Source organism: Variovorax sp. J31P207 (assembly GCF_030316965.1).
In the GTDB taxonomy this organism is placed as follows: Bacteria; Pseudomonadota; Gammaproteobacteria; order Burkholderiales; family Burkholderiaceae_C; genus Variovorax; species Variovorax ginsengisoli_B.
Genome location: NZ_JASZYN010000002.1, coordinates 891,452 through 1,117,652, shown reverse-complemented (window position 1 = coordinate 1,117,652; position 226,201 = coordinate 891,452). Strand labels below are relative to the sequence as shown.

Genomic DNA, 226,201 nt, shown 5'->3' with positions numbered 1-226,201 from the left:
GTGGTCACCTGCTCGGCCACGCCGTACACCTCGCCGAGTCGAAGCCGCGTGCGTGTTGCGCGCAGGTAGGCGAGCCGGTTAGCCTCGTGGTTTTCAGGGCGCCCGATCGTCTGCGTGGCAAGGGACGAGTCGCGGAACTCGGCCATGGCGCGATAGAACCAGTATTCGTGCAGCCGGGCGAGCTTGCGGCCGTCGCGCTCCCAAGCGAGCCGCGACGCTTGGTCGATTTGCTCGATCTCAAGCACGTTGCCTCGACGAACGAAGCGGATCGCATCGTCGAAGCAGAACGCATCCACCGAGCGCGACATGAACTCGTTGAGTTCGATCCGTGCACCGATCAGGGCCCGGAATGCCACTCGGTCGGCATGCAGCGTCGATGGTTCGATGCCGCCTCGGCGGAGCGCGGGCGCAAGGTATTTGCCAAACGACGCCTCGATCGCGGTGTCGTCGAGCGACACCTCGCGTGGGTCGACGGATCCCAGCTTCCACAGAAGAATGTCGTTGATCGCATGCCAGGCAACTTGCTCGGTCGACATGGAGCCGTCGCTGCGCTGCGGCGTCGACAGGCTCTCCGGCACGAATTCCTCGAAGGCGTGAAGGCTGGCGAGGATCAGGAGTTCGAAGGGCGTGACATGCGCCAGTTTCCTCTGCAACTCCTCTACCTCGTCGAGGCGGTCGCGGTGCGCCTGCGCGAAGATGTCGAGGACGCGGCAGAGCTCAGCGATGTCTGGCTGCGACGCCGCAATTGCATCGAGTTCCTGGCGCCTCGCCGAGGTCGGCTTCAACACCAGGCGGGAGCGACGCACGGCCACGCAGAGCGATTCCGGACACGCCAGGGCGATTCGATGGAGCAATGTCGGATTGGCGCTCTGCTCCTGGGCGAAGTACCTGGCCAGTGCGAGGACCATGATCTCCGAGCGCCACGCTGCTGCCGGCACCTCTTGCCAAGCGGCGCAGGACCAGAGATCCCGGTTGCGCTGCGCCGCGCTGACCTTGCGTCGGCCCTGCATTTTCGGTCTGCCGTCGAGATACGCGGTCGCTACATGGGTCGCGGCAGTCTGGGTCGATTCTCGAGCCGGGTCATAGGCTGCAAACAAGGCGTCGTAGAGGTTGCTCATGCGTGGGGGCGCGAACATGATGGGGCGGTGCGCCCGCAGGGAAACGGCGCGACGCGATGGTGGTGACGATTTTCTGGAGTTCCGTGCCCCCGTCTTCGCAGATGCGGTAGCGCCGAAATGACGACGCCCGCTTCTCGTTTCGGGATTCGGGTGTGGTCCCGATCAGTCGGTCGGGCTTCTTGCCAAGCAGCAAGGTGCCCGGGCTTGTCACCTCGATGCGGTCGTCGTAGATCTCGACCATCGGTCAAATGAGCGCGATCTTGAGAGCTATCGTGATCGCGTCAAACGCTTCTCGTAGCTCTGGCAACGGGGTCGGAGTCAGACCAGGAAAAAGCCGAAGATGCAGCTCGGCGCGGTCAAAGAACACGATGGCCGGACCGAGTTCAACGCCTAGGCGAGACGTGTAAACGATGCCGTCTGGCGCATCGGTGTGTTCGTAAAAGGCACGGGCGAGCGCTTGAGTCGTCGAATAGGGAGCGCCACCCATCCCATGATCCAAGCCCATCTCACGTGCTCCAGCGCCGTGAAGATCGACCAGCTTCAGTTTTAGAAGATCCGCCACGACAACGGTTAGGCTGCGGCCATCGTGCTGAGCCTGAGAGATCTCGTACTGTCCCGCGCTGGCGTTATACGTGCCATCTCGAAGCATGGTCTCGGCGTAGCAGGTTTCAAAATTGGGAGCGCAATACAGCGTTGTGAACTTGTTCTGAGGGTCGTCGTACCGATTCCCCCTCGTGGCTCGAAAGCTGGGCTCGAGGCCCTTGAATGCCGTGGAGCAAACACGAAGGAGAACTGCTTCTCTTGGGTGAGCCCAAGAGAGTTTGGGTGGCAGCACTACCGCCACCGTCAGGCCATTTCAGCGGCGTAGATGCTGGCAGCGTCTACAACGCTCTGCATGTCTCCTGCCCGAAGCAAGTCCAGCGGAATGACGCCATCGAGATTCGGATTGCTCCGGGTGAGAAAGAGGTACATCGCCCACGGATCGAAATCCTTGAAGATGTCCATCAACGCAGGCATTGCCGACGCGACGGGTCCCTCCAGTTGCCATGAGGGATACCGAACGATGCGTCCGCCGTGCGTCAGGCCAAGCAACTCTCCGCCCTTTCGACGGGTGTTGATGGTTTCCCGGGTCACTCCCAGGATTTCTGCGATGCGATCCGACGAGAGCATGTCTGCCCCCTTGAACATCCTCGTCCTGGCGGCGGCTCCAGCATCCACTGCCGCTTGATAGCCCGGAGATGGATTCAAGGCCACGGCGGGTATCTCGTGCGCTGCTATCCGCTCCTGGGCAGCTTCCGCCGCCCTGGATACCAGAACGTCGAGATCAATCTTCTGGGCAATCAGACTTTCGATGGCCTCCCGAAGGAAGCTGACTGCCCTATCGGCGCTCTTCTTGGCAACGAAAGGGGTCGCGGGCGATACATGTCCAACCCGTTCTTCAATCGCTCCGACAAACTCTCGAATCGAGTCGCGAGCGTCGAAAAGCGGGGACAACTTGGGGTCGAGCTCGAAATGTCCAACAACGTGCTCAACGCTGACAGCTCCCCACCGGACCTTACTTTCACCCGAGATCCAAGTGCGCTTCGCACCCCCGCGCTCCTCGACGAGCCCCTTCAGCAGGGGGTTGTAGTGGACCACGTACGGAGTTGTATTCGACATGAGCCGATAGTATCCCGAGGCTAGTATTCGTCAAGTTCGTCAGAAAAACCGCAGACGGACCAGCTGACCCCTGCCCTCCCCCGGGCCTGCGCCACCCGGCGGGCAGGCTCAGCGGTTCTGGATTCGCCCCACGAACCAGATCGATTGGGAGTAAGCACCAACATTACCCCTTTGGGGCTGCGGCAGCGATGCCAGCGCCTCCAATCACGCACCCGGCGCCGCGGCCACCACGAGCAACTGCGCATCCGTGGGCTTGTTCCAGTTCGGGCCGTACGCGCCGGCCGCGTAGTAGCTGACCATCTCGTGGCGCACCATGGGGTGCGTCCATCCCTTGCCCACCAATCTCTGGATGACCGCCGGATGCGCATTGCGACGAACGAGATCCTCTTGAAGTCCCTGCACCAGATCGGCCTGGCGATCGGAGGGCAGCGCCGACAGTTCAGCCGCTAGCATCTCGATGCGTTCTGCCAACCATTTCTTTTCCCATTGCGCCAACCGCTCGCTGGGGGGCACGGCCACAACCTCAGGCTCGGGGTCCGGGGCAGCCTTCTCAAGCGACTCTTCGTGGGCGGCCAGATGGCCGGGGAGCACACTCTTGAGGTATCGCAAGGGATCGCGCAAGGGTTCGGGGAACGCATTGGCGGCGCGCTTCTCGACAGCTTCGATGGCAGTGGCAACAGCGGAATCGCCAAATTCCTCGATCAGTCGCTCTATGCGCGTGTGATCGATGCCCAGGCGCTCTGCGCTGGCCAGAACGGCCACGTCCACCGGCTCCGCTGCCGTGCGCTGCTGGAGCGCCAGGACCCGTTGCGGTTTCTTGCGCACGGTGAATTGGAGATCCGACACGAACCGGCCCGACTTGAACTCGAGCATCTCGATCTCGATGTCCGCCAGTGCGTTGATTTCAGCCAGGGCGGGTCGAAGGGTGTCGCGCTTGAAGATTCGGTACTCCAGGCGCTGCAGCCGCTCGTCGTCAGGGCGGCCGAGCAGCACGGGGCGCCACCAAGCCCATGACTTTCGAGCCGTCTGGCCAACGCCGAGGTAGCGCGAACAGATCTCGTAGAGCGCGACCGCGGGATGCGAGCCCAGTTGCGAGATGACTTCGAGCGACAGCTTCGCAAAGATCTCCGGATCGAGGAGCTCGTTGCGCATGTTCACGGCGTACGACCACTCGACCCAGATCTGCCCGCGCTCCTTCACGAGACGCGCGTGGGACAGCATCCCGCAGACATCCCAGGTTTGCCACTCCCCTGCCGTCGGCGACTGCCACTCCACCAGCGTCGTGATCATCGAGCGCAGGTGCGTCTTGATGATCTTCATGTCCCCGCTGTTGTAGTCGAGGCCCTTGACGATGTCCGTCAGGGCCGCGCGAAAGGTCTCGCGCTCCAGGCCCTGGTTCTGCGCTATATGGAGCAGGACGTTCCAGGTTCGGCGCCCCAATGCGGTGATCTTGCTGTTCTGCGGCACAAGCGCCAGGGAGAACACTGGCTTGAGCAAAGGAACGGCGCCGCGGGGAGGCGCGGACATGTCTCGGGGTACAGGGGTGACCATGGCCGACTGTAGCGCAGGCCGCGCTTCAGGTGAAACGCGAATTCACCTGTCGCGGCGGCGCCTTTCCACGAAAGCTTCACTGTAAAAGCTCCACTTTACTGGCACAGAGGAGTAGCCAAGGGCGCCTGGAGGTCACTGAAAAAGCTCCATCTCGAGGCCTTCACAGTGAGCGATCGGCTGATATCGAGAGCGAACGGAGCGAAAACCTGGGGCAACCGTATCCCCTCCGCCCTGGGCCTGTAGAGGCTCCGGATGCCACCGTATCCACTCTGGTGTCAACCGAAAAGACTCCATTTCTCACCGAAAATTCTCCGAAAATCAACCTAAGTAATTGATTTCATTGAAGAAAATCAACCCAAAGTATTGAAGGAGTTCAAGGAGTTGGACTTCAAAAAATACCTGACGGGTTCTTTCTGGAGCTTTTTCAGGAGAGAGCACCTGAGACTTGGACGAAACTTCGACTGTTTGCGCAAATCACGTCCAACACGCACAATCCGCGCATCAGTCACTAACTCGTTCAATGATGGAAATCAGACCTCAGATTACCCTGGCTGGCGTGCATCAGCAGGCAGCAGATGCGGCGGCCATGTTGTCGAGCATCCGCTCAGCCATGTTGGCGCCAATGGTTCGCAAGGCTGCGCCGTCGTTCAGCGCAGACCAGGTCGCTACCCTATGCGAAGCTTCGTCGCGGGGGTCGTTCGCTCACCGCGTTGCCAGTCGCAAGGATATGCCGTCGGGAACCCTCGTGTCCAATGGACGCAAGCGGATCTTCACCTTGGCCGAGACCCGCCAATGGGTTCGGGACTACCGCAAGGACATGCTGAGGCCCGAGGGCGCGGAGGCAATCACGATCTCCATCGCCAATTTCAAAGGCGGCACGACGAAGACCACGACCGCCATGACTCTGGCTCAGGGCCTCACATTGATGGGCCACAAAGTGTTGGTCATCGACACGGATCCCCAGGCCTCCCTGACCACCCTCTTCGGCATCCTGCCCGATGTGGAGATCAATGCCCAGGACACCATCATGTCCCTGGCGGACGGCTCCTCGACCACAGTCCGCCCAATGATCCGCTCGACATATTGGGACGGTCTCGACCTGGTCCCCGCGGCGAGTTCGTTGTTCGATGCGGAATTCATGCTTCCCTCCCGCCAGGGGAAGGAAGGTCTGTCGGGATTCGAGTTCTACAAGGTGCTGGATCTGGGGATCGACGATGTGCGCGCGGACTACGACGTGATCATCATCGACAGCCCCCCTGCCCTGTCCTATCTGACGATCAACGCGTTGATGGCAGCGAATGGAATCATCATGCCGTTGCCGCCGGAGACCCTGGACTTTGCCTCGTCGACCCAGTTCTGGTCCTTGTTCTCTGATTTGACGGAGACGATGCTGGAAGGTCGCGGACAGACCAAGAGCTTCGATTTCATCAACATCCTGCTGTCGCGGGTACCGCCGAAGGCCGGCCGCGGTGCATCGACGACTGCTGACGCGGTCCGCGAGTGGATTGGTGCCACCTACAAGGAAAAAGTGCTTCCGTTGGAGATCCCCCGGACCTCGATCGCGTCCCAGAAGTCGTCGGGCTTCGGAACCGTGTACGACAGCGAGGCGGGCGATGCCAAGGACAAGACTTACAAGCGCGCTCGGGATGCGTACGACCTATTTGTGCAGCACATCGAGGTTTCGGTCCGCAATGCGTGGGCGAGGCAACTGCCTCCGCCGGCAGGGGGGTTGTACGGTACAACCCCCCTGCGAATGGAGGCTTGATGATGCAAGTTTGGCGATCTGAATCGCCTGGAGACGGGGGGGTTGTACCGTACAACCCCCTGATCACGGTGAGCTGTGATCTGTCGTTCAACGGAACACCACGACCGCGCTTCGCACAGGCACGCGTAGTGACAAGAGCGCAGGCAGCGCCCCATGGAACCGAATAGGAACAAGCAATGGCAAACAAAGACTTGGTGAAGCGAGCGTTCAGCGTGACCCTCAATCTGCCGACAGCGCAGCGGGCCGACGCGGCGGATGCGGCAGAAGAAAGCCCAGCGACCACGAAACTGGTGGAGCCGGCGCTCCCACCTTCCACCCCGGTGCTGGCGGCACCGTCGGCGGCACCCAAGACGGGGCCGGGCTCCATGCTCGCGTTCATGACCGAGCAATCGGAGGTCCACCGGGAGGTGGTCCGCCTGCGCGAGCGGCTCACCGAATTCGACGGCGCTCAAGCGATGCGTAAGCTCGATCCAAAACTGATCACGGCATCCAAGTGGGCCAACCGCGACGCGTCGCATTTCCAGACGGAGGCGTTCACACGTCTCAAAGAGGAGATCGCCAGTGCCGGCGGCAATGTGCAGCCGATCAAGGTGCGAGCCATCGAGGGGGCTCGTCCAGGATCGCCACAGTTCGAAGTCGTGTTCGGTCATCGTCGGCACCGGGCCTGCCTCGAATTGGGCATCCCGGTGCAAGCCTTGATCGAGTCGGACATGAAGGATGTCGACCTGTTTGTCGAAATGGAGCGGGAGAACCGTGAGCGCGAAGACCTCTCGGCATGGGAGCAAGGCGTGATGTACATGCGAGCGCTGGAGCAGGGGCTTTTTCCATCGGCCAAGCAACTCGCCGCAGCCATCGATCGCGACCTGGGCAACATCGGCAAGGCCATGGCCTTGGCCAAATTGCCAAGCCAGGTCGTGCGCGCGTTTGGCTCTCCTCTGAATCTCCAGTTCAGGTGGGCGACGGCGCTCAAGGATGCTCACCAGCGTGATCCGGAAGGGTTGCTAGCCGCTGCGCGTGAACTGGCTGCGAAGGTGCCGCCTCCCGCGCCTGCGGAGGTGTTTGCCGCGCTTACGGGGAAGGGGAGCCGCGCGAACGAGTCCGCGTCGACTGAATGGAAGGACGACGACGGCAAGCGAATCGCGATGTTGGCGATCGATCGAAAGGGCAGGGCGACCGTGTCGTTCGACCAACCCATGGATGAGGGCCAGCGTCGGAAGCTCGCGAAGGCAGTTGACGCATTCCTGGGACGCAAGGCATAAGGAAATCGCCGAAGCGCCTGACTTCTGCGTCGGGTCAAGAACTCGCTGCATGCGGTCGGGCCGCACCCAGCATGCGCGGCAAAGGGCCTGGGGTAGCGCCTGGTATCCACAGTGCCGAACCCAGGACGCGTATCGACCGCTCAGGGTTCCGCGCCAAGAGGTTGGCCGAGACGAAGGAATCGGATCCTCGATGCCTGGATGACGGAGAAACGCCCGCCCGGTAGGGGGTTGTACGGTACAACCCCCACCCATGATGGGGGAGGGAGGTGATCAGTTTTATCGCTGATTCCGGCAGTGGCGAACCAGGTGTACGTCGGCGGAAGGACCCTTCCAGCTCCCTCTTGCCCATCTCCGGCCGCTCCCCGTGAATGCTCGGTACGACCGATTCGACCGGGGTGGCTACTGGGTCGGCTCCCTCTTGGGAGGGGGGTTGTACGGTACGACCCCTGGGCCGGCGCCCGACCCAGCGCGGTTCGTTGGCCTAGCAGGGCCATCCAGCCACACTGGTTCCCCGTGAACGCCCCAGCAAGCCGATCCACCAGGGGTGTTTTCGGCCGCCACCTTCGGCCTCCCTCGTGAATGCCAGGCATGGGTCGACCGACCGGGGGTGGAAGGGGTTGTACGGTACAACCCCCTCGACAAGATCTCCTCTAAGTCGGAGAACGACGACGAACCGTCGGCTGAATCCGGTGCCGTTTTCGACGGCGAACTCAAGGACAGCATGCGCCGGCTTCAGTGTTTGACGGTGAAACACCCCCGAAGTGTCGGCGGCGCGGCCTTGCAATACCCATTCGACGTGCGCACAATTGCTATCAAATCTAATGAGTGCTAGCAAATGCCCACAATCACTATTCGCGATTTCCCCGAAGAGGCCCATGCGGCCCTCAAGGTGATGGCGGCGGACGCTCAGAGGGGCGGTCGCCGCAGCGTGGAAGGCTTCGCGCGTACCTTGCTGGTGGAAGCAGCTCGCAGAAGGGGGCCCGGACTGGGTAGCCAGCTCCTGTCCATTGGTCGTCAGTTTCATACTGGTATTGACGCCGCGCACGAGTGCATAGCGAACGAGGACATTGACGCCCTGTTCAAGCGGTCGCCTGAGCACGGCGAACCGGCGTCCTTGGAATGATCCTGCTTGACACGAACGTCCTGTCAGAACCCCTGAAGCCGGAACCTGCGGCTGCCGTGATCGCTTGGTTGAACGACCAGGCCGTCGACCAGTTGTGCATCAGCGCGGTCACTGTCATGGAGATGCTGGACGGTGCAGCCCGTCTTGACGTCGACGCCAGGAGGTTGCGTCTCGAAGAAGCCATCAACAGCCTGATTGCGCGATTCAGGTGCTTGCCATTCGACGAGTTCGCCGCTCGGTCCTATGCGCCAATGGCGGAAAGGGCGCGTCGGGCAGGGCATGCCATTTCAACGCGCGATGCCCAGATTGCGGCCGTCGCGCACGCCAACGGCATTGAGACGGTGGCGACGCGCGACACCAGGCCGTTCACGGCCATGGGTCTGCAAGTGCTCGATCCGTGGCGTGTGTAGCTCGCCGAGCGTCGGCGGGTTACCTGGTGAGTGCTGGCGAGGCGCACGGCGCGCACCCGGAAAACTCCAGCAATATCAACAAGTTGGAAAGATCTTCTCCTAAATCCTCGTGGAGAGCATCGAAAAATCGCATTGATGATAATTAGTTTTATCATGATCGCTGCAGCAGTCTGTCGCACATGGGGTTCCCGGAGAAGGGCGGCCGCGTCGCCCGACTCATCTTTGAAATGTCCAACTTTTAATCGGCAACCGTGATGGCTAAGAGAGCGCTTCCAACCGCTGCAGACCTCGGTCACCTTGAGGATGAGGAACTCGAGCGCCTGGCAGTCTCGTGGCGTGCCCAGGCCTTGCGGGGCGATGGAGATGCCAAGGGGGTCGCCCATGCGCTGGAGGTCGAGCTCCGCCGGCGCTTGCGCGCAAGCCGGCTCGCGCCGCTGCCGCCGGAACCCCTGGCGCCCCCACCCCCTTGGTGGAACTTCTGGGCGCCCCGCCGGCCTGAGGCCAACTGAAGGCGCGCCCGTTGAAAAAGTCTCCCACGCCCCGAAAGCTCCACAGCGGCCATTTCGCCTTCATGCGGGCCCTGGCCCAGGGCCTCGATGAGCGCGCGAGTTGGGATCGGTACCTCAGATCAGAAAGCGAGCATTCGGACCTGCGGACCGTGCGCCGGACGATCGCCTGGATCCGCGACGAGTTTGCCGCCGCCGCCAAGCGTGAGAACAAGCCGGGCACCGCCCGGCTGATCCTGCTGGACCCCGAACGCTTCACGGCGGCGCCCAAGCAGCCGACCGTGGCCGAGTTCGCGCTCGCGCAGGGCATGGAAGAGTTCTCGGAAGCCGAACAGCTCGAGGCCTATGAAGACGCCTACCCGCCCCGCGCCAGGAAAGGCGGGGGCGCAAGCGAACCCGGGGGAGGGCAGGGCGCCTTGTCGGCGACGCGCCGGGGCCGTGTCATCGAGCGGCAGTTGGAAGCGCTGCGGTGGCTCCAAGGTCTCGTCGCGCAGGATCCACGGCCGGGAGATCGTGTCAGCGCTTGGTTGAATCCGCTCGTCGCCGCGCGACTCGAGCGGGCCGGTTTGTCGACGCTGTTCGACCTGGTGGAACGCATCAATGGCACCGGTGCGCGCTGGTGGGTTCAAGTCCCTGGCGTGGGCGAACTCAAGGCGGCTCGCATCGTCGAATGGCTTCACGCCCACGAAGCGGTTCTGGGTCTGAGGGTCGGCACGCACGCGGCGCAGCGGCGCTCGGAATTGACCCTGGATTCCTTGACCAAAGTGATGCCGGCGGCGACGGCCCTTCGACCGTTCGAGAAATTCCTGGTGCCGGCAGAACTCGATGGCAGAGCAGGAAGGTACCGTGCCCCCGTCGACAAATGCCTTCTCGTGGCCCGCGACGACTACGCGGCGATCGGCGCCTGGTTGGCGTCCAAGGGAAAAGGGGCTGAGGATGGCGAACCGTCGGCAACGCAGCGCGCCTATCGCAAAGAGGCTGAGCGGCTCCTGTTGTGGGCGGTGCTGGAGAGGAACAAAGCGCTGTCGTCGTTGGGGGTGGAGGACATCGCCGTGTTTGAGCGATTCATTGCCCATGCGCCGGCGGCCTGGTGCGGGCCCCGGCACCGCCAGCGCTGGTCGCCGCTGTGGCGACCATTTGAAGGTCCGCTGTCACCGGCGGCAATTCGGCATTCGCTCGGCATCCTGAGAAGCCTGTTTACCTTCTGGATGAGCCAGGGCTACGTGACGGGGAACCCGTTCACGGCGGTAGCGCTGCCGAACCTGCCGCAGCGACCTCTGGGGTCTAGCCGAAGCTTGACCTTCGCCCAGTGGGACCTCATCGATGCGCTGGTGGAAGACCATGTCGACACGGAGCCTCGCCGTCGACTGCGCCGGGGCATGCGCTGGCTGTACGCGACCGGGCTGCGCTTGGCCGAGATCACTCGTGTGAAGTGCGAGGACCTCCAGCAGGTCGAGTACCGGACGACCGGCGGATCAATGGCGACCGATTGGATGCTGGCGGTGGCGGGGAAGGGCGGGCGAAGCCGCGAGGTTCCGGTGCCGCATGAACTGGTCGACGAACTGGGTGACGAGCTGGTGCGTCACGGGTTCGAGCGTAAGGTCAGTGCACCGGGCAATCGGAACGTCCCTGTGTTGGCCCGCTTCGACGACGAATTGGCTCGACCCACCGCGTGGTCGGCTTCGGGGCTCTACCAGGCGATCAAGGCATTTCTGGCGCAGGCGGCCGACACCGTCGAAGGGGATGACGGCGAGCGGCTCCGAAAGGCCAGCACGCATTGGCTTCGACACAGCCATGCTTCTCATGCGCTGCAGGGCAGGGGAGGGCAGCACCCGGTCCCGATCCAGGTGGTGCAGAACAACCTAGGGCATGCGTCCGTCGGGACGACATCTCTTTACCTGACGACGGAACGCGACGAGGGGCTGCGGGCCATGCGGGGGTTTTGGCGCTCGCGGACGGCGGATTCGCATCAATGAGACTTGCGAAATCTTGCTTTCTCAGCGAGCGTCAGAATTTGGGCATGCCATCGCAGCACCATGCGTACGAACGGACGTCGGCATAAAAGTAGCAAGCGATAGACCGTGTCCTGTCATTCAAGGGGCCGGGTCAGCTCACTTGATGACTCGCGCAGCCGAAAAAACTTGCGTCACCTGTCGGTTTGAGAGTACTCGGATCGTCGTAGGTATATCCGCCTAGATGCGAACCGCTCTGGCCGCTTTGCCCAGCGTCAGTCACTTAGGGTTTGCACTCGGTCGCTCGTCCGGTGATTCGGACGACGCCTCGATCTCCCATCCGGATCGGCGTCAGAGCATCCTGCCTTCCGAAGCATCAAGCATCGTGAAATCAATGACTTAGCGCGCTTTGGCGCCCGTGCCGCGCGTGGCACATCGATTGCTCTGTACCAAGGCCGACCGCGTCGCCCGATGCGGACCCTGGCCATGACACAGGAGACAAACCGATGAGCACCATGGGTGACCTTGACCCCACGGAAACCGGCGAGTGGATCGACGCGCTCGGCGCGGTTCAGCAACACCGCGGTAGCGAGCGAGCGAATTTTCTGCTGAATCGCCTCGTCGACGAGGGCCGCCGCGAGGGCGTGTACGTGCCCCGCTCGCTGAACACGGCCTACAAGAACACGATCCCGCCCGAGAAGGAAGACAAGTCGCCCGGCAACCGCGAGATCGAGCACCGCCTGCGCTCGATCATCCGCTGGAACGCGATGGCGATCATCTTGCGCGCCAACAAGGACTCGTCCGAACTCGGCGGCCACATCGCGAGCTTCCAGTCGGCGGCCACGCTCTACGACATCGGCTTCGGCCACTTCTGGCACGCCGCCACCGATACGCACGGCGGCGACCTGCTGTTCATCCAGGGCCACAGCTCGCCGGGCATCTACGCGCGCGCCTTCCTCGAAGGCCGCCTGAGCGAGCAGCAGCTGCTCAACTACCGCCAGGAGTCCGAGGGCAAGGGCATTCCGTCGTACCCGCACCCCTGGCTGATGCCCGACTTCTGGCAGTTCCCCACCGTGTCGATGGGGCTCGGCCCGCTGATGGCGATCTACCAGGCGCGCTTCCTCAAGTACCTGCACGGCCGCGGCCTTGCCGACACCGCGCCGCGCAAGGTCTGGGCCTTCATGGGCGACGGCGAGATGGACGAGCCCGAATCGCTCGGCGCCATCTCGCTGGCGGGCCGCGAGAGCCTGGACAACCTCGTGTTCGTCATCAACTGCAACCTGCAGCGCCTGGACGGCCCGGTGCGCGGCAACGGCAAGATCGTGCAGGAGCTCGAGAGCGTGTTCCGCGGCGCCGGCTGGAACGTCATCAAGGTGCTCTGGGGCAGCGGCTGGGACGCGCTGCTGGCCAGGGACAAGAGCGGCAAGCTGCTGCAGCGCATGGAAGAGTGCGTCGACGGCGAGTACCAGGACTTCAAGAGCAAGAGCGGCGCCTACGTGCGAGAGCATTTCTTCGGCAAGTACGAAGAAACCAAGGCCCTGGTCGCCGACATGAGCGACGAGCAGATCTGGGCGCTGACCCGCGGCGGCCACGACCCCGAGAAAGTGTTCGCCGCCTACGCTGCCGCCGTCAGGCACAAGGGCCAGCCCACGCTGATCCTGCCCAAGACGGTGAAGGGCTACGGCATGGGCGAATCGGGCGAGGGCCAGATGATCGCCCACCAGGCGAAGAAGATGACGCAGGACGCACTGCGCGGCTTCCGCGACCGCTTCCAGATCCCGGTGTCTGATGCAGAGCTGCCCAACGTGCCCTTCATCCAGCTCGCCGAGGACAGCCCCGAGATGAAGTACCTGCGTGAGCGCCGCGCCGCGCTCGGCGGCTACCTGCCGCAGCGCCGGCGCAAGTCGGTCGCGCTCGAGATTCCGCCGCTGGTCACCTTCGAGCGCCTGCTCAAGGACACCGGCGAGCGCGAGATCTCCACCACCATGGCCTTCGTGCAGATGCTCGGCACGCTGGTGCGCGACAAGGCCATCGGCAAGCACGTGGTGCCCATCGTGCCCGACGAGTCGCGCACCTTCGGCATGGAAGGCATGTTCCGCCAGCTGGGCATCTGGTCCTCGCTCGGCCAGCTGTACAAGCCGCAGGACGCCGACCAGCTCATGTACTACCGCGAGTCGAAGGACGGGCAGGTGCTGCAGGAAGGCATCAACGAGGGCGGCGCGATGTCCAGCTGGATCGTCGCGGCCACCTCGTACAGCACGAACAACGTGCCGATGATTCCGTTCTACATCTACTACTCGATGTTCGGCCTGCAGCGCGTGGGCGACCTGGCCTGGCTGGCCGGCGACATGCGCGCGCGCGGCTTCCTGCTCGGCGGCACCGCGGGACGCACCACGCTCAACGGCGAAGGCCTGCAGCACGAGGACGGCCACAGCCACATCCTGGCCGGCACCATTCCGAACTGCATCTCGTACGACCCGACCTTCGCCTACGAGGTGGTGGCCATCGTGCGCGACGGCATGCGCCGCATGTACGCCGAGCAGGAGGACGTGTACTACTACATCACCCTCATGAACGAGAACTACCCGCACCCCGGCATGCCCGAGGGCAGCGAGGCGGGCATCCTCAAGGGTCTCTATCAGCTCAGCGACGGCGGCAAGACGCCGAAGAAGGGCCACCGCGTGCAGCTCATGGGCAGCGGCACCATCCTGCGCGAGGTGATGTTCGCGGCCGAGTTGCTCAAGAGCGACTTCGGCATCGTCGCCGACGTGTGGAGCGCCACCAGCTACAACGAGCTGCGCCGCGACGGCATGGCCGCCGAGCGCTGGAGCCGGCTGCACCCGACCCAGCCCGCGCGCAGGAGCCATGTCGAGCAATGCCTCGACGGCCACGACGGCCCGGTCATCGCGGCCACCGACTACATGCGCAACTACGCCGATCAGGTGCGCGAGTACGTGCAGGCCGCGGGCCGGCGCTACACGGTGCTCGGCACCGACGGCTTCGGCCGCAGCGACTACCGGCGCAAGCTGCGCCGCTTCTTCGAGGTCGACCGCTGGCACGTGGTCGTAGCCGCGCTCAAGGCGCTGGCCGACGACGGCGTCATCCAGCACACCGTGGTGGCGGAGGCCATCGAGAAGTACGGGCTCCAAGCCGACCGCGCCGCCCCCTGGACCGTCTGAGGCACGACAGAACATGAGCAACGCAATCGATATCAAGGTTCCCGACATCGGCGACTTCAGCGACGTGCCGGTCATCGAGATCTTCGTGAAGGTCGGCGACACGGTGAAGGCCGAAGACCCGCTGGCCTCGCTCGAATCGGACAAGGCGACGATGGACGTGCCCGCGCCGCTCTCGGGCGTGGTGACGGCCATCGCCATCAAGATCGGCGACAAGGTCAGCGAGGGATCGGTGATCCTGTCGCTGGCGACCGGCGATGCGCCTGCGGCGACCGTAGCCACACCCGCGCCGGCCGCACCCGCGGCCGCCGAACCCGCGCAGGCCGCCGCATCCTCCGGCGGCATCGACGAGGCCGCCTTCGCGCTCGCCTACGCCGGCCCGGCGGTGCGCAAGCTGGCGCGCGAACTCGGTGTCGACCTCGGCAAGCTCAAGGGCACGGGCGACCACGGCCGCATCGTGCGCGCCGACGTCGAGGCCTTCGCGACGAGCGGTGGCGCAACCGCTGCACCGGCTGCCGGCAAGGCCACTGCGGCGCCCGGCGGTGGCGTCGGCGGCATCGACCTGCTGCCCTGGCCCAAGGTCGACTTCGCCAAGTTCGGCCCGACCGAGCGAAAGGAACTGTCGCGCATCAAGAAGATCAGCGCAGCCAACCTGCACCGCAACTGGGTCGTCATTCCGCATGTCACGACGCACGACGAGGCCGACATCACCGAGCTCGAGCCCTTCCGCGTGCAGATGAACAGGGAGCTGGAAAAGTCGGGTGTGAAGATCAGCATGCTGCCCTTCATGATGAAGGCGGCCGTGGCGGCGCTGAAGAAGTTTCCGGAGTTCAACGCGAGCCTCGACGGCGATGCGCTGGTGCTCAAGAACTACTGGCACATCGGCTTCGCGGCCGACACGCCCAACGGCCTCATGGTGCCGGTGATCCGCGACGTCGACCAGAAGACCGTGCCCGAGATCGCCAAGGAGATGGGCGAGCTCGCCAAGCTCGCGCGCGAAGGCAAGCTCAAGCCCGACCAGATGTCGGGCGGCACCTTCACCATCAGCTCGCTCGGCGGCATCGGCGGCATCTACTTCACGCCGATCATCAACGCCCCCGAGGTCGCCATCATGGGCGTCTGCAAGAGCTACTGGAAGCAGCACTCGACCGACGGCAAGACCTACGCCTCGCGCCTCACGCTGCCGCTGTCCCTGTCCTGGGACCACCGCGTGATCGACGGCGCCGCCGCCGCGCGCTTCAACGTCTATTTCGCCAACGTGCTCGCCGACCTGCGGCGCGTGCTGTTCTGAAGGAAGCTCCCAAATGGCACACATGGTGGAAGTCAAGGTCCCCGACATCGGCGACTTCAAGGATGTCGCGATCATCGAGCTGCTGGTCAAGCCCGGCGAAGTCATCGCGGTCGATACCGGCCTCGTCATGGTGGAGTCCGACAAGGCCTCGATGGAAATTCCGTCGAGCCATGCGGGCACGGTCAAGGAGCTCAAGGTCGCGCTCGGCGACAAGGTCAGCGAAGGCTCGGTGATCCTGGTGATCGAGACGTCGGCGGCAGCGCCCGCCGCGGTGCCGGCCCCGGCGCCTGCACCGGCAGCTGCCGCTGCACCCATTGCCGCCGCGCCCGCACCCACCGCGGACAGCTACGCCGGCAAGGCCGACATCGAGTGCCAGGTGCTCGTGCTCGGCGCCGGTCCCGGCGGCTATTCGGCCGCTTTCCGCAGCGCCGATCTCGGCATGAAGACCGTGCTGGTCGAACGCTACGCCACGCTCGGCGGCGTGTGCCTCAACGTCGGCTGCATCCCGTCGAAGGCGCTGCTGCACACGGCCGGCGTGATGGACGAGGTGAAGCTGCTTGCCAGACACGGCATCAAGTACGCCGCACCCGAAGTCGACATCGACGCGTTGCGCGACTTCAAGGACGGCGTCGTCAGGAAGCTCACCGGCGGCCTCGCCGGCATGGCGAAGGCGCGCAAGGTCGAGGTCGTCACGGGCATCGGCAGCTTCCTCGACGCATACCACGTCGAGGTGGTGGCCGAGGGCGGCGCAAAGAAGGTGGTGAAGTTCGCCCAGGCCATCATCGCCGCGGGCTCGCAGGCCGTGAAGCTGCCCTTCATGCCCGAGGACGAACGGGTCGTCGACTCCACCGGCTCGCTGCTGCTCAAGGCAATTCCGAAGCGCATGCTGGTGGTCGGCGGCGGCATCATCGGCCTCGAGATGGCCACGGTGTATTCGACGCTGGGCACGCGCATCGATGTGGTCGAGATGCTCGACGGCCTGATGCAGGGCGCCGACCGCGACCTCGTCAAGGTGTGGGAGAAGGTCAACGCGACGCGCTTCGACAAGGTGATGCTCCAGACCAAGACCGTGGGTGCCAAGGTGACGAAGGCCGGCATCGAGGTCAGTTTCGAAGGCGCGAAGGCACCGAAGGAGCCGCAGGTCTACGACCTCGTGCTCGTGGCCGTGGGCCGCAGTCCCAACGGCAAGAAGATCGGCGCCGACAAGGCCGGCGTGGCCGTCACCGAGCGCGGCTTCATCGACGTCGACAAGCAGATGCGCACCAACGTGCCGCATATCTTCGCGATCGGCGACATCGTTGGTCAGCCCATGCTCGCGCACAAGGCTGTGCACGAGGCGCATGTGGCGGCCGAGGCGGCCCATGGCGAGGCTTCGTTCTTCGATGCGAGGCAGATTCCCTCGGTCGCCTACACCGACCCCGAAGTGGCATGGGCCGGCAAGACCGAGGAGGAGTGCAAGGCCGAAGGCCTGAAGGTCGGCAAGGCCGTGTTCCCGTGGGCCGCATCGGGCCGCGCCATCGCCAACGGGCGCGACGAGGGCTTCACCAAGCTGCTGTTCGACGAGGCCACGCACCGCATCGTCGGCGGCGGCATTGTCGGCACGCATGCGGGCGACCTGATCAGCGAGGTGTGCCTGGCCATCGAGATGGGCTGCGAGCCCAGCGACATCGGCAAGACCATCCACCCGCATCCGACACTCGGTGAATCCATCGGCATGGCGGCCGAACTGTTCGAAGGGCATTGCACCGACCTGCCCCCGGTGAAGAAGAAGTAGGCCGCCCGCCATGCCGCTCACACTGGCTTTCGAGGCTCTGGGATCGGGGCCTCCGGTGGTGATCCTGCACGGCCTGTTCGGCGCGGGACGCAACTGGACGCAGGTCGCGCAGGCGCTGGCGTCAGGCCATCGCGTCTACCTGCCCGACGCCCGCAACCACGGCGCCTCGCCGTGGGCCGGGTCCATGTCGTACGCCGAGATGGCGGGCGACGTGCGCGCGCTGATCGAGCGCGAGCATCTGCAGCGGCCCTTCGTGATCGGCCACAGCATGGGCGGCAAGACGGCGATGGCCCTCGCGCTCTCGCACCCGCAAGCCATCGGCGGCATCGCCGTGATCGACATCGCGCCCGAGAGCTACACCCACCAGTTCTCCTCGTACGTGTCGGCCATGCGCAGCCTCGACGTGGCCGGCGCGGCCGGCCGCCGCGAGATTCACCAGGCCCTGGCCGACAGCCTCAGCGTCGAAGCCCCGGTCGACTTCCTGATGCAGAGCCTGCGCCGGCAGCACGACCGCTTCGACTGGCGGCTCAACCTGCTCGCCACCGCGTTGTGCATGCCCGAGCTCTGCGGCTTTCCCGAAGCGCTGCGCGACGCGCGCTACGGCGGACCGGCGCTTTTCATCCACGGCGCCGAGTCCGACTACGTGCCGCCTTCGTCGCTCGCCGGCATCCGTGCACTGTTCCCGCGTGCGGAGACCGAGCGCATTGCCGATGCCGGCCACTGGGTCCATGCCGACCAGCCCGCGGCGCTGCTGCGCGGACTGCGCGGCTGGCTGGCCGACGCCTGCGCGGCCACCCCTCATTGACATCCCCACGGAGACACCATGTCCGACAACCTGCGCGAAGCCGCCCTCGACTACCACCGCCATCCCACGCCCGGCAAGATCTCGGTGAACCCGACCAAGCCGATGGCCACCCAACGCGACCTCGCGCTCGCCTATTCGCCCGGCGTGGCCGATGCCTGCATGGAGATCGTGCGCGACCCGGCCGAGGCCATGAACCTCACCTCGCGGGCCAACCTGGTGGCGGTCATCACCAACGGCACGGCGGTGCTGGGGCTCGGCAACATCGGCCCGCTGGCCGGCAAGCCGGTGATGGAGGGCAAGGGCTGTCTCTTCAAGAAGTTCGCGGGCATCGACGTGTTCGACATCGAACTCGACGAGACCGACCCCGACGCGCTGATCGACACCATCGCCCGCATGGAGCCCACCTTCGGCGGCATCAACCTCGAGGACATCAAGGCGCCCGAGTGCTTCTACATCGAGAAGAAGCTGCGCGAGCGCATGAAGATCCCGGTCTTCCACGACGACCAGCACGGCACCGCCATCGTCGCGGCCGCGGCCATCCTCAATGCGCTGCGGCATGTGAGGAAGGACATCGGCGAGGTGAAGCTGGTGGCCTCGGGCGCAGGCGCGGCGGCGCTGGCCTGCCTCGACCTGATCGTGAGCCTGGGCCTGCCGATGCGCAACATCCACGTGTCCGACAGCGCGGGCGTGGTCTACACCGGCCGCAAGGAGCAGATGGATCCGAACAAGGCCCGCTATGCGCAGGACACCTCGGCGCGCAAGCTGGCCGACGTGATCGGCGGCGCCGACATCTTCCTCGGCCTGTCGGCCGGCGGCGTGCTCAAGCCCGAGATGGTGATGGAGATGGCGCGCGACCCGATCATCCTCGCCATGGCCAACCCGACGCCGGAGATCCTGCCGGAAGACGCGCTGGCCGCGCGCCCCGACGCCATTCTTGGTACCGGCCGGTCGGACTACCCGAACCAGGTCAACAACGTCCTGTGTTTTCCGTTCATCTTCCGCGGTGCGCTCGACGTCGGTGCGACCACGATCAACGAAGAGATGAAGCTCGCTGCGGTGCGCGCCATCGCCGAGCTCGCGCATGCCGAGATTCCCGAGGTGGTGGCGCAAGCCTACGGCGCGGTCGGCCTGCGCTTCGGCCGCGACTACCTGATTCCGAAGCCCTTCGATCCGCGCCTGATCGAGGCGGTCGCGCCCGCGGTGGCGCAGGCTGCGGTCGACAGCGGCGTGGCGATGCGGCCGATCGCCGACATGAAGGCCTACCGCCAGCGCCTGTCGCAGTTCGTCTACCAGTCGGGCAGCAGCATGCAGCCGCTGTTCGCGGCCGCCAAGCAATCACCCAAGCGCGTGGTCTACGCCGAGGGCGAGGACGAGCGCGTGCTGCGCGCCGCACAGGTGGTGGTCGACGAAGGCCTGGCGCGGCCGCTGCTGCTGGGCCGGCCCGAGGTGATCGCCGAGCGCATCACGCAGTACGGCCTGCGCCTTGTGCTGGGCAACGACTGCGAGGCTGTCGACCTGCTCGACTCCGCCGTGCACGGTGATGCCGCCGAGGCCTACTACCAACTCAAGCGCCGCGACGGCGTCTCGCGCCTCGTGGCGCAGACCGAGATGCGCAGCCGCGGCACGCTGCTCGCGGCAATGCTGGTGCGCCAGGGCCGTGCCGACGCCATGCTGTGCGGCACGCTGGGCGACTACGGCGATCACCTGCGCCATGTGCGCGACGTGATCGGCTTGCGCCCCGGCACGAAGACCATGGCCGCCATGCAGATGCTGATGCTGCCGGGTCGCCAGCTCTTCATCTGCGACACGCACGTCAACCGCGACCCCGACGCGGCGCAGATCGCCGAGATCGCGCTGCTGGCCGCCGAAGAGGTGCGCCGCTTCGGCGTGACGCCGAGCGTGGCGCTGCTGTCGCACTCGAACTTCGGCGGCTCCGACGCGGCCTCGGCCGTGAAGATGCGCGAGGCGCTCGCGCTCATCAAGGCGAGCGATCCCCAGCTCGCGGTGGAAGGCGAGATGCGCGGCGACGCGGCGCTGTCCAAGTCGATCCTCGACCACGAGTTTCCGGACTCGGCGCTGAGCACCGAAGCCAACCTGCTCATCATGCCCAACGTCGACGCGGCCAACATCTCGTACAACCTGCTGCGCATGGCGGCTGGCAGCGGCATCACGGTGGGCGGCATCCTGCTGGGCGCGGCGCGCTCGGCGCACATCCTCACGCCGTCGTCCACTGTACGCCGCATCGTCAACATGACGGCCCTGGCGGCGGTCGATGCCAACGCCCACCGCCACGGCTTCGACATGCTCGCCGCCGGCGTCTGAAATTTTCAAGGAGACATCCGTGGACCACCAACCCGTACCCAAGCCCTTCTACAAGTCCCTGTACTTCCAGGTCATCACGGCCATCGTGCTCGGCGTGCTGCTGGGCCATTTCTATCCCGCGCTCGGCGAATCGATGAAGCCGCTGGGCGACGGCTTCATCAAGCTCATCAAGATGATCATCGCGCCGATCATCTTCTGTACGGTGGTGGTCGGCATCGCCGGCATGGAGGACATGAAGAAGGTCGGCAAGACCGGCGGCCTGGCGCTGCTGTACTTCGAGATCGTCAGCAGCGTCGCGCTCGTGGTGGGGCTGGTGATCATCAACGTCGTGCAGCCCGGCCGCGGCATGAACATCGACGCGAGCACGCTCGACACCAAGGCCATCGCCGCCTACACCGGGCCGGGCAAGATGGCCTCGACCACCGAGTTCCTGCTCAACGTCATTCCCAACACCGTGGTCGATGCCTTCGCCAAGGGCGAGATCCTGCAGGTGCTGCTGATCGCGGTGATGTTCGGCTTTGCGCTGCACAAGTTCGGCGGGCGCGGCACGCTGGTGTTCGATGTGATCGAGAAGGGCTCGCACGTGCTCTTCGGCATCGTAGGCTACATCATGAAGGTCGCCCCGATCGGCGCCTTCGGCGCCATGGCCTTCACCATCGGCAAGTACGGCGTGGGTTCGCTGGTGTCGCTGGGCCAGCTGATGGCGACCTTCTATGCCACCTGCCTGTTCTTCATCTTCGTGATCCTCGGGGGCATCGCACGCTTCCACGGCTTCAGCATCTGGAAGTTCATCAAGTACATCAAGGAAGAGCTGCTGATCGTGCTGGGCACCTCGTCGAGCGAGGCCGCGCTGCCGCGAATGATGGCCAAGATGGAGAACCTGGGCGCCAAGAAATCGGTGGTGGGCCTGGTCATTCCCACGGGCTACTCGTTCAACCTCGACGGCACCTCGATCTACCTGACGATGGCGGCGGTGTTCATCGCACAGGCCACCAACACGCCGATGTCGCTGACCCAGCAGATCACGCTGCTGCTGGTGCTGCTGCTCACGTCGAAAGGCGCGGCGGGTGTTACGGGCAGCGGCTTCATCGTGCTGGCCGCAACGCTCTCGGCGGTGGGCCATGTGCCGGTGGCGGGCCTGGCGCTGATCCTGGGCATCGACCGCTTCATGTCGGAAGCGCGCGCGCTCACCAATCTGATCGGCAACGGCGTGGCCACGCTGGTGGTCGCCAAGTGGACCGGCGACCTCGACACCGGCCGCATGACGCGGCAACTGAACCAGGAAAGCGCTGCCGATGCGGACGAGCCCGAGCAAGTGCTCGACACGGTCGTGGCGCGCATGTCCGCGGGCTCGACGCACTGAGCACACCGCGCACCTTCCTTTCAAGGCCGTACCCCATGAGCACTCCTGATTCCAGGCACCGCGTCGTCATCGTCGGCGGCGGTGCCGGCGGGTTGGAGCTGGCGACGCGCCTGGGCGATACGCTGGGCAAGCGCGGCCAGGCGGAGATCACGCTGGTCGACAAGCACCGCACCCATGTGTGGAAGCCCAAGCTGCACGAGATCGCCTCGGGCAGCATGGACATGAGCGCGCACGAGGTCGACTACCTCGCACAGGCGCACTGGCACCGCTTCCGCTTCCGGCTGGGCGAGCTGACCGGCATCGACCGCGAGCGGCGCGAGGTGCACGTCGCGCCCTACATGGACGACGAAGGCCGGCTGGTCACGCCCGCGCGCGCCTTCGCCTATGACACGCTGGTGGTCGCCATCGGCAGCCTCAGCAACGACTTCGGCACGCCCGGCGTGCGCGAGCATGCGCTGCGGCTCGAGTCGAAGGCCGACGCGCAGCGCTTTCACCAGCGCATGGTCAACGCCTGCATCCGCGCGCATGCGCAGACCACGCCGCTGCGGTCCGAGCAGCTGCATGTGGCGATCATCGGCGCAGGCGCCACCGGCGTGGAGCTGGCGGCCGAGCTGCACCGCACCACGCGCGAGGTCGTGGCCTACGGGCTGGACCGCGTGGACGCCGAGAAGGACATCCAGGTCAGCGTGATCGAGGCCGCCGACCGCGTCCTGCCCGCGCTGCCGCCGCGCTTGTCGGCCGCCACCGAGGCGCTGCTGCGCAAGCTGGGCGTGGACGTGCACACCTCGGCCAAGGTGGCCGAGGTGTTGCCCGAGGGCGTGCGGCTGGCCGACGGCCGCACGCTGCCGGCCGAGCTGGTGGTGTGGGCCGCGGGCGTGAAGGCGGCCGATTTCATGAAGGATATCGCGGGACTCGAAACCAACCGCATCAACCAGCTCGCGGTGCTGCCGACGCTGCAGACCACGCGCGACGCCGACATCTTCGCCATCGGCGACTGCGCGGCCTGCGCCTGGCCCGAGGCCAACGGTGGCAAGGGCGGCCTCGTGCCGCCGCGCGCGCAGGCCGCGCACCAGCAGGCCTCGCACGTCGCGGCGCAGATCCGCCGGCGCCTGGCGGGCAGGGCGCTCAAGCCCTACCGCTACCGCGACTTCGGCTCCCTGGTGTCGCTCGGCGAGTTCAGCACCGTGGGCAACATGATGGGCGGCCTGATCGGCGGTAGCCTGATGGTCGAAGGCCTGTTCGCCCGGCTCATGTACATGTCGCTCTACAAGATGCACGAGCTGGCGCTGCACGGCGTGGTCAAGGTTTCGCTCGACACGCTGGCCCGCCTCATCACGCGGCGCACCGAACCCCACGTCAAGCTGCATTGAGCAGGCAAGGCCCATGACCCCACCCCATTCCATTCGCATCAACCCAAGGAGACTCTCATGTCAGACGATATCGTGATCGTGGCCGCGCAACGCACGGCGGTCGGCAAGTTCGGCGGCGCGCTCGCCGGCTCGGCCGCGCCCGAGTTGGGCGCGCATGTGGTGAAGGGCCTGCTCGCCAAGGCCGGCGTTCCGGGCGATGCGGTGTCCGAGGTGATCATGGGCCAGGTGCTCGCGGCCGGCGCGGGCCAGAATCCGGCGCGCCAGACGGTCATCAAGGCGGGGTTGCCGATCGGCGTGCCCGGCCTCACCATCAACAAGGTCTGCGGCTCGGGCCTGAAGGCCGTGATGCTGGCAGCACAGGCCGTGAAGTGCGGCGACGCCGAGATCGTGGTGGCCGGCGGCCAGGAGAACATGAGCGCCGCGCCGCACGTACTGCCCAACTCGCGCAACGGCCAGCGCATGGGCGACTGGAAGCTGGTCGACACCATGATCGTGGATGGCCTGTGGGACGTCTACAACCAGTACCACATGGGCACCACGGCCGAGAACGTGGCGAAGAAGTACGGCATCACCCGCGAGATGCAGGACGCGCTGGCACTCGCGTCGCAGCAGAAGGCCGCGGCCGCGCAGGATGCGGGGCGCTTCGACGACGAGATCCTGCCCTTCAGCATCGCGCAGAAGAAGGGCGAGCCCCTCGTGTTCGCGGCCGACGAGTTCGTCAACCGCAAGACCAACGCCGACGCGCTCGCGGGCCTGCGACCGGCCTTCGACAAGACCGGCTCGGTGACGGCCGGCAATGCCTCGGGCCTGAACGACGGCGCGGCCGCGGTGCTGGTGATGTCGGCCTCGCGTGCCGCCGCGCTCGGCCTGCAGCCGCTGGCCGTGATCCGCGCCTATGCGAGCGCGGGGCTGGACCCGTCGCTCATGGGCATGGGCCCGGTGCCGGCCTCGCAACTGGCGCTCAGGAAGGCCGGCTGGAAGGCGCAGGACCTCGACCTGATGGAGATCAACGAAGCCTTCGCGGCGCAGGCCTGCGCGGTCAACCGCGAGATGGACTGGGACACCAGCCGCATCAACGTCAACGGCGGCGCCATCGCCATCGGCCACCCGATCGGCGCCTCGGGCTGCCGGGTGCTGGTGACCCTGCTGCACGAGATGCGCCGCCGCGGCGCGAACAAGGGCCTGGCCTCGCTGTGCATCGGTGGCGGCATGGGCGTGGCGCTGGCCGTCGAGCGCGCCTGAACGAATTTCCCTGTCACTCAACGCACCGAGGAGAAAGCAGATGAGCGAGAAGCAGAAGCAACACGTGGTCCTGGTCACCGGCGGCATGGGCGGCCTGGGCGAGACGATCTCCACCAAGATGGTCGATGCGGGCTACCGGCTCGCGGTGACCTATTCGCCGGGCAACAAGTCGCATGCCGACTGGGTGGCGCAGATGGCGTCGCGCGGCTATGAAATGCTGGCCGTGCCCTGCGACGTGGCGGACTTCGATTCGTGCGCGCGCGCCGTGTCGGAAGTGCAAGAGCGGCTGGGCCCGGTCGACGTGCTGGTCAACAACGCCGGCATCACGCGCGACATGACCTTCAAGAAGATGGACCGCATCAACTGGGACGCGGTGCTGCGCACCAACCTCGACAGCCTGTTCAACATGAGCAAGCAGGTGGCCGACGGCATGGTGGACCGGGGCTGGGGCCGCATCATCAATGTGTCGTCGGTGAACGGCTCGAAGGGCGCGTTCGGCCAGACCAACTACTCGGCCGCCAAGGCCGGCGTGCACGGCTTCACCAAGGCGCTGGCGCTCGAGGTGGCGAAGAAGGGCGTCACCGTGAACACCATCTCGCCGGGCTACATCGGCACGAAGATGGTCACGGCCATACCGAAGGAAGTGCTCGACAGCAAGATCCTGCCGCACATCCCGGTGGGCCGCCTCGGCAAGCCCGAGGAAGTGGCGGGACTGATCATTTACCTCGCCTCGGAAGAGGCGGCGTTCGTGACCGGCGCCAACATCGCCATCAACGGCGGCCAGCACATGCAATGAGTGACACTCGCCACCGGGCAGCCACTGATGCGGCTTGCCCGGCCTTGTGCAATAACGGCTTCATGACTTCACGGGAGCCGGTCCGGCGCTTCGATTTGCCTTCTCGCACCGCCAAACGCTGGCGCGGCCTGCCGCGCTGGTGCGGCGCGCTGGCGCTGGTGGCCGTGGCCGCCTTCACCGGCCACCACCTCGCCATGCAGAATGGCCTGGCGCGGCTGCGCGACGCGGCCGACCACCGGCTCGACATGCTCGCGACCGGCCTCGATGCCGACCTGGCCCGTTTCGAATATTTGCCCGCGCTGCTGGAGATGACGCCCATTGTCCCGGCGCTGCTCGGCACCCCCTCGAATGCGTCGCTGCGCGATGCGGTCAACCGCTACCTCGACGGTGTCAACGCCACCGCCGGCGCCGAGATGCTTTATGTGCTCGACGCCGCCGGCACCTCGCTGGCGGCCTCCGACTGGGACCGGCCCGGCACCACCGTGGGCCAGGACCTGTCGTTCCGGCCCTACGTGATCGATGCGCTGGGGCAGGGCAGGGGCCGCTTCTACGGCGTCGGAATCACCAGCCGCAAGCCCGGCTACTACCTCTCGTATGCCCTGCGCCACGACCAGCCCACGCGCGGCGTGGTGGCTGTCAAGGTCAACCTCGAGGGGGCGGAGCGCGCCTGGCGCAAGCTGCCGGGCGACGTGGCCCTGATCGACCAGCGCGGCGTGGTGATCCTCGCCACGCGCGAGGACCTGAAGTTCCGGCCGCTGTCGCCGCTCGACGCATCGCAGCTGGCCGAGGTGCAGCGTTCGCGCCCCTACGGCGAGGCCGGCCTGCAGCCGCTGCAATGGAAGCAGAAGGAGGCGATGGGGCGCGACGTGCAGGTCGTCGCACTCGACGGCGTGGACCAGCTCGCCTCGACGCGCTCGCTGCGCGGCGCGCCGTGGCAGCTGGTGGTGCTCGACGACCTGGCGCCGGTGCGCGTGGGCGCGCGCAACGCGGCCATCACCGCGAGCCTGGCGATGGCGGTGCTGCTGCTGATCGTCGTCACGCTGTGGCAGCGCCGCCGGGCCGTGCGGCAGAAGCTGGCCAACCAGGCCGCGCTGCAGGCGGCGTACGACACCCTCGAATCGACCGTGGTCGCGCGCACCGCGCAGCTGCGCGCCGCCCAGGGCGAGCTGGTGCATGCCGGCAAGATGGCGGCGCTGGGCCAGATGTCGGCCGGCGTGGTGCACGAACTCAACCAGCCACTCACGGCGATGCGCACGCTCTCGGAGAGCGCCGGCATCCTGCTCGACAAGAGCCGCTTCGACGATGTGCGCGGCAACCTGCGGCGCATCCGCGGCATGGTCGACCGCCTGGCGCGCCTGACCTCGCAGCTCAAGAACTTCGCGCACAAGAGCGAGCTGCCGCTCGCGCCGGTGCCGATGGTGAAGGCCGTGGCCGACGCGCAGGTCATCGTCGCCGAGGCCTCGAAGAACAACGGCGTCGCCGTCGAGGTCGACGTGCAGCCCGCGACCCTGAGCGTGATGGCTGAGGAAGCCGCGCTGGGCAGCGTGCTGGTCAACCTGATGCGCAACGCCATCGACGCCATGCAGGCATCGCCGCGGCGCACGCTGCGTCTCGAGGCGAGGCCGCAGGATGGCCGCGTGATCCTGCGCGTGAGCGATACCGGGCCGGGCATCCCGTCCGACATCTTGCCGCGCCTGTTCGAGCCTTTCGTCACCAGCAAGCCGGCGGGCACCGGGCTGGGCCTGGGCCTCGTGATCTCGGCACAATTGCTGCGGGCCATGGACGGCACGCTGGGTGCCGCCAACTTGCCGGACGGCGGCGCCTGCTTCGTCGTCGATCTGCCGGCCGCCATCCACACCATTCTTACCGCCTAGCCACAGGAGTGATCAACAAGTGAACGAAGCCCCTGTCATCCGGGTGTTGCTGGTCGAGGACGATGAAGACGTCCGGATCAGCACGGCCCAGGTGCTGACCCTGGCCGGTTTCGAGGTCGAATCCTTCGCGAGCGCCGAACGCGCACGCGCGCAGATCAGTTTCGGCGTGCCGGCCGTCGTGGTCTGCGACGTGCGCCTGCCGGGCCTGAGTGGCACCGAATGGCTGCTCGAGCTCCACAACGCCGACGCCGAGCTGCCCGTGATCCTGGTCACGGGCCACGGCCACATCGCCATGGCAGTGCAGGCCATGCGCGAGGGCGCCTACGACTTCATCGAGAAGCCCTTCAGCTCCGAGCGGCTGGTGGCCATCGTGCGCCACGCCATCGAGCGCCGGCAGCTCTCGCTGCAGGTGCGCGCGCTGCGCGACGCGCTGGAGAACTGGCACGGCATCCAGTCGGTGCTGATCGGCCGCTCGGCGCAGATGCAACTGGTGCGACGCACCGTGATGACGCTGGCCGAAACCTCGGCCGACGTGCTGATCTACGGCGAGACCGGCACCGGCAAGGAACTCATCGCCCGCTGTTTGCACGACCACAGCGAACGCCGCCGGCAGCATTTCGTGCCGCTCAACTGCGGTGGCCTGCCCGAGGCGCTTGCCGAGAGCGAGCTGTTCGGTCACGAGGCTGGCGCCTTCACCAGCGCCAATCGAATGCGAGTGGGCAAGTTCGAATACGCCAACGGCGGCACGCTTTTTCTCGACGAGATCGAGAGCATGCCGATGGCGGTGCAGATCAAGCTGCTGCGTGCGCTGCAGGAGCGCTGCATCGAGCGCATCGGCTCCAACAAGGCCATTCCCTTCGACTGTCGCGTGGTGGCCGCGAGCAAGGACGACCTCAAGGAAATGAGCGACCGGCAGAAGTTCAGGGCCGATCTGTACTACCGGCTCGGCGTCGCCTTCATCGAGCTGCCGCCGCTGCGCGAACGGCGCGAGGACATCCCTTTGCTGTTCGAGCATTTCACGCTGCTGGCGGCCGCGCGCTACGAGCGCGTCGCGCCGATCCTGAGCGGCGCGCAGCTGGCCGACCTGATGGCCTACGCCTGGCCCGGCAACGTGCGCGAACTGCGCAACGTGGCCGACCGCTTCGTGCTTGGCCTGCTGGGCGAGCGCTTGACGCAGGCGCGCGGCAACGCAGAAGGCACGACCGCCTTGCCGCGCGGACTGCCGCAGCAAGTCGAGTCCTTCGAGCGGGCGGTGATCGTCGAGGCACTGCGCAAACACCAGGGCGACCAGCCGGCCACTGCCAGCGCGCTGGCGATCGCGCGGCAAACGCTGCACGACAAGCTGCGCAAACTCGGTATCACGGCGGAAGAATTCAAGTCTTTGTGACGGCTCTGGTGCTAACTTTCCGCGCAGCCGAACACCTTCCAGCGTGCGTTGTGTCGATCAGGCTGAAAGCACTGCGTTCCAGATCGCGGGCGCGGCTTGGCCTTTCAGGCGCAGCCGGCCGAGATTGAACTGACCCTTGCGAATGCGCTGCAGCAGCTCGACGCCAGCGATAGTCACGGCCGCGCAATCGAAGGCCTTGAAGCCGAGCATGGGCTTGATGCGCGACTTCACGCCTCGATGGTCCTGCTCGACCATGTTGTTCAGATAGCGCGACGATCGCAGCCGAGTGTCTTTCCACCGAGGGTTCTGCGCGGGCAGTTCTCGCACCGCGCGATGCGAGGCGGCGTAGCCGTCCAGCGTGACGCTCACCGGCGCGCGGCCCTGGGTCTTCAACGCCTTGCGAAAGAATGCCTTGGCCGCCTTCACATCACGGTTGGCGCTCAAGCGAAAGTCGACTGTCTGGCCTTCTCGATCGACAGCTCGGTACAGGTAGGTCCACCTGCCGCGGATCTTCACATAGGTCTCGTCCACGCGCCACGATCGGCCGGCCTTGCGGGCGAATCGGTTCCAGCGCTTCTCGAACTCAGGCGCGAAGCGCTGTACCCAGCGCATGATGGTCGTATGGGCCATCGACAGGCCGCGCTCGGCCATCATCTCCACCAGGTCGCGCAGGCTCAGCTTGAAGCGCAGGTACCAGCGAACGCATGCCCTGTTTGCACCAGAACCCTTCGAAGCGACGTGCCACAACTCGATGGCATGGAGATCCTGCTCAAAGGGGGACGGATGGGGGCGATGACCTGTTCGAGCGTTTGGTTCACGGCGTCACGCCGGTTCCACTGCAGATCTGACAGAACGCTGGTTACCGCGGCTTGCGCGGCCGCCTGCCATTCGTATTTCGCTCCGCGAGATCTTGCGCTTCTAAGCTTGGATCGTGAACTGGCCCCCTCGCTTCCTTGCGAAAAGTTACGGAGCGCAACGGCCGCACTTCAATTCACATTCACACGCGCTTCGATGCGACGTATGAGGAACTGCGGCGCGTCTGAAGGCTGATTCCTGGGCATCGCAGGCCTGGTCAAATCCCGGTGGACTGAAAGCCTAGCTGACGTGATGCTTCGCGCCCAGCATCGATGAGTTGGCGGTGCGCGTCGTTGGGGAACTTGACCAAGGCGAAGTCCGTGCTGAGCAAAGTCAGGGCGCATTGAATCTGTCCTTGGACGTCAAGCACCGGCACTGACACTCCTCGCAGTCCGCTGATGATCAATCCATCGATCCATGCAAATCCACGTGTGCGAATCGCTTCCAGGGACTCAGCAATCTTCTTGAACGCGAGCGGTGGGTCTTCCTTGTCCAGGCACGCTTGAATCATGTGCGGGGGCAGGTGCGCCGCGAATACTTGCCCGGCCGAAGACAGCATCAACGGCAACACTGTTCCAACGCCTGCCGAGGTGAACAGCGGCTTGCGCCCGTGGAACCAACGAACCACCAGCGGTCCATCGCCGGTCCAGATGGAAACGAAACAAGTCTCCCCAGCGTTTGCCGCAAGTCGAGAGCCTTGCAATTGCGCGACTCCCACCGCGTCCATGCGCTGAAGTGCAGCGCTGCCCAGCGTCAAAGCACCGGGGCCAAGGTCGTACCAGCCTGTGTTTGGATCCTGGCGAACCAAGTCTCCGCGCATCAGGCTCACCAAGTAGCGGTGCGTCGTGCTCGCTGCGTTCCCCGTGGCTTTGGCAATTGCGCCCAAGGCTCTGGGTCCACCGGCCGCGGACACAGCTTGCAGGATAGCCAATGCTGCGTCCACAGACTGGATGCCGCGCTTCTCATTGGCTGCCTCTTCGATGTCGCTCATTTCTTCTCCGTTGGTAACCAAGTTTAGATCTCAGGGTTTCCACTATGGATAATCAGTTGGCCTAAATGGAATATACACACCTTCCATCAACAAAGGCATCGCCGTGCAGATCACCATGAACGAGCCTGCTGACCGCTTACTCGGAACAGACCCCAAGCCATTGATTTCGGCAGCGCTGGATCGAAAGCCGGCGAAAGGCGTTCTCGTACGCGCCAGGGTGATCATGGGTACAGCCACCTTCTTCGACGCATTCGATGCCTTGGCCATTGCTTTCGTGCTGCCAGTGCTTGTCGGCGCATGGAAGTTGAGCCCAGGCGAGATCGGGGCCCTCATCGGCGCTGGGTTTGCCGGTCAGCTGGTGGGAGCACTCCTGTTTGGTTGGTTCGCCGAGCGCATTGGCCGGGTGCGAGTAGCCAGCATCACGGTTGGAATCTTTGCGGTCGCGAGCTTGGCGTGTGCCGCGGCGCCAAGCTTCGGCGTCCTGGTGGCACTTCGAGTCATCCAGGGCCTCGGCTTGGGCGGAGAAGTACCTGCGGCGGCGGCCTACGTGAACGAGCTGGCCCCGAGCAAGGGCAGAGGTCGCTTTTTCATGCTCTACGAATTGCTCTTTCCCGCGGGCCTGTTGGCTGCGGCCTTTCTCGGTACCTGGGTGGTTCCCACATTTGGGTGGCAGGCCATGTTTGTCATCGGCGGATTGCCAGCGGTGATGGTCCTTTTCATGCGAAGGCTCCTGCCTGAATCACCGCGCTGGCTGGTCTCCAAGGGGCGCATTGAAGAGGCGAAGGCCGTGCTCACCCGGCTCTACCCGGGTGAAGACATCCCGCCGATGGCCCTGACTTCGGCAACTGAGGAACGACCGCGTCTGTGGCGAGAACTCTTTGCGGGTATCTACCTGCGGCGCACGCTTGCGATCTGGGCGCTTTGGATCTGCGCCTACGTACTGACCTATGGCGTCACCACATGGCTGCCGACAATCTATCGGACGGTGTTCAAGCTGTCGCTGGAAACGTCGCTGCAATATGGCCTGATCACCACCTTCGCGGGTTTTCTGGGCTCGGTCTTCTGTGCGTTTCTGATCGATCGCGTCGGACGCAAGCCCTGGTTCATGTGGGGCTTCCTGCTCGGCGCGATTGGCATGGCATTGCTCTATCTCCAAGGCGCCGGTGACGCCACGGCAGTGTGATCGGTGCCTCGGTCAGCTACTTTTTCATTGCTTCCTGCGCCACTGCGCTCTACCTGTACACGCCGGAGCTCTACCCGACACGCGTGCGGGCATTCGGCGTCAGCGTAGCCAGCGCTTGGTTGCGTCTGGCGTCCGCCGCAGGTCCGGTCATCGTAGGTGCGATCGTCGCCGACGGCGGACTCAACGTGGTGTTCGGTGTGTTTGCTGTGCTTGCACTTCTGGGAAGCATCGTGACCGCCGTGCTCGGTGTCGAGACAAAAGGCCGAGCACTCGAAGAAATCTCTCCGTAGCCCAACCCTTTCCCCTCCACCCTCTCGCTCTCTCCAAAGGAAATACCCATGACGCGCTTTAGCAAAAAAGAACTCGCTCACCGCAACTACATCGCGATGGTCAACCCATGGCTGTCCAACAGCTATCAACTGGATGAGCCGGCGCTCCGGAGGTTGGTGCAATATTTTCTCAAGCAAGGCGAGGAGCACAACATCGGTCTCATCGTCAATCCTGAGGCTGGGGAACTGTTCTACATGTCGCGGCAGGAAAAGCAGACTGTCACGCGTATCGTGATGGACGAAGTGGCCGGACGTGTGCCGGTGCTCGCAGGCGTGCTCGATGTCACCACCGAAGGCACCGTGCGCGTTGCCAAGGACATGAAGGAACTCAAGGTCGATGGGTTGTTCGTGATGCCGCCCATCGGCGCCATCGACGTCACCACCTCCTGGAATCCGACCCTCTACCCGGAAGTCTGGCTCGACGACATCAAGGCAATCGATGAAGCCTGTGATCTCCCGATGATCGCCCACCCTGTGGGCTCGGCGACGATGGCATACGGCATCGGCATCCCGACAGAAACTACGATGGCCATTTGCGACGCGGTGACAAACATGATCGGCTGGAAGATGACCTACAACTGGGAAGGTTGGAAGCGTGTGGGTCGCGCGTTGCATGCACGGAAAAATCCCGTCACCGTACTCGGCGCATGCGCCGCGGTGTTCCACGAAGCAATCGCATGCGACTTGTTCGATGGCACGGTCACTGGCTCGTTCAACTATGCGATGGAGCCCATGCTTCAGCACATGAAGCTTTCGCGCGAGGGCCGCGCGAAGGAGGCGCTGGCGTTGTGGGATGGCGGGCTATGCGAACTGCAAGAGTGGATGTACAGCGACCTGTCGCGCCTGCACCTTCGCTACAAGGTCGCCTGCTGGCTGCGCGGGCTCGTGCCGCACCCCTACATGCGCCGTCCGATGCCGGCTCCAAAGCCCGAAGAGATCGCAGCGCTGGTGCGACTGCTGCGCGGGGCTGGCCTTTCGATCATCGACGACGCGGCCATCGCGGCATTGCCACCTCGGCCACCTCTTCCGGAGACTGTCGTCGCCGTGGCGCCCGCTCGGCCCGCACTGGCCGAGGTCTGACCCACGCTACTGTCTTGGGAGGGCGTACTCTGCGATCGCCCATCTCAAGCCCGGGCTCGGAGGCAAACGTTGGCCGTCGCGGTCTTTGCTGAATGCACGTGGAACCCGAGGAGACTGACTGCGTTTGATGCGAGCAGTGAATGGGTCTTGGGGCGCCGTGACGTTCGCCCGGGCTGGGCATAACCAGCAATTCCTTCTCAGGATCCCATGACCATTACCACCTATCTCTGGACTCCTCCTGCCGTTCAATCACTGCCCGTTCGCGGCAAGACGGAGCGCCTTCCCATCAACCGCCTGTTCTTCGTGGGGCGCAACTACCACGCGCATGCGGTCGAGATGGGAAAGCCTGTCGACAAGAGCGTCGAGCGGCCGTTCTACTTCACCAAGGCGCCGCAGACGCTAGTCGAGTCGGGCGCGACCGTGGCCTATCCGCCGGAGACGAAGAACTATCACCACGAGATGGAACTGGTGCTGGTCATCGGCGCGCCGGGCTTCCGCGTGTCGCAGGAAGACGCGCACAAGCTGGTCTACGGCTATGCCTGCGGCCTGGACATGACACGTCGCGACCTGCAACTGGTGGCGCGCGACAAGGGTCGCCCGTGGGATCTGGGCAAGGACGTCGAGGAGTCCTCGGTCGTCTCCGAAGTCGTGCCCATGGCAGGCACGGTGCTCGAACAGGGAGCACTCGAGATGACGGTGAACGGCCAGCCGCGCCAGAGGTCCGACCTCGACAAGCTCATCTGGAACATCCGCGAGATCATTGCAGATCTCTCGCTTTTCTATCATCTGCAACCGGGCGACCTGATCTTCACCGGCACGCCGGAAGGCGTTGGTCCGCTGCAACCGGGTGACCGCATCAAGGGAAGCGTCGCGGGCGTGGGCGAGATCGCGCTCAACATCGACCCGGCCGAATAGGCGCAGGAGTACACCCATGACCGTCGAAACCATGCCGTCCCCCGTGCGCCTGAAGGCGGTTGCCGCCAAGGGCCAGCCCGATCCCAGTCCTGGGCTGGAACAGCTCTACCGTGGTTTCGAGAGCGAGTTGCTCGTCCCGCTCTGGACGGAGATCGGCGACCTGATGCCGCAGAACCCGCGCAGCAAGTCCCTGCCACACCTCTGGCGGTGGGACCGGCTCGTGCAACTGGCCGGCGAGGCGGGCCGCATCGTGCCCGTTGGCCGCGGCGGTGAGCGTCGCGCCATTGCGCTCGCGAATCCGGGATTGGGCGGCAGGCCCTTCGCCACGCCCACGCTGTGGGCGGCCATCCAGTACCTCATGCCGGGCGAGAACGCGCCAGAGCACCGGCACACGCAGCATGCCTTCCGCTTCGTGGTCGAGGGGGAAGGCGTATGGACCGTCGTCAATGGCGATCCGGTGCGGATGTCTCGGGGCGACTTCTTGCCGCAAGCCGGCTGGAACTGGCATGCCCATCACAACGCGGCCAGCGCGCCCATGGCTTGGATCGATGGACTGGACATTCCTTTCTCGCACTACACGGAATCGCAGTTCTTCGAGTTCGGGCGCGAGCGCGTTGGGACGGTCGAGATGAGCACGCCGGAGTTCTCGCGATCCGAGCGACTGTGGGGCCACCCAGGCTTGCACCCGCTGTCGCAGCCGGACGCGCCGTCGGCCACGCCATTGCTGGCTTATCGCTGGGTCGATACTGACGGGGCCTTGGCCGACCAGTTGGCGCTCGAAGAGGAGGGGCATGGCGCAACGCTGAGCCCGGGGCACGCAGCCGTTCGCTTCACGAATCCGAGCAACGGGCGCGACGTGCTGCCGACCATCCGCTGCGAGATGCACCGCATCAAACCCGGCGCGAGGACACTGACGCGGCGCGAGGTTGGTTCATCGGTGTACCAGGTCTTCGAAGGCACTGGCAGCGTGACAGTGGGCGACAAGCAATGGGCTGTCGGGCGCGGCGACATGTTCGTCGTTCCCTCGTGGATGCCTTTTGCGGCACGGTGCGATACCACGGGCAATGCGCCGCTAGACCTGTTTCGCTTCAGCGACTCCCCGATACTTGAGGCACTCCATGCACATCAGGTGTCTACTGAACACTTGAAGTAGTTAAGGCCATTGGCCCAAGCAACCCTTGTTGGGGCGGGTTCGCCACCAGTCTGCCTGCACCGACGCAGGACGCCGGCGAGCGTCAGGGCGACGGGGTGCGTCGAATAGGTGCGGAGAACGCGTTGGGCTTCCGATGCCCAACTGGGCGATCCACCGCAAGGTTCGTTGTACGGCCCACGTGGCGGGCTCAGCGGGGAATCACGGCAGGCCGGTACCAAGAACGGCCGAGGCGGCAACAGCGGCACGCCGGGCCTGCAAGGCGCCAGCCTCGGCTGGGCCGCCACTCCCTGAGGCAGCGTTGCCCAGCATCCACTTCGGAACCTGATCAATCAAAGTGTCATCCCCTGCAGCACCTTCGGCATCGATGAGATGCCTGCCCGGTATCTTCGCGCAGAGATGACGAGCACCGTCGGGGTATGAGAAGTCAATTCCGGTAACGCGACGCTTGTCGCGATGCCCAGCGCCACCGCGTACCAGCGCAGCGACAGGTCGGAAGGCGGAAAGCTCCGCGCCGCGCCGCCGCTGACCGACCTCAGTACGCTCGCACGGATCAGTCGCGCTGCGTCGCGGTGACGGTGACTTCGATACGTGCGCGGGGTGCCAGGAGGCTGGCGACCACTGTCGTGCGAATCGGGAGCGGATCGCGGAAATGCTTGCGGTACTCCGCGTTGAAGGCCGCAAAGTCGACGCCTTCGACCAAGTGGATCGCCACCTGCACGACGTCATCTAGATCCAGTCGGGCGGTCGCAAGCGTAGCGCCGATCCGCATCAACACCAGCGCGGTCTGCGCCTCAATGCCTTCAGGAATGGTGCCGTCGTCGGCATAAGCGATGTCGCCAGACATGAAAGCAATGCCATTGGCGAGGCGGATCTTGGAGTAGGGGAGATTGGTCATAGATAAATCTGTCATGACAGCGCTAGTCATGCTCAAAAGCGCTGCCGCATTGTTGAGTTGAACGGATTCGTGTTCGACGAGCATCTTCAAGACGAACACCGCCTAGCACGCTTCGAGCTCGTGCTCTGGTATTGATTGGCGCGCAACCTCCAGCGCCACCGAAGAAGCAAGTGGTTGTTGATCTGTAAGCAATGGGATGGACGCCCCCAAGCGAAAGAGCAGGGCGTTCACTTCCTCGACTGCGACGAGGTGCTGATCGCCGGCGTCGGCTTCCTGGGCTGCTCGTTGTGGACGGACTTCGGGTTGCGCATCGCCAAGCTGATAGCGCCACTGGCCGGGTACGGCCGAAGAGAGCACAAGAACGGGCCGCTTTGCGGCCCTTTTCCTTGCAGCTTCCAAGTATGGCGGGGAGCGAGGACTTCCGTCGCCCAGCGGACACGCGACAAAAAGCAAGTGCCCTTGCCTTCCGATTTCTCGGGTGGCGCGCTTGTTGCCTGCTGGGCAAGGGCGGGCGAACCCGAAAGGGACCAGTGCCGCACGAACTGGGTGATGAGCTGGCCCATCATGGGCTCGAGCGCGGGGTCAGTGCACCGGGCAATCGGGGCATCCACTTGATAGCGGGTTTCGACATCGAGTTGGTGCGGCCAGTCGCCTGGTCGGCTTCGCGGGTCGACCGGGCGATCAAAACCTTTCTAGCGCAGGCAGCCGGCATCCTCGAAGGGGATGAGGGCCAGCGACTCAAAAGGCCAGCACGCACTGTGCCGCACTCGCATGTTCTGCAGGGCAGGGCAGATACCGGTGCCCCTTTAGGTGGTGCAGAACAACCTCGGGCATGCATCGATCGGAACGACGTCGACGTACCTCACGACCGAGCGAGATGTCAGGATGCGGGCCACACGGGGGTTGGCGCTCAGCCATGTAGGTCTACATGGAGACCCCGACCTAAGCGACGGCTTCATCAAGGCCATGCGGTGCACCGAGGCTCGCGGAGGACTCTAGGAGGACCGGCCTCGCCTGGAATGGAGGTCGAACGCAGTGCGTTCAGGATGAGCCGCACTCGCAGATCTATTTGGCCGAGGGCGGCGGCTCGGCGATCCACTCGCGTCTGCGGGAGGCGACATGCCCTTCGTCGGGCAACGCTCGCGGGCTCGTGGGGACGACCCGCCGTCTCTTCTGTTCAACGAGTCAATCCATCTCGACACAGCCACGGGCTCTGCGCCCTGATTTCTAGTCTGCGCATCGCGTAGCGATCAATCGTTGCGCATTCAGCCGGCGGCTGGCGTTCACAGCTTGTGGGTGGACAGCAAAATGCTCGTCTCCGTGTTTGAGATGCCTTGAGTCGAGCGGATTGCGGTGAGAACACTGTCAAATGCTTCCAGGGTATCGGCCCGAAGTTCAGCGATGAGGTCCCACCGCCCGTTGGTCGTATGCAAGGTGGACACATTGGGATTCCCGCGAAGTGCGCGGCGTACCGCCTCCCCGTGGTGCCCCTCGATCTCGATGCTCATCATCGCGCGGATGTGATGGGATTCCACCTCGGGCTTGAGGCGCACTGTATAGCCGACGATGGTCCCGTCGCTTTCCAGCTTCGCGATGCGGTTCTGCACCGTTGCGCGCGCCACGCGCAGCTTCTTTGCAAGCGCGACGACGGGCGTCCTTGCCTCGGCACGAAGCAGGGAAATGAGTTGGCGGTCCGTGTCGTCCATTTGGCAGATTGGAAAATCAATCGAGCAAATTGTATTGAAATCGGAATAAAGTGACAACTTGAGCTGTTCACATTGGCTCCCTTTCAAAGAACAATCTTCGACACGGTTGCACCCTGCGGCCGAACCTTGAAGAGAGTTCATATGACCCGTTTCGTAGACGTTCCCACCATGTCCCGCCTCGTGCAGGCTATCGGCGTGGCCAAGTTCATCGGCGATCTGGCCGACACCATCCAGGAAGACTTTGTTCGCTGGCGCGATTTCGACAAGTCTGCTCGCGTCGCCAACCATTCCGACATCGGCGTGATCGAACTCATGCCCGTGTCCGATGCCAAGAGCTATGCGTTCAAGTACGTCAACGGGCATCCGAGCAACACGCAACGCGGGCTGTACACCGTGATGGCGTTCGGCGTGCTGGCCGAAGTCGAAACCGGATATCCCGTGCTCCTGTCGGAACTCACCGTGGCTACCGCGCTGCGCACCTGCGCCACTTCGCTGATGGCAGCACGCGCCTTGGCGCGACCTGATGCGCGCCGCATGGCGTTGATTGGCAACGGCGCTCAAAGTGAGTTCCAGGCGCTGGCCTTCCACGCCCACCTTGGGATCGACGAGATTGCGGTCTATGACGTGGACCCGCGCGCCACGGACAAACTGGTCCGCAATCTCTCGGTCTATCCCTCGCTGAGGATCATCCGCGCCAGCTCCGCAGCCGAGGCTATGCGCGGCGCCGACATCGTGACCACTGTCACCGCCGACAAGGCTTACGCCACCATCCTCACGCCGGACATGATCGAGCCCGGCATGCACATCAACGGCGTGGGTGGTGACTGTCCCGGGAAGACCGAACTGCATGCGGATGTCCTGCGCGGTGCGCGCGTGTTTGTCGAATACGAACCGCAGACCCGGATCGAGGGCGACATCCAGCAACTGCCGCGCGACTTCCCTGTGGTCGACCTATGGCGCGTGCTGGCCGGGACGCTGCCCGGGCGCGAGAGTGTCCAGCAGGTCACGGTGTTCGATTCCGTGGGCTTCGCGCTGGAAGACTATTCGACGCTGCGCTACGTGAATGAACAGGCCGTCAAGCGCAATCTCGGCATCGAAGTCGAACTGGTGCCCTGGGCCGACGATCCGAAGGATCTGTTTCGACATACCCGTTCGGGTGCATCCCGCGCGGTCATGCGCCGGGCCGCTTGAGAGTCCAGGAAAGAGCAAGGGAGTCGCGCCACTCATGTCCGCTATTCGCTCCATCCAGGCCCCTGCAGCCGTCGTGATGATCCGTCCTCATCGGTTCACGCCGAATCCTGAAACTGCTGTCGACAATGCCTTCCAGAGCGCGGCCGAGCAGGGCCAAGCCGAGGCCTTGGCATGCGCGGGTCATCGCGAGGTGACGGCCGCTGCCGAATGCCTCGAAGCTCAGGGAGTGCGCGTCCACCTCTTCGAGGATGAGGGGGAGCGTGATACCCCCGACTCGGTTTTTCCGAACAACTGGTTCTCCACCCACCCGGGTGGACATGTAGCGATCTATTCGATGTACTCGCCGAGCCGTCGGCGCGAGCGCCGCTCTGACGTGATCGAGATGCTCAAGGCCGAGTATCGCGTGCAGGACGTGATCGACTACTCGGGTCTTGAGCAGGACAACCTGTTCCTCGAAGGCACGGGCGCCATGGTGTTCGACCACCTGGCCCGCGTGGCTTATGCCGCCCGTTCCAATCGCGCCAACCCGGTGGCCTTGGAACGCTTCAGCACGCATTTCAACTTCGAGCCCATGGTCTTCGACACGGCCGACGCGGCCGGGCAGCCCATCTACCATACCAACGTGCTGATGTGCGTGGCCACGGAGTTCGCATTGATCGGACTGGACACGATCACAGACGCGCGGCGCGCCGCCGAGGTGCGTGCTCGGCTGGAAGAATCGGGCCGCGAGGTCATCGACCTGAGCCATGCCCAGATCGGCGAGTTCGCGGGCAATGCCATAGAACTCACCGGCCGCGATGGCCGACTCCTCGCGCTCTCGCAGCGGGCCTGCGACAGCCTGACGCCGGCGCAGAAGTCTCGCATAGAGCGCTCGGCGCGCCTGTCGCCGCTGGCGGTACCCACCATCGAGATGGCGGGCGGATCGGTCCGCTGCATGATCGCTGGCATCCATTTGTCGCCCCGGAGATGAATCCGTGGCAAGAAACCGACGAAGGACCTGCTCGCTCCTCCCGCTCGGCGCCTCGCGCGTCGTCATACGGCGCGTAGTAGGCATGAGGCCTCCGCGTCGCGCAGCCTCGTTTCGCGCAGTCGGTAGATAGCCATATGTCGAGGACTGACGAGGCTGCGCATTTCTTCAGCCGGAGCGGGTGAGCCCTCTGGCCCGGCCGACGTGGCTGGTGCGGAAATGGTGCGCTTTGCACCAAACCGTGCCGCCGGGAGCGCCCGCGAGGCCGATTCCGGCCTCAAGAAGCTGGCATACCTGCCCAGCGCAGCGGCCGCGCCAAATTCGCCATCGCCAAACTCGAGAGAGAAGCGGATGCCCTCCGTGAAGCTGAGATGACAAAGGTGGTTGCGCAAATCAAGGAGTCGATTGCGACATTCGGCCTGACCGCCGAGCACCTATTTGGCCGTGGCGCCAAGGCGTTGAAGGCAGCCACTGGCAAGGCCTTGGGCGGTGGCAAGGCAGAGCGAAAGGGCGCAGGCATTCTCAAGTACCGGCACCCGAAGACGGGCAAGACCTGGACCGGCTTCGGCAAAGCTCCCGGTTGGATTGCAAGCGTTCGCAACTGCGACAAGTTCCTCATTGACCAGTCTGGCGTCGTGGCAGCGCCTTCGGTCGAAAAGGCGGTCGCGCCTGTTGCTGCAGTGGCGAAGAAGGCCACCCGCAAGGCCCGCGCGGTTGCAGCACCGGCGAAGAAGTCGATTCGCGCCCCAAAGGTCACTGCTGCTCCTGTCGCGGCTCTCGAAGCCAAGGCTGAAAATCGGGCGCAAAGAAAGCTGCACCAAAGAAGGGCGTGCCTTCGAAGAAGGCCGCTCCGGCGAAGAAGGCGGCTGCCGCACCAAGGCTCGCAAGGCTGCAGCAAAGGCTCCCAAGAAGGCGGCCAAGGCCCGCAGCCTGCGCGCGTCCACGAGCGCCACGGCGCTGTTGACCTCCGCGGCGCCGGAGCCATCTGCATCCGCAAGCTGAGCAAGCAATTGGCTGGGTACGGCCGCAGTGGCCAAAAAAGAACGGCCGCTCTGGGGGTGCCGATACTGGCCCGAGACCCTCAGACAAGCGCCGACAGGAGCAAGCGCCATGGATGACGCGTGGCCCGCCACGCGCAGTGGACGCGCGCCTGCGGGCAGTCCGACGTTGCCTACGCCACGCCGATGGCGCTTTCGCGGTGACGCTTCTCCCTCGGCTGGCAGCCGGTCAGCTTGCGATGGACCACCGGATCGGGTGCCAGATAGCGGGCGGGTCGTACGGCAACCTGGTCGACTTGGCCGATCTCGCCGGCAACCAGATCGAACTGTCCGACTACCAACAGGGGGTTTCTCCAGGTCGTCGCCAAGGAAACGCTGCTCGTTTGGACGCCGCAGGAGCTCGTAGCCTTCTCGTTCGCGCCGTGAAACCGGCCTTTCTCCCCGGCGAGCAATACCAGCTCAGCAACACCAACGTGGTGCTAGTCAGTATGGAGATCGAAGCGTTGACCGGCCAACTGCTGGGTGACGTGCTGGCCGCGCGGATCTTCGGGCCGCTCGGGCTCACCGGCATGAGCTGTCGGTCGTCGGCCACTCTGCCGCCGCCGACCCCTACGCGATCGCGATACGAACCGCGCGTATACCTGCAACGATCGCTTGTGCTCTCGCGTTCGTTCACGCGGTGTTGCCGCTGCGCGCCTGTTTATCGCTTGATTTCGTGAAGAGTCGGAAGGGAAGCGCGGTCGCGCGCCTCTTCCGAGACACTCAAGCCTCCACTGGAGGGAAGGGCCGCATTGCATGCTGCAACCCGTTGAGCGCGATCGATTCGACTGTCGCGAAAGCAAGCTGTCGATCACGTCACCCACACTGGTCAACGCGGGTCTGCGCGACGAGGCGATGCCGCTCGCGGTATCGGAACTGTTAGGGGCAACGCTGCAGACTATGTTGGCGCTCCCGCAAATGCAGCATGACGCCGCTCCCTGCCGTTGGACGATTGGGCCGCGATTTGTCTGCATTGCTTGCCGGGTCGAGTCACACCGCTCGGGCAACTTTGCGGAGACGCCTACTTGGAGCGGACCCACGACTACAGGCAAAGAAATCCGTCACCGAGGAAGCCAGAGGATCGAGCGGCTCACGGCAACTGAGCCGCGTCGGCTCAGACCTGCACCTCCGGCAACTGCACGACGATGCCGTCCAGAGCGGCTTGCATCTTGATCTGGCAACACAGACGGCTGTTCTCGCGCGGGTCCGGCACGCCCTCGAGCATGAAGGTCTCCGTCTCCGATGTCGGAGGCAGCTTGTCGGCCCATCGCGCATCGACGTAGGCGTGGCAGGTGGCACAACTGCAGGAGCCGCCGCAGTCGCCGAGGATGCCTGGCACTCCGTTGTCCAAGGCAATCTGCATCAGCGTGCGTTCGGGTGGGGCGGACACCAGGTGCGGGGTGCCGTCGTGCTCTATGAAGGTTACTTGAAGCATGGGTTTTCTCTGCATCTCATAGGTTTGTCAGATCCCTCAAAGGCGGGAAATGTTGGTGGACCAGGCCGTTCAGTGTTGTTGACATAGACCGTCCAGTCGGACTATTATCGAATCAACGACAGCGCATCGCAATGCTTTTGCGCCTTGCAGCAACACTCTTTGTGAAGGTGACAACATGAGTACCTGTGCCCCGGTGATTCCGATTGCCCGCGCCAAAGCCGAGCCCCGTGCGTGGGGTGACCTGGTCCGAGAGAACGAGGTGCACGGCTCGCTCTACACCGATCCGACGATCTTCGAGGAAGAGCTGCACAAGATCTGGTTTCGCACTTGGGTCTACGTCGGCCACGAAAGCGAAGTGCCCCAGCCCAACGAGTATGTGATGAAGTCGATCGGGCCCGAGCCGATCCTGATGACGCGGGACCGCGAAGGCCGGATCCATCTCCTGCACAACCGCTGCCCGCACCGAGGCAATCGGGTGTGCATGACCGAGAAAGGGTCCGCGCGGTCCTTCACATGCCCGTACCATGGCTGGACCTTCACCAACGACGGCGCGTTGCGCGGCTATCCCTTTCCCTCAGGTTATGAGGGCGTCGATCGCTCGGAACTCGGGCTCGGAAAAGTGGCGCGCGTTGCCTCGTACAAGGGGTTTGTCTTTGGCTCTATGGCGGCGGAGGGCCCCTCACTGGAAGAGCACCTCGGCGCGGCGATGGCGGCCATCGATGCGCTCTGCCTGACTTCGCCCGAGGGCGAGGTCCAGGTCACGGCGGGCTTCTTGAAGCACAAGGTCAAGTCGAACTGGAAATTCCTAGTCGAGAACGAGACAGACGGCTATCACCCGTCGTTCGTGCATGCCTCGATCTTCGAGGTCGCGAAAAGCGGCATCGGCTCGCTCTACAGCAGCGACTCGACGGCGGTCTCGCGCTACTTCGGCCAGGGACATTCCGAGAACGACCTACGGCCCGAGTTTCGCAAGCGCGACATCCCGATGAGCTGGTTCAACACCACCGCCGACCGCCTGCCCGAATACACGCAGCGCATGGAGGCTGCCTACGGCGTGGAACAGGCCCGCAAGATCATGATCGACGGCACGCCGCACATCATGATCTACCCGAATCTCTTCATCGCGGAGATCCAGCTCTTCGTGATCCAGCCGCTGGCGTTCAACGAGTCCGTGCAGCACGTCACGGCGCTGCAATTCAAGGGCGCACCCGACCTGAATCGCCGTCTGCGTCAGCAGACCATGGGCTCGGTCGGCCCGGCCGGCTTCCTGCTGGCCGACGACGCAGAGATGTATGAACGAACCCAGCTCGGCGTCCAGGCCAAGAGTCCGGAATGGCTCTATCTGGGGCGCGGCAAGCATCGCGAGCGCACGGACGAGAACGGTTACCTGATCGGCGACGCCACGGACGAGACGCCGACGCGCGGCATCTGGCGGCACTACCGGTCGCTCATGGAGGCGTCGTGAACATCAAAATCGAGGACCTGTTGCTTCACCACGAGGTGTCGCAGTTCATCTACCGCGAAGCGCGTCACCAGGACAACCACGAGTACGACGCCTGGGAGGCCTTGTGGACCGACGACGGCGTCTACTGGATTCCTGCCAACGGCGAGGCCGGCGACCCGGAGCAGGAGATGTCCATCATCTATGACAACCGCTCGCGCATCGCATTGCGCGTGCGCCAGTTCTACACCGGCAAGCGCTACAGCCAGTCGCCGAGATCGCCGCTGCGCAGGGTGATCTCGAACGTCGAGATTCTCGAGAACGACGGCACCGATCTGGTCGTCAGCGCGAATGCGATCGTGTTCGAGGCGCATGCGCGCGGCGACACGATCTGGGGTTCGCGCAACGAATACAAGCTGCGCCGCGAAGGCAACACGCTGCGCATGGCTGGCAAGAAAGTGGTGCTGACCAACAACGAGAGAGCCCTCTACTCGATGGCTTTCCTGATCTAGCTCCGAATTGCACCCCACGCCGCGAGGCAGGAGAAGAAAGATGACTGGAGACAAGCGAAGCGACGGCCCCTCGATCGAGGTGCTGGTCGCCGAGGGACCGGCACGGCTGGAGCTGCATGCCGACGGCGTGGCCCATGTGCGCCTGAACCGACCCGAAGCCTCGAACGGCCTCAACATGGAATTGCTCAAGGCACTGCACGAGGTGCTGATGCAGGTGCACGGTGATGGCCGGGTGCGCGCCGTGCTGCTCACGGGCGAGGGCAAGCACTTCTGCGCTGGCGGGGATGTCCACACCTTCCTGTCGAAGGGCGAGGCACTGCCCGACTACATCCGCATGGCGACCTCCTACCTGCAGCTGGTGGTGGCGCTGCTGATGCGGCTCAATGCGCCCGTCGTCTGTGCGGTTCAGGGTTTTGCGGCCGGCGGCGGCGGCATGGGTCTGGTGTGCTCGTCCGACGTGGTCGTGGCGGGCGAATCGAGCCGCTTCCTGGCCGGTGCGACGCGCGTGGCGATGGTGCCCGATGCCGGTGTCTCGGTGACGCTCACGCAGCTGGTGGGCTTTCGCAAGGCCATGGACATCCTGTTGTTCAACCCGGTGATCGACGCCGCCGAGGCACTGCGCATGGGGCTGATCTCGCGCGTGGTGCCCGACGCCGCATTGGCCGACGAAGCACTGTCGTTGGCACGCCAGCTGGCGGCCGGTGCTCCGGCGGCACTGGCGGCCACCAAGCGGTTGCTGTGGAACGGGCTCGGCCTCGGCGCCGAAGCCGCGATGCCCGAAGAGAACCGTACCCAGGCCCAGCTGGCCGGCATGAAGGATGCGCTGGAGGGCCTGGCTGCGGTGATCGAGAAGCGCGCGCCGCGCTTCACCGGGCAATGAGCGCGATGCACAGCGTGTTCCTCACGGGCGGTGCCAAGGGCATCGGAGCCGCCATCGCGCGCCGGCTGGCGGCCGATGGCGCACGCGTGACCATTGCCGACCTCGACATCGCGAGCGCGCAGGCGCTGGCTGAGGAGATCGGCGCCACCGCCGTGGAACTCGACGTGGCGGACCTCGAGCGCGCGCAGCGCACGGTGCTGGAGACCGGGCCGCACCAGATCCTGGTGAACAACGCCGGCATCGACCAGCACGCCTATTTCACGCAGACCCGGATCGCCGACTGGCGCCGGCTGCTGGCGGTCAATCTCGAGTCGGTGTTCGCCACCACGCACGCGGCCTTGCCCGCGATGCAGGCGGCCGGCTTCGGCCGCATCATCAACATCGCCTCCGAGGCCGGTCGGATGGGCTCGCGCGGCGCGGCGGTGTATGCGGCCGCCAAGGGCGGCGTGATCGCCTTCACGCGCTCGATCGCACGCGAGAACGGCCGCAAGGGCATCACGGCCAACGTGATCGCACCGGGTCCGATCGACACGCCGCTGCTGCGCGAAGCCGTGGCCGCCGGCGGCGACAAGCTGCTGGACGCCATGAAGGGCGCCACGCTGGCGGGCCGGCTGGGCACGCCCGAAGAAGTGGCCGCGGCAGTCGCCTTCCTGGCGTCCGATGCCGCGGCATTCATCACCGGCGAGACCCTGGGCGTTTCCGGCGGCATGGGGTGCGGCCAATGAGCGCGCCCCAGACCACCGCTTCCGACGAACAGCTCGACGGCGTCATCGGGCGCGTACTGTCGGTCTACCGAAGCTGGGGCCGCAACACCACGGTGGCGCAGATGCGCGCGGATTGGGATGCGCTCTTCGGCGGGCAGGCGGTGGCCGCCGAGGTGCAGCCCCTGACCATCGGCAGCCTGGGCGCCGAGTGGATCACCGCACCGGGGGCGGACCCGCAACGCGTGGTGCTGTATTTTCATGGCGGAGGCTTCCAGGTCGGGTCGGTGCGTTCGCACCGCGAACTGATGGCCGGAATTTCCGCGGCGGCAGCTTGCCGCGTGCTGGGCTTGGACTATCGGCTCGCCCCCGAGCATCGCCATCCGGCGGCGCTCGAAGACGCCTGCGCCGCCTACGACTGGCTGATCGCGCAGGGCACGCGGCCCTCCGACATCGTCCTCGTGGGCGACTCGGCCGGCGGCAGCCTCGTGCTGGCTGTACTGATCAAGCTGCGCGATGCGGGCCGCGCGCTGCCCGCGGGCGCGGTGCTGATGTCCGCCTGGACCGACATGACGGCTGCGGGCGAGAGCTATGTGTCGCGCGCGCAGAGCGACCCGATCCATCAGCGCCCGATGATCCTCGCCATGGCGCGCAACGCGCTCGGTGCCGAGGGCGATGCCCGGCATCCGTGGGTGTCGCCGCTGTTCGCCGAACTGCATGGCCTGCCGCCGCTGCTGATCCAGGTCGGTGACCGCGAGACCGTGCTCAGCGACTCGGTCGACTTTGCCGCGAAGGCAAAGGCGGCCGGCGTCGATGTGCGTCTGGAGGTGTGGGACCGAATGATCCACGTCTTCCAGCAGTTCCCGGACGACCTGCCCGAGGCGCGCGCCGCCCGGCGCGCCATCGGCGCCTTCGTTCGAAGCCTTTTCCCAACCCCTTCCTTCACGAGAAAGTCCTGACCATGTTCGGAATCGTTGGATACGGTGGCTATGTGCCCCGCCTGCGGCTGCTGCGCCGCGCGGCGGCCGAGGCCAACGCCTGGTACGCCCCCCAGTTCGTCCACGCCGCCAAGGGCACGCGTTCCTTCGCCAACTGGGACGAAGACAGCATCACGATGGCGGTGGCCGCGGCGCGCGACTGCCTCGGCGCGGCGGATGACCGCTCCCGCATCGCCAGCGTGCTGCTGGCGTCAGGCACACTGCCCTTCGCCGAGCGACTCAACGCCGGCGTGGTCTGCGAAGCGCTGACCCTGCGCGACGACGTGCAGGCGGCCGATGTCACCGGCTCGCAGCGTGCGGGCCTGTCGGCGCTGGCCCAGGCCGTGGCGCAGGTGCGCAGCGGCGGCGGTGATGTGCTGGTCCTGGCCTCCGACAACCGCAAGACGCGCGCAGCCAGTTCGCAGGAACTGGACTTCGGCGACGGCGCCGCCGCACTCCAGGTGGGCCGCGACAAGGTGCTGGCCGAGTACCTGGGCGCCGGTACGGTCACGGTCGATTTCGTCGACCATTTCCGCGCCGCGGGGGAGGACATCGACTACGCCTGGGAGGAGCGCTGGGTGCGCGACGAGGGCATCACCAAGCTGGTGCCGCGGGCCGTGAAGGCCGCGCTGGCCGAGGCGAAGATCGAGGCCGCGCAGATCGACCACTTCATCTTCCCGACCACCTTCCAGAAGATGGACCAGCAGCTGGCCAAGGCCTGCGGCGTGCGCGCCGAGGCGGTGGTCGATTCGCTGGCCGCGCGCGTGGGCGACACCGGCCTGGCGCACGGCATGCTGCTGCTGGCCCATGTGCTCGAGCGCGCGGTGCCCGGCCAGCACATTCTGCTGGCCCAGTTCGGCAGCGGGGCGCAGGCGATGGTGTTCCGCGTCACCGACGAGGTCCGCCGTTTCCGCCCGGCCAAGGGGGTGAGCGAATGGATTCGCCGCGGTGTCGAGGAAACGGCGTACACGCGCTTCCTGTCCTTCAAGGAACAACTTGACCTCGAGCGCGGCATGCGCGGTGAGCAGGACCGCAAGACCGCACTGTCCACCGCCTACCGCCATCGCAGCGCGATCCTGGGTCTGGTCGCCGGGCGTTGCGAGGTGACCGGCAGCGTGCACTTCCCGCCGTCGCGCATCTCGTACGACCAGGGCAAGCCGCTGCAGGACACGCAGAAGCCGCACAAGCTGGCCGAGCGCCGCGGCACCGTGCTGAGCTGGTCGGCCGAGTTTCTTTCGTTCCACCGCTCGCCGCCGCACCGCTACGGCCAGGTCGACTTCGACGGCGGCGGCCGCGTGCTCATGGAGTTCACCGACACCGGCGAGGGCGAGATCGACGCCGGCAGCGCGGTCGAGATGACCTTCCGCATCAAGGACATCGACGACCGCCGCGGCTACACCCGCTATTTCTGGAAAGCCACCCCGGTGCGCACCGCCGCAACGGAAAAAGGATCGGAGTAAATCATGGCCGCAGGTATCAAGGACAAGGTCGCCATCCTCGGGATGGGGTGCAGCAAGTTCGGCGAGCGCTGGGACGCGAGTCCCGAGGATCTCATGGTCGAGGCCTACAACGAGGCCATGGCCGATGCCGGCATTTCACCCGAGCAGCTCGACGCCGCGTGGTTCTCGACCCACATGGACGACGTCGGTACCGGCCGCGGCGGCACCCCGATGGGCATTGCGCTGCGCCTGCCCAACATTGGCGTGACGCGCGTCGAGAACTTCTGCGCCGGCGGCTCCGAGGCCATCCGCGCCGCGGTGTATGCGGTCGCGGCCGGGGCCTGCGACATCGCGATCGCGCTGGGCGTGGAAAAGCTCAAGGACACCGGCTACGGCGGCCTGCCGGTGGCCACGGTCGGCACCTACATTCCGCAGTGGTATCCCAATGCGGTGGCGCCGGCCAATTTCGCACAGCTGGCCTCGGCCTACCGGAGCAAGCATGGCGTCGATGCGGCGCTGCTCAAGCGGGCGATCGCGCATGTCTCGGTCAAGAGCCATGCCAACGGCGCGAAGAATCCCAAGGCGCACTTCCAGAAGGCAGTCAGCGAGGAGACGGTGTTGAAGGCGCCGATCATCGCCGAGCCGCTGGGCCTGTTCGACTGCGCGGGCGTGTCCGATGGAGCCGCCGCTGTGATCGTCACCCGACCAGACATTGCACGCAGCCTGGGCAAGCGCGATCTCGTGACCTTCAAGGCGCTGCAGATCGTGACCTCCAACGGCTGGGAGCTGCAGTCCAACGAGTGGGACGGCAGCTACGTCCACACGGCGCGCATCGCGGCGCAGCGCGCCTATGCCGAGGCGGGCATCACGCGGCCGCGCGAGCAGATCAGCATGACCGAGGTGCACGACTGCTTCTCGATCACCGAGCTGGTGACGATGGAAGACCTGGGCCTGTCCGACGTCGGCGCCGGCGTGAAGGACGTGCTCGATGGCAAGTTCGATGCCGACGGCAAGATCCCCTGCCAGATCGACGGTGGCCTCAAGTGCTTCGGCCACCCGATCGGCGCCAGCGGCATCCGCATGCTCTACGAGATGTACCTGCAGCTGCAAGGCAGGGCGGGGCCGCGCCAGCTGGGCCATCCTTCCGTGGGCCTGACCCACAACCTGGGTGGACAGCCTTCCCAGAACGTCTGTTCGGTTTCCATCGTCGGCCTCGAAGGCGCCTGAAGAGCAGGTCATGGTCAGCATCACCCAATCCATCCACCGCGCGCTGCAGCAGAACCCGCAGCGCATCGCGACGATCGCCTGCGGGCGCCGCCAGACCTATGCCGAGTTCGTCGGCCGCGTCCAGCGCCTGGCCGGCGGCCTGCGCGGCCTCGGCGTCAAGAAGGGCGACCGGGTCGGTATCCTGTCGCTCAATTCGGACCGCTACCTGGAAGTCTTCATGGCGGTGTTCTGGCTCGGCGCGGCGATCAATCCGGCCAACACCCGCTGGAGCGCGAAGGAGCTCGCCTTCTCATTCAACGACTGCGGGACCGCGCAGCTCCTGGTGGACGATGCCCATCTGCCGTTGATGGCAGAGGTGCGGGCCGAATCCCGCACGCTGCGCGAAGTCATCCATCTGGGCGACGGCGCCTGCCCAGCGGGCATGATCGGCTACGAGCAGCTGATCGCGCAGTCCGACCCGGTGGACGACGTGGGCGCCGGCGGCGCCGATCTGGCGGCCGTGTTCTACACCGGCGGCACCACCGGCTTCCCCAAGGGCGTGATGGCCTCCCACGACAGCCTGCTCGGCGCGGCCCTGAACCGGCTGGCCATGGGCTACCCCGTGGGCCCGGTGTACCTGCACGCGGCGCCGGTCTTCCATCTCGCGGGCGCCATGGGCGTCTGGTGGCAGTTCATCGCCGGCGGCACGCACGTCCTGCTGCCGAGCTTCAACGCGCTGCAGTTCATGGAGACGGTCCAGAACGAGCGCGTGACCGACACCTTGCTCGTGCCGACCATGATCCAGATGGTGCTGGACCACCCCGAGTTCAGCCAGTTCGACCTGACGAGCCTGAAGTTCCTGGTGTACGGCGCCTCGCCCATCGCCGAGACGCTGCTCGATCGCCTGACCGTCGCCTTCCCGCAGCTGGCGCTGATGCAGGGCTACGGCATGACCGAGCTCTCCGGCTGCGTGAGCTACCTGCCGCCCTACTACCACACGGCCGAGGGCCGCGCCCTGGGCAAGCTGCGCTCGGCCGGGCGTGCGGCGGCATTGGCCGAGATCAGGATCGTGGACGCCGAGGGCAAGGAACTGCCACGCGGCACGGTGGGCGAGATCGCCGCCCGCGGCATGTCCGCCATGACGGGCTACTGGAATCGGCCGGCCGACGACGCCAGCACCTTGCGCGACGGCTGGGTGCATTCCGGCGACGGCGCCTACATGGACGAAGAAGGTTTCATCTTCATCGTCGACCGCATGAAGGACATGGTGGTCAGCGGCGGCGAGAACGTCTATTCGGCCGAGGTCGAGAACGCCGTCCTCAAGCACCCGGCCATCGCGGCCTGCGCCGTGATCGGCGTCCCGAGCGAGAAATGGGGCGAGAGCGTGCATGCGGTCGTGGTGTTCAAGCCGGGCCAGAGCGTCTCGGAAGCGGAGCTGATCGCCCATTGCAAGACGCTGATCGCGGGCTACAAGTGCCCGCGCAGCGTCGAGGAGCGCGCCGAGCTTCCGCTGTCCGGCGCCGGAAAGATCCAGAAGAACAAGCTGCGCGAGTCGCACTGGGCCGGCCGCGGCCGCCAGGTCGCCTGACCGGGCGCACCGATCCCTTCACTCGAATGCCAAGGCCCATGACTGTCCCTGCGAATCCGAATCCCGTGGTGTTGCTGGACCGGCCGGCCCCACACGTGGCCCGTCTCCTGATCAACCGCCCCGACAAGCGCAACGCGATCGACCACGATGTGCGGCAGGCGCTCACCGCCGCGATCGCCGGCATCCGGGACGACGCCAGCGTGCGTGCGCTGGTGTTCGGCGGGGTCGCGGGCGTGTTCTCGGCCGGCGGCGATGTGCCGAGCATGTTGGGCCTGGACGAGGCTGGCGCACGGGCACGCATGCAGCACGTCGCGGTGTTGTGCCGTATGGTCGCGGGCTTGCCCATCCCGGTGGTGAGTGCCGTCGAAGGCATCGGTGCCGGTGCGGCTGTGGGTCTGGCGCTGCTCGGCGATCACATCGTCGTGGGTACGGGGGCCCGCATCCTGTTTCCCTTCCTCCAGCTCGGATTGGTGCCGGACTGGGGCCAGATGCTGACGCTGCCGCGCCGTGTCGGCGTGCGCGAAGCCAGGCGCATCATCACGGCGGGCGAGCCGGTGCGCGGCGAGGAAGCGCTGCACATCGGCCTGGCCGACGTCCTGGTGGCCGACGACCAGGTGATGGCCAGCGCCATCGCGAAGGCGAGCGAACTCGCGCGGCTTCCGATGGGCGCCTTCGCGCGAATGAAGGGTCGGCTCACGCGTGTGTCGTCCTCGCTCGACTTCGAGTTGCAACGCGAGGAGGACGACCAGGCGGTGAGCCTGACCGGCGACGAGTTCCGCGAAGGCTACGATGCATTCAAGAACAGGCGAGCCGCCGATTTCATCGCGCTGCCGGGAGCGAAGGCATGACGGGCGGCGCCACCGGGCCGGCACCGGAGGGCGTGCGGGTCGAGCGCGACGGCGCCGTCGGCATCGTCATGCTGAATCGGCCGGAGAAGCGCAATGCGCTCGACATCGCCATGCGCCGGGCGATCGCCGAGGCGGTCATGGCGCTGGACCATGACGAGGCGATCCGGGCCATCGTCATCACCGGCGGCACCGTGTTCGCGGCCGGCGCCGACCTGAACCTGCTGGTCGACAAGGGTGCGCAGCAGGTCGCCGGCATCGATCTGGGCCAGTACTGGGCGCCGGTCGCGCAGTGCGGCAAGCCGACCATTGCCGCTGTCGCCGGTTTCGCGCTCGGCGCGGGTTGCGAGCTGGCCATGATGTGCGATTTCATCGTGGCCGACCCGACGGCGCGTTTCGGCCAGCCGGAACTGGCGGTGGGCATCATGCCCGGCGCCGGCGGCACCCAGCGCCTGCTGCGCGCCGTAGGTCGGCCGGTGGCCGCGATGCTGCTGCTGACCGGCGAGCAACTCACGGCCGAACGCGCCTTCCAGCTCGGGCTGGTGGCTGAACTGGCCGACGAGGGCCAGGCGCTGGAACGTGCGACGGCGCTGGCCCGCAAGGCGGCGCGCATGCCGCCCAAGGCGGTCGCGGCAACGCGCCGGATGCTGCGCCAGGGCCCGGACCTGCCGCTCGATGCGGCGCTCGCGTTGGAGAACCGCGAGTTCCTTCTGCTCTTCGACACCCCCGACAAGACCGAGGGCATGCGGTCCTTCCTCGTCAAGCGACGTCCGGAATTCACCGGGAAATGACCATGACAGACACACTCAAGATAGCCGTCATCGGCGCCGGGACCATGGGCCGCGGCATCGTCCAGCTCTTCGCCCAGGCCGGGCACCGCGTGCATTGCTTCGACAGCTTCGAAGGCGCCGCGGACAAGGCGGTGGAGTTCGTCGTCGGCATGATCGGTCGCGGTGTCGCTAAGGGCCGCATCGATGCCGATGCGTTCGAGCGCATCCGCGGTCAGATTCATGCCGCGGCGACGATGCAGGAGCTCGCGGATTGCGACGTCCTGATCGAAGCCATCGTGGAAGACCTCGAGGCCAAGCGCGCGCTGTTCCGCAGCCTCGAAGCGGTGGTTTCGCCCCAGGCGATCCTGGCGAGCAACACCTCGTCGCTTGTGGTGGCCGAGATCGCCGCCGCGTGCGCGCATCCGCAGCGGGTGGCGGGACTGCACTTCTTCAATCCGGTGCCGCTCATGAAGGTGGCCGAAGTGATTGCAGCGGTGCGCACCGCGCCGGCGGTGGTGGCCACCTTGCGTGACCTGGTCGCGGGGGCGGGCCATCGCGCGGTGGTCGCGGCGGACCAGCCGGGATTCCTCGTGAATCACGGGGGTCGCGGCCTGTACACGGAAGGGCTTCGCCTGCTCGAAGAGCAGTCGGCCAGCGTGGACCAGATCGACCGGGTGCTGCGCGAGGCGGCCGGCTTCCGCATGGGGCCGTTCGAGCTGCTCGATCTCACGGGACTGGACGTGTCGAGCAAGGTCATGAGTTCGATCTACGAGCAGTTCCAGCAGGAGCCGCGCTTTCGCCCCTCGTCCCTGGTGCCGCCGCGGGTGGCGGCAGGGTTGTTCGGACGCAAGGCGGGTCGGGGCTGGTATGCCTACGAGGGCGATCTGCCCCAGCTGGCGGCAGCACGGCCCGTGCCGGCGCTGCCGGCCGGACTCCAGGTCTGGGTGGCACCGGAGGCGGCGGAGCGCGAGGCGTTGAAAGCGCTGGTGCAGGCCGCCGGGGCGCAATGGGTCAAACGCCCGACGCCCGAGGCGCTTCTGATCGTCCAGCCCTGGGGCGGGGACGCCACCGGCGAGGCGGTGGCGCTCGGACTCGATGCCACGCGTTGCGTCGCGCTCGACCCGCTACCCGGACTGGCGCGTCATCGCACCCTGATGCTCACCGTGGCCACCGCGCCGGCCATGCGCGACGCCGCGCACGCACTGTGCGCACATGACGGCGTGGGCGTCACGGTGATCAACGACAGTTCCGGCTTCATCGTGCAACGGGTGCTGGCCACGATCGTCAACATCGCGGCGCAGATCGCACAACGCGGCATCGCGTCGGTGGAAGACATCGAAGACGCCGTGAAGCTGGGGCTCGGCTATCCGCAAGGTCCGCTGTCCTGGGGCGACCGCATCGGCGGTGCGCGGGTGCTCGCGATCCTGCGGCGCATGCAGGCGGTCACCGGCGATCCGCGCTACCGGCCCAGCCCCTGGCTCGAGCGGCGCGTGGCGCTGGGCCTGTCCCTTTGCACGGCGGAGGCGGCACGCTGATGACCGCCGTGCCGGAAATCGACATCGCCCACCTGCGCGAATGGGTCGGTCGGCGGCAGGAAGCCGAGCAGCGCATCGACCCGTTCCCCGCGCGCGCCCTGGCCGGTCTGCTCGATCACGCGGAGGCGCCGGCCGTCGGCGATGCGCTGCCCTTGCCTTGGCACTGGCTCTATTTCCTGGAAACGCCTGCGCGCGCGGCTGTCGGCGTCGACGGCCATCCGGAGCGTGGCGGCTTCCTGCCCCCGGTGCCTCTGCCCCGGCGCATGTGGGCCGCGGGCGAGATCGACGTCGAGGCCCCACTCCGGATCGGCGACGACGCTCGCAAGGTGTCGACCGTGCGGTCGGTGGAGCAGAAGCAGGGGCAGAGCGGTCCGCTGGTGTTCGTCACCGTGGAGCACCTGCTGTCCCAGCAGGGCCGCACTTGCCTGCGGGAACTGCAGCACATCGTCTACCGCGAGGCGCCGACCGGTGCCGCGCCGCTGCCGCCGGGCGCGCCGGCCAAAGACCCGGCGGCATGGCGAAGCGACTGGAAGGCCGATCCGGCGACGCTGTTCCGCTACTCGGCGCTGACGTACAACGGGCACCGCATCCACTACGACCGCGACCATGCGACGCAGCAGGAGCACTACCCGGCGCTGGTGGTGCATGGTCCTCTGCTGGCGACGCTGCTGCTCGACCTGGTCCAGCGCGAAGCATCAGCGTCGCGCATCGCCCATTTCGACTTCCGCGCGCTGCGCCCCGCCTTCGACACGGATGCGCTGACCTTGAACGGCGCGCCGGCCGCAGAGGGGAAGGGCGCGAGCCTGTGGACGGCTGACAGCCACGGCGCGCTCGGCATGCGCGCCAACGTGAGCTGGGCCTGACATGGGAACGTCCCGAGGTCCCGATGAGCTCGCGCGGCCGATCTGGCGCTCGATGCTCTTCGTGCCCGCGCATGTCGACAAGTTCGTCGCACGCGCCCATGAACGCGGCGCCGATGCCGTGATCCTCGACCTGGAAGACAGCGTGCCGCTGGCGCGCAAGGCGCAGGCGCGCGAAGCGCTAGCCGTCCGCGCGGCCGCCGTGGCCGGCCACGGCACGGCGGTGCTGGTGCGCGTGAATGCGGAGGCCGGGATGGCGACGCAGGACATCGACGCCGCGGTCGGGGCTGCCGTGCGCGCCATCGTGCTGCCCAAGGTCGATACGCCGCAGCAGGTGATCGCGGCAGACCGGCAGGTTGCGGCTTGCGAGCGGAAGCTGGGCCTGCAGGCAGGCCATACCTGGCTGATCGCGCAGATCGAAGACGTGTCGGCGCTGCCGCAGCTCGACGCCATTGCCACCAGCTCGCCGCGCCTGCTCGGCATGATCCTCGGGTCGGAAGACTTCTGTGCCAGCGCGGGCATGGTGCCGACGCCAGCCACCTTGTTCACGCCCAACCAGATGGTGGTTTTTGCATGCCGCCGCGCCGGCATTCTGCCGCTGGGCTTTCCTTCGTCCATCGCGGAGTTCTCGGATCTCCAGGCCTGCGCGCTGCAGGTAGGCCTGGCGCGCGACCTGGGCTTCGTGGGCGCCTTCTGCATCCATCCGGCGCAGGTTCCCGTGCTCAACCAGGGCTTCTCGCCTTCGGCCCGCGAACTGGCGCACGCCGAAGGCGTCGTCACTGCCTTCGAGACCGCGCAGCGCGAGGGCCGGGGCGCCATCGAGTTCGCCGGAAAGATGGTCGATCTACCGGTGGTGCTGCGCGCGCGCGAAACGCTGCGCCGTGCTGCCGCCATTCTGAACGCAACGAATCTATCCCCAGGAGAAAAATCATCATGAGCGAGACCGTGATTCATCCCATCCGCTACGACGCCGTCGTGATCGGCGCCGGCGCCGGAGGCCTCAGCGTGGCCGCACGCCTGGTGGCCGCAGGCAAGAAGGTGCTGGTGGCCGAGAGCCTCGGCCGTGTCGGCGGCCGCGCATCGAGCGAGCAGATCGACGGCTTCACCGTCAACATCGGCGCCATCGCGATCGAGAAAGGGTCTACCTTCGAAGAGACCTTCGCCTTGCTCGACGTCGAGCTCGATCTGCGGGAGCCCAACCCCGCGACCGTCTTCCTGATCGACGGCAAGATCATCAACGTCGCCAAGGGCGGCTGGGGCATGCTGCTGGGCGGCTTCACCAAGCAGGCGGCGAAGATCGGCGCCAAGTTCGCGGATGCGCGCGGCGGCGACCTGCCCGAGGCCAAGCTCACGACCAAGGAGTGGCTGTCGCAGTACACCAAGAACGAGACCGTCCATGCGATCTTCCGCAATCTCTGCGCGGCCATCTTCGCGGCCAACTCGGACGAGCTGCCCGCACGGGCCTTCCTGACCTACTTCGCGGTCAAGGGCGCGTTCAAGCGTTTCGGCTTCTGTCCGCGTGGCACGGTCGGGCTGTGGAACGACCTGACCGATGCGATCCGCCGCCGTGGAGGCGAAGTCTGGCTCGACGCGCCGGTGGCGGCACTGAACATCGAGAACGGCCGCGCCACAGGCGTCGACCTGGTCAAGGACGGCGTGACCTTGCGCGTCCATGCACGCACCGTGATCAGCAACATCGGGCCGCATGCGACCGCCATGCTGCCGGGGGCCGAAGCCCTGGGTTCCGAGTACGTCGCGCTGTCGACGACCGGACCGAGGCCGGCCGCCAACATCGTCATCAACTTCGCCACGCGCGAGCGCCTCTACGATGCGCCGGGCCTGGTCACTTTCGGGCGCACGCGCCGCCTCTGCAATATTGGCGAGCTGACCGCAACCTGCCCCGAACTCGCGCCCGAAGGCTGGCATCAGTACGTGGCCTACGCGGTGCCGCACCCCGCGCTCGGCGACTTCGACAACGAGCCCGAGGTCGAGGCCTCGCTACAGGATCTGCGCGATCTCTTTCCCGGCTTCGCGAACGCGAAGATGCTGTCGGTGCGGGTCATGCGCGACGTCTGGCCGGCGCAGCGTTCCTGCGGTGGCTACGATCTTCCGCAGACCACGCCGCTGCCGAATCTCTGGCACGTGGGCGATGCGGTCAAGGCCTACGGCGACGGCGGCACGCAGGCCTGCGCCGACACGGGCCGTTCCGTTGCCGGGCTGGCGCTCGACGCGCTGGCCGCGGCTTGAGGCGCGCTGCCATGGTCGCCAACAAGGACATCCAGGTCTGCGCTTCGCTGCTGGCGCGCTTGCGCCCGCTCTTCGAGCAGGCGACGCAGGCGCTGGCGCAGTCCTGCACTGAAGCCGGCGTCTTCAGTGCACCGCGTTTCGATGCGCTGCAGGTCGCCAGCTACGAGCTGGCATGGGCCAGCGCCGATCTGCTCGCGGCCGAGACGGCCATCCAGGGCGTTGCCAGCGGCGCGAATGCGCTCGAGAGCGGCCTGGCGCTGGTCTTCGGCATCGACGCCATCGGCGCGGTGCTGGCGCGCACCGAAATGCTCTGTCTCGAACTCGGGCTCGGCATCGCGCCGGTCCAGGCCTTGGCGTCGGATCCCGCGTGGGTCGCGTTGCGCCGTTCGGCCGGCAATGCGGCTGCGCTGCAGGCGACCGGCCGGGCGTTGGCGGATGCCGGCGGCGATGTGGGCGGCGTGGTACTCGGCGAGGCGCATGCCATGGCGCAGGATGCTTTTCGTCGGTTTGCCGCCGATGTGGTGGCGCCGCAGGCGGAGGCATTGCACCGCCATGACCTCACGGTGCCGGAGAGCCTGTTGCAGCCGCTTCGCGAAATGGGCGTGTTCGGCCTGTCGGTGCCCGAACGCTTCGGCGGCAGCGCGCCGAACGACCGCGACGATACGCTGCTGATGGTGCTGGTCACCGAGGCTCTGTCCGAGGCGTCGCTGGCGGGCGCCGGCAGCCTGATCACGCGGCCGGAGATCCTCAGCCGCGCGCTGATGGCCGGTGGTAGCGAGGAACAGAAAGCCCATTGGCTGCCGCGCATCGCGGCCGGTGATCCACTGTGCGCGATCGCGATCACCGAGCCGGACTACGGCTCGGATGTCGCCAGCCTGATGCTGCGCGGCACGCGTGTCGAAGGCGGCTGGCGTCTGAACGGGGCCAAGACCTGGTGCACCTTTGCCGGCAAGGCGGGGCTGCTGATGGTGGTGGTACGCACCGATCCCGATCGCTCGGCAGGCCATCGCGGGCTGAGCCTGATGCTGGTGGAAAAGCCCTCGGACGAAGGCCACGCATTCGCCTATCGCCAGAGCGAAGCGGAAGGCGGCGGTGGGCTCGCGGGCAAGGCGATAGCCACCATCGGCTATCGCGGAATGCACTCGTTCGAGCTGTCGTTCGACGATCTGTTCGTTCCCGACAGCCACGTGGTCGGCGGCGCAGCGGGTCTGGGGAAGGGCTTCTATTTCACGATGGCCGGCATGATGGGCGGCCGCATGCAGACCGCGGGGCGGGCTTCGGGCGTCATGCGTGCCGCGATTCGCGCGGCCGTGCGCTACGCCGAGGATCGCAAGGTCTTCGGTGCACCGTTGCTCGACTGCCCGCTGACGCTCGCCAAGCTGGCGCGCATGGGCGCGCGCTACGCTGCCTGCCAGCGGCTCGCCTACGCCGTGGCGCGAACGCTCGACGAAGGCGGGGGTCGCATGGAGGCCAGCCTGGTCAAGCTACTGGCCTGTCACTCGGCCGAATGGGTGACCCGGGAGGCACTGCAATTGCACGGCGGCAACGGCTATGCGGAGGAGAGTCCGGTGAGCCGCTACTTCGTCGACGCGCGCGTGCTGTCGATCTTCGAAGGTGCCGAAGAGACGCTGGCGCTCAAGGTCATTGCACGCAGCCTGCTCGAACAGGCGCTGGCTGATGCCAGGCCCTCCCGGTCGGCGGCCCACACACATTGAGGAGCTGGGAAATGGAAAACGGCAACTTGCTCGAAGGCATGCGCGTGGTCGAGGCCGCCGCCTTCGTTGCGGCACCGCTCGGCGGCATGACGCTGGCCCAGATGGGGGCGGAGGTGATCCGCATCGATGCGCTGGGCGGTGGCCTGGACTACCGGCGCTGGCCGATCACCGAGGACGGCACCAGCTTGTTCTGGGCCGGGCTCAACAAGGGCAAGAAATCCGTCGCGCTCGACCTCGGCTCGGCCGAGGGCAGGGAGTTCGCGATGGCGCTGATCGCCGCGCCCGGCGAGGATGCGGGCCTGCTGCTGACCAACTTCCCGCCGCGTGGCTGGCTCGACCACGAGAGCCTTCGGCAGCGGCGCGGTGACCTGATCCAGCTGACCGTGCAGGGCGACCGGCATGGCGGCTCGGCCGTGGACTACACGATCAATCCCCGGATGGGCCTGCCTTACCTCACTGGTGACGGCGAAGCCGAAACCGTGGTCAATCATGTGCTGCCGGCCTGGGACCTCATCACCGGCCAGATGGCTGCCGCTGGCTTGTTGGCGGCGGAGCGGCATCGGCGGCGGCGGGGTGCGGGGCAGCATGTGAAGCTGGCGCTGGAAGACGTGGCGCTCGCCGCGGCGGGCAACCTGGGCTTGCTGGCCGAGGCCCAACTGGGGCAGGAACGGAGCCGGCACGGCAATCACCTGTTCGGGGCCTTCGGCCGTGACTTCTCGACCGCCGACGGCATGCGCGTAATGGTGGTCGGCCTCACGGGAAAGCAATGGCGTTCGCTGTGCGATGCGCTCGCGATGGGCCCGGAGATAGCCACGCTCGGCCAGCGCACCGGGCTCGACCTTGCGCGCGAGGGCGGCCGCTTCCTCGCGCGCGAGGAGATCGCAGCCGTGGTCGCACGCTGGATCGGAGCCAGGTCGTTCGCGGAAGTGGCCGCGCATCTCGATCGTCACGGCGTCTGCTGGGGCAAATACCAGACGGTGACCCAGCTCGTGAAAGAGGACTCCGCCTGTTCGTTGGCCAACCCGATGTTCGGTGAGATCGATCAGCCTGGCGTGGGCCGCTTGCTGGCACCAGGCCTGCCGCTCGATTTCTCCGCGGTGCCGCGGCGTGCGGTGCAGCCGGCGCCCCGGCTCGGGGCCGATACGGAGCAGGTCCTGTGTTCGGTGCTCGGCGTCGACAGCGCCGAGTTCGGCCGTCTGCACGACCGGGGTGTTGTCGGCGGCTGACCCTCATGAATAAGACTCTTCAACAGGACTCGTCGCGGCGGCGCCCGCAAGCGGGGTTGGTGCATGGCTGAAGCATCGTTCGCGTTCGACACGCTGCGCTCGCTTCTGGTCGAACGCCACAGTTGCCGTGCGTTCCTGCCTGCGCCGCTGGCTCGACAGGAGATCCTGCGCGTGCTCGACGCGGCGCAGCGCACCGCCTCATGGTGCAACGCGCAACCCTGGCAGGTCTACATCGCCAGTGGCCCGCGTCTGGAGCGGCTGCGCAAGGCGCTGCAGGCCGCCGCAACCGACGCCCCGGCACCTGACCTGCCCTGGCCGCGAGCCTACAACGGCGTCTACCGCGAACGCCGGCGTGCTTGCGCCATGGATCTCTATGCGGCGGTCGGCATCGCCGAGGGCGACCGTGCGGCATCGGCACGGCAGGCGAGCGAGAACTTCAGGTTGTTCGGCGCTCCGCACCTGGCCATCGTGACCGCCGACGAGGCGCTCGGGACCTATGGCGCCGTCGATTGCGGCGCGTACGTCGCCAACTTTCTCACTGCCGCACAAGCATTGGGCATCGCCGCGATTCCGCAGGCGGCGGTCGCCGCACATCCGGCCGTGCTTCGTGCGCACCTCGACATTCCGCAGGACCGCCGGATCGTGTGCGGCATCTCGTTCGGGACGGCCGACGCTTCGCATCCCGCGAATGGCTTTCGCACTGCGCGCGCGCCGACCGGTGACTGCGTGGTGTGGGTCGGTGAAGACGACGCCGCGGGTGATTGATGCGGCCCCTCAGCGCTTGCCCATGGCCGGCGGAACGAAACGCTGTCCCTTGAAGCCGTGCACGAACAGCTGCGAGATGCGCGCGGCCAGTTCGCGCGGCGGTATCGCGCCGCTCTTCTCGTACCAGGTGAAGGTCCAGATGATCATGCCGAACAGCAGCATTGCGTAGGGACCGCGCGGCGAGCGTGCTGGCATCAGTTCGGGATTGATCTCGTGCAGCACGCCGACCAGCAGGTCCACGATGCGCTTCTCGAGCTTGCGCACCTCACGCCGCTGCACGTCGGGCAGGAACTTGATGTCGTTCATCAGCACCAGGTGCTCGTTGCGCGAGTTGGCCCCGCGCGCCACGAAGGTCTCGACATAGCGGTCGAAGCGTTCTTCGGCCGGCAAGGCCTGGTTCACGACCGTCTCGAGTTCGTCGAGTTGCGCCGTGATGTGCACGCGCACGATCTCGAACAACAGATCCTCCTTGCGGGCGAAGTAGTGATAGAGGTGCGATTTCGAGGCGCGACAGGCTTGCGCCACCTCGATCATGGTCGAGCCCTCGAAGCCCTTGCGCGCGAACAGCGCCGCGGCCTGGTCCAGGATCGACTGTCGTTTCTCGTCGTAGTCTTCTGCGCGTACCCGTGTCATGGCTTGGTCCTGTGGTGTGTTGGTGCGGCGACGATGCTTGCCGGGAGTCCTCCGAAGCGGCATGGGCACCGCTTGTCAACATGCCGCAGCAGGTCTATTATTAGACCGACAAGACGGTCTATGTGCGACTTGTTCGGATAGGGATTGTCGAAATTCTCTGGGGACCGCATGCTTGAAAACGAAGTTCTTCTGATCGTGGGCGCCGGCCATGCCGGCGCCGAACTGGCGGTAGCGGCGCGGCAGCAAGGCTGGCTCGGCCGCATCGACCTGATCGGCGACGAGGCCGTGCTGCCGTACCAGCGACCGCCACTGTCCAAAGCATACCTGCATGGCGCCGCGACCTTCGACGCGCTCGCCCTGCGGCCGGCGTCGGCCTACGAGGCGGCAGGGGTCGAGAGGCATCCTGGCGCGCATGTCGCCCGTATCGATCGGGCGGGTCATTGGGTCCATCTTCAGGACGGGCGGGTCATGCCCTACACGAAGCTCGCCTTGTGCATGGGCGGGCGCCCGCGGACCCTCGAGCTGCCCGGGCTGAATGCGGGTGCCACGCCGCGCAACCTCCACTGCCTGCGCACGCTATCGGATGCCGATGCGATCCGCGCGGGACTGAAGGAGGGCACGCGCCTGGTCGTCGTGGGCGGTGGCTATGTCGGGCTCGAACTGGCGGCGTCCGCGCGCAAGTTCGGCGCCGAGGTGACGGTGATCGAGGCCCTGCCGCGCGTGCTCGCGCGGGTCACCGGCTCGGAGGTGGCGGCCTTCTATGAAGCCGTGCATCGCGAGGCGGGCGTGCACCTGCGCACCGGGTCGTCCGTCGAGCGCGTGGAACTGGCGGGCGACGGCGTCATCACGGCGCTGGTGTGTGCCTCGGGCGAGCGGATTGCCGCCGACATCGTGGTGGCCGGCATCGGCATGCTCCCCAACGTGGAACTGGCGCTGGCGGCCGGACTCGCCATCGACGGCGGGATCATCGTCGACGAGTTCTCGCAGACCTCCGACCCTGACGTGTTCGCGGCGGGCGATTGCACCGTGCATCACAGCGCGCTCTACAACCGGCGCATTCGCCTCGAGTCGGTACCGAACGCGCTGGAGCAGGCCAGGGCCGCCGCGTCGATGTTGTGCGGCAAGCCCAAGCCGAACTGTGCCGTGCCGTGGTTCTGGTCCGACCAGTACGACCTCAAGCTGCAGATGGTCGGCCTGTCGCAAGGCCACGAGGCCTGCGTGTTGCGCGGCGATGTCGCATCGCGGCGCTTCGTCGCCTTCTACCTGAAGGAGGGGGTCGTGATCGCCGCCGATGCGGTGAACCGGCCGGCCGACTTCATGCTCGCCAAGCGGCTGGTCGCCGCGGGTGCGAAGGTGGATGCCTTCGTGCTGGGCGACGAGTCCGTGCCGCTCAAGGAATGTCTGCCCGCATCGCCGGTGGGCCCTTCGACTGTCGCTCAAGCCCTTTGCCAATGAACATACTGATCGTCTACGCCCATCCGGAACCGAAATCCTTCAACCGCGCCTTGCTGGACCGATCGATGCAGGTGCTGCAGGAAGAGGGTCACCAGGTCGTGCTGTCCGATCTCTATGCCATGGGCTTCAATCCGGTCGCCAGTGCCGAGGACTTCGTCGAAAGGCGATTTCCGGATGCGCTGCAATACGACCGCGAGCAGAAGCACGCCCACGAGCACCAGGCCTTCGCGCCGGACATCCAGACAGAGATCGACAAGTTGCTCGCCTGCGACCTGTTGATTCTGCAGTTCCCGCTGTGGTGGTTCTCGGTGCCGGCCATCATGAAGGGCTGGTTCGACCGCGTGTTCGTCAATGGCGTGGTGTACGGCAAGGGCCGGCGCTTCGACACCGGCGGCCTGAAGGGGCGGCGCGCGCTGGTGTGCACCAGTACCGCGTGCCTGCCCGGCATGGTGGAGCCCGACGGCCTGCTGGCCCATCTGGACGTGAACTTGTGGCACCTGCTCCATGGCACGCTGGCCTATGCGGGATTCGAGGTGCTTGCGCCGCATGCGTCGTGGTCCATCCACTACACCACGCCGCAGACGCGGGCCGACTACATCGACTCGTTCACCCGGCGTCTGCGCGGCATCGGCCAGGAGGCACCCATGCCCTTGCACCGGCTCGACGAGTTCGGTGCGGACTGGCGACTGAAGCCGGGCATTGAGCCGCGTACGAATGGCCATCGCCGGCCCGGGCCGTCCGCGCCGTGAGCGGCGTGGCTGGGGACCACGCCATCACGCTGGCAGAGCGGATGGCGCTGGACCGGATCGCGCCGCAGACCTGGCGCAGTCGTCATGGCGACTCGAACCAGAACGGCCGCTCCTACGGCGGCCAGCTGCTGGGGCAGGCCTTCCATGCGGCGCTGCTCGAGGCGCCGCCGGAGCGCGAGCCCACGATGATGCAGTTCCTGTTCCTGCAGGGCGCGATGCCTGACAGGCCGGTCGACTACACGGTGTCGGGACTGCAAAGCGGCAAGCGCTTCGATTCGGCGGGTGTGCGCGGAACGCAGGGAGAGCGCACAGTGCTCCAGGCCCAGGTGAGTTGCGCGTTGCCTCTGGACGGGCCGGCGCATGCGCGTCCGAGCCCGGTACTTGCCGATGAAGATCCCGAGCGCCTGCCTGGCCTGGCGCAGGTGTCCTCGCAGCTGCGCGACCAGCTGGCGCTGATGGGCGGCTATGGCCGCGATGTCAACGACTGCATCGAGTTCCGCATCCCGGATGCGGAACGCCAACTGGCCGGGGCCACGGCGGATCATCGATTCCGCTACTGGATCCGGGTGCCGCACGGCTTGCCCGATGTGCCGCGGCTGCAGGCCGCGTGCTTTGCCTATCTATCGGATTGGTGGCTCAACTTCTGCAGCATGGCCCCGCATCTGAAGCGGGCGGGCGAGCGGCCGATCTACATCACCAGCCTCAACCACGGCGTGTGGCTGCACCGGGTACCGCGCTGCGACCGCTGGCTGCACGTGGCGTCGGAGAGCCTGCATGCGGCGCATGGACGTGGACTCTCCATTGCGCACTACCACGACCTCGAGGGGCGGCACGTGGCGACGGCCAGCCAGGACTGCCTGCTGGCCTACGGCGACTGAGTGCTTGACACGCGCGCCAGGAGGTCGTGCCCGACATTCCGATTCGCGCGAACACGGGCTCATCAAGGGTAATCCCCAGCCTCAAGGCTGCTGAAGCCTCTCATAATCCGCGAATTGACAGACCGACGAGACGGTCTATAAAAGGGCATATTCATCTTGACGGGATCGGCGCCGCCGGCCCCCCATTTTCCCGCCGTATGGTCACCACTCAAGCCTCCACCGACCCGCCGAAGCCCGCGCTCGCCATCCACAACATCCAGGTTGTCTACGGCGGTGCCATCGAAGCCGTGCGCGACGTGTCGCTGGAAGTCCGTCCGGGGCAGATCGTGGCCTTGCTGGGATCCAACGGCGCGGGCAAGTCCACGGTGCTCAAGGCCGTGTCGGGCGTGCTGGATGCCGAAGACGGCGAGATCGAGAAGGGCTCGATCCTGCTGAACGGCCAGGCCATAGAGAAGGCCCCGGCGCCCGCCATCGTGCGCCTGGGCATGGTGCAGGTGCCCGAAGGGCGCCGCCTGTTCGCCTCGTTGACGGTGGAAGAGAACCTGATCGTCGGCGCGCACCTGCAGGACGCCGCCACCCTGGTGCGTGGGCGCGAGGACGTGTTCGCGTTGTTTCCGCGGCTGGCCGCCCTGCGCGGTACGGTCGCGGGCTACCTTTCCGGCGGTGAGCAGCAGATGGTGGCCATCGGGCGCGCGCTCATGAGCCGGCCGCGCGTGCTGGCGCTCGACGAGCCTTCGTTGGGCCTGGCGCCGCTGATCGTCAGCGAGATCTTCCAGAGCATCCAGAAGCTGCGCGACACCATCGGCCTGACGATTCTGCTGGTCGAGCAGAACGCCAACCGGGCGCTGGCCATCGCCGACTATGCCTACATCATGGAGAACGGCCGCGTCGTGCTGGATGGCACAGGCGAGCAACTGCGGCGCAATGCCGACGTGCGGGAGTTCTACCTTGGCCTGAGTTCGCAGCCCGGGCGCACCAGCATGAAAGACGTGAAGCACTACAAGCGTCGCAAGAGGTGGCTGTCATGAGCACGCCCGTGCCAACCCCGGTCCTGGAGGCAATCGGTATCTCCAAGCGTTTCGGCGGCGTCAAGGCCGTCAACGATGTCAGCCTGAAGGTGATGCCGGGCGAGATCGTGAGCCTGATCGGCCCCAACGGCGCCGGCAAGACCACCACCTTCAACCTCGTCAGCGGCGTGCTGCCGCCCAGCGAGGGGCGGATTGTGTTCAAGGGCCAGGACACGGCGAAGCTCAAGTCTTCCGAATTCGCCCGACTGGGCATCGGTCGCACCTTTCAGAACCTGGCGCTGTTCCGTCAGGGCAGCGTGATCGAGAACCTGCTGGTCGGGCGCCACATCCACTTCAATTACACCGTGCTGGAGTCGCTGGCGTTCTGGGGCCGTCCCCGGCGCGAGGAGATCGCCGCGCGCGAGAAGGTCGAGCGGATCATCGAATTCCTGGAGATCGAAGAGCTGCGCGACAAGCCGGTGAGCCAACTGGCCTACGGCCAGCAAAAACGCGTTGAACTGGGCCGGGCGCTGGCCTGCGAGCCGAGCCTCTTGCTACTCGACGAAATTGTGGCGGGCATGAACCGTGAAGAGAAAGAGGACATCGCCCGCTTCACCCTGGACATCCGCGACGAGTTCGGCGCCGCGGTGCTGATGATCGAACATGACATGCAAGTGGTGATGGACCTTTCGGACCGTGTGTACGTGCTGGATTTCGGTTGCCTGATCGCCCAGGGAACGCCGGTGGAGGTGGCCGCGAACCCGGTCGTGCTGGCGGCCTACCTCGGCGCGGAGGGCAGCCATGTTTGAGCACGAGCGATTGATCCGCGGCGAAGGCACGCTGCCGGCCCTGCTGCGGGCCCGTGCCCGGGAGCGCGGCGCCCAGGTGGCGCTGCGCGAGAAGGTCAACGGCATCTGGCGCACGCGCACCTGGGCCGACTACTACCGCGACGCGCGCCGCACGGCGCTGGGCCTGATGAAGCTCGGCCTGCAGCGCGGCGACCGCATCGTCATCGCCGCCGAGGGACTTCCCGAGTGGTTCTATGCCGACCTGGGTGCCCAGATGATCGGGGTGCAGGTGGTGGGCATCTATCCCACCAATCCCTGGGCCGAGGTGCTCTACATCGCCGGTCACTGCCAGGCGAAGGTGGCGATCACCGGCGACCAGGAGCAGACCGACAAGGTGCTCGATGCGATGGCCAGCGAAGCGGGCCTGCCGCATCTGCAGCATCTCTTTTGCGTCGACATGAAAGGCCTGCGCCGCTACGAGCCGGGCCGGCCGCACAGTTTTATGCACCTGATGGAACTGGGCGACCAGCTCGCTGCCGAGGACGCCGCGGCGCAAGAGCGACTCGACGCCAGCATCGAGAGCCTGGTGCCGGACGACGTCAACATCCTGGTCTACACCTCCGGGACCACCGGGCCACCGAAGGGCGCGATGCTCACGCACCGCAACTTCATCTATGGCACCTATGCCTACCGCGCGGCGCGGCAGATGCACGACCAGCCGTTCGAGTCGGTCTGCTACCTGCCCTTGTGCCACGTGGCGGAGCGCGCCTACTCCACGGTGCAGCACCTGGTCTCGGGCGGCTGCGTGAACTTCGCCGAGTCGGTCGACACGGTGGCCACCAACATCCGCGAGATCGCCCCGACCTTCTTCCTCGGCGTGCCGCGCATCTGGGAGAAGCTGCAGCAGGGCTTCGAGTTCAAGATGAAGGACAGCACCCGCCTGTCGCGCTGGGTCTACCGCATCGGCATGAAGCGCGGGCGCGTGCTGTCCGATCGCCGCGCGGCCAAGGGCCGGCTCACGGCGCCGGGCGATCGGCTGGAGTTCGGCTTCTGGTACCTCGCGCTGTTTCGCAACATGCAGCGCCACATGGGATTGAACCGCACCCACACCCGCATGTGCGGCGGCGCATCGGTGTCGCCCGAGACGCTGCGCTTCTTCGACATCATCGGCGTGCCGGTGGGCCAGGGCTACGGACTCACCGAGTCGTGCGGACTGGGCTTCGTGCAGGTACCCGGGCGCCCCTTCCTGAATGCCAGCTGCGGACCCGCGATGCCGGGCACCGAATGGAAGCTCGGTGCGGATGGCGAGGTCTTCCTGCGCTCGCCCGGCGTCTTCAAGGGCTACCTGTTCGACGACAAGGGCACGGCCGAGATCCTGCAAGCCGACGGCTGGCTCGCCTCCGGCGACATCGTGGAGCTGCGCGGCGAGGACGAGGTCGCGGTGGTGGACCGCAAGAAGGCCATCATCATCACCAGCGGCGGCAAGAACATCGCGCCCTCGGAGATCGAGAACGCGTTGAAGGACAGCCCGTACATCCGCGAGGCGATCGTGGTGGGGGAGGGCAGGAAGTTCCTGGGCGGCCTGATCCAGATCGACTTCGACAGCGTGGGCCGGTGGGCCGCCGAGCGCGACCTGCAATACACCACCTTCAAGTCGGTGACGCTCCTGCCCGATGTGGTGGCGCTCATCCAGGGTGTGGTCGACGAGGTGAATTCTCGCTTTGCGCGGGTCGAGAACGTCCGCAGGTTCGTGCTGCTCGAGAAAGAGCTGGACCACGACGACGGCGAGATCACCGCCACGCAGAAGGTCCGCCGCGGCCTCATCAACAAGAAGTTCGCGCGCGAGCTCGAGCAGATCTACGGACAAGCGTCATGAGCTATTTCATCGAACTGGTCGTCTCGGGCCTGGCGATCGGTGCCATCTACGGCCTGGTCGCGATGGGCTTCGCGGTGATCTACAAGGCCACCGGCATCGTCAACTTCGCCCAGGGCGAGATGGGCATGCTCGCGGCCTACACCTCCTGGTCGATCGCCGTCACCCTGGGCACGGGCGCCGTGCTGACGGTGCTCGTGGCGGTGGTGGTGGGCGCCCTGCTGGGACTGATCTGCGAGCGGCTCATCATGCGCCCCATGCTCGGCGAGTCGGTGCTGTCCGTGGTGCTGGTGACGGTGGGCCTGTCCGTCATGCTGCGATCCCTGGTGACGCTGATCTGGGGTGCGGCGCCGCAGAAGTTCGCGGTGGCGGGGGCGGACACCATCGTGCAGCTGGGCGGGATCGGCATGCGCGTGAGCCAGATCGCCGTGATCGCGGTGCTCCTGCTGGCACTGGCGGGTTTCTGGTTCTTCCTGAGCCGAAGCCGCTTCGGCGTGGCGATGCGGGCGGTGGCGGCCGATGAGAAGACGGCGCGCCTGATGGGCGTGTCCACGGCACGCGTGCAGGCGGTGGCGTGGGCGGCGGCGTCCGGCCTCGCCGGTCTCGCGGGTGCCTTCTTCGCGGTCATCTACGGCCTCGCGCCCACCATCTTCGAGCTCGGCCTGAAAGCCTTTCCCGCCACGGTGCTGGGCGGCTTCGACTCGATCCTGGGCTCGGGGGTCAGCGGCCTGGTGATCGGCGTGCTGGAGAACCTGGTGGGCGGCTACCTGCCCAGCACGCTCAAGGAGATCGCCGGCTTCGTCCTGATCCTGGTGGTCCTGATGGTGCGGCCCTTCGGTCTGTTCGGTGAAAAGAGAATCGAGAGGGTCTGATGCGCAGCGGCTTCTTCAAACAAAGATATGGCGACCTGGTGGTCCTGACGGACTCGGCGGCGGTGAAATTCTGGGTGGCGGCCTTGCTGATCGCGCTGGTCGGGGCCCCCTTCGTCATGAGCAGCTATGTGCTGTCGCACATGACCGTGATTCTGTTCACGATCGTGGGTGCGCTGGGCCTGATGGTGCTCACCGGGTTCACCGGACTGATCTCTCTGGGCCACGTCGGCTTTCTCATGCTCGGCGGCTATGCCTATGCGATCGGCGTCACGCGACTGGGCCTGCCGCCCGAACTGGCGCTGGTGCTGTCGGCGGTCGTACCGGCGGCCTTCGGCCTGATCGTGGGCATTCCTTCCTTGCGCCTGCACGGCCTCTACCTGGCGATCACCACGCTGGCGTTCGCCCACATCGTGAGCGCCGGCATCCTGGCGGGCGGCAAGTTCACCGGGGCGGGCAGCGGGATCGCGGTCGAGCGCCCGGTCCTCTTCGGCATGGACCTGTCCAGCGACAGGGCCTTCTACTGGTTCTGCGTGGCGATGTGCGTGCTGGCGGTGCTGGTGGTGCTGAACCTGCGGCGTTCCTATGTGGGGCGGGCGCTGGTGGCGATCCGCGACAACGACATCGCGGCCCGCACCATGGGCATCAGCCTGGTGCGCTACAAGCTGCTGGCCTTTCTCGTGAGCGCGGCGCTCACCGGCGTGGCCGGGGCGTTGATGGGCATGTACATGAGCATCGTCTCGGTGGAGGGCTATCCCTTCCTGCTGAGCATCGAGGCGCTGGCCGTGATCATCGTCGGCGGCATCGGCTCCGTGCTCGGTGCGGTGCTGGGCGCCGTGTTCATCGTCAGCATGCCCGAGCTGTTCTCGGCGCTGATGGCCGGCCTCGGCGGCCGCCTGGCCGAACTGATGACGACCAGCGCGCACGAGATCAAGACCATTCTCTACGGCCTGGCCATCGTCGCCTTCCTGCGCTTCGACCCGCGCGGCCTGCGCGGCATGTGGCACGACCTGCGCCAGGCCTGGGTGTTCTGGCCGCTGCGCTACTGAATCTCGCGAGCTTTTTCCAACGGCTGATGGCCATCACTACCAGGAGACATCCATGAAGCAAGAATTCTGGCGGCTTGCCGCCGCCGGCCTGCTGGCCGCCGCTGCCGCCACGCCCGCGTCGGCGCAGCAGCAGGGCGTGACCGACACCGAGATCGTGATCGGCGACATCCTGCCGCTGACCGGACCTCCCGCCATGCTGGGCGTGGCGCACAACCTGGGCGTGAAGGTCGCGGTCGCCGAGGCCAACGCGAACGGCGGCATCAACGGCCGCAAGCTGCGCCTGGTCTCCGAAGACGACGGCTATGTGCCGTCGCGCACGATCCAGGGCGTTCGAAAGCTGCTCAACAGCGACAAGGTCTTCGCGTTCACCTCGATTTCGGGGACGGCGCAGGCCCAGGCTGCGATGTCCCTGTTCAAGCAGGCCGGTGTTCCCGCCATGGCGCCGATCACCACCTACGAAGGGCTCTACAAGCCGACCATCAAGAACGTGTTCGCAGTGGGCTACGACATGCGCGAAGCGGTCTACGGCCTGGTGATCCAGATGGCGGAACGCTACCCCGGCAAGAAGTGGGCGCTGATCTCGCAGGACGACGACTACGGCGAGAACGTGCGCGACGGCTTCGAGCGTGCCGCCAAGGAGAAGAAGCTGGAACTGGTCTCCAGCCAGGTCTTCAAGAAGGGCCAGTCGGACTTCTCCTCGGAAATCCTCAAGGTCAAGCAGGCCGGCGCCGAAGCGTTGATGGCGGGCGGCGTGCTCGGCGAAAACGTCACCATGGTCAAGGAACTCGAGCGCATCGGCCACAAGATCCCGGTGGGCGTGACCTACGTTTCACGCGTGCCCGCCAGTGCCAAGATGATGGGCTCGGCCGGTGAGAACGTGTACACGGTGGACTACGTCTTCCTGGAGAGCGCCCCGGAGGCGAAGGGCTTCATGGAGAAGCTGGACCGGCATCTTTCCGCGGAAGAGCGCACGCGCGTGAACCGCTACTCGTTCACCGGCTACGCTGCGGCGCGCGCTCTGTTCACGGCGATGGAGCGCTGCGGCAAGGGACTGACCTGGGACTGCACCAACGCGGAACTGGCGAAGGTCAGCAAGCTGGAAACAGGCGCCATGACGCCGATCAGCTTCTCGGCGACGAACCATCTGGCGGCGCCCAAGCTGTTCCTGCTCAAGGCCGACCCGGCCAGCTCGACCTACAAGCTGGTGGAGTGAGAGCGAGGGGCGCATGGCGCGCCCCCCTGATCTCAGCCCTTCTCGGCCAGGAAGCCGTTGAGAAACAGGCGCGCCATGCGGTCGCACAGTTCCTGAGGCTTCACCGCCCCACTCGATGAATACCAGAAGTCGGTCCAGTTGAGCATGCCCACCAGCATCATGGTGTAGGGCTTGTACAGGGCATCGGAAAGATGGGGGTTCAGCTCCCGCAACAGCCCCGCGATGAGCTCGGCCAGCTGGCGCTGCAGTGTGATGAGCGGCGCCTGCTTGGCCTTGGGGAGGAACTTCACATCGCTCATCGCGACCATGTGGCGTCGGCGCGACTGGACCGACTTCTGCATGTAGGCCTGGACCAGCCGCTGCATCCGTTCGCCCGGCTTGCCCTTGCCCGTCAGGGCTTCCTCCAGGGCCGCGATCAGCCGCTGCAGATGCTCTTGCAGCATCGCGAACAGCAGGTCGTCCTTGGCCGGGAAGTAGTGGTAGAGCATCGACTTCGTCGCCCCGCATGCCTTGGCCACATCCTGCATCTTGGCTGCGGGGTAGCCTTCCTTGGCGAAAAGCGCGGCAGCACAGTCCATGATGGCCTGGCTCTTGGATTCATAGTCGTCCGAACGTACTCGGGTCATGCGGTCCTCCTTGGGGCGCAAAGTGTAGCAAGCGCTGCTTGCATTCGTCCCGCTGCCGGACTAATATAGACCGACGCGCCGGTCTATTAAATGGCTCGGCCTGGCCATTCTTCGACCTGAATCCTTCAACGCATCCATCCCCATGACCGAATTCGAATTTCTGGAACCCGACCTGCTCGACGAAGACCTGCGCATGGTGCGCGAGCAGGTGCGCCGCTTCGTCCGCGAGCGCATCGTGCCCTGCGCCGATGCGTGGGAAGCCTCGGGAGAGATTCCGCGCGAGCTGTTCCGCGAGCTCGGCAAGCTCGGGTTCCTGGGGATGCGGCACCCGGTCGAGTACGGCGGTGGCGGCATGGGCCCGCTGGCCTCCGTAGTCCTCGGGGAGGAACTGGCGCGTTCCGGCTACGGCGGCGTGGCCTCGGCCCTCACGGTTCACAGCGACATGTCCATCGGCCACATCGCGCACCGCGGCACGCACGAGCAGAAGCTGAAGTACCTGCCCGCGGCCTGCGCGGGAGAAAAGGTGGGCGCCGTGTGCGTCACGGAGCCGAATGCGGGCTCGGACGTCGCCGGCCTCAAGACGCGTGCGCAGCGCACCCCCGATGGCTGGGTGATCAATGGTTCCAAGACCTTCATCACCAACGGCGTGCATGGCGACATCTTCATCGTGGCGGCCCGCACCGATCCCGACGCCAAGGGCAGTCGCGGCATTTCGCTGTTCATCGTCGACAAGGGGAACCCGGGGCTGAAGATTGCGCGCCAGTTCGACAAGCATGGCTGGCGCTCGTCCGACACCGCAGAGCTGTTCTTCGATGAGCTGAAGCTGGCCCCCGATGCGCTGCTGGGCGAGGAGGGCAAGGGCTTCTACTACATCATGAGCACGTTCCAGAACGAACGTCTGGTGGTCGGTGCGCTGGTCGCGGGCACCTGTGCCCGCGCGATCGAACTGACGGTGGACTACATGCGCCAGCGCCAGGCGTTCGGCAAGACGCTGTGGGACCAGCAAGTGGTGCGCAACAAGCTCTCCTGGGTCGCGTCCAAGGCCGCGGCAGCGCGCGCGCTCACCTACCAATGCGCGCAGATGATCGCCGAGGGCAAGGACACCGTGCGCGAGGTGTCGATGCTCAAGGCCTTCGCGGCGGAGACGCTGCAGGAGGTGGTCCACACCTGTCTGCAGTTGCACGGCGGCACCGGCTTCATCATCGGCACGCCGGTGGAACGCATGGCGCGCGATGCCCGCATCCTGACCATCGGTGGCGGCGCCACCGAGGTGATGCTCGAAGAAGTCGCCAAGCGCATGTGAGCTCGCAATGAGCGAGATCGAATTCACCCCCTATGGATGGCCCGAGCCGGGTGAGCGCTACCTGGCGGCCACGGACTTCCTGGACTTCGGCGTTCCCGCGGTGGCGCGGTTCGTGGCCGATGCCGTCGGGAACGCGACGACGCCGACGCAGCAGGCCGTGCGCCTGTTCCATGCGGTGCGCGACCGGGTCCGCTATGACGCGGGCAACGTACGCTTGACGCCGGCGGGCTTGCGGGCCAGCACCGTGGTCGCCGAAGGCCAGGCCTTCTGCATTCCGAAGGCGGCGCTGCTGGTGGCCGCGGCCCGCTGCGCCGGCATCCCGGCCGCGATCGGCCTGTCGGACGTGGTCAACCATTTCAGCACGCCGAAGATGCAGCAGGCCATGGGTGGACGCGAGGTGTTCATGCACCACGGCTGGGCCGCTCTCTACCTGGATGGGCGCTGGGTGAAGGCAGTGCCTGCGTTCAACCGCGAACTGTGCGCGCTGATGGGTGTGCCGCCGACCGAGTTCGACGGCTCGCGCGACGCGGTGCTGCAGCAGTTCAAGGCCGATGGATCGGTGCACATGGAATACCTGCGCGACCACGGCGTCTGGTCGGACCTGCCCTTGCAACGCATCGAGGCCGACTGGGCCGGCTACTACCCGCCGACCTTGTGGCGCGACCGCCGCGCCGACGCATGACACCGCCTCCCAACCCCTTGTTCGAAAGCGACCGCATGCCCGGGCCTCTCTCCCACCTCACCGTCATTGAACTGGCCGGCATCGGACCGGGTCCCTTCGCCTGCATGATGCTGGCCGATCTGGGCGCCACCGTCGTCCGCATCGATCGCCTGCCCGGCCCCCCTTCCAAAGGCGGCCTGGAGGACCTGATGCGCAACGACAGCGTCGTCGATCGCGGCCGTCGCTCGGTGTCGGTGAACATGAAGGATCCGCGCGGCGTGGAGACGGTGCTCCGGCTGATGGAGCGCGCCGACATCCTGGTGGAGGGCTTTCGCCCCGGCGTGGCCGAGAAACTGGGACTGGGCCCGGCGGTCTGCCATGCGCGCAATCCGCGACTGGTCTACGGCCGCATGACCGGCTGGGGCCAGACCGGTCCGCTGGCACAGGCGGCCGGACACGACATCAACTACATCTCCCTGTCGGGCGCGCTCCATGCGATGGGCGAGGGCGATCGCCCTCCCGTGCCGCCGCTGAACCTGATCGGCGACTACGGCGGCGGCGGCATGCTGCTGGTGGTGGGCGTTCTGGCCGCGCTGGCCGAGTCCCAACGCTCGGGAAAGGGGCAGGTGGTGGACGCCGCCATGACCGACGGCGCCGCGCTGCTGATGGCTGCGCAATTCGGGCTCATGGCCAAGGGCTTCTGGCAAGACCGGCGGGAGAGCAATTTCCTGGATGGAGCGGCGCACTTCTACGGCACCTATGAATGCGCGGATGGACGCTACGTGTCGATCGGCGCCATCGAGCCGCAGTTCTACAGCCAGTTGCTGGCGCTGTGCGGTATCGACGACCCGCAGTTCCGGCATCAATGGGAACAGGGGGAATGGCCGGCGCTGCGCCGCAAGCTAGCCGCCGTGATGCGCCAGCGCACGCGCGACGAGTGGTGCGCGCTGCTCGAAGGCAGCGACGCCTGTTTCGCGCCGGTGCTGTCGATGGCCGAAGCGCCCATGCACCCGCACAACCGGGCGCGCGGAACTTTCGTCGCCCCGCAGGGCGTCAGCCAGCCTGCGCCGGCGCCGCGATTCGATCGAACGCCGTCGGAGCTTCCGCCGCCCGCACCCCAAGTGGGGGAGCACACCGGGGAACTGCTCGCCCAGGCGGGGTTCCCGCCCGACGAAGTCCGCGCGCTGCACGAGGCCGGCGTCGTCCATCTCGCGGGTGCTGTCGCATGAGCCACGCCCCGCCTCCCTTTGCGCGAACGCTGCTGCATTCCCGCCGCATCCACTGCGAAGGCTTCCGGCGCGAGGATGGCCTCCTCGAACTGGAAGCCACGTTGATCGATACCAAGCCCATGCCGTTGAAGCTGGTGAGCCGGGTCGTCCCGTCCGAGGAGCCCATCCACCAGATGCGGGTGCGCCTGGTGATCGATGCGCAGCGCGAAATCGTGGATGCGGCGGCTTTCAGCGAACACACGCCCTATGCCACCTGCACGGGCGTGGAGGCCACCTATCGCCAGTTGATCGGCCTGCGCATCGAACCGGGTTTCACCCAGCAGGTGAAGCGGATGTTCCGAGGCACCGCCGGCTGCACCCACATGACGGAAATCCTGCCCATGATGGCGAGCACCGCCTTCCAGGTGTTCTGGGCCGACGGCAGCTTTGCCGAGCAGGGCGCGCGCGCCAGCGAGCCGCGTCAGACGCCGCTGGGCGGCTGCCATGCGCTCCGGCTGGACGGCGAAGTCGTCCGGACCTACTTCCCCCGATTCCACCAGACACCCCCACCATGAACGACTCTGTGCTTTTCGATGTCGAGGACGGCGTCGCCACGATGACCCTGAACGAGGGCGCACGGCTCAATCCGCTGACGCAGCCGCTTCTCCAAGGGCTGCTCGATGGGCTCCGCCGCGTGCGTGAAGACACGAGCATCCGCGCCTTGCTCCTGACCGCCAACGGCCGCGGTTTCTGCGCCGGGGCGGACCTGCAGGAGTTCGGCCGCCGCGCCGCCGATCCGGCCACCGGCAGCTTGGGCGACTATGTCGGCCGACTGCTGCGCGAGCAGGCCGCACCGATCATGCTGGAGATGCGGGCACTCCCGGTTCCGGTCGTCTGTGCGATCAACGGCGTGGCCGCCGGCGGAGGGGTGGGGCTCGCGCTGTCCGGCGACATGGTGCTGGCCGCCCGCTCCGCGTACTTCTACCTGCCGTTCATGCCTGCGCTCGGGCTGGTCCCGGACATGGGCTCCAGCTGGCTGCTGCCGCGCGCCGTGAGCCCCGCACGCGCGCTGGGCCTGGCGCTCACCGGCGAAAAGCTCGACGCGCAACGGGCTGCGGAATGGGGCTTGATCTGGGCGTGCGTGGACGACGCGATCCTGCAGCAGTCGGCCCGGGCGTTGGCGCTGCGCCTGGCGTGCTTGCCGCCGCACGCGATCCTGGAGGCACGCGCACTGGCGTCGGCCGCCGGACGCAACAGCATGGAGCAACAGCTGATCCTCGAATGCGAGCGCCAGCAGGCGCTGATCGATGGTGATTCTTTTGCCGAAGGCGTGCGCGCGTTTGCCGAGCGGCGTCAACCTGTCTTTGCGGGGCGCTGAGTGGCGTAGACGCCTCACAGCGGCAATCCGCGTCAAGCCGCTGCATCGAGGTGTGTGTGGGCCCCGATCGGACCCCGAAGCCCGGTGCAACCGCGCCGGACTTTTTCATTGCGGACCCGCATGCGGGAAAGTCCGCAGCCAGATGCCGCGGAGATCGTCGGATACGACGATACCTCGCGCGAGGCCCCTCCTTAATGTCCGTGCTGCGCCCTGAAAAGAGGCGCGACATCCGAACCAACAGGTCTCGCGCGCTCCCCTGGGGCCGGCGACGGGGCCGCCGAGGGAGACCGAGCTTGCTGGTATTGCAGATCATCGTCGCGGGCCTCGCACAGGGCTGTGTCTACGGCCTCATCGCCGGGGGCTTCGTGCTCATCTACAAGGCGACCGAGACCGTCAACTTCGCCCAGGGCGACCCGATGTTGCTCGGTGCGTTCGCTGGCCTGGCCCTTCTGGCTGGCCGCGCTGGCGGCCGTCGCGGCGATGGCGCTGACCGGCATGGTGATTGAGCGTGCTGTGATCCGCCCGGTGCTCGGCAAGCCGCAGTTCTCCATCGTGATGCTGACCTTCGGCCTGGGCTGGGCGCAGGCGCAATCCAGCCAGGGCCCGATCCGAATCATCGTGGCGTTTCCTCCTGGAGGCACTGCGGACGTTCTCGCGCGAGTGATTGCGGAGAAGATGCGAACCATTCTCGGCCTCGAAGTGATTGTCGAGAACATGCCTGGAGCCACCGGCCTGATCGCCGCCGCGGCGGTGGCGCGTGCCGCGCCGGACGGGCGGGCCATGCTGCTCGCTACTCCGGCGCTGGTCCAGGCCCCCAATGTGATCCCGCGCGTTTCCTTCGATCCACTGAAGGTCCTCGAGCCCCTGTGTTCTGTCGCGCGTGACGACTTTCCTGGACCTTCGGAGCGAACTCGACACGGCAATAGCGCTGCCCCCTAAGGGTGGCACTTTACGGGTTTGTCCCTATCCCGATCGGCTCGGGCAAGCCTTGCATTAAGTCAGGTGTCTTATTACAGTTAAGACAAGCGACTTAATCCGCTTTGCCCTCGTAGCTGGGCTCACGGTGTCGCCACGGGTGGGCGGTTTTATCCACCCTTGAGTCGCGTTCCCAAGGCTTCGGCCGCACCGCAAGGCACGGTGTCCCAACAAGGTCATGAAAGAGGAGATAGCAATGAAATACGACATTCGCCTGCTCACCAAGGCGGCCGATGCGCTTCTGCCGAAACTGACGAATCCACGCCACAGAGCAATCATCTCCAATTACCGCCGCCATGCGCTTCTGGAGGTAAGTGGTCTCTACGAAGAACTTCTGGCTCCTGACATGGTGGTCGAAGAGCCTGACTATTGGCTCTTTCAAGGTGGAACCATCCACTACCAAGGCATGAACAAGGTCCAGGCGCTCTACAAATCGCTGGTGGACACCGGCACCTGCGTCATGATGCTGGAAGACGAGCATTTGATGGTCGACGACTGGGGATTCAGTTCCGAAGCGACCTTCAACACCTTCTTGCCGGGCTGGATCGCTGCCTCGAGGGGTGCAGAAATCGACGACCTCGGTGCGACCTACATTGCGACGGCGAAGTACGCAATGCATTGGCCCTACGACGCACAAGCGCGACTGATCGGTGAGCGCGTCTATATGGGGGGGTTCACCTACCGCAAGTGCCCTCCGAATGAGGTTCTGACCATGGATGAAGTGCGCGAAACCCTCATGCCTCGAATCGAAGAAGCGCGCGCGCTGGCTGCCGCCTGACCCGGGGAGGTGCGCATTCTGACAAGTTCAGTCGCCCATTTGAGCGACTGCACGGGATGAAACTCAATATCGGAGAGTAATCATGAGTCGACTTTTCAGGCCTGTACGGCAGCTTGGATACGTCGTCCCTGACCTCGACCGGGCGATGGAGGGGTGGCTTGCCGCAGGCGTTGGCCCCTTCTTCCGGATCAACGAGGTTAAGACGAACTACCTTCGTTTTCGTGGGAAAGACGTCACGGTGAGCATGCGCATCGCACTCGCTAACAGCGGCGACACGCAGATCGAACTCATCGAGCAATTAGATGATGCGCCGACGCATTGGCGCGAGTTTCTGCAGCGATACGGCCCCGGTGTGCAGCACTTGGGATTCTGGAGCGAAACCTTCGACGCGGATGTCATGCGGCTTTCTGAGCAGGGCTTTTCCCGGGTGGTCGAAGGCGAGGTACACGTAGACAGTGACAACGGTATTCGCTACAGCTACTTCGAGCCTGGGTACCAGCCGGGCACCATGCTCGAACTGGTCGACTCATCTTCCCCGGTGCTGCGGGAGATGAATCGAATCATTCGGGAAGCTGCCATCGATTGGAATGGTACAGATCCCGTCCGAGACTTCTAGTCATCGACGGATGGGAACGGTCAACGAGCGGCTTGGAACTCTGTCGCTCGCCGTGCGAGGAAAATCTGGAGTAGTTAAAAGTGGAGGAAAACACCTTGGGCAAGCTGGACGGAAAGGTCGCACTGATCGCGGGCGGCAGCAGTGGGATCGGGCTCGCCTCGGCGAAGCGTTTTGCGGCCGAAGGCGCTCGGGTCATCATCGTGAGCCCCAGAAGTGGTGCGGTTGAAGAGGCTGTCGCCGATATTGGGGAACATGCATTCGGATACTCAGGCGATGTCAGCAAGCTGGAAGATCTAGACCACACGGGAACATCGTCGGTCGCCTCAAGGACATGCTCATTCGGGGCGGTGAGAACATCTATCCGCGTGAAGTCGAGGAGTTTCTCTATCGTCATCCGGCGGTTGAGGACGTGTCCGTTGTCGGCGTGCCTGACGAGAAGTTCGGGGAGGAGGTTTGTGCATGGATACGGCTCAAGCCTGGAAAGCGTGCGAACGAGGACGACATCAAAGCGTTCTGTCGTGGGCAAATAGCGCACTACAAGGTGCCGCGCTACATACGCTTCGTCGATGAATTCCCAATGACGGTAACCGGCAAGATCAAAAAATTCGAGATCCGTAGCCGCATGAAGCTCGCATTGGGGCTGCAGGAAGCGCGGACCGCATAGTCGGCGACGAACACGACGCGCCTGATGAGCTGGTTCTGCATTTTGCCGCCCCCATAAACCGAAACACACAGAGGAAACATGATGAAAGCCGCGATACGCAGGGGTCGTCCGCCGATCGAACGCGGTCATAATCTCTGGTTAAGAATGGTGTCTCAAGCCAGATGCGATGACAGACAAAGAAGACAGGCCGGCCCCCGATTCGCGTGTTGCCGCAGCGCGCGAGCGCCTTCTCCAAACGGCAGTTCAAATGCTCGGAGAGCGTGGCATTTCGGGAGTGTCGCTGCGCGGGATCGGCGCGGCCGCCGGTCAAAAGAACAACTCCGCAGTGGCCTACCACTTCCACGGCAAAGTTGGCCTGATGAACGCAATCGTGGCCGAACTGCATGACTTTCTCGCACCGCGCTTCGACGCCCTGTTCAGCGAGTTGGAGTCTCGATCCGACGGGATGCTCACGATGTACGAGGTAGCGCTCGCGATCGCAGCGCCCCTGTTTGCACTTTATCTGTCCAAGCCGCGCGGAGAGTCCGCACTCAAGACCCTGGCCAAGTTCCTTCACGAGCGGCCGGAGGCTATCGACGAAACCTACTGGGGTACGCTGCAGGATCTGGTCACACGCGCCATCCGCCTGGTTTTGCAAGTGCGCCCTAGGACGCCAGTCGACCAGGCATCCTTGCATGTCACGCATGCCTTGAAGTCCACGACGGACGGGTTGGCCACACTGCACAACTGGCCGATCGCCGCGTCCCGGCACGATCCCGAGCTGATGTTTCAACTGCTCCTCATCCATGCCGACTTCTTGGCGGGCGGTTTGAGCGCAGATGAAGCCAGCCGACCGGCGATCGACATCGCATACTGGAAGGAATCCATCGTTTCCTAGGCCTTGACGGGCGCTCGGATGGGGCCGCGGGCCCAGCCGTCTACACGGTGTGCCGGACAGGCGGTTGTGTCAAATTAACCCGGCCCGGCCCGGCCCGGTGCGCGGCAACCACCGCCGGTATCGGGCTCCGCACGTTGGTTGAGCTTGCCCGAGGCCCCGCGGCGGCCCAGGACGCACCGCGCCGCTAGGCGCTGCCGAAAACCTGCAGCGCGTGGGCGAGGACGTGAGCGAGAAGCTGTGCGCGCCCCTCGCTACGTTAGATTGGAATCCGTTGCCGCCGGTCGATCACTCCGGCGGCGGATCCTCGCCTCTGCGCCCGACAAACACCGGCGGCCGCCGCTCGGCGATCAATATCCCCGGTAGCTGCTCATGCGCACGTTCAGCGAGCCGTACTGGACCGTGCTTCTCCATTGCGTGAATACGGTGGCCATGCTGGTGTCGATCGCCATGGCGATCTGGCCCCGCGTGTTCTTGACCTGCTGGGGCATGGGAGATCAGCGCATTCGCCGGCCACATCGCGAAAGGTCAGCATCGCAGTGGTGGCCAGTACCAGCATGACGAACCAGCCGTTCCTCATTGACCAATCTGGCGTCGTTGCAGCATCCTCGGTCGCGAAGGCCGTGGCGCCTGTCGCTGCAGTGGCGAAGAAGGTCAGCCTTCGTACCGCTGGTGAGGCAGCACCTGACCCGAACGACGCAACGCAGGCCCGAGTCCTTCATGCGGCGCCCCATTGGGGGCAGCGGCGTCAGGAGCCGATGCCAGGCACAACCTGCACACGCCGCAGATGTTCCTCGGCGAACGACACGAACCAGTCGATGCTCTCCGGCTGCGCCAGCGCGTCCCGCTTTACGACCTTTTCCAGCGCGTGCCCCAACATCAGTTTCTTGACAGGCAACTCGAGCTTCTTGCCGGTGATGGTTTTTGGAATGGCGTCGACCTGAAGGATCTCGTCGGGCACGTGCCGGGCAGACAGGCTGCTGCGCAGCCCCTGCCGCATACGCCGCCGCAGCGCTTCGTCGAGGACGAGGCCAGGTCGCAATTGGACGAACAGGCCCAAGTAGGAAGGCCGTCCCAGGTATTCGAGGTCTACGACGAGGCTGTCGACCACTTCCTCCAGCGCCTCCACGACGCGATAGAACTCCGCGGTCCCCATACGCACCCCTTGTCGATTGATCGTGGCGTCGGAGCGGCCGTAGATGATGCCCCCCACGGCCTCCGGCCGCGATATCAACTGCAGCCAGTCGCCCTGGCGCCAGACCGGCCGGCCGGCCGTGTCGCGGAAGCTGTCGAAGTAGCTCTCGCGATATCGGCTGCCATCCGCGTCGCCCCAGAAGTACAGCGGCATCGAAGGGATCGGCCGCACGCACACCAGTTCGCCGACTTCGTCCATCAGCGGTCGCCCGTCATCGCTCCAGGCCTCGACGTGCGTGCCAAGCACGCGGCATTGCATCTCCCCCATGCGCACCGGCAAGGTCGGCAGGCCAACCAGGAATCCGCCCGTGATGTCGGTACCACCGGACACGATGTTGAGCCACAGGTCCTCCTTGACCGCCGCGTAGAGCCAGCGGTACGCCTCCGGCGACAGCGGGGAGCCCGTGGAGCACACCGTTTGCAGGGCCGAGAGGTCGGCCAGTTCGCGCGGCACGATGTCGGCCTTGAGGAACGCATGGTGGATGGCCGCGCCGACGCCGAAGACATTCACCCGGTGTCGACCCGCGAGCTTCCACAGGTGCGCCCAGTCAGGCTCCGGACCCGCACCCGTGACACTGCCGTCGTAGAGCACCAGCGTGGCGCCCCCCAGCAGCCCCATCACGTGTGCGTTCCATACCATCCAGGATGTGTTCACTGCCCACAGCACGCGCACGCCTGGCTTGAGGTCGTTGTGCAGCACCATGTTGACCATGCCGTTCGCGAGCACACCGCCGTGGCCGTGGACGATGGGCTTGGGCAGTCCTGTGGTGCCCGATGAGTAGAGGATCCACAACGGATGATCGGGCGGCAGGGCTTCGCAGCGCAGTGGAGCGTCGACTGCTATCGCATCGGTCCAGGACACGACAGTGCGCCGTGCGGCCTGCGCCGGCGGCCCGGCGAGCGGGTCGAGGTGTGGCACCCACACCACGCCGGTGATCGACGGCAGCCGGTCCAGGATCTCGCCCAACGGGGCGCGGCGGTCGAAGGGCTTGCCGGCGAAGCGGTAGCCGTCCGTCGCGACCAGGACCTTGGGCGTGATTTGGCTGAAGCGGTCGCCGACGCTGACCGGCCCCATGTCGGGCGCACAGAGCGACCAAACCGCACCCAGGCTGGCTGCCGCGAGAAAGGCCACTACGGCCTGCGGAATGTTGGGCAGGTAGCCGGCCACGCGGTCGCCGGGCTGCACGCCGAGCCCTTGCAGCGCGGAGGCCAGCGCACCCACCTGCCGACGCAGGGTCTCCCACGAAACTTCGCCTGTGCCGCCGGCCTCGCTCTCGTACACGATGGCCGGCACGGTGAGCCCGGTATGGCGCAACGCCTGGTCGACGAAATTGAGGCGCGCACCCTCGAACCAGCTCGCCTTGGGCATGTCGCCCTCAAGCATGCGGAGGGGAGGCGTGGCCATGGGCAAGTCGAAGAAGCCGAGGATCGCGCGCCAGAACGCTTCGGGTTCGTCGACCGACCAGCGCCAGAGCTGCTCGTAGCCGTCGAACTCCAAGCCCTGTTCGCATTGGAGCCAGCTTTCGAAGGCCGTGATGACGGCCTGTGCCTTGCGTTCCGGGCTGGGCCGCCAGAGGGGCGTGACGTCGGCGATGGATGTGATTGATGTCATGTGGCCGCTCTCAGGATTCGGCCGTGAAACCGATCCGTTTCACGATACCTCGCCATTGCGCGCTTTCGGCGCGCACGCGCTGGGCGAGGTCCGGTGCGTTGGAACCCTGGGCCGTCATGCCGAACTCGGCCAATGCGCGCACGAAGTCCGGCTGCGCCACGGCGGCGCGCACCGCATCGCCCGCGCGCTGCGCGACCGCAGCGGGCGTGCGCGCCGGCACGAACATGCCGAACCACTCGGTCATGTCCAGGTCGAAGCCTTGCTCGCGGAAGGTCGGGATGTCGGGCGCGAAGGCGCTCCGTGCCGGTCCGGAGACGGCCAGTAGGCGCAGGCGTCCCGATTTCATTTGCGGCAGGTAACTGCCCAGCACGGTGGAGTAGGCCGGCAGCTGGCCGCCCATCAGGTCCTGCAGGCCGGGGCCGTCGCCGCGATAGCCAACATGGGTCAGCTCGATGCCTGCCAGCTGGCCCAGCAGGCTGCCCATCAGGTGCGGCGTGGAGCCCGAGGCCGGCGACCCGAACGAGCCCTTGCCCGGATGGGCCTTCACCCACGCGATGAAGTCAGGGATGTTGCGCACGCTCTCGGGCACCGCCGGTCCGACGGCGAAGGCGAACGGAAAGGTGCAGACCATGGACACCGGCTGGACGTCCTCGGGCGCATACGGAAGCTTCCGGTAGGTGTGAGGATAGACGGTGAACGGCGCGGGTGGCGACAGCAGGAGGGTGGCGCCGTCCGCTGCGGCCTCCCTGGCCGCGGTCACGGCGATCTGCGCACCCGCGCCCGGCTTGTTCTCGACGATCACGTTGGCCGCGTAGGTGCCGCGAAGCTTCTCGGCCAGTCGCCGCGCCACGTTGTCGGTGCTGCCACCGGGTGGAAAGCCCACCAGCAGGCGAGCGAGCTCGGGCTGCTGGGCGTAGGCGACATGGTGCAGGCTGGCAGCGCCCAGCGCGGCAAAGGCGCCCAGTCGGGCAGCGAATTGGCGACGTGTGGTCATGTTCGGATCTCCGTTGCGGGTTTTTTCAGGGTCTGTGCCGAGAGTCGGCGCGACTTTGCCGCATGGCCGCAGCGCCACTGTCGCCTCCTTGCGGCTGCTTGCGTAATCCTGCGCAGCCTAGGGAAAGACCCGATCCGCCGGGAGGGGCCTAGTTCGAGCGCCGATAGGCGGAGGGCGTGACGCCCCAATGGCGATGGAAGGCCTGGCTGAAGTGGGCAGCCGACGGATAGCCGGTCGCCTGGGCAACGTCCGCCAGCGGCATCCGCGATCCGTGGACCAGCCGGGCGGCGGCCTCCATGCGCTGCAGGTTCAGCCAGGCGTGCGGTGTCGTGCCGAAGGAGACCTTGAAAGTGCGCGAAAAATGGAACGGGCTCAGTCCCACCAGATCGGCCAGCCGGGCCACCGGCCAGCGCTCATGCAGGGCGGCGGCCACCGCCGCGGCGAGACGCATCATCTGGCGTCTCGACAGCGACCCGTGCGAATTCTGCGGCAACGATTGGCTGGCGTAGTTCTCCAGCAGGTGCAACGCCAGGGCCTGCGCCAGGTTCTCGCCGAAAGCCGGATGCAGCGAGATGTTGTTGTCGAGGGAGCCGAGCAGCACTTGAGCGAACCCGGCCAGCACCGGGTCACTGCGGCCGAAGCAGCTCTGCAGATGGACGTCGCCACCTGCCGCCCGCTGCAGCCACGCGGGCGCAAGGTTGATGATGATGTTGTCGCGCCGCGCGGTGCTGCGCCAGAAGCTGGGCAGCCCCGCCGGAACCACCACCGCCTCGCCTGGTTGCCAACGCGTCTGCGCGACCGCATCCCCTTGCCGCTGGACCAGCCCCGTGGGCGTTGACCGGCGCAGGAGAATGGTGTGGGCACTGACCGGCGGGACATAGAGGTCCCCCAGCGGGCCGACCTGGTGCCACACCGTGAGGCCGCTCCAAGGCCGGCCGAAGCTCGAGCGGTGGACATGGCCCGGCAGCGTCTGCCAAGGCTCGTCCGTCGCCCCCGAAGCCAGTGCGTGCCAGCGGTCGGCATCGAAATCCCGGTCCAGGCCGGAATGGGTCGCGGGCGGGAAAGTCAGTTGCATGGGGAAGAGGCATTGGTGCAAGTTCTCGCGCCCCGGCATCGTAGCCCAGCCGATCTGCTCCACGGTCGAGCGAGTCGCACTTGCCCCTTGGGCAGCCTTCGTCAGGCGAAGACGCGGCCGCGGATCGCGATCAGTTTCCGGCCGCCACCGATACGCCCGGTGCTGCCTGGGCCGACTCGGCTTCCACGCCGCCACGTTGAGAAGCTGATCGATCGTGATTGATCAGCAGGACCGCGATCATGCCGATCACGGCCGGGATCGCGATGGCGATGAAGTTCTGCTGCAGGGGCAGGTTCATCCCGACCAACACCCCGATCAGGATCGGCGCCAGGATGGCACCGCTGCGCCCGATCCCCAATGCCCAGCCGAGGCCAGTGGCGCGTACCGCCATCGGGTAGAACTGGCCGGTGTACGCGTTGGCCACGATTTGCGTGCCGATGGTCGATGCGCCCGCCAGGGCGATGAGGACGTAGAGCACCGGCGTCGGCATCTTGTAGCCGAGCAAGGTGAGCGAAATCGCGGCCAACGCATACATCCCTGCGAGCACGTACTTGATATGGAATCTGTCTGCGAGCCAGCCACCTGCGATCGCGCCGATCATGGCGCCCACGTTCAACACAAGCACGAATGTCAGAGCGGAGCCCAGGCTGTAGCCTGCGCTTGCCATCAGCTTCGTGAGCCATGAGCTCAGCGCGAAGACCATGAACAGGCACATGAAGAAGGCGACCCAGAACATCACGGTGCTGAAGCCGCGACCCTCGTAGAAGAGGTGCTTGATCGGAGCACTGTCGGCCCTGTCTTTGGCCGGGACCGTGAAACGGTCGGCGGCCGAGAGCTGACAGGCAGGGTCGAGTCGCATGACAATCTTCTTCAATTCTTCGATCCGGCCCTTGGCAAGCAGGAATGGCATCGATTCGGGCATCGACTTCAGCATGAACGGAATCAGGACCACCGGCAGGCCGGCCGCAAAGAACACCGATTGCCAGCCATAGGTCTCGATCAGTCCCTTGCCGAGGATCGCAGCAACGATGCCGCCGACCGCATAGCCGCTGAACATCAGGGTGACGAGCGTGGCGCGGATCTTCTTGGGTGAGTACTCGGTCATCTGAGCCACCACGTTGGGCATGACGCCGCCGATGCCGAGTCCGGCGAGGAAACGCATGGCCCCGAACATGACCGGGTCGTTGGCCAGGCCGGCGGCGGCGGTGAAGACGCTGAAAAGAGCAATGCAGATCGCGATGGCCCAGCGCCTGCCGATCTTGTCCGCGACGGTGCCCAGGAAGATGGCACCGAACATCATGCCGAACAGCGCCGAGCTGACCATGAAGCCGGCGTTGGTCGCATCCACGCCCATCTTCTTCATGATCGAGGGCAGGGCGATGCCGACCACCGCCAGGTCGTAGCCGTCGAAGACGATGATCAGCGCGCACCAGAACAGCACGAGGCCGTGGAAGCGGTTGAAGCGGGCATCGTCGGCCAGTTGATGAAGATTGATTTGGCGCATGGTCTTTGTCTCCGAACGGATGGCCTTCCTCGCATCTCGCGGCGAGAGCGGTCGGGCGGTCCCACCGATGATGGGCAGTCTGCCTTGGCCGGTCCAACACAAATTCAGGATGGTCCTTATGCATCCTGGAAATGTTGGGTAGGGTCTACCCACAGGCATCGGGTCATCGGGGTTCCCTGCGATGCCGACCCGCTCCTCCATGCGCCCCGCGAATGTGCGCTATCACCGATAACTGTTCGACCGTTGCACGAGGCTTTCGTAGATTCGACGGTCTGGCGAGCGCCGAGGTGGCAACGCCATGCAATCGGGCATTTGCGGCGCCCAACCCTACAGAGGAGATAGCCATGCAAGGAAAGATTGGTCTCGAGGAGCACTTCGCGATTCCCGAAACGCTTCAGGATTCGGCTGGCTTCGTGCCTGGAGACTATTGGAAGGAATTGAGCAGCCGACTGCTGGACATCCACGAAGGGCGCCTGCGCCAGATGGACGAGAACGGCATGGAGATGATGATCTTGTCGTTGAATGCGCCCGCCGTTCAGGCGGTGCCCGACCCGAAGAAGGCCTACGAATTGTCGGTACGCGCCAACGATTTTCTGGCCGAGCAGGTCGCGAAGCGGCCCGACCGCTTTCAGGCGTTCGCCGCCTTGCCTATGCAGGACCCCGAGAAGGCCACCCAGGAACTCCAGCGGTGCATGACCGAACTGGGCTTCCGTGGCGCGCTGGTGAATGGTTTCTCACAGGTCGGAACCCCCGAGAACGTCGTCTACTACGATGCGCCCCAGTACGCAGATTTCTGGGACCAGGTAGAGCGCCTGGATGCGCCGTTCTATCTCCATCCGCGCAATCCATTGCAGAGCTGGGCCCAGATCTATGACGGCCACCCCTGGCTTCTCGGCCCTACCTGGGCGTTCGCACAGGAGACCGCCGTGCATGCGTTGCGCCTCATGGCGAGTGGACTCTTCGATCGCCATCCGGGCTTGAAGATCATCCTCGGCCATCTCGGCGAGGGCTTGCCCTACAACATGTGGCGGATCGATCACCGCAACGCGTGGGTCAAGGCACCCAAGACCTACCCGGCCAAGCGCAAGCTCTGTGAGTATTTCAACGAAAACTTCTATCTCACGACCTCCGGCAACTTCCGCACTCAGACGTTGATCGATGCGATGCTGGAGATCGGGTCGGACCGCATCTTGTTCTCGACCGATTGGCCCTTCGAAAACGTCGATCACGCCTCGAACTGGTTCGACGATACGAGCATCAGCGAGGCCGACCGCACCAAGATCGGCCGCACCAACGCCCTGTCGCTCTTCAAGCTGGGTTAGGCACTTCGTCTGAAGCCAGAAGACAAGAGGATCACATGATCGACATCGACGAATGGACCATCACCGGCGCCACCCTCAAGGCGCAAGGCGGAACCTCCGACGCACGCCTGAAGACCGTGATGGACAGCCTCGTGCGACACCTCCACGATTTTGCGCGCGAGATCGAACTGACCGAGGCCGAATGGGCCATGGGCATCGACTTTCTGACCCGCGTCGGAAAGATCACCGATGACAAGCGGCAGGAGTTCATCCTTCTGTCGGACGCGCTGGGCCTTTCGACCTTGGTCACGGCACAGTGCAACCGCCGCCCGAAAGGATGCACGGAGGCCACGGTCTTCGGGCCGTTCTTCGTTCCTGACGCGCCGTTGTACCGCCATGGAGACGACATCTCCAATGGTGCCAGCGGAGAGCCCTGCTTCGTGAGCGGAACGGTCCGAGGGATTCGCGGCGAGCCCATCCCGGATGCGCGCATGGATGTGTGGCAGTCCGACGACGAAGGATCCTACGATGTCCAACGGACCGGTCTCGATCATGCGGAGGGACGGGGGCAACTCGCCAGCGGCGCGGACGGCCACTACCACTTCAAGTCCATCGTTGCCGTCCCGTATCCGATTCCGCACGACGGTCCAGTTGGCCAGATGCTGGAAAAGCTCGGCCGCCACCCTTGGCGTCCTGCCCATCTGCACTTCATGATCCAGGCGCCTGGGTACCAGACGCTCATCACCCACGTGTTTCGCGCCGAAGGTCCCTATCTGGACTCGGACGCCGTGTTCGGCGTGCGGTCCTCGCTGATCGCCGACTGGAAGCGGCACAACCCGGGCCCCGCGCCCGACGGGACGCGGTGCGACGTGCCGTTCTACACCCTCGACTACGACTTCGTGCTGAACGATGCTGCAAAGGAATAGCGCGTGTGGAAATGAAGCATGTCGTGATGTGGCGCGTCGCTGGGGCGTCGGCGTCGGAGCGCATGGCCAACTGCCTGGCAATCCGCGATGCATTCGAATCCCTGCGCGGGCGGGTGCCTGGTCTGCTCGAGCTCGAGATCGGCATCGATGCGAGTCGCATCGACTACGCCTGCGATGTCGTGCTCCTCACTCGCTTCCAGGACGCACAGAGCCTCGAGGACTACGCGACGCATCCCGAGCATGTGCGCGTGAAGCGTGAACTCGGAGAGCTCCGCATCGCGCGCCACCAGGTCGACTACCCTTTGCCGAAAGCCCTCTGATGGACTCCTTCGTCTACAACTCAAATCCTTCGCGCATCATCTTCGGACCGGACAGCATTGACCGGCTGCCAGAGGAACTCGATCGCCTCGGCGCCCGGCGGGCGCTGGTCCTCTGCACGCCCCACCAGCGCGAAAAGGCGCAGGCCGTGGCGGACCGGATCGGCGCTCGCGTTGCATCGATTTTCGACGGGGCCGCCATGCACGTTCCGATTGAGGTCGCACGCAAGGCTCGCGCGCTCGCCACCGAACTGGAGGTGGACTGCGCACTGGCCATCGGCGGGGGGTCCACCGTCGGGCTCGGCAAGGCCATCGCTCTGGAATCCGGCCTGCCGATCATCGCGGTCCCCACGACCTACGCGGGCAGCGAGGTGACGCCGATCTATGGCATCACCGAGGGAGGGGTCAAGAAGACCGGGCGCGACCTCCGCGTGCTGCCGAAAGTGGTGGTCTACGATCCCAAGCTCACGCTGTCGCTGCCGATGGATCTGACCGTCACGAGCGCCATCAATGCGATCGCCCACGCGGCGGAAGGCCTGTACGCCCACGATGGCAACCCGGTGACCGCATTGATGGCCGAAGAAGGCATTCGTGCCTGCGCGGCTTCCCTGCAATCACTTCGAGACGATCCTCAGAACCTCGCTGCGCGCGGTCTTGCTCTCTCCGGCGCCTGGCTCTGCGGAACTGTTCTCGGTGCCGTGTCGATGGGCCTGCACCACAAGCTGTGCCACACGCTGGGCGGCACCTTCGACCTGCCGCATGCCGACGTGCATACGGTCGTCCTGCCGCACGCCCTTCAGTACAACGCGGAGGCCGCGCCACAGGCCATGATCCGCATCGCGCGCGCGCTCGGCGTCGTCAATGCGCCTATGGGGCTGTTCGCACTTGCAGAATCGCATGGCGCACCGGTTTCGCTGAAAGCGATCGGCATGGACGAGAGCGGGTTGGACCACGCGGTGGAACTGGCGGTGTCGAACCAGTATCCGAATCCACGACCGCTCGAGCGCGCGCCTCTGAAGAAGTTGCTCGATCAAGCGTTCGAGGGTGCTGCGCCGGCGCCTTGATCTTCAGCGAGCACGTCCTGCGGCCTCACCTCGGGCGCGCGGCGAGACCGCTCATGGAACAGGCCGAAGAGCAGCTCGCGCAACCAGCGGTTGCCGCTGTCCTGGTGAAAGCGCTCGTGCCATTGCTGCCGGATCTCGAAGGGCACGACATCGAAGGGGGCGTCGACGATGTGAAGATCCGTGCGTGATGCCACCATCGCCTTGGCGAGCCGCGAGGGTGCGGTCAGCAACAGCCCCGACGCAGCAACGATCGACGACAAGCCGAGGGAATGGGCAGCCGTCAAGACGACCCGGCGCCGATCCAGTGCGCCTGCGCGGTCCAGCGTTTGTTGAAGCTGGGAATCAGTGGTGCCTTGCGGTCGATAGGCGACGTGTTCGGCTGCAAGGTAGTCATCCAGCGTGATGTGTTCTGGCGTGCCCAGCGCCGATGTCTTGGACATCAGAACCACGAATGACTCGTCGAACAACCGTTGCTGATAGAACGATGGACCCATCGGCTCCCAACTGCCGAGCGCGATGTCGATTTGCCCGTGGAGCATCCGCTGGCGGGCCTCGGCCATGGCCGCATCCACGGTTTCAAAGCGAATGCCTGGCGCTATGTTCCGCGCAACGGAAAGCAGCTCCGGCATCATGGCCAACTGCCCGACATCGTTCACTGCGATTCGAAACAAGCGGCTGGAAGTCGCAGGCTCGAAGGTGCGCCCCTGGTCGATGGCTTGCGCCAGGCTTGCGAGTCCCTCCTCGATCGGAGCGATGAGGCGCTCAGCCGCCGGCGTTGGCACCATCCCGTCGGCCGTGCGAACGAACAACGCATCGTTGAAGCGCTCGCGCATGCGCTTGAGCGCATTGCTGACCGCCGACTGCGTCATGCCGAGGCGATCGCCTGCGAGCGTGACGCTTCGGGTGGAATAGATCGCCTGGAACACCAGGAACAGATTCAGGTCGATCGAGTTGATGTTCACTGGCGGCCTCCGTTCTACGAGTTTCTACTCGTTGTCCAGCACCGCGAGGTTCTCGTAGACCATTCGCAGCATCTGTCGAAGCGATTCCGCCTGCACCGCAGTCAGCCCCGACAGCGACACGCGCTCATAGACCTGGGCCAGGGGAATGATGCGCAGCGTCAGTTCGCGCCCCGCATCGGTCAGTTCGAGAGCGAGGGCGCGGGCGTCCTCATCGGATCGATCGCGCACGAGCACGCCGCGTTGCAGCAGGCCATCGACCACGCGCGAAAGCGTCGAGGGCTCGGTCGACGTGTGCAGGGCAAGGTCGGAGAGGCGCTGCTGCGGCAGGTGATGGAGCGCCACGCAGACGCGCCATTCGGTCAGGGAGAGGTTGAACTGCTTCAACTCGCGGCTGAACGACTGTCCCATGCGGGCCCCTGCGCGCGCAAGCAAGTACGGGATAGCGCGATCGAGGTCGTGGTTGTCTAGTTTGCCTGCAAATGCAACTGAATCTGCGGGGGCTAGCGCTGCGAACACCTCGTTCCTCGGCGCAACTGATACTGGTTTTCTCTTGGCCATGCCGAATCTTACAAACGAAGCAGGCAATCCTGGTAGTGAAAACCCTAGGCAATTATTGATTGCGTTTGCAAGTGTTATGAATTTCAATGGAGGCCTCGAACGAATGCCACCCCAACCTCTTGGAGACTTCCCATGAACGACGTCGCAGCACCCTTCGCCCCATTCGCGCAGCTGAACCGGGTCGACCTTCCCGCACCGGGAAGAAAGTCACCGGTGGAAGGTGCGCCCCCGATCGAGCAATTAGTTGCGTCTGCAAGCGAATTGGTCCCCATGCTGCGCGCCAGGGCTCAACGGACCGAGGAGGACCGCCGTGTCTCCGACGAAACGACGCGGGCCTTTCACGACGCTGGCTTCTTCAAGCTGATGCAGCCTGCCCGATACGGTGGCTATGAGTACGGATTTACTGCGTTCATCGACGTCGTCAGCGAAATCGCACGCGGCTGCACTTCGTCTTCTTGGGGATGTTCGCTGGGCGCCATTCACCAGTGGCTGGTCGGAACCTTCCCTGAGCAAGCGCAGGACGACGTATGGGGCAGCGATCCCCAAGCGATCGTCTGTGGCTCATACGCGCCGGCCACGATGGCGGAGAAGGTCGATGGCGGATATGTTGTGCAGGGCAAATGGCTGTTCGCCTCCAACGTCGACAACTCCCAATGGGCTCTCCTGGGGGTCCAGTTTCCGCCCGAAGAAAAGGGCGCCTCGCCGACGGCGGGGTTCCTGCTGGCACCGCGCTCGGACTGGTCGATCGAAGACAACTGGCATGTCGCCGGCCAGTCAGGGACCGGCTCGAAGGGCGTGGTGATCGACAAGCCGACGTTCATTCCGGGACACCGCAAGCTGACGTTCGCCGAAGCCTCCTCCAACAACCCTCCGGGCGCGCGAGTCAACTCGAATCCGATCTACCGGATCCCCTTTCTGTCGGCCGTTCCCGTCTGCCTTGTGTCGCCGATCCTCGGCACGGCGCAAGGTGCGGTGGACGAAATGATCCAGATGGCCGGTACGAGGGTGACGCGCGGTGCGGTGTCCGGAGGGGGTAACAGGCTCAGTGAGTTCTTCCCGGTGCAGTCCCGTTTGGCCGAAGCATCTGCCAGCGTCGATGCAGCGCGGCTGCTGCTCTACCGGGACACGGCGCAGGTCGAACAGATGGCGCTAGATGGCCACATCATCAGCGTCGAACAGCGAATCCGCAATCGTCGCGACCATGCGTTCGCCGCGCGCCTGTCGCGCGATGCCGTGGAGGCCGTGTTCGCCAGCGTGGGGGGAGCAGGCTTGTCGCTCAACCAGCCGATTCAACGCATGTGGCGCGATGCGAATGCCATTTCGCGTCACATCAGCTTGAACTGGGACGCGGTCTCTTCGATGGTGGGGCAATACCTGCTCGGCCTGGAGCCCAAGGGTCAGTACTGAACGAGACACGAGCCATGTACTCCTGGGCACTCATCACGGGCGACGAAGCCGACACGGTCGACGCCCGCCTCCTGCGGCAGGCTCTCGGTGCATTCCCGACGGGCGTGTGCCTGGTGACCACCACGACGCCAGACGGCAAGCGCGAGGGCATGACGATCAACTCGTTCTCCTCGGTGTCACTGGACCCGCCCCTCATCCTGTGGAGCATTCGCGACGACACGCGCAGCGCCGACGCCTTCCTTGCGACGCGACCGTTCAACCTGAGTGTGCTGGGCGCCGGGCAGAAGGACCTGGCATGGCATTTCGCCAAACCCGCGGCCGACAAGTTCGAAAAGTTCGCGGACGCGTTCGAGGTGGGCTCGAATGGCTGCGCAAGGCTTTTCGACAGTGTGGCAACGTTCGAATGCTCAACCTATTCGCGCCATCAGGAGGGCGACCACACGATCATCCTCGGGCGCGTGGAACGGTTCTCTCGGACCGACACGCCGCCCCTGCTGTTCCATTCAGGACAGATGGGGTCGCTGTGGGAGTTGGCGGAGACCCTGGCTCGACCTTAGCCCGGCACCTCTTCGGCCTCGACAGCGACGCGCGCGCTTCAGGCCAATGGGGTCGCATTGACACAAAGAACGCCGGGCGCGAAGTCGATCTGCCCTGTCGCCATGCGCTCATGGTGTCGGGGATCGGCCGAAATGGCGGCGCAGCCTCAGAGATCCGTCAATCGACAAGTATAGACGTCAGCTATACCGAGGATTCATGCTATCTCTATGGATTGATGGCGACACCTATTGAAGAATCGCGATTCATCAGGAGACAAACATGACCCGATTTAGCGGACCTCGTACGTCGAAGCCATTCCAACCTCGGCGCCGAATGTTCCTGAAGGGCGCCGGTGCCGTATCGTTGTACAGAGCGCTGCCAGCCTTCGCGGCCACTCCCCTGCACGTGTACGTCGGTTTTCCGCCAGGCGGTGCCACTGACGTGATCGCCCGTTTGGTGACACGCCAGATGGGTGGGTTCGATGCGATCGTCGACAACCGTGCCGGAGCAGGTGGTCGTTTGGCGCTGGACGCCGCGATCCGGGCGAAGAACGACGGCGACTCGATCGTGGTCACGCCTGACTTCCCACTGACGGTCTTTCCCCATCTGTATCGCAAGCTGACCTACAACCCGCTTGTGGATTTTGTTCCAGTAGCCATGTGCGGCGTGTCCGAGTTCGCACTCTGCGTGGGTCCGGCCGTGCCCAAGGAAGTAACAACCGTCGGTGCGTTCCTGCAATGGTGCCGCGACAACCCGAAGAAGGCGTTGTTTGCATCGCCTGCTCCAGGATCGACCCCTCACTTCACTGGCGTGATGCTGGCAACTGCCGCGAAGGTCGATCTCACACACGTGGGCTACAAGGGGGGAACCCAGGCCATGCAGGACCTCCTTGGTGGCCAGGTCCCCGCGAGCATCAACCCGGTCGCGGAGGTGCTGCCGCACATGGGAAGCGGAAAGCTTCGGGTGCTTGCGACCACTGGCCCCGAGCGATCGCGCTTTCTTCCCGATGCACCAACTCTGCGTGAATCCGGCTACCGAGACGTGGTGGTGCAGAGTTGGATCGCCGTGTTCGCTCCCGCAGGAACGTCGGAAGCGGCGGCCACCAGGTTGGAGAAGTCCATCAACGAGGCGTTGAAGAGCTCAGCGGTTGCCGAAGGGTTCGCGAAGTTCGGCATCGTCGTGGCACCAATGCCCAGGCAACGTGTGGCCGCGTTGGTCCAGGAAGACCTGCAGCGGTGGGCTGGCGTCGTGAAGGCCTCCGGTTTCGTGATCGAGGAGTAGACACTTGAAGTACCAGCTCTTCAGCTATGGGACACGCAGCATGTCGCGTGGTGGCATTCTGATCGACACCAACTGGCTGGACCTCTCGGTTGCAGCAAGCTGTATCGGGCGGGATGAACTGGCGGCGCTCTCTTCCGTTGACGCCCTGCTTCAGCGATGGGAGGCGGCGCAGCACGAACTGCGGCAGCTGGCACTCGCGGTGGCTGCCGATGAATCGGCCTTCTCCGAGGCGAAGCTCGATCCAACCCAACTCGCGTTGCTCGCGCCGCTGGTACGCCCCGGCGCCATCTATGCGGCCGGCGCGAACTATCGCGACCACGTCGAGGCGATGAGCCGGGCCCTCAACATGTCGCTGGTGCTCGATCCCAAGAGCGAGGGCATCGCACCGTGGCATTTCCTGAAGGCAGGCGTTGCCAATCTCTCGGGTCATCGGGGCGACGTTCCATTCCCTGCTCGAACGCAGCGCTTGGACTGGGAAGCGGAGTTGGCGGTGGTCATCGGGCGGCAGGCCTCCAGCGTCGCGGTCGACTCTGCACTCGCCCACGTGGCTGGCTACATGTGCGCGAACGATTTGTCGGCGCGAGACAACTTTCTGCGAGACAAGGCGGATCCGAGTTCCCCCTTCAGATACGACTGGATCGGGCACAAGTGCTTCAACGGATCCTGTCCACTCGGGCCCGTTTTCACTCCTGCCGAATTCGTGGGTTCTCCCGAAGACCTTGACATCAGACTGTGGGTCAATGGCGTCCTGCGCCAGGACTCGAACACCCGCAACCATCTGTACAGTGTCGCGGAACAGATCGCGCACTTGAGCGAACGAACTGACCTGTATCCCGGCGATGTGATTCTCACGGGAACGCCCGCGGGCGTCGGGATGGAAACTGGCACCTTCCTGAAGCGCGGCGACGTGACGAAGGTGTGGATCCAGGGTCTTGGTGAACTCGAGACCCGGATCGTCTGATTCCGTGATCGCCACCGGCTAGATTGCCCCCGGTGTCGGCACCCACAGCGATTGTGAAAATCCAGAGCTACCACTTCTGAAGCGAGACGGTAGTTTGGGTGATGGTGAGGATCATGCACGAAAGTCCGCTGATGACCGACTGCGTCACTGCGGCTCCATTCCCGTGGTCCTCGCAACCAGCGACCAAGCTGCATTCTCTCTACGAATAACGTCTGCATATGCCGGACCGGGCGTGAAGGTCGGGAAGATGGCCAGTTCCCTCAAGCGAGCGATGACGTCTGGATCTGACATGACCTTGCCGAGTGCCCCGATCATCGCTGCCAGCGCTTCCGTGGACATGTTCTTGGGACCCATCATGCCAAAGCTGCCCATTCCCTCTGTACCGGGCACAGTTTCGTTTGCCAGCTTGTAGCCTTCCAATCCGGGTAGAGGACTCGATGAAAAGACCGCCACTGGTGTTACCTTGCCGGCCTTGACGAGAGGCAAGAGCGCCGCGATGCCGTCGATGTAGTAAGAAGCATCCCCACTCATTAGTGCTATCGGACCGGAAGATGGCGAGAAGCCCACCACGGAAAACCCCCCCTGGCTGCGCCGGGCAAAGTTCTCGGCCATCATGTGGCCAGTCGACCCTGGCCCGACGTGACCCAGAACAACACTGCCCGGTCGCTCCTTGGAGTAGCGGATGATCTCGGGAAGCGTCTTTGCTGGCACTCCGGGAGAAGCCGCCAGCATGAAGCTGGTTTCGGCCAGTCCGGCAATCGGCGTGAAGTCGCGCAGCACGTCATAGCGGACCGACTTGACCATCAGCGGCGTGATGACGGACACGCCCGTGAACATGAACATCACCGTGTGGTCGTCGCGCGGCGCCATTTCCATTGCCTGAACGCCGACGATGCCTCCGGCGCCAGGGCGATTCTCGATGACCACCGGCTTGCCCAACTGCTGCGTGAGCTTGTCGGCGACCAGTCGCGCCATCGCATCGGGTACCGAGCCCGCGCCTACAGGCAGGATCATCTTCACTGGTTGGCGCGGCCAGTTCTCGGCGAAAGCGCAGGGCGTGAAGACACTCATTCCTAGCACGCTGCTAAGCAGGCGGATCAGGCAGGAACGACGAGTGGATGGAGTCATGGTAGTGAGAAGCAGAAGTGGATCGTCGGCAAGTGGCTCACGGTGAGCCCTGATGCGGTGCGTGAATTTATGCAGCACCCTTGGTCCGGTCCAGCTTGATTGCCGCTCAATACAGGAAAGCATGGGTTTGACGCTCCAGACAGCTTCGGGAGGGACGTTGATTTGCTTATCAAGATTGACCGAGTCGCGTCGTGCAAACGACAGTCGATGGCGGCTGACACAGTTTGGCCGTCGTCCGGACGTCGTGCATCTCCGGGCGCCCGAAGCAGACAGACAAGGAGACATTGAGTGCCCGATCGTTTTAGTCCTGAACAGCAAGCTGCCGTTGGCAATCGCGTCTTGTGCGTGCACCACAGGCGTCGGCGAGTCATCGCTCTCGCGCTGGCGAGCGTAACCGTGGCGTGGTTGGGTGTCTTGGCGCCAGCCCACGCGCAGGAGTTTCCGAGTCAGCCGATCAAGCTGGTCGTTCCGCTGACACCTGGCGGAAGCAACGATGTGCTCGCCCGTACGCTGGCAGAGAAGCTGAGCGGGCTATGGCATCAGAGTGTGATCGTGGAAAACCGCCCAGGCGCCAGCGGTAACATCGGCGCTGACGCCGTCGCGAGAGCCCCCGCAGGCGGCCACACACTGCTGGTGGCGCCAAACAACGTGTTCGTGGTGAATCACTCGTTGTCGCCGCGGCTGGAGGCTGCCAAGGATCTGGCGCCGGTCACGCTGTTGGGCACGGTCCCCTTCGTGTTGGTCGCGGGCAGCAGCGCCAAGGTGGGCTCGGTCAAGGAACTGATCGAACTCTCGAAGTCGCGGCCGGCAGGCCTGTCGTATGCATCTTCCGGCATCGGGAGTCCTCATCATCTGGCGGCGGAGATGTTCCGGTCGATGACCGGTGCCCGCATGACGCATGTGCCTTACAAGGGCGGGGCGCCAGCGATCGTCGATCTTCTTGGCGGGCAGGTCGACGTGCAGTTTGGCGCGATCAACCAACTGCTGCCGCACATTCGCGATGGCAAGCTCAAAGCGCTGGCCATCGTGGGCAACGAGAGGGTTCCGCTGGTGCCGGATGTGCCCACGCTCGCCGAGGCCGGCGTACCAGGTTGGCAGGGCGAGGTATGGGTGGGTCTGGCCGCGCCGCCTCGCACGCCGCCGGCGATCATCGAGCGTCTCAACCGCGACGTGCGCAAGGTTTTGGCGCAGCCCGAGGTTCAAGCACGAATGGCCGACCAGGGCATCGTCTTGAAGGGCAGCACTATCGCGCAAATGGCGCAGACCATCGAGGACGACACGAAGCGCTGGGCCGAGGTCATCAAGGAGGCGAACATCAAGGCGGAGTAGCCGGCTTGGAGAAGCCATTCGACTGAACTTTCCCGCGTCGCATGCTCTAGTGGATCGCTTAATCAAGATTGACCAACTCTGCGCCCTGATTGAAAGTGCAGCCCTGCCGTGCGGATTCCCTCGCGCGGCGTAGCTGAAGGTCACCATGCGAGCGAACGAAATTCCTGCCGGCGTGCTGCCGGCGCACAATGCGCTGTTCTACGGCGGCGCCTGGCACGAGCCGCTGGAAGGCGGCTATGCCGACACCCTCAATCCGGCTTGCAATGAGCCGCTGTCGCAGGCGCCTGTCGCGACAGCCGCCGATGTGGATGCGGCGGTGCGCGCTGCCCAGGCTGCCTTTCCCGCCTGGTCGTGCATGCCTCCCGTTGAACGTGGTCGGCTCTTGAGGCAGGCAGCAGCGGTGCTGCGCGAGCATGCCTACTCCCTGGCGCAATTGGACGCGCTGAACAATGGCAATCCAGTGGCGATGTTGGCGCATGACGCGAACTTTGCGGCGGATGGCATCGAGTACTTCGCCGGCCTGGCCACTGAGATCAAGGGAGAAACCATTCCCATGGGGCCCGGTCACCTCAATTACACGGTGCGCGAACCGCTGGGTGTAGTAGCACGCATCGTGGCCTACAACCACCCCTTGATGTTCGCGGCCATGCGGATTGCCGCACCATTGGCCGCGGGCAATACGGTGGTGGTCAAGGCACCAGACCAAGCGCCCTTGTCCATCATCCGGCTGGGCGAACTCATCGGCGGATTGTTCCCGCCCGGCGTGGTGAATTTCCTTTGCGGCATGCGTGAATGCGGTGAGGCGCTGGCCCGCCACCCGCTGGTGCGCAAGGTGACGCTGATCGGAGGCGTGCCCACCGGCCGCGCGGTGATGAAAACCGCGGCCGACGGACTTAAACCCGTGCTGTTGGAACTGGGCGGCAAAAACGCTCTGGTCGCCTACCCGGACGCGGACCTTGAGAAGCTGGTGAACGGGATCGTCGGGGGCATGAACTTCTCCTGGTCTGGACAGAGCTGCGGATCGACCAGCCGCGTCTTCCTGCACGAGGACATTCACGACGAGGTGGTGAGGCGCGTTGCCGAACTGGTGCCGCAGCGCCACAAGCCGGGCGTGCCGTTGGACCCTGCCACGACTATGGGGTCGCTCGTGAGCGCGGCCCAACTCGACAAGGTGAAGGGCTTTGTGCGCTCGGCGCTGGATGAAGGTGCTCGCCTGGTGGTCGGGGGCAAGCAGCCTGACGATCCCGCACTGCGCAACGGCTTCTTCTTCGAGGCCACCGTCTTCGCGGACATGAAACCCGGCATGCGGCTGGCTCGCGAGGAGGTTTTCGGACCGATCCTGTCCGTCTTTCGCTGGCGCGACGAAGAGCAGTTGTGGCACGACGTCAACGACGTGGAGTTCGGCCTCACCGGCTCGATCTGGACGCGCAGCCTGGAGACGGCACACCGTGCGGTGCAGCGTATCCACACAGGATATGTGTGGATCAACAACACCAGCCAGCACTTCGTAGGCGCGCCTTTCGGCGGCGTCAAGAACTCGGGCATCGGCCGCGAGGAGTGCTTCGAGGAATTGCTGGAGTTCACCTACACAAAGAATGTCAACCTGAAGCTGGGCTGAAGGGGACCCCCTGCTAGCCCACCGACTCTGCGGCTGCCTGCCCGCAATACACGAACGCGAGACAACATCATGAAATTTCACACCCGCCTGCTAGGCGCCCTCACTCTCGCCGCGCTTGCTGCCGGCACCGCCGTCGCGGAGGCTCCCTTCCCGAGCAAACCGATCACTATCGTTGCAGCATTCCCGCCCGGGGGCGGCGCGGATGTCATCGCCCGTCTGATCGCACCCAAGCTGTCTCAGCGCCTCGGCCAGACTGTGATAGTAGACAACAGGGCCGGGGCGTCCGGCAACATAGCAACCGAGTACGTCGCTCGTGCGAAGCCTGACGGCTACACGCTCCTGATGAACAACAATACGCTGACGATCAATACAGCGCTGGGAATGCGCCAATCTTTCAACACCCAGAAAGACCTGAAGTTCATCGCCGCCATGGCGTCTACCCCGATCGCGATCGCGGTGCATCCCTCGCTTCCAGTGAAGACGGTGGATGAACTCGTCGCCTACGCGCGCCAGCAAGGTGGCAAGCTCACGTTCTCGTCCTGCGGCAACGGTACCGCGCAGCACTTCACCGGAGCGCGTTTCTCGCAGGTGGCCAAAGTGGACATGATCCACGTTCCTTACAAGGGCTGCTCGCCGGCGATCATCGACGGCATTGGTGGGCAGGTGCCAGTGCTGTTCAACACCGTGCCCAACCTGGACCCGCAAGTGCAGGCGGGCAAGCTTCGCTACATCGCGGTCGCCGCGCAACAGCGCCTGCCCTTCAAGCCTGACCTCCCGACGGTGGCCGAGTCCAAAGGCTTCCCGGGCTTCGATGCCGAGGTGTGGTTCGGCCTTATCGGGCCGGCCGCGATGCCGCCGGAAGTCGCCAAACGGCTCGAGGCCGAGGTGCTGGCCGTGATGCAAGACAAGGAACTGCAAAAGGCGTTCGCCGACCGGCTGGTTTCCACCCGCATTCTGGACAGTGCGCAGTTCGAGAAGCAGATCGCTCAGGACTTGGCGACATGGAAGCGGCTGTCCGAGGAACTCAAGGTCAAGCTCGACTGAAGCAAGGGGAGGTAGTTCCATCATGAATCGTTCCGACACATCGGCGCTTTCGGCCGTAGAAACCAACTTGCGCAGCTGGGGCAGCGACCACTTGGCCAACCTGCTGCGTCACATCGGCCTGGAATATGTCGCGCTCAACCCGGGGGCCAGCTACCGGGGCCTGCACGACAGCCTGGTCAACCACCTCGGAGACCAGAAGCCCCAGATGCTGACCGTGTTGCACGAAGAACATGCGGTGGCGATCGCCCACGGGTACGCCAAGGTCACTGGCAAGCCGATGGGGGCCATCCTGCATGCCAATGTGGGGTTGATGCACGGGTCCATGGCCATCTTCGATGCCTTCTGCGACCGCGTCCCGGTGCTGGTCTTCGGGGCCACCGGGCCGGTGGACACGGCCAAGCGCCGTCCCTGGATCGATTGGTTGCACACGTCGAAAGACCAGGGAGCACTGGTTCGCAGCTTCGTCAAGTGGGATGCTGAGCCCTCTTCGCTGGAAGGTGCCACCGAGGCGGTGGTGCGAGCGCGTCGCATCGCGACTACGGTGCCTTGCGGACCGACCTATGTGTGCTTCGACAGCGCATTGCAGGAGGCCTCCGCGGCCGAGCTGCCTGCCATGCCTGACCTGCGGCGCTACGAGCCTCCGGAGCCGCCAGCCGTCAGTGGCCCAAGCGTGCAGCGGCTGGCCCAGCGTCTCGCCGAGGCGCGCCGCCCGGTGATCCTCATGGGCCGAGTCAACCGCGACCCCGAGGCGTGGCAGCGCCGGGTGGCGCTGGCCGAGCGCTTGGGCGCCACGGTGCTTACCGATTTCAAGCTGGGCGCGGCCTTCCCATCGCGACACCCGCTGCACGGGCCGGCACCTGGCTACTTCCTCACCGAGCCGGCGCTGGCGTTGCTGCGCGAGGCAGACGTGGTGCTCAGCCTGGACTGGCTCGACCTGGCCGGTGCGCTGAAGGCGGCCTTCGGTACGCACCCAGTGGCACCGCATGTGGTGCAGGTGTCCCTCGATCACGTGCTGCACAACGGCTTCGGTGGTGAACACCAGGGCATGCCCTGCGCCGACACCTTCCTCGCCGCCGACCCCGACACCCTCGTGGCGCAGCTCCTGCCGCATCTGCCTGCCGCAGCGCCGCCAGCGACACGCCCACCGGCCGCCGCCACGCCGGCGATCAACGATCGCTACGAGGGCGACATGCCGCTGGCCACGTTTGCCCAGCTGGTGAGCGCGGCGCTGGACGCGGCACAGCCGGCGAGCCTGATACGCACCAACCTCGGCTGGCCAGGCGATGCCAAGGCTTTCGAGCACCCGCTGGACTATCTGGGGTATGACGGCGGCGGCGGTGTCGGCTCGGGCCCGGGCATGTGCGTGGGCGCCGCCCTGGCCTTGCGCGACAGCGGCCGCCTGGCCGTGGGTGTGCTGGGCGACGGCGACTTCCTGATGGGTGTCACCGCGCTATGGACGGCGGTGCGTTACCGCATTCCCTTGCTCGTCGTGGTGGCCAATAACCGTTCGTTCTTCAATGACGAGGTGCACCAGGAGAAAGTGGCGCAAGTGCGTGCACGGCCGGTGGAGAACAAGTGGGTGGGCCAGCGCATCGAAGGCCCCGATGTCGACATCGCCGGCATGGCGCGGGCACAAGGCGCGACGGCATGGGGTGGCCTGCAGACGGTGGCCGAAGTGCAGTCTGCGCTACGCGACGGGTTGCAGGCGGTGCGCGACGGCAAGGTGGCGGTCATCGACGTGCGCATTACGCGCGAGTACGCCAAGGCCATGGCCTCCGGCCTGACCCGGGGCGACTGAGCGCCGATGACGATGGCCGATCAGGAAGCGGCCGTCGCCGGGGGGCCCACGCTCGACTACGGCTCGCGCGGGACCATCGGGTTGCTGTTGCCTTCAGGCAATCAGGCGGCCGAGGTGCAATTGCGCGCCATGCTGCCGGCGGATGTGGGCCTGCGCACCACGCGGCTGAAGCTGACGGACAGTACTGAAGCCTCGCTGCTCGCCATGGCCGACAGGCTCGAAGAGGATGCGCGGCTCGTTGCCGATGCGCGCGTCGCGCTGGTGCTTTTCCATTGCACCGCGGTCTCGACCTACAGCGCCGAATTGGAGGGGGCGCTGCAGCGACGCATTGTCCAGGCCACCGGACTGCAGGCCGCCACCACCTCGCAGGCGCTGCTCGAGAGCCTGAAGGCGCTGGGTGCACGTCGTTTGGCACTGCTGTCTCCCTACGGCGAGTCGGTCATTGCTCGCGAGGCGGACTTTTTCCGGGCGCACGGCTTTGCCGTCGAATGCTGCGAGGGTCTGGGCTGTCAAACCGCCGACGAGATGATGGCGGTGAGCCCCTCGCAATGGTTCGAATTCGTTTCGCGGCGCATGCCGCAGCAGGCCGAGGTTGGCGTTCTGAGCTGCACCACGGTGCGCACGGCTGAGGTAGTCGACGCGTTGGAGCGGCGCATGGGCCGCCCCGTGGTGACCAGCAACACTGCCGCGGCCTGGTATGCCATGCGCCGGCTCGGCGTGCCGGATCAAGTGGCCGGCTTCGGGCAATTGCTTCAGTTGCCGGGCTGATGGTCGGCGTGAGGCCGCCATGGCCCTCACGCGGGCCGGCGCAGGTCGAGTTCGTCACCACGCGAGCGCGCAGTCAATCGAGCTTCAAGCCCAATTCCTTGATGAGTGGCACAAGGCGCGCGCTGTCGGCGCGCATGCGTTGCACCAAACCTTCCGGCGTGGAGGCGATGGGCTCGAAGCCGAGCGGCTCGATCAACTTGCGCACGTCAGGCCGCATCAGCACCGCTTTGGCGTCGGACTGGATCCGTTCGACGATCGCAGGCGGCGTGCGTGCCGGCGCCATGAGCCCGAGCCACACGCGCGCCTCGTAGTCCTTGAGGCCCAGTTCGTTCAGTGTCGGCACCTCCGGCAGGGCTGCGGCGCGCTCCAGGCCAGTGGTGGCCAGGGCATGCAACCTCCCTGAGCGGATGTGCTGCAGGTTGGCCGCGATGCCGTCGAAGCTGACCTGGATCTCGCCGCCCAGCAGCGCCTTGGCCACGTCGGGCCCACCCTTGTACGGCACGTGGTTCAGACGCACGCCGGCGGCGCGGTTGAACATCTCGCCGGCGAGCTGAGTACCGATGGTGCCCGAGCCGAAGTTGATCCGCTCCGGTGCGGCCTTGGCCTGCTCGATCAGCTGAGCAACGGTGCGTGCAGAGGTGGTGTCGTTGGCAACCAGCACCAGCGGCTGGATCGCAAGCAGTGAGATCGGCGCGAAGTCGCGCACCGGGTCGTAGGGCAGGCGCGAGAACAGCGCCGGGTTCATGGTCAGCGTGGAGTCGATGGGCAGGAACAGCGTGTGGCCGTCGGGCGCCGCGCGCGCGGCTTCCATCGCAGCGATGACCGTGGCGCCACCGGGCTTGTTGTCCACCACCACCGCCTGACCCCACCGATCGGCCAGCCCCTTTGCCAGTGCGCGGCCCAGCACGTCGGCGGGGCCACCAGGGGGGAAGGGTACGATCAGCCGCACCGTCTTGGACGGGAAAGCCGATTGCGCGCCGGCGACGGCGGCGCCCAGGGTAAGAAGTGCTGCCGCGCTCGCGCGAATCATGCGCCGGCGCGTGGCGGGAGAAGAAATGACGCTCATACGAGGGTGCACATCGGCAGCCCTTCGGCGGCCTGTGCCCTTGCCAGCAGTTCGAGGCTGACGTAACGGGTGACGTCATCGTCGTCGGGGATGGCCAGCGCCGCCTCGCGATCCCGTCGCATCATCTCCACGTCGGTAGCGATGGAGCGCCGGTCCAGGTGCAGGTCCACCGGCACGGCACCGCTCACGTGGTCTTCCCACGCGCGCTGCAGGTAGCGCCTGTCCATCAGCTGGTGGCCGGCGGCAACCTCGATGGCGGACGGCGCGTCCTCGGTCATCAGCGCGGAGCCGCGCAGGGTCGCGCGCAGGAAGCCCAACATCTCCTCGGGATGGCGATCGGCCCAGGACTGGCGGGCGTTGAGCGAGGTGAACTGGAAGTAGGGAATCCAGTCGGCCACCAGTCCGAGGTTGCGCAGGCCAGCGTCCTCGGCCATGTAGTTGTGCGGATCGGTCTGCATCGCGGCGTCGATCTCCCGGCGCATGAGCATGTCGTGTCGCGGTGGGACGACGACGCCACCGACCACGCGGTAGTCACCCGGCTGCAAGCCGTGGCGGGCAAGCAGGTCGATGAACAGCGAGGAGGTGCCGGCATTCAGGGCCGAGACTCCGATGGTCTTGCCGCGCAGGTCCTCGATGCGCTCAATCTCGGGCTGCACGATCAGCGAATGGGTGAGCCGATTGACGTTGCCGCCGAACATCCGCAGGTCTCCACCGGCAGCCGCGTCATGGATGACGTGCTCGGGCGAGCCCACGCCGATCTGGATCTCACCGGATTTCAGCGCCTTCGTCACTTCGACGATGCCGCCCATGTCGACAATCTCCACGTCCAACCCGAACTCCCCGTACCAGCCGCGCGCCAGCGCCAGCCAGTAGGGTACGTAGAAGAAGGCAGGAACGACGATGCCCACGCGCAGCTTCGTCATGGTGCCTCCCGCTCGGCACCGGGGTCGGTTGCTGACGATGCACTTGGCGCCGTGGATGGGAGATGGAAAAGGGACATGGCGGAATGAGTTGGGGTGTACGGATAGACGCGGCCAAGCGTAGACAGCGCTCTCGACATTGACAAGATTGATTAAGTAATCGCGACGTCCCAGGCCGCGCACACCGTCGCGCTTCGCGACGGGGCCCTTCCGGCCGGAGGCCCGGTCAGGTCGCGTCCAGAACCGCGCCGACGAACTTGGCACGGGGGCGCAGCAGCATTCCGGTCTGACGCTGTTCTTGGACGTGGGCCACCCAGCCTGCGGTGCGCGCGAGCGCGAAGAGCGCACCAGGCACCTGCCGTGCCAGGCCCAACTCGCGCGACAATGCCACCATGCCCAGTTCGTGGCGTGGGTGCGTGTCGAAGCGGGAAGCCATCTCGTCGACGAACTTCAGCAGCGCTCGTGAGGCGGAGGAGAGCGTCGGCCGACGCTGCAGCAAGGCCAGCAGGTATCGCCCGCGCGGATCGCCGCGCGGGTAGACGGGGTGCACGAAGCCCGGTACCACAGTGCCGCGACGTTGGCAGTCGGCGGCGCGCGCCAGCAGCACCGAAAGGTCGGGCGCGCCATCGAGAAATTCGTCCACACGGAGAAAGTGGCGACCAATGTCCTCTCCGCCGATGGCACACAGCCCCGAGGCCAGGCAGCTATGAAGTGCACTGCCGCCGGAGGCGCAGACCCGCGCACACAAGGTGCCGGGTGAGAGCTCATGGTCGGCCAGCAAGATGAGCATGGCCTCCAGCGCTTCGGCGTTCTCGTTCGAGGCTGACAGGCCCAGCGCTTGCAGCAGGCCCTCCACCACGCTCTGCCCAGCCTGCAGCGGTACGAAGCCTTGCGCCGGCCCGGCATAACCCATGCAGCCGGCCAGAGTCCGGATGACCGCGCGAGCAGCGTCGAAGCTGTTCGGTTCCTCGGGGCACTCCTCGCGGAACGCCGAGGTTCTGCTTTCGGAACCGGTGCTCACGCCCATCTGCAGAGTCACCAGCGAAAAGATCTCGTGCAACTGATCGGCTGCGCCGGCAGTGGCCAGTGCGCGGGTCAGGCGCATCAGCGGCGCTGCGGGCGCAGGCCCGGCCCAGGTCACCGGGTGGTCGTCGAGCAGGCCGCTCCACAGCAGCTCGGCCACCGATTCGAAACCTGAGCGACGCCGCGCCAGGTCGGCTGCGAGATGACCGCGGTAGCGCGGACCGAGCGGCGTGATTTCGGTGATGGTGGTAGGAACGATGGGTTCGCCCCAGTTCATTGCCGAGGCGGCCAGGGCGCCGTGGCCGGTGCGCGCCAGCGAGCGCAGCACCATGCGCTCGACGTCGGCACGCAGGTACAGGTGGTCCTTGCGATCGGCCTGGCGCATGCTGGCGATCAGGCCGCGGCTGACGTAGGCGTATAGCGTCTGCTGCCGGATGCCCAGCAGCTTCATTGCCTCCTTGGAATCGACATAGTCGCCGCGCCCAGCCTCCTGTTCGATCGTGCCCTCTGCAGTAGCTGTCGCGCCAGCTGCCGTTGGCACCCGGGCGTGTAGCAATGCATCCATCTCACTCGCTCCTGTGGTCCATGCCAGCATCTTGGGCCAGAGCTCGCGATCGTGCAAAGGCTTTTCGTAGGTTCGATGGAATTCACGGATTGAGTGCAAATCAAGATTGCTGGCTGTGCTGGCCGCCGATTTAATTGGCCGCTTACTCCCACCCAATGAGAGCCATGACGCAAAAGATTTTCTGGCCCGGCGGTGCCCGCCTGGTCATCTCGGTGTCGATGCAGATGGAAGCCGGCGCGCAGCCCGCGCTGGCGCCCTACAGTCCCTTTGCCGAGATGGATCCGCAGACCTCCAATCCGGCCGTTCAGAAGTGGTTCGAATACGGTCTGAAGGAGGGCATTCCTCGCCTGCTGGATATGTGGGACCGTAGAAAGATCAAGGTTACCTCGCACATGGTCGGCAAGGCGGTGGCGCGAAGTCCGGCGCTGGCCAAGGAGATTGTCCAGCGTGGCCACGAGGCGGCGGCGCACGGGTACGAGTGGTCACCGCACTGGCGCCTGACGCCCGAGGAAGAGCGCGCCTCGTACCAGGCCAACATCGACGCGATCGTCCAGGCCACCGGTACGCGGCCGATCGGCTTCAACGCCTTCGCCTTGCGCAACAGCGCCAACACCCTGGGCATCCTGCAGGAGATGGGCTTCCTGTACTACATCGACGACATCAGCCGAGACGAGCCATTCTCGGTAACGCTGAACGGCCGGCCTTTCATGGTGGTGCCCTACTCGCGGCGCAACAACGACATTGAGCGCTTTCACCATCACTCGTTGTCGATGCGTGACTACGTCTCGGATCTGAAGGACGAGTTCGACGTGCTGTACCGCGAGGGTGAGCATCGGCGCCGCCAGATGTCGTTCAGCACCCACGATCGCATTGCCGGGCAGCCAGGCATCAGCAAGGCGATTGAAGATTTCATCGTCTATGCACAGTCGCACCCCGGCGTCGCCTTCATGCGCAAGGACGAGATCGCCCGTTGGGCCGCCGAGCAGGATGACACACCTCGCGAATGAGGCTGGACTGGTTGCAGCGACCCGCGTTCCACGTTCTCACCATCGACAATCATGAATTCGACACCCTCCGCCGGATTTGCCCCCGTTGCCAACAGCGAAGCCGAGTGGCGCAAGGAGATGCAGAGGCTTGCGCAGTCGCGCGTGCCCAGCTTCTTTCATCTGCGCGCGCGCCTTCCCAAGCAGGGACGCACGAACCAAGTGTTGGGCGCTTCCAGTTGCATGAATGTCGTGCTCAAGACCTATGCAAGCGGCGGCGAGAACGAGCTGCACGCGCACGCCAATGAAGATCATCTGTTCGTGATCATGCAGGGCCGCGCCGTGTTCTACGGCCCGCGCGACGAGACGCGGGAGGTAGCGCGCAATGACTGCGTCCTCATCCCGGCGGGAGCGTTTTACTGGTTTCACGCCAGCGGAGACGAGCCATTGGTCTTGCTGCGTGTCGGCGCGACGCTTGATGCCGCCAAGGACGTGATGGCCCGCGTCGACGCCCACGGGCGGCCCTTCGATGGCTACTCCGAGAAGAACAAGGAACTGCCGCTGGTGCTCGATGAGCGCCGCGTCTTTGAGTGAGTGGTTCGTCGTGCACGGCGGTGGCGTGGTCTAGCACGTTGGAGCAGCCGGCGACTGAGGGACGTAGCGTGCGCGCGGACGCACCAGGAAGCCCGCCTGGCGCTGTTCACGCACATGCGCCACCCATCCTGCGCACCGGCCCAGCGCCATGATGGTCGCCGGCGCGCGCGGCGGCTGCTCCAGCGCGATACCAAGCGCTGCGAGGCCGACGCTCAGGCTGGGCTGGGCGCCCAGCGATTCATGTGCCGCCTTGACTGCGTCGCAGGCGCGACGTACGGCGGGCCGCCGTTCGGCCAGAGACTCGGCCAGATCAAGCAGGGCGCGTCCGCGCGGGTCGCCCTTGGGATACAGCGGATGGTCGTAGCCCGGCAGCGGCTCCTTGCGGCGTGCGCGCCCGACGAGGTCGTCCACATAGTCCCCCACCGAGCCGGCCTCACGCAGTAGGCGCTCGGCCAGATCGCAGCCGTAGCCCGTGAACAGACCCTCGAAGGCACCCAGTGCGGAGGTCATGCAGGAGTACAGATCCGCGCCAGCCGAAGCGGCGATGCGTGCGGCGAAGGTCGACGGCGCCAGCTCGTGATCGGCACAAAGTACCAGCGCGGCGTCTAACGCGCGCACGGCGTCGACTTGGGTGGACACCCCGAGAGCCCGCGCCAGGCCGTGCGCGATCGGCTCGTCGGGGTGCAGAGGGCAGTAGCGCGGTTGCGGTCGCAGCAGGCCGAGGGCCGCCGTGGCCGCTTGCAGGATGGAACGGGCGGTGGCCAGGTCGTCGCGCTCCTCGGCCGCGGGCTCCACGTTCGCGCAGGCGGCCCAACCTTCGATGGCCAGCGCCAGCAGACGGCGCGAGGTGGTGTGGCGCGCTGCCGAACGCAGTGTTGCGACGAAAGCGGCATGACCAGGACCGGCGGTAGCGAGAGGCCAGGGCGTGCCCGCGGAGTCTGGCCGCTGCTGCCACAGCAGCTCGGCGCAGGCCTCGAAGGGCAGGCCATGTTCCACCATGGTGAGGGCCAGCCGGCCCCGGTAGCGCGGGCCTTCACGGGTGATCTCGGTGATGGACGAGTCGAGCACGGCGTCGCCACCCACGCGCAGTGCGCGCTGGGCAGCCTGGCCTGGCATGTTGTGCGCCCGGCCCCGCAGTTGCAGCGCTTCGATGTCCTCTCGATAGTAGAGGCTGAGCCTGCGCCGCTGCGGATTGACTGCGCGAATCAGCCCCCGGCTCACATAGGCATACAGGGTCTGCGGCTTGACACCCAGCACCGCCAGCGCCTGGCGTGCGTCCAACAGGTCGGATCGCACAGGCGCAGGCTGCTCGGGGTTCATGTCGGGACGCCGCCAAGGCAAACGTACTTGAGTTCCGTGTAGTCGTCCAACCCGTAGTGCGAGCCTTCCCGGCCGAGGCCCGACTGCTTGATGCCGCCGAAGGGCGCGACTTCAGTCGAGATGGCGGGCGTGTTGACGCCCACCATGCCGTACTCCAGCCGCTCGACGAAGCGGGTCAGACGACCGATGTCCGAGCCGTATACGTATGAGGCCAGACCGAAGATGGTTTCGTTCGCCAATCGCAGGGCCTCATCGTCGCCGACGAACGGAGTGACCGCCGCCACGGGGCCAAAGATCTCTTCCTTGAAGAGGCTCATGTGCTCATCCACGTCCACGACCAGCGTGGGCTGGTAGAAGTTGCCTCCCAGCTCGTGTGGCGCGCCGCCTTGCATCACGCGGGCTCCGCCTCGCATTGCGCTACCCACTAGCTCGCCAACCTTGTCGACTGCAGCGCGATCAATCAGCGGGCCGATGACAGTGCCGTCCTCGTGTCCGTCGCCCACTTGCAGCGTGCGCATGGCCGCGCCGAGTTTGGCGACGAAAGGCTCGAGCACCGCCCGGTCGACCAAGATCCGGTTGGTGCACACGCAGGTCTGTCCGGCATTGCGGAACTTGGAGGCGATGGCGCCCTTGGCAGCATCGTCCAGATTCGCATCGGCCAGTACGATGAAAGGTGCGTTGCCTCCCAACTCCATCGAGGTTTTCTTCACCGTGTCGGCGCACTGGCGCAGCAATTCACGGCCGACCTCGGTGGAGCCCGTGAAGGTCAGCTTGCGCACCTTGGGATTGCCGGTGAGCTCGGGTCCGAGCTCACGCGAGCTGCCGGTCACCACGTTGAAGACGCCGGCGGGCAGGCCCGCCCGCTGGCCCAACTCGGCCAGCGCCAGTGCGGTGAGCGGTGTCTGCGACGCCGGCTTGAGCACCATGGTGCAACCGGCTGCCAGCGCGGCCCCTGCCTTGCGCGTGATCATGGCGGCGGGGAAGTTCCATGGCGTGATGGCTGCGCACACGCCGATGGGTTCGCGCAGCACGGTGATGCGCTGGTCAGCGGCTGGAGCCGGGATGACATCGCCGTACAAGCGCTTGGCTTCCTCGCCAAACCACTCGATGAACGAGGCCGCATAGCGGATCTCGGTGCGTGCCTCGGTCAGAGGCTTGCCTTGCTCGCTGGTGAGGATCCATGCCAGATCGTCGGCATGCACTTCCATCAGGTCGTACCACGCGCGCAAGAGCCTCGCCCGGTCCTTGGCGGGTCTTGCGCGCCAGGCGGGAAGAGCGGCTTCGGCGGCGTCGATGGCCTGGGTGGCGGCGGCGCGCGGCAGGTCGGGCACTCGGGCAATGACACGCCCTGTGGCTGGGTCGTCGACGTCGATCATTCGTGCCGCATCGGCCACCCATTCTCCGCCGATCAAACAGGCGGTGCGAAGAACGGAGCGGTCCTTCAGGTGGTCGAGAGGGCCGGGCAGGGCGTTGGCGGTTTGCATGTCAGCTTTCTTCTGGATGGCAAGCGGCCTGCGATCCGGCCGACACGACATGCTAGCGGGGGCTGTCACATTGATCTAGATTGATAAAGTAATCGATATCAAGCATTGCTTCCGTTGGTGCGAGGGCCCACATAGCGAGCCCGAGGCCGTACCATGAAACCGGCCTGTCGCTGCTCGATGACGTGCGCCACCCATCCGGCCACGCGCGACAGCGCCCAAAGGGCCGAAGCCGCGCGCTCCGGCAGGCGCAGTGCCATCGCCAGTGCGACCAGGCCCACCTCCAGGCTCGGCTGGAGATCGAAACGCTCCTCGACGCTCTCGACAAGGCGCACGATGGGTTCAGCCGAGGGCCCGGTGGCCGCCGCCAATGCCAGCAGCCGACGAGCGCGTGGGTCTCCCTTGGGGTAGGCCCTGAGGTTGTAGCCGGGGATACGTCCACCGTTGCGCTCGATGTTCGACATCAACGCGTACATCTCGTCGGGATCCCGAGCGCTGCGCAGCAGGGCTTCGCTGCGGTCGCAGCCGCCCGCCAGAAAGGTGCCCGAATGCGTGGCGAGAGCAGCCTGCACGCAGGCACGCAGCTCGCAACCACAGGAGGCTGCTACCCGGCCCGCCAGGGTGGACGACGACAGCTCGTGGTCGGCGCACAGGATGAAGGCCGTGTTGACTGCGCGCAGTTGCTCGGGCTTGGCTGGCGCACCCAATGCGGACAGGAAGACCTCGGCCATCGGGCTACCTTCGGGCGCTGTGGTGGCGAAGCGGTGCGGCGGCCCCATCAGCCCCAGGGCGCCGGTGAAGGCCAGCATCAGCGATCGCGTGTCGGGGATGGTGGAGCCGCGCTCGAAGTCAGGCCGTTGCTGGCCGTCTACCGCCAGCAGTCCCGTGGCGACCGACATGATGCGCAGGCAGTTCAGCCCCGGCGCGTCGCGCAGCGCCGTGCTCAAGCGGCGTACGAAGTTCTGCGGCAAGGTCGGAGGATCCCAGTGGCTGAGCTGCGGCATGTCGATGCCGCTCCAGAGCAGCTCTGCCACCGACTCGAAACTGCGGCCGCTGTCTGCCAACATGTGGGCGGGCCGACCGCGGTATACCGGCCCGTCCTCCGTCAGATCGGTGATCGCGGTGTGGAACACGGGCTGGCCCCAACTCAGCACCGCCTCCACCGTGTCCGGCATGCCGGCGCGCCCGCCCATGCGCTGCCCGGCGCGCTCGACGTCCTCGCGGTAGTACAGGCGGGCGCGACTGCCAGGCTGCAAGATGGACCGGATGAGTCCGCGGCTCACGTACGAGTACAGCGAGGCGGTCTTGATCCCGAGGGCTTGTGTGGCTTGTTCGGCGGTGACGTAGTTCTGCGCCGTTCCATGCTTTGGTGGCAGGGGAACCCGCTTGACTTGGTTCTTCTTCGAGGTGGTCATTAGCTTGACTACTTAATCCAGATTGATCAATCTTATGAGCCTCCCTATGCTTCGGCAAGCGCGCGGCGAACCGTCGGCCGGCGGCACAAGGAGTGACATGGACATGGATTGGATTCCCCGGCTCGAGCGCGACGCGATGGCGCCCATGCTGACGGAGTATTTGGAACCCCGCATCAAGCGGCTGGGCTACCTGGGTGAATGGTTTCGCTGCGCAGGGCATGCACCGGAGGTGCTGCTGGCCTTCCTGAAATTCACCGACGCGCTGAAGGACGCGCTGCCGCTCAAGGTGTCCGAGGCGATCGTGCTGACCGAGGCCACGTTGCTGAACAACGGCTACGAGAAGAATCAGCATGAGCGGCTGTCGGTGCGAAGCGGCTTCGGCCGTGACTGGGTGGCCGACGTGGAGCGCCTGTCGCCTGACTCGGCGACGCTGATGACGCCGGGCGAATGCGCGGCGCAGCGCTACGTGCTGGCTGCGCTGGCCGGTGACCTGCCGCGCACGCGCCTGGCTTTCGACGCGTTGTCGGCCCATTTCAGCCCGGGCGCGGCCATCGCCATTCTCATGCTCGTGGGCCGCTATTGGACCCATGCGCTGGGCGTGAATACCCTGGACTTGGCGCCGCCGGTGCCGTCCATTTTCGAAGACGGCTTCACCGCATGAGGCCAAGGAGCTCCTGAGAATGAACAACCTGAGAAAAGACTTCAGTCACGCGGAAGGCGTGTTTATCGATCGCACCGGCTTGCACGCCGAGGACCGAAACAACTACTGGGCGCCCATCGTCATCACAAAAGAGCAGATCGAGGCCGAAGTCGAGCGCCTGGCCTCGTTGCCACGACCGGCCAATGGCCGACGCGAGTCGCTGATCGTGCATCCCAGTGCACCGGCCAACGCCCCCGGGCTGGCGCCCGGCATCGAGGTCAAGCTGCAGGTGCTGAAACCCGGCGAGCGAACCGTGGCATTCCGCCACAACGCCACGGAGGTCAACTTCTGCATTCGTGGCAGTGGCCGCACGGAAGTGGCTGGCCGGTCGGTCGCGTTCCGACAGTATGACGTGTGGAACCACCCGTCTTTCTCGAGCTACGTGCACATCAACGACGGCGACGACCTGCAGGTGCGCTTCACGTACTCAAACGCGCCCTTGCTGAAGAACATGCAGATCTACCTGCCCGAAGACAACCCAGGGCCGGCTTCGGTGTATGGCGAGAGTGCGGAGGCCCAGGCGGATCCGCGCCGCAAAAGCCCATTCGGGATGATTCCGCTGGGCGACGAGGGTGGCATGCTCATGCCCTACGAGACGCTGATCAACCCGACCGCGGTGGAGTCCAAGTCCTTGCACTTTCCCTGGGTCGATGTCAAGGCCGAACTGGACAAGCTCTACGCCTTGGGCAAGGACTACATCGGACGGCGTCTCTACATGATGTACAACCCGATGACTGGGCGCTTCAATGGCATTACGCCCAACTTCTTCGCGACGATGACGATCAGGCCGCCCAAGATCGTCGATCGGCCGCACCGCCATGTCTCAGCTGCCATCAACTACTACTTCCACGGGACCGGCTTTTCCAACGTGGCCGGCAATCGCTATGAGTGGAAGGCTGGCGACCTGATGCTGTCGGCACCGGGCTGGGCGGTGCACAACCACGCTTCGCACGACGTCGACCAGGTCTACGAGTTGACCGTGCAGGATCAGCCGTTGAACATTTACATGGAGTCGCTGCTGTGGCAGGAGGACATGCATCACCCGGCCGCACTGCTCGGTTCGCAGGCCGGTTTCACCACCAATCGCGACAAGGCCGCCGCATGATGACGCTCAAACCCGACTTCCTGGTCGGTTCCATTCCACCCATCGTCACACCGTTCAAGAATGGCGAGGTCGACTACGACAAATATGCAAGCCTGCTGGAGTTCCAGATCGCCAACGGAACCCACGGAATCCTGGTAAACGGCACGACCTCCGAGCCGTCCACGCTGACGGTCGATGAGCGCAACCAGCTGGTGGAGCTGGCAGTCGAGACAGTCAAGGGTCGGGTGCCGGTCGTGGCTGCAACCGGCTCGCAGTCGCACGCCGAAACGGTCGCACTGACCGAGTTTGCGACCAAGGCTGGCGCCGACGCGTTGTTGATCGTCACGCCCTATTACATTCGCCCGCCGCAGCGCGGGTTGGTGGAGTACTACGCCGACTTGGGCAAGCGCACCGACTTGCCGATGATGATCTACCACATCCCTGGCCGCGCGGCGGTCAACGTGGAACTGTCCACGCTCCAGCAGATCTGCGAGCGCGTGCCCACGCTGGTGGGCATGAAGCATGCGGTCAACGACCTCGGCTTCGTGACCCAGATGCTCGCAGCCATGGGGCCGCAGTTCCGCGTGTTCGTTGGACTGGAGGAGTTCTCTTTCCCGATGATGGCGGTGGGTGCCTGTGGTCTCATGAACGCGGTGGCGAACATTGCGCCTCGCAAGGTTGCCGACCTGGCGAACGCCACAGCCGCCGGCAACTTGGAACTGGCCCGCCGGCTGCACTACGAGCTGTTCGAACTCAACCAGGCGGTCTTCTACGACACCAACCCCATCCCGATGAAGTACATGATGAAGCGGTTGGGACTGCTCTCGACCAATGAGCACCGGCTTCCAATGCTGAGCGCCTCGCCCGAACTCGAGAAGCGACTTGACGGCGTGCTGCAGAAGGCCGGGCTGATCTGACAGACCAGCGAAAGGCGCCGATGTACATTGAGACCTCAGACCCCACGTACAAGACCAGTCTGTTCAATGCGATCGTGGCCCCGCGCCCGATTGGCTGGATCAGCACCTTGGATGAGACCGGCGCTCCCAATCTTGCGCCGTTCTCCTACTTCAACGGCATGTCAGCCACGCCGCCGATGGTGATGTTCGCGTGCAACCAGCCGGCTGACCGCGATGAGAAGGATACGCTGAACAACGTGCGACGAACCGGCGAGTTTGTCGCAAACCTCGCCACCTACGCATTGCGCGAGGAAATGAACGGCAGCTCGGCGACCGTGCCGCATGGAGTCGATGAGTTCGAACTGGTGGGATTGGCAAAGGGCGCTTCGCGCTGTGTCAAAGCGCCTCGCGTGGCTGCGTCGCCTGTGGCAATGGAGTGCCGCCTGCTTCGCGTGATCGATTTCGAGCCGGAGGCCGCCGGCGAGCGCCGAAGCAGCGTGGTGTTCGGCCGAGTTCTCGCGCTGCACATCGACGACGCGTATCTCGACGAGGCGGGGCGCTTCAACATGCTCAAGGCGCGTCCCCTGGCTCGGCTGGGTGGCTTTACCTACCTTGCCGTGGGCGATGTGTTCGAGATGGGACGACCCAAGGTCGCGGCGGGCTGATCCCTCTTGAAGCACCCGGTGTGCGGCCGTTCCTGATGAGCGGTTCGCGCAGCGGATGGAGAGATCCCTTCGATCTCGCTCGCGGGAAGTTGCTTCGGAGTCAGATCAGTGCCGCAGGCCGTGCAATATAGCGCTCGCGTATGGCCTTGGCCGACCAGTATGTCAGGGCCGCAACCAGACCGGTCGGGTTGTAGCCCAAGCCTTGCGGGAAGGCCGATGCACCAGGCACGAACACGTTGTGTACGTCCCAGCTCTGCAGGTAGCGGTTGACCGCGCTGGTGCGCGGATCGGTCCCCATGATCGCACCGCCGTTGAGGTGGGTGGTCTGGTAGCTCGTCGTGTCGAAATGCTCACCAAAGTTCTTGACGGCGACGTGCAGTGACTTCGGGCCCATCGTTTCAGCGATGCCGCGCATCTTCTCGGCCATGAAGCGCGTCATGCGGATGTCGTTTTCCTTCCAGTCGAAGGTCATTCGCAGCAGAGGCATGCCCCACGCATCCTTGTAGGTCGGATCCAGGCTCAGGTAGTTGTCGCGGTAGCTCATGTGCGCGCCGTGCGCGTCCATTGACATTGTGTGCGTGTAGTAGTCAGCGACGGCCTGTTTCCAAGCGCTGCCCCACGCAGGCGACCCGTCGGGCAACGAGATACCGCTGATCGGCTTCACGCCCGCCTGGTTCACCCACATCGGCGAGCCACCGACGAAGCCGAGCGGGCCGTGGTCGAAGTTGTCGGCATTGAAGTCATCGATCGCGACGCCGTTGCCACCTGCGCCGATGAAGGGATTGGCATGAACGTCCTTGTCGAAGAAGGCTTTGATCGTCGCCATGTTCTGGTAGGCGAAGTTGCGCCCCACGGTGCCTTTGCCGGTCACCGGATCGTAGGGCGTACCGATGCCCGACAGCAGCATCAGCCGCACGTTGTGGAATTGAAACGCGGCGATGATGACGATGTCCGCTGGCTGCTCGACCTCGCGCCCCTGCGCATCGCGGTAGGTCACGCCGGTTGCCGTGCGTCGGTCGGGCGAAAGATTCACCTTCAGCACGTGCGCATGCGTGCGCAACTCGAAGTTCGGTGCCTGGCGAAGCGCGGGCAGAACGTTGACGTTGGGTGAGGCCTTCGAGTAGTTGTAGCAGACATAGCCGCTGCAAAAGCCGCAGAAGTTGCACGGCCCCATCTGGCAGCCGTAGGGGTTGGTGTACGGTCCAGATGCGTTTGCCGACGGCAGATCGTAGGGGTGATAGCCGAGCATGGCTGCGGCGTCGCCGAAGCGCTGCGCGGAGACCGTGCGCTTCTGCGCGGGCAATGGGAAGTCATGCGAGCGGTCGGCTGCGAACGGGTTGCCGCCCCTGCTTTCACCCACCGGCTTCGCGGCCACGGTCCATGCTGTGCCGGACGTGCCGAACACTTTCTCGGCAAAGTCGAAGTGCGGTTCCAACTCTTCATAGCTGACGCCGAAGTCCTGGATCGTCATGCCCTCGGGGATGAACTTCCTGCCGTAGCGTTCCTCGTAATGGCTTCGCAGGCGCAGCTCGATTGGATCGACGCGCAAGTGAACACCCGACCAGTGCAGCCCTGCACCGCCGACACCGGTACCAGGCAGGAAGGCACCCAACTGCCGATAGGGAAGCGCCGTGTCGTTCAGGCCGTGGCGGATTGTCACGGTCTCGCGCGACACGTCCTGGAACAGCTTGCGGCGGATGTTGTAGGTGAGTTCGTCCAGCACTCTGGGGTAGATGCCATCGGTGGCGGTGTCCTGCATAGGGCCGCGCTCGAGCGCGACCACCTCCAAGCCGGCCTCGGTCAACTCCTTGGCCATGATCGCGCCGGTCCAGCCGAAACCGACGATCACCGCGTCAGCCTTCTTCATCGTGTTTCCCGCCATGCTCAGCCCCGTTGCCCGTTCAACGCTACCGGCGGCAGCGGGTATTTCACGTCGCGCTCAACCCAATCCATGAAGTCGGCCCGCGCCCCGGGGAATCCGATCAACTTCCAGCCCGCGAGACCGCGGTTTCCGCCATGCACCGGATCGGCAAAGAATCCCTCGCGCACGTTTTGCAGCAGCATCGAGAAGAAGAGCTTGGCCGGCACGGTTTCGAACACAGCCTGGCCCGATTCGATCGCGTGCAGCGCCGCATCCTGCTTGTCCGCCGCGAGTTGCGCGAAAGATTTGCCTTGCGCCTTCTGCACGAAGCCGTCGGCGGCGGCGATGCCCAGTCGATAGATCTGCTGCGGGGTGAGCTGAGATTGAAAGCCCAGTTCTGCCGGAGCGTCGGCGTTGAATGGCCCCTGCATGTACCAGAGCGCGCCGGCGGCCCAGGGGGTGCCCATCTGCCGATCGATGTACTCAGGCACGCCGACCTCCACGGCGCTGGGGCCCAACGCGTCCTTCGGGATCAGGCATGCGCTGGCAGCGTTGACGAAGGCCCATTCGTCGCCAGTGAAGAACCGCGGCTCATAGATTCTCTGTGCCAGGTTGTCCGCGGTCTCGCCGTGTGTGGTTGTTGCTTGCCGGGTGTCGCACCCAGGAAAGACTGCGACTGCGAGGGTCGCCGCGCCCATTCCCTTGAACAACTGGCGCCTCGATCGCGTCTTGACTGATTCTGAATCTTTCACGGGTGTGCTCCTTTCTGGGTCCATGTGGAGGTCAACGCACGGGCATAGCCTGAGCGGCCCGCTCCCTCTGGATGGCGCCGCGAATCGTTCCGACTTGCGCAGCTTGTACTCTCGAGGCCTGGTTGCCCCAACTCTGGCGGGTGAACGTCGCTAGCTGCGCTACTTCGTCGTCCGACAGGCGCCAGCCGAAGCCGGGCATGGCAAGCTCCGATGGCGCGACGCGCGTGGCGGGCAGTCGGCTGCCGTCTAGGATCAGGCGGATCACCGAGCTCGGGTCGCTTGCCAGCACGCTGGAATTGCCGGCGAGGCGCGGAAAAGCTTGCGCGTACCCCATCCCGTCGCTGCGATGGCAGGCCGCACAGTTGTCGACGTACAACTCAGCCCCGCGCGTCGCGTTCACTCCCTGCCACAGGGCCTTTGCGGTCGCAGGATCGGCATTGAATGACGACGGCGAATGAGCGGAAGGCGACAGCGTCTTCAGGAAAGCGGCGATTGCATTTAGGTCATCTTCGCTCAGGTGCTGTGTACTGTGTACGACGGCCTCGTTCATCGCACCGCCCACCACCGCGCGAGACATGTTGCGCGCGCTGCGCAAGGTTGCGACGATGTCGGCCACCGACCATGCGCCCAGTCCATCCGCCGAATTGCCACGCAAGTTCACCGCTACCCATCCGTCAATGAGGGGGCCGCCGGCCAGGTAGTCGGGGCTGGACGCATCCAGCGCCTTCTCCTGCATCGTTGTCGCCCGCGGTGTGTGGCAGCTGCCGCAATGACCCAGACCCTGGACCAGATACGCGCCCCGCGCAATCGTCATGTCGGGATAGCTACTCGGATCGAAGGCCACGGCTTCCGGTAGCGGCGCAAACGCCTTGCGCCAAAGCGTCATCGGCCAGCGCATTGACAGCGGCCAGGGAATGCCGCGCGAATGCGGTTGCGAGGGAGCCGGCGCTACTCCGTGCATGAAAAACGCGTACAGCGCGCGGACGTCGTCGTCGCTCATGTGCGCATACGACGGGTAAGGCATTGCAGGGTACAACGAAGCGCTGTCTTTCCGGATGCCATGGCGCACTGCGCGATCGAAGTCGGCGAGCGTGTACGTGCCGATACCGCTGTTGTGATCGGGCGTGATATTGGTGCTGTAGATCAAGCCGATCGGCGAAGCCAGCGGCAGCCCACCGGTGAACGGAATCCCGCCTGGTGACGTGTGGCAGGCGACGCAATCGCCGGCCTGGGCTAGGTAGCGGCCTTTGTCGACGAGGGGCGGCGAATTGCTGTCGGTCGTGACCGCGATGGTCCGCGTGGTTGTGGGCCAAAGCGCAAGAACGAGCGCTACGATGATGACAAGTACGGCGATGCCTGGGAGGGTCCACAGAAGCTTCCTCGTCATCGTTGCATCTTCCTTGTATTGCCAACGGTCGTTCAGCAAGCGCAGGTTCAGACCGGTTCGTGATGCCTTCCCTTGCGGCGATTTCAGCGCAGAACAATCTGCTCCGCCAACGGGTAGCCACTGAACGTCCCGCGAAAGGTCGCTGCAAGCAAGTTCCGGGCGTCCAAGCGCGGCGACACCTCTGCGATCCTGCGCGCGCGACCCAGGCGAGGGTACAGCCGCAAGGAGTACCGGTTTCTCGCGATTCTGAGACGCGTCGATTCATCCATCCATACCGATTGGATAATTCATGGGTATAGATGGAACTTATACTTTGGAAATGAAGGATCTGAACCTGCTCTACGTGTTCGAGGCCATGTGGCGCGACCGATCGGTGACGGTGTCTGCTGAGCGGCTCGGACTTACGCAGGCGGCCGTCAGCGGCTCGCTGAAGCGCATTCGCGAGGAGTATGACGACAAGATGTTCACGCTTGTGGGTCGACGCATGGAGCCGACGCCCTTGGCCGTGGAGCTGGCGCCGCAACTGCTCGATGCGCTGGCCCTGGTGCGCAAGACGCGGGTCGAGCGCGGACGCTTCGACCCGGCTATCGCGCGTCGGATGTTCACGGTCAGAACTCGCGACATCGGCGAGGTGGTGTGCCTTCCCCGCATCCTTGCCGCGCTAGGCCAATCGGCACCCGGCCTGCGCCTGCGCACGTTGTTTCGCCCGATCCCGGAGACCATGAGCGGCATGGCTGCGGGGCAGATCGACTTTGCTCTCGGATTCCTGCCCACGCTCGAAACCGGCATCCACAGTCGATTGCTGTTCAGGCAGCACTACGTGTGCGTGATGCGCGAGGGCCATCCGCTCGCCGGTGTGAAGCTCACGTCCAAGCGCTTCGCCGAGAGTGAGCATCTCCTCGTCGAGTATTCGGGCAGCGGGCACGCGGTGCTCGAGCGCGCGCTGGTCGATGCCGGGGCGCGGCACCGCATCACTGTCCGGCTGCCGCAGTATCTGGCTGCGCCGCACTTCGTGATCGGCTCCGACCTCTTGTGGTCCGTGCCCGCGATGCTCGCCGAGACGCTCCAGGCGCACTACCGTCTCGTGATCAAGCCGCACCCGCTGTCCTTGCCCGAATTTGAGGTCGCGCTGTACTGGCACGACCGCTACCACCGCGACCCTGCGAACAAATGGCTGCGCGATTTCATTGTCCACCAGTTCGCCGTGGATAGCGGCGCGGCGCCCTGAGCGTTCCGCGTCAGGCAACGCCTAGCGGATGCGCGTTGGTCGAGCGCCTGGTCTCGACCTTCCTCCGTTCGTGCCGAAGCCGGCGCTACTACTTGCCCAAACGCTCCTGCAAGAACTCAATAAAGCGCTGCGTTTTCGCCGGGAGCAGGCGAGTTTCGGTCAGGGCATAGACTGGCGTCGGCTTTCCCTCCCAGTCAGGCAGTATCCGGTGCAGCCGACCGGCCGCCACGTCCTCGGCGGCAATCTCCACAGGAAGCAGTATCACGCCGAGGTTCAGGGTGGCCAGGCGGCGGAACATGCCGACGCTATTGACATGAAAGCGCCCTCCAACTTCGACCTCGACCGTTTCTGCTTCGCGATGCAGTGTCCACTTGCCTGCCTTGGGAAAGCCCAGGCACTCGTGTTGCGCCAGGTCGGCGGGATGTGTGGGCTCGCCCGAGAGTTCGAGATAGTGCGGCGAGGCATAAACATGCACCGACAGGCGGGCAAGCAGGCGAGCAACCAAGTTCGAACTCGCTGATTCGCCCATGCGAATTGCCACATCGAAGGGTTCGGTGACCAGATCCACTCGTCGCGGCGTGAGGTCGAAATCAAAGGTGATGCCTGGGTAGCGGCGAGCAAATTCCGCAATCAGAGGTGCCATGTAGATCGTCGCGAAATCCACTGGCAGTGAAGCGCGCAACAGGCCGCTTGGCTGCGCCAGCATCTCACCGAGCTGCTCGTGTGCGATGCGCGCCTCTTCGACGATGCGTCTGCAGCGCTCGAAATAGAGCTGCCCGGCCTCAGTCAACTCGACCTTGCGAGTCGTTCGATGCAAGAGACGCAGGCCAATGGCCTTCTCCAGGGCGCTGATTCGTCGGGACAGTGTCGAGTTCGGAACCCCCGTGACATCGGCCGCACGACGGAAGCTCCTCAAATGAGCGACCTCAACAAACAGGGCCATGTCGTTCAGCAGTTCCATGGGGATTGCGCCATTTTTGGATCAATGTTTGCCATTTTACCGTCTTTATCTCCTGGGTAGATTAATTGAAGATACGTCCATCGCATTTGTAGGAACGTAAATATGTCCATGTCAAAAGGAACTGCTGTCGTGACCGGAGCCGCCAATGGCATCGGTCAGGCCTATGCCCAGAGGCTCGCCGCTGATGGCTTCGATATTGCCGTTGCCGACGTTGTCGATGCAGCGGCGACGCGGGTGCTCGTCGAGGCCGTCGGGCGCAAGTTTTTCTCGGCCATCGTTGATGTGACCTCGCCGGACTCCACGCTGCAGTTCGCCGCCGACGTCAGCGCCAATATGCCGCCTGTGGTCGCGCTGGTGAACAACGCCGGCATCTACCCGTGGAAGTCGTTCGCGGACACCGACTTTGACTTGTGGCGCAAGGTGGTCAGCGTCAATCTTGACGGCGCCTTCTTGATGTGCAAGGCCTTTGTTCCGGGCATGACCGAACGCAAGCTCGGCCGTATCGTCAACGTGGCCAGCACAACGTTCTGGTTGAACGTGCCGGACATGACGGCTTACATCGCCAGCAAGGGGGGGGTGATCGGATTCACTCGTGCGCTGGCCAGCGAAGTGGGCGCCTCCGGCGTGACCGCCAATGTCATCGCTCCGGGGCTGACCAACACCAAGACGATGCGCGGCATTAACGAAGCTATCTACGAGTACCTGCCGAAACAACAGGCCATCCCTCGAACGATCGAGCCCCAGGATTTGGCGGGCGTGGTCTCGTTCCTGTGCTCCCCCGACTCGGCCTTCGTCACCGGCCAGACCATCGCCGCCGATGGCGGGCAAGTGCGGGCCTAAGGCCGCTACCCGTTCCCTACTCTTCTCACATCCAAGGAATAGACATGAGCAAAATTCTCACCCCCATTCGTATCGGTCGCTACATCGCGCCGAACCGTCTCGTGATGGCTCCGATGACCCGCTCCCGCGCGGACGGCCACGGTGTTCCCAGCGACCTGACAGTCACGTATTACGCCCAGCGCGCCAGCGCCGGCCTCATCATTTCCGAAGGCGTGTTTCCGTCCGCCATGGGCAAGGGCTATGTCCATACGCCCGGCATCGAAACCGAGGCCCAGGTCACGGCCTGGAAGAAGGTTACCGAGGCCGTGCACGCCCGTGGCGGTCGCATCTTCATGCAGGTCATGCATTGCGGGCGGGTCTCGCATCCCTCCTTGCTGAATGGCGCAACTCCGGTGGCGCCCTCGGCCATCAAGCCTGAAGGCCAGGCATGGACCCCGGCCGGCCAGGTCGACTTCGTCACGCCCCGAGAGTTGAGCATCGCCGAGATTGCCAGCGTCATTGAAGATTACCGTCAGGCCACCCGTCGTGCGATCGAAGCGGGCTTCGACGGTGTGGAACTGCATGCGGCCTCAGGCTACCTGCCAGAACAGTTCCTCTCATCGGGAAGCAACCAGCGTCAAGACCTGTACGGCGGTTCGATTGAGGGGCGCGCCCGGTTTGTGCTGGACGTGTTGGATGCGATGGTTGCAGAGGCGGGTGCCGATCGCGTTGGCATCAAGATTTCGCCGGAGATGAACTACAACAGCATCACGGATGCCACGCCTCAGAAGACCTACGCCTATCTGGTCGATCATCTGCGCGGCTGGGGCCTGGCCTATCTGCATGTCGCCCTGTTCGGTGCGAAATTCGACTACCACGCGCTGCTGCGCTCGCGCTTTAACGGCGCCTACCTGATCGGCGGCGGGCTGACCCAGGACAGCGCAGAAGGGGTGCTGGCCGAGGGCAAGGCCGACGCTACCGTTTTCGGCAGTGCTTTCCTTGCGAATCCGGACTTGCCAGAGCGCTTCCGTGTGGGCGCCTCGCTCAACGAAGTCGACCGCAACACCTTCTTCGCGCCCCCCACCGCCAAGGGATACATCGACTATCCGACGCTGGCTGTGGCCGAAGTCGACTGAGGCAGGTTGTCATGATCACCACCGCCCGCATGCATCGCGCGAACCGAGGAAGCCATTTCCGGGCCTATGGCCTGCATGGCTCCGATCCAGCGCAGTTCGATCCCTTCATGGGCATCGACCATGCCTGGATGAGTGCGCCCACGTTCCCCCCGCACCCGCACGCCGGGTTCTCTGCGGTGACTTATCTGTTCCTCGACTCCGAGACTGGCATTGCCAATCGCGACTCGCAAGGGAACAGGACGCTGATCCAGCCGGGGGGGCTGCACTGGACTGCCGCCGGACGCGGTGTGGTCCATGAAGAGAACCCAGCGGTGCTGGGAAGCACCGTGCACCTACTGCAGATCTTCGTCAATCTCCCTCGGGAACGGCAGAGCGCGGCACCGTTCGCTCTGAGCCTGGCACCGCAGGACGTTCCGGTGGTTCAGCGCCCAGGCGTACGGGTCCGCGTCCCCTTCGGCAGCTTTGGCGGCGCGCGCTCGCCGCTGACGCCCCCGACCGACGTCACATTGCTCGATATTTCGCTGGAAGCCGGCGCTGAACTGGAGTTGCCCTTGGCCGCGGGACAGCGAGCCTTCGCCATGCCGATCTTCGGCAGCGCGGAACTCAATGGCGAGAGCTTCAGCCTCGACAACCTCCGTGTCCCGATCCTTCCTCTCGCGAGCAAAGCAATGATGCACAAGCTCGTCGCCGACCCTGGCGGAGCCAAGGTCGCGGTGTTCATCGGCGAACCTCTGCACCAACCCGTGCTTTCGAACGGCCCCATGGCTTTTGCAAGCCAGGAAAGTCTGATTGCGGCAACCGCCGCTTACCAGCGTGGCGACTTGGGACAGCTGTAGCAGGGCGCCACACCCCGGGGCGTGAGCCCCATTTACTACCAGGAGCTACATCATGAAAGTTGAACGATTCACCGCCGAGAACTCGGCCCTGCTGCTTATCGACCATCAGGTCGGTACGATGCAACTGATCAAGAACATCGACATGGACTTGGCCGCCAAGCAGTCTATTGCCCTTGCCAAGATGGCAAAGATTCTCAATCTGCCGGTCGTCATCACGTCCAGCCAGGAGGACCGCGCCCAAGGCCCAATTCTTCCAGAGATCGCCACGATCCTGCCTGACGCGCACGCGGCGCGGGTCAAGCGCCCCGGCGTCGTCAACGCATGGGCCTACCCCGACTTTCGCAATGCGGTGCTCGCCACCGGCCGCAAGAACCTGATCATGGCTGGCGTGACCACCGACGTTTGCCTCATCTTCCCGTCGATCGACGCTGCGCTCGAAGGCTTCAATGTTCAGGCCGTGATGGACGCCTCGGGATCACCCAGCGACCTTTCCGAAGAGTTCTCGCGTCAACGCATGCACGATGCGGGCGTTGTGCTGACCGCCACCAACACCCTCATGGCGGAGATCGCGCAAGACTGGTCTACCCCTGCCGGACAGCAACTGATCGGTCTTTTGTTCAGCGACGTCTTCCCGGCCCTTGGCGCCGGCATTGCTTGAGCCAAGCGTGAAGGCGGCTGCATTGTGCACGAAGTGCTGATCGATGCCCTGCAGGGCTGACCGGGGTCACCCATAAGGTGAACTGGCCGCAGGTGGAACTGAGCTCCCCTGCGGCCAGCTGATGCGGCTTCGTGGCGAGTCTGATCTTCGCTGCCCAGGCCACTCGGTCCGGCTGGTACTCGCATGCCGGATTCGGCAACTCGTCGTATTGAAACGCTGAAATCACATGCGCGAAAGCTCGTGCCCTTGCAAACGGGGGCCGCCGCAGATCATTTCCGACAGTCTGGCCTTCACGTTCCGGTGAAGCAAACGCAAGCCGCTGAAGCTCCACTTCATTAGTCGGTGAGAGAGCTTCGTTCGATCTAGCGAATGGCCGTGCACCAACGAGAGGTCCAAGCGGCATCTCACTCCTATAACTCAGACAGACACGAATGGTATCTATGAGAACAGCATCCTCGTCTCCCAAGCGCGACATGCACCGCCCATCGCACGGTCTGCACTCGGCGGTGCTTGCCATGGTCGGCGCCTTGGTGCTGTCCGGATGCTCGTTTGGAAACATCAAACCGTCGTCCACCCTAACCAATCCCGCCGGTCTGGCGGCGAAAGAGGCGCTCAGCGGTATCCAGCTCTCCGACGCTCACTGGCCACAGCAAGAGTGGTGGAGATCATTCGGTGACGACCAGTTGAATCTAATGGTTGAAGAAGCTCTGGCTGATAGCCCAAGTCTGCGCGGTGCGGCTGCACGTGTTCGCCAGGCTGAAGCGCTCCAAGGTCTGGCCCAGTCACAACTGATGCCCCACGTTGACGGCAATCTGTCCAGTACGCGCGAGAGGTTCAGCGAAAACGGTACGACGCCACACCCGGTCGCCGGTACTTGGCAGACGTTCAATCAGGGTACGCTCAACATTGGCTATGAGCTGGACTTCTGGGGGAAGAACCGCGCTACCGTTGAAGCGGCGTTGGGTCGTCTGAAAGCGACAGAAGTCGATCGCTACGCGACACAACTTGTGCTGTCCTCGGCCATCGTTCAAGCCTATATCGAACTACAGCAAGGCTACGAGCAGCTTGAGATTGAACAAAAACTGCTCAAGCAACAGCAGGAGATTCTTTCACTCACTCAGCGGCGCTTTGAAGCCGAGCTGGACTCCAAGATCGATATCAAACAGGCTCAGGCATCCATTCCCGCTACCCGCGCCAGGATCGCTGCATTGGGCGAATCCATGGAGCTGAGCCGGAACAAGCTCGCAGCATTGCTCGGCAAAGGGCCGGATCGAGGCCGCGTGATCGCCGCCCCTCACCTCAAGCGACCCGACACGGTGACCATTCCCAGTGATTTGCCAGCAGAACTTCTCGGCCATCGCCCCGATGTCGTTGCGCAGCGTTGGCGCGTGGAGGCAGCAAGCCATGAGATCGAGGGTGCAAAAGCGCGCTTCTATCCGAACGTCAACCTGTCTGCCTTCGTGGGCCTCCAAAGTCTCGGGTTTGACTTGTTCACGGAAGGAGGTAGTCGCATCCTGGGTGCAGGACCAGCCATCAGTCTGCCAATCTTTGAAGGTGGACGCCTGCGCGCCAATCTTGCTTCGCAAGACGCCGCCTATGACATCGCGGTGGAAGACTACAACCAGACGTTGGTAGCCGCCCTGCACGACATCTCTGATCAGCTTTCCTCGATTCGCTGGTTGCGTGAGCGAATCGAGCAACAGCAAGACGCAGTTCAGACTGCGAACGAAGCTGCGGAGCTGATCAACAAGCGCTACGCCGCAGGTCTGGCCACCTACATCCAGGTCCTCATCTCGCTAACGGACGCACGCATTCAACAGCGCCAGCTTGTCCAACTGCAATCTCGCGGCCTTGCTTTGGAGGCCAATCTCAGTCGCGCTCTGGGCGGCGGCTATGCCCCTGACCTGTCCCGCATTAGCGCCAACGACTAAGGAGTCCACTTATATGAGTCAGAGCATCCCACCCAATCAGATACGGCCCCCATCCGAGACCAGGGGAGACGTTGGCAGCGAGAAGAAGCCCTTGCCGTTTCAGGCGCGCGGGCAACTGGCCACAGCAGCTGTCCTGGTCCTCTTGGTCGGAGGGATCGCGTGGTACAGCTTGCAGCGTGACACCGAACGCACCGAGGACGCCTACGTCGATGGCAACGTCGTGCAAGTGACTTCTCAAATCGGTGGCACCGTCACGGCGTTTGCGGCGGACAACACCGACCACGTAAAGGCGGGGACGTTGCTTGTCACGCTGAATCCCGTTGACCAGGAAGTCCGATTCGAGCGCGCAAAGGCAGAACTGGCCAAGGCCACTCGAGTGGCAAGAACGCAGTATTCGCAAGTTCAACAACTGCGGGCCGAAGTCGTGCAGCGGAAGAACGATGTGCTGAAGACCAGGGCTGATCTGGCGCGTCGTTCCACGCTCGCCTCCAGCGGAGCGGTTTCCCGAGAAGAGGTCAGCCACGCGGAAGATGTGCTGAAAAATGCTGAGGCCATGCTGTCTGCAGTGAACCAGTCGCTTGAACAACGCCTCGCCATGGTCGACGGCACCAACCTGAGAACGCATCCTGATGTGTTGACCGCCGCCACCAATTTGAGAGATGCCTACATCGCACGTTCACGCACATCCATTCTCTCTCCCGTAGATGGCACCGTCACGAAGCGCAGTGTGCAACTAGGCCAGCGCATCAACCCAGGTGTGGCCTTGATGTCTGTGGTTCCGATGGACGAACTGTGGGTCAATGCCAACTTCAAGGAGTCCCAGCTTGAGCATCTTCGTATCGGGCAGCCCGCTGAGGTGACGACGGATGTGTATGGCCGCAATGTGGTCTATCACGGAAAGATCGTTGGCATGGATGCCGGAACCGGCAGCGCCTTCGCTCTCCTGCCGGCCCAGAACGCAACGGGGAACTGGATCAAGGTGACGCAGCGCGTTCCGATCAGGATCGCGCTGGATTCAAAGGAGATTGCCAAGCAACCTCTGCGTGTCGGACTATCGATGCGGGTTTCCGTGAGAACCACCGACCGCAGCGGAGAGATGATTCGTAAGGACGTTGCACCGAACTTCGTCTACAAGACGCAAGTCTATGACCAAGAGTTGAGAGACGCGGACGCCATCGTGGAGGCGGTCATACGGGCCAACGAAGGGCAAACGCCGATGGCGGAGAAATAATGATCCCGCTCGTATACAGAAAGCATGGCGCACTGCTGACGACGGTCTGCTTGCTCTGTGGTCTCGAATTCCTCCAGACCGGCATGCTCGCGTTTGCCTCTGTCCCGATCCGAGGCGAGATTGAGGCGAGTCCCGAAGAGTACAGTCTCGTCGCCGCCCTCTATGCCTGTGTTGCGGTGGTTGTGATCTCCAAACAGCGCTGGTTGACAGAACGACTGGGGTGGCGCAGCTACATGATCGGTTCGATCGGCGTCTTCATTGCAGGTGCGCTGCTGTGCAGCGTGAGCCACGACCTGACGACATTTGCAGCAGGAAGAGTCGTGATGGCATTGGGCGGCGCGTCGTTCATGACGACATCACGCATCATGGTCAATCTCATTCCGCCCGGACCTGAGCGATTTGTGGGGATCAAGGCCTTCGCCGTGGGTTTGGCCAGCGGCACTGCAGCGGCACCGCTGATCTCATCCATGGCAGTCACCCATGACTCCTGGCAGGCGATCTTCTGGGTGCTCATTGCCGGCTCAGTTGCTGCTGCGGCGCTCTCCTTAAGGTTTCTTCCCAAGGACCCGTACCCTGAGCATGAGCGCACAAGAACCAGCCCCGCTCGCGTGCTTCTCCTGGCGTTTGCATCGTTCTTCGTTCTCTATATCCTGCAACGCTCGTACTACGAGTTCTATAGCGACACCGGCATCATGCTGGTATTCGCAGCCTTGGCCGCATTTTCCCTCTACACATATTTCCATATTGAGCACAGTCACGAGCGACCCTTGCTGAGAGTCCGGGAGCTCATGACCTCTCGATACGTGGCAGGCGTGGCCTTGTTCTCGTTCAGCTACGTAATCTTGGGAGCCAACAGCTACATCGTGCCGCTATTCCTCCAAGCGGGATTGGGCTATTCCTGGGAAAGCATCGGGAAGTTCCAGTCCATGGGGCTCGTCGCTTCGTTGCTTACGTGGCTGGTGATGCTTCGACTGTTGCCCAAGTATCCGGCACCGAAGAAGTTTTTCGTCGCAGGATTTCTGTCGCTGGCAGCCTTTGGCTGGCTGCTGTCCTCGGTCGCGCCGATTGCGGATATATGGCTGCACATTCTTCCGGCGCTGGCCTTGAACGGGTGCTTTGTCATGCTGGTATTGGCGACGACAGCGATGCAGACCTTCCGCGATGTTGCCGGTGAGGACACGCTTCTTGCCAACGCCCAGCAGGTCAAGAACATGTTGGGTCAAGTCGCCATGGCGATGGGTACCAGCATCGCAACCGTATTCATGCAGTGGAGAAGCACCGTCCAATACGGATCTCTGAACATTCGACTCACCAATCACGACCCGATCTTTGCACAACATTCGCAACAGCTAAGCCAACTGTTCTCGTTGTCGCATGAACCCAGTCAAGCCACTCAAATGGCACTGGTTGTGCAAGCGCAGCAGATCAGCCAGCAGGCTTCACTGATGGCAGGTATCGAGTACTTCTGGATTGTGATTTGGGTCGCTGCGCTCGCGGTGGTGGTTTCCGTGCTGCAACGGATCTTCCGGTGAAGAGGGGGTTTCCTCCGTCTGGTGTCTCTTCTCGAAGGCGCTTCCTGCAGAAGGCATTTGCATCTTATCTATGGCTCCGAACTCCATGAGTACCACTCCCCCCCAGATTGTCGTAGTTGGCGGATCCCTCGCCGGCCTCACGCTTGCGCTCGCTTGCGCAACGAGGGGCGTGCCGGTTCGTGTTGTGGAGCGCTCTGCACGGCGGGTGCAAGGTGGCGACAGCCTGAGCATCGATCTTGCGGCGCTTGCAGCGACTGTGGGTCACGATCCGCGTTTGCGTCCGATACTGTCCACTGTGCCCGCGTACCGCGATCGTGACTTGACAACCTGGCCGGCGTTGTACGCCTGGTTACACGAGCGGGCTGCTGCATCGCCCGGCATTGTCCTCGAGGAAGGCAAGTCTGTCACGTCCATCACCGAGCTCGACGATCGAGTGCAACTTCATTTCTCGGACGGAACGCAGAGAGATGCGGACGCAGTCATCGGTGCAGACGGATACCACAGCACTGTTCGCAGAACGATTGCGCCAGACGCCCCGCTGGCCCGCTATGCTGGTTATGTCGTCTGGCGCGGTCTGGTCGACGAGGAAGCGCTGGAGCGCCCCATTGCCTGGCCGTCGAACGGTGGACTATGGATCGACCTTGCAAGCGGCTATCGATTGGTTGCCGCGGTGCTTCCCGGTCGCGACGGATCTGTGGAAGTCGGACGGCGTCAAGTTACGTTCGCATGGTTCGATGTGCATCGAGAGGAACTGCTGCGGCGCACCCACTGCCTCACGGCAGATGGCCACATAGTCGGAACGCTCGGGCGCAGGACAATCGATGAGGATGTCAGAACAGAATTGCTCGCGCTCATCCCACGGCTTTGGCCTACGGCATGGGCGGAGGCGGTCGCTGTGGGGGTGCGCTCGACAGACGCGCTGAGCGGCGCCCCGATCGCCGAATACAAGCCGAAGCGCTTGGCACGTGGCGCACTGGCGATCGTGGGCGACGCTGCCCACGGAGTTTCACCCATGACAGGGCGCGGATTCGCTACCGGGGTGGAAGATGCCGCTGTGCTGGCCAAGACACTCGCACGCCGAAGCGAAGACGAACCGATTTCCACCGCGCTGGCTCGCTATGAGGCGGCACGTCTGCCCTTCGTTCGCGGGTTGGTTGACCATTCGAATCGCATCAGCGTGGACTATCTTCGCTATGCAGAAGGGGCGGCTGTGTCTTAGCGAATTGGCGCGGGCGAGGCGATGAAAGTTGGACGACGAGAGGAGGCACGAGCGAGGCGTAGCCGCCATTCCCGATCGCCGGGTGTGGAAGCACGCACGCCTGCGCCTAGCACTTCAGGGGCGAAGTGCAGGGCGGGCGAACAAATTTGTGTGATACGTCCTACTTGCCCGTCATGGTCTCGCCGCCATTCAGAGCTTGCATTGACCGTATCACAGGGGCTGATTGGACGACCGGCGCTTGGCATCATAGGATCAAGCGTTGTCGAGAACGTATTGGAGAAAATATCATGATTTACGTAGCCAGAGAGATCGAAGTTAACAAGGGACTTTCCCAGGGAGAGCCACATCTCACGCGAAGTCAGGTTTGGAAGGGCCTGGTCATGAAGGCCGAGAACGCTCTGCCGTTCGTGCCCGGAATGCTGGCCTGCACGGTTGTCGAACGTTTCGAAGGCGGGCTGGTGCGAGACATCGACTTTCGCGGCGAAGGCGCGCGCGAGAAGATCACCTTTCGATCCGAAGAGAAGGTCACCTTCGTCAGGCTCTCAGGTAATGCAGATGGCTTTATCGTCAACGAGATTCTCGGCACCGATGATGATCTGAGGCTGAAGTTCAGCTTTGCGATGCAACTACTGGATGACGCTTCCGGCAGCCCTGCGGAACGGGATATGGGCGATGTGATGGAGCGCGATTACCTCAAGGCTGTCGAAGCAACGGTGCGAGTAATCCGTCAGATGGTCGCCCAGGGTGAGGTCTGACCCTTGGAGTACTGGTTCAGCGCCATGTATCGCGCGATCGATGGGATGGCGATGGACGGCCTCCTCGACGGCCTGACCGACGACGTCGAAGTCACATTCGGCAACTGTCCTTCAATGAAGGGCAAGGCGGCCGTTGAAGACGGCGTTGGTGCTTTCTGGAAGTCCATCCGCGGCCTGACGCACCACTTCGTCAATGTCGTCGAGAGCGGTGCTTGCAGCGCATTGGAAGCGACTGTCGACTACGTTCGCGCCGATGGCCGCCTGGTCACCATCCCCTGTGTGACCATGCTCATGCGCGAAGGTGAACTCGTTCGCTCCCTTAGGATCTACATTGACATCGGCCCGGTCTACGAGCCGATCGATACCATCGTCGCTCCAGAGAGGCTCCCTCAAGCTGTCGCTTGAATGGTCAAATTCAGTCTCGGAGTTGCATGAGATCGGAAATCGATTCACTCAACCGTCTGCCCATGTTCTCGGGCGTAACTACTACACGAGATTCGCTTGCCGTTGTCTCGATTGGCGCCTACGCGCATGCTCGATCTCCCGGACCTTGCCGATGCAGCTCAACCGACATGCAACGCCTCGAGTCCGGAGAGCGCCACTCGAGCGTCTTCGTGCGACTTCACCCCGCTGACGCCCACTCCACCTACGCAACTACCGGCCAGCAAGATGGCTACTCCACCCTCCAGCAGGCATTCGAGACCAGGTGCGCTGATGAAGGCGGGGCGGTTGGCCAGCATGTCCTCGTAGAACTTGCTGTCGTGCCTGCCAAGTGCAGCGGTACGCGCCTTGCCAACTGCTATGTGCGCTGACGCAGGGCTGGCACCATCGAGCCGTTTCAGCGCTAGCAGGTGGCCGCCGTCATCCACGACAGCCACGGTCACGGGCCATTTCATCCTACGTGCCTCGACGGCGGCCGCGTCGAGAATGTCCTGTGCCTGTGCCTCAGTCAGGTAGGGGCGGGTGCTGATCGTCATGGGCGTGTGCTTCCTTTGGTGCTTATCGTCGGTTCGTTGGTAAAAATACGTCCCACGTGCGCTCATGAAGCGGCCCTCCCTAGACCAGTGAGGACCAGCGCGCGCAGCCAGCCACACTATGCGCTGATGAAAGTCGGGGGGGGCACTCATTGGACGCGCCTCTGCGCTACGCGCTGCGGCATGGGCGCTGCAGCGCTGCCGAGCCCGATCACCGGATCGAGATCTCGAACTCGCCAATGTTCTCGATCCAGTGCCTCACGGTGTCGCCGGGCCGGAGAAAGCGGTCGCGCGCCATCCCCACGCCGGCGGGCGTCCCGGTAAGGATCACGTCACCGGGCAATAGCGTGACGCGCGAAGAGAGGTGGGACACCTGGTCGGCGATATCGAAGATCATCTGGCTCGTGTTTGAATCTTGCATCAGTTCACCGTTGACCCACAACTTCATGTCCAGGTTCATCGGGTCGCCGACAAATCGGTGCGGGGTGATCGCCGGCCCGAGAGGGCAGCTGCCGTCGAAAGTCTTCTGACCGATCCAGTCCCATTTGAACGGCGAGTCGTTGGCCACCCCATCGCGGCCGACGTTCTCGCGTGCCGAGAGATCGTTGGCGACGGTGTAGCCGGCAATCACCTCGTAGGCCCGACCCAGCGGCACGTCGCTGCAACGCTGCCCGATGACCACGGCGAGCTCGAGCTCCCAGTCGAGCATCGGCGAGCCCTGTGGTCGTGCGACCGTGGCCCCCGGGCCGACAACGGTGGCACCTGTCGCCTTCATGCAGAACCAGGGCTTCTGGCCCAGGTCCTTGGGATTGGCCTCCAGTGGGAGCCCGAGTCGCTTCTTCATCTCTGCCACGTGGTCCTTGTAGTTGGCGCCGGCGAAGTAGATGTTGCGTGGTACCAGCGGCGCTGCGAGCGTGGTGGCCGGCTCCGGGATCCGCTGCGGCAGCTCGCCGCCGAGATCGGCGAGCTTCGCGTTGGCGCTGTCCCAATGGTCCAGCACGTCCAGCATGTTGGTGAATCGGCCTGACGCATAGACCTTGCCATCGTGCAGCATGCCGGTCTTGCGGCCCTCGGCGCTGTCGAAGCTGACGAGCTGGATCACCATGCCACCTCCGCGCGCAACTGAACTTCAGATTCGGCCTCGAAGGAGCGGGCGTCAGACATCGCGAAGCGGTCGCCGAAGTCGAACAGATCATCGTGCTGGAAGCCGTTCTCGTACCACTGGATCTCCCACCAGTTGTGGTCGAGGTCGACCACATAGAACGAGTAGACGCCGTGCGAGTCCATCGGCTTCATCACCTTGCGGATGCCATAGGTTTGCTGATACTTTAGCGCGTTGGCGTAGGCTTCGTCGACCTCGGCGCGTGTGGCCACATCCACCCCCCAATGGTTCAGGAGATTCACCGGCTTGAGTTCGTCGCCAACCTCCACGCAGATGATGTGGAAACGCATACCCATGCGCACCGCCATCGCTGGTTTGCCATGGCGCACGCACTCGAGGCCGAGGAACTCTTCGTAGAAGCGGCGCGAGGCAACGAGGTCGTAGCACTCCAGCGTGCCGTGGCTCATGCAGAAGGGTTTGACGATGGACCGTTCGGTGCGCACGGGCACCTGGGTGTTGGCTGGCAGCATGGTTGAAGTCTCCTGGGTCAGGCGGCGGCCTTTTCCTTGGCCGTGAGAAAGGAATCTGCGAAGAACTCGGCGGCCGGCAGTCCGCAGTGCGCGGTGTAGTCGTGGCGTGCTGAGTCGATGACGACTGGGGCGCCGCAGGAATACACCTGGTAGCCCGAAAGGTCTGGGTGATCCTCGATCACCGCGCGGTGAACGAAGCCTATCCTGCCGCGCCATGCGCATCCCGGCGTCGGTTCGCTCAGCACCGGCACGAACTGGATGTGACGGTACTCGCGCGCCCACTGCTCGCACAGATCCATCATGTACAGGTCTTCGCGGCGGCGGCCGCCCCAGTACAGCGTGATAGGGCGTGTCAAGCCGCGGCGAAGGCTGTCAAGCACGATCGACTTGATCGGCGCAAAGCCGGTGCCGGAGGCCAGCATGATGATCGGCTTGTCGCATTTCTCGCGCAGGAAGAACGAACCGAGCGGGAACTCGATCTTGAGCACGTCACGCGGTTGGATCGCACCGAAAAGGCGATCGGTGAAAGCGCCTCCGGGCAAATGGCGGATGTGTAGCTCGATCTGGCGCACGCCATCGTTGCTGGGCGCCGACGCGATGGAGTAGCTTCGGCGCAAGCCGCCGCCGCTGATGATTTCCACGTACTGCCCGGCTCGGAACAGCGTCGGCTCATTCATCGGCAGGCCCAGGGTCGCAATCATCACGTCTGGGGCGGCACGCTCCATCTTCAGCACGCGCGCCGGCATGAACTTCGAGCGGATCGCGTCGCCGGCATCGATCTCGTCGACCTCGACGGTCAGGTCAGACAGAGGCCGTGCCTGGCAAAGCAGAGCGAAGCCTCTCGCCTTGTCCTCTTCAGACAGATACTTGGGGTGTACACCGCCCCAGTCGACACGTCCGTCCAGCACACGTCCTCGGCAAGTGTTGCAGACGCCGGAGCGACAGCTGTAGGGCATGAAAAGACCCGCAGCAAGTCCTGCGCGCAGGACCTCAGCGTGACTGTCGCAGGCGAACGATCGACCGCTGGGCTGCAATGTGATAGTGTGTTTCATGAACGAAGGATTCCTCAGATCCATGCGGCATGCCTTGTCTCCGCGCCGCTTGCAGCAAGGTTAGCGAGGGTTCCGAGTTGGGGCCAACGCCTTACGTAAATTTGGCCAATTCAAGGCGTGAATGTGGGTAGCTCTTGGGCTCCCCATTCGCGGAGAAAATGGAGGCAATTTACCGAATGCCTTCGACAACCGGCATCGTCCGCCACACACTCTGAACGTTCAACCTTCGCGTGTGACGGCATGGCACTTGCATCCACTTTGATCAGTGAGCTCGGCGACGAGCTTCACGCAGCATGGCGGCAGCGCCGAGTGGTGGAGACGCATCGGGGGATGGGCGGCCAGTCGTTGGAGCGATACGGACACCGCAGATGTCTTCACCGAAGTCCCCCATGCCGTGGGCAAGGCACTAGGAATGGTCGAAGCGCACCGGCATTCGGCCTGATGAAGCCGACCTGTAGCCATTTCCGCGACCGATGATCTACGTTTCCCGACAGATCAAGGTCAACGAGGGCCGAGCCCGGCACGACCCGCGCTTGGGTCGAGGCGAGGTGTGGCAGGGTCTTGTGATGAAGGCCAGGAATACGTTGCAGTATGTGCCTGGAGTCTCGTATTGCGAGGTGCTCGAGCAGTCAGGCGCAGGCCTCGTTCGTGATATCGAGTTCAGGGGCCAGCGGGCTCGAGAACGGGTGACCTTCCGCGCACCTGAGCGCATCACGTTCCTGCGCTTGTCGGGACGAGTTGAGGGCCTCATCGTGGAAGAGATCACGGGGCCGGACGACGACCTGGTGGTCCGCGCCAGCTTTGCTCTGCAACTGGCAGACGTCGCGTCGGACAGCCTGGAGGCGTACGAATTCCGTTCCAGCATGGAACTGGACTACTTCAAGACGGTGGCTTCGGCGGTCGCCGCCATGCGCAGGATTGCGTCGGCCCAGCGCTGATCGCTCTGCGGCCTGCTCTGGATACTGCGTATCAGGGAACCTCCTCCGGGCTCAGATCGAGCTCGGCTGGCGGCTGGTCATTCGGCCCCAGCACGGCGTGATGACGGGCGAACAGACGGCGCAACCAGCGATTGCCCGGGTCCTGATGGAAACGCTTGTGCCAGAACTGCGCAACCTCGAAGGTCGGAATCTCCAGCGGTGGCATGAATATGCGCACCGGCGTCATTGCAGCACACGCCGCGGCGAGGCGGCTGGGCAGCGTGGTGATGAGGTCGGTTGAGCGCAGCATGCGGGTGAATCCAAGGAAGTGCGTGGCACTCAGCGCCACATGGCGCCGCACTCCCTGTGCCCTGATCGCCGTATCAATGGCCTGCTCCTGGTACGAATGTCCTCCGCCCGAGGGGTTGTAGACCGCGTGCCGCAGTGTCGCGAACTGCTGCAGCGTCAGTTCGTCGCCGGCCAGCGGGTGATCGGCCCGGACCACGCAGACGTAGTGCTCCCGAAAGAGCGACTGACCGTGAAACGGCCCTTCGAAGTCCTCGAAGTATCCGACGGCAAGATCGACTTCGCCGCTGCTCATATCCGCCTCGCGTTGCCGAAGCGTGGTGGCCTGGACCGTCTCGATTTTCACCTGCGGCGCTTCTGCCACGATGTGTTCGAGCACAGGCGGCAGCAGAACCATCTGGCCGACGTCGGTCATGTAAATCCGGAATGTCCGGTCCGAATGCGCGGCATCGAATTCCGCGGCATATCCCAGCGCTGCGCGGATTCGTTCGATCGAGTCCTTTATCGGCAGGCTGATCTCGGCGGCCCGCGGTGTCGGCATCATGCCCTCGGAGGTGCGCACGAACAGCGGGTCGCCCAATGCCGAGCGAAGCCTGTTCAGGGCGTTGCTGACGGCTGATTGCGTGAGGCCGAGGTGCGCACCCGCAAGCGTCGTGCTCTTTGTCTCGAGAACGGCTTCGAATACCAGAAGAAGGTTGAGATCGACTCGGGGGGTAGTCATGAGCGAGGGGACGAGGATGTTGCTGTGCTTGCGCAACTCTATGGTTCTCCTCGACGAGAGGGAATCGGTATTGGCCCAGGGTCCAGGTGGATCCCATTGGCGCGCTATCACGGTTGCGAATCCCGCGAATTCCGATTCGCAATTGGTCGCCGAGCACGCGACTCGTAAGAATTCCATGGCACACAACACTAGGAGACAACCGGTGACACACACGCTGCGCGGCGCTTTGCGCGCCCTTGCCATAGCCTTGCCGGCGGTCGTCGCGCTCCCTGTCGCGCAGGCGCAGGAAAAGCTGCGCATCGGCTTCCTCAGTACGCTGACCGGCCCGATCAGCGGCCTTGCCGTGGACATGCAGGACGGGTTCAACCTCGGCATCAAGCAGGCCGGCGGCCGGCTGGGCGGCCTGGAGACCGAACTCATCGTCGCCGACGACCAACAGAACCCCGACACGGGCAAGCAGGTGTTCGACAAGCTGGTGAAGAAGGACCGCGTGCAGATAGTCACCGGCACGCTGTTCACCAACGTGATGAACGCCATTGGGCCGATCGCCTTCCGCGAGAAGGTATTCTTCGTCAACGCCAACAACGGCCCTGCGCCGTTTGCCGGCGAGCAGTGCAACCCGTTCTACTTCAACGTCGCGTGGCAGGGCGAGACGCCGGCCGAGGCGATGGGCAAATACGCGAGTGACAAGGCGCTGAAGAACGTCTATCTCGTCGCCCCCAACTTTCCTGCTGGCCAGGCCAACGTGGCAGGCTTCAGGCGCTTCTACAAGGGGGGCATCGCCGGGGAAACCTTTGTCAAGCTGGGTCAGTTGGATTTCAGCGTCGAGATCGGCCAGATCCGTAGCGCCAAGCCCGACGCGGTTTACGTCTATCTCTTCGGCGGCATGGCGGTGAACTTCCTCAAGCAGTTCCACCAGGCCGGATTGACCAAGGAGACGCAGCTCATCGGCCCCGGCTTCGGCTTCGACGACGACACCATCCGCGGAGTCGGCGATGCACTGGTCGGCAGCCTGAACGCCTGGTGGTGGAACCGCGACCTGGACAATCCGCAGAACCGCAAGTTCGTGGCCGACTACCAGGCCGAGTACAAGCGGCCTCCGTCGCTGTATGCCGCGCAGGGCTATGACGCGGCGATGCTGATCCACGCTGCAGTACACGCCGCCGGCGGCAAGCTCGGCGACAAGGACGCGCTGCGCAGGGCCTTTGCCACGGCACCGTTCAAGTCGGTGCGCGGTGACTTCAAGTTCGGCTCGAACCAGAACCCAGTGATGACGTACTACCTGCGCCAGGTCGTCAAGGACCCGCAGGGCAACATCACCAACAAGACCATCGCGCCGCTGCTGCCAAACCATGCGGATGCGTACGCTGGCGCCTGTCGGATGGCTGAGGCAGCCAAAGCGCGATGAACACGCTCTTCCTCCTGGAACAGGCGCTCAACGGCCTGCAGTTCGGCCTGATGCTGTTCCTCCTGGCGGCAGGTCTGACGCTGGTCTTCGGCATCATGGACCTCATCAACTTGGCGCACGGCTCCCTGTACATGCTGGGCGCCTACATGATGGTCACCTGCTTCGCGGTGACTGGCAGCTTCTGGCTAGCGCTGCCGCTGGCACTGCTGGGCACCGCAGCTGTGGCGATGCTGCTCGAAGTGCTGATCGTGCGGCGGCTGTACCGGCGCGACCACCTGGCGCAGGTGCTGGCCACATTCGGCCTCATCCTGTGCCTGAATGAGGGCGTGCGCATGCTCTGGGGGCCGCACCAGCTTTCAATGGAAGTGCCCGCGGCGCTGGCTGGGTCATTGCCGGTGCTTCCCGGGCTGAGCTATCCGGCGTACCGCTTAGCCATCATCGTACTTGGCGCGGCTGTCGCGGCCGGTCTGTTCTGGTTGGTCAACTGCACCCGCGTGGGAATGCTGATTCGCGCCGGTGCGTCCAACCGGGAGATGGCGACGGCCCTGGGCGTCGACATCCGCTTGCTCTTCACACTGGTCTTCGGCCTCGGCGCCGCGCTTTGTGCGCTGGCAGGTGCCGTGCTTGGCCCGCTGCTGTCGATCTCGGTCGGCATGGGGGAGAGCATCATCATTCTGACGTTCGTCGTAGTGGTGATCGGCGGCATCGGTTCGGTGCGCGGCGCGCTTGTCGGAGCCATCCTCGTCGGCATGGTGGACACGCTGGGACGCGCCATCCTGCCCGGTGCGCTGCGTGCGCTGTTGCGTCCCGAGCTGGCCGACAGCATGGCGGCGGCGGCGGCTTCGGTCAGCATCTACGTACTGATGGCGCTGGTGCTGGTGTGGCGACCTGCGGGACTGTTTCCAGGGCGCGGGTGAGGGCGGACGGAACCACATCATGAGCACCACGCCCGTTTCCGCTGCCCGGACCGTACCCGCTGTGGCCCGCTGGCCCGCCGTGATCACGACCGCTAGCGCACTGCTGACCCTGCTGTTTCCGTTGTTGATGCAGGCGATCGACCAGCCCTTCTACACCGGTCTGGCCACGCGCATCTTCATCTTCGCCATCGTTGTCTCCAGTCTGAACCTCATCCTGGGCTACGGCGGGATGGTCAGTTTCGGCCACGCGGCGTTCCTCGGAAGCGGCGCCTACACGGTCGGTATTCTGTCGCTCGAGGCGACCAAGCAGATCGGCCTGCTCCCGGGCACCGAGAGTGCCTGGATCGCTTGGCCCGCCGCCGCGTTCACAGGCGGCCTGCTCGCGCTTGTCGTTGGAGCGTTCTCGCTGCGTACCCGCGGCATCTACTTCATCATGATCACGCTGGCCTTTGCGCAGATGCTTTACTACATCTTCGTGTCACTGAAGATGTACGGTGGCGACGACGGGCTGAACCTGACGAGCCGCTCACAGTTCGGACTTGGCATCGATCTAGACGATGACCGCCACTTCTACTACGTGGTTCTGGCGCTGTGCGCCGCGACCCTGTTCGGCATGCACCGACTCGTTCACTCTCGCTTCGGCCGTGTGATCGAAGGCATCCGCGAGAACGAGGCGCGCATGCAGGCCATTGGCTACGCTACCACGCGCTACAAACTGGTGTGCTTCGCGATCGCGGGCGCGCTGGCGGGCTTGGGTGGCGCGCTCCTTGCGAACCAGAACCTGTTCGTCAGCCCGAACATGATGTCTTGGTTCCAGTCCGGATCGCTTTTGATGATGCTCATCGTCGGCGGTGTTGGCCGTCTGTGGGGCGGGCCAATCGGGGCGCTGGTTTTCCTGGTCCTCGAGGAGGTCCTGTCCGGCTACACGCAACGCTGGCAGTTCGTGATGGGCACGGCGCTGATCGGAATCGTGCTGTTCGCGCCGCGCGGCATCGTTGGCGCGTTCAAGCGCAGGGGAGGCTGAGATGGCACTGCTCGAGGTGCACCAGCTCGTCAAGCGCTTCGGCGGGATCATTGCCACCGACCACGCCAACCTGAAGGTGTTCCGCGGCGAGATTCATGCGCTGATCGGCCCGAACGGAGCAGGAAAGACCACGCTGATGGCGCAATTGGCGGGCGCGCTGCGGTCCGACGATGGCCGGATTCTGTTCGACGGCACCGACATCGTGGCGCTTCCTTTGCATGAGCGCGTAGGACTGGGGTTGGCGCGTTCGTACCAGATCACCAGCATCTTCAGGGGCAACTTCACCGTATTGGACAACATTGCGCTGGCAGTGCAGCGCCGCAGTGGCTCGAGCTACCGCTTCTGGAAACCGGTGGCGAGTGAGGCTGCGATCGAGGAGGAAGCCCGCCGCATCGTGCGCGCGATCGGGCTCGCCGGTCTGGAATACCGCCCGGCAGCGGCGCTTGCGCACGGACAGCAGCGCCATGTCGAAATCGGGCTCGCGCTGGCCACCGGCGCCCGGCTATTGCTCTTGGACGAGCCGATGGCTGGCGTCAGCGGCGACGAATCGCGCGCGATGACCCGTCTGATCCAGGGACTGAAGGGTCAGATGACGATCGTTCTCGTGGAGCATGACATGGAGGCGGTGTTTGCTCTCGCCGACCGCATTTCGGTGCTGGTGTATGGCAAGGTCATCGCCACCGGCACGCCCGACGAGATCAAGGCGGATCCCGAGGTGAAACGAGCCTACCTGGGTGATGAGGTGGCCGCATGACCAGGCTCCTCGAGGTCGATGGCATCGAGACATGCTACGGGCCGAGCCAGATACTGTTCGGCATGGAACTGGCGATCGACGCAGGCGAAGTGGTGACTTTGCTCGGCCGCAACGGCATGGGCAAGACCACGACAGTCAAGTCGATCATGGGTCTGGTCCCTTGCAGATGCGGAAGCGTTCGATTTCGCGGCCAGGCCATCGAGCGCGCCGCGCCCGACCGAATTGCCCGCATGGGAATCGGCCTGGTTCCCGAAGGACGACAGATCTTTCCCAACCTCACTGTGGAAGAGAACCTGGTCGCCTTCGCCGCCAATCGCAACGGTGCGACGTCGCCATGGACACTGCCGCGCATCTACCGTCTTTTCCCTCGCCTGCAGGAGCGGCGCGCCAACATGGGCAATCAGCTCTCGGGAGGCGAGCAACAGATGCTCGCGATATCGCGCGCGCTGATGACGAATGCGCAGCTCCTGATCATCGACGAGGCCACTGAGGGTCTGGCCCCGCTGATACGCGACGAGATATGGCACTGCCTGAAGTCGTTGCGAGACGAAGGGCAAGCCATTCTCGTGATCGACAAGTACGTCGAACGGCTGATTCCGATCGCCGACCGCCACTACATCGTGGAAGGCGGCACGGTCGCTTGGACCGGGACCTCGGGGCAACTCAACGCCGACCATGCGTTGTGGCACCGCTACCTGGGCGTCTGAACGCACCTCTCTTGATCGAGGTTCCATGAGAAGAAACCAGACCCTCAATTTCATCGGCAACGATACGTTGTGCAAGCCTGGCGACATGCTCGTCATCAGTGGATTGGCGGTGGTGAGGATGACGCGGCGCATCGCCGCGGCGGCAGCCTGACATGCGCCGCAACCTGTTCCTCCAAGCCGGAGCGGCTGCCTGCGCGCTGCTCACCCGCGCGGAGAACTGCGTGGAGTTCATCCGCCAAGGCGGTGGTCCGGATCCGCTCGTGGATGCAGACGCCTACGTGGCTCGTTCCCACGCCAAGTGACCTGGTGCGCCGGCGGCCAGGCGCGGCGGACATCCACCTTCCTTTCCTCGCACCGAGGTCACCCGGCGTCGGTGCGAGAAGAGTTTTGCTTGATCTTTTTAACAGAAAACGAGGAGACAAAATCAAATGCGGACAAGATCGATAGCGGCAAGTGCGATGTATGTCGTGGCGGCCGCCGCCTGGGGGCAGTCGCCCAGCGTCAGCGGACCCTCAACCGCGCCGGCGCAAGACCTGCGTCGAGTGGAGTCGGAAGAGCAATCGCGTGCGCGGGAAGCGGCAGCGTCGACACTCACCATGTACGGACTGGTCGATTCAGGTGTGGAATACGTGACGGGTTCCACTGGCCATGTGACGCGCATGCCGTCACTCACTGGGAGCCTTCCGACGCGGTGGGGCGTCCGTGGTGTCGAAGACCTCGGAGCTGGTTTGCGTGGCATCTTCCTGCTTGAGTCCGGTTTCGGTCTCGACACGGGAACATTGAATCAAGGCGGGCGATTCTTCGGGCGACAATCTTTTGTCGGCTTTTCCGGGGGATGGGGGACCTTCACGCTGGGCAGACAGTACACCATGCTGTTCTGGTCGCTATTGGATACCGACGTCCTGGGGCCGAACATTTACGGCAGTGGATCGCTTGACAACTACATTCCAAACGCACGAGCCGACAACTCCATCGTCTATCGGGGCACCTTCGGTGGCTTGACAGTCGGTGCATCCTATAGTCTTGGCCGGGACGTCATCAATGCAGGTCCCAGCCCGGCCGGAACGAACTGCCCGGGCGAGAGCGCTACAGACAGCAAGGCTTGTCGCGAGTGGTCGATCCTGATGAAATACGACGGCTCCAGGTGGGGGGTAGCAATGGCTGTCGACGAGCTCAGGGGTGGTCCCGGTGCTTTTGCCGGCTTGGTGAGCAGCCAACTCACGGATCGTCGCGTCGTGGCGAACGGCTATGTGAAGCTTGGAGAAGGGCAAGTGTCCGCGGGGGTCATTCGGCGTGACAACGAGGGCAGCCTCACCACGCCCCGCAGCAACTTGTGGTACATCGGTGCAACCTATCCTGTGTTGCCCGCATTTACACTGGATGCGGAGGTCTTCCGGCTCGCGTACGAGAACAGCAAGAACGCAGCAAACCTCGCCGCAGTGCGTGGAACCTACTACCTGTCCAAGCGCACCGCGGTCTACGCAACGGCCGGGCACATCTCCAACGACGGCAATCTTGCCCTGTCAGTCAGCGCGGGGTCCGCCGTGGGTATCAGTCCTGGCCCCGGCGGGTCTCAGAACGGGGTTATGGTGGGCATGCGACATTCGTTCTGAGTTCAGGGGTCGCGACGGAGTTGCCGCGAGCCCCTTTCGAAGTCACGGCGCTCTCGATGAGTGGCGATCAATCGTTGGGACCGATCTCGAGTTCTTTGGCGACGCGTTCGAGACTGTCCGCGCGTGGCTTGGCGAATGCCAAGCCAGGTCACGCGGATCGGCACCCAGTACTCTGAGGCCGAATAATCGGGATGCAAGAAACGCGTGGCGCTCCCAATGTCGTCCACGCACGTCCGGCAGCCGGCCCAATTGCCAGAAATCGCGAAAGGCTTGTTCTGGCATAGCCGCTAACGGGGCCAGCGTGTCGAGCAGGTCACCTCCATGCCGGCCGCGAACGGTATTGTGTCTCGCATGTGCACAACTGGATTCAAGACGACTCCGGGAACTGGTCGCTCAGTTGCAATTGCATGGTCGAGTGAGGCCGCGACACCGACTGGCGGTTCACTCAGCCGTCGGTACCTTCTGGCCGAGAGCAATGTTTACACCTGACTGATGGCGGCCTGGTAGTAGCTCGCATCGACATACCGGTTGGTGTCCCCGAGGGCCGCCGGTGCCGAACCATGGCGCTGGCGAAGAGCGATGACCGTCTTCACGCCTTCCAGATCGATGCCTGCATCGGTTTGGAACCCATCCGGGGCTTCGAGCAGAGCGGCGGCCAACGCGCCGACGTCACGCTCATCCATCTGTGGCATGCGAAGGGCAAGAATGGATTCCGCTTTCGCCCGGTTTTTGGGACTGCGCATCCATCGCATGGCCAGCACGGAGGCCTTGATGAAGCCGACCAACTCGGCTCCATGCTGCTGCGCCCAAGGTCGGCGCGCGGATGCAACAACGCCTTGGTAGCGCCCCACGACATCCCAGGCCTTCGCCAGCAGATTGAAGCCCTTGGCGCCTGCAAGGCGGTCGAAGGGAGTAATCAGCAAGGTCGCATCAATGTGGCCCCGCTGAATTGCCTCGAAGCGCTGCAGAACGCCGCCCGCCTTCACCCATTCGATATCGTCGTCACCCAGCCCATGTCGCGCAATGATCTCCCGCAGCACGAAGGCATAGCCGGTGGTCAGTGCGTCGACCCCGAGACGACAGCCGCGAAGCTGTGCGATCGAAGTGATGCCCGGCGCGGAAACCAGCCGGAGGAACCCGCCGTCGCTTCCCATCGTCGCGACGACATCGGCAGCATGGCCGGGCCTTCCTTCGCCCTGGCCTTCGCGATAAGCAATCACGTTGTCCGCAGCAGTCATTGCAATGTCGGTCGCGCCGTCAATGAGCGAAGACATCTGCGCGACCGAACTGGGGGTATCGGAGATGTGTACGGTGATACCCGCGGCGGCAAAGAACCCAAGGTCTTGAGCCACCCACAGCGGCCAGTTGAAGCCACCCGGAAAAACAAGCACTCGCAGAGTGGCGCGGGACTGCACTGCGGCTGCAGGAGTTTGAGCAAATGCGGAGAAGCTCGGTACAAACGCCGCAGCGCTGGTCAACAGGAGGCGGCGGCGCAGGGATCCTTGGGGTGAGGCTGTCGAGAGGGCGGTGGGGGCGGGATGGCTCATTCTTGTCTCCGGTCGTTCGTTTTCCCAGCCATTGTTGGATCGATGCATCCGATGGGCTATGGCGTTGGAATGATTCCTGCCTATCAGTTCCATTGATGGCCACCAGCCGCCCGGTAGATCTGCGCAACGCCCGCGAACATCTCATACGACGGCAATCTTGCACTGTCAGCCAGCGCGGGGGCCGTGGGTACTAACGTCGCTCTGGCGGGCCTCGGAATGGGATCATCGGGGCATGCGGCACTCGATCCGAGCCCCCGCGACACGGTGGTTGATCCTTGATCCGTCAAACACGGAGGGACTGCCTCGTCGGTCTGTTGCGCCCTCGACCTCGAAGGCGTCTACTCACCGGTCTCGAAGGGCACCCTCAGGGAGTCGAAAAGAGTGACGAATACGCTGCGCAGCCACTCGCTGCCGGGGTCGCGATGGAATCTTTGATGCCACGTCATCGAAACATCGAAAGCCGGGAACTGCACTGGCGGCTCTACGAGCTGCAACTGCATATGGGAAGCGACCATCGCCCCGAGATTGCTGGGCACTGCGCCAATCAAGTTTGTGCTCGCGACTATGGGGCCCACACAGAGAAAGCTGTGCACTCTCAACGCCACTCTTGCCTTGATACGGACCCCAGAGAGCACCTTCTCCACAGCGGCGGCGTGCTGCATTCCTTCAGGGCCGGCCACCACATGCGCCAGTTCGCGAAGCTGGTCGCGGCGCAGGGTGCCCTTGACGTTGGGGTGATCCTTGCGGGCGACGTATACGAATCTTTCGCGAAACAAGCGGCGCTGGTGCATCTGTTTGCCCAGGTCGCTGAGATAGCCCACAGCGAGATCGATTTGGCCGGACGCCAGTCCGTCGAACAGCTCGCCGTGGCTCGGCGAAACCACTTCGATGACGACCTGGGGTGCCACGTCAGCGAGATGCAACATCAAACGAGGCAGAAATAGCCGCTCGCCGATATCGCTCATCGCGACCCTGAAGGTGCGGGCCTCGTCGCCTTGACTGAAGGTGGGTCGGTTGACGGTTGCCCGCAGGATCTCGAGCGCCGAGCTTACGGGAGATACCAGCGCATCAGCAAACGGGGTCGGTACCACGCCACGTTGTTGCCGTACGAACAACGCGTCGCCATACATCTCCCGCAACCGCCCGAGCCCTCGGCTGACCGCGGGCTGGGTCAGGCCGAGTTGTGCACCGGCCGCCGTCAGATTGCGCGTGCGATAGACCGTCTCGAAGAGTTCGAGCAGATTGAGATCGACCTGCCGCGAAAGGAGCCGGGAGGGGTGGCCTTGCTTGACATGTATGGATGACATATCACGAATTCTAATTTTTCATTTCCGGAATGTCATGGGCCTTCTTAAAGTTGGGGCTGCCAGAACAAGGAGACCTCCGGTGATCAATTTGCTCGACATTCGATATGTGCGACTCGGTACGCAGAAGCGCGACCAGGCGGACCGGTTTGCGCGCGAAGTGCTTGGGCTCGAGCGCGCACGGCAGGAGGCGGGCGGCTCGTACTTCCGCAGCGACAATCGCGACCACACCCTGGTGTACTTCGATGGTGACCCGGCGGACCACACGGTGGGCTTCGAGTTGCGCACTGCCGACGAACTGGATATGGCCGCTGCTGAACTCAGCAACGCGGGTATCGAGGTTCGTCACGGTTCCGTGGACCAATGCGAGCAACGTCACGTACGCAGCTTCATCCACTTCAAGGACCCCACCGGCAATAAGATCGATCTCGTGCTAGGCCCCCACCACAGCGGGCGCCGCTATTTTCCGTCGCGGGATGCCGGCATCACGGGCTTCAGCCATGTCGGGCTGTGTACGACCGACGCCCAGCGCGACGAGCGGTTCTGGACTCAGATGCTCGGAGCACGGGTGAGCGACCGCATCGGCGATGCGCCACTGCTGCGGATCGACGAGGTACATCACAAGGTGGCCATGTTCCCGACGACCCGCTCGGGCGTGCAGCACGTCAACCACCAAGTCGAGAGCGTGGACGACATCATGCGCGCGTGGTACGTGCTCCAGGAGAAGGGGATCAAGATCGCCTTCGGTCCGGGTCGCCACCCGACTTCCGGTGCGCGCTTCCTCTACTTCTACGGGCCTGACGGGATGATCTTCGAGTACTCCACCGGCGTGCGCTTGATCACCGCGGAAGACGAGTTGACTTACCAGCCGCGGCAGTTTCCTCGCGGAAACGAATCGTTCTGCATGTGGGGGGCCGTGCCCGACATCGCAGAGTTTCGTGACCCCGCATGAGGGGCGTCACCTTGAACGCCGCTCCATCCGATCAGCGCGCTTTGCGCATCGCTGCCCGCGCGCTGGCGCGCCATGGCTTGGCGCACGCGTACGGCCACTGCAGCCTTCGGCTCGACGATGGCCACTTCCTGGTCTGCGCGTCGCAGCCGATGGGTCTGATCGCCCCGGGCGATCCCGGCACCGTGGTGCCGATCTTTGGCGCGTTGCCGGCCGGTGTTTTGGGCGAGGTCCGATTGCACCAGCAGATATACCAGCGGCAAGCCCACGTCAACGCCGTGACCCGAACGATGCCGCCTTCACTGATGACGCTTGGTACGGCGCGGCGTACACCCCGGCCTCGTCACGGGATGGGCGCCTACTTCGGTAGTGGCGCGGCCTTGTGGGACGACCCCCAACTCGTGCGGGATGACGACCGCGCCGCCGCGGTGATCGATGCAATGGGAAGCGCCAACGCCATCGTGATGCGGGGCAATGGCGTCCTGGTCACGAGCGACAAGCTGGCCAAGGCCGTGGTGCTGACGTGGTATCTCGAGGACGCAGCACGCATCGAGCTTGCCGTATTGGCTGCCGGCCTGCAGGACGAATCCGTCGTGCTTGATGCGAATGAGCGCCGGCAGCGAGCCACGGATGCCGGCGGCATCTTCGAGCGCATGTGGCAGTACCTTGCCGCAGGGGACCCAGAAATCAATATCCAGGAGGAATCAGCGTGATTCTCAACTTCATCAATGGCGAATATCGCGAGGGCCGCGGTGGGCGAGCTTTCGACGACATCAACCCGGTTGACGGCACACTCATCGACAAGGTCAGCGAGGCCGCTCGCGAGGACGTGGACGACGCGGTACGCGCGGCGCGCGAGGCGCTCGAAGGCCCCTGGGGCTCCCTCAAGCTGGCCCAACGCGCCGACCTGCTGTACGCGCTCGCTGCAGAGATCGATCGGCGGGCGGAGGACTTCATTGCAGCGGAGGTGGCGGACACAGGCAAGCCCCGCTCGCTGGCATCGCATCTCGACATTCCGCGCGGCGCAGCGAATTTCCGTGTGTTCGCGGATGTGGTTCGCAATGTGCCGACGGAAGCCTTTGCCAGCCATGCGCCGGACGGCAAGCCCGCGCTGAACTATGCTTCGCGGCGGCCCAAAGGCGTGGTCGCAGTGGTGTGCCCGTGGAATCTGCCGCTGCTTCTGATGACATGGAAGGTCGGCCCCGCACTTGCTTGCGGCAATACCGTCGTGGTCAAGCCGTCGGAGGAAACACCCGCCACGGCGGCGCTGCTGGGTGAAGTCATGAACACCGTGGGCATTCCCAAGGGTGTCTACAACGTGGTCCACGGGTTTGGGCCGGACTCTGCTGGCGAATACCTCACGACGCATCCGGACATCGATGCGATCACCTTCACCGGTGAGACGCGCACGGGTGCCGCGATCATGCGAGCCGCTTCTGAAGGCATCAAGCCCGTGTCGATGGAACTCGGTGGCAAGAACGCTGCAGTGGTGTTCGCGGATGCCGACCTGGACGTCACCATCGCGGGGCTGACCCGCTCGGTCTTCGAGAACTCGGGCCAGGTGTGTCTTGGCACGGAGCGGGTGTACGTGCAGCGACCGGTTTTCGATGCCGTCGTGGAGCGATTGGCCGCTGCGGCCGCGCGCTTGAAGCCGGGCAGGCCTGACGACGCCGAAGCCAACTTCGGCCCCCTTGTTTCGGCCGAACATCAGGCCAAGGTGCTGGGCTACTACGCCTTGGCGAGGGATGAGGGCGCGACGGTGGTCTACGGCGGGGGCGTGCCGAAGGTTCCGGCCGCGCTCAAGGGTGGCGCATGGATCGAACCGACGGTGTGGACAGGTCTGCCGCATGGGTCGCGTGTGGCCAGCGAAGAGATCTTTGGCCCGTGTTGCTGCGTAATCCCGTTCGACCATGAACCGGAAGTGCTGCAGATGGCGAATGACACCCGCTACGGCCTTGCCGCTTCGGTTTACACGCAGGATGTCGACAGGGCGCACCGGTTCTCTGCCGCCTTGAAGGTCGGCGTCGTGTGGGTCAACACCTGGTTCCTTCGGGACCTGCGTACCGCCTTCGGTGGCTCCGGTGCATCCGGCATCGGCCGCGAGGGAGGCGTTCACTCGCTCGAGTTCTATACCGAGCTATCCAACGTTTGCATCAAGTTCAATGGGGCGGCGCAATGAGTGTAAAAGACATCGAAGCGGCAGCGGAGTCGCTGTGGAGCGCGGCAGCGAGCGGCAAGGCGATCGCTCCATTGAGGGAGACATTCCCCGGGTTCGGAACCGAGGAAGCCTATGCCGTCCAGGAGATCAATACGCAGCGCAAGTTGCGAGAGGGCAGCCGGTTGATCGGCCGGAAGATTGGCCTCACGGCGAAGGCGGTACAAAGGCAACTCGGCGTCGATCAGCCCGACTACGGGATGCTGTTCGCCGACATGGCGGTCGCGGACGGCGAAGCCGTCCCCTGGTCCGCGCTGATGCAGCCCAAGGTCGAGGCAGAGGTGGCGCTGGTCATGGAGCACGACTTGCTCGACCCCGGCATCTCGATGGCGCAACTGCTGCGAAGCGTTGCCTTCGCGCTGCCCGCCATCGAGATCGTGGGCAGCCGCATCGCTGACTGGAACATCCGTTTCGTTGACACCGTGGCGGACAACGCCTCGAGCGGGTCCTTCGTGCTCGGAAATACACCGGTTCGACTGGATGGCCTGGACCTGCGTCTCGCGGGTATGGTCATGGAGCGAAAAGGGGAGCAGGTGAGCCTGGGTGCAGGGGCTGCGTGTCTGGGCCATCCGCTCAATGCGGCCTTGTGGCTAGCCAACAAGATGGCCGGATTGGGTCGCGGACTGAAGGCCGGCGACGTCGTACTCACCGGTGCGCTGGGGCCGATGGTGCCGGTCAACCCTGGAGATGTTTTCGAAGCCCGGATCCAGGGCCTCGGTTCGGTACGCGCAGTGTTCGAGGAGCAAAACAAGTGAACCAGCAACGCATGGCAACCCTGGCGCAGCGCGTCGACGCAGCGGCGCTTCACGCGAAGCCCATCGCGCAGTTCGCCCAGAATGAAGCAGTTGGTGTCGACGATGCCTATGAGATCCAGCGTGGCTCGATCGCCCAGCGCGTCGAGCGTGGCGAACGGCGCACAGGCGTCAAGATGGGCTTCACCAGCCGCGCAAAGATGGTCCAGATGGGTGTGCACGACATGATCTGGGGCCGGCTCACCGATGCGATGGCCGAACAGGATGGTGGGCAGGTGGCACTGAGCAGGTTTGTCCATCCGCGTGTCGAGCCCGAACTGGCCTTCCTCCTCGGCAAACCGCTGCCCGCGGGCGCCAGCCTCGCGCAGGCGCTCGACGCCGTGGTCGCAATCGCTCCGGCGCTTGAAATCATAGATTCTCGCTTTGAGAACTTCCGCTTCTCGCTGGAGGACGTCATTGCCGACAACGCGTCGTCGTCGGGCTACGTGATTGGACCGTGGTGCGATCCGCGGCAGGACTTCAGCAACCTGGGGCTCATTTTGTCGATCGACGGTGTGCCGCGCCAAGTCGGAAGCACGGCGGGAATCCTGGGCAATCCCTTGCGTTCCCTGGTCGCCGCCGCGCGGCTGAGTGCTGGCGCGGGGGAGCCCTTGGAGGCAGGGTGGCTGGTAATGGCCGGCGGCGCCACCGCTGCCGAAGCTTTGGGGCCCCACCAGCACGTTGCGCTCGAGATGCAAGGACTCGGCCGCGTTGAATTCAACACTACCGAATGAGGCGAACATGCCGTTGATCCAGGTCACCCTTATAGAAGGCCGTGGCGCCGAAGCCAAGACTGCCTTGATCCAAGGTCTCACCGATGCTGCAGTCGAAGCCATCGCTGCACCGCGCGACTCAGTGCGCGTGATTATCCAGGAAGTGCCAGCCGCGCATTGGGGTGTGGGTGGTGTTCCCAAGGGCGGCACCCCGGCCGAGGAGGCGCACTGTGGCTGATCGAAAATTGAAGGCGGCCATCATCGGCAGCGGCAACATCGGAACGGACTTGATGATCAAGATCCTGCGCCACGGCCACCGCATCGAAATGGGCGCGATGGTCGGCATCGACGCCGCGTCGGATGGCTTGGCGCGCGCGTCGCGAATGGGTGTCTCCACCACCCACGAAGGTGTGGAGGGCCTCGCACGTCTGCCCGTGTTCGCGGACATCGACATCGTGTTCGACGCAACGTCCGCCGGCGCGCATGTCAAGAACGATGCCTTCCTGCGCGAACTCAAGCCAGAGATTCGCCTGGTCGACCTCACGCCTGCGGCGCTCGGGCCCTACTGCATTCCCGTGGTCAACGGCCTGGCGCATCTCGACGCGCTCAACGTCAACATGGTCACCTGCGGTGGTCAGGCCACCATTCCGATGGTCGCAGCCGTTTCCCGCGTGGCAGAGGTTTACTATGGCGAGATCGTCGCCAGCATTTCGAGCAAGAGCGCCGGTCCTGGGACACGCGCCAACATCGACGAGTTCACGGAGACCACATCGAAGGCGATCGAAGTGGTGGGTGGCGCCGCCAAAGGCAAGGCCATCATCGTTTTGAATCCGGCGGAGCCGCCATTGATGATGCGCGACACGGTCTACACGCTCAGCGAATTCGCGGACGAGGAAAAGATCGCCGAATCGGTGGAGCGTATGGCTGCCGATGTGCAGGCCTACGTTCCGGGCTATCGCCTCAAACAGAAGGTCCAGTTCGACCGGATCGAGACTGACCGGCCGATCCGAATCCCAGGCGTGGGTGCGCGCATGCACGGGCTCAAGACTTCCATCTTCCTGGAGGTGGAAGGCGCTGCGCACTACCTGCCCGCCTACGCGGGCAACCTGGACATCATGACCAGCGCGGCCCTGCGTACCGCCGAATCGATGGCCGAGCGGATGCTCGACGCCGTCTCTGCCTGAGGAAAATGCAATGAGTCAGGACGTGAGTAAGAAGATCTATATCTCCGACGTGACGCTGCGCGACGGCAGCCATGCCATTCGCCACCAGTACAGCATCGAGCAGGCCAAGCAGATCGCCAAGGCGCTCGACGAAGCCAAGGTCGATTCCATCGAGGTTGCGCACGGCGATGGCCTGCAGGGAGGCAGCTTCAACTACGGATTCGGCGCCCACAGCGACGTGGAGTGGATCGAGGCGGTGGCCAGCGTGATCAAGCACGCCAGGATCGCGACGCTGCTACTGCCGGGGATTGGGACGGTGCACGACCTCAAGGCTGCCTATGACGCTGGCGCGCGCATCGTTCGTGTCGCCACGCACTGTACCGAGGCCGACATTTCTAGACAGCACATCGAATATGCGCGGCACCTCGGGATGGAAGCCGTGGGCTTTCTCATGATGAGCCACATGACCTCGCCGCAAGCGTTGGCGCAGCAGGCCGAGCTGATGGAAGGCTACGGCGCTACCTGTTGCTATGTGGTGGATTCGGGCGGCGCGTTGAGCATGAGCGATGTGCGCGACCGGTTTCGCGCTTTCAAGGACGTGCTGAAGCCCGAGACGCAGACGGGAATGCACGCGCATCACAACCTGAGCCTCGGCGTAGCAAACAGCATCGTCGCGGTCGAAGAGGGCTGCGACCGCGTGGATGCCAGTCTTGCAGGCATGGGCGCTGGCGCAGGTAATGCTCCCCTGGAAGTGTTCGTTGCCGCAGCTGCTCGCCTGGGTTGGAACCACGGAACGGACCTGTACAAGCTGATGGACGCGGCCGACGACATTGTCCGACCGCTGCAGGATCGGCCCGTGCGTGTAGACCGAGAGACGCTGGCGCTGGGCTATGCAGGCGTGTATTCGAGCTTCTTGCGGCATTCGGAAGTGGCTGCCAAAAAGTATGGCCTGAAGACCGTCGACATCCTTGTCGAGCTAGGACGGCGCCGCATGGTTGGCGGGCAGGAGGACATGATCGTTGACGTGGCGCTCGATTTGCTGAAGAGCGTCGAGCATGAGCGCATGCATCAGCCACCGGTGATGAGTGAGGCTGGCTGACGCCGCGTTTTGCGCGGACGCACCGACATGCCTCCAAGCGCAGTGGAAAGCGTGTCCGTGGCCGGCGAATAAGTAGGTGTCTTGTAGCTGGACACGCAAGATGTGCGCGCATCCAGAGCTGCATGTGACTACAGAGAATGACAAGGAGACTTTGATGAATCGAATGATCGTTCGCCGATCGCTTCTGGCCCTGGCGATCTCGATGGTTGCCGCGGTCTCCGCGGCGCAGGCGCAGTCCGGGGGCTCGAAGTGGCCCAGCCAGCCGGTGCGCTTCGTGGTGCCATTTCCTGCCGGATCGGCGCCCGATGTGTTGATCCGCTTTGTGGGGGTCAAGCTCACCGAGAAGTGGGGCCAAGCGGTCGTCATCGACAACAGGCCTGGCGGCAGCGGTGTGATCGGCATGAATACCCTCCTCACCGGCCCCACGGATGGAACTACCTTCGGTTTCGTGCAAGGCTCTGCAATCTCAGTGGCTCCGAGCACGATCAAGGGAGTCAGCTACGATTTCAATCGCGACTTCGTGCCGGTGACGCTGGCGGCAGTCGCGCCATTCATCCTGGCTGTTCCAAGCGACTCGCCCTACAAGACGCTTGGGGATTTGATTTCCGCCGCGAAGACCAAGCCGCAAGGGATCGAAGTCGCTGACAACGGCCGTGGTACTGCACCGCATCTCGCCTCCGCACTGCTCGGTCTCCAGTCGGGTGCCCAATTCCTGGAGGTGCACTACCCAGGCGGTGCCCAAGCCATGCAGGCGACGCTTGGCGGTCAAACCAAGATGATGGTCGAGACCTACAACGTTGTGGCCGGAAATGTCCAGGGCGGCAAGATGCGCGTGCTGGCCTCGATGAGCGACCGGGCAGAACCTGGTCTGGAGAAGTTTCCGCTTGCGAAAGACACAGTGCCGGGCGCCGTCGCGTTTGGCTGGTTTGCTGTGATTGCGAAGAAAGGGGTCGACGCCGCCATTCTCGCCAAGCTCAACAGGGACATCGGTGAGGCTTTGCTGCTGCCGGATGTGACCGCCAAGTCGCGTGAGCTCGGCACGTATCCTCGTCCCGGAACCCCGGAGCAGCTCGCGAAGTACATCGATGACGATCGAAGGACTTGGCAAGGAGTTCTAGACAAGCTGAACATCAAGCCGGAATAGCGTTTGCTGAGTTCGTTCAAAGTTAGACCGGAATTCCATCAAATTAATGGCGTTATTTTGACGACGATGAGCGTAAGTGCCTGATTCATAAAAAGAATTCCCGAGATGGGCGTATCGGTCCCGATGACCCTTCGGACGTCATGACATCTCATGCGTCGCGCCTTGTGTGAGAGTCTATCCGGACAGTGCGCTCAGGGATTTCGGCTCACGTTCGGTTGTCGCCTTCGGTTAGTAAGCACTTCGCTCTGCCACGCACGTCGCTGGAACGTCCAAGCGTCCTCCCCGATCGCTTCAGGTTCTGCGTCAAAGGAGGAGGGCGATGACCTTGCCGCACAGATTTGCCAAGGACCGACCTGTCGGGTTCTCTGTTGTTGTTGGCCATGGTCTTGTCCAATAGAGACCCAGCCGCTTCCGGCCCAGGAGCAGACCCCCATGACCACTCGGCTTCCCCTCGGAATCGCCTTGTTGCTCGTTGTGACCGCCGTCGCGGCCGCCGGCATCTGGCTTGCTCGCGAGGTGTCGATAGACAAGTGCTTGGACCGGGGAGGCGCGTGGGACCACGAGCAAGCGCGTTGCCTCGTGCAGTCGCGGTAGTGCACAGCGACGAGGGGTGGTCGAGCAGAGGATTGGTGCTGATCGGGCCGGTGAGGCGCTCACCCGATACTTAGCAATCTGTCGCGCGATGAATGCGCGCCGCGATTGCTTCAAAACGCTGGCGAGGAGCGCTCGACTGCCTAGTTGCGCCTCCACTCGCGCCCGGCGAGGCATGCGCCGAGCGCGCGAGGGGACCGTGGGTGTCCGGGCTATTGACCTACGACGCGCTTCGTTGTCAACCTCGTCTCCGAATGGGGTTCCTCAATCGAACGCCCTTGAGCGTACGCTGATATCTCGACCGGAGACAAGGCTCTCGCCGTTTCACTTCTTTGCCGGCAGGCCCGGTGCGGTGGTCACCGTCAGGTATTGCCACAAGGGAAGGTGAATTCGCTCTTCGATCTGCCACACGGGCGCTTCTGAGGTGCCACCGACGCGCCGCCATTTATCGTCATAACGCAAGCCTCGCACCATGACATCAGCACCCGCTTCGGTTGATTCCATCAAATGCGCAATCGCATGGGTCTGGCTCGTTGCAGTATCACCTTCACCGAGTGCACCAGGCCCGACTCGGTGTGGACGCCGAGATGACTCTTCATCCCAAAGCGCCAGGCATTTCCCTTCTTGATCTGATGCATCTCCGGGTCACGCGCCTTGCGCTGGCTCTTCGTCGAGTCGGGGGCGGCGATGATGTTCGCGGCGACGAAAGTGCCGCATCGCGAACTCAGCGCTGGCAGGCTGCGTAGGCTCAGACACATGTCGCCCCAAGTTGGACGACCCTTGGCCGAACCTTGCGAAAGCAGGCTTTCGGGGCGACTTCAGATTCGGGCCGAGGTTGAGGACGCCTGGTCTTTCGCGCGCCGACCAACTAGTCTTCGACTTTGAATGCCGGCAATCCCTGTTTTATGTCGCTATCTGCGGTAGGGCTGGGCACTATCTTGCCACCGGCATGGCGAACTCGGCGCCCTTGCCGATGCTCTCCGGCCAGCGCTGCATGATCGACTTCTGCTTGGTGTAGAAGCGCACGCCTTCCTCGCCGTAGGCGTGCATGTCGCCGAACAGGCTCTTCTTCCAGCCGCCGAAGCCGTGCCAGGCCATTGGCACCGGGATCGGCACGTTGATGCCCACCATGCCGACCTGGATGCGCCGGCTGAACTCGCGCGCCACGTTGCCGTCGCGCGTGAAGCAGGAGACGCCGTTGCCGAACTCGTGGGCGTTGATCAGGTCCACCGCCTCCTTGAGGTCGTGCACCCGCACGCAGGACAGCACCGGGCCGAAGATCTCTTCCTTATAGATCCGCATCTCGGGCGTGACGTGGTCGAACAGCGTGCCGCCCATCCAGAAGCCCTCGTCGCAGCCTTCGCCGGCGGCGCTGGCGTCGAAGCCGCGGCCGTCCACCACCAGCTTGGCGCCTTCCTTCTCGCCCTGGGCGATGTAGCCCGTGATGCGCTCGTGCGCGGCGCGGGTGACGATCGGGCCCATCTCGGCGGCCAGGTTGGTGCCGTTGAGCACCTTCAGCGTCTTCGCCCGCTCGGTCAGCAGTGGCATCACGCGGTCGGCCACGTCGCCCACCAGTACCGCCACCGAGATCGCCATGCAGCGCTCGCCGGCCGAGCCGTAGCCCGAGCCGATGAGGGCGTCGACGGTCTGCTCGATGTCGGCGTCGGGCATCACCACCATGTGGTTCTTGGCGCCGCCGAGCGCCTGCACGCGCTTGCCGTGGCGGGCGCCCGTTTCGTAGATGTAGTTGGCGATCGGGGTCGAGCCGACGAAGCTGATGGCCTTCACGTCGGGGTGCTCCAGCAGCGCGTCGACCGCCTCCTTGTCGCCTTGCACGACGTTGAAGACGCCGTCGGGCAGGCCGGCCTCCTTGAGCAGTTCGGCCATGCGCAGCGAGGGGCTCGGGTCGGTCGGGCTGGGCTTCAGCACGAAGGTGTTGCCGGCCGCGATCGCCACCGGGAACATCCACATCGGCACCATCACCGGGAAGTTGAAGGGCGTGATGCCGGCCACCACGCCGAGCGGCTGGCGCAGGGTCCAGTTGTCGATGCCGGTGGAGACCTGGTCGGTGAAGTCGCCCTTGAGCAGCTGCGGGATGCCGCAGGCGAACTCGACGATGTCGATGCCGCGGGTGACCTCGCCCTGGGCGTCGGTGAAGACCTTGCCGTGCTCGGCCGTGATCAGGTGGGCCAGCTCGTCCTTGTGCTTGTTGAGCAGCTCGAGGAACTTGAACATCACGCGGGCGCGGCGGATCGGCGGCGTGTCGGCCCAGGCCGGGAAGGCGGCCTGGGCGGCGGCCACCGCGGCATCGACGTCCGCCTTGGCGCCCAGGGCAACCTTGGCCGTGACGCGCCCACTGGCCGGGTTGGTCACGTCCCGGGTGCAGCCGGAGGTGTTGGCCGCGCGGCGGCCACTGATGAAGTGTTCAAGGTGGGAAACGGTCATGCTCGGTTGAATAAGTTCAGATGGGGGAGTCTTGGAAGAGCAGTCTAGGAGTGCCGCTGCCTTGGCACTAGAGGTCACCGATTGAATTCATTGTTCGCTTTGGTGAACAATAGGTGATGGAAAGAACAAGTTTGGAAGGCCTATGGGGCCATGTGTATTGGCTCAACGTCCTGGCGCAGCAAGGAAGCTTCACCGCCGCTGCGCGGCGCCTGGGTGTGAGCAAAGCCGGTGTAAGCCAACGGATTGCGGAGCTGGAGCGCCAAGCCGGCATGCAACTGGTGCAGCGTACGACCCGAAGCGTGCGTCTCACTGAAGCCGGGCAACGCCTGGTGAACGAGACACGCTCGTCGTTTGATGCGATCGCCCACAGCTTCGAAGGCATCCGTGACATGAGCGAGGCGCCAAGTGGTTTACTGCGCGTGAGCGCGCCGGTAGCGCTGGCGCGGCAGCATCTCGTGCCGCGCTTGCACGAGTTCCTGCGCGCTTATCCGGGCGTTCGACTGGAACTGGAGTTGTCGGACCGGTTGGTGTCGATTGCCACGGAGGGCTTTCACCTTGCGATCCGGCATACCGCCACGCCCCCCGACACCCATGTCGCCTGGGCGCTGTGCGAGACGCGCTCGGTGCTCGTGGCCAGCCGCGCGTATCTGCGGCGCGCGGGATCACCCGCGCACCCGCAAGACTTGTTGGCACACGAGTGTCTGCACTACCCCCGCGAGGGCGATACGCCGGCCTGGCACTTCGTGGAGCGCGCGGCTTCGCGCAGAGGTGCGGGGACGCAGGCGCCGCGCGTGACGATCCCGGTAAAGGGCGTCTTGGCAGCCAACAACAGCGAGGCGTTGCGTGATGCCGCGTTGAGCGGACTGGGTGTTGCGCTGTTGCCTGACTTTTCCGCGCAGGCCGTCGTGCGCGCTGGACGACTGGTGGAGGTCCTGCCGCGCTGGGAGCCGGTCGGCGCCTTTGCTGAGCGGTTGTATGCGATCCGGCCCTATGCGCCCTATGTGCCCAAGAGGGTCACTGCTTTCGTGAACTGGCTGCGCGAGGCATTCACCGGGGGCTTCTCTTTAAAGGCAGGCGCCGGGGACTGAAGCGTCCGCCTGGCGCACCAGCCGAGGTGGCTGCACGCTTACTTCGAGCAGGCTGACGAATGGCTGACAAATATGCGCTTGTCGCGACATGGGGTCGCGACTCCAACCTGGACCGGACATCGCGCCCCAACGAAGCGCTCTGCCATCCCGCTCGACCGACGACGTTCAGTGGTGGCTTGTCGACTGCTCCCAGGACGTGTGTGCCGTGCCGAGTACTCGGCGCTCTGATGATCCACCAACAACGCATAAACGTCACCAAGCCCGCAAGCCGCACAGTTCTCTGGTCCGGCCGACGCCGACGCCAGCCAGATTGTCGATCACGACCAGTAGCGCGCATCTCACCGCCACTACACCAGCCGGGAGAGCAGCCGTTCACCTCTTTCCGCCACCGGGAACAGGATCTTCTTCAAGCACCTGCCCCAGGGCATCAGTGAGACGCAGGCAATCCTGCCATTCTCCGGCTGATGCTCGAGCGGCACTTGGATCAGCGACTTTGTCGCCCCGAGCGCCGCAATGGAGGCGAATCGGCGAAGTTCCGCACAGTCTGCCACTTTGCGTCCGAACCGGCAATTGGGCAATGTAGCAAGGGTTTTTCCTTATTTGCCTAACATTGTCTGCTCGAAGCAATTCATTATACTTAGAGATCTAATCATAATGGGGCAACCCATGACGTTAGTGTTTTGCCCAACGCCCACCAACAGCCTGGCTCCACGCTGAAAGTGTTCCTGGCGAGCCAGCGTTCTGAGGCTGCGATGTTCAGCTGGCATACACCTAGACGCCGCGTAGCGGCCACAGTGCGACAACCACCGAGAGACGAGCGAATGTACAGAATCACCCCGCTTTTCACCTGCCGTGCGATACCTAATCTGCTTGCCTTGATAATGCTCGGCGTCTGTGTCGTCTCAGCCGCAGCACAAGACACGGACGCTTATCCAACCAAGCCCATTCGCCTGATCGTCCCGTTCCCCGCAGGCGGTGGCGGCGATACCCTAGCGCGCCTCGTCATGACGCGCGTGGGCAAGGAATTGGGCCAGCCCATGGTGGTGGAAAACCTGCCTGGAGCCGGCGGCAACATTGGCTCCCAGAAGGCGGCCAGGGAGCCGGCCGACGGCTACACCGTTCTTTACGGCACCAATGGCACATTCGGCATCAACCACACGCTCTACAAGAATGCCGGGTTCGATCCAATGCGGGACTTCATGCCTGTGTCCCAACTCACCCGGATCGCTGCGCTGGTGACCGTGCGGGCCGGTCTGCCGGTTGACAATTTCCCCGACCTACTTAAACTGATCCGCTCTTCGCCCGGCAAGCTTACCTATGGTTCGGCTGGCAATGGCACCACATCGCACCTGGCGACCGAACTGCTCAAGGCGGCAGCGGGTGTCTCGATCGTCCACGTGCCCTACCGCGGTGGCGCGCCCGCATTGACTGATCTACTCGGCGGGCAGATCGACATTCTGATCGACGTGATCCCCAACGTAGCTGGAGCGGTGCAAGGCGGAAGAATCAAGGCGCTCGCCGTCACGACTGCAAGCCGCGTCGGCTCGCTCCCAAGTACTCCGACCGTTGCCGAGTCCGGCGTTCCTGGGTTCGACGTGAGTGCCTGGGATGCGATTTTCGTTCCCAAGGGAACGCCCTCTCAAGTTGTACAACGACTGCAGGCAGCCGTCCGCAAGGCACTTGATGATCCCCAAATCAGGCAGCAACTGGCGGAGCGTGGCGCCGAGCCCGCGGCAGCAGGCCCTGAGGCCTTGACGCAATTCGTCAAGAGCGAACTGATCCGGTGGGGCCAGGCCGTCAAGGGTTCTGGCGCCACGATCGAATGAATCGCATCAGCAAGGAAAGGAGCAATGCATGAGCACCGCACCCTCTACCGGCGACTACATCGGCCTTCCGTCCGCATTGCCGAGTGCCATCACTGAGACAAAGCATTTTTTTCAGGCCTTAGACAACTTCACGCGAACTTTTGCATTTAGGCCTGGTGATCGCGTCCTGATGCTGGCGGACCCGCTGCTGGACCCCCGCGTCATGGACGCCGTCCAAGGGCATGCCAGGGCACGGGGCGCCACTGTGCGCGTGTACATGGAGCCGAACTCCCGCGTGACTGAGGTGCCGCAGGAATGCAAGGCGATGGTTGAGGCTGCGACCTTTGTCGTGTCAACTTGGTTCTGCTCGATCATTGACCCCTACTTCATCGCAATGCGCAAGCGGGGCCAGCGCTGGGTCAAGATCACCTACTTCCGCAATTTGGATCTGCTGCACACAGAACAGGCACGCTTCCCGATCGAGCTGATCGGTGAGATTACACGAGCGACCGCTCGTCGATATCCACAGGGCGTTCCCTTCGATCTGCGCTTCACCGACCAACGAGGCAGTGACTTCAAGATCTCCTTCACGCCTACCATGCGCGACAACATGCTGGCAACCAACCGTTGGCGTGGGAAGACGACCGCTGACGAAGACGGCTGCTATGTCCACTACTTGGCTTCGCACGGACCGAACCTGTGGGATCACAACGCGGTAAAGAACGATCTCACCCAGACAACGCAAATGTCGGGTGTGTTGTATCCACAATGGGCTGTGGGCTTCCGCGCCCCGTTTGCCGAGCGAATCGGCGTTCATTTCGATGGTGAGTACGTCAGTCGGGTAGAGGGCGAATCGAGCGATGCAGCGCTGCTCCGCGAGATGCTGGTTGGCGGTCGGATGATCGAGGGGGGAGGCTGCGGCTTCAACCCAAAGGCACCGCGCCACACGATCTATCCTGCGGGGTCCAACTCGCCGGGTGCGCTGCATTTCGGGATCGACCTGGTCAAGCCTGCAGACTACATCCGCCGCACCATGCCAGACTGGGAAGAGCCGCCAGTCCATGTCGATCTGGTGACGCTCGATGCCACAGTCACCGCAGGCGACAACATGCTAGTCGAAAGCGGTTTCCTGTGCGCCCTTCGAGACCCTGAAGTTGTGCGGCTGGCACAGCGATATGGAGATCCGCTCGATCTGCTGGAGGCTCAGGTTCTGTAGCGCTGTAGTCATCGCGCGCCGGGTGGCGTGCTGCCCGCGTTTGGTTGTACCGGTGAGGGCGCCCTCCGTGCGCTGTCAGGCCAGCGGGTTGCATGTGCACAGGGTCGAGGGATTCGGAACGGTGCAACTGCCGTTCACACTGGACCCACGCCGGAGCTATCCGGACGCCATTGAAATGTGCGAAGCCTTCTGCTCGCCGCCAAGGAGAGGTCTGCTGGCGGATACGGAGGTCGCTTACTGCACCATTCGTTCCAAGCTAAAGCGCCACGACCTGTGCATTTCGTGACAAGGCTATAACACTTCAAGGCCTTTCAGGTTTCAGAACCATCCGCAAGGCACGTTGAATTCAGCCGATGGTGCTCTCGGGTCCGAGAACCTGATCGTGCGCCAAATTGTCCAGCATCAGCAGCAGGCATCGACGAGTGTGCGCTACGTCGGCGGCGCTCATCCTGCGGACCGCCACCGCATTGACTTCTTCGGCCAGGGGAACGAGCTTCTTCTTCAGAGCCTTCCCCTTAGGAGTGAGGAACACATAGATATTCTTCCGGTTGTCTGGCAGCCGCTCGCGTGTGATGTAGCCCAGCTCTTCCATCGCGCGAAGCGCGACCACCGTCGTCGGCTCCATCACACCAGCTTCGTGGCTCAGCACACGCTGAGTGATCCCATCTTGTTCCCACAGGATACGCAGGAACGTCCAGTGACCGAGCGAGACACCGTGTGGCGTGAGCCTTGCCTGGAGCGATCGCAGGAAGCTCCTGGTGGCGTCCTTCACGAGGTGGGCCAAGCGGTCGTTCGGCACGGCCTCGTGCCAATGCTTCAGAAGGCGTTTGGAAACGTCTGATTCGCGCTCAGGGGTAGATGACGGCATGAACTCCATTTTTGCACGATTTAACGAAGGGAAGTTGCGGCACGATCTTCCCTGGCTGATCGCGCCTTGACCCGGAACAAGGATACGGATCACTGATTGCATAGGACACGTCCGAATCAGGCCCGCGCACTTGAAGGTTGCTGGGCGGTGCGTCGAGAACAAAGATCACCCGATTACGCGCATAGAGAGGTCGATCGCCTTCAAGTCCTTGGTGAGCCTGCCGATCGAGATTCTGTCAACGCCAGTACTCGAGATCTCACCTATCGATGCAAGGTCAACTCCGCCTGAAACTTCCAGGACAGCGCGCCGAGCGGTGTATTCGACTGCGCGATGCACATCTTCGAGGCTGAAGTCGTCCAAGAGCACGTTTGTCGCTCCATTTGCGAGCGCGATGCGCAGCTCTTCCAGGTTCTCCACTTCGATCTGGATGTCGACGCCTGACTCCAACGCCCGTGCTTGCGCCAGCACTTCGGCGATTCCACCGGCAGCTGCAATATGGTTTTCCTTGATCAGGATCCCGTCCCACAGCGCCATCCGGTGGTTGCTTCCGCCACCTACACGTACCGCATACTTCTGGGCCTGTCTCAGTCCTGGAAGGGTCTTGCGTGTGTCGATCACCAGAACCCCGTAGGGATTGAAAGTGCGGCCGACGGTGGCTTGCACGTAAGCGCGAGTCTGCGTCGCCACGGCAGACAGCATCTGCAGGAAGTTGAGCGCTGTCCGCTCGGCGCTAAGGAGCGAGCGCGCATGGGCTTCCACCGTACAGATGATCGTGCCGCCGGCTACGTGGTCTCCGTCGCCATAGTTCCAGGAGATGCTTGCTCTGGGGTCGAGCGCATGGAGGCACTCCTCGAACCACCGTTGCCCGCACAGAATGGACGGTTCCTTTGCCAAGACCTGGGCCTGCACTCGCTGGGCGGGAGGCACCAGCTGTGCCGTCCAGTCGCCGCGGCCAATATCTTCCATGAGCGCGTCGCGCACATTGCGTGCACGAGCCAGCTCAAGGGTCTCATTCTGTTCAAAGTTCATCGGGGATAGAGATCGACTTCGCGGTCTTCGCTCGCTGACTGCAGGAGTGCAAGGCAGACCTCAAGGGTGGCGCGGGCCCAAGGCCCATCATGCAGGGGAGGGTGGCCTTCCCGCACCGCGGCGTACAGCTCGTCAATCACCTCCGAGCGTGGCACGTGAGGCTGCTCGAGCGCGATATGGGTCTTTGTGTCGTGCCCGTACACCCACACGCCGTCGGGCACGGGGCGCAGGTCTGCGCCATCGCACGAGACAACGATGGGACCGAAATGCTGGTACCAGGATCCGGGAGCGGGCTTGGGCGGCATATACGTCGGCCCTCCGTAGGTACTCTCGTTCTTCAGCTTGGCCTCCTCGGCTGCGTTGGAGACGCTGTCGAGTTTCCTGCGCGCGCCGCCGTGTTCTGTAGGTGATTTCCGCTGCCCCATTTCGCCGATCCACCCATTCCACTCGTCCGAGTCGAAGTGGCCGTATCCGCAGTAGGTCATCGATGCAAATGCACCGTTGGCGAACCAAAGCATGGCGCTGTATGCGCTTTCCGTGTTTCTCTCCGGATCCCAGCGACCGGTTGCAGCGCGCACGCGTGTGACGTCGCTGCCCGCGAGCAGGCGAAGAATATCAACCTGGTGGGCGGCCTGACTGAAGACGACGCCACCGCCGTCCTCTGTTCGCAGCTCTTCGGGCCTGCGGGGGCGGTACAGGAAGTCGGTGTAGTTCAGCGCGTTAATCATCCGCACCTGACCCGCGGTGCCGGAGCGGATGATTTCACGTGCCCGCAGATACGGCGCGTCGAAGCTGTGGCAGTGCCCGACGATGAGGTGTACGCCCGCGCCGTCACACGCGTCGATCATGGCGTCGCACTCGCTCAGCTTGAGAGCCATGGGCTTTTCCACGAGCACATGCTTGCCATGAGCCGCTGCGGTGCGGGCATGCTCAGCGTGGAACTGATGAGGGCTCGCAACATAGATGACCTCCACGCTATCGTCTGTGGCCAAGCCCTCGATGTCCTGGTAGGTATTGGCTGCGAAGTCTCGCGCGAACCGCTCGCGTGCCGCGGGTCTCGGATCGCATGCTGCAACCAACTGGACACGGGCATCGCCCTGGAAGGTCGGGACCATGAGCGTGAAAGCTCGGCCGAGCCCTGCCACGCCAATACGGATGGGGTCAACTTTGTTCACAGGTCGATCACCAGTCGTTCTTTCTTGGCCCGGGAGACGCAGATCATGATCTGTGTCTCCATCTCCTCCGGGTACAGGACCATGTCGCGGTGGTCGGCCTCGCCCTCAAGCAGCGTCGTTCGGCACGTGCCGCATGTGCCACTTTCGCAGGAAGAGGCCGAGTTGCAACCATGTTCGCGAATTACCGCAAGGATCGACTTGCCCACGGGTACCTCGAACTCATGGCCGGACTTCGCAAGTTTCACGGTGAAAGGCTTGTCGTCAGGCTTGACGCCTCCGCCTTCGTTGAAGCTCTCGAAATGAATATTCTTGCGCGACCAATGACCGGTCATGTCGCGCACGGATTCCATCAAGCCCTTGGGGCCACAGCAGTAAACATGACCGCTATCCGGCTTCTCCAGTGCGGGCCAAAGGTCAAATTCTCCGTTCCCCTCGCTGTGGTGAATGACCACGTTGCGCTTCAGCGTGGGGTCCTTGAGTTCCGCCAAGAATGCGGTGCTTTCCGGGGAACGCGTGAGGTAGTAGAGCTTCCAGGGAGCAGGCGGCAACTCTCCGAATGATCGAATCATGGAGAGGACGGGTGTGATCCCGATCCCACCTGCTATGAAGGTGTATGAGCGCGCATTGTCAACCAGCGGGAAAGCGTTCTCCGGCACCGACGTCGGCAGGATGTCTCCTTCATGGAGCTGCGTGTGCATGCTGATCGAACCGCCCTGGCCAGCATCGTCGCGCTTCACAGCGATGACATAGCGATGCCGCTCAGCAGGATCATTGCATAGCGAGTACTTTCGCAGCTGGCCGCTTGGCGTCTGTACCTTGAGGTGCGAGCCTGCGGTGAATGGCGGCAATTCGCTAGCGTCCGGCTGCACGAGCTCGAAGCTTCGCACGCTCCCGGCGACGTCGATGATGGCGGAGACACGCAGCGGCATCTGCGTGTCTGCGTGAGTTTGCGCAGTCATAAGGGGTCCCTGCGCCGGCACCGGCCGGCGGTTGGTGAAATCAAATGCTATAGCTCTCGTAGGTCGAGGGATGGAAGAGCTCCTCGACTGGAACCTCTCGCGGGGAGAGACCCTGTGAGTGATGATGGCGCACGAAGGTCTCGAGCGTCTTGCGCGCGGGCGCGACTCCGTAGGACCAGTAGTCTTCGCCCATCGTGTCGCGTGCTGCCTTGAGCTGCTCCTCGACGAAGGGCAGCGTCACCTTGGTGGCCGACGTGTCGGCGAGCAATTCGAGGGCAGCGGTCTTGGATGCGTTGAAGGCCTTGAAGACCGCGGCAGGGAGCCACTGATGCTTCTCGGCCAACTCCTTGCGGATCCCGACCACATGCATGATCGGGAACACGCCGGTGCGCCGGTAGTAGTCTTTCGCGACGGTCGTCGGATCGTCGAACAGCCAGGCAATGTTCGCATTGCGTTGCAGGATGTGCCTGCTCGGAGGCCGCGGGCCCATGAACGCGTCGATCTCACCTTGCTCCAGCAGCTCGGAAATGGTGACCCCTTCGGGAGCAGCCTCAAGGCGCACACCGGGAGGGAGATCCAGTTTGATCTTCTCGGGGCGCCCCGGTTGGTCGATGCCTCCTCGCACCCAAGTCACGTCCTCTGGGCGCACTCCATAGTCGTCTTGCAGAATCGCGCGTGCCCAGACATTGGCCGTAAGTTGATACTCAGGCAGGCCGATGCGCTTTCCCTTCAGGTCTTGAGGACGCTGAATCTTGTCTTTGCGTGCGTACAACGACGTGTGGCGGAAGGCTCGCGAAAGAAACACCGGAATGGCAATATAGGGGCACTCGCCGCGCGAGTGCTTGACAAGGTAGCTCGAGAACGAGAGCTCGGTGATGTCGAAGTCACGACTTCGCATCGCGCGAAAGAACATCTCTTCCGGGTTGAGCAGCATGTAGACGGGATCGACTCCATCGATCTGCACCCGACCATCGAACAACGCCCGGGTGCGGTCATAGTCGCCCATCGCGACTGAAAGTTGCAGCTTTGCCATATGTTTGCTCAGTTCGTGTTCACGGAGTACGACGGTTCCAACTCTTCAGCGTTGTCAGCGCCGCCAGCCAGTACAGGACGGGCCTGGAATTCGCGCCAATCAATGGTCTTGGGCACGATGGCCTGGAACGAGCAGATAGAGCGGGAGATTGCGTTCTCTGCGGTGCCGATTGCGGTCGCGCCCTTCTGGAACGAGTCGACCGCTTGCAGCATCTGTTTGCGGAATTCCACAATCGCGAGGTCACTCGCGCCCAGGCGTTCATGCGTCCGATCTGCAATCGGGCCCATGGTCACCCACATCGCGACGTCCTGGTTCGGGAAGCCCGTGATGCCGGTGAAGTTTCCTGCCTTCATGGCTTGGCGGTCCTGCCAGAAGCGGTTATCGTGGTTCCGCAGCGGCCGGTAGTACTCGTCCAGGTCGATACCCACCGTCTGACGCAGGAACTTGCGCCAGGTTTCGGTCTCGGGCGTCTGCCCGGGTTCGCCCCAGGCGATGAAATAGAAGGCCGTCGTGGTGTCGTCCATCGGCACGTTGACATTCGCCACGTTGTACAGGTTGTTCGGCGGAATCAGCACAGAATAGGGCGCCACGAACACGGTCGAGCGAACGTAGTCGTGCGTTGATGCGTCCTTGATAGGACGGCGCAGCGCTGCATATCGGAAACCATAGGCGGCCTGTTGAACCTGCATCCGAGGCGCCTTGTCAGTAGACGGACGCAGCCAGAGTTGACCGGTGTCGCCGGCGCTGTCGACGCGCGCCGGCACCATGTCAGAGGAGTGCAGGCTGGAACTGTGCGCCGAATCAATTGCTCCTTCCAGTACCTGGGCCCAGTTGCAGGGCAGGATCGCCTTGGCAATGCTCACGCGCACATCTGCGGTCGGTGCCCACGGCGGCGGCGTGAACTCGGGAACGGCATCCGCCGGGCCGAACCAGGCCCAAACCATGCCGCCCCATTCCTTAACCGGATACGCCTTGTGCTTGACCTTGTCGACCATGCCGCTGGCCGCAGGCTCGGACACCATCTCCAGAACGTTGCCCTCGACGTCCATCTTCCAGCCGTGATACAGGCAGCGCAGCCCGCCATCCTCGTTGCGGCCATATACGAGCGAGGCGCGCCGGTGCGGACAAGATTCCTCGAGCACGCCAACGCGGCCATCGGTGTCGCGGAAGACCACGACGTCTTCGCCGAAGGCGCGTGCCTTGACGGGTGCGCTGTCAGGGTCTCTCACTTCTTCGATAAGGCAAATCGGTGTCCAGTGGCGGCGCATGAGCTGGCCCATCGGCGCATCACCCTCGACACGGCACAGCAGTTCGTTTTCTTGATGGTTCAACATGATTCGTTCTCCGAAAGACTTAGATTGACACTACATCTGCACGGGAGGCAAGTGTGCGACGGAGCACGATGGGCTTGCCGCCTAGGCGTTTTTTGCATATCCAATGCGCCAGGGCGGAATCGAGGTAGTCGGCATGGTTCGGAAACCATTCGGCCAATGCGCGGGCGAGACGCCGACCCGCTTCGAAGTCGCAGGCCATCACCTTCTTCGTCACGCCTGCCATGCTCGCGAGCACGGCCGCGTGCTCATCACGATGGCATGCGGCAGCAGGGAAGGTCGTTTCTTCCATCCAGCGTTCCTCTGCCGCGAAGTGTTCACGCGAGTGGGCGTGCAGTGCCCTAAGGACCTCAAGCATGTCTTCGTCAGACGCGCCAAGAAGTGCGCTCACGAGTTCAAGGAACTCCTCGTGGATATCGTCCATGGGCTCAAACCCAAGTCTTAGGTCTTCATGCCATTGGGCTGGCTGGGGTGCGTGCTCGACTATGTGCATGGCCTACAATAGTTAGAGGCCTAAGTATAATGGGCAAACGGAATGCGCAAATAACCTGCTGTGCCGCTCGGACTATTCAGGCTTCATCCCTGCATGTTTAGCGGCTGCGGTGATTCGCTGCATCTCCGCGTTGAGCGCGGCAGAGGTCTGCTCTACGGAGGCGCCAACTGGATCCACGCCCGCCTTTTGCAGTTGCTCGATGACTGCGGGCGTCTTCACCACTGAGGCGATGGAGGCATTGATCTTGTTGATGGCATCCTGCGGAGTGCCAGGTTTGGCAAGAACGACTACAGTGAAGGCGAAGTCGAAGCCGGGAATTTTCTCGGAAAGCGCGGGAACATCCGGCGTCAGGGGAGCGCGCTTGGCCGTGTTGATGGCGATCAATTTCGCCTGGCCGTTCTTCACAAAGCCCATGAGGGTGGGCGGCGACGCAAAGAGCATGTCGACCTGGCCGCCCATCATGGCCGGCACCGACTGACCGCTACCTTTGAAAGGCACATGCGTGATGTTGATGCCGAGGCCGGCCTTCATGGCCTCGGCGGTCAGGTGGTGGATGCTGCCGAGACCTGAGGAGCCGTAGTTGAGCGCACCGGGTTTGCTCTTCGCCAACGCGATGAGCTCGTCGAGATTGTTCGCCTTCACGTTGGCGTTCACTGCCAAGTAGAGGGGAGCTGTGCCGATGAGCGACACAGGCACGAAATCCTTTTGGGCGTTGAACGGGGGCTTCGTCGTAACGAAGGGGGGGATGGCCAGCATGGGGCCGTCGGTGACGATGAAAGTGTATCCGTCTGCAGGAGCCTGGGCCAACGTATTTGCGGCAACAGCTCCGCCCGCGCCAGGCTTGTTCTCCACGACGAATGATTGGCCCAAGCTCTCCGTTAGCCGTTGCCCAACGATGCGCGCCACCGTGTCTGGCAAGCCGCCGGGTGAATAGGGAACGATGAGGCGCACAGGTTGGGATGGATATCCCGCAGCCAGGGCGAGTTGAAGGGAGGATGCGCAGGCCACAGCAGCTGCGGCGGCAAGAAGGCTTCGTCGGGAGATTCGCATGGTGGGGGTAGGTAAGTCAATGAATGGATCCGCGCAGGACCGATGGGCTCACAGCGTCGGCGCCGCCTATTTACTTCGCTGCCTAAGTATATTGACGAAGGACAATCTTGGCGACGGGATGAAGCTAGGATTAACCCTTGGTTGTTACGTGAGTCGCTGAGACTTGGCGTTTCATTCGGCGCAAGGGGCGTGATTGGCCGGGTAGCGCCCGAACTTATCTAGCGGTGCCAGGCTTTCCGGCCATTGGCGGCCGGAGATGTTCTCCTCCGAGTATTCGGATTCGAAGTGCACCCTCTGCTTGCCCCACTCGATGCCACCCGCGCGGTAGGAATCCAGCAGATTCGTGTGCGAAGGGCTGGGGCGAACCGGGGCCGATCGGTCCGGCGACGGCAAGCCACAAGTGGACGCTCGGGATGCGTAGTTCATGAAATCTTCGAGGTCGCCGAACATTGCCTTCTCGGCCCACTGGCTCTTCTCGCCTAGGGCAGAGGCGGCTTGCCGATCCCGAGCCGAAGGAGTCGGCTTAGTGCATCGATGGGCGAGGGCGTACAAGCGATGGGTCCGTTCCACGCGGCTTGCATGAGGTTAGGCTCGTGTAGTGCGGCTTGGAGCCAGCCGGACTAGAAGGGAAGGATGCGGCGCAGCTCGCTCACCGCGCGGGCATCGCTGAGCAGTGACGGTCCGCCGCCTAAGCGCTTGGGCTCTCAGGCATCCTGGCGAGATCCACGACCAGTTCCTCGACGCGCTCGTCAGCCTCGTACCGTCGACGCATGTGCCTGGCATTTGCCACTGACTGAGGACCACCATGGGCGCGATGGTGAACGAGTTGCCGATGAAGAAGTCGCTAGACTGCATCGCATACGCGATGGCCAAAGGCGCCACCATTACGACGGGTGGCCGGCGCGTGGGGGCTGAACCGCTGAAGACGGGGCATTTCGTCAAATCCACCGTCCATAGCGGCGCCACGCTCTCGATGCGGGTGGCACGTGAGGAGATCCTCGGATCCTCGGGCTCGCGCTCGGGTGGAAAACCAAGGAGGCGAAGGACGAGCTCATCGATGTCACTCTCAGGTATGCCGCCCCGGTCGTCGTCGATGATGAACGGTTGCCTGAGACCGCTTGGGCCGCTGCAAGGGCCGGTCTCGCCGCGGGTCAGTCAGCCTTGGAGAGTAGACGGCCGAAACCCAGTATCTTTTCACGAACGCCGAGCATACGCATGGCGTCCCACGCCACTGCGGTGTTGCTCGTGATGACCGGGCGATCCAGCTCCTGCTCCAGAGCCTCGATGGCCTCGGCAGTTCGCACTGTCGTGCAACTCAGCACGTAGGCGTCAGCGCGAGGATCGGCATTTCGCAAGGCGAAGGAATGCCACATCTCGGGTGTGAGGGACATCATCTCGCGCCCCGTAGTGCAACCCAGACCTGCCGTAGAAAGTACGTCAAACCCTCGTCGGGTGAAGAAGGCCCTTTCCCTTTCGTTGACAGGCGCCGTATACGGCGACAGCATGACTACGCTTCGGGCGCTCAGCTCCTGCAAGGCTCCCACCAGGGCTTGCGAGGTCGCAAGCGCTGGCAGGCCCGTTGCCGCGGCGATCCTTTCCAGGATGGATGCTTCCAGATCGGCGCTATAGGTCGAAACTGCTGTGCAGTGGAACACAACGAGATCGACACCGGCATCTGCTAACAACTCAGATGCAGCCTCGATATCGCGTGTCATCCCAAGCAATGCCAGCTCGGAACTGTCAACCAGCTTCAGTCGCGTGACGGCGATGCCGATGGTTGGAGGCAGCATTGACCGCAACTGCGGCTCGGCAGCCTGATTGACAGAGGGAAGCAAGATTCCCACCCGCCCGGCCGATCCATAGTCCAGCAGCCTTTGTGTCGCCATGTCAGGTTTGCTTGTTAGTCCAATTTCAGGCCGAGTTCCTTGATAAGAGGCGCGTACTTGGCGGTCTCCCGCTGGATGGTCTCGTTCATTTCTTCGGGGCTGGTTCCTGCGGTTTCGAGTCCGAAAATCAACAATTGGTCTTTGACGTCCTTGCGTTGAACGATCTCGATGACGTCCTTGTTGATCTTGTCAATGATGGCTTTCGGCGTGCCCGCAGGGGCTGATAGTGCATTCCACATTACCAACTCATACCCCTTGAGCCCAGCCTCGGCGAGCGTCGGCACATCGGGCAGAGCGGCCGAACGGGTCGGCCCTGTCGTCGCCAAGGCCCGAATCTTGCCTGTACGAATGTGCGGGACGTTGGCTGCGATGCCGTCGAAGCTCACTTGGACATCGCCTGAATGCATGCCCTTGACCACTTCTGATGCGCCGCGGTATGGCACCTGGACCAGCTTCGTCCCTGTCTGCCGTGTGAACAATTCGCCAGCCAATTGGGTGGAGGTGGTGCTAGAACCGTAGTTGATGCCGCCTGGGTCAGCCCTCGCGGCCGTAACCAAGTCGGTGACGGTCTTGAAAGTCGTGCGATCCGTGGCTGTGAGCACCAGTGACTGCCGGGCCACGATTGAGATGGATGCGAAGTCCTTGATCGGATCGTAGGGCAGCCGCGAGTAGAGCGCCGGATTCATGGTGTACGTCGAATCGAGCGGCATGAACAGGGTGTAGCCGTCGGGTGCAGCACGCGCTGCTTCCTGTGCCGCGATCAGCGTATTGGCACCGCCCTTGTTGTCGACGACTACTGGCTGCGCCCATTTTTGCGAGAGGCGTTGAGCGATCGCGCGCCCCAAAACGTCTGCGGGTCCACCTGGGGGAAAGGGAATGATCAGCCTGACCGGCTTGGCAGGATAGCTCGAAGAGGATTGAGCCTGGATCGACGTGGATAGACCGGCGAGGGCCAACATGGTCGCGAGCAACAGCACTGTGCGCTGCGCCGGTCGGCGCAGCAGTCGAGGTGTGAACATGGAGTCTCCGTTAGGCAAGGGAATATGAAGGATGGAGCGCGGCTCAGAACCCGTAAAGGGTCTCTGGATTGCGCACGAAGATTTGTTCACGCTGCCGCTCGTCCGGCACCCAGGTCAGCATCTGATCGAGCAGGTCCGTGGTATTGGGCATCGATCCTTTGAATGAGACATGCGGCCAGTCGCTGGCCCAGACCAAGCGGTCAGAGCGGGCCGCGAGCAACGCTTGAACGTAAGCCACCATGTCCTCGTAGGGAGGCGAAAGTGCCGACATCCGATAGCCGCATGAGAGTTTGACCCAGCAGCGTCCGGTGTTTACGAGCCTCAAGAGCGCCTGAAAGCCCGCCTGGCCGAGGCCGTCGCCCGGCCGTAGCGACCCCATGTGGTCGATCACCACGTCCGTCGGCAGTTCGCGTAGCGTGGACTCGATCTCGGCCAATGGGGCGCGGCCCTGATCATCCATGACATGGAGCTGCACGTGCCAGCCCAGTCGTGCAATGCGAGCTGCCAGAACCGGCATCTCGGAGAGCGGCACGGCGCCGGCGTGGCCGATGTTGTAGCGCACGCCACGCACCCCGGCTTCGTGCATGCGGTCCAGCTCAATGTCAGCCACGTCAGCGCGCAATGCGGCGATCACGCGCGCCGGCCGGCCCATGTCGGCAATGGCGTCCAGGTGGCGGCGGTTGTCGGTCCCGTAGCCACTGGGCTGCACCAGGACCAAGCGGTCGACGCCCAGGGCGTCATGCAGGTGGCGCAGCGTCGCAGGCAGGGCATCGGGCACATCGAACGCACGAGTCGAGGCGACGGGGTAGCTACCGACTGGCCCATAGACGTGCACGTGGCAGTCAGTCGTTCCAGACGGACAGATCAGCCTAGGCGCACGAGGCAAAGGATCAGGAGGCTGGCACAGAGGGATCATGGGCAGGGTTGCGGGTCGTTGAGATGAAGGGGCGCGCGTGGCTGGACGGGTTGAGACTTACTCGAAGATGAGATCCTCGTGGAGGACGATCGGTGCTTCCTTGTTCTTCTCGGAGTAGCCGTCGAAAGGCTTGCCATCCAGGTCAATGCGCGCCAGTACATCGCTATCGGGATCGATGTGCGCTCCGACGCGAAGCATCACGAGCGCTCCCTCATCTTCCTTGGCATGGAACCAGTAAAAGGTGCCAGCAGGTAGGAGCACGCAATCGTTCTTCCCGACCTCGCGCTTCTCTCCGCCCGGGCCATAGAATACGGCCCCACCTTGCAGGACCACGAACAAGTGGTCCTCATTGGAATGAGCGTGGATCTCGTTCTCCCCCCCGCTTGCATAGGTCTTGAGCACCACGTTCATATAGCGAGATGCACCCAGTACCTGATTGGTTCGCCCTTCTTTGGGCAATCGAGTGCGGATGTGGAAAAAGCTCGGCTGCCCCGTCTTGGTAAGGCGGGCCATTTCGGCGCGCCATTCGGCGGCGCTGTGGACGATCGGCGCGATGACATTGGTTGCCGTGCTACTCATGGAGCGGTTCCTCGAGGTGGGTTGGTGAAGGTCAATCAATCTTGATGCCGGAGTCCGCAATGACTTTGCGCCAACTTGCGGATTCCGACGTCATGAAGCTGCGCAGGGCTTCTGGCGAACTGGGATCTGTGAGCAGACCGGCGGCGAGAAGGGTGTCCTGCACGTCTTTGGCCGCCAAGGCCTGTGTCAGCGCCCTGTTCAGCTTCGCCACCACGTCTGAAGGCGTGCCTTTGGGAGCAAGCAGCGCCATCCATACTTCGATGTCGGGCAGATTGATGCCTGCTTCAGCCAACGAGGGCACTTTCGGCAGGGTAGGGATGGGTTTCGCGCTTAGGCGGGCAAGCGGCCGCAACGTGCCCTTTTCGAAGTGGGGCATGGCTGTAGTGATCCCGTCGATCGTGAACGCGACATCGCTGGACAGCAGTGCCTGGGTCGTACCTGCGCTTCCCTTGTAGGACACAGGGACCACATCCTTCCCGAGGAATTTCCTGAGCAACTCGCCGGAAAGCTGCGAGGTGAAGGTTCCGAACCCATAGCTCATCGTGGAGGGATGGGTCTTCGCCTGATCCACCAGCGCCTGCATTGACTTGGGACCCGCCTGATTGGTCATCACGACGAGCGGCGTCGTGGCCACCTTCCCGATCGGCTCGAAATCTTTGACTGGGTCGTACGGCAGTCTCGAGTAGAGGTGCTGATTCATCACCAGCGTGTTGTCGATAGCCAGCAGCAGCGTATAGCCGTCAGGAGCAGCTTTTGCGACGGCACTGGCGCCGATGATGGTATTGGCGCCTGGCTTGTTGTCGATCACGATCGTTTGACGCATCAGCTCGCCCATGCGCTGGCCCACGACGCGGGCCAAGAGGTCTGTAGGACCACCGGCTGGGAAGGGCACAACGAGCTTGATCGGGCGGGCCGGAAACTCGGTTGCGACCTCTGCTACCGCATTGACCGAAATGGCGGCGCAGGGGAGCAATAGGGCAAACGCTGCGAAGCGCTTGAGGATCTTCATCATGGTGTGTCTCCGAAGGGCAGGTCTTGATGCCTGCGGGTCACTATCAAGGGCACTGGCTGAGGCGATTCTGGTGGGCCAGCATTGATCGCTCAACGTGTCCCAAGCTATTCGCTGTATCGGAAAAATGAATGTCACTTGTCCGCAGCGTCCGGCCGCGCACAGATCCGGTTGTCAGCGAGCAGACCCGAGGTGGTGGATCGAGGCTGCAGAAGGCAGCGTGAAGGCAAAGTCAGACTTCGCCGAGGCAGCCTTTGACCAGGGTGCGGAGCCACCTGTTGGCCTCGTCTTTGTCATAGCGGCGGTGCCAGACTTGCGTCACCGCGACCCTCGGACTCTCAAAAGGCAAGGGATGAACCGCGATAGCCTCCTGGCGCTGGAAAATCGTTGCCAGGTCGTTGGGGATGACGGCCATCAGTTCGGTCTGCGGAATGATGCTCAAGAGGCCGAGAAAGTTGGGAATGGTGACGACCAGCCTGCGAAGGATGCCAAGCTCTGCCATCTTCATGTCGATCACTTCATGGCTTCGACCCTCGGTGCGAATGGCCACATGTGGTGCCCGTGTAAAGGTCTCTACGGTGAGGCAGCCGTCCTCGAGGTGCACGTTATCGCGGCCGACGATGCAACTAAAGCCGCTGTTGCGCAGCAGCCGCTGCTGGAAAACGCCAGCTTCGTTGACATCGGGGAAATACCCGACCGCGAGGTCCACGGTACCAGACTCCAGCCCTTCCTCCATCCGCTCCGCTATCGGCGTTATGGCGCGAAGTTTGGAGTTGGGCGCCTCGACCCGGACAGAGTTGATGATCTTGGGCAGGTAGGCGGCCTGAGCCAGGTCGGTCATACAAAGCGTGAAGGTCTGGCTCGACAGCGCTGGACTGAATGTGTGTTTCTGGAAAACCTCGGCACGTGCCCGCGACAGAATACCCTTGATCGGTGCTTCGATACTCAGTGCTCGTGACGTGGGCTCCATGGTGTTCTTGACGCGGACGAACATCGGATCGTCAAACGCTTTGCGCAGCCGAGCTAGGGCGTTGCTCATGGAGGGCTGGCTGACGTTGAGTCGTTCACTTGCCTTCGAGACACTTCGCGTTTCAAGAAGCGCCTCGTAGATGAGGAGCAGGTTCAGGTCTTCTTCATAGAGGTTCATGCTGAGCAGCCCTTTCCCGCTTGAGAACTACGGCTTGCCAAGCCTACGCTTCTCCCCGGCCGTGGATTGCGGGGTACGGACGCCGATTCGCCCAGCGAATGGTGGCCGCAGGGCCAGGGTCGCGCTCAGGCAGGGCCTCCCGCTCGTTGTCGTCACTATCTGGCTGCGTCCAGTTGGCCCTACCGGATAAAACATAGGCGCCTAAGTATAATGATAATGGAGACAACTGCAATGAATCTCGGGTTAACCCTTGTATGGGGGATGAGGCGCGCAGGTCGGCCATGACCCGCGCTCGGACTCCTGCGCGCACCAAGCCGTCTGACTTTCTCGACGCGAAGTCGAGCCTTGCCATGCGGGGGAAGACCGGTTCGAGCCGGCAATCTTGAATGCGTTGTCAACCTATCAAGTTCGCGCGACGGTGGATTCGCTCGATGATCCGAAGGTCGTTTCGTCCGCAGCCAACAGCGGAGACTTCGACGCACAAGATGAGGTGAATCTGAGGCGCAACCGCGCAGCGGCCCGCTGTGATCGAAGGCATGCTGCACTTTGCCCCTCACGCGACGATTCGCTCCGTCGCATCCAAGTCAGCGGGGCGTTCTGGTCATCAGTCACGGCATAGCTTGATGTCTTCTCCAATGTGCAATGCAAGACAACATGAGTAGGTCGCGTCGTATGCGTCCGGCAAACCCATCTTGAATGCGGCTTAGGAGCAAAGGATGCTCGTATCCACTACGACTGTTGGTGGACACGTACACACTATCGCTCCTCAGGCTTCGGGCGACCGGCGACGCCGCCGGTTGCATAGCGACGAATTCAAGGCCCATGCGGTCGCTTCAGCGGCGCAGCCCGGTGTCTCTATGGCATCCGGGGCGATGGCGCTGGGCATCAATGCAAACCTTCTGCGCCGCTGGGTGCGTGACGCGGAAGTGTCGCCTGGCGGAGTGGCGGAAGGCACCGCTCGCAAGGCTTTGCCCAGCACTGAGGCTGCGTCGTCGTCCTTCGTGCCCGTGCAACTGCCTGCACCGGTCACGCCAGCGAGCGACATTCGCATGGAAGTCAGACGAGGTTCCACGACCATCGTGGTGACTTGGCCGGCGGCACTTGCCACCGAGTGCAGCATGTGGCTGCGCGAGTTGCTGCGGTGATCCGCATCGAGGCCATCTGGCTGGCGGTCGAACCGTTGGACATGCGCGCCGGCACTGAAGCGGCATTGGGCCGCGTGGTGAAGGTGTTCGGTGAAGCCCGTCCGCATCACGCCTACATGTTCGCCAACCGCCGAGCCAACCGCATGAAGGTCCTTGTGCATGACGGCATCGGCATGTGGCTGGCGGCCCGACGACTTAACGCGGGCAAGTTCGTCTGGTCGGCTGATAGCGCGCACACCCTAAGCTTGAGCCGAACGCAGTTCGATGCGCTGGTGCTGGGCCTGCCGTGGCAGCGCTTGGGAGAAGCCGGCATCATTCGCGTGATCTGAGTCAAGGCCCTTGAGGCTTGGCAATTGCTGGATATGCCGATGTGATCGACGCGGTGAGGCGCGACGATCACACTCCAAGCGGGCGGCGGCGATCATGAGCCTGCTGCACTCAGCGCGCATCAACGGGCACGAGCCCTATGCGTATCTCAAGGATGTGCTCGAGCGGCTCCCGACTCATCCGGCAAGCCGTATTGAAGACCTGCTGCCGTACCGCTGGATGCCGTCGGCCTAAACGCAGCCGCCGACTACACGCTCGCCCGCTCGGGGGCAAGGTGACTTGGCCAGACGCATACGTCGCGTCGTGCGATGAAGACGTTGATTGCCAGCTCGATCCACGCTATCTAAGCGAAAGAGAAGGCGATGATGGCGTCTTCAGGGGGCTCTCACGTTTTCTTCAATGTTGAATCTCCAATCAATGCGGGTTAGCGAGAGGTTTCAGGCCGGACTCCGTCGCACCGAAGTCACAAGGCGGTGTTTTCCCTGTGCACATATGCTTAGTTGTCGACCTAAATAGTTAGGGGGCTACATATAATTCTTCGTCCGCCTGATCGACCGATTGCACTCGGACATGGCGTTCAGTCGGTACCCCTAAAACCAGGAGAAGAATCGCAATGAGAAAATCGCTAGTAGCCTTGGCCGTATTGACTGTGGGCGGTGTTGCCTCGGCCCAATCTTCCGTGACTATGTTCGGCGTGGTGGATGCCGCAGTCAGCGGCTTCAGCAACAAGTCTGAAACGCCCCTCGGCACGAGCGTCACGACGAGTTCGACCAGGCTGACCAACTCGAGCCTTACGCCGAGCCGGCTCGGCTTCCGCGGTGTTGAAGATCTGGGCGGAGGTCTCGCAGCCGGATTTTGGTTGGAGTCGAGCTTGGGCAACGATGACGGCACTATCGGCGGAAACGTCGCCAACTCCGGACCTGCCGTCATTGGCTTCTTCAATCGTCGTTCGACAGTGAGTCTTTCGGGTACGTTCGGCGAAGTCCGCCTTGGCCGAGACTTTACTCCGACCTACCTGAACGACACCATCTTCGACCCGATGGGTGCCGCTGGCGTCGGCGCCAGCATCATCTATAACGCCAATGGTGGGTTCAGTACTGCGTCGCCAGGCGGCTTTACCGCGAATCAAATGTACGCCCGAGCAAGCAACTCCATCGGCTATTTTCTGCCATCCGGTCTTGGTGGCTTCTATGGTCAGGTGCTGTACGCCTTTAACGAAAAGACTAGCTACGATCCAGGTACGCTAACGCCCCCCGGCGCCGCTGGTTTCATCGCAAATCCCTCCGCAGCAGGGGACAATGCGCGTGCTGGGCGCTACATCGGTGGTCGCGTGGGCTATGCCAAGGGCCCTGTGGACGTCGCCTTGGCATACGGTCAAAGCACCCTGGCATCCAACTTCTTTGCCGGTACTACCCAAACGCTCGATATCTGGAATCTGGGCGGTTCTTGGGACTTTGGTGTGGTAAAGCTGTTCGGAGAATACTCCAACAACAAGCTCAAGAACGATAGTTCCTCAAGTGTTGTCAACAGCGTCACCAATCCGTTCGCGTTTCGCGAACCAGGCGCCAACGGGTGGCTCCTCGGTGGAACGGTTCCTGTCGGTCCTGGTCTGATTCGCTTCTCGTACTCGACCATCAAGTACGACAATACGACCAGAATCAATCAACTGACGGGATTGTTTGCGGAACCGAAGGCTGACAAGTGGGCTCTCGGCTACGTTCACAATTTGTCGAAGCGTACGGCCCTGTATGCGACGATCGCACGTATTAACAACTCCGATGGTGCCGGACTTGCCGTGGGGGGGCCCAATTTCTATACGACCCCGATCACCGTGAATGGAGTCAGATTCACGCCTCAAGCGTCCAGCTCGACGGGCTACGATTTTGGCCTGAGGCACGTCTTCTGACCTTGTACCGGTGTTGCAACATTCGTTGTACGCAAGAAAGACCACCCCACGAGAGTGGGGTGACCATTCCTCACTCGCCGGGAAGCCCTTCCTGGCCGCGCGTGCAAGTCAACCTTGGGGTGACCTGCCCTGGAGGACTTGAAAGCCCGCCGTGTGGTTCTGCTTTCGCCCTACTTGGCGGCAGTCAATGAGCGGGAGGCAGCCTACTTCGTGCACCGCGGGTTCGACGTCCTTGGAAACGCTGGTTTGGGTTGCAGCACCGGCCGCGAAATTATGGCTGTCACACCCGAGGCCTGGCAGGCTTTTGCTCTGAGCCATGCCCATGCCCAATCCGACGCATACGTCCTGAGTTGCACTACCGTGCGAACCGCCGAAGCCGTCGAGTCGCTGGAGCAGTCCCTGGGGCGGCCTGTCATTACCAGCAATTCGGCTGTGGCCTGGTACTGCATGCGCAAGCTGGGTGTGACCACCGAGGTGCCAGGCTACGGTCGCCTGCTCGCCAGTGCCGATCCCATCTGAATCCGGCATGCAGACAGGTGGAATTTCTGTCGAAGCATGCCTCACTCAGCCGAGGAGGGTCTACATGACTCCGTTGGGATGGAAGGCAGGCTCTCCGCCGCAATCACTTCACCACCGCGCCGGATGGGGCGGTCTGAGATCCAGCAGTGGAGCTAGCTGTTCCCGCGCGATGGTCCGGTAGCCGCCCAGGAGCCGCAGGTTGGTCGCGTGGGTCTAGGCACGGAGCGCGGCATGGTGCGGCGGATGGCATCCCAAGTCGCTCAGCCGCTTTGGAGACACTCGCGGATTTAGACACCTCGTCGAACACAGTCAAACCATTCAAGATCAGGCTTTGCCACCGTGGGACCTCCATTTTCTTTTCTCCGCTACGGAGAAACGCGATATTTGTTGTCAGCTTGTGCGGTTGCACGCAAAAGGGCTTAGGCGAACAATGCGTACCAACCTAGTCCGGACGCTTCCTCAGGCTTGCACCGCACTAATATAGGAGAACAAACAATGCCTATCCAACCGCCTTCCTCAGACCTCGTCGACCGCGTTGTGTACGCCAGTCGCATCCTGTACGACCAGAACATCGTCGATGGTCTCGGTCACGTCAGCGTGCGTCACGACAGCGAGCCAGGCGCCTTCCTCCTCTCGTGCAACCGCGCGCCAGGGATGGTGCGCCGACAGGACATCACGGTCTATGACTACGATGGCACTACGCTGTCGGAACAGAAGGAGCGACCTTATCTGGAGCGCTTTATCCATGGCGAGATCTACCGTGCCAGGCCCGATGTCATGGCCGTTGTGCACAGCCATTCGCAGAGCGTGATCCCGTTCGCGATCACCAAGAACGCGCTGAAGCCAGTGTTTCACATGTCAGGCTTCCTCAGCGAAGGATCGGCGCACTTCGAGATCCGTGAAGCGGGTGGCAACACCGACATGCTGATCAGCAGTTCCTATCTCGGTGCGGCCTTGGCGAAGTCGCTTGGCAACCACAGTTGCGTACTGATGCGTGGCCATGGCTCCACGGTCGTCGGCACGTCGCTCGAGCAGGCCGTGTACCGTGCAATCTACGCTGAAGTCAACGCCAAGTTGCAACTTGCGGCCAGCAGCTTGGGCGAGATCACTTTCCTGAACAAGGAGGAGGCCCAGCTTTCGTCGGACATGAACGATGGGCAGATTCCGCGCTCATGGAACCTTTGGGTCAAGCGACTCGGAGAAATCGACCTGGACAAGTAAGCTCTAGAGGGATGTCCTCCTTGTTCTAAGTAAATAGATGCGCGAACAACTTATTAAATGTGCAAACAACTAAATAGATCCGCAAAGAGTCAAACAGTCGCCCAAGGCAAGGAAGCCCTGTCTTCCGCAAATTGGAGGGCGAATAAAGGGCGACGTGAGGTCCGTAGAGCCATGCTCAGGAGTCTTTAGTCGACCCATTTCACTCCCACGAGCAGGGAACGAACAGCCGCTTCGGAGAAATCTGTACAGCCGGAGTGGGCCCCGTAGCCGCCGTACGCCTTGCTCGGAAGCAGCCGTTGGGCTTGGTCGTCCTTCCAGCCTCGAAGCTCCTCGCCTCATCTTATGAGGATGGCTGGGACCTTATCGCACTCTCTCAATGAGCGCCTTGATGGCTGCGGCGTGTAGACAAAAGACGATGGCCCCAAGCAAGAAGCCCACCAAGAAGAAGGTGCAGTAGTTGTGAAGCGGCGTGTCATAGCCGAACCAAAAACCTGCCCCAACCGAGCATGCAAGAGTTGGCAGGGCGTAAGGGCGAGTCGAGGCTCGCCAGCTTCGATACATTAGGTGCAGGAGCGCTGCTCCGCCCAGCATTGCCCCAATGGTGAATAGGATTTCGCCGCCCACACGAGCCCTTTATCTGTTTGCCTCATTTTGACCGTCAGCCAGTACGGTCACCTCGGGGGAGATATTCTGAGGGACGCTCGAAGGTCTACTGCTGGCTGCGGATTCAACCGGTCGATGACCGTCTTCTACTGCCATTCAGTCCACCGAGGAATCATCTCCATAGGCTGGGTCGTCAAAGCATAGAAATCCGCGAGGAATTGGTCAGCTCGTACGTGCATGCGGTGCCGTCATAGCAGTAGTTCCCTGGCGCATAGGTGGTGTGCACGGAGACACCGGGTTCGGGCGTGAATGGCACCGATGGCGGCTTGGAAAACGTCATGACTGACACGAACGTCTTACGGTCGAGCTGCAAAGCCTTCGGGGTGTTGCCCGCACCAATTTCTCTTCTTGCGATGGCTTGAAGCGCCACCGGCAGGTACCACCAAAGTCTTGCCGCCTCTTGTTCGGCGAACGATTCCCCCGACCAGGTGAGGGACTCAGTTGTCCAAAGATACGGGGAAGTCGCATTTGGGTTCATTTGAACGTTGGGTCGCCGAGGGCAAGTCCGACGTCCTGCACCTGGTCACATGGACCATCGATGGTGTGAAGCCGCACGGTGGAGGGACGCGACGCTGCTCCCTTAATGCGAACCTGAACGGTGACTCTCATGGGGGCCTACCTTTCCTGAGATTGCGCAGCCGAGGCGGCGAGCCTTCGGTTGACGGCGCGCCGGTCGAAGCGATCGGGGTTGGTAGTGACGCAGGGTTTCCCATTCCTCGTTTTCCACCTCGTCGAGAAGATCCTCCAACTCGTGCCGGGACCTGCTCTCGCCGATCAAGGTGTACTCGTGTTGGCGCCGGCCGAAAATTGATCCACCGGTCAAAGTTCAACCGGCGCTGACACACCCGAACCTCAGTCGCCGCTGCGCGCATAAGGTTCCAGGAACCTTTCAAGAGCCTGCAGCAGTTCCTGCGGCTTTTCTTCGGCGGGAAAGTGGCCGCTGCCGGGGATGATGATTGAGCTCACGTCTTCGGCCACCGTCCGCAGCTCGTCCTCCACCATCGTGTTGCATGCCAATTCACCGGCGAATGCCAGCACCGGCAGCGTGAGCTTGCGCTTCATTCGCTCACGCGTCTGCGGGATCACCTCGTCGAGGGCGCGGTAGTAATCGAAGCTCGCGCGCAGTGCGTTGCGGTCCCGGGCCAGCAGGCTGATGTAGAAATCCTTGGCGTACTTGGGAATGGCCTCGGGCGAAGCGGCCTTGGTCTCGAACTGATGGCCGAAGTAGATGGCTTCGCGTCCGACGACCAGTTCCTCGTTCACGCCCAAGGCGCGGTTGAAGTTGAAGTGCCAGAGGAAGTCGCTCACGCCGCGTGCTTCAGGAAGCAGCGGCAGGGAGGACGAGATGCCGGGGATGTTCGCCTCGCCCAGCGCGATGCGCACGATGCGCCTGGGCTGCTCGTGGGCCATGGCATAGCCCACCCACATGCCGATGTCGTGACCGACCATGGCGAATCTGTCGTTCCCCAGCGCATCCATCAGCGCGAACATGTCACCGGCCAGGCTTGTGGAGTCGTAACCGCCCTCGGGCTTGTCGGAGACGCCCACGCCGCGCGGGTCCGCCGCAATCACGGTGAAACGCTTCGAGAGGGGCATCATCAGGTGCCGCCACGTGTACCAGCTCTGCGGCCAGCCGCCGAGCAGCAGCAGCGGCGGGCCCTCGCCGCCGATCACGACATGCAGGTTCAGCATGCCGCTCTGGACGAGGTAGCTGTCGAAGACGCTGGTGAAACCATCGGGTAGTTGGGGGACACCATGGACCGTACCGTAGGCATCAGTCCTGCGCAGGTTTGTCGTGGAGGTCATTTCAGTTCCTTTGGCCAATTCGTCGGCTCACTGTGGGTGTATCGGCCATGCGCCATGGCCCAACGCGCGATCTCGTCCTTTCGCATGAAGACCGCGTGGGGATGCTTCAGAGCGTAGGCAATGAAGTCTCCGTATGCCTCAATGATCGCGGGCTGCCCGGCAATCCGGTCGTGAGTGCATCGTAGTTCCACTCCAAGGGATTGGGCGCATTCGAACGCTTCCGAGTGCGGTTAAACCTTGGCGGCGCCGCCGGCCTCTGCGCGATTCGGTCGCAGAGCCGGCGGTACCGCTCTAACGCATCCATCAGCTGTCCTGCACGATGCGGCCGTCTCAGGTATGGCTCAGGAGATGCTGGCGCCCAGGGCCGGGAACACGTCGGAGAACAGCAACCCGATGAGCTGCTGGCCTGTGGGGGTGGACCAGTCCTGCGCGATTTCCGCCATAAGCGTGTTCGTGGCGGTCAGAACGACACCGGCATCGTGCATGCGCTGGCGCGAGAACTCTTCGCTCAAATCGCTCGGGGAGCCCGATGCATCCATCACGGCCTGCACGCCGAAACCTTCCTTCGCTGCGTCGATGGCAGGGAAGATGAGACAGACGTCGGTGGTCACGCCGGCCATGATGAGGTTCTTGCGCCCAGTCGCGAGCACGGCCTTCTTGAAGTCAGGGTAGGCCCAGGCGTTGACGACGCCCGGACGCTTGACGCGTGCCGCATGTGCTTCCGGGAGGATTTGCGCAATCTCCGGAAGGATGGGGCCCTGCGCCCGGTCTTCCTGGCTGGACGTGATGACGACCGGCATGTTCAGAATCTTCGCCATCTTGGCCAAGGCAATCGACTGCTTGGCAGCGAGTTCCTTGTCGATGTTCTTGATGAGTTGCATGGTGCCGACCTGGTGGTCGATGAGCAGCAAAGCAGAGTTCTCGGCGGTGAATTGTTCAGACTTCATGATGTAGCTCCTTGGATGTGAATGGGGCGGATGGGCCACCTGCCCCGGAGTGTGTGGCTGCCCCTTACAGGCTTCCCATATCGCCACGGTGATAGGCGGCCGCCGCTGCGGCCAGGTTGTCCCGGCTTGCGAAGGCCATCGGGCCATTCGACAGGACAGGTTGCTCCAGCGGTTTGCCGATGAAGACGGCGACCTTGGCGCTGCCCGCCTTGGCCACGAGCCTGTGGGCCGTCGCATCGGCGCCGGTCGGCGTGATGGGCGCCCCCAGGTCGTCCAGGCCGAAGCTCTGGCCATCGATTTCGGCGCTGCCGAAGACCGGCATGAAGAAGGCGCGCTGCCCCGCTGGGACGGTCACCTCGAGTTCGGCGTTTTCCTCCAGCGTGACGTCCAGCAAGGTGACGTCGGTCGGCGGTGTCAGTGGCGAGCGAACGCCACCGAAGCTGCCCAAGGGCACGCGCACACGCGCACCGGGGCGCTGCACGACGGGCACATCCTGTGGCCGCAAGGTCAACGCGAACGGCGCCTCCGTCTGGCGGTCTTCAGGCAGGTTCACGAAGATTTGCAGCAGGTGCGTCGTGCTCCCCAGCACCGCAGGGTTCTCTTCATGCACCACGCCGCGCCCTGCGGCCGTCCAGTGCAGGCCACCGGGTTCGATCAGGGTCCTGTTGCCCTGCGAATCGCGGTTCGCAATGCCCGTCTCCGAATCGAGAAACAGGTAGGTCACTGCAGAGAATCCCGCATGAGGATGTGGCGGGAACGTGGGTGCGCTCATCCAGGCGTCGATGCCCATGAAGGGGTCGAGCTGCGCGGGGTCAGCGCCGTGCAGGCGGTAGGCGCGGAACTGCGTTCCCCGATTGGCGCGCTGCATGCGGGCGATGGTGGCGGTCATGGCATAGGCTCCCGTGGCATCAAGCCACTTCAATCGACCTCGGCAGGGACTAGCGCGGGGTAATCAATGTAGCCCTTGGCGTTCGGCGGTGCGAAGAAGGTGGTGCGGTCCGGCGCATTGAGCTCTGCGCCCAGACGGAAGCGTTCCGGCAGGTCCGGATTGGCGAGGAACGGCGCGCCGAACACGGTGGCATCGGCCTTGTTTTCCTGCAGCAGCGTCTCTGCGCTCTCCTGCGTCAAACCACTGCCAATGAGGTACGCGCCTTCGAACTGTGGACGCAGCAGCGCGTGATAGTCGACCTTTGTCGTGCCGAACAGGGCCACGTGCAGGTAGGCCAGGCCCCAACCCTTCAGCTTGTCGACCAGGTAGGTGTAGGTCTCTTGCGGAGCCGCATCGGAGATGCTGTTGTAGTTCATCTCCGGAGAAATCTTGATGCCGACGCGGTCGGCACCGGCTTCGGCCGCCATGGCGTCGAGCACATCCAGGACGAAGCGCGCCCGGTTCTCGACCGAGCCACCGTACAGGTCCTGCCGCTGGTTGCTGCCGGAGGACAGGAACTGCTCCGGCAGGTAGCCCGATGCCGCGTGCAGTTCGACACCGTCGAAGCCCGCGTCGATGGCGCGCAGGGTTGCTTGCCGGTAGTCGTCGATGACACCGGCAATCTCTTCCAGGCTCAGCTCGCGTGGCGTGACGAAGTCGACCTGACCGACGGGGGTCCAGGCCTGTCCTTCGGGCTTCATGGCAGAAGGGGCCACGGGGGCGGCGCCGTTCAGCAGCGAGGGGTGCGAGACCCGGCCGCAGTGCATGACCTGCATGAAGATGCGCCCGCCGCGGGCGTGCACGGCCTCGGTCACCTTCTTCCAGGCGGCAACTTGCGCGTCGGTCTCGATACCCGGCGTGTGCACGTAGCCCCTGCCCATGGCGGAGGGGAACACGCCCTCCGTGATGATGAGGCCGGCGCTGGCGCGCTGCGCGTAGTAGGCGACGGTCATATCGCCGACGACGCCGCCGTCGCTCGCGCGGGAGCGGGTCATCGGCGCCATGACGACACGGTTCGGGGCGACGAGGCGGCCGATGCGGACGGGGGTGAGAAGTTGCTTCATGGTCAATCCTTCAATTTGGTGGCTAATGTTCGTTTATTCCCACTGAGAGATAAATACGGTAAATTGGCAAACATTGGTTCAAATTTGGCGCAATCTATTTGGAATTGCTGAACGACATGGCGCTGTTCGTGGAAGTGGCCCACGCCCGCAGCTTTCGCGGGGCTGCCGATGTGACCGGGGCGCCCAACTCGACGCTGTCGCGCCGCATCAGCGCGCTGGAGAAGGCCATCGGCTTGCGACTGCTGCATCGCACGACGCGCAAGGTCGAGCTGACCGAGGCCGGTCAGGTCTACTACCAGCGCTGCCGGCGCATCGTGGACGAGGCCCGCATCGCGCACGAGCAGTTGGGAGAAATGCTGGCTCAGCCCAGCGGCGTTCTGCGCGCATCGCTACCGGTGGACTTCGCGACCATCTACATGGCGCCCCCTGGTGGCGGAATTTGCGCGCCGATATCCCGGCATCGCCTTCGACTTCGACCTGACGCCAAGGCGTGTGGATCTGGTCTCCGAGCCGTTCGACGTGGCCATCCGCATGGGCGAACTGCCCGACTCGAACCTGATTGCCCGGTTGCTGGCGCGGCTGTCGGTGCAGGCCTATGCCTCGCCTGGCTGCCTGACGGTCGCGGGCGAGCCAACCCATCCGTCAGACCGCTCGCAGCACGAGTGCCTTGGCTTTGCGAAGGCCGCGACCTGGGAACTGCACCGTGGCACCGAATCCGTCCAGGTCGAGGTCGGCGGGCGCTTTCTGGTCAACAGCGTCGGCATGTTCCGTCGCTTGGCCACGCTGGACTTGGGCGTCGTGCTGCTGCCCGTGGAAATCGTGGCGGAGGATGTGGCCGCAGGCCGCCTGCAGCGGATACTGACGGACTGGGAGGGCAAGTCGACGCCGGTCTACGCGCTGACGGAAACGCGACTACTGCCCGCCAAAGTGCAGCGCTTCATCGAGTTCCTGCAGGAGCGCCTGGGCCAGCGCGACACGTCGGCGCAGGCTTGAACGCGGCTAACCCGGCGTATCGTGAATGGCCTTGGGCAGATGCTCCACCAGGTGGTCGATGAGGCTGCGCACGGACGGCAGCATGCCGCGTGGCGGCGGATACACGAGGTGAATCAGGTTCTCGCCGGCAGACCACTCCGGAAGCACCTGTTCGAGCGCGCGGCTGCGTAGCGCCTCGGCGACGATGGGTTCGGGCATCAGCGCGATGCCGATGCCATGTAGCGTAGCCTGGTGCTGCACCCGCAGGTCGCTGGAAACGAGGCGTGGGCTGAGACGGACGCGGGCCTGCTCGCCGGCGCTGCTCGTGACCGACCAGACCGCCGCGCCGTCCTGCTGGTCGCCCAGTTGGCTCACCACGTCGAAGTTGGAAATCTCTGATGGGTTGGCAGGCCTGCCGTTGCGGTCAAGGTAGGCCGGGCTGGCGACCAGGATTCGTCGGGCCGTTCCCAGCGTCTTCACAACCATGCCGGCATCACCGTCCATCTGTGGCCGGGCCCGCAACACCAGGTCGAATCGCTCCTCAATCTGGGCGACCGACCTGTCGGTGGCCTCCACGAACAGGCTGACCTTGGGATGTTGTGCCAAGTAAGCCGGCAGGATGGGGGCCAGGAGGCTTTGTGCCATGACCACCGGGCAGCTCAGTCGCACCTTGCCACTGGGCTCTGCCTGCAGTTCGGCCAGAGGCGCGATGTGCAAGGGATAATGCAAAGCGATTCGCCTCTAATCTCCTCTCTGCTCATCCGGCATCAAGGCGATCGACGCTCTGTCGCTCGCAACTTGTCGCCACAGAGGAGGGGGGCGCGAGCGGAAGGCCTCTGCTTTCGAGAGGGGAGGGCTCCCCGCTGTCGCTCTGTGGGGCCTCAAGAGCTCATTTTTCATCTCAGGGTCCAATAGGTCCTCTCCCCTCGAACCAAGCACTAGGAGGCTATGTCCTGAGTCCGTCCCCGGTCCGTTGGGCTGCATGCTGCCCAGGCCGAGTGCCGCATGAAAAACCATACCGTATGAGAAAACATACGTCTCGGTTCCGACACCGACGCGGTGCGCCTCCAGTTGGCGCAAGGCAGCAGCCGTCGCCGCCTGGCTGTCGCGCAGCTGCCCAATCTCCCGCTCGGCCTGCTCCTGCTGGCGTGCAACTGGGCGGCAAGGTCGCTGGCGCGCTGCTCCGCCCCGGCGGCACGCTCTCGAAGGGTCGCGCGTTCGACGAGGCCTTCCTGCTCCTGGCGGGACCAGGCGGCGGCCGCCTCGCGGTGCGCCGACTTTTCGGCCAGTAACGCCTGCTCTGCCGCTGCCTGCGCTGTGCGGGCTGCGTCGAGGTCCGCTGCGCGGGCCTTCCGCTCCTTAGCGAGCTCTGCGGCGGCCTGGCGCGCGGCCACCCGCTCGCGATCGACATCGGCGAGCAGTCGGCGCTCCTGGGCGCCTCCTACATCGCCGACTCAGCATCAACGTGTGCTCGCTGTCCCCTTACCTTTGGCCTTGACTCATTCCGGGCGACGCTCCAACCGCACGCCGGAAGAAGTCATAAAGTGACACTGGCCGCATGCTTCATGACTTCGAGTTGATCTGACACCTTTCCTTGGCATCGTCCCGGGCAGCCAATCCAAACCGGCGCTTGTAGGCCGCACTGAAATAACTGGCGCTGCCAAAGCCGGCCATGTAGGCGATGCTGGAGACCGAATGCCTCAAGGGCCGCTGGCGCAGCAGCGTGCGCGCAAGCAGGAGCCGCGCTTCTAGCAGATACTCCCGCGGCGAAGTGCCCGCGACCTGAAAAATCTTCTGCATGTAACGCGTCGATATGCCATTGGCTGCCGCGACGTGGGGGAGTGTGAGATCGTCGTCGGACAGGTGGGCGTGAATGAACTGCTTCAGGCGATGAAGCAGCGCCGCCTGCGTCGCCGGATACGCTCCGCCGAGGTCGTTCTGCCCGTCGAGCATGAGCGCGGCGAGATCGACCAGATGCGCCATCACACACTGGAATTCGTGAGCCTGCCACCGGTCCAGATTGGCCCGCACGGTGTCGGCGTAGCCGAGGAGGGCCGCCAGGGTGGCGCTGTCTCGCGGAAATCCGACACCGCAGGCATGCGTCACGCCCGGCAGCTTCGCATCCAGAAGCGTCCGGTCGCAAGCGATCAACGTGGCCGACAGAGGCTGCCCGTAGAGCATCTGGTGCGGCCGCGACATGTCGATCAGTGCGCCGTCACCGCGTTGGAGCCGGATGCGATGACCGCAATGCTGCAGTTCGAACTCTCCGCTCGTCACCAGCACGAGTTCGTACCGGCAGATGGCATCGGAGCCAGCTTGCTTCTTGCTCCTTGAACTGGCCGTGGGCGCCGCATTGAACTCCACGAGCTGGATGGCATCGCTGCGCCTCGCAGCCAGCGTGCCGCGATAGCCGTTGGTCGTCGCGCCCTCGAAACACATCTGCCCGTGGAGGTCGACAACGACCTGCTTCCATGCGTCGAGTTGCCGTGTGGTTGCCACTCTCTCGGTGGAGAAAGACAGTACGGGCGCCTCGGTAGCCTGACTGACATTGAGCACGGCTCTTCTCCTGACAAGTCATGACGTTCCTCGAATGCACGGTTCGCCAGAGAACAAGAAAGTGTACGCGTAGACGCAAATCTTCCACTAGCGCCGACCCTACATTACACGAACAACTTCAATGCAGGAGACAACTTTCATGAGCGTCCTATCAAACGAGCTGCTGCCGATCGAGGTGGCTGTTACGGTCGACGAATTGCTAATCTGGGAGGAAGCGCCGCTGCCGCCTGGGTACGCGCGGGAGGGCATTGTGGCCGCCATGGTTCAGACCTTGGCAAAACATCAGATCGGCGGCGTCTACGGTTTCGCGCACACCTCGCCACTGGACAAGGACCACGGGCTGAAAGAAGTCTTGACGCATTGGGTAGCCAGCGGTCACCACCTAGGCAACCACACGCACTGCCATGCCTGCCTAAACTGGTTGTCTGCCAAGAACTATTGCGAGGACATCCAGCGGTCGGAAGACGTCATCGGTGATCTGATCGAGAAGGCGCCCGGCCGGTACTTCCGCTATACGATGGACATGAGCGGCCAGTCCGAAGCCAAGCGTGGCGAAGTGGAAGACTTTCTCGCGCTCAAGGGCTACACGAATGCGCCCATCACCGCCTGGTTCGGCGACTTCGCATGGATCGTCCCCTACACCCGGGCCCTGCTCAACAAGGACATGCCCAGTGTGGAAGCGTTGCGAACGAGCTTTGTGAACACCGCCGTGGTGCAGTTGCGCAACCACGCAAAGGTGGCCCGCCAGATATTCGGCCGTGACATCCCCTACATCTGGCTGATCCACGGTTCTGCGATCGCGATGGATACGCTGGATGACATCCTCACGGCGTTCAAAGATCTGGGGATCCGGTTCGTGAGCCTGGACCACGCCATGAAGGACGTCGCTCACCGCGCCATGCCACGTGCATCACCGAAGTTCGTGAACCATTTGCAGCGCTTCGCACTTGCGCAGGGCCTGCCCGCGGAGTACGTGCCGCCGGAGCTCATGCAGGCTGTGCTGGAAGCTTCGCCCCGAGCCGGAATGGACAGTATGGCCTTCTACGACGCCATACTTCGCAAGATGTGCGAACGGGCCGGTGGAACATACGAGTGGGACTGGAGTTGATCGCATGCGCGAGGAAGCTAGCACCCAGGTTCGCCTTGCTGCACGCCCGACGGGGACACCTGACGCGCGGACCTGGCAATTGACGCAGGCGTCGCCGCCCACACCCGGCGAGGGTCAGGTGCTCGTGCGCAACGAGTACATCTCGGTCGATCCGGCCATGCGTGGCTGGATCGGCGCCACCCCGACGTACACGAGCCCGGTCGAAGTCGGCGATGTCATGCGTGCGAGGGCCGCAGGACGCGTGGTCGCCAGTCGCGACCCGAGCCTGCCCGAAGGCACCTCGGTCGTCGGTTTCCTGGGCGTGCAGAGCCATGCCCTGGCCAGGCGCGACCAAGTCCGCGTGGTCGATGCCTCTGCGGTGCCGCTGATCTACCAGCTGTCGGCACTGGGCGCGCCGGGGATGACTGCCTACTTCGGGCTGCTGGAGGTGGGCGGCTGCCGGCCCGGGGAAACAGTCGTGGTGTCGGCCGCGGCCGGTGCGGTCGGGCAGATGGTGGTTCAGATTGCCCTGATCATGGGTTGCCGTGTGATCGGCATTGCTGGCGGAGCGAGCAAGTGCGATTTTGTGCAGCGGCGACTTGGCGCGACGGCCTGCATCGACTACAAGGCCGATAACGTGGCGGCACAAATGCGCGCCGCGTGCCCCTACGGCATCGACGTCTACTTCGACAATGTCGGCGGCGACATCCTCAATGACGCGCTAGCCCAGATCGGGCTGGGCGCGCGGATCGTGGTGTGCGGCGCAGTTTCCCAGTACGACAACCTGGGGGCTGTGCAAGGACCTGGCAACTATCTGAACCTGTTGATGCAACGGGCTTCTCTTCGGGGCATGCTGGTCGGGGACTTCGAGGCGAAGTTTCCCGTCGCCATAGCCGCCATGAGCCGTTGGATGGCGCAGAGCCGGCTCGACTGCCAACATCATTGCGTGGATGGCATCGAGAACTTTCCGGATGCATTGCAGCAACTGTTTGCAGGGCGCAACGTGGGCAAGGTCATCGTGCGGGTTCGTTGAGCCGGCATGAACGAACTTGAACCGGGTCACATAGTGAACGGGTTCGGGTTCGAAGCGGACTCTTCGATGAAGGCGTCGGTGATGCGCTTGTGCGAGCTGTCCGAGAGCGTCCAGACGCCTTCGGACACGGCCAGCGCGATGGCCAGGCGCAACTCGAGATCCGGCACGCGCGGCATGTCAAACAGCTGGTTGAACTGGTCGACCCGCATGCGCGTGAGCGCCGCGTTGCCCAGCATGTCGGTGTTGCGCACCTGCACGCTGACTCCGGCGCCCATGAAAAGCCGCAGGGCGCGCGTTGAGGTAGGCGGCAGCGCGCCGCTGGTTCATGGCCACCATGTCCTGCCAGCTGGTGGGTGGGGGTTGGTGGGGCTGGCTGGCAAGGTAGCGCAGTTCGGCATGGAAGCGCTGTGCCAGCGCGACGAAGGCCGCATTGCGGTTCGGGAAGAAGTGGTAGACCGAGGCCAGCGGCACTTCGGCGACCGCCGCGATCTGGGCCAGGCTCACGTCTTCATTGAGCCCATCCGCCAGTACACGGTCGGTGGCGTCCAGCAGCAGTTCGTATCGCTCTTGCGCGCCCTTGCGGACTGGTTTGCGCGCGTCGGCCCGCGGTCGATGGGAAAAGGTCGATGACATGGGTTCGAGATGCTGAGTGGTAGGGGGCGAGCTTAAGCGCTCGCGCTTCGTGCCGTGGCCGGCGTCCGGTGCCAGCCCCAGCCCGAGGGGGCTGCGGGCTGCGCATCTGCGGGCCGCGGCTCACGAAGCCGGCAGCAGCCGCGCGGCTTCGCGGATCGCCACGGCCAGCTGGCGCACGACGGGCTGGCGAGCCATGCCCTGCGTGACGAAGAAGCTGATCGGCGGCAGGTTCCACGACAGCGCGTAGGACAGGGGCGCACACGTGCCATCCTGCCCGATCTCCCCCGCCACGTCGCGCGCCAGGATGGTGATCGCGTTGCGTTCGCTGCGCAGCACCGCCTCGATGGTCCGCAACGACGAGGTCTCGACCATCGGCGCGGGCGGTGCCACGCCCGCGCCCAGGAAGATCGCATTGAAGGTGCGGCGCATGGGCGTGTTGGGCGGCGGCATGATCCAGTCCAGCGCGGCCAGGCGGCGCCAGTCCAACGGCCCACGGGACAGCCTGGCCCGGCTGTGTGTGGGTACCAGCAGGCAGGGCACCTGTTGATAGATCGCCTCCTGCAGGATCTGAATGTCGGTGTGGGCGTGCAGCGAACGGCCAATCACGCAGTCGAGTTCGCGCGCGCCCAGCGCTGCCACCAGTTCGTCCGTGGTGCCTTCCTTGGTCATCACCGCCACGCGCGGACTCTGGCCCAGCAGATGGGTGACGCTGGCCGACAGCAGGGCTTCCGGCACATGCGGCGTCATGCCGATGCGGACCCGGCCGCTCAGGCCGGTGTCGATGGCCGTCAGGATCTTGCTGGCCGCCTCCAGCTCGGCCAGCGATACCAACGCGTAGTGCAGCGCGGCTTCGCCGGATGGCGTGGGCACCAGGCCGCGCCGCGTGCGCGTGAACAGCGGCGCCATGAAGATGTCTTCGATCTCGTGCAGGCTCTTGGTGATGGCGGGCTGGCTCAGCCGCAGCTCCAGTGCCACGCGGCTGAGCGTCTGGTTGCGCTGGATGGACTGCAGCAGGGCCAGGTGCCGCAGCTTGAGGCGCGACTGCAGCGCGTGGAGCAGCCTGTCGCTGCGGTCGTTGGAGATCGGGGCTGTCATGAAGTTGTATAACTTCTCGGTTATGGATCAATCAAAATATAGGCTAAAACAAGAAATCTAGACTTCTAGACTTCGGGCATGTTCACGACACGCCCCGGCATCATCGACGTCTTCGGCGTCGCTTCTTCCACTCACCGGCCGGCCTCGCGGGCGGCGACGGGCGTGGAGCGCGCCGGCAACGCCTCCCGCCGCGCCACGGTCGCCGGCGGCCTCATGCTGCAGGTGGTCGAGCCTCAGTTCAACGGCCCCGGCGACGTGGTGCCCATCCTTCAGTGGCGCGCGATCGACCAGCCAGCGCGTTGCGTCGACGTCCAGGCCTGGGCGTCGGCGCCGGCCACGCCAGTCGCGTTCGCGCAACGCGGCTTCGAACAGGCGCCGGGCTACGCCGCGGCTGCTGAATTCACTCTACGGAGAACTTTACCCATGCTTCCCGTCACCGTCTGCCTAAACCTGCTCGACGAACTGTCGCAGGCGCAGGACCTCGACAGCGCCATGCGTCAGGTCGACGCCTACCGCCGCCTGCTCGTCGGCCCCGGCGAGTTCAGCATCAACCTCAACGTGACGACGGCGGACGACCCCCCGAACGAGGTGCAATTGCGCCGCATTTACTCGTCCAATGGCGGCCAGTTCCCCGTGGCAGGCCGCAAGCGCAAGCTCCTGAACCGCTGGACACGCACGCTGTTCGGCGAAGGACGCGTGTTCGTCGCCGAAGGCGCGCCGATGCTGGCCGAACTGTTCGACGACTACGAACACATGGCGCCGCTCGGTCTGAACGCCGCGATCAACGTGCCGTTGTTGCAAGGCAAGCACTGCGTTGCGACATTCAACGTCTTCGGCACGCGCGGGTGCTGGCAGGACCAGGAGATCCTGGCTGCACGCCTGCTGGCCACCGCGGCTGCGCGCTGGGTGACGCCGGCGCCTGGCCTGCACTACACGCTGGACGCCGAGCCGGCCTGATTCCTCCCCACGCTCATTTCCTTGGAGCAACCATGTCATCCACCTCCACACCCCAGCGCACTGCTGTCTTCATCGTCGGCGGCGGCCCGGTCGGCCTGTCCATGTCCATCCTGCTGTCGCGCTTCGGCATCGACCATGTGCTGGTCGAACGCGCATCGAGCACCACGGACCACCCCAAGGCTCGCGGCTGCTGGAGCCGCACGATGGAGATCTTCCGCCAGTGGGGCATCGAAGATCGCATGCGCGCCCATGGCCTGCCAGACCAGTCGGATTTCTTCACCTTCGTCGAGGCCATGGCAGGCCACGAGTACGGCCGCACCATGCCGGAGGCCAACCTCGGCCAGACGCCGGCCTGGAAGTGCATCCTGTCGCAGGACGTGGTCGAGCAGGAACTGCTGGCGCTGGCGCGCCAGTCGCAGACCGCCCAGATCCACTTCTCGACAGAGTTCGTCGAGCACAGCGAGGAACCCGGTGGCGTGCAGGTCACCGTGCGCAACCTCAAGAACGGCGAGACCGCCGTCTGGCACAGCAAGTTCCTGATCGCCGCCGATGGCGCCGGCAGCAGCGTGCGCCGCCTGACCGACATCGAGATGCGCGGCCCGGCCACGATGGCTGTCATGGCCAACGAGTATTGGAAGGCCGATCTGTCGGGCATCCGCGGCGCCGCCAACACGGCTGCCTTCCGCGTCGTGCCCAAGGACCCCGCGCTGCCGATGGCCTCGGTGCTCAACACCAATGGCCGGGACCGCTGGCTGAGCCTGATCCAGATCGGCACCGAATCAGACGAACGGTCCGGCCCGCGCACCGACGAGGAAGTCGTGCGGCTGGCGCGCATCCATACCGGCCTGCCGAACCTGGAGGTCGAGGTCATCAACCGCTCGATCTGGCGCTTGAGCCGCCAGGTGGCCAGCAGCTTCCGCCAGTCGCGTGTGCTGCTGGTCGGCGACGCCGCGCACCGCTTTCCACCGAGTGGCGGCTACGGCATGAATTCCGGCATCCAGGACGCGCACAACCTGGCCTGGAAGCTGGACCTGGTGCTGCGCGGCAAGGCCGGCATGGGGCTGCTCGACAGCTACGACCAGGAGCGCAGGCCCGTGGCCGAGTCCAACGCCGACTTCAGCTACGCCAACACCATGCGATTTCGGGAGACCGACAAGGCCTTTCGCAGCGGCAACATCGACCGCATCAACTTCTGGATCAAGGACACCAACAACCACGTGCACAGCGTGGGCCAGAGCCTGGGCTTCAGCTACGACGAGGGCGCGGTGCTCCCCGACGGCACGGCCAAGCCGGCGCTGCGCACCAGCACCTACGAGCCGAGCGACCGGCCGGGCGGCCGCTTCCCGCACATCTGGCTCGACCTGGCGCGGCGCCGCTCGACGCTGGACTGGTTCGACCGGAACTTCGTGCTGGTCGTGGGCCTGAAGGCCGACGCCTGGAAGGAGGCTGCCGCCGCGGTCGCGGCACGGCGCGGGCTGCCGATCGAGGTCCGCCAGATGGAGGGCGAGTGCGTGTCCGAGGGCCTGCTGCTGGGCCTACACGGTGCGGTGCTGGTGCGCCCCGATGGCCACGTCGCCTGGCGCATGCCCTGGACGCCGACCGACCCCGCTGCCGAACTTGCCGGGGTGCTGGAGCGGCTGCTCGGTGCCGTCTGAGTCTGAATCTTCCGACCCCGCCATTTCCTCGAGGAGCGCCCCATGCCCGTCAGCGCCTTGCACCACTACACCATCCGCTGCACCACGGCCGAACTGGATCCGCTGCGCGACTTCTACACGCAGCACATCGGCCTCACGGTTGGCGCGCGCGCCGACATCCCGGCCCCCGGCTACTGGCTGTATGCGGGCGGCCAGCCGATCGTACACCTCTACGCCATCGCGGAGGTGCCCGATCCGGCGCCGCCGGCAGGCGTGCCGCTGACTGGTCCGCTGGACCATGTCTCGTTCCGCGCGCACGGTCTCGCCGCCACGCGCGCGCACTTCGCCGCCCATGACATCGCCTGCGACGAGGCGCCGGTGCCGGGTTGGCCGCTGCACCAGCTGTTCGTGCGCGATCCCAAGGGCCTGAAGATCGAGCTGACCTTCTGGCTCGACGAGGAGGGGCCCGCGTGACACCCACCATGATCACCACCGTGGCCACGGGCGACGCCGCCACGGCCTGCACCATCCAGGGGGAAGGTCCGCCGCTGTTGCTGGTGCACGGCGCCGAAGCTTCGCGCCACATGTTCGACGCCATCGCGCCGCTGCTGGCGCGGCGCTTCACCGTGATCGCCTACGACCAGCGCGATTGCGGCGAGACCGAGGCGCCGCCGGTGCCGGCCACGCTGGAGCAACTGGCGGACGATGCCCGCGACCTGCTGGCGGCACTGGGCCATGCGCGGGCCCATGTGTTCGGTAGTTCGTTCGGCGGCCGCGTCGCGCAGGTGCTGGCGGTCCGGCATCCGCACTGCGTCGACCGCCTGGTCCTGGGCAGCACCTGGGCGCTGCCGCAGGCGCTGGCGACGGCCTACCCCGAGGGCAGCCGGCGCATCGCCGCGCTGCGCGCAGGGCTGCCGCACAGTGCACATGAACTGGCCGGCATGTTCTTTCCGCCGGCCTGCCTGGCCGAGCGGCCTGCACTGCGCGACTGGTTCGCCGCCGTGCAACCGGAATCGGAGCGCTCCACCCGCCGGGCCGCGACCGTGGCCGACAGGCCGGACATCCCGCCGTCGGCGATCCAGGCGCCGACCTTGCTGATCGCCGGCGACAGCGACCAAGTCGTGCCGGCGCGGCTGACCTTCGCGCTCGCCGGCCTGATTCCGCACAGCCGCACCGCCTTGCTGGCCGGCGTGGGCCATGCCACCTGCATCCAGGCGCCGGCCGAGGTCGCGCAGGCGCTCATCCACTTCATCGACGCACCGGCCGCATAGAGGATCCATCATGAGCTACATCGAGATAAAGGGACTGTTCAAGACCTTCGGCGACCGTCGTGCGGGCGGCGTGCTGGCCCTGGACAACATCCACTGCTCCATCGCCGAGGGCAGCTTCGTGTCCGTCGTCGGCCCCAGCGGCTGCGGCAAGAGCACGCTGATGCGCATCATCGCCGGGCTGCTCGACTACTCGGAGGGCAGCGTGGTCATGGACGGCCAGCCGATCCGCGGCACGCGGCGCGACGTGGGCGTGGTGTTCCAGTCCTCCATCCTGCTGCCCTGGCGCACCATCCTGGAGAACGTGATGCTGCCGGCAGAGGTGCTGGGCCTGGACCTCAAGGCGGCCCGCGAACGCGCCATGGATCTGCTGCGCCTGGTGCGGCTCGAGGGCTTCGAGCACAAGCTGCCGCGCCAGCTCAGCGGCGGCATGCAGCAGCGTGCCTCGATCGCCCGCGCGCTGCTCCACGACCCCAAGATCCTGCTGATGGACGAGCCCTTCGGCGCGCTCGACGCGATGACGCGCGAGCAGATGAACCTGGAACTCCAGCGCATCTGGGCCGAAAGCGGCAAGACCGTAATCCTGATCACGCACTCCATCCCCGAAGCCATCTTCCTCGGCGACGTGGTGTTCGTGATGACACCGCGGCCGGGAACGCTGGAGCGCGTGATCCCGGTGCGCGTGCCGCGGCCGCGCCGCATGGAGGCCATGGGCACCCCCGCGTTCGCCGAGGTCGCAGACCAGATCCGTGAATTGTTCGACCACACCGGTTCGTTCGACTGAACCCCCGCCCTCTCCAGAACTCAAGCCCCGCAGGAACCACCCCATGTCCAACCTGTCGTTCTCCGCCCCGGCCACTGCGCCGCTACCCCAACCCGCGACCCGTCCCGGTCGCTGGCTTAGCTCCAGGGCCGCGCAGTCGCTGCTGCTGTTGCTCGCGCTGCTCGCCGTCTGGGAGTTCGGCGTGCGCGTGTTCAATGTGCCGAAGTTCCTGGTCCCGCCGTTCAGCGATGTCGTCGCGGCGTTGTGGCGCGGACTGGCGGCCGCGCCGATGGCCAAGGATGGCCTGTGGTTCCACACCGCCATCACGCTGGCGGAGATCCTGCTGGGCTTCTTCATCGGCAGTGGCATCGGGTTGGCGCTGGGCGTGGCCATCGCGCAGATGCCGCGCATCGAAGCGGTTCTGCAACCCTATGTGGCAGCGTTCCAGAGCCTGCCCAAGGTCGCGGTGGCTCCCATCATCATCATGTGGCTGGGCTTCGGCATCAGCTCCAAGGTGGCCATCGTCTGCATGCTGACTTTCTTCCCGGTGCTGGTGACCAGCATCGCCGGCTTCAAGGCCATCGACCCCGACCGAATCGATCTGCTGCGCACGCTGTCGGCCACGCCCTGGCAGATCTTCCGCAAGGCCAAGTTCCCGAGCGCGCTGCCTTACATCTTCGCGGGTCTGGACATGGCGGCCTCGTTCGCCGTGGTAGGCGCCATCGTCGGCGAGTTCGTCGGCGCCCAGGCTGGCCTCGGCGTGCTGATTCTGCAGATGGACGCGCAGATGGACACCGGCGGCAGCTTCTCCGTGTTCATCGTGCTGTCGTTGATTGGCATCGTGCTGACGGCCCTGTTGCGCCGGGTCCAGCAGCGCGTGCTGCATTGGATGCCGGTGGAGAGTCGGCGCACCGTCACCGCCTGAGGCACTGCACGCCCGGCTTCCCCTCCTGTCACTCGAAAGGTTTCTCCAATGATCACCAGACGGAATTTCAACTTGGCCCTCGGCGCTGTCGGCGCAGGGCTTGCAGTGGTACCGGCTTCGGCCCAGCCCCTCAAGGTCATGAAGGTGGCCAACTCGGCCGGCGTGAACGACGCGCAACAGGCATTCATCACGGCCGGCCGCCATCCACGGCTGGGCTACTACGCCGCCGAAGGCGTGGACGTGGAATACGTCAACATGAGCAGCATCACGCAGGCCATGCAGGCGCTGATGACCGGTCAGGTTGCGTTCGGCCCGGTGTCGCCGGGCCTGTACCTGCCGGCGCTGGCCAAGGACCCTGCACTGGATCTGATCGCCGCCTACAAGTGGCTGCCGCGCAACGCCAATGTCGTGATCGTGCGACCTGACAGCCCGATCCGCAGCGTGGCTGATCTGCAGGGCAAGCGCATCGGGGTGCGTAACCAGGGCGATCCCGGCATCGTGGTAGCCAGGACCATGCTGCTGGAACTGGGCCTGGACGACGGCGCCAACCAGTACATCGCGGTGGGCGACGGTGGACCTGCTGGGCAGGCGCTGACTCAAGGCCGCGTCGATGCCATCGTGGCCTACGACACCGGTGCAGCGCGGATCGAGATGGTGGGGGTGCCGGTGCGTTATCTGCCGCTGCCCCCGAAGTTCGCTGAGGTCGGATCGGGCTGGATTTGCGTGCAGAAGAAGAGCTTGCAGCAGGAGCGCAAGCACCTGGTCGGCCTGTTCCGCGGCATCGCCAAGTCCACGCTGTTCGCACACCACAACCTGGACGAGGCCATCAACATCCACTGGGCGCTGTACCCCGAGAGCAAGCCGAAGTCCAAGTCGGAGGACGAGGCGCGCAAGGAACTGCAGTTCATCCTCAAGGACCGCCGCAACAACTGGATGCGCCGCGACGGTGAGGCCGACGCTCGAATCGGCGCCTCCAGCCTGGCCGAGTGGCAGGCGAACATCGCGTCGGCTGCCGAGACCAGCAAGAACCCGCGGTTGGCGGCCGAATTGGGCGACCCGGCCCGGGTGTTCACGAACGAGTTGATCGACGAGGTCAACGCCTTCGACAAGGCGGCGGTGATCCGCCAGGCGAAGGGGTTCCGGCTGTGACGGCCCGCTGGCGGATGGCCGCGCGCGCGGCGCAGATGAATCCTTCGGTGATCCGAGAGATCCTCAAAGTCACGGAGCGGCCGGAGGTCATCAGCCTGGCGGGCGGCCTGCCTTCGCCCGAGACCTTTCCGGTGGAGGCCTTCGAACAGGCCTGTGCACGGGTGCTGCAGACCGATGGCCGTGCCGCGCTGCAGTACGCGGCGAGCGAGGGGTACGGGCCGCTGCGCGAGGCGGTGGCGGCGATGCTGCCCTGGGACGCCGACCCCGCGCAGGTGCTGATCACCACCGGTTCGCAGCAAGGCCTGGACCTGATCGCCAAGATCCTGATCGACGCCGGCAGCCCGGTGTTGGTGGAAACGCCGACCTACCTGGGCGCGCTGCAGGCCTTCACGCCGATGCAGCCTCAGGTCGCCGGCCTGCGCTGCGATGACGAGGGTGCAGTGCCCGACGACCTGGCGGCACAGGCGGCTGCCGCGCGCTTCGCCTACCTGCTGCCGAACTTCCAGAACCCGACCGGCCGCACGATGGGCGAGGAGCGGCGCCGCGCCGTGGTGGAGGTGGCCGTGCGCACCGGCCTGCCGCTGGTCGAGGACAACCCCTATGGCGACCTGTGGTTCGACGCGCCGCCGCCGGCGCCCCTGAGCGCCCGCCACCCTGAAGGCTGCATCTACCTGGGTTCGTTCTCCAAGGTGCTGGCGCCGGGCCTGCGGCTGGGCTTTCTGGTGGCTCCCAAAGCCGTCTACCCCAAGCTGCTGCAGGCCAAGCAGGCTGCCGACCTGCACACGCCGGGCTTCAACCAGCGCGTGGTGGTCGAGGTGCTGCGCGACGGCTTCCTGGACCGCCATGTGCCGACGATCCGCGCGCTGTATCGCAGCCGACGCGACGCCATGCTGGCCGCGCTGGAACGCGAGATGGCGGGGCTGGGCGTCGAATTCGGCCGCCCGTCCGGCGGCATGTTCCTGTGGCTGCGGCTGCCGCCCGGCATCGATGCGGGGGCGCTGCTGGCGCAGGCGGTCGCACGCGGCGTAGCCTTCGTACCGGGGGCACCGTTCTATCCCGCGGCAGGCGATGCGCGCACGCTGCGCCTGTCCTTCGTGACGGCCAGCGTAGAGCAGATCGAGCGCGCCGTGGCCGCACTGGCCCGATCGCTTCAGGATGCGCTGCAACAACGCCATGGTTAGTGCGCAGGGCGTGGCCCATTCGCGCTGGGAAGATGCCATGGCCCTGGCGATCGGTGCCTTGCTGATCGGCCTTGGCCTGCATGTCCTGCGCAGCGCGGGTCTGCTGACCAGTGGCCTGTCCGGCGTGGCGGTGCTGGTGCACTACGCCACCGGCTGGAATCTGGGCGTTGCGCTGTTCGTGCTGAACCTGCCGTTCTACGCGTTGGCCTGGCGCACGTTGGGACCGGTGTTCACGCTGAAGTCGCTGGCCGTAGTGGCGCTGATCTCTTCCATCGTGGATCATGCCGCCGCGTTGCTGACCATCAGCCAGGTACACGCTGCGTTCGCCGGGCTGGCCGGCGGCGTGCTGATTGGCATCGGCCTGCTGGCGCTGTTCCGCCATGGCGCCAGCGTGGGCGGCACCAGCAGCCTGGCGCTGTATCTTCAGCAACGCCATGGCTGGCGCGCCGGCCGTGTGCTGATGACCATCGACGTCGCGATCTTCGTGGTCGCGCTGGCGGTGGTCGATCCGCGCAACGTGGCTTGGTCGGCCGCCGGTGCGGTGATGCTGAACCTGTTGCTGGCGCTGAATCACAGGCCGGGGCGCTACCTGGCCTCGGATCAGCAGAGATAGTAATTGAATGCCGGCCCGTCGCCGGGCTGCCCCGCCTCGACCCAGGCGAGCTTGCCACGCAGGAAGGCCAGCGCCGCGTCGAGTCCGGCCTCCTTCTCCTCCAACTTGTCGATCTGGCGGCGCAGCACTGTCGCTGTCCGCTCCGGCGAGCGGGCGCCCGCACGGTACTGCTTGTTCAGCGCTGCGATCTCGGCCAGCGAGTAGCCCAGCGATTGCTGCAGCCGGACCATGCGCGCTGCGGTGAGGTCGCCGTCGGAGAACACCTGGTAGGGGTTCGAACCGCCCTTGAGGCCGCGCTTCGGGCGCAGCAACCCCTTGGTGATGTAGAAGCGGATGGTGTCCACCGGCAGCCCGGCGGCTTTGGAGAAGTCGGAGATCAGCATTGGGAATGGGCTTGACCCTGGAGCAAGGTCCACACTTTTAAACCCTTTCATCGAATCTTCAACGAAAGCGAGGAATGGAATGAACGTGTCGTCAGACGCACTGGCCCGTGTGCAACTGGGCCGAGGCGGTCCGCTGGTGGGTTGCCAGGGACTCGGCTGCATGGGCATGAGCGAGTTCTACGGCGAGACCGACGATCGCGAGGCACTTCGCGCGACATTCCCCGCTACATCGAGCTCTATAAGCAGGGCCGCCTGCCCGTCGACAGGCTGCTGACCGGTCGATTGCGCCTGGACGAGATCAATGAGGGATTCGACCTGCTGCACGAGGGCAAGGCGATTCGGCAAGGTGGACGGGGTCGACTCGTTTTCAGTGCACTAAGTGACGGTAAGGGCGCCGCAACAAATGCGGCTTCCCGCGTGTCATCATTCCTAAGTCCTTGTCCCAGCTTGAGTTTCTGTTGCCTCTCAACCACCTCGCGATAAGGCCCGCTCCGTGGTCGATTTCAGGCTTTGGCGCTCTTTTTCGCTGCGGTTTGTGACGGTAGAAGCTTGTCGGCGTAGCGTTCGATGGGAAACCGAAAGACTCCGCGAAGGTTGATGCCCTCCAGTCGCGTGGGTGCAATGCGTCCGATCAGCTCGGCTGGGACAACCTGACGCCGGTTGGCCCAGCGATCAAGCGCTGCCTGCATCTGCGCCGTGTTCCATGCCATCACGATGTTGGCCAACAAGCTCAACGCGTCGGCCACGGCCTGCATCTCCTCGACACGCCTGGCCTGCACCGGACTGACCCGCCCGGTGTAGATGGCGCGCTTCAAGGCGTTGACCGCCTCGCCGCGGTTGAGCACCCGATGCAGTTCGCGGCGGAACGCCGCGTTGACGAAGTAGTCCGCCAGGAATGCCGTGCGCAACAGCCTGCCAAGCTGCACACCGGCCTCGTAGATCGGGTCAGACCTGGCTGCCGATCCGAAGCGCGCCATCACGGCCACCGCGCTGGCGTGCCCGGACATCACGGACGCCGTGAGGCGAACGAGAGCGTCCCAGTGCGACACAATGAGCGAAGCGTCGACGTTCGCTACGCACACGGATGCCACATCAGCTGGTATCGGCATGCCTCGGGGGACATAGAGCTGCCGTTGCTTCAGATCCTTCAGCCGCGGACATAGATCGAAACCCAATAGGCGAGACAACCCCATCGCGAAGTCGGTGTAACCGTGGGAATCTACGGCCAGCTGAGAAGTCTCGATCCGCTCCTGTCGCACGACTCCTTCGATCGCCACGCCAGCCTGCCGCTCGTTCAGCACAAAGGGTTGCGCGTGAAAGATGCCCCAGCGATCGCCCACATGGGAGTAGATGCCGATCGAGGGAGTGTTGCGCCGCGGATCCAGGCGAGCCTGCCACACACGCTTGGTGGTCTCCATGCTCATCATGTCCGAGGAGGCGAGATCGGAGCGTCCCCAAGTCGTTGCAATGGGATGGCCTTGCATGAACTCCAGCACCGCTTGGCAGGCTTGCCCAAGTCGGCGTTCGTCGCCAGCCCAGCGCATGCTTTGGCGGATGCTTGTGGCCGACAGCTGCGGCATCATGCGTGCGCAATCGGCGGCCGTGAGGCTGGTTCCGTGGGCGAGGATGCCGGCGTAGGCCATCAGCAGTTCGTCGGCCGAGCGCGGCTCGCGCCCGAGCATGATCCAGCTGAAACGAACCTGTGCATCAACGGCCAGGATCACCTCGGGCAATTGCACCTCGCCGATGCGCTGGTCAAGCCTGGCGCGCAGCTTGCCGACCTGAGGATCCTCATCGTCCGCTGGGAGCGCCGAGACGTGCAATTCATCGTCGATGCGCAGCTCGCCGGAACGGGCGGCGACGGCCACCGCATGGACGCCAGCATGCACGCGCATCAGGAGCGGAACAAGGAATTCCTCCGGGTTGGCCGGCAGCGACAGCCGAGCATAGTGCCGCTTGGCTTCGGCCTGCCAGCGCTCGGCGGGTAGGAACAGGCGTTCTCGGCCACGAAATGTCAGGCTGTGTTCGATCCACACCGAGCCGTTCCGCACAGATCGACGCAGGGCAAAAAGCGTGGCCACTTCTAGCGCTCGAAAGGCCCGCTCCCGGTCGTAGCCCGAGATGGCGTCGCGCCAGACCGATCCGAGCTGGGGTGAAACGATGTCTGGCAGGCTCCTGGCGCTTTTAGCGTACAGATCGCGCAGCTTGGCCAGTGATTCAATGACCGGATGGTCGCCGCTCGCCTGCCATGGCAACTTGGCGATTACCGACAGCAGGGATCGCACTGGGCGGATGGCCTCGATCAGGCGCTCCCGCACGAGCGATGCCCGTTCTGGCGGGCGTCGCTGTTGGTGGCTCGCGACCAAGGCCGCCAAACCAGCCCTCAATTCCGAGTCTGGAATGCCACCCTCGGCGCTCATGCTCGTAAGTTCGTTGAGTAGCGATCGATAAAGATCAGCCCAGTTGACGGTGTCACCGACACTACCTGCGGCCTGACGCCAAAGGTCGGCCACGCGACGCTGAACCATCAGAATCAGTTGGTCGGTGGCGGTCAGCAGGCAGTAGCGCAGGAAGCAGGCGACCTCTACGGTGCGCGCTGGTTCCTTGATTTTGGCGCCGGCCGACGGAGGCCTGGAGGCCAAGCGACGTGCGTAGCGCCGCACGATGAGGTCGGGCAGGGCGCCCAGGTATTTATACACGTCAAGGCTCTGAAGCCAATTGATCCGTTCGAGCACCTCGCTGATCTGGCGCGTCGAGTGCCGCGCCGGCGCCGCCCACAGCCAGCTTTGATGGGTCACGCCGCTGGCGTGTGGCTGCGCGATCATTCGGCTCCATTGCTCCAGGATGTCAGGTGGAACCTCGCTGCGAATGGACGCCGACGTCTCGGCCTCGAAACGGGCGAGGGCGGTGGCAATCACGGCGCGGATGGCCCGATCGTGGACGATCAGCAGTCGATGCTCGTACAGCCAACGTCGGGCAAAGACAACCAGTTGCTCGCGATCGGCGCACCGGGCGACCTCGTCACTCATCGACCGAACGAGAGCGCGGCGCTGATGCTCGGTCATCCACCGGAATCCAAGGGCTTCACAGGCCACTTGCTGGTGGTCGAACAGGGTGCGGCCTCGCCCGTACAAGGCGCGTAGCGACGCGATCTCGGGAGCATCGATACCCAACTCACTGCCCAGATGGCGCCAAAGTGCTGGCGGAACGATCCGAAAGGCGTCGAGCACACGGCCGCTCATGCGCAGGAATCCGATGTGCAATGCCAGGCCGAGCTTGAGAGACTCGCCGCGGCGCGCGCCGATCAGTTCACGTTCGGCCTGGCTGAAGGTGAAGAACGCCTGCAGCTCGAAGCCGCTGATGTCGCGCGGAAGTTCGCGCATGCCCAAGTATGTCGTCTGCCAGCCTTGCATCGCGCGCCTCCGTCCGTGGGGCAGGGGACGATACGCCGCTGAAAAGTGAACAGCAACATCAAGAAAATCAATGACTTGCGACCCAGCTCCCGCGCCGTTGCTGGCCTTGCGAACCGTCACTTAGTGCACGGAAAACGAGGGGACCCCACGTCAGGCACCTTGATGCCAGCGCCCCGCGGCGGTGCCTGCCTACTTGGCCTTCTGCATCGTCCTGGCGGTGAGCTTGGCGCTGGCGCTGCTGGCGTTTTGGGGATCGGTTGTCCGCTGAACGCGAGAGGTCAATCCGTGCCGCGCTTGCGCACAGGTGTGCACGCCGTCGCACAGGGGCTCACGGGCGGAGTCAGCGACGCAAGAATCGAATCGCGGCAAGCCGCCAGAAATTCGTCGGCCAAGGGCGAATCGTCAGGGCAGGCGCGCGACATGACGATGGCGCCGACCACGTGCGCCAGTATGTCGAGGGACTTGGCTCGCGCCTGGACCGCCTCTGCATCGTCCGGAGAAGCGCCTGTGGGCCGCAGTGCCGCCAGCAGGCTATCGATGCCGGCCGCAAACGTCGCCCGGACCGCTTCCGGCTGACGCGCGGCATCTCCGCCCAGCGCGGCCATGGTGCAGCCAGTCGCGCGGTTGTCGCGGTGTTCGCGCGAGAGGTAATGCTGCACGAACTCCGAGGGGTCCACGCTAGCCGTGAGCGCTATGGTCTGCGCGATGCCGCAGGCTGCTGATTCCGCCATCAGGTCAGTCTTGGAGCGGAAGTGCTTGTAGAAGCCGCCGTGAGTGAAGCCAGCGGCGGCCATCAGATCGGCAACCCCCACCCCATCGTAGCCGCGCTCGCGAAACAGCGTGGACGCCGTCTCGACAACGTGTGCCCGGTTGGCTTGCGCCTGTGCCTTGGTGACCTTCATTTCGCTTCCACGGTAGGTTGATGCCGCATAAGGGACTTCACTATACATTGATGTCAATCGTAATCAAAGTCTTGACAGTTAAGATGATGACCGTCATCATTAAGGATCATCCACACGGGAAACTGAATCAACATGACCGAGAAAACCCTTTTCGAACCGCATAACCTGGGCGGGCTTACGCTCGCCAACCGCATCGTCATGGCGCCGCTGACCCGCAACCGTGCGGGCGCCGGACTGGTCCCCAGCGAACTGACCGCGACCTATTACGCCCAGCGCGCGTCGGCGGGCCTGATCATCACCGAGGCCACCCAGGTGTCGGCCCAGGCGCAGGGCTACCAGGACACCCCCGGCCTGTACACGCCCGAGCAAATTGCCGGCTGGCGCAAGGTCACCGACGCCGTGCATGCCAAGGGTGGGCGCATCTTCGTGCAGCTCTGGCATGTGGGGCGCGTCTCGCATGTCGACGTTCAGCCTGGCGGCGCGGCACCGGTCGCGCCTTCGGCGATCCGGGCGGCGACGAAGGTCTTTGTCAACAACGGATTTGCCGACGTGTCCGAGCCCCGCGCCCTGGAACTCGACGAACTGCCGCGCATCGTGGATGACTTCCGCCACGCCGCGGCCAATGCCATCGTCGCTGGCTTCGATGGCGTGGAGATCCATGGTGCCAATGGCTATCTGCTGGAGCAGTTCATCAAGGACGGGGCCAACCAGCGCACCGATGCCTACGGCGGCTCGATCGAGAACCGCGCGCGCCTGCTGCTGGAAGTCGTCGCGGCCGTGGTGAAGGAAATCGGTGCCGAACGCACCGGCGTGCGCATCTCGCCCGTGTCGCCCGCGGGGGGTATCTCCAGCAGCGATCCGCAGCCGCAGTACGACTACGTTGCCGAGCAACTGAGCACGCTGGGCGTCGTCTACCTGCATGTGGTCGAAGGTGCGACGGGTGGCCCGCGCGACGTGGCCCCGTTCGACTACGACGCGCTGCGCAGTCGCTTCAAGCAGACCTACCTGGCCAACAACGGCTACAGCCTGCAATTGGCCACCGCCGGGCGCAACGAAGGCAAGGCAGATCTATTCGCCTTCGGCCGGCCGTTCATCAGCAACCCCGATCTGGTCGAACGTCTGAAGACCGGCGCACCGCTGGCGCAGATCAACCCGGCCACGCTCTACGGCGGCGGCGCTGCGGGCTACATCGACTACCCAACCATCGCCGGCTGAAGCCAGCCCCTGCTTCACACCCCCGACAGAACGACTTTTGCAAAGGCATTTACCCATGACCACCCCTCCCAACCTTCCAACCGTCCTCATCACCGGCGCCTCCAGCGGCATCGGTGCCACCTACGCCGAGCGCTTCGCGCGCCGTGGCCACGACCTCGTGCTGGTCGCGCGCGACAAAGCGCGGCTGGACACGCTGGCCTCGCGCCTGCGCGAGGCCAGCGGGGTGGCCGTGGAAGTGCTGCAAGCCGACCTGACACAGTCCGCCGACCTGGCCGCGCTCGAAACCCGCCTGCGTGACGACCCTCGCATCGGCGTCCTGATCAACAACGCGGGCATGGCCCAGTCGGGCGGCTTCGCGCAACAGACGGCCGAGAGCATCGAACGCCTGATCACGCTCAACACCACCGCGCTGACGCGGCTCGCAGCCGCGGTGGCGCCGCGCTTCGTGCAGTCCGGCACGGGCGCGATTGTCAACATCGGCTCGGTCGTGGGTTTGGCGCCCGAGTTCGCCATGACGGTCTATGGCGCCACCAAGGCTTTCGTGCTGTTTCTGTCGCAAGGCATGAGCCTCGAGTTGTCGCCCAAAGGCGTCTACGTGCAGGCAGTGTTGCCTGCTGGAACGCGAACCGAGATCTGGGAGCGTGCTGGCATCGACGTCAACACGCTTTCCGACTTGATGGACGTGGATGAACTGGTCGATGCGGCGCTGGTCGGATTCGACCGCCGCGAACTGGTGACGATCCCGCCGCTGCACGTGGCCGCGCGCTGGGATGCGCTGGATGGCGCGCGTCAAGGGCTGTTGTCGGACATTCGACAGGCACACGCGGCCGAGCGGTATCGGCCGCAGGCCTGACCGTACCGACCTTGCCCTATGCGAGAAGTCACGCCATGCCTCATCTGCTGAAAACCAGTCTTTGCTTCGGTTTGCTGTCCGCGGCGCTTCTTTCGCCTTGGGCCGCCGCCAGCGACGCGGCTGCAGTTGCCGGCAGCTCGCCCGTTGCGACCATGGCGCAGGGGTCAACGTGGGTGGGCGTGCCGACGCAGAGCGTGTCCGCCGCTGGCGCGGACTTCTCGTACCGTGAACTCGGGCAACACAACGGCGCCACCCCTGTGGTGCTTCTCGGCCACTTGGCCGCGGTCCTCGACAACTGGGACCCCCGAGTCGTCGATGGGTTGGCCGCCAAGCATCACGTGGTCGTACTCGACAACCGCGGCGTCGGTGCATCCACGGGCACGCCGGCGAACACCATCGAACAGATGGCAGACGACGCCATCGCCTTCATCAAGGCCAAGGGATTCAAACAGGTCGATCTCTTTGGCTTTTCGATGGGAGGAATGATTTCGCAGGAGGTTGCGCTGAAAGAACCCGAGTTGGTGCGCAAACTGATCCTGGCTGGCACAGGGCCCGCGGGTGGCCCGGGTATCAGCACGGTGGCGGGCGTGGCGAACTACGACCTGCTCCGCGCGACCTTCACCGGCCAAGATCCGAAGCAGTATCTCTTCTTCACGCGCACGCCGAATGGCATCGACGCTGGGAAGGTCTTCTTGAAGCGCTTGCAAGAGCGCACCGAGAACCGCGACAAGGAAATCAGCATCAGTGCCTACGTGGCGCAGCTTCAAGCGCTCAGTGCGTGGGGGAAGAAGCGTCCGGCCGATCTCTCGGTGATCAAGCAACCTGTTCTCGTGGCCAATGGCGATGACGATCGGATGGTCCCGACCAGCAATTCCTATGACCTCGCCAAGCGCCTGCCGAACAGCCAGTTGGTCATCTACCCCAATGCCGGTCATGGAGGGGTGTTTCAGTACCACGAAGACTTCGTGCCCAAAGCGCTGGCATTTCTCGCCCAGTGACTCCGCGAAGTCCCTGCAACCAGACCCGCCTCCTGAACCGACCCCTCAACAGTCAAGCACATGACCGACACCCATATCACCACGCCCACGCGCTTCGCGGATATCGACGGTACGCGATTCGCTTACCGCCGCTGGGGCAACCCTGATTCCGCGCAGCCGCCCCTGTTGCTCCTGCAGCACTTTCGCGGCGGCATGGACCACTGGGACCCGTTGATGACCGATGGTCTTGCCGAAGGCCGCGAAGTCATCCTCTACAACGGCCGTGGCGTCGCTTCGTCCAGCGGCCAGCCGCGCACCCGCATCGAGGACATGGCCGATGACGCAGCCGCCTTCGTTCGCGCGCTGGGTTTGCAGAAAATCGACGTGCTGGGCTTCTCGCTGGGTGGCTTCCAGGCGCTGGACCTGACCTGGCGTCATCCCGGGCTGGTGCGCAAGCTGATGCTGCTGGGTACCGGCCCGCGCGGCGGCAACCCGGACATGGAGCCGCAGGTGCTGACCACGGCGCCACGACCGGTTCCAACCTTCGAAGACTTCGTGTACCTGTTCTTTGGTCGATCGGCGCAAGCCGAGCAGGCCGCGCGCGAATTCTGGCAGCGGCGGCATCAGCGCGTTGACCAGGACCCGCCGTCGTCACAAGAGGTCGCCAAGGCGCAGATCGAGGCCAACATGCTGTACCTGCCCAGGCTGTCGGAAGACGACCCCTTTGCCTACCTGCGCGGCATCCAGCAGCCGACCTTCATCCTCAACGGCGTGAACGACGTGATGATTCCGACCATCAACTCGTTCTACATGGCGCGCAACCTGCCGAACGCGCAGTTGTTCATCTACCCCGACTGCGGCCACGGTGCGCAGTTCCAGTGCCCGCAGCGCTTTCTGCATCACGCGGTGCGGTTTCTGAGCGAGTGACGGCCCTGGCACGCATCGACCCCCATCCACGATCCAGCATCCAGAAGACCCTCCCCATGCTCAAGTTCAAGTTCCTGCTGTGGGGGTTCACGCAGCTCCTGAAACGACAGATCAAGAACAACCCCGACTGTGCGCGCTACGTCGCCGGCAAGAGTTTAGTGTTTCAGATCCGCACTGCATCCGGCATCGGCCGTCACTACGCCATCCGCGATGGCGCGATCCGATCCTCGCCCGGCCTCGCGCTGAATCCGCAGTTCACCTTGAACTTCAAGGATGCCGCAAAGGGCTTCGCGATCCTCTCCGCCAAGGACAGCCAGGCGGCGTTCCTGAGGGGCCTGGGCAGCAGGGACTTGTCCATCAGCGGCGATTTCCAGGAGGTGATGTGGTTCCAGGGCCTGACTGCCTTCCTGCAGCCGCCGAAGGTCGTCTCCCCCTACGACCGCACCGCATTCTGAGTTCCCGGACCCGGCTGCGCTAACTCCGGGATCGCCCGGAGGAGTTCCCGTACGTCAGCGTCAGAAAAATTGCACAGATGAATGGAGACAAGACATGCGCACCTCAGGTCAGGAAAAGACGAGCGAGCCCTATGACTTCGACTACATCGTGATCGGGTCGGGTTTCGGCGGCAGCGTGTCGGCCTTGCGTCTGGTCGAGAAGGGTTATTCGGTGGGCGTCATCGAGATGGGCAAACGATGGACTGCGCATGACTTTCCCACGACCAACTGGGATGCCCGGCGCTGGCTGTGGCTGCCAGCGCTGAAGATGCACGGCTTCTACAGCATGCGTTTGTTTCGTCACGTCATGGTTCTCAGCGGCAACGCGGTCGGTGGCGGTTCCATCACCTATGCCAATGCCTTGCTGGTTCCACCAGAAACGGTGTGGGAAGAGGGCTCTTGGGCGAGACTTCAGGACTGGAAACGCGTCATGCCCCGCTACTATGCGATCGCGGAAAAGATGCTGGGAGTCACCGAAAACAAGATGCTGGGAGAAGCGGATCTTCGACTCAAGAAGATGGCCGAGCAGCAAGACGTGGGACACGCATTCCACAACGGCCGTGTTGCGACCTTTTTTGCTCCCAATGGCGAGCCGGGTGGACGGACCTACGCCGACCCTTACTTCGGTGGCGAGGGCCCGGAGCGCGGGACATGCATCGGTTGCGGTGGCTGCATGGTCGGCTGCAAGCACAATGCCAAGAACACGCTCGACAAGAACTATCTCTACTTGGCCGAAAAGCGGGGGGCACAAGTATTTGCCGAAACCAAGGTGGTGGATGTGCGCCCACTCAACGGCAAAGAAGACGGCAGCGACGGCTACGAAGTCTTCACAGAGCGCTCGACGGCGTGGTTCGACAAACAAAGACGCAGCTTCCGCTGTCGCAGCGTGGTGTTTGCCGCTTCTTCATTGGGCACGATGGAATTGCTGTTTCAGCTCAAGAACAGCGGCTCCTTGCCTCGCATCAGTGACGACCTCGGGAAACGTGTACGTACCAACGCCGAGTCGCTCGTCGGTGTTCGCTTCCCCTCCAAGGACAAGAGCATGTCGGCCGGCGTAGCCGGCGGCGCAGGCGTCTACATCGACGCGCGCACCCACATCGGGGCGGTGCGGTACCCGGAGGGATCGGACGCGACAGGCCTGATGATGACCCTCCTGAGCGGCGGTCGTGCCGGATGGCATCGGATTCTCGCGTGGCTGCTCACGCTTCTGACACATCCCATCCGTGCGATGCGGGTGCACAACCCGATAGGATTTGCCCGTCAGACCGTCCTGTTCGTAGTGATGCAAACGGTGGATTCCTTCATCGATATGCAGTTCAAGCGCCGGTGGTACTGGCCCATTGGCAAGCGGTTGTGCAGCAATGGCGACCCGATTCCCACCTTCATACCCGAAGCCAATGCGTTCTTGGAGAAAGGCGCGAAAGCACTGGGTGGCATCCCCGTGACCTTGCTGACCGAAATTCTGTTCAATATTCCGACGACTGCGCACTGCATGGGCGGCTGCGCAATGGCGGACGCCCCAGAGCGCGGCGTGATGAACTTCCAAAGCCGTGTCTTCGGCTATCAGAACATGCTGGTCTGCGACGGCTCCATGCTCAGTGCCAATCTTGGCGTGAACCCGAGCCTGACCATCGCCGCGCTGACCGAACACGCCATGGCCCACATCCCGGCGAATTCGCCATCCACTTCACCCCATCTGCAGGGCACTCCACATGCGCAATGCGTCCACATCTGATTCCAACTTGCTCAATCAGCCCTTGCTGCTGCCCAATGGTGCTGTCTTTAGAAATCGCCTTGGCAAAGCTGCCATGAGCGAGACCTTGGGCACCTATGACAATCGTCCCACGCCGGAGTTGATTCGGCTGTACCGACGGTGGGCTGCGTCGGGCCTGGGACTGATCATGACGGGCAACGTGATGATCGACCGCCGCGCACTGGGCGAGCCCGGCAACGTGGTGATCGAGGACGAGGCGGACTTGCCTGTCCTGCGGCAGTGGGCCCAAGCGGTGACCGGGCAAGGGACGGCGATCTGGGCACAGCTCAACCATCCAGGCAAACAATCGAGCAAGGGGTTGAATGCCTACAACCTCGCTCCCTCGGCCGTTCCTTTCCGCGAGGACATGGCGACATTCTTCGAGACCCCGCGCGAAGCCACCACGTCCGAGATCCAGGACATCATCGAGCGCTTCGGGCGCAGTGCGGCCATCTGCAAGAAGGCCGGGTTCAGCGGCGTGGAAATCCACGGGGCGCACGGTTATCTGGTTAACCAGTTCCTGTCTCCGCATCACAACCGCCGCAGCGACGAATGGGGCGGCAGTCCCGAGAAGCGGCGGCGCTTCGTGCTGGCCGTCTACGCGGAAATCCGCCGCCATGTAGGCGCCGACTTCCCGGTGGGAATCAAGCTCAACTCGGCCGACTTTCAGCGTGGAGGCTTCACCGAAGAAGAATCGATCGAGACGATCCGCGCGCTGGCCGATGTGGGCATCGACCTGATCGAAATCTCCGGCGGCACCTATGAGGCACCCGCCATGAGCGGTGCGATGCAGGAAGCGAAGCAAGCTTCCACCGCGGCCCGCGAGGCGTACTTCCTCGAATTCGCCGAGAAGGTGCGCGCCGCAGTGAAGGTGCCGCTGATGGTCACCGGCGGTTTCCGCACGGCGGCCGGCATGAATGCTGCCCTGCGCTCCGGCGCGCTGGATCTGATAGGCCTGGCGCGACTGCTGGCGATCGATCCGGACGCGCCCGCTGCCTTGCTGCAAGGGCGCGACAGCCTGCAGCAGGTGCGTCCCATCCATACCGGCTTCAAGGCTGTCGATCGCATGGGGATCATGGAAGTGCTTTGGTACACGCGCCAGCTCAAGCGCATTGCAAGAGGCAGCGAGCCTCGTCCCGACGAGAAAGGGCTGTCAGCGTTCTTGAAGGCGGCTCTCAACAGCGGTTGGGGCACCTTTCGCACGCGGCGCCTGCGGGCGCGCAATTGAGCGCGGAAGGCTCGCGATTGAGAACCTCATCACTGATGAAGCGCTATGTCAAACGACTCGCAAACCGAGCCAGGCAGGCCATGCTCGAGCCTGCTTAGGCGACCATCATCACGGTGGACTGGAGCGGTGGTGCGGGTGCGGAAGCGTCTCGCTCCAGCGGCGGATTGCGATTTCATCCGTCCATTTTTTTTCCCTGGACCTGTGAAACCCGTGACCCCAAAGGAGAAATGACCGTGACATTCAAGGCACTGCTGACCACCAGGACAGGCGATGTGATTTCCACCGCCGTGGTCGACTTCGACGTGGCCGACCTGATGCTGGGCGACGTCTCCATTGCGATTGACTATTCGACGGTGAACTACAAGGACGCGATGGCGGTCAGCGGCGACATCGGTGTACCAATATTGGGCCGTTCACAGGTCTGGGCACGCCAGGAATAAGGAAGAACCATGAAAGCATTCATTCTCGAGCAGTATGGAAAGAAGCGCACGCTGCGGTTGGCAGACATGCCGAATCCGGAGCTGCGCGACGACGAAGTCTTGGTTGAGGTCCATGCCGCCGGCGTGAACCTGCTGGACTCCAAGATCCGGAATGGAGAGTTCAAGCTCATCCTTCCCTATCGCCTGCCCATCATCCCGGGCCACGACGTCGCAGGGATCGTCGTCAAGGTAGGCCCGCGCGTGCGGCATTTCAAGCCGGGCGATGAGGTCTATGCGCGACCGGACGATTTTCGGATCGGTACCTTCGCTGAATTCATCCCCGTCAAGGAAACTTCGCTGGCGCTCAAGCCCAAGGGGCTCACGATGGAAGAAGCCGCTTCCATTCCTCTGGTGGCGTTGACGGCTTGGCAGGCGCTGGTCGAGAAAGCCAAATTGAAGAAGGGGCAGAAGGTCTTCATTCAGGCTGGCTCGGGCGGTGTAGGCACGTTTGCCATCCAGTTGGCCAAGCATCTGGGCGCAACCGTTGCGACGACGACGAGCACGACCAATGTCGCACTCGCAAAGAGTCTGGGCGCAGACGTCGTCATCGACTACAAGAAGCAGGACTTTGAGGATGTCTTGCGCGACTACGACGTGGTCCTGAACAGCCAGGACGGCAAGACGCTCGAGAAGTCCCTCCGCGTGCTCAAGCGCGGCGGGAAGCTCATTTCCATCTCCGGGCTACCGGATCCCGAGTTCGGCAAGGAAAGTGGGGCACCCGGGTTCGTGAAGCTGGTCATACGGCTGCTGAGCTCTGGAATCAGACGGAGGGCCAAGAGCCGCGGGGTCGGCTACTCGTTCCTCTTCATGAAGGCCAGCGGGCACCAACTGGGCGAGATCACCCGTCTCTTCGATGCTGGCGTCATCCGCCCCGTGATGGACCGCGTGTTCCCGTTCGAGTCCACCAATGAAGCCTTGGCCTATGTAGAAACCGGTCGCGCAAAGGGCAAGGTTGTCGTCAAGGTGAGATAGAGGCGGTCAGCCACTACAAGTCGCCGCGTGACCTGGCACTGTCAAGTGGCCATGTCGTGTCGGTCTGCGCGGTGTCGTTGCGTGCGATAACGAACACCGTGAGCACCAGCAAGTCGCCCACGCGTCGGGCCCAACTGAAAGCACAAGCAAAGAATGCCGTTCGATTTCACAAGACTGGCCGCTGGTATATGCGCTGTCGTTGTCCAGGTAGTGGGTGGCCCAGGCCGAACCGGCAAGTTCTGGAATGACTCCGGATGGGAATCCCTCGCCGTCTGGATATGAGATCAAAGGTGCATCCAACTCGAGCGGCTTCCACTTGCTCAATGCGTGTTGGACCGCAAGCAACGCGTCTTGCGCAGAAATGCGACCCAACAGGCATACGCTGTAGCCCAGGATTGCCTTGGTTTCCACCTCGATGACGACCTGCAGGGCCAAGCGGCAGATGGGGACGCGTCGACTGCCCTTGGGATGCGGGAGCGAATTGATCGGTTCTGTCGCGATAAGCCGGTCGGCCACAATCCAAGCGATGGTCCCGCTGCACGTGCAACTTGAGAATTCAACCCTGCGAGGGGTCATCAGGCGGTTGCATTTTCCGCTGGAGATCATGGTGGTGTGCGTGCGCTGGTACGCAGCCTATCCGCTGAGCCTGCGGCAGCTGGAGGAGATGATGGCCGAGCGAGGCGTCCTCGTTGACCACGCCACGGTTCACCGCTGGGCACTGAAGATGTTGCCCGTGCTGGCCAAGGTTTCTCGTCGGCGAAAGCACCCGGTGGGCCGCTCTTGGCGGGTCGACGAGACGTATGTCCAGGTCGGCGGTCAGTGGAAGTATTTATACCGCGGCGTCGATCGGCTCGGCCAGACGGTGGACTTCCTGCTCACAGCCAGGCGTGACGAGGCGGCAGCGCGCCGTTTCTTTGAGCGGGCCATCGGCCAGCACGACATGCCAGAGAAGATCACCATGGACAAGAGCGGTGCCAACACGGCCGCCGCGAGAGGCCTGATCGCTGACAGCGGCCTGCACATCGAGTTGCGTCAGTCCAAGTATCTCAACAACGTCGTCGAGCAGGACCATCGCGCGATCAAACGGCGGGTGCGGCCGATGATGGGGTTCAAATCGTTCTGGTCCGCGGCTCGCCTGATCGCGGGCATTGAACTCATGCACATGATCAAGAAGGGGCAGCTCAGCTGCTCCACGGGATTGGTCCTGTCGGACGCCGTCCGCTTCTACAGTCTCGCCACTCGCTGAGCGACATCAACGTCGCCCTTGCCACGCCTCGACAGGCTTATCGCGACAGAACCGTCTCTTGGCCGAGTGCGCCCCGTTGGCATCGGGGAGTGCTTCGCGTCGAATCGAAACAAAGCGACTCAAGCCACAATGATTAACCCTAAGTAATGGCAGACCATAAATGAAGAGGCAGGCACGGGTCGCTCGATGTGCTCGGGAGGTCCCCAGATGCATGCAGCGAACTTCCCCGGAGCACTGGACCTTGCGGGCTTCGGCTTCACCGTGTCGCCGGTGGACCGCAAGCCGATCCAACAGTTCGCCTGCGGATGGCGGCATCTGTTGGCGATTGGTCAAAATGCCGGGTCACGGTGATGTTCAGTGTGTCCGCCGCGGTGTGCGTGCTCAAGAAGCAGGACCCGGCGCTGCTGAGGAAGTACGACCGGATGGCCTGCTGACGGTCAATTTCGTCCCGCCGGCTGGGTGAATCGGGGCAGGGGCCAGTCCCCAGGGGGTGTACAGACAGCGAAGCCGGCTCTGATAAGGTGTCCTTCCCACCAGATGACGAGATGCACCGGCCAGCATGACCGTCGCTGCTCCCGCTACCACGCTCCGGAAGGCTGGATTGATCGCCGTCAGGGTTGCCGCTCTCGGCAGTAGCGCCATGATGCGGGTCTGCGACCCGATGTTGCCCGCGCTGGCGGAGGTCTTCGATGTTTCGGCATCGGCGAAGAGAGCGTCATCGATGTCCTGAGCGGTCAGCTTCACAGCGTCCCAACTGCATGTAGCGTCGGCTGAGGCTCCACTCGTCGTTCCGCTCGAGCCTTGCCGTCCGCAGTTGACGCACAAGGGGCTTGGTGTTAGATTGCTTCAATGGTTGAACCAACAAGTTTCCAGCGCTTCCCAAGGAGCCTGTGGTGACGGCGCGCACGCTCCGAGGTCGGGTCGCTGTGGTTGGCATTGGCGAGACGTCCTACTACAAGCACGGTCAGTCGCCAGATGCCGAATTCAAACTTGCCCTGAAGGCGATCCTCGCGGCCTGCACCGACGCGGGAATCGGCGCACACGAGATCGATGGCTTTGCGTCCTACAGCGACGACCGCAGCGAAGCCACACATCTGGCCTCGGCACTGGGGCTGCCACGCTTGCGATCGGCCACCATGCAATGGGGCGGCGGCGGCGGCGGTTGTTGCGCCGCGGTGGCCAATGGGGCGGCCGCCATCGCGACCGGTCAGGCGGACTGCGTGGTCGTGTTTCGTTCGCTCGCGCAGGGCCAGAGCGGCCGCTTCGGGCAGAGCACGGCCGGAGGCACCGTCAGCGGCGAGAAGTCTTACCTCGTCCCCTATGGCGTAATCTCTCCGCCGCAGCGCTTTGCGATGCGAGCGCGGCGCTACATGGAGGAGCATGGCGTGCGCCAGGAAGCGCTTCGCGCCATTGCGCTCGCCTCGTACCACCACGCTCAAAACAACCCGCGCGCCGTGATGCAGGGGAAGCCGCTTGATGCGGCCCGCTACGACGCATCGCGTTGGATCGTCGAGCCCTTTCATCTCTATGACTGCTGTATGGAAAACGACGGTGCCGCCGCCATCGTGCTGGTAGACGCAGAGCGGGCCGGTGAGTTCGCTCACAAACCGGTCTACCTTCTTGGCGCGGCTTCCGGTGCCAGTTCGAGATTTGCCACCCACGCACACAATTCGCCGGCCTACGCATCGGCAAACTTCACCACACTGGCGCCGGAGCTCTATCGCATGGCCAAGGTGTCGCCGAGCGATGTGGGCGTGGTGCAAAGCTATGAAAACTTCACCGGCGGCGTGGTCATGGCGCTGGCAGAGCACGGCTTCTTCACGCCCGCGCAGGCCAATGAGTTCCTGACGCTGGAGAACCTCATCGCCCCGGATGGTCGCCTGCCCCTGAACACCAGCGGCGGCAACCTGGCCGAGTGCTACATGCACGGCTTCGAACTGGTGCTGGAAGCGGTTCGCCAAGTGCGCGGCACATCCTGCAACCAGGCGCCGAGAAACGACGTGGCGTTGGTGATCGGAGGGCCGATGGTGGCGCCGGCGAGCGACCTGCTCCTTGGATCGGCGGCCACGCTATGACCAGTTCCACGATGAACGACTTCTACCTCCCCGAAGGCCTGCCCTCGCCAGCACCGGAGCCTGATGGCGTGTCCGCACCGTACTGGGCCGGCTTGCGTGATGGTCGCCTCCTTGTGCAGCGCTGCGCGCACTGTGGTGGTTGGCAGTTCGGCCCGGAATGGATCTGCCATCAATGCCTCGCCTTCGACCCCGCGTGGGTGGAGGTGAAGCCTTCGGGCCGCATCTACAGTTGGGAGCGCGTCTGGCACCCGGTCCATCCGGCGCTGAAGGATCGCGGGCCCTACCTGGCCGTGCTCGTGGAACTGCCAGAGGCCGGCCATGTGCGCATGGTTGGCAACTTGCTGGGCGATCCGTTGCAGGACGTCCGCGTCGGCGCTGAAGTGACCGGGGTGTTCGAGCATCACACGGACGCGACGCCCGCGTTTTCCCTCCTTCATTGGCAATGCAAGTAGGCGACGCCGACCTGGTGGTGGTGGGCGCGGGCGCCGGCGGCATGACCGCCGCTCTGGTTGCGGCCCTAGAAGGACTGCGGGTAATCCTGTGCGAGGCCTCGGACCAGGTGGGTGGAACAACGTCGACCTCCGCTGGCACGCTGTGGGTGCCCGGCAATCCGCATGGCGCGCGCGCCGGCCATGTCGACTCGGCCGAAGCTGCGACACGCTACCTCGACGCCCTGATCGGACCGGAGGATGAGCGCGGCCTGCGCCGGGCCTTTCTGGACACCGTGCCGCAGGCGCTGGACTACCTGGAGCAGCGCAGCGCCGCCGTCCGATTTGCCAGCGCCGGCAAGCACCCGGACTATCTGCCTTTCCCCGATGCGGCGGTCAGCGGGCGCGCGGTGTCGCCGCTGTCCTTCGACGGTCGCTTGCTGGGGAGCAACTTCGTGCGCATCCGACCTCCGATCGCGGAATTCATGCTGCTGGGCGGCATGATGGTCGGCAAGTCGGACATCCAGGCACTGGTTGGGCGCTGGGGAAGCTGGCCGCACTTCTTGCAAAGCGCCCGTCTGGTACTGCGCTATGCGGCAGACCGGCTGCGCTATCCACGCGGCACGCGGCTTGTCATGGGCAACGCGCTGGTCGCGCGGCTCTTCCAGAGCCTGTGCGTCGCCGGGGTGGATGTCCGCTTCAACTGGCGGCTCCAAGGCCTCGAGACCAGCGAAGGCCGGGTTGTTCATGCCAACTTCGAAACCCCGGACGGCGATCGTCGACTGTCTGCCGAGCGGGGCGTGGTGCTCGCAACCGGTGGGGTAGGGCACGGGCGCTTGCGTGGCGAATTGACTTCGGGCGGTGAGAGGATCTTCTCGCTGGCCTGTGGCACGGTGCGCGCCGAAGGGATCGAGGCCGCCAGATCCGCGGGCGCACAGCTTGAGCAACATTCCAAGGGCAACTTCTTTTGGCAGCCGGTGTCGATCGTGCCCCATCCGGGCGCGTCGTCAGGGCTCTTTCCGCATCTGTTCCTTGACCGCGCCAAGCCAGGGCTGATCGCGGTCGACCCGAGTGGCCGGCGCTTCGTGAACGAAGCAGCGTCATACCATCATTTCGTCGAAGGAATGCTGCGCTCTGTCGGAGTGCCTCCCGGCGGCAAGGCATGGCTGGTTTGTGACGCCGAATTTGTGCGGCGTTTTGGCCTGGGCGTGATTCCGCCTGGAACACGCAGCCTCCGGCGTTGGGTCTCGACGGGCTACGTCACTTGCGCGCCGACGCTGGAGGCACTTGCGGGCCGGCTTGGAATCGATGCCGATGCCTTCGCCGCGACCATCGCACGCCACAACGACTACGCCGCGAGCGGCTCGGACCTGGAGTACGCCAAGGGCAGCACGGAACTCAATCGCTTCAATGGCGATCCAGGCCAGCGGCCCAATCCATGCCTGGGTCGCATCGGCACAGCGCCTTTTTGTGCGCTGGAGATCCATGCAGCCGACGCCGCTTCGAGCGCCGGGCTGGCCACCGACAAGAACGGCGTTGTGCTCGATGCACGACGTAAGCCGATACCCGGCCTGTACGCATGCGGCAACGACGCCGCGTCGATCATGCGAGGCACGTATCCCGGGCCAGGCACAACGCTGGGGCCTGCGATGGTTTTCGGCTACCGCATTGGTCGGCATGCGAGCGCTTCTGCAAATGCCATGGGCGGGACGCAGCGGCAATTGACGACCCATTTGCAAGCCTGCGCCGACAGATCGACAGTCCTATGAGAGTCGCTCGCGCTGAGATGTCCTTTTCCGCCATCTCGCCCGCCCGCGCGGTAGACGAGATTGCCTCGCAGGTGCGTTCCATGATCGCGGATGGGCGGCTCAGGCCGGGCGATCGACTGCCTGCCGAGCGAGAACTCTCCGCGCGACTGCAGGTCAGCCGCAATACCTTGCGTGAGGCGCTACGCACGCTGGAGCATGCGGGCCTCATCGAAATGCGCAAGGGCGCGAGCGGAGGCCCGTTCGTACGACCCGGCAGCGCAGGCGTCATAGTGAACGGTCTGAGCGACCTGTATCACCTCGGCGCCATCTCGCCTCAGCAACTGACCGAGGCGCGGATCTGGCTGAGCGATCTGGTGGTCCGTGCGGCCTGCGAACGCGCCAATGACGAGGACCTTCGGGCGCTGGACGCCAACATCGAGGCGGGCGTCCAGGCCAACGATGCCGGTCGCTTCGACGAGCGGCAGAGGCTGAACCGTGAGTTCCACATCATCCTCGCGCGATCCACCCGAAACACGATCGTCGCGATCACCATGGAAAGTGTGATGGGCGTGTTCGGCCAATTCATCGAAAAGATCGGGCCGAGCGAGAACCCCTACACACTGCCGTCGCGCAGGCGATTCATGAAGTTGCTGCGTGCACGCGACTCGGAAGCCGCGGTGGCCGAAATGTCCAAGCACCTGCGTCGATTGCACGACCACTACCTGGCGCGATGGACAGAGATGGCGGCCGCCGCCTGATCGCCGCGGACTTCTTCAATTAGAACCCTCACCGCAGCGGGGTGCCCCGGTGTTCCGAGCACGGCTGCGGCGAAGGCGGAGGGACGTCGATGCGAGGGACTGCAGCCTCAGGGTTGGTACCCGAAGCTCTTGCCGGGTTCGGCACGCATGTATTCCTTGCCCCCGACCATCCAATCGCCACCCGCCGCAATGGTGATGGAGATGGCGCGTACGAGGAACAGGTCACCCGATGAGGCAGACGGTGGGCGGAACTCTTCCTTGTCGAGTCGCTTGACCGCCTCCAGCAGTACGCGGCGCGTGCGTGCGACGCCGCTGTCGCTCACGCCCAGGTTTTCTTTGGTGCGGTCGTAGATCGGCGTCACGCCAGACTGGCAGGCCGCGTCCTGCAGCCACAAGCCGGGCATGCCGGCGTTGTACTTCCTGGCGAGCTCGTCGCTGTAGCCGTAGGCATTCTCGCGGTTGTACTTGCTCCAGTAGTTGTGATACGGCGCCGTGATGGGCCGCGTCTCGAAGGCGTGCGCCGATGCGTGGCCGGTCTCCCGGCCCTTGTGGCCGTCAATGAAGAGCTGGCGCGTCTTCTCGTAGAACGGCTGCGCCGGGTGGTAGGAGAACATGATGCACAGCGTGTGCTCGTCGTCGATGGGCACCCAGGCGTGACCGCTCAGTTCGGGATAGTCGGAAAACGGCGGCACCAGCGTCCAGAACGGCATCAGGAACTGATTGACCCGGATGTAGTTCTTGTCATCGCCGATCTTGCGGCGCGAGGCGATGTGCAGACCGGCGTCATGCTGGGTGACTTCGAACTTGGGCGCCAGATCGGCAGCTTGCTTCCATTCGTCGATGGCACCGCCCGCGTCGACGCGACCATGCAGGATGGCCGCGTGCGCCGAATCGATCTCGCCTTCCAGCGCTTGCAGCCAGTTGCATTCCTGGATGCGCATGGAGACGTGGCCGTTCTCGGGCGGCACCATGTTCCATTCCATGCTGGGCAGCGGCGGTGGCTCCTTGTCGGGCCCCATGTAGGCCCACAGCATGCCGTTGCGCTCCTGCACCGGGTAGGCCTTGACCTTCACACGCTTGAGCATCGGCGTGTTTTCTGCCTCGGCGGGCATTTCCTGGCAGCTGCCGTCGACCGAGAACTTCCAGCCGTGATACACGCAACGAATGCCGCCCTGCTCGTTGCGGCCGAACACCAATGGTGCGCCGCGGTGCGGACAAGCCTGGTCGACCAGACCGACCTTTCCGTCGGAATTTCGGAAGGCCACCAGGTCCTCGCCCAGCAGTCGGACGCGGTAGGGCTGGCCATCGGGAGCCACGTTGTGCGACAGCAGAAAGGGAATCCAGTAGAGCCGCATCAGTTTGCCCATGGGGGTGCCCGCCCCAACACGCACCAGCAGTTCGTTGTCTTCGTGAGTCAGCATTGCAATTTCCTTTAAAATGGTCCAACCATTGAAGCAATTTTGCAGAAACTTTGCTAAGCTGTCTACATGAATCGCTCATTACATCAAGCAACCATCCGCGGCATGTGGCTGGAAAGCGCGTCTGTTGTGTGCCTGGACGTGGTCCCCGCCGACGGCAATCGCTGGCCCGAGTTCGCCCCTGGCTCGTACATCGATGTGCAACTGCCCGACGAAAGGGTGCGCAGCTATTCCCTGGTGGGCCGCAGTCAGGACGGGTCGGGTTACCGGATCGGTGTCAAGCGTGAGGAGGGCGGCCGCGGCGGTTCGCTGTGGCTGCACGACGCGGCGCGGTTGGGCATGCAGATGGCCATCAGCGCGCCAAAGGGCGATTTCATCCTGGTGGAAGAGGCGCCGTCGAGCATCTTCATTGCAGGCGGCATCGGCATCACGCCGCTGCTGCCCATGATGACGCGCCTCAATGAGATCGGTCGCCCGTGGGAACTGCACTACGCCGCATCGCGGCCGTCCGAGATGGCATTCAGCGGACCTGTCGAGAGCCTGGAATCCGGCGGCGGACAGGTGCACACCTACTATTCCGACGGCTCCACGCATCGCATGAATGTCGCCGCGCTGGTGGGCGAGGCGGCCGACACGGCGCACTTGTACTGCTGTGGCCCGGCGCGAATGATCGACGCCTTCGTGCAGGCCGGATCGCATCGGTCGGCGGAGACGGTGCACTTCGAGCGATTTGCTGCCGACCAGGAGGCAGCCATCGCCGGCGGCTTCACG

General features: G+C 64.3%; 212 protein-coding genes and 6 pseudogenes (2 of these 218 cut by a window edge). 150 read left to right on the top strand and 68 right to left on the bottom strand.

All coding sequences use genetic code 11. The features are described 5' to 3' along the window. The 5 genes from QTI68_RS10960 to QTI68_RS10940 all read right to left on the bottom strand — a co-directional run. Positions 1-1,118, bottom strand: the 5' portion of a protein-coding gene (locus tag QTI68_RS10960; RefSeq protein WP_286521499.1) for a hypothetical protein. 1,081 nt of this gene lie to the left of the window's left edge; 1,118 of the gene's 2,199 nt are visible here — the first part of the coding sequence; it begins with the start codon at positions 1,116-1,118; its stop codon lies beyond the left edge, outside the window. Further along, entirely contained in the window at positions 1,081-1,359 is a 279-nt protein-coding gene (locus tag QTI68_RS10955; RefSeq protein WP_286521498.1) for an ATP-binding protein, read from the bottom strand. Before QTI68_RS10955 ends, QTI68_RS10960 begins: the two co-directional genes overlap by 38 nt. Positions 1,360-1,362: 3 nt before the next feature. After that, the gene (locus QTI68_RS10950) at positions 1,363-1,953 is read right to left on the bottom strand and encodes an RES family NAD+ phosphorylase (RefSeq protein WP_286521588.1); all 591 of its coding nucleotides are present in this window, start codon (positions 1,951-1,953) and stop codon (positions 1,363-1,365) included. A gap of 11 nt (positions 1,954-1,964) precedes the next feature. Continuing rightward, the gene (locus QTI68_RS10945) at positions 1,965-2,756 is read right to left on the bottom strand and encodes an antitoxin Xre/MbcA/ParS toxin-binding domain-containing protein (protein WP_286521497.1); all 792 of its coding nucleotides are present in this window, start codon (positions 2,754-2,756) and stop codon (positions 1,965-1,967) included. Positions 2,757-2,981: 225 nt separating this feature from the next. Beyond that, a complete protein-coding gene (locus tag QTI68_RS10940; protein ID WP_286521496.1) occupies positions 2,982-4,304 on the bottom strand; it encodes a replication initiation protein in 1,323 nt (440 codons plus the stop codon). A gap of 469 nt (positions 4,305-4,773) precedes the next feature. Between QTI68_RS10940 and QTI68_RS10935 the strand changes: the two genes are divergently transcribed. The 16 genes and pseudogenes from QTI68_RS10935 to QTI68_RS10860 all read left to right on the top strand — a co-directional run bounded on the left by QTI68_RS10935 (position 4,774) and on the right by QTI68_RS10860 (position 28,743). After that, entirely contained in the window at positions 4,774-6,093 is a 1,320-nt protein-coding gene (locus QTI68_RS10935) for an AAA family ATPase (protein WP_286521495.1), read from the top strand. A 176-nt stretch (positions 6,094-6,269) separates the two neighbouring features. Then, positions 6,270-7,352: a ParB/RepB/Spo0J family partition protein gene (locus tag QTI68_RS10930; protein ID WP_286521493.1), complete on the top strand. Its 1,083-nt coding sequence runs from the start codon at positions 6,270-6,272 to the stop codon at positions 7,350-7,352. Between the two features lie 835 nt (positions 7,353-8,187). Continuing rightward, positions 8,188-8,475, top strand: coding sequence for a FitA-like ribbon-helix-helix domain-containing protein (locus QTI68_RS10925; RefSeq protein WP_286521492.1), 288 nt, complete (start codon positions 8,188-8,190; stop codon positions 8,473-8,475). Further along, positions 8,472-8,885 (top strand): type II toxin-antitoxin system VapC family toxin, encoded by a 414-nt coding sequence (locus tag QTI68_RS10920; RefSeq protein WP_286521490.1) that lies wholly within the window; start codon positions 8,472-8,474, stop codon positions 8,883-8,885. Before QTI68_RS10925 ends, QTI68_RS10920 begins: the two co-directional genes overlap by 4 nt. A 520-nt stretch (positions 8,886-9,405) precedes the next feature. After that, positions 9,406-11,367, top strand: a complete 1,962-nt coding sequence (locus QTI68_RS10915) for a site-specific integrase (protein WP_286521489.1) — start codon at positions 9,406-9,408, stop codon at positions 11,365-11,367. Between the two features lie 482 nt (positions 11,368-11,849). After that, positions 11,850-14,522: a pyruvate dehydrogenase (acetyl-transferring), homodimeric type gene (gene aceE / locus QTI68_RS10910; RefSeq protein ID WP_286521488.1), complete on the top strand. Its 2,673-nt coding sequence runs from the start codon at positions 11,850-11,852 to the stop codon at positions 14,520-14,522. Further along, positions 14,440-15,810 (top strand): annotated as a pseudogene (locus tag QTI68_RS10905) (dihydrolipoyllysine-residue acetyltransferase); the annotation flags it as partial. The gene aceE and the pseudogene QTI68_RS10905, both read left to right, overlap by 83 nt. A gap of 13 nt (positions 15,811-15,823) precedes the next feature. Beyond that, on the top strand, positions 15,824-17,584 hold the full coding sequence (gene lpdA / locus QTI68_RS10900; RefSeq protein ID WP_286521486.1) for a dihydrolipoyl dehydrogenase: 1,761 nt from the start codon (positions 15,824-15,826) through the stop codon (positions 17,582-17,584). 10 nt (positions 17,585-17,594) lie between these two features. Continuing rightward, on the top strand, positions 17,595-18,389 hold the full coding sequence (locus QTI68_RS10895) for an alpha/beta fold hydrolase (RefSeq protein WP_286521484.1): 795 nt from the start codon (positions 17,595-17,597) through the stop codon (positions 18,387-18,389). Positions 18,390-18,407: 18 nt separating this feature from the next. Further along, positions 18,408-20,711: an NADP-dependent malic enzyme gene (locus tag QTI68_RS10890; RefSeq protein WP_286521483.1), complete on the top strand. Its 2,304-nt coding sequence runs from the start codon at positions 18,408-18,410 to the stop codon at positions 20,709-20,711. Between the two features lie 19 nt (positions 20,712-20,730). Next, positions 20,731-22,074, top strand: coding sequence for a dicarboxylate/amino acid:cation symporter (locus QTI68_RS10885; protein ID WP_286521482.1), 1,344 nt, complete (start codon positions 20,731-20,733; stop codon positions 22,072-22,074). 35 nt (positions 22,075-22,109) lie between these two features. Beyond that, positions 22,110-23,444 (top strand): NAD(P)/FAD-dependent oxidoreductase, encoded by a 1,335-nt coding sequence (locus tag QTI68_RS10880; protein WP_286521481.1) that lies wholly within the window; start codon positions 22,110-22,112, stop codon positions 23,442-23,444. A gap of 57 nt (positions 23,445-23,501) precedes the next feature. Then, complete coding sequence (locus QTI68_RS10875; RefSeq protein ID WP_286521480.1) at positions 23,502-24,686, top strand: acetyl-CoA C-acetyltransferase; 1,185 nt, start codon at positions 23,502-23,504, stop codon at positions 24,684-24,686. A gap of 40 nt (positions 24,687-24,726) precedes the next feature. Beyond that, the gene (phbB, locus tag QTI68_RS10870) at positions 24,727-25,482 is read left to right on the top strand and encodes an acetoacetyl-CoA reductase (RefSeq protein WP_286521479.1); all 756 of its coding nucleotides are present in this window, start codon (positions 24,727-24,729) and stop codon (positions 25,480-25,482) included. A 62-nt stretch (positions 25,483-25,544) separates the two neighbouring features. Continuing rightward, positions 25,545-27,356 (top strand): sensor histidine kinase, encoded by a 1,812-nt coding sequence (locus tag QTI68_RS10865; RefSeq protein ID WP_286521478.1) that lies wholly within the window; start codon positions 25,545-25,547, stop codon positions 27,354-27,356. Between the two features lie 19 nt (positions 27,357-27,375). Next, positions 27,376-28,743 carry a sigma-54-dependent transcriptional regulator gene (locus QTI68_RS10860; protein WP_286521477.1) on the top strand — a complete coding sequence of 456 codons (1,368 nt, stop codon included), beginning with the start codon at positions 27,376-27,378 and terminating at the stop codon, positions 28,741-28,743. Positions 28,744-28,800: 57 nt separating this feature from the next. On the opposite strand, the gene QTI68_RS10855 is transcribed toward QTI68_RS10860, so the two are convergent. Next, positions 28,801-29,496, bottom strand: a complete 696-nt coding sequence (locus QTI68_RS10855; RefSeq protein ID WP_503011653.1) for an IS6 family transposase — start codon at positions 29,494-29,496, stop codon at positions 28,801-28,803. Positions 29,497-29,815: 319 nt separating this feature from the next. Further along, positions 29,816-30,589, bottom strand: coding sequence for an IclR family transcriptional regulator (locus tag QTI68_RS10850; RefSeq protein ID WP_286521476.1), 774 nt, complete (start codon positions 30,587-30,589; stop codon positions 29,816-29,818). Positions 30,590-30,692: 103 nt separating this feature from the next. Between QTI68_RS10850 and QTI68_RS10845 the strand changes: the two genes are divergently transcribed. From QTI68_RS10845 to QTI68_RS10825, 5 genes are all read left to right on the top strand, one after another. Further along, positions 30,693-31,772, top strand: coding sequence for an MFS transporter (locus QTI68_RS10845; protein WP_286521475.1), 1,080 nt, complete (start codon positions 30,693-30,695; stop codon positions 31,770-31,772). After that, a complete protein-coding gene (locus QTI68_RS10840; protein WP_286521474.1) occupies positions 31,769-32,062 on the top strand; it encodes an MFS transporter in 294 nt (97 codons plus the stop codon). Before QTI68_RS10845 ends, QTI68_RS10840 begins: the two co-directional genes overlap by 4 nt. Before the next feature lie 48 nt (positions 32,063-32,110). Continuing rightward, entirely contained in the window at positions 32,111-33,181 is a 1,071-nt protein-coding gene (locus QTI68_RS10835) for a dihydrodipicolinate synthase family protein (protein ID WP_286521472.1), read from the top strand. A gap of 207 nt (positions 33,182-33,388) precedes the next feature. Continuing rightward, on the top strand, positions 33,389-34,096 hold the full coding sequence (locus tag QTI68_RS10830) for a fumarylacetoacetate hydrolase family protein (RefSeq protein ID WP_286521470.1): 708 nt from the start codon (positions 33,389-33,391) through the stop codon (positions 34,094-34,096). Between the two features lie 16 nt (positions 34,097-34,112). Further along, positions 34,113-35,249 carry a cupin domain-containing protein gene (locus QTI68_RS10825; protein ID WP_286521469.1) on the top strand — a complete coding sequence of 379 codons (1,137 nt, stop codon included), beginning with the start codon at positions 34,113-34,115 and terminating at the stop codon, positions 35,247-35,249. Between the two features lie 550 nt (positions 35,250-35,799). Here the strand turns inward: QTI68_RS10825 and QTI68_RS10820 are convergent. Both QTI68_RS10820 and QTI68_RS10815 read right to left on the bottom strand, forming a co-directional pair. Further along, positions 35,800-36,228: a RidA family protein gene (locus QTI68_RS10820; RefSeq protein ID WP_286521587.1), complete on the bottom strand. Its 429-nt coding sequence runs from the start codon at positions 36,226-36,228 to the stop codon at positions 35,800-35,802. Between the two features lie 1,199 nt (positions 36,229-37,427). Then, the gene (locus QTI68_RS10815) at positions 37,428-37,850 is read right to left on the bottom strand and encodes an Lrp/AsnC family transcriptional regulator (protein ID WP_286521586.1); all 423 of its coding nucleotides are present in this window, start codon (positions 37,848-37,850) and stop codon (positions 37,428-37,430) included. A 141-nt stretch (positions 37,851-37,991) separates the two neighbouring features. Here QTI68_RS10815 and ocd point away from each other — a divergent pair, with 141 nt between their 5' ends. From ocd to QTI68_RS10795, 4 genes are all read left to right on the top strand, one after another. Then, positions 37,992-39,041 carry an ornithine cyclodeaminase gene (ocd, locus tag QTI68_RS10810; protein ID WP_286521467.1) on the top strand — a complete coding sequence of 350 codons (1,050 nt, stop codon included), beginning with the start codon at positions 37,992-37,994 and terminating at the stop codon, positions 39,039-39,041. 34 nt (positions 39,042-39,075) lie between these two features. After that, a complete protein-coding gene (gene ctlX / locus QTI68_RS10805; RefSeq protein WP_286521466.1) occupies positions 39,076-40,011 on the top strand; it encodes a citrulline utilization hydrolase CtlX in 936 nt (311 codons plus the stop codon). A 368-nt stretch (positions 40,012-40,379) separates the two neighbouring features. Further along, on the top strand, positions 40,380-41,126 hold the full coding sequence (locus tag QTI68_RS10800; RefSeq protein WP_503011645.1) for an H-NS histone family protein: 747 nt from the start codon (positions 40,380-40,382) through the stop codon (positions 41,124-41,126). After that, positions 41,123-41,725 carry a serine hydrolase gene (locus QTI68_RS10795; protein ID WP_353506414.1) on the top strand — a complete coding sequence of 201 codons (603 nt, stop codon included), beginning with the start codon at positions 41,123-41,125 and terminating at the stop codon, positions 41,723-41,725. The genes QTI68_RS10800 and QTI68_RS10795 overlap by 4 nt, the downstream gene beginning before the upstream one ends. A gap of 434 nt (positions 41,726-42,159) precedes the next feature. Here QTI68_RS10795 and QTI68_RS10790 read toward each other — a convergent pair whose 3' ends face one another. Then, the gene (locus tag QTI68_RS10790) at positions 42,160-42,480 is read right to left on the bottom strand and encodes a 2Fe-2S iron-sulfur cluster-binding protein (RefSeq protein ID WP_286521463.1); all 321 of its coding nucleotides are present in this window, start codon (positions 42,478-42,480) and stop codon (positions 42,160-42,162) included. Positions 42,481-42,655: 175 nt separating this feature from the next. Between QTI68_RS10790 and QTI68_RS10785 the strand changes: the two genes are divergently transcribed. The 17 genes from QTI68_RS10785 to QTI68_RS10705 all read left to right on the top strand — a co-directional run bounded on the left by QTI68_RS10785 (position 42,656) and on the right by QTI68_RS10705 (position 61,187). After that, positions 42,656-43,945: an aromatic ring-hydroxylating oxygenase subunit alpha gene (locus tag QTI68_RS10785; protein WP_286521462.1), complete on the top strand. Its 1,290-nt coding sequence runs from the start codon at positions 42,656-42,658 to the stop codon at positions 43,943-43,945. Further along, on the top strand, positions 43,942-44,433 hold the full coding sequence (locus QTI68_RS10780; protein ID WP_286521461.1) for an aromatic-ring-hydroxylating dioxygenase subunit beta: 492 nt from the start codon (positions 43,942-43,944) through the stop codon (positions 44,431-44,433). The genes QTI68_RS10785 and QTI68_RS10780 overlap by 4 nt, the downstream gene beginning before the upstream one ends. Positions 44,434-44,473: 40 nt before the next feature. After that, the gene (locus QTI68_RS10775; protein WP_286521460.1) at positions 44,474-45,313 is read left to right on the top strand and encodes an enoyl-CoA hydratase/isomerase family protein; all 840 of its coding nucleotides are present in this window, start codon (positions 44,474-44,476) and stop codon (positions 45,311-45,313) included. Further along, positions 45,310-46,038: an SDR family oxidoreductase gene (locus QTI68_RS10770; RefSeq protein WP_286521459.1), complete on the top strand. Its 729-nt coding sequence runs from the start codon at positions 45,310-45,312 to the stop codon at positions 46,036-46,038. The genes QTI68_RS10775 and QTI68_RS10770 overlap by 4 nt, the downstream gene beginning before the upstream one ends. After that, positions 46,035-46,973, top strand: coding sequence for an alpha/beta hydrolase (locus QTI68_RS10765; protein WP_286521458.1), 939 nt, complete (start codon positions 46,035-46,037; stop codon positions 46,971-46,973). Before QTI68_RS10770 ends, QTI68_RS10765 begins: the two co-directional genes overlap by 4 nt. Positions 46,974-46,975: 2 nt before the next feature. Beyond that, complete coding sequence (locus QTI68_RS10760) at positions 46,976-48,451, top strand: hydroxymethylglutaryl-CoA synthase family protein (RefSeq protein ID WP_286521456.1); 1,476 nt, start codon at positions 46,976-46,978, stop codon at positions 48,449-48,451. Between the two features lie 3 nt (positions 48,452-48,454). Then, on the top strand, positions 48,455-49,657 hold the full coding sequence (locus QTI68_RS10755) for an acetyl-CoA acetyltransferase (RefSeq protein WP_286521455.1): 1,203 nt from the start codon (positions 48,455-48,457) through the stop codon (positions 49,655-49,657). 10 nt (positions 49,658-49,667) lie between these two features. Beyond that, positions 49,668-51,224 carry an acyl-CoA synthetase gene (locus QTI68_RS10750; RefSeq protein WP_286521454.1) on the top strand — a complete coding sequence of 519 codons (1,557 nt, stop codon included), beginning with the start codon at positions 49,668-49,670 and terminating at the stop codon, positions 51,222-51,224. A 38-nt stretch (positions 51,225-51,262) separates the two neighbouring features. Continuing rightward, positions 51,263-52,072 carry an enoyl-CoA hydratase/isomerase family protein gene (locus tag QTI68_RS10745; protein ID WP_286521453.1) on the top strand — a complete coding sequence of 270 codons (810 nt, stop codon included), beginning with the start codon at positions 51,263-51,265 and terminating at the stop codon, positions 52,070-52,072. Next, a complete protein-coding gene (locus QTI68_RS10740) occupies positions 52,069-52,860 on the top strand; it encodes an enoyl-CoA hydratase-related protein (protein WP_286521452.1) in 792 nt (263 codons plus the stop codon). The genes QTI68_RS10745 and QTI68_RS10740 overlap by 4 nt, the downstream gene beginning before the upstream one ends. Before the next feature lie 2 nt (positions 52,861-52,862). Then, complete coding sequence (locus QTI68_RS10735; protein WP_286521451.1) at positions 52,863-54,374, top strand: 3-hydroxyacyl-CoA dehydrogenase; 1,512 nt, start codon at positions 52,863-52,865, stop codon at positions 54,372-54,374. Continuing rightward, positions 54,374-55,237, top strand: coding sequence for an HTD2 family dehydratase (locus tag QTI68_RS10730; protein WP_286521450.1), 864 nt, complete (start codon positions 54,374-54,376; stop codon positions 55,235-55,237). The genes QTI68_RS10735 and QTI68_RS10730 overlap by 1 nt, the downstream gene beginning before the upstream one ends. A 1-nt stretch (position 55,238) precedes the next feature. Beyond that, positions 55,239-56,171, top strand: a complete 933-nt coding sequence (locus tag QTI68_RS10725; protein WP_286521449.1) for an HpcH/HpaI aldolase/citrate lyase family protein — start codon at positions 55,239-55,241, stop codon at positions 56,169-56,171. After that, positions 56,168-57,481 carry a phytoene desaturase family protein gene (locus tag QTI68_RS10720; protein WP_286521448.1) on the top strand — a complete coding sequence of 438 codons (1,314 nt, stop codon included), beginning with the start codon at positions 56,168-56,170 and terminating at the stop codon, positions 57,479-57,481. Before QTI68_RS10725 ends, QTI68_RS10720 begins: the two co-directional genes overlap by 4 nt. Positions 57,482-57,492: 11 nt before the next feature. Next, positions 57,493-59,196, top strand: coding sequence for an acyl-CoA dehydrogenase family protein (locus QTI68_RS10715; RefSeq protein WP_286521446.1), 1,704 nt, complete (start codon positions 57,493-57,495; stop codon positions 59,194-59,196). An 11-nt stretch (positions 59,197-59,207) separates the two neighbouring features. Further along, positions 59,208-60,422 carry a CoA transferase gene (locus QTI68_RS10710; protein WP_286521445.1) on the top strand — a complete coding sequence of 405 codons (1,215 nt, stop codon included), beginning with the start codon at positions 59,208-59,210 and terminating at the stop codon, positions 60,420-60,422. 63 nt (positions 60,423-60,485) lie between these two features. Further along, positions 60,486-61,187: a nitroreductase gene (locus tag QTI68_RS10705; RefSeq protein WP_286521444.1), complete on the top strand. Its 702-nt coding sequence runs from the start codon at positions 60,486-60,488 to the stop codon at positions 61,185-61,187. A gap of 9 nt (positions 61,188-61,196) precedes the next feature. Here the strand turns inward: QTI68_RS10705 and QTI68_RS10700 are convergent, their stop codons facing one another. After that, on the bottom strand, positions 61,197-61,820 hold the full coding sequence (locus tag QTI68_RS10700) for a TetR/AcrR family transcriptional regulator (protein WP_286521443.1): 624 nt from the start codon (positions 61,818-61,820) through the stop codon (positions 61,197-61,199). Positions 61,821-61,988: 168 nt separating this feature from the next. On the opposite strand from QTI68_RS10700, the gene QTI68_RS10695 reads away from it, so the two are divergent. The 9 genes from QTI68_RS10695 to QTI68_RS10655 all read left to right on the top strand — a co-directional run bounded on the left by QTI68_RS10695 (position 61,989) and on the right by QTI68_RS10655 (position 71,701). Further along, positions 61,989-63,275, top strand: a complete 1,287-nt coding sequence (locus QTI68_RS10695) for an NAD(P)/FAD-dependent oxidoreductase (RefSeq protein WP_286521442.1) — start codon at positions 61,989-61,991, stop codon at positions 63,273-63,275. Beyond that, complete coding sequence (locus QTI68_RS10690; protein WP_286521440.1) at positions 63,272-64,024, top strand: NAD(P)H-dependent oxidoreductase; 753 nt, start codon at positions 63,272-63,274, stop codon at positions 64,022-64,024. The genes QTI68_RS10695 and QTI68_RS10690 overlap by 4 nt, the downstream gene beginning before the upstream one ends. Positions 64,025-64,029: 5 nt before the next feature. After that, complete coding sequence (locus QTI68_RS10685; RefSeq protein WP_286521439.1) at positions 64,030-64,902, top strand: acyl-CoA thioesterase; 873 nt, start codon at positions 64,030-64,032, stop codon at positions 64,900-64,902. A 197-nt stretch (positions 64,903-65,099) separates the two neighbouring features. Further along, positions 65,100-65,930, top strand: a complete 831-nt coding sequence (locus QTI68_RS10680) for an ABC transporter ATP-binding protein (RefSeq protein ID WP_286521584.1) — start codon at positions 65,100-65,102, stop codon at positions 65,928-65,930. Continuing rightward, complete coding sequence (locus tag QTI68_RS10675) at positions 65,927-66,718, top strand: ABC transporter ATP-binding protein (protein WP_286521438.1); 792 nt, start codon at positions 65,927-65,929, stop codon at positions 66,716-66,718. Before QTI68_RS10680 ends, QTI68_RS10675 begins: the two co-directional genes overlap by 4 nt. After that, the gene (locus QTI68_RS10670) at positions 66,711-68,573 is read left to right on the top strand and encodes an AMP-dependent synthetase/ligase (RefSeq protein ID WP_286521436.1); all 1,863 of its coding nucleotides are present in this window, start codon (positions 66,711-66,713) and stop codon (positions 68,571-68,573) included. Before QTI68_RS10675 ends, QTI68_RS10670 begins: the two co-directional genes overlap by 8 nt. Continuing rightward, positions 68,570-69,442 (top strand): branched-chain amino acid ABC transporter permease, encoded by an 873-nt coding sequence (locus QTI68_RS10665; RefSeq protein ID WP_286521435.1) that lies wholly within the window; start codon positions 68,570-68,572, stop codon positions 69,440-69,442. Before QTI68_RS10670 ends, QTI68_RS10665 begins: the two co-directional genes overlap by 4 nt. Continuing rightward, positions 69,442-70,488 (top strand): branched-chain amino acid ABC transporter permease, encoded by a 1,047-nt coding sequence (locus QTI68_RS10660; protein WP_286521434.1) that lies wholly within the window; start codon positions 69,442-69,444, stop codon positions 70,486-70,488. The genes QTI68_RS10665 and QTI68_RS10660 overlap by 1 nt, the downstream gene beginning before the upstream one ends. Before the next feature lie 52 nt (positions 70,489-70,540). Beyond that, a complete protein-coding gene (locus QTI68_RS10655) occupies positions 70,541-71,701 on the top strand; it encodes an ABC transporter substrate-binding protein (protein ID WP_286521433.1) in 1,161 nt (386 codons plus the stop codon). A gap of 32 nt (positions 71,702-71,733) precedes the next feature. On the opposite strand, the gene QTI68_RS10650 is transcribed toward QTI68_RS10655, so the two are convergent. Continuing rightward, positions 71,734-72,327, bottom strand: coding sequence for a TetR/AcrR family transcriptional regulator (locus tag QTI68_RS10650; protein WP_286521432.1), 594 nt, complete (start codon positions 72,325-72,327; stop codon positions 71,734-71,736). 142 nt (positions 72,328-72,469) lie between these two features. On the opposite strand from QTI68_RS10650, the gene QTI68_RS10645 reads away from it, so the two are divergent. From QTI68_RS10645 to QTI68_RS10590, 12 genes and pseudogenes are all read left to right on the top strand, one after another. Further along, a complete protein-coding gene (locus QTI68_RS10645; RefSeq protein ID WP_286521430.1) occupies positions 72,470-73,630 on the top strand; it encodes an acyl-CoA dehydrogenase family protein in 1,161 nt (386 codons plus the stop codon). A 7-nt stretch (positions 73,631-73,637) separates the two neighbouring features. Beyond that, positions 73,638-74,312 (top strand): transglutaminase-like domain-containing protein, encoded by a 675-nt coding sequence (locus tag QTI68_RS10640; RefSeq protein WP_286521428.1) that lies wholly within the window; start codon positions 73,638-73,640, stop codon positions 74,310-74,312. A gap of 35 nt (positions 74,313-74,347) precedes the next feature. Continuing rightward, a complete protein-coding gene (locus QTI68_RS10635) occupies positions 74,348-75,520 on the top strand; it encodes a CaiB/BaiF CoA transferase family protein (protein WP_286521426.1) in 1,173 nt (390 codons plus the stop codon). Next, complete coding sequence (locus QTI68_RS10630; RefSeq protein WP_286521425.1) at positions 75,517-76,074, top strand: DUF2889 domain-containing protein; 558 nt, start codon at positions 75,517-75,519, stop codon at positions 76,072-76,074. The genes QTI68_RS10635 and QTI68_RS10630 overlap by 4 nt, the downstream gene beginning before the upstream one ends. An 8-nt stretch (positions 76,075-76,082) precedes the next feature. Further along, complete coding sequence (locus QTI68_RS10625; protein ID WP_353506412.1) at positions 76,083-76,877, top strand: enoyl-CoA hydratase-related protein; 795 nt, start codon at positions 76,083-76,085, stop codon at positions 76,875-76,877. Between the two features lie 293 nt (positions 76,878-77,170). Further along, positions 77,171-77,383, top strand: a complete 213-nt coding sequence (locus QTI68_RS10620; protein ID WP_286521422.1) for an ABC transporter permease subunit — start codon at positions 77,171-77,173, stop codon at positions 77,381-77,383. After that, positions 77,304-77,816: a tripartite tricarboxylate transporter substrate-binding protein gene (locus tag QTI68_RS10615; RefSeq protein ID WP_286521421.1), complete on the top strand. Its 513-nt coding sequence runs from the start codon at positions 77,304-77,306 to the stop codon at positions 77,814-77,816. The genes QTI68_RS10620 and QTI68_RS10615 overlap by 80 nt, the downstream gene beginning before the upstream one ends. 232 nt (positions 77,817-78,048) lie before the next feature. Next, positions 78,049-78,630 (top strand): hypothetical protein, encoded by a 582-nt coding sequence (locus tag QTI68_RS10610; protein ID WP_286521420.1) that lies wholly within the window; start codon positions 78,049-78,051, stop codon positions 78,628-78,630. A gap of 82 nt (positions 78,631-78,712) precedes the next feature. Further along, positions 78,713-79,246, top strand: coding sequence for a VOC family protein (locus QTI68_RS10605; RefSeq protein WP_286521418.1), 534 nt, complete (start codon positions 78,713-78,715; stop codon positions 79,244-79,246). Positions 79,247-79,326: 80 nt separating this feature from the next. Next, positions 79,327-79,539: pseudogene (locus QTI68_RS10600) on the top strand (SDR family NAD(P)-dependent oxidoreductase); the annotation flags it as partial. Between the two features lie 14 nt (positions 79,540-79,553). Further along, positions 79,554-79,910, top strand: a pseudogene (locus tag QTI68_RS10595) (AMP-binding enzyme); the annotation flags it as partial. Between the two features lie 166 nt (positions 79,911-80,076). After that, positions 80,077-80,787: a TetR family transcriptional regulator gene (locus QTI68_RS10590; protein WP_286521417.1), complete on the top strand. Its 711-nt coding sequence runs from the start codon at positions 80,077-80,079 to the stop codon at positions 80,785-80,787. 347 nt (positions 80,788-81,134) lie between these two features. On the opposite strand, the gene QTI68_RS10585 is transcribed toward QTI68_RS10590, so the two are convergent. The 5 genes from QTI68_RS10585 to QTI68_RS10565 form a co-directional block, all read right to left on the bottom strand. Further along, positions 81,135-81,275 carry a hypothetical protein gene (locus QTI68_RS10585; protein WP_286521416.1) on the bottom strand — a complete coding sequence of 47 codons (141 nt, stop codon included), beginning with the start codon at positions 81,273-81,275 and terminating at the stop codon, positions 81,135-81,137. Between the two features lie 257 nt (positions 81,276-81,532). Continuing rightward, on the bottom strand, positions 81,533-83,590 hold the full coding sequence (locus QTI68_RS10580; RefSeq protein ID WP_286521415.1) for an acetoacetate--CoA ligase: 2,058 nt from the start codon (positions 83,588-83,590) through the stop codon (positions 81,533-81,535). A 10-nt stretch (positions 83,591-83,600) separates the two neighbouring features. Next, positions 83,601-84,584 carry a Bug family tripartite tricarboxylate transporter substrate binding protein gene (locus QTI68_RS10575; protein WP_286521413.1) on the bottom strand — a complete coding sequence of 328 codons (984 nt, stop codon included), beginning with the start codon at positions 84,582-84,584 and terminating at the stop codon, positions 83,601-83,603. 148 nt (positions 84,585-84,732) lie between these two features. Then, positions 84,733-85,659 (bottom strand): helix-turn-helix domain-containing protein, encoded by a 927-nt coding sequence (locus QTI68_RS10570; RefSeq protein ID WP_286521412.1) that lies wholly within the window; start codon positions 85,657-85,659, stop codon positions 84,733-84,735. A gap of 130 nt (positions 85,660-85,789) precedes the next feature. After that, on the bottom strand, positions 85,790-87,163 hold the full coding sequence (locus QTI68_RS10565) for an MFS transporter (RefSeq protein WP_286521581.1): 1,374 nt from the start codon (positions 87,161-87,163) through the stop codon (positions 85,790-85,792). A gap of 344 nt (positions 87,164-87,507) precedes the next feature. Here QTI68_RS10565 and QTI68_RS10560 point away from each other — a divergent pair, with 344 nt between their 5' ends. The 4 genes from QTI68_RS10560 to QTI68_RS10545 are packed head-to-tail and all read left to right on the top strand — an operon-like array spanning position 87,508 to position 90,771. After that, complete coding sequence (locus tag QTI68_RS10560) at positions 87,508-88,485, top strand: amidohydrolase family protein (protein ID WP_286521411.1); 978 nt, start codon at positions 87,508-87,510, stop codon at positions 88,483-88,485. 35 nt (positions 88,486-88,520) lie between these two features. After that, positions 88,521-89,390 (top strand): intradiol ring-cleavage dioxygenase, encoded by an 870-nt coding sequence (locus QTI68_RS10555; protein WP_286521410.1) that lies wholly within the window; start codon positions 88,521-88,523, stop codon positions 89,388-89,390. A gap of 11 nt (positions 89,391-89,401) precedes the next feature. Beyond that, entirely contained in the window at positions 89,402-89,710 is a 309-nt protein-coding gene (locus QTI68_RS10550) for a Dabb family protein (protein WP_286521409.1), read from the top strand. Then, complete coding sequence (locus QTI68_RS10545; RefSeq protein WP_286521408.1) at positions 89,710-90,771, top strand: maleylacetate reductase; 1,062 nt, start codon at positions 89,710-89,712, stop codon at positions 90,769-90,771. The genes QTI68_RS10550 and QTI68_RS10545 overlap by 1 nt, the downstream gene beginning before the upstream one ends. Here QTI68_RS10545 and QTI68_RS10540 read toward each other — a convergent pair. Both QTI68_RS10540 and QTI68_RS10535 read right to left on the bottom strand, forming a co-directional pair. Then, positions 90,738-91,733 carry a LysR family transcriptional regulator gene (locus QTI68_RS10540; protein ID WP_286521406.1) on the bottom strand — a complete coding sequence of 332 codons (996 nt, stop codon included), beginning with the start codon at positions 91,731-91,733 and terminating at the stop codon, positions 90,738-90,740. The genes QTI68_RS10545 and QTI68_RS10540 overlap by 34 nt on opposite strands. 24 nt (positions 91,734-91,757) lie before the next feature. After that, positions 91,758-92,141, bottom strand: a complete 384-nt coding sequence (locus tag QTI68_RS10535; RefSeq protein WP_286521404.1) for a MarR family winged helix-turn-helix transcriptional regulator — start codon at positions 92,139-92,141, stop codon at positions 91,758-91,760. 282 nt (positions 92,142-92,423) lie between these two features. Between QTI68_RS10535 and QTI68_RS10530 the strand changes: the two genes are divergently transcribed. The 4 genes from QTI68_RS10530 to QTI68_RS10515 all read left to right on the top strand — a co-directional run bounded on the left by QTI68_RS10530 (position 92,424) and on the right by QTI68_RS10515 (position 96,477). Further along, the gene (locus QTI68_RS10530; protein ID WP_286521402.1) at positions 92,424-93,698 is read left to right on the top strand and encodes an acyl-CoA dehydrogenase family protein; all 1,275 of its coding nucleotides are present in this window, start codon (positions 92,424-92,426) and stop codon (positions 93,696-93,698) included. Between the two features lie 14 nt (positions 93,699-93,712). Then, the gene (locus QTI68_RS10525) at positions 93,713-94,255 is read left to right on the top strand and encodes a flavin reductase family protein (RefSeq protein WP_286521400.1); all 543 of its coding nucleotides are present in this window, start codon (positions 93,713-93,715) and stop codon (positions 94,253-94,255) included. Between the two features lie 313 nt (positions 94,256-94,568). Then, entirely contained in the window at positions 94,569-95,516 is a 948-nt protein-coding gene (locus QTI68_RS10520) for a tripartite tricarboxylate transporter substrate-binding protein (RefSeq protein WP_286521399.1), read from the top strand. 4 nt (positions 95,517-95,520) lie between these two features. Next, positions 95,521-96,477, top strand: a complete 957-nt coding sequence (locus QTI68_RS10515; protein ID WP_286521396.1) for a fumarylacetoacetate hydrolase family protein — start codon at positions 95,521-95,523, stop codon at positions 96,475-96,477. Positions 96,478-96,621: 144 nt separating this feature from the next. On the opposite strand, the gene QTI68_RS10510 is transcribed toward QTI68_RS10515, so the two are convergent. Continuing rightward, a complete protein-coding gene (locus tag QTI68_RS10510) occupies positions 96,622-97,728 on the bottom strand; it encodes a Bug family tripartite tricarboxylate transporter substrate binding protein (RefSeq protein ID WP_286521394.1) in 1,107 nt (368 codons plus the stop codon). Positions 97,729-97,893: 165 nt separating this feature from the next. On the opposite strand from QTI68_RS10510, the gene QTI68_RS10505 reads away from it, so the two are divergent. From QTI68_RS10505 to QTI68_RS10485, 5 genes are all read left to right on the top strand, one after another. Continuing rightward, positions 97,894-98,934, top strand: a complete 1,041-nt coding sequence (locus QTI68_RS10505) for a Bug family tripartite tricarboxylate transporter substrate binding protein (RefSeq protein ID WP_286521392.1) — start codon at positions 97,894-97,896, stop codon at positions 98,932-98,934. Positions 98,935-99,079: 145 nt separating this feature from the next. Next, positions 99,080-100,552, top strand: a complete 1,473-nt coding sequence (locus tag QTI68_RS10500; RefSeq protein ID WP_286521391.1) for an aldehyde dehydrogenase family protein — start codon at positions 99,080-99,082, stop codon at positions 100,550-100,552. 69 nt (positions 100,553-100,621) lie between these two features. Then, on the top strand, positions 100,622-101,596 hold the full coding sequence (locus QTI68_RS10495; protein ID WP_286521390.1) for a tripartite tricarboxylate transporter substrate binding protein: 975 nt from the start codon (positions 100,622-100,624) through the stop codon (positions 101,594-101,596). A gap of 22 nt (positions 101,597-101,618) precedes the next feature. Then, positions 101,619-103,394, top strand: a complete 1,776-nt coding sequence (locus QTI68_RS10490) for a thiamine pyrophosphate-binding protein (RefSeq protein WP_286521388.1) — start codon at positions 101,619-101,621, stop codon at positions 103,392-103,394. A gap of 6 nt (positions 103,395-103,400) precedes the next feature. Next, on the top strand, positions 103,401-104,162 hold the full coding sequence (locus QTI68_RS10485; RefSeq protein WP_286521387.1) for a maleate cis-trans isomerase family protein: 762 nt from the start codon (positions 103,401-103,403) through the stop codon (positions 104,160-104,162). A 73-nt stretch (positions 104,163-104,235) separates the two neighbouring features. Here QTI68_RS10485 and QTI68_RS10480 read toward each other — a convergent pair whose 3' ends face one another. From QTI68_RS10480 to QTI68_RS10470, 3 genes are all read right to left on the bottom strand, one after another. Next, positions 104,236-105,192: a Bug family tripartite tricarboxylate transporter substrate binding protein gene (locus QTI68_RS10480; RefSeq protein WP_286521385.1), complete on the bottom strand. Its 957-nt coding sequence runs from the start codon at positions 105,190-105,192 to the stop codon at positions 104,236-104,238. A 32-nt stretch (positions 105,193-105,224) separates the two neighbouring features. Next, positions 105,225-106,151 carry an ABC transporter substrate-binding protein gene (locus QTI68_RS10475; RefSeq protein WP_286521384.1) on the bottom strand — a complete coding sequence of 309 codons (927 nt, stop codon included), beginning with the start codon at positions 106,149-106,151 and terminating at the stop codon, positions 105,225-105,227. A gap of 223 nt (positions 106,152-106,374) precedes the next feature. Next, positions 106,375-107,736, bottom strand: a complete 1,362-nt coding sequence (locus QTI68_RS10470) for a citrate synthase (protein ID WP_286521382.1) — start codon at positions 107,734-107,736, stop codon at positions 106,375-106,377. Positions 107,737-107,870: 134 nt separating this feature from the next. Between QTI68_RS10470 and QTI68_RS10465 the strand changes: the two genes are divergently transcribed. Continuing rightward, on the top strand, positions 107,871-108,743 hold the full coding sequence (locus tag QTI68_RS10465) for a polysaccharide deacetylase family protein (RefSeq protein ID WP_286521381.1): 873 nt from the start codon (positions 107,871-107,873) through the stop codon (positions 108,741-108,743). A gap of 51 nt (positions 108,744-108,794) precedes the next feature. After that, positions 108,795-109,313 (top strand): cupin domain-containing protein, encoded by a 519-nt coding sequence (locus tag QTI68_RS10460; protein WP_286521379.1) that lies wholly within the window; start codon positions 108,795-108,797, stop codon positions 109,311-109,313. A gap of 30 nt (positions 109,314-109,343) precedes the next feature. On the opposite strand, the gene QTI68_RS10455 is transcribed toward QTI68_RS10460, so the two are convergent. From QTI68_RS10455 to QTI68_RS10445, 3 genes are all read right to left on the bottom strand, one after another. After that, complete coding sequence (locus QTI68_RS10455) at positions 109,344-110,633, bottom strand: citrate synthase (protein WP_286521377.1); 1,290 nt, start codon at positions 110,631-110,633, stop codon at positions 109,344-109,346. Next, on the bottom strand, positions 110,630-112,117 hold the full coding sequence (locus QTI68_RS10450) for an NAD-dependent succinate-semialdehyde dehydrogenase (RefSeq protein ID WP_286521376.1): 1,488 nt from the start codon (positions 112,115-112,117) through the stop codon (positions 110,630-110,632). Before QTI68_RS10450 ends, QTI68_RS10455 begins: the two co-directional genes overlap by 4 nt. A gap of 98 nt (positions 112,118-112,215) precedes the next feature. Beyond that, positions 112,216-113,529: a citrate/2-methylcitrate synthase gene (locus tag QTI68_RS10445; protein WP_286521375.1), complete on the bottom strand. Its 1,314-nt coding sequence runs from the start codon at positions 113,527-113,529 to the stop codon at positions 112,216-112,218. Positions 113,530-113,665: 136 nt separating this feature from the next. On the opposite strand from QTI68_RS10445, the gene QTI68_RS10440 reads away from it, so the two are divergent. From QTI68_RS10440 to QTI68_RS10425, 4 genes are read left to right on the top strand one after another with little or no spacing between them, the layout of a single operon-like run. Next, positions 113,666-114,190, top strand: a complete 525-nt coding sequence (locus QTI68_RS10440) for a carboxymuconolactone decarboxylase family protein (RefSeq protein WP_286521374.1) — start codon at positions 113,666-113,668, stop codon at positions 114,188-114,190. 19 nt (positions 114,191-114,209) lie between these two features. After that, on the top strand, positions 114,210-115,334 hold the full coding sequence (locus tag QTI68_RS10435) for a cupin domain-containing protein (RefSeq protein WP_286521373.1): 1,125 nt from the start codon (positions 114,210-114,212) through the stop codon (positions 115,332-115,334). Continuing rightward, positions 115,331-116,230: a 4-hydroxy-tetrahydrodipicolinate synthase gene (dapA, locus tag QTI68_RS10430; RefSeq protein ID WP_286521372.1), complete on the top strand. Its 900-nt coding sequence runs from the start codon at positions 115,331-115,333 to the stop codon at positions 116,228-116,230. Before QTI68_RS10435 ends, dapA begins: the two co-directional genes overlap by 4 nt. 20 nt (positions 116,231-116,250) lie before the next feature. Next, complete coding sequence (locus tag QTI68_RS10425) at positions 116,251-116,874, top strand: flavin reductase family protein (RefSeq protein WP_286521370.1); 624 nt, start codon at positions 116,251-116,253, stop codon at positions 116,872-116,874. A 100-nt stretch (positions 116,875-116,974) separates the two neighbouring features. Here the strand turns inward: QTI68_RS10425 and QTI68_RS10420 are convergent, their stop codons facing one another. The 3 genes from QTI68_RS10420 to QTI68_RS10410 are packed head-to-tail and all read right to left on the bottom strand — an operon-like array spanning position 116,975 to position 120,913. Next, positions 116,975-118,756 carry a GMC family oxidoreductase gene (locus QTI68_RS10420; protein ID WP_286521368.1) on the bottom strand — a complete coding sequence of 594 codons (1,782 nt, stop codon included), beginning with the start codon at positions 118,754-118,756 and terminating at the stop codon, positions 116,975-116,977. A gap of 2 nt (positions 118,757-118,758) precedes the next feature. Continuing rightward, positions 118,759-119,511, bottom strand: coding sequence for a gluconate 2-dehydrogenase subunit 3 family protein (locus tag QTI68_RS10415; protein ID WP_503011644.1), 753 nt, complete (start codon positions 119,509-119,511; stop codon positions 118,759-118,761). A gap of 7 nt (positions 119,512-119,518) precedes the next feature. After that, positions 119,519-120,913, bottom strand: coding sequence for a cytochrome c (locus QTI68_RS10410; protein WP_286521366.1), 1,395 nt, complete (start codon positions 120,911-120,913; stop codon positions 119,519-119,521). 280 nt (positions 120,914-121,193) lie between these two features. Here QTI68_RS10410 and QTI68_RS10405 point away from each other — a divergent pair, with 280 nt between their 5' ends. Then, positions 121,194-122,102 carry a LysR family transcriptional regulator gene (locus QTI68_RS10405; protein WP_286521365.1) on the top strand — a complete coding sequence of 303 codons (909 nt, stop codon included), beginning with the start codon at positions 121,194-121,196 and terminating at the stop codon, positions 122,100-122,102. Between the two features lie 88 nt (positions 122,103-122,190). Here the strand turns inward: QTI68_RS10405 and QTI68_RS10400 are convergent, their stop codons facing one another. Beyond that, a complete protein-coding gene (locus QTI68_RS10400) occupies positions 122,191-123,063 on the bottom strand; it encodes a LysR family transcriptional regulator (RefSeq protein ID WP_286521364.1) in 873 nt (290 codons plus the stop codon). Between the two features lie 129 nt (positions 123,064-123,192). On the opposite strand from QTI68_RS10400, the gene QTI68_RS10395 reads away from it, so the two are divergent. The 10 genes from QTI68_RS10395 to QTI68_RS10350 all read left to right on the top strand — a co-directional run bounded on the left by QTI68_RS10395 (position 123,193) and on the right by QTI68_RS10350 (position 133,585). Then, entirely contained in the window at positions 123,193-123,903 is a 711-nt protein-coding gene (locus QTI68_RS10395; RefSeq protein WP_286521363.1) for an SDR family NAD(P)-dependent oxidoreductase, read from the top strand. A gap of 44 nt (positions 123,904-123,947) precedes the next feature. Continuing rightward, positions 123,948-125,018, top strand: coding sequence for an alkene reductase (locus QTI68_RS10390; protein ID WP_286521362.1), 1,071 nt, complete (start codon positions 123,948-123,950; stop codon positions 125,016-125,018). An 11-nt stretch (positions 125,019-125,029) separates the two neighbouring features. Next, positions 125,030-125,854: a pirin family protein gene (locus QTI68_RS10385; protein ID WP_286521361.1), complete on the top strand. Its 825-nt coding sequence runs from the start codon at positions 125,030-125,032 to the stop codon at positions 125,852-125,854. A gap of 52 nt (positions 125,855-125,906) precedes the next feature. Then, on the top strand, positions 125,907-126,512 hold the full coding sequence (locus QTI68_RS10380) for an isochorismatase family protein (protein ID WP_286521359.1): 606 nt from the start codon (positions 125,907-125,909) through the stop codon (positions 126,510-126,512). A gap of 440 nt (positions 126,513-126,952) precedes the next feature. Beyond that, positions 126,953-128,443, top strand: a complete 1,491-nt coding sequence (locus QTI68_RS10375) for an efflux transporter outer membrane subunit (protein ID WP_286521358.1) — start codon at positions 126,953-126,955, stop codon at positions 128,441-128,443. Between the two features lie 13 nt (positions 128,444-128,456). After that, complete coding sequence (locus QTI68_RS10370; protein ID WP_286521356.1) at positions 128,457-129,674, top strand: HlyD family secretion protein; 1,218 nt, start codon at positions 128,457-128,459, stop codon at positions 129,672-129,674. After that, the gene (locus tag QTI68_RS10365; protein WP_286521355.1) at positions 129,674-131,206 is read left to right on the top strand and encodes an MFS transporter; all 1,533 of its coding nucleotides are present in this window, start codon (positions 129,674-129,676) and stop codon (positions 131,204-131,206) included. Before QTI68_RS10370 ends, QTI68_RS10365 begins: the two co-directional genes overlap by 1 nt. 85 nt (positions 131,207-131,291) lie before the next feature. Further along, positions 131,292-132,425 (top strand): FAD-dependent monooxygenase, encoded by a 1,134-nt coding sequence (locus QTI68_RS10360; protein WP_286521354.1) that lies wholly within the window; start codon positions 131,292-131,294, stop codon positions 132,423-132,425. Between the two features lie 287 nt (positions 132,426-132,712). Continuing rightward, positions 132,713-133,180 (top strand): SRPBCC family protein, encoded by a 468-nt coding sequence (locus tag QTI68_RS10355; protein WP_286521352.1) that lies wholly within the window; start codon positions 132,713-132,715, stop codon positions 133,178-133,180. A 24-nt stretch (positions 133,181-133,204) separates the two neighbouring features. Beyond that, complete coding sequence (locus QTI68_RS10350; protein WP_286521350.1) at positions 133,205-133,585, top strand: nuclear transport factor 2 family protein; 381 nt, start codon at positions 133,205-133,207, stop codon at positions 133,583-133,585. A 158-nt stretch (positions 133,586-133,743) separates the two neighbouring features. Here the strand turns inward: QTI68_RS10350 and QTI68_RS10345 are convergent, their stop codons facing one another. From QTI68_RS10345 to QTI68_RS10330, 4 genes are all read right to left on the bottom strand, one after another. After that, positions 133,744-134,151 (bottom strand): GlcG/HbpS family heme-binding protein, encoded by a 408-nt coding sequence (locus tag QTI68_RS10345; protein WP_503011652.1) that lies wholly within the window; start codon positions 134,149-134,151, stop codon positions 133,744-133,746. Between the two features lie 214 nt (positions 134,152-134,365). After that, a complete protein-coding gene (locus QTI68_RS10340) occupies positions 134,366-135,259 on the bottom strand; it encodes a fumarylacetoacetate hydrolase family protein (protein ID WP_286521348.1) in 894 nt (297 codons plus the stop codon). Continuing rightward, the gene (locus tag QTI68_RS10335; RefSeq protein WP_286521347.1) at positions 135,253-135,786 is read right to left on the bottom strand and encodes a VOC family protein; all 534 of its coding nucleotides are present in this window, start codon (positions 135,784-135,786) and stop codon (positions 135,253-135,255) included. The genes QTI68_RS10340 and QTI68_RS10335 overlap by 7 nt, the downstream gene beginning before the upstream one ends. Positions 135,787-135,803: 17 nt before the next feature. Continuing rightward, entirely contained in the window at positions 135,804-136,838 is a 1,035-nt protein-coding gene (locus QTI68_RS10330; RefSeq protein WP_286521345.1) for a CDP-6-deoxy-delta-3,4-glucoseen reductase, read from the bottom strand. A gap of 473 nt (positions 136,839-137,311) precedes the next feature. On the opposite strand from QTI68_RS10330, the gene QTI68_RS10325 reads away from it, so the two are divergent. Continuing rightward, positions 137,312-137,776 (top strand): SRPBCC family protein, encoded by a 465-nt coding sequence (locus QTI68_RS10325; protein ID WP_286521344.1) that lies wholly within the window; start codon positions 137,312-137,314, stop codon positions 137,774-137,776. Between the two features lie 31 nt (positions 137,777-137,807). Here QTI68_RS10325 and QTI68_RS10320 read toward each other — a convergent pair whose 3' ends face one another. After that, complete coding sequence (locus QTI68_RS10320; protein WP_286521343.1) at positions 137,808-138,818, bottom strand: LysR family transcriptional regulator; 1,011 nt, start codon at positions 138,816-138,818, stop codon at positions 137,808-137,810. A 166-nt stretch (positions 138,819-138,984) separates the two neighbouring features. Between QTI68_RS10320 and QTI68_RS10315 the strand changes: the two genes are divergently transcribed. The 8 genes from QTI68_RS10315 to QTI68_RS10280 all read left to right on the top strand — a co-directional run bounded on the left by QTI68_RS10315 (position 138,985) and on the right by QTI68_RS10280 (position 145,205). Further along, complete coding sequence (locus QTI68_RS10315; protein WP_286521342.1) at positions 138,985-140,190, top strand: ABC transporter substrate-binding protein; 1,206 nt, start codon at positions 138,985-138,987, stop codon at positions 140,188-140,190. Beyond that, complete coding sequence (locus QTI68_RS10310; RefSeq protein ID WP_286521341.1) at positions 140,187-141,107, top strand: branched-chain amino acid ABC transporter permease; 921 nt, start codon at positions 140,187-140,189, stop codon at positions 141,105-141,107. The genes QTI68_RS10315 and QTI68_RS10310 overlap by 4 nt, the downstream gene beginning before the upstream one ends. A gap of 19 nt (positions 141,108-141,126) precedes the next feature. Beyond that, positions 141,127-142,131, top strand: coding sequence for a branched-chain amino acid ABC transporter permease (locus QTI68_RS10305; protein ID WP_353506411.1), 1,005 nt, complete (start codon positions 141,127-141,129; stop codon positions 142,129-142,131). A gap of 1 nt (position 142,132) precedes the next feature. Further along, positions 142,133-142,885, top strand: a complete 753-nt coding sequence (locus QTI68_RS10300) for an ABC transporter ATP-binding protein (RefSeq protein ID WP_286521340.1) — start codon at positions 142,133-142,135, stop codon at positions 142,883-142,885. Then, complete coding sequence (locus QTI68_RS10295; RefSeq protein WP_286521339.1) at positions 142,882-143,592, top strand: ABC transporter ATP-binding protein; 711 nt, start codon at positions 142,882-142,884, stop codon at positions 143,590-143,592. Before QTI68_RS10300 ends, QTI68_RS10295 begins: the two co-directional genes overlap by 4 nt. Positions 143,593-143,617: 25 nt before the next feature. Beyond that, positions 143,618-143,743: a hypothetical protein gene (locus tag QTI68_RS10290; RefSeq protein WP_286521338.1), complete on the top strand. Its 126-nt coding sequence runs from the start codon at positions 143,618-143,620 to the stop codon at positions 143,741-143,743. Position 143,744: 1 nt separating this feature from the next. Continuing rightward, complete coding sequence (locus QTI68_RS10285) at positions 143,745-143,894, top strand: hypothetical protein (protein WP_286521337.1); 150 nt, start codon at positions 143,745-143,747, stop codon at positions 143,892-143,894. A gap of 126 nt (positions 143,895-144,020) precedes the next feature. After that, a complete protein-coding gene (locus QTI68_RS10280) occupies positions 144,021-145,205 on the top strand; it encodes a porin (protein WP_503011643.1) in 1,185 nt (394 codons plus the stop codon). 479 nt (positions 145,206-145,684) lie between these two features. Here QTI68_RS10280 and QTI68_RS10275 read toward each other — a convergent pair whose 3' ends face one another. Both QTI68_RS10275 and QTI68_RS10270 read right to left on the bottom strand, forming a co-directional pair. After that, positions 145,685-146,752, bottom strand: a complete 1,068-nt coding sequence (locus QTI68_RS10275; RefSeq protein ID WP_286521335.1) for an ABC transporter substrate-binding protein — start codon at positions 146,750-146,752, stop codon at positions 145,685-145,687. Between the two features lie 338 nt (positions 146,753-147,090). Next, positions 147,091-148,059, bottom strand: coding sequence for a LysR family transcriptional regulator (locus QTI68_RS10270; RefSeq protein ID WP_286521333.1), 969 nt, complete (start codon positions 148,057-148,059; stop codon positions 147,091-147,093). Between the two features lie 79 nt (positions 148,060-148,138). On the opposite strand from QTI68_RS10270, the gene QTI68_RS10265 reads away from it, so the two are divergent. From QTI68_RS10265 to QTI68_RS10225, 9 genes are all read left to right on the top strand, one after another. Then, the gene (locus QTI68_RS10265; RefSeq protein WP_286521331.1) at positions 148,139-149,008 is read left to right on the top strand and encodes a VOC family protein; all 870 of its coding nucleotides are present in this window, start codon (positions 148,139-148,141) and stop codon (positions 149,006-149,008) included. A gap of 11 nt (positions 149,009-149,019) precedes the next feature. Then, positions 149,020-149,718, top strand: coding sequence for a class II aldolase/adducin family protein (locus QTI68_RS10260; protein ID WP_286521330.1), 699 nt, complete (start codon positions 149,020-149,022; stop codon positions 149,716-149,718). Continuing rightward, complete coding sequence (locus QTI68_RS10255; protein ID WP_503011651.1) at positions 149,709-151,184, top strand: 2-hydroxymuconic semialdehyde dehydrogenase; 1,476 nt, start codon at positions 149,709-149,711, stop codon at positions 151,182-151,184. Before QTI68_RS10260 ends, QTI68_RS10255 begins: the two co-directional genes overlap by 10 nt. Next, positions 151,181-151,975: a 2-keto-4-pentenoate hydratase gene (mhpD, locus tag QTI68_RS10250; RefSeq protein ID WP_286521328.1), complete on the top strand. Its 795-nt coding sequence runs from the start codon at positions 151,181-151,183 to the stop codon at positions 151,973-151,975. The genes QTI68_RS10255 and mhpD overlap by 4 nt, the downstream gene beginning before the upstream one ends. A gap of 11 nt (positions 151,976-151,986) precedes the next feature. Next, complete coding sequence (locus tag QTI68_RS10245; protein WP_286521575.1) at positions 151,987-152,745, top strand: 2-keto-4-pentenoate hydratase; 759 nt, start codon at positions 151,987-151,989, stop codon at positions 152,743-152,745. A gap of 7 nt (positions 152,746-152,752) precedes the next feature. Continuing rightward, the gene (locus tag QTI68_RS10240; protein WP_286521327.1) at positions 152,753-152,962 is read left to right on the top strand and encodes a 4-oxalocrotonate tautomerase; all 210 of its coding nucleotides are present in this window, start codon (positions 152,753-152,755) and stop codon (positions 152,960-152,962) included. Continuing rightward, positions 152,955-153,908, top strand: a complete 954-nt coding sequence (locus QTI68_RS10235) for an acetaldehyde dehydrogenase (acetylating) (protein ID WP_286521326.1) — start codon at positions 152,955-152,957, stop codon at positions 153,906-153,908. The genes QTI68_RS10240 and QTI68_RS10235 overlap by 8 nt, the downstream gene beginning before the upstream one ends. A 10-nt stretch (positions 153,909-153,918) precedes the next feature. Continuing rightward, complete coding sequence (dmpG, locus tag QTI68_RS10230) at positions 153,919-154,986, top strand: 4-hydroxy-2-oxovalerate aldolase (protein ID WP_286521325.1); 1,068 nt, start codon at positions 153,919-153,921, stop codon at positions 154,984-154,986. Between the two features lie 154 nt (positions 154,987-155,140). Further along, on the top strand, positions 155,141-156,130 hold the full coding sequence (locus QTI68_RS10225; protein WP_286521324.1) for a Bug family tripartite tricarboxylate transporter substrate binding protein: 990 nt from the start codon (positions 155,141-155,143) through the stop codon (positions 156,128-156,130). 915 nt (positions 156,131-157,045) lie between these two features. Here QTI68_RS10225 and QTI68_RS10220 read toward each other — a convergent pair. The 3 genes and pseudogenes from QTI68_RS10220 to QTI68_RS10210 form a co-directional block, all read right to left on the bottom strand. Then, positions 157,046-157,225 (bottom strand): hypothetical protein, encoded by a 180-nt coding sequence (locus tag QTI68_RS10220; protein WP_286521323.1) that lies wholly within the window; start codon positions 157,223-157,225, stop codon positions 157,046-157,048. A gap of 41 nt (positions 157,226-157,266) precedes the next feature. Then, positions 157,267-157,446, bottom strand: a pseudogene (locus QTI68_RS10215) (IS5/IS1182 family transposase); the annotation flags it as partial. Between the two features lie 208 nt (positions 157,447-157,654). Next, positions 157,655-159,166: a CoA-acylating methylmalonate-semialdehyde dehydrogenase gene (locus tag QTI68_RS10210; protein ID WP_286521322.1), complete on the bottom strand. Its 1,512-nt coding sequence runs from the start codon at positions 159,164-159,166 to the stop codon at positions 157,655-157,657. A gap of 116 nt (positions 159,167-159,282) precedes the next feature. Between QTI68_RS10210 and QTI68_RS10205 the strand changes: the two genes are divergently transcribed. From QTI68_RS10205 to QTI68_RS10195, 3 genes are all read left to right on the top strand, one after another. Further along, complete coding sequence (locus tag QTI68_RS10205; RefSeq protein ID WP_286521320.1) at positions 159,283-160,254, top strand: LysR family transcriptional regulator; 972 nt, start codon at positions 159,283-159,285, stop codon at positions 160,252-160,254. A gap of 821 nt (positions 160,255-161,075) precedes the next feature. Further along, on the top strand, positions 161,076-162,080 hold the full coding sequence (locus QTI68_RS10200) for a Bug family tripartite tricarboxylate transporter substrate binding protein (RefSeq protein ID WP_286521319.1): 1,005 nt from the start codon (positions 161,076-161,078) through the stop codon (positions 162,078-162,080). 28 nt (positions 162,081-162,108) lie between these two features. Then, positions 162,109-163,275, top strand: a complete 1,167-nt coding sequence (locus tag QTI68_RS10195; protein ID WP_286521318.1) for a hypothetical protein — start codon at positions 162,109-162,111, stop codon at positions 163,273-163,275. Positions 163,276-163,621: 346 nt separating this feature from the next. Here the strand turns inward: QTI68_RS10195 and QTI68_RS10190 are convergent, their stop codons facing one another. The 9 genes from QTI68_RS10190 to QTI68_RS10150 all read right to left on the bottom strand — a co-directional run bounded on the left by QTI68_RS10190 (position 163,622) and on the right by QTI68_RS10150 (position 171,663). Further along, positions 163,622-164,143 (bottom strand): MarR family winged helix-turn-helix transcriptional regulator, encoded by a 522-nt coding sequence (locus tag QTI68_RS10190; RefSeq protein WP_286521574.1) that lies wholly within the window; start codon positions 164,141-164,143, stop codon positions 163,622-163,624. Between the two features lie 165 nt (positions 164,144-164,308). After that, entirely contained in the window at positions 164,309-165,172 is an 864-nt protein-coding gene (gene nadC / locus QTI68_RS10185; RefSeq protein ID WP_286521317.1) for a carboxylating nicotinate-nucleotide diphosphorylase, read from the bottom strand. After that, complete coding sequence (locus QTI68_RS10180; protein ID WP_286521315.1) at positions 165,169-166,347, bottom strand: Gfo/Idh/MocA family oxidoreductase; 1,179 nt, start codon at positions 166,345-166,347, stop codon at positions 165,169-165,171. Before QTI68_RS10180 ends, nadC begins: the two co-directional genes overlap by 4 nt. Then, positions 166,344-167,276: a PDR/VanB family oxidoreductase gene (locus QTI68_RS10175; protein WP_286521314.1), complete on the bottom strand. Its 933-nt coding sequence runs from the start codon at positions 167,274-167,276 to the stop codon at positions 166,344-166,346. The genes QTI68_RS10180 and QTI68_RS10175 overlap by 4 nt, the downstream gene beginning before the upstream one ends. Before the next feature lie 70 nt (positions 167,277-167,346). Further along, positions 167,347-168,339, bottom strand: coding sequence for an ABC transporter substrate-binding protein (locus QTI68_RS10170; protein ID WP_286521312.1), 993 nt, complete (start codon positions 168,337-168,339; stop codon positions 167,347-167,349). A gap of 8 nt (positions 168,340-168,347) precedes the next feature. Further along, positions 168,348-169,673, bottom strand: a complete 1,326-nt coding sequence (locus QTI68_RS10165; protein ID WP_286521311.1) for a Rieske 2Fe-2S domain-containing protein — start codon at positions 169,671-169,673, stop codon at positions 168,348-168,350. 19 nt (positions 169,674-169,692) lie between these two features. Next, complete coding sequence (locus tag QTI68_RS10160) at positions 169,693-170,163, bottom strand: hemerythrin domain-containing protein (protein ID WP_286521310.1); 471 nt, start codon at positions 170,161-170,163, stop codon at positions 169,693-169,695. A gap of 72 nt (positions 170,164-170,235) precedes the next feature. Then, a complete protein-coding gene (locus QTI68_RS10155; protein ID WP_286521309.1) occupies positions 170,236-171,213 on the bottom strand; it encodes a Bug family tripartite tricarboxylate transporter substrate binding protein in 978 nt (325 codons plus the stop codon). Between the two features lie 171 nt (positions 171,214-171,384). Continuing rightward, complete coding sequence (locus QTI68_RS10150; RefSeq protein ID WP_286521308.1) at positions 171,385-171,663, bottom strand: hypothetical protein; 279 nt, start codon at positions 171,661-171,663, stop codon at positions 171,385-171,387. Positions 171,664-172,018: 355 nt separating this feature from the next. On the opposite strand from QTI68_RS10150, the gene QTI68_RS40145 reads away from it, so the two are divergent. Further along, the gene (locus QTI68_RS40145) at positions 172,019-172,462 is read left to right on the top strand and encodes an aldehyde dehydrogenase family protein (protein ID WP_353506409.1); all 444 of its coding nucleotides are present in this window, start codon (positions 172,019-172,021) and stop codon (positions 172,460-172,462) included. Here the strand turns inward: QTI68_RS40145 and QTI68_RS10145 are convergent. The 6 genes from QTI68_RS10145 to QTI68_RS10120 all read right to left on the bottom strand — a co-directional run bounded on the left by QTI68_RS10145 (position 172,365) and on the right by QTI68_RS10120 (position 177,769). Further along, on the bottom strand, positions 172,365-173,099 hold the full coding sequence (locus QTI68_RS10145; RefSeq protein ID WP_286521307.1) for a maleate cis-trans isomerase family protein: 735 nt from the start codon (positions 173,097-173,099) through the stop codon (positions 172,365-172,367). The two genes, QTI68_RS40145 and QTI68_RS10145, sit on opposite strands and share 98 nt — an antisense overlap. Positions 173,100-173,113: 14 nt before the next feature. Beyond that, entirely contained in the window at positions 173,114-174,118 is a 1,005-nt protein-coding gene (locus QTI68_RS10140; RefSeq protein ID WP_286521306.1) for a Bug family tripartite tricarboxylate transporter substrate binding protein, read from the bottom strand. Between the two features lie 43 nt (positions 174,119-174,161). Next, positions 174,162-174,953 (bottom strand): amidohydrolase family protein, encoded by a 792-nt coding sequence (locus QTI68_RS10135; RefSeq protein ID WP_286521305.1) that lies wholly within the window; start codon positions 174,951-174,953, stop codon positions 174,162-174,164. Between the two features lie 138 nt (positions 174,954-175,091). Then, positions 175,092-175,613 carry a cupin domain-containing protein gene (locus QTI68_RS10130; protein WP_286521304.1) on the bottom strand — a complete coding sequence of 174 codons (522 nt, stop codon included), beginning with the start codon at positions 175,611-175,613 and terminating at the stop codon, positions 175,092-175,094. A gap of 31 nt (positions 175,614-175,644) precedes the next feature. After that, entirely contained in the window at positions 175,645-176,625 is a 981-nt protein-coding gene (locus tag QTI68_RS10125) for a Bug family tripartite tricarboxylate transporter substrate binding protein (protein WP_286521303.1), read from the bottom strand. 229 nt (positions 176,626-176,854) lie between these two features. Then, on the bottom strand, positions 176,855-177,769 hold the full coding sequence (locus QTI68_RS10120) for a LysR family transcriptional regulator (RefSeq protein ID WP_286521302.1): 915 nt from the start codon (positions 177,767-177,769) through the stop codon (positions 176,855-176,857). Between the two features lie 797 nt (positions 177,770-178,566). Between QTI68_RS10120 and QTI68_RS10115 the strand changes: the two genes are divergently transcribed. The 6 genes and pseudogenes from QTI68_RS10115 to QTI68_RS10090 all read left to right on the top strand — a co-directional run bounded on the left by QTI68_RS10115 (position 178,567) and on the right by QTI68_RS10090 (position 182,887). Further along, entirely contained in the window at positions 178,567-178,914 is a 348-nt protein-coding gene (locus QTI68_RS10115) for a transposase (protein ID WP_286521300.1), read from the top strand. Beyond that, positions 178,911-179,243 (top strand): IS66 family insertion sequence element accessory protein TnpB, encoded by a 333-nt coding sequence (tnpB, locus tag QTI68_RS10110; RefSeq protein WP_286521298.1) that lies wholly within the window; start codon positions 178,911-178,913, stop codon positions 179,241-179,243. Before QTI68_RS10115 ends, tnpB begins: the two co-directional genes overlap by 4 nt. Positions 179,244-179,319: 76 nt before the next feature. Then, a pseudogene (locus QTI68_RS10105) lies at positions 179,320-179,475 on the top strand (transposase domain-containing protein); the annotation flags it as partial. 379 nt (positions 179,476-179,854) lie between these two features. Beyond that, positions 179,855-181,147 (top strand): porin, encoded by a 1,293-nt coding sequence (locus tag QTI68_RS10100; RefSeq protein ID WP_286521297.1) that lies wholly within the window; start codon positions 179,855-179,857, stop codon positions 181,145-181,147. A 138-nt stretch (positions 181,148-181,285) separates the two neighbouring features. Continuing rightward, entirely contained in the window at positions 181,286-181,666 is a 381-nt protein-coding gene (locus QTI68_RS10095) for a maleate cis-trans isomerase family protein (protein WP_286521295.1), read from the top strand. Between the two features lie 495 nt (positions 181,667-182,161). Next, positions 182,162-182,887: a class II aldolase/adducin family protein gene (locus tag QTI68_RS10090; RefSeq protein ID WP_286521294.1), complete on the top strand. Its 726-nt coding sequence runs from the start codon at positions 182,162-182,164 to the stop codon at positions 182,885-182,887. 796 nt (positions 182,888-183,683) lie between these two features. On the opposite strand, the gene QTI68_RS10085 is transcribed toward QTI68_RS10090, so the two are convergent. The 5 genes from QTI68_RS10085 to QTI68_RS10065 all read right to left on the bottom strand — a co-directional run bounded on the left by QTI68_RS10085 (position 183,684) and on the right by QTI68_RS10065 (position 188,295). Then, positions 183,684-184,028 (bottom strand): hypothetical protein, encoded by a 345-nt coding sequence (locus QTI68_RS10085; RefSeq protein ID WP_286521293.1) that lies wholly within the window; start codon positions 184,026-184,028, stop codon positions 183,684-183,686. 374 nt (positions 184,029-184,402) lie between these two features. Continuing rightward, complete coding sequence (locus QTI68_RS10080) at positions 184,403-185,356, bottom strand: alpha/beta fold hydrolase (RefSeq protein WP_286521292.1); 954 nt, start codon at positions 185,354-185,356, stop codon at positions 184,403-184,405. Positions 185,357-185,697: 341 nt separating this feature from the next. Beyond that, positions 185,698-186,303: an isochorismatase family protein gene (locus QTI68_RS10075; RefSeq protein ID WP_286521291.1), complete on the bottom strand. Its 606-nt coding sequence runs from the start codon at positions 186,301-186,303 to the stop codon at positions 185,698-185,700. 64 nt (positions 186,304-186,367) lie between these two features. Continuing rightward, the gene (locus QTI68_RS10070) at positions 186,368-187,192 is read right to left on the bottom strand and encodes a pirin family protein (RefSeq protein ID WP_286521290.1); all 825 of its coding nucleotides are present in this window, start codon (positions 187,190-187,192) and stop codon (positions 186,368-186,370) included. Positions 187,193-187,221: 29 nt separating this feature from the next. Continuing rightward, positions 187,222-188,295 (bottom strand): alkene reductase, encoded by a 1,074-nt coding sequence (locus QTI68_RS10065; protein WP_286521573.1) that lies wholly within the window; start codon positions 188,293-188,295, stop codon positions 187,222-187,224. A 98-nt stretch (positions 188,296-188,393) separates the two neighbouring features. Between QTI68_RS10065 and QTI68_RS10060 the strand changes: the two are divergent. Further along, a pseudogene (locus QTI68_RS10060) lies at positions 188,394-189,288 on the top strand (LysR family transcriptional regulator). A 6-nt stretch (positions 189,289-189,294) separates the two neighbouring features. On the opposite strand, the gene QTI68_RS10055 reads toward QTI68_RS10060, so the two are convergent. Further along, positions 189,295-189,984, bottom strand: coding sequence for a LysR substrate-binding domain-containing protein (locus tag QTI68_RS10055; RefSeq protein WP_286521289.1), 690 nt, complete (start codon positions 189,982-189,984; stop codon positions 189,295-189,297). An 846-nt stretch (positions 189,985-190,830) separates the two neighbouring features. After that, complete coding sequence (locus QTI68_RS10050) at positions 190,831-191,823, bottom strand: helix-turn-helix domain-containing protein (RefSeq protein WP_286521288.1); 993 nt, start codon at positions 191,821-191,823, stop codon at positions 190,831-190,833. Between the two features lie 139 nt (positions 191,824-191,962). On the opposite strand from QTI68_RS10050, the gene QTI68_RS10045 reads away from it, so the two are divergent. After that, positions 191,963-192,931, top strand: a complete 969-nt coding sequence (locus tag QTI68_RS10045; protein ID WP_286521287.1) for a polysaccharide deacetylase family protein — start codon at positions 191,963-191,965, stop codon at positions 192,929-192,931. Between the two features lie 4 nt (positions 192,932-192,935). Next, on the top strand, positions 192,936-193,943 hold the full coding sequence (locus QTI68_RS10040; protein ID WP_286521286.1) for an NADP-dependent oxidoreductase: 1,008 nt from the start codon (positions 192,936-192,938) through the stop codon (positions 193,941-193,943). 26 nt (positions 193,944-193,969) lie between these two features. Here QTI68_RS10040 and QTI68_RS10035 read toward each other — a convergent pair whose 3' ends face one another. Continuing rightward, positions 193,970-194,218 (bottom strand): hypothetical protein, encoded by a 249-nt coding sequence (locus QTI68_RS10035; RefSeq protein WP_286521285.1) that lies wholly within the window; start codon positions 194,216-194,218, stop codon positions 193,970-193,972. Between the two features lie 121 nt (positions 194,219-194,339). Here QTI68_RS10035 and QTI68_RS10030 point away from each other — a divergent pair, with 121 nt between their 5' ends. After that, entirely contained in the window at positions 194,340-194,573 is a 234-nt protein-coding gene (locus QTI68_RS10030; RefSeq protein WP_286521284.1) for a P-loop NTPase family protein, read from the top strand. Positions 194,574-194,696: 123 nt separating this feature from the next. Here the strand turns inward: QTI68_RS10030 and QTI68_RS10025 are convergent, their stop codons facing one another. Next, complete coding sequence (locus QTI68_RS10025; protein WP_286521283.1) at positions 194,697-195,671, bottom strand: LysR substrate-binding domain-containing protein; 975 nt, start codon at positions 195,669-195,671, stop codon at positions 194,697-194,699. A 78-nt stretch (positions 195,672-195,749) separates the two neighbouring features. Between QTI68_RS10025 and QTI68_RS40140 the strand changes: the two genes are divergently transcribed. The 9 genes from QTI68_RS40140 to QTI68_RS09980 all read left to right on the top strand — a co-directional run bounded on the left by QTI68_RS40140 (position 195,750) and on the right by QTI68_RS09980 (position 204,161). Continuing rightward, on the top strand, positions 195,750-196,628 hold the full coding sequence (locus QTI68_RS40140) for a hypothetical protein (protein WP_353506408.1): 879 nt from the start codon (positions 195,750-195,752) through the stop codon (positions 196,626-196,628). 32 nt (positions 196,629-196,660) lie between these two features. Continuing rightward, positions 196,661-198,283, top strand: a complete 1,623-nt coding sequence (locus tag QTI68_RS10015; protein ID WP_286521282.1) for an FAD-dependent monooxygenase — start codon at positions 196,661-196,663, stop codon at positions 198,281-198,283. A 42-nt stretch (positions 198,284-198,325) separates the two neighbouring features. Next, a complete protein-coding gene (locus tag QTI68_RS10010; protein WP_286521281.1) occupies positions 198,326-198,736 on the top strand; it encodes a VOC family protein in 411 nt (136 codons plus the stop codon). Beyond that, positions 198,733-199,533 carry an alpha/beta fold hydrolase gene (locus tag QTI68_RS10005; RefSeq protein ID WP_286521280.1) on the top strand — a complete coding sequence of 267 codons (801 nt, stop codon included), beginning with the start codon at positions 198,733-198,735 and terminating at the stop codon, positions 199,531-199,533. Before QTI68_RS10010 ends, QTI68_RS10005 begins: the two co-directional genes overlap by 4 nt. A gap of 10 nt (positions 199,534-199,543) precedes the next feature. Continuing rightward, entirely contained in the window at positions 199,544-200,314 is a 771-nt protein-coding gene (locus QTI68_RS10000; protein ID WP_286521279.1) for an ABC transporter ATP-binding protein, read from the top strand. 43 nt (positions 200,315-200,357) lie between these two features. Then, entirely contained in the window at positions 200,358-201,218 is an 861-nt protein-coding gene (locus QTI68_RS09995) for an ABC transporter permease (protein ID WP_286521277.1), read from the top strand. 72 nt (positions 201,219-201,290) lie between these two features. Then, positions 201,291-202,367, top strand: a complete 1,077-nt coding sequence (locus tag QTI68_RS09990; RefSeq protein ID WP_286521276.1) for an ABC transporter substrate-binding protein — start codon at positions 201,291-201,293, stop codon at positions 202,365-202,367. Between the two features lie 14 nt (positions 202,368-202,381). Beyond that, positions 202,382-203,548, top strand: a complete 1,167-nt coding sequence (locus tag QTI68_RS09985; RefSeq protein ID WP_286521572.1) for an aminotransferase-like domain-containing protein — start codon at positions 202,382-202,384, stop codon at positions 203,546-203,548. Continuing rightward, positions 203,541-204,161, top strand: coding sequence for a YitT family protein (locus QTI68_RS09980; protein ID WP_286521274.1), 621 nt, complete (start codon positions 203,541-203,543; stop codon positions 204,159-204,161). Before QTI68_RS09985 ends, QTI68_RS09980 begins: the two co-directional genes overlap by 8 nt. Here the strand turns inward: QTI68_RS09980 and QTI68_RS09975 are convergent. From QTI68_RS09975 to QTI68_RS09960, 3 genes are all read right to left on the bottom strand, one after another. Continuing rightward, positions 204,149-204,544 (bottom strand): MerR family transcriptional regulator, encoded by a 396-nt coding sequence (locus tag QTI68_RS09975; RefSeq protein ID WP_286521273.1) that lies wholly within the window; start codon positions 204,542-204,544, stop codon positions 204,149-204,151. The two genes, QTI68_RS09980 and QTI68_RS09975, sit on opposite strands and share 13 nt — an antisense overlap. 503 nt (positions 204,545-205,047) lie before the next feature. After that, positions 205,048-207,957 carry a Tn3 family transposase gene (locus QTI68_RS09965; protein ID WP_286521271.1) on the bottom strand — a complete coding sequence of 970 codons (2,910 nt, stop codon included), beginning with the start codon at positions 207,955-207,957 and terminating at the stop codon, positions 205,048-205,050. 278 nt (positions 207,958-208,235) lie between these two features. Continuing rightward, positions 208,236-208,859: a TetR/AcrR family transcriptional regulator gene (locus tag QTI68_RS09960; RefSeq protein ID WP_286521270.1), complete on the bottom strand. Its 624-nt coding sequence runs from the start codon at positions 208,857-208,859 to the stop codon at positions 208,236-208,238. A gap of 132 nt (positions 208,860-208,991) precedes the next feature. Between QTI68_RS09960 and QTI68_RS09955 the strand changes: the two genes are divergently transcribed. The 15 genes from QTI68_RS09955 (at position 208,992) to QTI68_RS09885 (ending at position 224,012) form a co-directional block, all read left to right on the top strand. Beyond that, complete coding sequence (locus QTI68_RS09955) at positions 208,992-210,074, top strand: alkene reductase (RefSeq protein WP_286521269.1); 1,083 nt, start codon at positions 208,992-208,994, stop codon at positions 210,072-210,074. 55 nt (positions 210,075-210,129) lie between these two features. After that, a complete protein-coding gene (locus QTI68_RS09950) occupies positions 210,130-210,927 on the top strand; it encodes an SDR family NAD(P)-dependent oxidoreductase (protein ID WP_286521268.1) in 798 nt (265 codons plus the stop codon). Positions 210,928-210,962: 35 nt separating this feature from the next. Beyond that, the gene (locus QTI68_RS09945) at positions 210,963-211,925 is read left to right on the top strand and encodes an alpha/beta fold hydrolase (RefSeq protein ID WP_503011642.1); all 963 of its coding nucleotides are present in this window, start codon (positions 210,963-210,965) and stop codon (positions 211,923-211,925) included. Between the two features lie 60 nt (positions 211,926-211,985). Then, on the top strand, positions 211,986-212,831 hold the full coding sequence (locus QTI68_RS09940) for an alpha/beta fold hydrolase (protein WP_286521267.1): 846 nt from the start codon (positions 211,986-211,988) through the stop codon (positions 212,829-212,831). Between the two features lie 56 nt (positions 212,832-212,887). After that, on the top strand, positions 212,888-213,286 hold the full coding sequence (locus tag QTI68_RS09935; protein WP_286521266.1) for a helicase: 399 nt from the start codon (positions 212,888-212,890) through the stop codon (positions 213,284-213,286). A gap of 94 nt (positions 213,287-213,380) precedes the next feature. Then, entirely contained in the window at positions 213,381-215,060 is a 1,680-nt protein-coding gene (choxAB, locus tag QTI68_RS09930; protein ID WP_286521265.1) for a cholesterol oxidase, read from the top strand. Beyond that, positions 215,038-216,306 (top strand): NADH:flavin oxidoreductase/NADH oxidase family protein, encoded by a 1,269-nt coding sequence (locus QTI68_RS09925; RefSeq protein WP_286521264.1) that lies wholly within the window; start codon positions 215,038-215,040, stop codon positions 216,304-216,306. Before choxAB ends, QTI68_RS09925 begins: the two co-directional genes overlap by 23 nt. Before the next feature lie 227 nt (positions 216,307-216,533). Beyond that, entirely contained in the window at positions 216,534-216,746 is a 213-nt protein-coding gene (locus tag QTI68_RS09920; RefSeq protein WP_286521263.1) for a hypothetical protein, read from the top strand. A gap of 9 nt (positions 216,747-216,755) precedes the next feature. After that, complete coding sequence (locus QTI68_RS09915; RefSeq protein ID WP_286521262.1) at positions 216,756-217,757, top strand: NADP-dependent oxidoreductase; 1,002 nt, start codon at positions 216,756-216,758, stop codon at positions 217,755-217,757. 526 nt (positions 217,758-218,283) lie between these two features. Beyond that, a complete protein-coding gene (locus tag QTI68_RS09910; protein WP_286521261.1) occupies positions 218,284-219,003 on the top strand; it encodes an IS6 family transposase in 720 nt (239 codons plus the stop codon). 207 nt (positions 219,004-219,210) lie between these two features. Continuing rightward, the gene (locus QTI68_RS09905; RefSeq protein WP_286521259.1) at positions 219,211-219,354 is read left to right on the top strand and encodes a hypothetical protein; all 144 of its coding nucleotides are present in this window, start codon (positions 219,211-219,213) and stop codon (positions 219,352-219,354) included. Between the two features lie 542 nt (positions 219,355-219,896). Next, the gene (locus QTI68_RS09900) at positions 219,897-221,078 is read left to right on the top strand and encodes a thiolase C-terminal domain-containing protein (RefSeq protein WP_286521258.1); all 1,182 of its coding nucleotides are present in this window, start codon (positions 219,897-219,899) and stop codon (positions 221,076-221,078) included. Positions 221,079-221,089: 11 nt separating this feature from the next. Beyond that, positions 221,090-221,530, top strand: coding sequence for a Zn-ribbon domain-containing OB-fold protein (locus QTI68_RS09895; protein WP_286521255.1), 441 nt, complete (start codon positions 221,090-221,092; stop codon positions 221,528-221,530). After that, positions 221,521-223,275 carry an FAD-dependent oxidoreductase gene (locus QTI68_RS09890; protein ID WP_286521254.1) on the top strand — a complete coding sequence of 585 codons (1,755 nt, stop codon included), beginning with the start codon at positions 221,521-221,523 and terminating at the stop codon, positions 223,273-223,275. Before QTI68_RS09895 ends, QTI68_RS09890 begins: the two co-directional genes overlap by 10 nt. 17 nt (positions 223,276-223,292) lie before the next feature. Then, a complete protein-coding gene (locus QTI68_RS09885; protein ID WP_286521253.1) occupies positions 223,293-224,012 on the top strand; it encodes a FadR/GntR family transcriptional regulator in 720 nt (239 codons plus the stop codon). Positions 224,013-224,119: 107 nt separating this feature from the next. Here QTI68_RS09885 and QTI68_RS09880 read toward each other — a convergent pair whose 3' ends face one another. Continuing rightward, on the bottom strand, positions 224,120-225,433 hold the full coding sequence (locus QTI68_RS09880) for a Rieske 2Fe-2S domain-containing protein (RefSeq protein WP_286521251.1): 1,314 nt from the start codon (positions 225,431-225,433) through the stop codon (positions 224,120-224,122). A 66-nt stretch (positions 225,434-225,499) separates the two neighbouring features. On the opposite strand from QTI68_RS09880, the gene QTI68_RS09875 reads away from it, so the two are divergent. After that, positions 225,500-226,201, top strand: the 5' portion of a protein-coding gene (locus tag QTI68_RS09875) for a PDR/VanB family oxidoreductase (RefSeq protein ID WP_286521250.1). The gene runs 255 nt beyond the window's last position; only the first 702 of its 957 coding nucleotides appear in the window; the start codon lies at positions 225,500-225,502; its stop codon lies beyond the right edge, outside the window.

Excerpts from the sequence above, each read along its gene's own strand:
- QTI68_RS10330 (WP_286521345.1), bottom strand. The coding sequence starts at position 136,838 with ATGAAACACACTATCACATTGCAGCCCAGCGGTCGATCGTTCGCCTGC.
- QTI68_RS09965 (WP_286521271.1), bottom strand. The coding sequence starts at position 207,957 with ATGCAAGGCTGGCAGACGACATACTTGGGCATGCGCGAACTTCCGCGC.
- QTI68_RS10695 (WP_286521442.1), top strand. The coding sequence starts at position 61,989 with ATGCTTGAAAACGAAGTTCTTCTGATCGTGGGCGCCGGCCATGCCGGC.
- QTI68_RS10675 (WP_286521438.1), top strand. The coding sequence starts at position 65,927 with ATGAGCACGCCCGTGCCAACCCCGGTCCTGGAGGCAATCGGTATCTCC.
- QTI68_RS10735 (WP_286521451.1), top strand. The coding sequence starts at position 52,863 with ATGACAGACACACTCAAGATAGCCGTCATCGGCGCCGGGACCATGGGC.
- QTI68_RS10655 (WP_286521433.1), top strand. The coding sequence starts at position 70,541 with ATGAAGCAAGAATTCTGGCGGCTTGCCGCCGCCGGCCTGCTGGCCGCC.
- QTI68_RS10835 (WP_286521472.1), top strand. The coding sequence starts at position 32,111 with ATGACGCGCTTTAGCAAAAAAGAACTCGCTCACCGCAACTACATCGCG.
- QTI68_RS10025 (WP_286521283.1), bottom strand. The coding sequence starts at position 195,671 with ATGACAGCCCCGATCTCCAACGACCGCAGCGACAGGCTGCTCCACGCG.
- QTI68_RS10045 (WP_286521287.1), top strand. The coding sequence starts at position 191,963 with ATGAGCGTCCTATCAAACGAGCTGCTGCCGATCGAGGTGGCTGTTACG.
- QTI68_RS10445 (WP_286521375.1), bottom strand. The coding sequence starts at position 113,529 with ATGACCACCTCGAAGAAGAACCAAGTCAAGCGGGTTCCCCTGCCACCA.
- QTI68_RS10760 (WP_286521456.1), top strand. The coding sequence starts at position 46,976 with ATGTTCGGAATCGTTGGATACGGTGGCTATGTGCCCCGCCTGCGGCTG.
- QTI68_RS10125 (WP_286521303.1), bottom strand. The coding sequence starts at position 176,625 with ATGATGAAGATCCTCAAGCGCTTCGCAGCGTTTGCCCTATTGCTCCCC.
- QTI68_RS10670 (WP_286521436.1), top strand. The coding sequence starts at position 66,711 with ATGTTTGAGCACGAGCGATTGATCCGCGGCGAAGGCACGCTGCCGGCC.
- QTI68_RS10325 (WP_286521344.1), top strand. The coding sequence starts at position 137,312 with ATGATCTACGTTTCCCGACAGATCAAGGTCAACGAGGGCCGAGCCCGG.
- QTI68_RS10705 (WP_286521444.1), top strand. The coding sequence starts at position 60,486 with ATGGCTGAAGCATCGTTCGCGTTCGACACGCTGCGCTCGCTTCTGGTC.
- QTI68_RS10090 (WP_286521294.1), top strand. The coding sequence starts at position 182,162 with ATGCCTATCCAACCGCCTTCCTCAGACCTCGTCGACCGCGTTGTGTAC.
- QTI68_RS10435 (WP_286521373.1), top strand. The coding sequence starts at position 114,210 with ATGAACAACCTGAGAAAAGACTTCAGTCACGCGGAAGGCGTGTTTATC.
- QTI68_RS10850 (WP_286521476.1), bottom strand. The coding sequence starts at position 30,589 with ATGAGCGACATCGAAGAGGCAGCCAATGAGAAGCGCGGCATCCAGTCT.
- QTI68_RS10725 (WP_286521449.1), top strand. The coding sequence starts at position 55,239 with ATGGGAACGTCCCGAGGTCCCGATGAGCTCGCGCGGCCGATCTGGCGC.
- QTI68_RS10825 (WP_286521469.1), top strand. The coding sequence starts at position 34,113 with ATGACCGTCGAAACCATGCCGTCCCCCGTGCGCCTGAAGGCGGTTGCC.
- QTI68_RS10700 (WP_286521443.1), bottom strand. The coding sequence starts at position 61,820 with ATGACACGGGTACGCGCAGAAGACTACGACGAGAAACGACAGTCGATC.
- QTI68_RS10610 (WP_286521420.1), top strand. The coding sequence starts at position 78,049 with ATGAAATACGACATTCGCCTGCTCACCAAGGCGGCCGATGCGCTTCTG.
- QTI68_RS10070 (WP_286521290.1), bottom strand. The coding sequence starts at position 187,192 with ATGACCGCCACCATCGCCCGCATGCAGCGCGCCAATCGGGGAACGCAG.
- QTI68_RS09945 (WP_503011642.1), top strand. The coding sequence starts at position 210,963 with ATGCCTCATCTGCTGAAAACCAGTCTTTGCTTCGGTTTGCTGTCCGCG.
- lpdA (WP_286521486.1), top strand. The coding sequence starts at position 15,824 with ATGGCACACATGGTGGAAGTCAAGGTCCCCGACATCGGCGACTTCAAG.
- QTI68_RS10200 (WP_286521319.1), top strand. The coding sequence starts at position 161,076 with ATGTACAGAATCACCCCGCTTTTCACCTGCCGTGCGATACCTAATCTG.
- QTI68_RS10375 (WP_286521358.1), top strand. The coding sequence starts at position 126,953 with ATGAGAACAGCATCCTCGTCTCCCAAGCGCGACATGCACCGCCCATCG.
- QTI68_RS10715 (WP_286521446.1), top strand. The coding sequence starts at position 57,493 with ATGGTCGCCAACAAGGACATCCAGGTCTGCGCTTCGCTGCTGGCGCGC.
- QTI68_RS10150 (WP_286521308.1), bottom strand. The coding sequence starts at position 171,663 with ATGTTCGGCGACCTCGAAGATTTCATGAACTACGCATCCCGAGCGTCC.
- QTI68_RS10300 (WP_286521340.1), top strand. The coding sequence starts at position 142,133 with ATGGCACTGCTCGAGGTGCACCAGCTCGTCAAGCGCTTCGGCGGGATC.
- QTI68_RS10295 (WP_286521339.1), top strand. The coding sequence starts at position 142,882 with ATGACCAGGCTCCTCGAGGTCGATGGCATCGAGACATGCTACGGGCCG.
- QTI68_RS10310 (WP_286521341.1), top strand. The coding sequence starts at position 140,187 with ATGAACACGCTCTTCCTCCTGGAACAGGCGCTCAACGGCCTGCAGTTC.
- QTI68_RS10335 (WP_286521347.1), bottom strand. The coding sequence starts at position 135,786 with ATGCTGCCAGCCAACACCCAGGTGCCCGTGCGCACCGAACGGTCCATC.
- QTI68_RS09935 (WP_286521266.1), top strand. The coding sequence starts at position 212,888 with ATGCTCAAGTTCAAGTTCCTGCTGTGGGGGTTCACGCAGCTCCTGAAA.
- QTI68_RS10500 (WP_286521391.1), top strand. The coding sequence starts at position 99,080 with ATGCGAGCGAACGAAATTCCTGCCGGCGTGCTGCCGGCGCACAATGCG.
- QTI68_RS10195 (WP_286521318.1), top strand. The coding sequence starts at position 162,109 with ATGAGCACCGCACCCTCTACCGGCGACTACATCGGCCTTCCGTCCGCA.
- QTI68_RS10875 (WP_286521480.1), top strand. The coding sequence starts at position 23,502 with ATGTCAGACGATATCGTGATCGTGGCCGCGCAACGCACGGCGGTCGGC.
- QTI68_RS10535 (WP_286521404.1), bottom strand. The coding sequence starts at position 92,141 with ATGGGACAGTCGTTCAGCCGCGAGTTGAAGCAGTTCAACCTCTCCCTG.
- QTI68_RS10355 (WP_286521352.1), top strand. The coding sequence starts at position 132,713 with ATGATTTACGTAGCCAGAGAGATCGAAGTTAACAAGGGACTTTCCCAG.
- QTI68_RS10455 (WP_286521377.1), bottom strand. The coding sequence starts at position 110,633 with ATGAACCCCGAGCAGCCTGCGCCTGTGCGATCCGACCTGTTGGACGCA.
- phbB (WP_286521479.1), top strand. The coding sequence starts at position 24,727 with ATGAGCGAGAAGCAGAAGCAACACGTGGTCCTGGTCACCGGCGGCATG.
- QTI68_RS09985 (WP_286521572.1), top strand. The coding sequence starts at position 202,382 with ATGGCCGCGCGCGCGGCGCAGATGAATCCTTCGGTGATCCGAGAGATC.
- QTI68_RS09915 (WP_286521262.1), top strand. The coding sequence starts at position 216,756 with ATGAAAGCATTCATTCTCGAGCAGTATGGAAAGAAGCGCACGCTGCGG.
- QTI68_RS10385 (WP_286521361.1), top strand. The coding sequence starts at position 125,030 with ATGATCACCACCGCCCGCATGCATCGCGCGAACCGAGGAAGCCATTTC.
- QTI68_RS10380 (WP_286521359.1), top strand. The coding sequence starts at position 125,907 with ATGAAAGTTGAACGATTCACCGCCGAGAACTCGGCCCTGCTGCTTATC.
- QTI68_RS10785 (WP_286521462.1), top strand. The coding sequence starts at position 42,656 with ATGAGTACCTGTGCCCCGGTGATTCCGATTGCCCGCGCCAAAGCCGAG.
- QTI68_RS10930 (WP_286521493.1), top strand. The coding sequence starts at position 6,270 with ATGGCAAACAAAGACTTGGTGAAGCGAGCGTTCAGCGTGACCCTCAAT.
- QTI68_RS10280 (WP_503011643.1), top strand. The coding sequence starts at position 144,021 with ATGCGGACAAGATCGATAGCGGCAAGTGCGATGTATGTCGTGGCGGCC.
- QTI68_RS09950 (WP_286521268.1), top strand. The coding sequence starts at position 210,130 with ATGACCACCCCTCCCAACCTTCCAACCGTCCTCATCACCGGCGCCTCC.
- QTI68_RS10585 (WP_286521416.1), bottom strand. The coding sequence starts at position 81,275 with ATGCCCCAGCAGGTCAAGAACACGCGGGGCCAGATCGCCATGGCGATC.
- QTI68_RS10590 (WP_286521417.1), top strand. The coding sequence starts at position 80,077 with ATGACAGACAAAGAAGACAGGCCGGCCCCCGATTCGCGTGTTGCCGCA.
- QTI68_RS09920 (WP_286521263.1), top strand. The coding sequence starts at position 216,534 with ATGACCGTGACATTCAAGGCACTGCTGACCACCAGGACAGGCGATGTG.
- QTI68_RS09890 (WP_286521254.1), top strand. The coding sequence starts at position 221,521 with ATGCAAGTAGGCGACGCCGACCTGGTGGTGGTGGGCGCGGGCGCCGGC.
- QTI68_RS10420 (WP_286521368.1), bottom strand. The coding sequence starts at position 118,756 with ATGGCGGGAAACACGATGAAGAAGGCTGACGCGGTGATCGTCGGTTTC.
- ctlX (WP_286521466.1), top strand. The coding sequence starts at position 39,076 with ATGTCCGCTATTCGCTCCATCCAGGCCCCTGCAGCCGTCGTGATGATC.
- QTI68_RS10710 (WP_286521445.1), top strand. The coding sequence starts at position 59,208 with ATGGAAAACGGCAACTTGCTCGAAGGCATGCGCGTGGTCGAGGCCGCC.
- QTI68_RS10245 (WP_286521575.1), top strand. The coding sequence starts at position 151,987 with ATGGCAACCCTGGCGCAGCGCGTCGACGCAGCGGCGCTTCACGCGAAG.
- QTI68_RS10720 (WP_286521448.1), top strand. The coding sequence starts at position 56,168 with ATGAGCGAGACCGTGATTCATCCCATCCGCTACGACGCCGTCGTGATC.
- QTI68_RS10275 (WP_286521335.1), bottom strand. The coding sequence starts at position 146,752 with ATGAGCCATCCCGCCCCCACCGCCCTCTCGACAGCCTCACCCCAAGGA.
- QTI68_RS10795 (WP_353506414.1), top strand. The coding sequence starts at position 41,123 with ATGACGCGTGGCCCGCCACGCGCAGTGGACGCGCGCCTGCGGGCAGTC.
- QTI68_RS10545 (WP_286521408.1), top strand. The coding sequence starts at position 89,710 with ATGGACTCCTTCGTCTACAACTCAAATCCTTCGCGCATCATCTTCGGA.
- QTI68_RS10085 (WP_286521293.1), bottom strand. The coding sequence starts at position 184,028 with ATGAACCCAAATGCGACTTCCCCGTATCTTTGGACAACTGAGTCCCTC.
- QTI68_RS10360 (WP_286521354.1), top strand. The coding sequence starts at position 131,292 with ATGAGTACCACTCCCCCCCAGATTGTCGTAGTTGGCGGATCCCTCGCC.
- QTI68_RS10450 (WP_286521376.1), bottom strand. The coding sequence starts at position 112,117 with ATGCAAACCGCCAACGCCCTGCCCGGCCCTCTCGACCACCTGAAGGAC.
- QTI68_RS10630 (WP_286521425.1), top strand. The coding sequence starts at position 75,517 with ATGAGCCACGCCCCGCCTCCCTTTGCGCGAACGCTGCTGCATTCCCGC.
- QTI68_RS09885 (WP_286521253.1), top strand. The coding sequence starts at position 223,293 with ATGTCCTTTTCCGCCATCTCGCCCGCCCGCGCGGTAGACGAGATTGCC.
- QTI68_RS10765 (WP_286521458.1), top strand. The coding sequence starts at position 46,035 with ATGAGCGCGCCCCAGACCACCGCTTCCGACGAACAGCTCGACGGCGTC.
- QTI68_RS10890 (WP_286521483.1), top strand. The coding sequence starts at position 18,408 with ATGTCCGACAACCTGCGCGAAGCCGCCCTCGACTACCACCGCCATCCC.
- QTI68_RS10550 (WP_286521409.1), top strand. The coding sequence starts at position 89,402 with ATGAAGCATGTCGTGATGTGGCGCGTCGCTGGGGCGTCGGCGTCGGAG.
- QTI68_RS10015 (WP_286521282.1), top strand. The coding sequence starts at position 196,661 with ATGTCATCCACCTCCACACCCCAGCGCACTGCTGTCTTCATCGTCGGC.
- QTI68_RS10815 (WP_286521586.1), bottom strand. The coding sequence starts at position 37,850 with ATGGACGACACGGACCGCCAACTCATTTCCCTGCTTCGTGCCGAGGCA.
- QTI68_RS10370 (WP_286521356.1), top strand. The coding sequence starts at position 128,457 with ATGAGTCAGAGCATCCCACCCAATCAGATACGGCCCCCATCCGAGACC.
- QTI68_RS09905 (WP_286521259.1), top strand. The coding sequence starts at position 219,211 with ATGCATGCAGCGAACTTCCCCGGAGCACTGGACCTTGCGGGCTTCGGC.
- QTI68_RS10160 (WP_286521310.1), bottom strand. The coding sequence starts at position 170,163 with ATGCACATAGTCGAGCACGCACCCCAGCCAGCCCAATGGCATGAAGAC.
- QTI68_RS10730 (WP_286521450.1), top strand. The coding sequence starts at position 54,374 with ATGACCGCCGTGCCGGAAATCGACATCGCCCACCTGCGCGAATGGGTC.
- QTI68_RS10035 (WP_286521285.1), bottom strand. The coding sequence starts at position 194,218 with ATGGGCGCCGGAGTCAGCGTGCAGGTGCGCAACACCGACATGCTGGGC.
- QTI68_RS10665 (WP_286521435.1), top strand. The coding sequence starts at position 68,570 with ATGAGCTATTTCATCGAACTGGTCGTCTCGGGCCTGGCGATCGGTGCC.
- QTI68_RS10040 (WP_286521286.1), top strand. The coding sequence starts at position 192,936 with ATGCGCGAGGAAGCTAGCACCCAGGTTCGCCTTGCTGCACGCCCGACG.
- QTI68_RS10140 (WP_286521306.1), bottom strand. The coding sequence starts at position 174,118 with ATGTTCACACCTCGACTGCTGCGCCGACCGGCGCAGCGCACAGTGCTG.
- QTI68_RS10640 (WP_286521428.1), top strand. The coding sequence starts at position 73,638 with ATGAGCGAGATCGAATTCACCCCCTATGGATGGCCCGAGCCGGGTGAG.
- QTI68_RS10100 (WP_286521297.1), top strand. The coding sequence starts at position 179,855 with ATGAGAAAATCGCTAGTAGCCTTGGCCGTATTGACTGTGGGCGGTGTT.
- QTI68_RS10645 (WP_286521430.1), top strand. The coding sequence starts at position 72,470 with ATGACCGAATTCGAATTTCTGGAACCCGACCTGCTCGACGAAGACCTG.
- QTI68_RS10680 (WP_286521584.1), top strand. The coding sequence starts at position 65,100 with ATGGTCACCACTCAAGCCTCCACCGACCCGCCGAAGCCCGCGCTCGCC.
- QTI68_RS10175 (WP_286521314.1), bottom strand. The coding sequence starts at position 167,276 with ATGCCGCTGCGTGTCTCCGCCATCATCGACGTCGCCGGGAGCGTGCGA.
- QTI68_RS09895 (WP_286521255.1), top strand. The coding sequence starts at position 221,090 with ATGAACGACTTCTACCTCCCCGAAGGCCTGCCCTCGCCAGCACCGGAG.
- QTI68_RS10755 (WP_286521455.1), top strand. The coding sequence starts at position 48,455 with ATGGCCGCAGGTATCAAGGACAAGGTCGCCATCCTCGGGATGGGGTGC.
- QTI68_RS10460 (WP_286521379.1), top strand. The coding sequence starts at position 108,795 with ATGAATTCGACACCCTCCGCCGGATTTGCCCCCGTTGCCAACAGCGAA.
- QTI68_RS10365 (WP_286521355.1), top strand. The coding sequence starts at position 129,674 with ATGATCCCGCTCGTATACAGAAAGCATGGCGCACTGCTGACGACGGTC.
- QTI68_RS10205 (WP_286521320.1), top strand. The coding sequence starts at position 159,283 with ATGGAAAGAACAAGTTTGGAAGGCCTATGGGGCCATGTGTATTGGCTC.
- QTI68_RS10225 (WP_286521324.1), top strand. The coding sequence starts at position 155,141 with ATGAATCGAATGATCGTTCGCCGATCGCTTCTGGCCCTGGCGATCTCG.
- QTI68_RS09925 (WP_286521264.1), top strand. The coding sequence starts at position 215,038 with ATGCGCAATGCGTCCACATCTGATTCCAACTTGCTCAATCAGCCCTTG.
- QTI68_RS10605 (WP_286521418.1), top strand. The coding sequence starts at position 78,713 with ATGAGTCGACTTTTCAGGCCTGTACGGCAGCTTGGATACGTCGTCCCT.
- QTI68_RS10415 (WP_503011644.1), bottom strand. The coding sequence starts at position 119,511 with ATGGACCCAGAAAGGAGCACACCCGTGAAAGATTCAGAATCAGTCAAG.
- QTI68_RS10065 (WP_286521573.1), bottom strand. The coding sequence starts at position 188,295 with ATGAAGCAACTTCTCACCCCCGTCCGCATCGGCCGCCTCGTCGCCCCG.
- aceE (WP_286521488.1), top strand. The coding sequence starts at position 11,850 with ATGAGCACCATGGGTGACCTTGACCCCACGGAAACCGGCGAGTGGATC.
- QTI68_RS10895 (WP_286521484.1), top strand. The coding sequence starts at position 17,595 with ATGCCGCTCACACTGGCTTTCGAGGCTCTGGGATCGGGGCCTCCGGTG.
- QTI68_RS10440 (WP_286521374.1), top strand. The coding sequence starts at position 113,666 with ATGGCGCCCATGCTGACGGAGTATTTGGAACCCCGCATCAAGCGGCTG.
- QTI68_RS10820 (WP_286521587.1), bottom strand. The coding sequence starts at position 36,228 with ATGCTCGTCGAACACGAATCCGTTCAACTCAACAATGCGGCAGCGCTT.
- QTI68_RS10405 (WP_286521365.1), top strand. The coding sequence starts at position 121,194 with ATGAAGGATCTGAACCTGCTCTACGTGTTCGAGGCCATGTGGCGCGAC.
- QTI68_RS09960 (WP_286521270.1), bottom strand. The coding sequence starts at position 208,859 with ATGAAGGTCACCAAGGCACAGGCGCAAGCCAACCGGGCACACGTTGTC.
- QTI68_RS09980 (WP_286521274.1), top strand. The coding sequence starts at position 203,541 with ATGGTTAGTGCGCAGGGCGTGGCCCATTCGCGCTGGGAAGATGCCATG.
- QTI68_RS10075 (WP_286521291.1), bottom strand. The coding sequence starts at position 186,303 with ATGAAGTCTGAACAATTCACCGCCGAGAACTCTGCTTTGCTGCTCATC.
- QTI68_RS10880 (WP_286521481.1), top strand. The coding sequence starts at position 22,110 with ATGAGCACTCCTGATTCCAGGCACCGCGTCGTCATCGTCGGCGGCGGT.
- QTI68_RS10170 (WP_286521312.1), bottom strand. The coding sequence starts at position 168,339 with ATGGCAAAGCTGCAACTTTCAGTCGCGATGGGCGACTATGACCGCACC.
- QTI68_RS10775 (WP_286521460.1), top strand. The coding sequence starts at position 44,474 with ATGACTGGAGACAAGCGAAGCGACGGCCCCTCGATCGAGGTGCTGGTC.
- QTI68_RS09910 (WP_286521261.1), top strand. The coding sequence starts at position 218,284 with ATGGTCCCGCTGCACGTGCAACTTGAGAATTCAACCCTGCGAGGGGTC.
- QTI68_RS10130 (WP_286521304.1), bottom strand. The coding sequence starts at position 175,613 with ATGAGTAGCACGGCAACCAATGTCATCGCGCCGATCGTCCACAGCGCC.
- QTI68_RS10865 (WP_286521478.1), top strand. The coding sequence starts at position 25,545 with ATGACTTCACGGGAGCCGGTCCGGCGCTTCGATTTGCCTTCTCGCACC.
- QTI68_RS10010 (WP_286521281.1), top strand. The coding sequence starts at position 198,326 with ATGCCCGTCAGCGCCTTGCACCACTACACCATCCGCTGCACCACGGCC.
- QTI68_RS10770 (WP_286521459.1), top strand. The coding sequence starts at position 45,310 with ATGAGCGCGATGCACAGCGTGTTCCTCACGGGCGGTGCCAAGGGCATC.
- QTI68_RS10525 (WP_286521400.1), top strand. The coding sequence starts at position 93,713 with ATGTACTCCTGGGCACTCATCACGGGCGACGAAGCCGACACGGTCGAC.
- QTI68_RS10240 (WP_286521327.1), top strand. The coding sequence starts at position 152,753 with ATGCCGTTGATCCAGGTCACCCTTATAGAAGGCCGTGGCGCCGAAGCC.
- QTI68_RS10940 (WP_286521496.1), bottom strand. The coding sequence starts at position 4,304 with ATGTCCGCGCCTCCCCGCGGCGCCGTTCCTTTGCTCAAGCCAGTGTTC.
- QTI68_RS10480 (WP_286521385.1), bottom strand. The coding sequence starts at position 105,192 with ATGATTCGCGCGAGCGCGGCAGCACTTCTTACCCTGGGCGCCGCCGTC.
- mhpD (WP_286521328.1), top strand. The coding sequence starts at position 151,181 with ATGAGTGTAAAAGACATCGAAGCGGCAGCGGAGTCGCTGTGGAGCGCG.
- QTI68_RS10750 (WP_286521454.1), top strand. The coding sequence starts at position 49,668 with ATGGTCAGCATCACCCAATCCATCCACCGCGCGCTGCAGCAGAACCCG.
- QTI68_RS10485 (WP_286521387.1), top strand. The coding sequence starts at position 103,401 with ATGACGATGGCCGATCAGGAAGCGGCCGTCGCCGGGGGGCCCACGCTC.
- QTI68_RS10220 (WP_286521323.1), bottom strand. The coding sequence starts at position 157,225 with ATGGAATCAACCGAAGCGGGTGCTGATGTCATGGTGCGAGGCTTGCGT.
- QTI68_RS10155 (WP_286521309.1), bottom strand. The coding sequence starts at position 171,213 with ATGCGAATCTCCCGACGAAGCCTTCTTGCCGCCGCAGCTGCTGTGGCC.
- QTI68_RS10080 (WP_286521292.1), bottom strand. The coding sequence starts at position 185,356 with ATGACCTCCACGACAAACCTGCGCAGGACTGATGCCTACGGTACGGTC.
- QTI68_RS10470 (WP_286521382.1), bottom strand. The coding sequence starts at position 107,736 with ATGGATGCATTGCTACACGCCCGGGTGCCAACGGCAGCTGGCGCGACA.
- QTI68_RS10390 (WP_286521362.1), top strand. The coding sequence starts at position 123,948 with ATGAGCAAAATTCTCACCCCCATTCGTATCGGTCGCTACATCGCGCCG.
- QTI68_RS09975 (WP_286521273.1), bottom strand. The coding sequence starts at position 204,544 with ATGCTGATCTCCGACTTCTCCAAAGCCGCCGGGCTGCCGGTGGACACC.
- QTI68_RS10520 (WP_286521399.1), top strand. The coding sequence starts at position 94,569 with ATGTTCCTGAAGGGCGCCGGTGCCGTATCGTTGTACAGAGCGCTGCCA.
- QTI68_RS10660 (WP_286521434.1), top strand. The coding sequence starts at position 69,442 with ATGCGCAGCGGCTTCTTCAAACAAAGATATGGCGACCTGGTGGTCCTG.
- QTI68_RS10800 (WP_503011645.1), top strand. The coding sequence starts at position 40,380 with ATGACAAAGGTGGTTGCGCAAATCAAGGAGTCGATTGCGACATTCGGC.
- QTI68_RS40145 (WP_353506409.1), top strand. The coding sequence starts at position 172,019 with ATGGGCGCGATGGTGAACGAGTTGCCGATGAAGAAGTCGCTAGACTGC.
- QTI68_RS10690 (WP_286521440.1), top strand. The coding sequence starts at position 63,272 with ATGAACATACTGATCGTCTACGCCCATCCGGAACCGAAATCCTTCAAC.
- QTI68_RS10920 (WP_286521490.1), top strand. The coding sequence starts at position 8,472 with ATGATCCTGCTTGACACGAACGTCCTGTCAGAACCCCTGAAGCCGGAA.
- nadC (WP_286521317.1), bottom strand. The coding sequence starts at position 165,172 with ATGAACTTTGAACAGAATGAGACCCTTGAGCTGGCTCGTGCACGCAAT.
- QTI68_RS10745 (WP_286521453.1), top strand. The coding sequence starts at position 51,263 with ATGACTGTCCCTGCGAATCCGAATCCCGTGGTGTTGCTGGACCGGCCG.
- QTI68_RS10740 (WP_286521452.1), top strand. The coding sequence starts at position 52,069 with ATGACGGGCGGCGCCACCGGGCCGGCACCGGAGGGCGTGCGGGTCGAG.
- QTI68_RS10120 (WP_286521302.1), bottom strand. The coding sequence starts at position 177,769 with ATGAACCTCTATGAAGAAGACCTGAACCTGCTCCTCATCTACGAGGCG.
- QTI68_RS10560 (WP_286521411.1), top strand. The coding sequence starts at position 87,508 with ATGCAAGGAAAGATTGGTCTCGAGGAGCACTTCGCGATTCCCGAAACG.
- QTI68_RS10925 (WP_286521492.1), top strand. The coding sequence starts at position 8,188 with ATGCCCACAATCACTATTCGCGATTTCCCCGAAGAGGCCCATGCGGCC.
- QTI68_RS10510 (WP_286521394.1), bottom strand. The coding sequence starts at position 97,728 with ATGCTTTCCTGTATTGAGCGGCAATCAAGCTGGACCGGACCAAGGGTG.
- QTI68_RS10210 (WP_286521322.1), bottom strand. The coding sequence starts at position 159,166 with ATGACCGTTTCCCACCTTGAACACTTCATCAGTGGCCGCCGCGCGGCC.
- QTI68_RS10580 (WP_286521415.1), bottom strand. The coding sequence starts at position 83,590 with ATGACATCAATCACATCCATCGCCGACGTCACGCCCCTCTGGCGGCCC.
- QTI68_RS10475 (WP_286521384.1), bottom strand. The coding sequence starts at position 106,151 with ATGACGAAGCTGCGCGTGGGCATCGTCGTTCCTGCCTTCTTCTACGTA.
- QTI68_RS10000 (WP_286521279.1), top strand. The coding sequence starts at position 199,544 with ATGAGCTACATCGAGATAAAGGGACTGTTCAAGACCTTCGGCGACCGT.
- QTI68_RS10425 (WP_286521370.1), top strand. The coding sequence starts at position 116,251 with ATGTACATTGAGACCTCAGACCCCACGTACAAGACCAGTCTGTTCAAT.
- dmpG (WP_286521325.1), top strand. The coding sequence starts at position 153,919 with ATGAGTCAGGACGTGAGTAAGAAGATCTATATCTCCGACGTGACGCTG.
- QTI68_RS10400 (WP_286521364.1), bottom strand. The coding sequence starts at position 123,063 with ATGGAACTGCTGAACGACATGGCCCTGTTTGTTGAGGTCGCTCATTTG.
- QTI68_RS10650 (WP_286521432.1), bottom strand. The coding sequence starts at position 72,327 with ATGACCCGAGTACGTTCGGACGACTATGAATCCAAGAGCCAGGCCATC.
- QTI68_RS10350 (WP_286521350.1), top strand. The coding sequence starts at position 133,205 with ATGTATCGCGCGATCGATGGGATGGCGATGGACGGCCTCCTCGACGGC.
- QTI68_RS10165 (WP_286521311.1), bottom strand. The coding sequence starts at position 169,673 with ATGTTGAACCATCAAGAAAACGAACTGCTGTGCCGTGTCGAGGGTGAT.
- QTI68_RS10495 (WP_286521390.1), top strand. The coding sequence starts at position 100,622 with ATGAAATTTCACACCCGCCTGCTAGGCGCCCTCACTCTCGCCGCGCTT.
- QTI68_RS10490 (WP_286521388.1), top strand. The coding sequence starts at position 101,619 with ATGAATCGTTCCGACACATCGGCGCTTTCGGCCGTAGAAACCAACTTG.
- QTI68_RS10285 (WP_286521337.1), top strand. The coding sequence starts at position 143,745 with ATGCGCCGCAACCTGTTCCTCCAAGCCGGAGCGGCTGCCTGCGCGCTG.
- QTI68_RS10190 (WP_286521574.1), bottom strand. The coding sequence starts at position 164,143 with ATGCCGTCATCTACCCCTGAGCGCGAATCAGACGTTTCCAAACGCCTT.
- QTI68_RS10290 (WP_286521338.1), top strand. The coding sequence starts at position 143,618 with ATGAGAAGAAACCAGACCCTCAATTTCATCGGCAACGATACGTTGTGC.
- QTI68_RS09955 (WP_286521269.1), top strand. The coding sequence starts at position 208,992 with ATGACCGAGAAAACCCTTTTCGAACCGCATAACCTGGGCGGGCTTACG.
- QTI68_RS10530 (WP_286521402.1), top strand. The coding sequence starts at position 92,424 with ATGAACGACGTCGCAGCACCCTTCGCCCCATTCGCGCAGCTGAACCGG.
- QTI68_RS09995 (WP_286521277.1), top strand. The coding sequence starts at position 200,358 with ATGTCCAACCTGTCGTTCTCCGCCCCGGCCACTGCGCCGCTACCCCAA.
- QTI68_RS10340 (WP_286521348.1), bottom strand. The coding sequence starts at position 135,259 with ATGGTGATCCAGCTCGTCAGCTTCGACAGCGCCGAGGGCCGCAAGACC.
- QTI68_RS10270 (WP_286521333.1), bottom strand. The coding sequence starts at position 148,059 with ATGTCATCCATACATGTCAAGCAAGGCCACCCCTCCCGGCTCCTTTCG.
- QTI68_RS09880 (WP_286521251.1), bottom strand. The coding sequence starts at position 225,433 with ATGCTGACTCACGAAGACAACGAACTGCTGGTGCGTGTTGGGGCGGGC.
- choxAB (WP_286521265.1), top strand. The coding sequence starts at position 213,381 with ATGCGCACCTCAGGTCAGGAAAAGACGAGCGAGCCCTATGACTTCGAC.
- QTI68_RS10555 (WP_286521410.1), top strand. The coding sequence starts at position 88,521 with ATGATCGACATCGACGAATGGACCATCACCGGCGCCACCCTCAAGGCG.
- QTI68_RS10790 (WP_286521463.1), bottom strand. The coding sequence starts at position 42,480 with ATGCTTCAAGTAACCTTCATAGAGCACGACGGCACCCCGCACCTGGTG.
- QTI68_RS10145 (WP_286521307.1), bottom strand. The coding sequence starts at position 173,099 with ATGGCGACACAAAGGCTGCTGGACTATGGATCGGCCGGGCGGGTGGGA.
- dapA (WP_286521372.1), top strand. The coding sequence starts at position 115,331 with ATGATGACGCTCAAACCCGACTTCCTGGTCGGTTCCATTCCACCCATC.
- QTI68_RS10565 (WP_286521581.1), bottom strand. The coding sequence starts at position 87,163 with ATGCGCCAAATCAATCTTCATCAACTGGCCGACGATGCCCGCTTCAAC.
- QTI68_RS10575 (WP_286521413.1), bottom strand. The coding sequence starts at position 84,584 with ATGACCACACGTCGCCAATTCGCTGCCCGACTGGGCGCCTTTGCCGCG.
- QTI68_RS10830 (WP_286521470.1), top strand. The coding sequence starts at position 33,389 with ATGACCATTACCACCTATCTCTGGACTCCTCCTGCCGTTCAATCACTG.
- QTI68_RS09940 (WP_286521267.1), top strand. The coding sequence starts at position 211,986 with ATGACCGACACCCATATCACCACGCCCACGCGCTTCGCGGATATCGAC.
- QTI68_RS10030 (WP_286521284.1), top strand. The coding sequence starts at position 194,340 with ATGGAAGCGCTGTGCCAGCGCGACGAAGGCCGCATTGCGGTTCGGGAA.
- QTI68_RS10955 (WP_286521498.1), bottom strand. The coding sequence starts at position 1,359 with ATGGTCGAGATCTACGACGACCGCATCGAGGTGACAAGCCCGGGCACC.
- QTI68_RS40140 (WP_353506408.1), top strand. The coding sequence starts at position 195,750 with ATGTTCACGACACGCCCCGGCATCATCGACGTCTTCGGCGTCGCTTCT.
- QTI68_RS10635 (WP_286521426.1), top strand. The coding sequence starts at position 74,348 with ATGCCCGGGCCTCTCTCCCACCTCACCGTCATTGAACTGGCCGGCATC.
- QTI68_RS10305 (WP_353506411.1), top strand. The coding sequence starts at position 141,127 with ATGAGCACCACGCCCGTTTCCGCTGCCCGGACCGTACCCGCTGTGGCC.
- QTI68_RS10570 (WP_286521412.1), bottom strand. The coding sequence starts at position 85,659 with ATGCAACTGACTTTCCCGCCCGCGACCCATTCCGGCCTGGACCGGGAT.
- ocd (WP_286521467.1), top strand. The coding sequence starts at position 37,992 with ATGACCCGTTTCGTAGACGTTCCCACCATGTCCCGCCTCGTGCAGGCT.